Origin of the sequence: Amycolatopsis sp. NPDC101161 (assembly GCF_044768185.1) — a bacterium.
Lineage (GTDB): Bacteria > Actinomycetota > Actinomycetes > Mycobacteriales > Pseudonocardiaceae > Amycolatopsis.
In genome coordinates this window covers 633189-854156 of record NZ_JBIWPI010000004.1, presented here as the reverse complement: position 1 = coordinate 854156, position 220968 = coordinate 633189, and the positions used below count along the sequence as shown (strand labels likewise).

Here is a 220968-nt window from a genome sequence, read left to right as displayed (position 1 = left end):
CACCGGCCTCCGCACCATCGCGGCGTCGGGCATCGCGGACCGCGAAGCCATCCGAGTCCTGCGGCCGTTGCCCCGGCTCAACCGGGCGGGCCGCGGCATGTGGCGCACTCAGGCCCGGATGGTCTGGCGCGCCGCGCTGCTCTTCCCGGCCGTCGAGCTCGCCGTGCTGATGGCCGCCGGGTTCGGCGTGCAGGCGGGCCGGCTCAGCATCGGCGACGTCCTCGCCGCCCTCGGCTACGTCGCCCTCGGCATGCGGCTCGTCTCCCAGATCCCGCTGCTCACCGCGGTCTCGAAGGCGCGGTCGTGCGCCGAGCGCCTGACCGAGGTCCTCGACCTGCCCGTGCCCGAGCCGGGCAGGCTCGGGCTGCTGCCGGGCGACGGCACCCTCGTCGTCCGGCACGCCCGCGTGGCCGGCGCGCTGGAGAACATCGACCTGACGGTGGTGGGCGGGACGTTCGCCGCCGTCGTCGGCCGGTCCGGGTCGGGGAAGTCCGCGCTGGCCGGCGTCCTCGGCGGGCTGGTGACGCCGGACGAGGGCAGCGTCCTGCTCGACGGCCGGCCGCTCGACCGGCTGCGCCCGGAGGAGCTGCGCGCGGTCGTCGGGTACGCGTTCGAACGCCCGGCGCTGCTGGGCACGACGGTCGCGGAAGCCGTCGGCTACGGCTCTTGGGCGGGCGACTCCGCGGTGCGCGCCGCCTGCCGGACCGCGCAGGTCGACGACGTCGTCGTCCGCCTTCCCCACGGCTACCACACGCTGCTGGCCGAGACTCCGCTGTCCGGCGGCGAAGCGCAACGCCTCGGACTCGCCCGCGCGATCGTGCACAACCCACGCGTGCTCATCTTCGACGACGCGACCGCCAGCCTCGACACGATCACCGAGGCGGCGGTCGAGCAGGCGATGGCGACGGCGTTGCCCGGCCGCACCCGGATCGTCGTCACCCACCGCGCGAGCACGGCCGCCCGCGCCGACCTCGTGGTCTGGCTCGAGGACGGCCGGATCCGCGCGACGGCGCCCCACGCGGCACTGTGGCGCGAGCCCGCCTACCGCGCGGTCTTCACCGAGGACAGCGTCACGGCAGGCAGCCCGTGAGCTTGCGACGGCTGTACTGGGCGAAGCTCGCCGGCCAGTGGCGCGGCGGCCTCGTCCTGCTGCTGTGCTCGGCGCTCGAAGGCGTGCCCGCGTTCTTCTCGGGACGCCTGGTCGAGCTGGCTGTCGACCGCGGGTTCGCGGCCGGGAGCCCCGCGACCGGGCTGGTGTGGCTCGGCCTGTTCGGCCTCGCCGCCCTGCTCGGCGCGCTGGGCTCGCGCCTGGTGTGGCACCAGCTCGGCCAGGTCGTCGAGCCGCTGCGCGACGAGCTGGTGACCGCCGTGGTCCGCGGGGTGCTCCACGACGAGTCGCCGCCCCGCAATCAGCCGGACGCCAGCGGCGTGGCCCGCATCACCCAGCACGTCGAGGTCGTCCGCGACGCCACCGGCGGCCTGCTCGTCCAGGCCCGCGGCATGCTCGTGACGACGATCGGCGCGCTCGCCGGCCTGGTGACCGTGGCCGGCGGACTGGTCGTGCCGGTCGCGATCCCGGTCGTCGTCGCGGTGACCGCGTTCGCGTGCCTCCTGCCCTCACTGGCCCGCCGCCAGCGCACGGCGGCCATCGCCGATGAGCACATGGCGGCGACCGCGGGCGCGTCGCTGTCCGGCCTGCGTGACGTCGTCGCCTGCGGTGGCGAGCCGATCGCGACGCTGGCCGTGTACGAGGCCGTCGACGCCCAGGCACGCGCCGCGGTCCAGGTAGCCCGCTCGGGCGCGCTCCGGTCGCTGGTGATCGCCATCGGCGCGTTCGTGCCGCTGCTGCTGGCCCTGGTGCTGGCACCCGGCATGGTCGCGCGCGGCGAGCTCACCCCCGGCGCGGCACTGGGCGCGCTGGTCTACCTCGCCACCACCATGCAACCGGCGCTGCGCGGCCTGGCCGCCACCGCCAGCACGGTCGTCCTCCGCCTCCTCGTGGCGCTGCGCCGCCTGTCCGAGACCGCCCGGGTCCCGGCGGCCCAGGACGGCATCGCCCGGCCGGACGGCGCGGACGTCCGGCTCCGCGGGCTGACCTTCGGCTGGGGCGCCGCGGCCGAGCCCGTCCTGCGCGACCTGGACCTCGACCTCCGGCCGGGTGACCACCTGGCAGTGGTCGGCCCGAGCGGGATCGGCAAGTCGACACTCGCCGGGCTGGTGACCGGCATGCTCACCCCCCAGGACGGCCGCGTGCTGCTCGGCGGGGTGCCGGTGCGGGATGTGCCCCCGGCGCTCCGGCACGAGCTGGTGGCACTGATCCCGCAGGAGGCCTACGTCTTCGCCGGCACCGTGCGGGACAACCTCGCCCTGTTCGCCCCCGGCGCGTCCGACGCCGTGCTACTGGCCGCGGTGACGGCCATCGGCGCCGACGACCTGCTCCGCCGGCTCGGCGGGCTGGACGGCACGATCGGCCACGGTGGCGAAGGTGTCTCCGCCGGTGAAGCGCAGCAGCTGGCCCTCGCGCGGGTGTACGCGACTTCGGCGCGCGTGGTGATCCTCGATGAAGCCACCTCCCATCTCGACCCGCCCTCGGAAGCCCGTGCGGAGCGGGCCTTCGCCGCACGGGACGGTGTTCTCGTGGTGATCGCGCACCGGTTGTCCTCCGCCCTGCGCGCCCACCGGGTACTGGTCATGGACGGCCGCGAGACCGTGCTCGGCAGCCATACCGAGCTGCTCGCCCGGTCGGCCCGGTACGCCGAGCTGATGCAGGCGTGGGCGCCGGTGACTGGGGAAGCAGCCACCGAAGTACCGTTGCCCGCGGGCGAGGCGGTGCCGGTCGGCGCCGACGTGGTGCGCCGGCACCGGATTTCCCGGACCACGCGGGCGAGCTGATCGCTGGTCCACTGTGGACCGTGCTCGACCGCTGTTCCAGATTATCGCCGCCCGCGGCGAGGGGAAGCCCCGTCCGCGAATCTGTGGACAACTCGCCGATCCGCACGCCCCCTGTGGACAACTCGGGCCGATCGGCCGGAGTTGCCGGTGCGGTCGTGCATCATCGGAGGCACCGGGAGTTCCGCCCCGGAACCGGCACCGTCAGAGAGGAGGTGAATCGCCGACGGTGGACGTCATCCGGGCTGTAGTGCTTCCAGCGCCTCACGCAGTTTGCCGGAGACCGGTGTCGGCCGGCGGGACTCGCGGTCCACGAAGACGTGCACGAAGTGCCCTTCCGCGACCAGGGACTCGTCGGCGGCGTACATGCCGATCTCGTAGCGCACGCTGGACTTCCCGAGATTCGCTACCCGCAGTCCCACCCGCAGCGCACCAGGAAAGGAAACCGATGAGTGATACCCGCAGTGCGACTCGACGCACAGCCCGATCACCTCCCCGGCTTCGATGTCGAGGCCGCCCTGTTCGATGAGCCACGTGTTGATCACGGTGTCCATCAGCGAGTAGTGCACCACGTTGTTGACGTGCCCGTAGACGTCGTTGTCCTTCCAGCGCAACGGAACCGTCTGCCAGTGCGGGTACCCGTTCACCACAGCGACACCGACTCGCGCAGGATGCCGGACAGGTCGTCCGCGGACGCCTCGCGGGGTGCGGTCGCCAGCAACCGCTGCTGCTTCAGCGTTCCCTCGACCAGCGAGTCCACATCGGACTCCGCGTAGCCGACGGCGCCGATGCCGTCCGGGATGCCGATCTGCCGCATCAGGTCGATCAGCACCGCGGGCAGGTGGTCGGCGAAGTCGCCGGGCCACTCGAAGTCGGGCGCCAGCAGGCGGGCGACGCGCAGGTGGCGGTCCGGCGCCGCGGTGAAGGTGAAGCGGAACGCGGCGGGCGCGGTCAGTGACACGGCCATGCCGTGCGGCACCATGGGTTCTTCGCCCGGATAACCGTTTGGGTGGAAATCGCGGACTTGGCCGGCGATCGGGTACGCGTTGGCGTGCGGGATGTGCACGCCGGCGTTGCCGAAGCCGAGCCCGGCGAACGTCGCGGCCAAGGCCATGGCTTCGCGGGCCTTGAGGTCTTCGCCGTCGCGCACGGCGGCGGGGAGGGCCCACGACAGCAGCCGCAGCGACTGCTCGGCGAACATGTCGGCCAGCGGGTTCGAGCCGCAGTAGGGCACGCGCTGCTCCGGGCGCTTGCGCTCGAACTCGGTGTACGGCTTCGCGGTGTAGCTCTCCGCGGCGTGGCAGAGGATGTCCATGCCGCTGGCGGCGGTCACTCCAGCTGGCTGGCTGACGGTGAGCCGCGGGTCGACGACGGCGAGGGTGGGGCGCAGCCGCAGGTGGCTGATCCCGCTCTTGACGCGCAGGGAAAGCACGTCCAGGACGCAGACCGTGGTGCTCTCCGAACCGGTGCCGGTGGTGGTGGGTACCGCGACCAGCGGCTTCAGCGGGCGATCCGGTGCGCGGCCGCCGCCGACAGGCGCGTTGACGTAGTCCATCAGCTCGCCGTCGTTGCTGGTCAGCAGGTTCGCTGCCTTCGCGGTGTCGATGGCCGATCCGCCGCCGACGGCGACGAAGGCGTCGTACGGGCCGGTTCCGCGCGCGAAGTCAACCGCCTTCTGCATGCTGACATCGGTGGGCTCGACGTGTACGCCGTCGAAGATCTCGGTCTCGATGCCGTAACCCGCGATGCCGTCGGCAATGCGGCGCGGCCAGCCGGTCGCGGCGACTTGCGGATCCGTCACGACGAGCACGCGGTGCGCGCCGTACTGGGTCAGGTCGTAGCCGATCTCGTCGCTGGCGCCGGTGCCGTACTTCAACGCCGGTGCGCCATAAGTAAAAACGGTTTCATGTTCGGTCGCGGCCAAGACTGCGGTCCTCGCTCCCTTGATCGGCTAGCAGTCGGTCAAAGCGGACATTCAGTCCATCCTTACCGGGTTTCGGCGAAGATCACTTGACTGCACTGAACGGTGCCCGCCTAAGCTCTCCTCATTAGATACCAACTGGGAGCGACCGTCGCCCAGACGGCCGTGCGGATCCTGACCGAGGCGCGTGTCCGCCGTGTGTACGCGGTGGTCGGTGAGTCTTTCCTCGAGCTGCTCGACGCGCTGCAGCGCGAGCGGGAGATCACCGTGGTCTCGGCGCGCCACGACGCGGGCGCAGCCTTCATGGCGGAAGCCGAAGGCAAGCTCACCGAACGGCCCGCCGTGCTGCTCGCCAGCCGGGGGCCGAGTGCGGCGAGCCTGGCTATCGGCGTCCAAACGGCGTACCAGGACGAGACGCCGATGGTCGTGCTGCTGGAGACGCCGGCGACCGAACCGGTGCCGTCGTGGTCGGGGGAGCTGCCGACGTCGGACCTGACGGCCATGTTCGAGTCGATCGCCAAGTCGACTTTGCGGGTGACCGACCCGGACGGCCTCCCAGGGCTGCTCGCGCACGCGCTGACGACGTCGCAGGAAGGACGGCCGGGGCCGGTCGTGCTCGGCGTGCCCTGCGACGTCTGGGGCATGCCCTACGACGCGGCGAAGCCGATGGCGCGGGTGCGGCCGCCGGCGTCGGGGACGCTGGGCCGTTCGGCGGACGCCGTCGCGCAGTTGGTGGACGAGGCGAAGTACCCCGTGGTCATCGTCGGTGGGCGGGCGCGGTCCGCGCGCGATGAGCTGATCGCGGTCGCCGACGAGCTCGCGCTGCCCGTCTACAACGCCTTCCGGCGGCAGGACGCCTTCCCGGAGAACCACGCCCGCTACGCCGGTCACCTCGGGCTCGGCATCCCCGCGCGGCAGCTGGACGCCTTGGAACGTGCGGACCTGGTGCTCGCACTCGGCACGCAGCTCGACGAGGTGACCACGCAGGCCTACCGCTACCCGACCGCCCAGCAGACGCTGGTCATGGTCGGCACCGGGATCGACGTCAGCCCGAAGCGGCGCGGCCTCACCTTCCGGGTCGACTCGGAAGTCGAGCCGTTCCTGCGGGAACTGCGGGAAGTCGCGTCGCCGCGGACGCGGCGGGCCTCGGCGGCGAACGCCGCGGTCCACACCTTCATGACGCCGCCGGACACCAGCGGCAACACGCGGGTGCACCCCGTCGACGTCGTCCGCGCGCTGCGGAAGCTGGCGCCCGAGGACACCATCGTGACCAGCGACGCGGGCAACTTCGCGCAGTTCATGCACCGGTATTGGTGCTTCACCGCGCCGCGCAGCCAGCTCGGGCCGAGCAACGCCGCGATGGGCTACGCCGTGCCGGCCGCCGTGGCGGCGAAGCTGGCCGAGCCGCGGCGGACCGTCGTCGCCATGGTCGGTGATGCGGGTACGTTGATGACGGGGCAGGAAATCGAAACGGCCGTCCGGTACCGGGCGCCGGTGATGGTCGTCGTCTTCCAGAACGGCGTGCACGGCGCGCTCGCCATGCACCAGGCCCGCACGCACGGGCGGCTGTCCGGGGTGTCCATCCCGCTGACCGACTTCGCGTCCTGGGCGCGTGGACTCGGCGCGGCGGGGTACACGGTGGACGACCGGGAGGAGCTCGAGCCGATCATCGCCAGCGCGCTGGTGCGGCAACGGCCGTGCGTCATCGACGTGCGCACGGACCCGGACGTCGTGACCCCGGACGTGCGGCTTTCGGCCCTGCTCGGGCAGGGGCGTCCGCAACCTCCCGCCCAGTAAGGGTTTTGCTCGGTTTCACTTCGGGAAACGCCGGGAAAGTTGTGTGGTAGCACAGCCATGGCTCGGGTAATCTGACGGTGTTCCGGTGGTGGTTCGCCGCTGAACGTTCCCGGCCGGGTCCCGGCGGGAGACAACCGGTTTCTGTCGGTGCCGGATGGCACCATCGCGGTCATCACCCGCAGGTAAGCGGGTAGGGAACGAGGGGAGTTTCGACGTGACCGATCACCAGCACGCATCCGAAGCAGCGCGGAAGTCCTCCGGCGTCGTGCCGGTGCTGTTCAGCGCCAGTGCCGAGGCCCACGACGACGCCGTGGTCGCCGCGGAGCACGACACCGCTTGGCGGTCGCCGTTCAGCGCGGAGGGGCTGCGCCCGGCGAGTGGCGAATAGCTCACCCCGCACGGGTGAAGACAGCTTGTCCGTCCCGCTCGAGGTGTGCTTTACTGCTGAAGGTCTCGATTTTTGTGTTCGTGTTGAGTCACGCTCGCAGAACTCAGCGGGCGTAGTGTCTCCTCGCCGAGGAAGCAAACCGTCCGGGTGTTGACCCGGGTCGCCGAAGTGGCTTCCTGTTTGGTGTTGCATATGGAGATTTTTAATGACTCAGGGCACTGTGAAGTGGTTCAACTCCGAGAAGGGGTTCGGCTTCATCACCCCCGACAACGGTGGCGGCGACGTCTTCGTTCACTACAGCGAGATCCAGGGTAACGGCTTCAAGAGCCTCGAGGAGAACGCTCGCGTCGAGTTCGAGATCGGCCAGGGCCAGAAGGGCCCGCAGGCCACGTCGGTCACCGTGATCTGACTTTGATCTTGGGGAAGGGCCGTCACCCGTTCGGGGTGGCGGCCCTTTTCGTATGCTGCGTACCATGATCGAGCACGGTTACACCGTCTCCGGGATGAGCTGCGGACACTGCGCCCAGTCGGTCACCGAAGAACTCACCGGCCTGCCGGGAGTGACCGAAGTGGACGTCGACGTCGCGACCGGCCGGGTGGTCGTTCGCGCCGAGGCGGCGCTGGCGGAGGACGACGTCCGCGGTGCGGTCGAAGAGGCCGGCTTTACCTACGCGGGTACGGCGAGTCTCGTCTCGTAGCGTTTTCACCGGGGCTTGGCCTCGGTTGGTTGTTCTCCGGCCGTCTGGGCTCCGGGTTGGACAGTCCAATGGAGATCGAAACGCCGGTGTGACGTTCGGCTCAGCCGAGCGAGACGCGCCTGGCTCCGCAGCGCGCTGACGGTGGGCGTTGCGGCGTGGCTGGCGCCGGGGCCGCTGCTTGACCGGCGCCGGTGGTTCCGATCTCGGCCCGGCCAGCGCTGGACCGCCGCGAGCCGCTCGGGGGCTTCCTCATCCTGCACACTGCAACGCCCTGCAACCCTTCCGCTACCGCCCGGTCTCGGGATCTCCTGTTCTCCTGCGTGCGGTCTCAGGAGGTCAGGTGGGCGAAAAGGTGGCGGGGATCGTCGCGAATCCGGCTTCGGGGCGGGACATCCGCCGGCTGGTCGCGCAGGCTTCCGTGTTCCCCACCGCGGAAAAGGCGAACATGGTGCAGCGGCTGCTGGCCGCCTTCGCCGTCACCGGGCTCGACCGCGTCCTCGTCTCCACCGATCTCGGGGGCATCTCCGCCTCCGTCCTCAAGGCGCTCGGGCGGGGTGGGACCTGGCCCGAAGTCGACTTCTGCGACGACTACCCCCTCACCGGGACCGCCGCCGATACGACCAATGCCGTGCGGCGGATGGTCGATGCCGGGGCCGGGGTCATCGTCGTCCTCGGTGGGGATGGCACCGCCCGCGTTGCCGCCGCTGCCTGCGAGGACGTCCCGATCCTCGCCCTCTCCACCGGGACCAACAACGCTTTCCCGCAGATGCGGGAGGCGACCGTCGCCGGGTTGGCGGCCGGGCTGATCTCCTCCGGGCAGGTCGATCCCGATCTCGTCACGCACCGGGTCAGCGTCCTCGAAGTCGTCACCAAAGCGCGGCGGGAGATCGCGCTCGTCGACGTCTGCGTGTCGCTCAGCCGGCACATCGGGGCGCGGGCGCTGTGGGATCCCTCCTCTCTCACCGAGCTCTACTGCACCTTCGCCGAACCCGACGGCATCGGCCTCTCCAGCGTTCCTGGGCAGCTCTGCCCGAGCCCGCGGTCCAGTCCAACCGGCGTTGCGCTGCAGCTCGGGCCCGTCGGGGAGACGCCGTACGTCGTGCACGCTCCGATCGCGCCCGGGCTCGTCCGGCCCGTCGGGGTCCGTGGGTGGGGCGTTCTCGAACCCGGCGTGCGCGTCGAACTCGCCGCGGCCGGTGGCGTCATCGCGCTCGACGGCGAGCGCGAACTCGAACTGAAGACCGGCGAGAGCGCCTTCGTCGAGCTCAAGCCGGACGGGCCGTGGGTCGTCGACGTCCGGGCGGCGATGGCGGAAGCGGCGCGGAAAGGGCTGTTGCGCACGGAAACCGAGCTGGGGAAGGAGCGTCGAAGGTGACGGACACCCTGCGGGAGGCGTATCGCGTGATGCGCACCATCCGGGCCTTCGAAGAGCGCGTGCACGAGGAGTTCGCGACCGGCGAAATCCCCGGGTTCGTGCACCTCTACGCCGGTGAGGAGGCCTCGGCCGCGGGGGTCTGCGCCCACCTCGACGACCGCGACGCCATCGCCAGCACCCACCGCGGCCACGGCCACTGCATCGCCAAGGGCGTCGACGTCAAAGCCATGATGGCCGAGATCTACGGCCGCAAGACAGGAGCCTGTCACGGCAAGGGCGGCTCGATGCACATCGCCGACCTCTCGAAGGGCATGCTCGGCGCGAACGGCATCGTCGGCGGCGGCCCGCCCCTCATCTGCGGCACCGCCCTCGCCGCGAAGCAGCAGAACACCGGCGGCGTCGGCGTCGCCTTCTTCGGCGACGGCGCCAGCAACCAGGGCACGACTCTGGAAGCGCTCAACCTCGCCTCGGTCTGGGACCTGCCCGCCCTCTTCATCGCCGAGAACAACGGCTACGCCGAAGCGACGGCCAGCACCTGGTCCGTCGCCTCGGACAACATCGCCGACCGCGCCGCCGGGTTCGGGATGCCCGGCGTGATCGTCGACGGGTTCGACTTCTTCGCCGTCCACGAAGCCGCGGGCGAAGCCGTCGAACGCGCCCGCGGCGGCGGAGGCCCGACGCTCATCGAAGTCAAGTTCACCCGCTACTACGGGCACTTCGAAGGCGACCAGCAGACCTACCGCGCCGGCGAAGTCGCCCACGCCCGCGAACAGCTCGACTGCCTCAGCCGGTTCCGCGACCGCGTCACCGACAGCGGCGAGCTGGACCCGAACGTCCTCGACGACATCGACGCCGAGGTCGCGAAGCTCATCGAAGACGCCGTCTCCGAAGCGAAGGCCGCGCCGAAACCCACGAAGGACGACCTCGAAACCGACGTCTACGTCTCGTACTGAGTACTGAAAGGCCGGCCATGGCACGCACGATCAGCTACCGCGAGGCCATCAACGAGGCGCTCGCCCAGGAGATGGAACGCGACGAGTCGGTCATCGTCATGGGCGAGGACAACGCGGGCGGCACCGGCAGCCCCGGCGAAGACGACGCCTGGGGCGGCGTCCTCGGCGTCACCAAGGGCCTCTTCCACAAGTTCCCCGGCCGGGTCCTCGACACGCCCATCTCCGAGTCCGCCTTCGTCGGCGCGGCGATCGGCGCCGCGACGCGCGGGCAACGGCCCGTCGCCGAACTCATGTTCATCGACTTCATGGGCGTCCGCTTCGACCAGATCTTCAACCAGGCCGCCAAGTTCCGGTACATGTTCGGCGGCAACGCGCGCACACCGGTCGTCATCCGGACGATGTACGGCGCCGGCCTGCGCGCCGCGGCGCAGCATTCCCAGTGCCTGTACCCGATCTTCACGCACATCCCCGGCCTCAAGGTCGTCGTGCCGTCGAGCCCGTACGAGGCGAAAGGCCTGCTCATCCAGGCCATCCGCGACGACGACCCGGTGATCTTCTGCGAGCACAAGGCCCTCTACGACACCAGCGGCGACGTCCCCGAGGACAGCTACACGATCCCGTTCGGCGAGGCGAACGTCGTCCGCGACGGCGGTGACGTCACGATCGTCGCGTTCGGCCGCATGGTCGCCGTCGCCGAAGAAGCGGCCAAAGAGCTGGCCAGCAACAAGATCGAAGCCGAGATCATCGACCCCCGCACCACCAGCCCGCTCGACACCGACACGATCCTGGAGAGCGTCGAGAACACCGGACGCCTGGTCGTCGTCGACGAGGCATCCCCGCGCTGCAACCTCGCCACGGACATCTCCGCGCTCGTCGCGAAGGAGGCGTTCGGCGCGCTGCGGGCCCCGATCGAGATGGTGACGCCACCGCACACGCCCGTCCCGTTCTCCGACGCGCTCGAAGACCTCTACATCCCCGACGCGCAGAAGGTCGTCAACGCGGCGAAGGCGGTCGTGGAGTACCGGCGATGATCGACCGGGTCACGATGCCCAAGTGGGGCCTCTCGATGGAACGCGGCCGGATCACCGACTGGCTCGTGGCCGAAGGAGACGAGGTCAAGACCGGTGACGACCTCGCCGACGTCGGCACCGACAAGATCAACGGCACCCTCGAATCCTCGGGCGACGGCGTGCTCCAGCGCGTCATCGCCGCGGCCGGCGAGGAAGTGCCGGTCGGCGGCACCATCGCGCTGATCGCCCCCAGCACGACGCCCGAGGCATCGGAGAAGCCCACCTCGTCGGGCACTCCCTGGGCGGCGCGGTCGTCACGAAAGCGGCAGCCAAAGCGCCGGAGAAGGTCGAAAGACTCACGCTCATCGCCCCGGCCGGCTTCGGCACCGCGATCAACGCCGCCTACCTGCACGACGGTGTCGACAAGGTCCTCACGAGCCTCCTCGACACGCTCCTCGACGGCGACGAACAGGCCATCGACGCAGCTCGTTTGCTGTCCACAGTGGACATACCGAGCAAAATCGTCTGGGGCCGCCAAGACGCCGTCCTGCCGCCGGGAACCGCCGACGTCTACGTCGAGGACACCGGGCACCTGGTCCACCTCGAAGCCCCGGGCGCCGTGATCGCCGCGATCACGGGTTGACCCACCCCGCCTCCGGTGGCTCTTGGCCCCGCCGGAGGCACCGAAGGGCTCTTCGCCGGCACCTCCCCGGCCGGCGAAGAGCCCTTCGGCGAGATTGTCGCCACCTTCCGATCAGCGAACCGAAAAGGCAGACTGAGGCGGAGCGCAAGGAGTGGCGGTTGGGGCAGCGAGACCTCGAGGCAGCGTTGCCGGCCGGGGCGGACCCCCGGCGGCACGCGCGCGTCCTCGCCCAGGTGCACGAAGCGGCCCTGTCGGGCAAGGAGCTGCCCAGCAGGCCGCGGCCGGTCGTCGACGCCTCCTGGCAGCGGATGCGCCGCCTCGGCATGGACCCCGACAGCCGCGCCGCCGCGCCAGTCCTGACCGTCGAACAGCTCGAAGCGCGCCGCCGCGCCAGCGGGCTCGCCGAGGCGCTGCCGACCTTGCGCGGCGGCCTGACCAGCGTCGCCGAGCAGGCCGCGCACATCATGGTGATCGTCGACGCGGGCGGCAACGTCCTCTGGCGCGACGGCAGCGCCGCGATCCGCCGCCGCGCCGACGGCCTCGGTTTCATCGAAGGCGTCGACTGGCAGGAGGAAGCCGTCGGCACCAACGCGATCGGCACCGCTCTCGTCGCGCGCCGCCCGGTCCAGATGTACGCCGCCGAGCACTACGTCCGTTCGCAGCACTCCTGGACGTGCGCCGCCGCGCCGCTGCACGACCCGCGCGACGGCAGGCTCCTCGGCGTCGTCGACCTCTCCGGCCCGGCCTCCACCGTCCACGCGACGACGTTGGCGCTGGTCGACGCCGTGACGCGGCTTGCCGAGTCCCAGCTGCGCACCACCCACCTCACCGAACTGGAACGGCTAAGGGGCTTCGCCGTCCCCGTGCTCGCGAAGGTCGGCGGACGCGCCGTCGTCGCGGACGAACACGGCTGGGTCGCCGCGGCCGCCGGGCTCGCCCCGGTCGACCGGATCGCCCTGCCCGCGAACCTCGCGCCCGGCGGGGTCTGGCTGCCCGCGTACGGGCACTGCGCGGTCGAGCCCGTCCCCGGCGGCTGGCTCATCCGCCCCACCGAGACCGACGCCGCCCCGCCGACCCGCGTCGTCCTCGACGTCCGGTCGCCGCGCGCTCCCGAGCTCACCGTGGTCGGCGCGGCCGGGACCTGGACGCACCGGCTCAGCCCGCGTCACGCCGAGATGCTGTACGTCCTGGCCAGCCACCGCGACGGCCGTTCGGCGTCCGAGCTGTCCTCGGACCTCTTCGGCGACGCCAGCCGCGCGGTCACCGTCCGCGCCGAGATGTCCCGGCTGCGCCGCCACTTCGGCGGCATCCTCGGCGCGAAGCCCTACCGCTTCGCCGACGACGTCGAAGTGCTGGTCAGGCGGCCGCCGAGCCCCGAAGCCGTGCTGCCGCACTCGCTCGCCCCGGCCATCCGCGGCTGAGCACGCCCGCTGACCGAACGGTCCGATGTGGACGGTGCGGTGCGGTCGGCGTCGCGCGGGAGGCGCTCCGCGAATTCACTCGGACAGGTGAATGTTTGGAGCCGGCCGGCACGCGCCCGGAGATCACGTGCTGGTGACGGCGGGTGGTGCCCGTGCCCGCGCACCTCGCCACTCGGCTACCTTCTCGGGGTAAGGCTTTCGGGGAGGAATCGGGGATGACCAGCACTGCGACGGCCCCGGGTCCCACGGCGCCCGCGCCCGGACCCCCACCGCCGCCACCGGACGGCCGGGACCGCGCCGGGGGCCGCAGCGGCCTCCTCGGGCTGCTGGACCTGCCCGGCCAGGCGGTCCGCGCGATCATCCGGTCCGCCGCGACCACCCCCGGCCGGCTCACCGTGATCGCCGTCGCGCTGGTGCTGCTCGCGCTGGTCGCCGGCACGGTCGCGACGCTGTCGGTGCAGAACCGCGACGACACGATCAGCGGCGTCATCGACCACCGCGAACCCCTCGCCGCCGCCGCGCAGCAGGTCTACCGGTCGCTCTCGGACGCCGACGCGACCGCGGCCAGCGCGTTCCTCTCCATCGGCACCGAGCCGCCCGAGCTGCGCTCCCGCTACGAGCGCGACATCGCCGAAGCCGGCGCAGCCCTCGCGAAGGCCGCCTCCGACTCTTCCGACGTCGCCGCCGCGGCCGCCCCGGTCGACGTCCTCAACCAGTCGCTGCCCGTCTACACCGGGCTCGTCGAGACCGCCCGCGCGAACAACCGCCTCGGCTACCCCGTCGGCGCGTCCTACCTGCGCGAGGCCTCCGAGCTGATGCGCGCGAAGATCCTGCCCGCCGCGCAGGACCTCTACCGCGTCGACACCGAGCGGCTGATCGAGGAGCAGGACAGCTCCACCGGCTTCCCGTGGCTCGCCACGATCCTGATGGTCGCGCTGCTGGCCGCGCTCGTCGTCGCGCAGGTCTACCTGACCCGGCGGACCAACCGGGTGCTCAACGTCGGGCTGGTCGTCGCGACGGCCGCCGTCGTCGTGTCGCTGCTGTGGGGCTCGGTCGCGCTGATCGTGCAGGGCAGCCTGGTCGGCAGCGGCCAGGACGACGGCTCGCACCGCGTCGACGTGCTCGTCCGCGCACGGATCGCCGCGCTGCAGGCCCGCGCCGACGAGACGCTCACGCTGGTCGCCCGCGGCGACGGCGCCGCGTACGAGCGCGACTTCGGCGCCAACGCCGCCCAGCTCGTCGGCTCCGACGGCCAGGGCGGCCTCCTCGGCGAAGCCCGCGGCCTGATCACGGGCGGCGAAGGCGCCGCGAAGGTCGCCGACGCGACCAGGGCCGCGCAGGACTGGCTGACGGCGCACAAGCAGGTCCGCACCCAGGACGACTCCGGCCAGTACCAGGAAGCCGTCGACACCGCCGTGCTCGAGGACCGCAAGACCGGCTCCGCCCCGGCGTTCCGGCGGCTCGACGACAGCCTCCAGGCGGCGATCGACGTCGGCAGGCAGCAGTTCCTCGACGACACCCACGACGGCGACGCCGCGCTGACGCTGCTGGCGCCCGGCCTCGCCGTCCTGGCGGTGGTCGCCGCCGGGGGTGTCACCATGGGGATCCGGGAGCGACTGAGGGAGTACCGGTGAGCAGGCGGCGGAACACGGTCCGGGCGGGCGTGCTGGCGCTCGTCGCGCTGCTCGCGGCGTCGTGCGGCAGCCCCGGGAAACCGGTCGACCCGGCCCCGGTCAGCAACGCCGCGTGGCCGCAGCCCGCGCACGTCGGCGGCCCCGACGCGACCGCCGGCGGCACCACCGACACCAGCTGCAACCCGCTGGCCAGCCTCCCGCCGAACGGGACCATCAGCAGCGACTCGACCATGGCGAAGATCAAGGAACGCGGGAAGCTGATCGCCGGCGTCGACCAGACCACCTACCTCTTCGGGTTCCGCAACCCGACGTCGGGCAACCTCGAGGGCTTCGACATCGACATGGTCAACGCGATCGCCCGCGCGCTGTTCGGCACCTCCGAGGGGCACGTCCAGTTCCGCGCGATCCCGTCTTCGCAGCGCGAGGAGGTCCTGAAGGCGCACCAGGTCGACGTCGTGGTCCGGACCTACAGCATCACCTGCTCCCGCAAGCAGGACGTTGAGTTCTCGTCCGTCTACTACCAGGCGGGGCAGCGGATCCTGGTCGCGAAGGAGTCGAAGGCCGAGAAGCTGACCGACCTGACCGGCAAGCGGGTGTGCGCGGCGAAGAAGTCGACGTCGCTGGCGAAGATCGCGCGTGACCCGGCGAAGGTCGTGCCGGTCTCGGTGGACAACTGGTCCGACTGCCTCGTGATGCTCCAGCAGGGCCAGGTCGCCGCGGTGTCGACCGACGACACGATCCTCGCCGGGATGGCCGCGCAGGACCCGACGCTGAAGGTCGTCGGCGAGCAGTTCACGCAGGAGAACTACGGCATCGGCATCCCCAAGGACAACGAGGACATGGTCCGCTACGTCAACGCCGTGCTCGACGAAATCCGCGGCACCGGCGTCTGGCAGGACAGCTACCACAAGTGGGTGGAGCCGTCGCTCGGGTCGGCCTCGCCGCCGTCGCCGCAGTACCGGTGAGCGCGTCGCGACTAGGATCGGTCTCCGCAGGCCGGGGATCTGGGAGGTAAGCAGTGTCGGAGGAGCCGCGCCGTCCTCGGCACGCCGCGCCGGACGACGAGCCGCAGGTGGCGACGCCCAGCTGGCAGCCGCCGCCACCGGTGCGGTGGGAGACGCCGGAGCCGTCGATCTCGGGCCGCCTCGACGACGGTGCGCCGTCCGGGGGCTCCCGCGGCGAGGAAACCGTCATCCACGCGCCCGTCCGCCGTCCGCCGACGCCGCCGGGCGGCCAGCCCACCGTCGTGCGCGGGACGATCCCCGGCGCCGAGGACCCGACGCGGCCGCCGGGCAGCATCAACCCCGTCGTGCCGCCGGTCCAGGCGACGCAGGCGGTGGCGCCCCCGACGCAGGCCGTCCGCCCGGACCCGAACGCGCCGCAGCCGACGAGCGTGCTCGCCGCGCCGGCCCCGGAGACCCAGAGCATCATGCCGCCGGCGCCGCGGCCGGACACCGGCCCGGACACGCCGCTGCCCGACCCGGGCACCGAAAGCGTGCTGCCCGAACGCAGCAGCGAAGGCAGGCACACCGGCACGGGAACCGGCAGCGGCTCGGGCTCGGTGTCCGGGTCCGGCTCGTTCCCCGGCACCTCGCGGCGGACGTCGTCGCGGACGTCGCGCTCGCGCCGCGGCCGGCTCGGCGCCGGACTGGTCGAAGTCCCGCCGGTGCCCGCGCGCGACCCGGCGTCGGCGGTGCTGACGAACCCGGTGGTGTCGGAGGAAAAGCGCTTCTGCGGCAACTGCAGCGCGAAGGTCGGCCGCGGCAAGGACGGCAAACCCGGTGCGCCGGAAGGGAAGTGCGAGAACTGCGGCACGCCGTTCTCGTTCCTCCCGAAGCTGCAGCCGCACGAACTCGTCGGCGGCCAGTACGAGGTCCTCGGCGCGATCGCCTACGGCGGTCTCGGCTGGATCTACCTGGCGCAGGACCACAACGTCAGCGACCGCTGGGTCGTCCTCAAAGGACTGATCGACACCGGTGACCAGACGGCGATGGCGGCCGCGGCCAACGAACAGCGGTTCCTCGCCGAGGTCGAGCACCCCAACATCGTCAAGATCCACAACTTCGTGCAGCACCCGGACGCGCACAGCGGCACGACCGTCGGCTACATCGTCATGGAGTACGTCGGCGGCCAGTCGCTGCGGCAGCTCGCGCTGGCCCACCACCGCGAAAGCCGCCGCCCCGAGCCGCTGCCGATCGGCCAGGTCATCGCGTACGGGCTGGAGATCCTGCCCGCGCTCGGCTACCTGCACAGCCAGAACCTGCTGTACTGCGACCTCAAGCCGGACAACGTGATCCAGACCAACGAGCAGCTCAAGCTGATCGACCTGGGCGCGGTCCGGCGGATGGACGACTACGAGAGCCCGCTGTTCTTCACCACCGGCTACAGCGCGCCGGAGCTGGCGAAGCAGGGCGCGTCGGTGGCGTCGGACCTGTTCACCGTCGGGCGCACGCTCGCCGTGCTGAGCTTCGAGTTCACCGGCTACACCAGCAAGTTCAAGACCACCCTGCCCGGCCCGGACGCGGTCCCGCTGTTCGCGCTCTTCGGCTCCTACTACCGGTTCCTGCGGCGCGCGACGCACGCCGACCCGGACCGGCGGTTCCTCTCCGCCGAGGAGATGGGCGACCAGCTGACCGGTGTGCTGCGCGAAATCATGGCGCTCGGCACCGGCAAGCCGCGGCCCGGCGCGTCGACGGTGTTCGGCCCGGAGAGCCGCACCTTCGGCGTCCAGCTGGTGGTGCCGGAGGCCGGCCAGAGCGTGCCGCTGCCCGGCTCGGCCGAAGTCGTCGCCGGCCTGCCCATCCCGCAGGTCGACACCGACGACCCGGCGGCGGGCGTGCTCGCCACGACGACCGCGCTCGACCCGCGCGGCGCCATCGAGGCCCTGGCCGGCGCGCCGCGGGAGTCGATCGAGGTGCGGCTGCGGATCGTGCGCGCCCGGATCGAGCTGGGCGAGCTGGCCGAAGCGCAGCGGCAGCTGCAGGCGGCGCAGTACCTGGCGATCAAGAACGGCTTCCCGCACGACTGGCGGATCGACTGGTACCGCGGCCTGATCGAGCTGGCCGGCGGCCGCTCGCGGGTCGCGCAGGTCGCGTTCGAATCGGTCTACGACGACCTGCCGGGCGAGATCGCGCCGAAGCTCGCGCTCGGCATCAGCGCCGAAGGCGTCGGCGACTACTTCGCCGCCGCGCGCTTCTACGAGCTGGTCTGGCGCACCGACCGCACGTACGTCAGCGCCGCGTTCGGCCTCGCGCGCGTCTACCTCGCGCAGGGCGCGCGCAACAGCGCGGTCGAGGTGCTCGAGACGGTCCCGCCGTCCTCGACGCACTACGTCGACGCGCAGGTCGCGGCCATCAAGATCAAGACGACGGCGACCAAGGCCAACGGCCGCGAGACCCCGGTGACCGAGCACGACCTGCTGGACGCGTCGTCCCGCCTCGAGCGGCTCCGGCTCGACCTCGAGCGCCAGACGCGGCTGTCCGCGGGCGTGCTCGAAGCCGCGCACGACTGGATCAAACAGGGCAAACCGACCCCGGGCGCGCGGGTGCTGGGGTGCCCGCTGGAGGAACGGGAACTGCGGTTCGGGCTGGAACGCTGCTACCGCGCCCTGGCCCGGCTGGCGAGCACGGTCGACGAGCGCGTCAAGCTCGTGGACCGCGCCAACGCCATCCGCCCGCGGACCCTGACTTAGGGGTTGATGTCCCAGTCGCGCTCTTCGCGCTCGCGCTGCCGGTTCTTCTCGTGCTGCGCCGCCAGCTTCTCCAGCGCCTCCGGGTCGCCGTGCGTGCTGAAGTGCTCGAAGCCGACCACGATGAACAGCGCCCGCGCGCTCACCGCGATCGGGCCGTCCTCGGCGTCCAGGCGGCCGTCGGCGCTCACGTAGATCTTGCGGCCCGCGATGCCGTCCAGCCGGGCCTCGATGAACAGCGTCGACCCCACCGGGACCGGGCGGCGGAAGTCCGTCTCGAGCTTGCCCGTCACCGCCGGGCGGCGCATCAGGTTGCCGACCGTCGAGCCGAGCGCCTCGTCGAACGCGCAGGCCAGCAGCCCGCCGTGGGCCAGCCCCGGCGCGCCCTGGTGCGCCGCCGTCACGGTGAACCGCGAGTGGATCACCTGGCCCTCGCCGACCGCCGACCGCAGGTGCAGGCCGGCGTCGGCCTCGTCGCCGCAGCCGAAGCACTCGCTGAAGTGCACGCCGAGCTCAGTACCCGGCGCCGGCGCCTTCGGGTGCGGGACGGCCGGCTCCACCGGCACCGGCGGCCAGGGTTGAGAAACACGACTCATGCGCTGACGTTAACTCGCGGGTAGCGGCGCGCCGCGCGCGACCCGCGGCGTAGGCAGGCAACGCATATCTCTCAGTAGCCGGAAAGTTCCCCACCGTAGAAGATTTTCGGCTCAGGCTGCCGACCCCGAAGAGCCGGTTAAGACTGGGTTGATGAGCTCGAACGGCCCTAAGGGCACTGCACGGAGGAGGTCGTCGCCGGCATGAGCGAACCAGCAGCAACGACGAGCAAACCGCCAGTGGACGAGAGAACCGTCAAGCGCGCCGTCTGGGCGTCCGCCATGGGCAACGCCACCGAGTGGTACGACTACGGTGTCTTCACCTCGGGAGCCATCGCCACCAGCATCGGGACACTCTTCTTCCCCGGTGAGGGCAACGCCGTCCTGAAGTCGCTGGCGCTGCTCGCGGTCGGGTTCATCGTGCGCCCCTTCGGCGGGGCGTTCTTCGGGCCGCTCGGCGACAAGATCGGCCGCAAGCGCGTCCTCGCCATCACGATCCTGCTGATGTCCGGCTGCACGTTCCTGGTCGGCGTCCTGCCCACGTACGCGGGCGGCTACAGCATGGGCATCGCGGCGCCGATCGCGATCCTGCTGCTGCGGATCATCCAGGGCTTCTCCACCGGCGGTGAGTACGGCGGCGCGGCGACGTTCATCGCCGAGTACTCGCCGACGAAACGCCGGGGCTTCTTCGGCAGCTTCCTCGAGCTCGGCACGCTCGGCGGGTACGTGCTCGGCAACCTCGTGGTGCTGTCGGTGACGCTGTCCCTGTCGGCCGACCAGGTCGACGCCTGGGGCTGGCGGATCCCGTTCTTCGTCGCGCTGCCGCTCGGCCTGATCGGGCTCTACCTGCGGAACAAGCTCGAGGACACCCCCGAGTTCCGCCGGATGGAAGCCGCGGGCGAGGCGCCGAAGAAGGCGCCGCTCAAGGAGATCTTCTCCCGCAACTGGCGGATGATCCTGAACCTGATCGGGATCGTGCTGCTGCTGAACATCGCGGACTACCTGCTGCTGACCACGATGCCGACGTACTTCACCGACACGCTGAAGATCAACGACAACACGTCGACGTTGATCATCATCGCGGTCGAGGTGATCCAGATGGCGATCATCATCCCGCTCGGCGCGCTGTCCGACCGGATCGGCCGGAAACCGCTGCTGCTCACCGCGGCCATCGGGTTCCTGGTGCTGAGCTGGCCCTCCCTGAAGCTGATGCAGTCCGGCAGCATCCTGTGGCTGTTCGTCGGCTTCCTGGTCGTGGCGATCCTGCTGGTCTTCATGCTGGCCGTGATCGGCTCGACGTTCCCGGCGATGTTCCCGACGCGGGTGCGCTACGGCTCGTTCGCGATCGGCTACAACATCTCGACGTCGCTGTTCGGCGGTACGTGCGGGGTCATCGTGACGGCGCTGATCAAGAGCACCGGCAACGAGGACTGGCCGGCGTACTACCTGATGGCGGCGGCGCTGATCGCGATCATCCCGATCATCAAGATCCCGGAGACGTCGCAGGTGCCGATGGAACAGATCGACACCGAGGACAGCGGCGGCAAGCTGACCTCCGCGGCCGCTCAACGCTGAGCGGTCCCCGGATAGCCGTGTGCCCCGCCCGGATCACCGGGCGGGGCACACGCGCGCCGGGGGTCAGTTCGCTTCGCTCCGAGGAGTGAAGCGCTTGCGGGACCAAGCGGCGAGCGCACCCGCGATCATGACAGCGATTCCGGTTTCGACGATCAGCGCGGCGAGCACCATGTGCTTCCTCCTCGGGTTCTCGGGCCGGCGGCGAAGCGTCCGGCTGAGCAGTTCCTCCGGTGTCCGAACGGAACACCACCGGGCATATCGCCCCGACCCGGGCCGGTATTTCGGCAAAAACCCACCTGGCCGAGGTGATCTACGCCACGCCTTTGACCTGCGGAAACGTCAGCGGGACGTGCTCGCCGTCGGAGGGATCGTGTCCGTCGGCCGGCTGGTGGTGGGCACCGACCGCGTCGGCCGGCCCGCCGACGGCGGCTGCGGGACCCGCGTGACGCGCGAAGACGTGCGGCTCGGCTCGGCCGCGGGCGGCGCGACCGACGTCGCCGGCGCGACCTCCGGGGCCGGGGTCGGCGCGGGGGAGGTGGTGCCGATCGTGGACAGCCCGGGGCCGGCGGGCAGCACCGGCTCCGGCGGCCCGGCGCGGTGCCCGGCCAGGAAACCGGCCACCGCGAGGACGACCGCCGTCGCGGCCGAGGTGCCCGCGACGGCGAAGCGCTTGCGTCGTCGCCGGACCCGGCCACCGGCTTCGATCACGTCGGCGGCTTCGAGGCGCATCGGCGGCGGCGCGCCACCGGCCGCGCCGGTCAGGTACGCGCGGACGTCGTCTTCGGAGTCCATGTTCGTCACCTCCCCTCCGTGGTCGCGCTGAAGGTCAGCGCACCGTAGTGCGGACCGAGCCGGTTGCGCAGCGTCGCCAGGCCGCGGGAGGCCTGGCTCTTCACCGTGCCGGTGCTGCAGCCGAGCGCCTTCGCCGTCTCCTCGACGCTCAGGTCCTCGAAGTACCGCAGCACCAGCACGGCGCGCTGCTTGGGGGCCAGTACGGCCAGAGCCTGCCGGACGAGCTCGTCCTGGCCGCTCGCGGCCGGTTCCGCCGGGAGCTCCGGCGGGGTGTCGGTGAGCCGCTCCCGCTTCCACCTGCTGCGCCGGTGCTCGGCGAGGAACGTGCGCAGCACGACCTTGCGGGCGTAGGCGTCCAAGGCGTCGTGGCGCGACAGCCTCGGCCAGGCGAGGTACAGCTTCAGCAGCGCGGCCTGCGTGAGGTCCTCGGCCTGGTGCCAGTCCCCGCAGAGCAGGAAGGCCGTCGACCGCAGGCTGTGCGCGCGCTCGCCGAAGTACCGGGCGAACTCGCCGTCCCACGGCGAGCCCGGCCCGGTCGACGGACGGGAGCGGGAGATCACCTGGCTACCGGGCCACCCCGATGGCCGGCAGGTGCAGGTCACCGGTCGGCCCGGCGGGCACGGCACGGGGGACGCGCGGAGCCGGCCCCGTGCGGGCGGGCCGGGTCGTCTGCCGCGGCGCGGGCACGGCGGACGGCGGCTGCGGAGCGCGGGTGACCGTCGGGACCGCGGACGGCGCGTCGGTCGGCCGGGCGGTGGTCGGCGGCGCCGGCTGTGCCTGGCCGGCCAGCGCGATGCCACCGGACAGGGCACCACCGGCGAGCACGAGCGCGCCGAGGGTCAGGGCGATGCGGATACGCAAGACAGCTCCTCATTCTCGCGGGCGCGACCGGGATCGTCGCGCCTCTGCCCGTAGTCATGCGGTGGGTGATCGCCGGGGTTGCACCGACTTTCCGCGGAAACGCGAACGGCCGGGAAGTCCGCGCTGGACTTCCCGGCCGCCCGGTGTTCCTCGGTGGTCTCAGCCCGCGAGCGCGGACAGCTTCTGCCAGCTCGCCCAGTCGTACGTCCAGTCGCTGTAGTCGCCGTCCTTGGCGCTCAGCGTCTGGGTGCTGCCGGTGATCTCGACCGGGTCACCGGTGAGCACGCCGTCGTAGTACTCCTTCGCCCGCGCCGGCGACAGGTTGAGGCAGCCGTGCGAGATGTTCTTCTTGCCCTGCGCCCAGACCGAGGCCGCCAGGCCGTGGATGAACTCGCCGTTGTTGGAGATCCGGACCGCCCACGGCACCACGACGTTCTCGTAGTGGTACTTCGGGTTGCTCATCGCGTAGGTGGCCTGCTTGCCCATCACGACGTGCGTGCCGCTGTGGGTGACGCGGCCCGGGTCGGAGTCGAGGCCGTAGCTCACCGGGTAGTCGGCGATCTGCTGGCCGTCGCGGATCACCTGCATCGAGTGCTGCGTGGTGTTGCCCTTGACGATCTGCGAGCGGCCGATGGTGAAGCTGGCCGAGACGTCCTGCTTGCCGTACACGCCTTCGCCGACCTTGACGCCGTAGATCTTGGCGTTGACCTTCACCGTGGTGCCCGGCTTGTAGTACTCCTTGGGCCGCCAGTGCACCGAGGTGTCGCCGTCCGTCCAGCCCCATGAGCCTTCGGTCTTCGGCGTGGTCTCGACCGACAGTGCCTTCTCGACCGACGCCTTGTCGGTGACGCGGCTCGGGAAGGACAGCGCGATCGGCATCGCGATGCCGTACGTCTGCCCGTCGCCGACGTTCAGGCTGGCCGACATCTGCCGCTTCGGCTTCACCGTGGTGAACGCGCCGCCGATCGGCACGTTCTTGCCGTCGGAGCCGCTGACCTGGCCGGACCACGTGTAGGTCTTGCCGTAGCCGAGCTGCTCGGTGGTGTTCCAGCTCTTCTTGTCCGCCGACGTCTGGCCCTGGACCTGCTTGCCGTCCGGGTTGGTCAGCGTGACCGAGACGATCGTGCCGTCGGCGACCTGCACGCCGACCGGTTCGCCCGGCGCCACGTCCTGGGCGCCGCCCGCGGGCGTCACCGTCAGCTTCGCCGGCTGCGCGGTGGGCGCGGGCGCCGACGTCGGGCCCCCGCCCGAAGTCCCGCTGGCCGACACCGTCGGTTCGCTGCTGCACGCCCCCAACGCCAGCACGGCGACCAAGCCCAGTGCCACAGCCGCGCCCCGGCGCCGCGTGGAAGTCCTCACCGTCACACCCATTCCCCTTTGCCCCTTTGGTGCTTCCCCCCATCGAGACGTCCCGCGGACCGGTGACGTTGAGCAAGAGTCGCGTGACGAAGGTCACAAAGGTCCGGGAGGGCTTTCACCGAGGGGGCACGGGCGACTCCGAGCCGTATCCGGTGATCACGGTGTCGCTGTGCTGCGCAAGACTATCCGGTGGGTCCGCCGGAACGTGGTGGGAGCCCTACGACGTTCCGGTGACCTTGGCCCGGACAGGCGTTTTTCGCCTCGATCACGGGGTTCAACTTTGGCCAGATCCCGGTAGTCTGCTCTCAGGCCGTCGTTTTGCGTGTTAGTGGCTTCACACTCGCGGAACTTCTGACGCGAGCCATGGAGCCGACACGCTCTTGACTCGACTCGTTGGAACCGCCCGGGACGGTCGGGGTGCCGCTTCGGTGGCATTCGAAGCGGATCTGTGTAACGAGGAGTACAGCGGTGGCGCAAGGCACTGTGAAGTGGTTCAACGCGGAGAAGGGCTTCGGCTTCATCGCGCAGGACGGCGGCGAAGGCGACGTGTTCGTTCACTACTCGGAGATCGAGGGCCGCGGCTTCCGCACCCTCGAGGAGAACCAGCGGGTGGAGTTCGAGGTCGGCCAGGGTCAGAAGGGTCCGCAGGCCCAGAAGGTCCGCGCGATCTGACAACCGGGGTTTGTTCCGCTCGGCCCGCCGCCCCCTTACCGCAGACCGCAGGTCCGCACGAAAGTCACGCGACGGGAGACAGCTGAATAAGCCTCCCAGGCCCTCTGCGTTTTCCAAGGCCTGAGCGAAGGGCCCCCGGCGATTCGTCGCCGGGGGCCCTTTCTCGTGTTCGTGTCAGCGGCGCCCGAGGGCCGGCGCGTCGAAGGCGTCGGCGGGGAAGTGGAACTCGTCGGTGAGGTCGCTGAGGTCGCCGGCCTGCTGCCGCTGGTCCTGCAGCGAGGAGGCCTGGCCTTCCCAGTTGAGCCGCTCGAGGATCCATTCCTGAGCGAGCGCCTGGGGCGAGATGTCCCGCTCGGCGGCGATGTCCTTCAGCTGCTGGTTGGCGATCAGGCTCATCCGGAGCTGGATGACCTGAGCTTCGCCGAAGCGCTTGCCGGAGCCAGTGCTTTCGTTGTCGGCATCGGGCGCCAGTGCGGCGAGGTAAGAGGTGAGTTCCTTGTCCTCGACAACGCCATCATCCGCAGGCTTCGCGGCACCACGATGGCGTCCGGAGGACGCGGCTTTGAGGTTCGTCCGGCTGCTCAAGCGGCCAAGGGAGGGAAGAGGCACGCCAGCCACGATAACGGTTAGGTCTCACCACACAAACCACTGTGAGCCACAACACGCCAAGCGGTCGCCCCGATCAGCCCAGCGGTTACCCGAATGGAGTAGGACGAGGTATGCGCAGCGCAACAGGGGCCTAACGCAACGAGTCGATCACGAGAGGGGCGCTGGTCGGCTGGGTACGCGGCGGCTGAGGCGAGCGCGAGGTCGAGGCGGCGAGCGGCCGGTGTGGCGCGCCGGAGGGGAAAGGGGCGGGCGCCGAGACGAGCGGCTGCCGAGATGGGAGTGGGGCTTGGGTGGCGAGTGGGCGGGCAAGCGGCGGCCGATTGCGAGACGCCAGGAGGCGAAGCGGGGGTTGGGAGGCCTCGGCGGGGCGCCCAGAAGTGCACGGCCCGAAGAGGAGCGCGGCTGGCGGCGCCGGAGGGGCAAGAGGAGAGGGGCGGGCTGCGGTGGAAGTAAGGGCGCCCGGGGTGTGCGAGGAGGCGCGACGCAAGGGGCATTGGGTGCGACAGGGGGACCGCGATGCCGGGAGGTAAGTGGCGCCCGCGAGGTGTGGCAGGAGGGAGCGCGAACCCAGGCCGCAAGAAGCGCTCAGAGTGCGGCAGGAGCCAGGCGCAGGAAAGAGCAGAAGCTACGGCAGAGATCGCCAGGGCGCGCAGCGCCCGAGGCGAGAACCCAAGCACCCCGAAAAGCCGCAAGAGACGCACCGTGGGGGTCCGGGGGGCTCGGCCCCCCGGGTCAGCACACCGGAATGAATCGGGCAGGCGAAGGGCGAAGCCCGAGCAGGCCCGAGAAATGGAGGACCCCCGCGCCAGGGGGAGGAACGCGGGGGTCGGAGGGGATCTCCACAGGCGCTGACCGGGGGTGTGTCAGCACCTCGATTGTTGCACGAGTTCCCCTTCTGGGCGAGTGGAGAGCGGGAAATTTCCGCGTGCGGTGTCACTTCCGCGCCAGGTGACAGTCGTTCGGGTGGTCTCCTTCTCCCTCTGTGCCGATTGCGCTGCGTTGAGCGGAGCGTGGCCTCAGGTTCACTCTCCGGGGGGCTGTGTGTGGCGGCCGGCGCTGGTTAGCCTCGCGGCCAAGTTGTTGTGAGCCGTGTGGAGGGGCTATGAGCGGGTCTGTTGAAGTACGGCAGTTCCTCCTTCGGTACGAAGGTGCCGATGGGGGGAGTGCTCCGTTCGCCGGGGGGTTGCCGGCTCAGCGGAGCGGTGCCGCGGATGCGCAGCGGGTGTCGGACGACCAGGTCCGGCGAGCCAGGCTGGCCGTGGCGAACGGCGCGTTGGGGGTCGAGGACTGCGTGCAGCTGCTGGAGATGCTGGGCTTGAACCTGGACGAGGACGGGCAAGCGCCGGTCCAGCGCTGAGGCCGGGGGCCCGGCGGGGTTTCCGCTGGGCCTGTCCGGTGATGTTTCTGCTGGTTGTCGCCATTTTCGGTGAGTGATTCGCGAGGTCGATGACTCTCCTTGACGCGGGTTTCGTAACAGTGTTACGTTTGCCGCGTCGAAAGGGGACGGACATGACGACCATCGAGAGTGCAGCGGGGCTGGCCAACCGGATCCGGCCGGTCGTGCAGGTGCTGGGCGGCAAGTTCATGACGTCGCCGGAGCTGGCGGCGGTCGAAGCGGAAGCCGGGCTGCCGCCGCGTTCGCTCTACCTGCGGGGGCGCTCGGCCGTGCTCGGAGACGTGCCGCCGAAGGTCGCCGCGGAGCTGTTCGGGATCTTTCCGCACTGGCTCTTCGAGTTCGTCCTGCCGCCCGCGATGGCGGCCTTGGACGCGCCCGCGTCCGTCCGTGCCTACGCGGAGTCATCGGCTCGGTGGTCGCGCGTCAACCTTTCGGCCGTATCGGAGCCCGGCCGTCTGGCGGAGCTGCTGTTCCGCGTCGCCGACGCCGCCGACGCCAGCGGGCTCGCGCTGTTCGCCGGCTGGCAGAACGCCGAACGTCCGGCGGGAGACGTCGAACGGCTCGGGTTCGCCCTGATGCTCGTCCGCGAGCTGCGCGGCGGTCTGCACTTCGCGGCGCTGCGGGCGGTCGGGCTGACGGTGCCGGAAGCGGTGATCGCCGACCCGGAGGGCGGCCGCGAGCGGCTGCTGCGCACGGCGTGGCTGGCGGAGGCCGCCGACGAGCTCGTCGCGGCGGCCGGGCGCAAGCCCGATCTGCTTGACCGTTGGCGCCGCGCCGAGTCCCTCACGGACGACCGGATCGGCGAGCTCCTGTCGTCGACGTTGACCGAGCCGGAGCAGGTGGAGCTCGATCGACGGCTGGCAGAACTGTTTGCGCAGGTCGCGGGTTCGCCGGAGGCTTAAGGAACCCCCGCTGCAAAGCGGTGGCGACGTGCCCTATGCTTGTAATCGCTCCCGGGGGGACCTGAGAGCGCGGTCGGTCGGTCACCCGAAACCGGCCGGGCTCCCATCGTCCAGCGGCCTAGGACTCCGCCCTTTCAAGGCGGCAACGCGGGTTCGAATCCCGTTGGGAGTACGCAGTACTGTAGTAAACGCAAGGCCCTGTGGCGCAGTTGGTTAGCGCGTCGCCCTGTCACGGCGAAGGTCGCGGGTTCGAGTCCCGTCAGGGTCGCAAGATCGTTCGGCTCCTTGCCGGCGTTCCCGGCCAGGTAGCTCAGTTGGTACGAGCGTCCGCCTGAAAAGCGGAAGGTCGCCGGTTCGACCCCGGCCCTGGCCACGTTCGAAGAAGCCGTCTTGACTCACGTCAAGGCGGCTTTCTTGTGTATGGGGCCGATCTTGGCCGTGGCCACTGTCGAGCAGGGCCGAACTCCGCGCGCGATGTGAGTTCGACAGCAGGAACCGGCCGTCGCCGGTCATGGGCCGGCCGTTGCGGCGCGCTCGCGATTGGCCCGGATCTCGTCGTGGTGGTCGGCGGCCCAGCCGATCAGCGACGTGACGATGTCGTGCAGGCCGCGGCCCAGCGGGGCGAGGGTGTACTCGACGCGCGGAGGGACCTCGGCGTAGGCGGTGCGGGTGATCAGGCCGTCCTGCTGGAGCTGGCGCAGGGTGAGGCTGAGCATGCGCTGGGAAATGCCGGGGACCTGCCGCTGCAGGTCGGTGTAGCGCAGCGGTCCGGACTCCAGGACCGCGATGACCAGCAAGCTCCACTTGTCGCCGACGCGGTCGAGGGTCTGGCGGATGAACGCCATGTGCTCGGCGGGGATGGCCGCGCACGGCCCGATCGCCGCCGCTCGTGCCGTCACCTGTGCTCCGTCGGCCGTCTCCATTACGCACATTCCTCTCCGGTACGCACACCGGTGTGCCTTTTGTATCGCCTTCCATGCTGGTCCACCATGGCGTTACGCACAAGTTGTAAGAATTGGAGTTTCCTGATGAAGGTGGACATCTGGTCCGAGGTGACCCGAGGTGGAACTGGCCCACCACTCGTTCCCGCTCAGCAGCGGCTTCCCCGAGGGCGACACCTTCTCCGTCCGCGAGGCCTTGCTCCGCCGGCACGGTGTGGGCGGCAGCCAGGCCGAGACCTCGACCCGGCGGATCGAGAAGCTCGCCGAGAGCGAGGGCCTGATCCCCTACCGGGTGCTGGACAACAGGGTCGGCAACACCGACCTGGCGCACGAGTTCCTCGCCCACGCCGGCGCCCACGGCAAGAACCTCGAGGCCTGGGACGCGATCTTCGCCACCTACTTCGGCAAGGCCGAGCCGGTCTTCTCCCTGGACGCCCTCCTGGGGCTCTCCGACGAGCTCGGCCGACCGCCGCTACCGCCGGCAGGTCCGCGACGACGCGGCTCGCGCCCAGCGCCTGGGGGGCGACCGGCGCGCCGTTCATCGTCGTCGACGACCGGTACGGCGTGCCCGGCGCCCAGGACAGCGACAGCTTCCTTGAGCTGCTGCGCAAGGCGTGGGACGACAGCCACCCCCTCACCCCCGCCGGCGACGCCCCGGTCTGCGGACCGGACGGCTGCGCCGTCCCCGAGCGTGCCTGATTCACTCCTCGAAAGGCATTTCGATCACCATGAGCAACCTCCTGGTCTTCGGCGGCAGCGGCCGCACCGGCGCTCACGTGCTGGAGTACGCGGCCCAGCGCGGCCACCACGTCCGCGCCCTGGTCCGCAATCCCGACAAGGTGCAGGCACCCGCCGGCGTCGAACTGATCCAGGGAACCCCTGCCGACATCGACGACATCCGCCGGGCCGCCAAAGGCACCGAGGCCGTGATCAGCGTGCTGAACAACGGCCGCGCTTCCGACAACCCGTGGGCCAAGCCGGTCAGCCCGCCGACGTTCATGACCGCCGCCGCCCGCGACACTCTCACCGTCATGGGCGAGCAGGGCATCCGCCGCATCGTGCTGACGTCCACGCAGGGCGCGGGCGACGACTGGGCCCGGCTCAACCCGCTGGTGAAGGCGTTCATCAAGCTGTCGAACATCAAGGCGGGCTTCGAGGACCACACCGGCGTCGACCAGGTCGTCCGCGCCTCGTCCGGCATCGAATGGACCCTGGCCCGTGCCGTCACCCTGACCGACAAACCCGCCGGTGGCCCCGTGCGGGCCGCCGAGGCCGGCACCGAAAAGCCCGGCGCCCGGATCAACCGCGCCGACCTCGCCCAGTTCCTCATCCAGACGATCGAGGACGACGGGTGGATCCGCAAAGCGCCCCTGGTCTGGAACACCCGCGGCTGACCCGTCCCGCCAAGCCGCGGCTGGTCCCCGTGTCAGCAGCCCGGTGCTCCTGACCGTTGAGCTGGTGGCGGATCGACGAAGGCGTGGTCGCACGATGAGAGACGTCTCGGGGCGATCCCGATCTTTACCCTCGGTACGTTGCCGATCAGCGGCTGGTCGCCGTCGGCGGAGTTCGGAATCCAGGAGGGGAAATGCGCCGGTTGCAGCGATCGCTGACATTCGTGGCTGCCTTGGTGCTGTCGTCCGGCGGGTTGGTGACGGCCACCCAGGAGGCCGCGGCCGATCCGAAGCCACCTCTTACGGCCAGCAATCCCGGCCCCCAGACCGGCACCGCCGGCGTCCCGGTCACTCCGGTCCAGCTCTATTGCTACCACCAGAACTACATTTGTGACTGGAACATCGTGGGCCTGCCGCCGGGTCTGACCTACACGTCCTACGGGAAGATCAGCGGCACGTCGACAGTGGCCGGTGACTACACCGTCAACGGGACGGTGAAGGACGTCATCGATCAGCGGACCGCCACCACCTCGTTCCGCTGGACCATCAACCCTTAGCCGTGGTCAGGTCGGGGCGGTCTTGTGTTCGGGCTCAGCTCCGGTGCGGGACGACGACGATCTGGTCGGCGTCCTCGTAGACGATCTGTCCCGGCGCCTCGTGCGCCACCAGCTTGGTGCAGCCGATGCCGTGGGCGTCGAGGATTTCGAGGTAGCCGCCCGCGCGGGCGACGAGCTCTTCGGCCGATTCCTTGAACCAGGCGGTCGCGCCCGGGTTGACCGCGCGGTCGTAGACGGCCGGGTCGGCCTCCGACGGGTTCGTGTAGTGCGCTTCGTACCAGGCGTGGTTGGCCCGGCGGAACTCCTCCTGCGCCGGGGTCAGCCTGCCCGACCGGCTGAGGTTGTTGATCAACCCGAAGAAACCGGGGTGCCGCCCGTCGGGGTTGGGCTCGGTGCTCTGAAACCTGATGTACACCATGGCCAACTAATAGCGGATCCGGCGAGAATGCGGGCATGTACTGCCTTGCCGCGGGGCTCGGACGCCCCCGGGAAACGAACGCCTCGCCGGCCGCGAAAGACCTAGCGTGATGCCGAACCCCTGGGACGCCGAAGCCGCGTTCTTCGACGAGCAGCCCGACCACGGCCTCAAGGACCCCGCCGTCCGCCAGGCCTGGGCCGACCTTCTCCTCCCGCTCATGCCCGGCGCCGGAAGCAAAGTCGTCGACCTCGGGTGCGGGACCGGTAGTCTCTCCCTTCTCCTCGCCGAGGCCGGTCACGACGTCTGTGGTGTCGACTCCTCGACCGCGATGCTCGACGTCGCCAGGGAAAAAGCCCGGGGGACCGTTGACTTCCGGCTCGGGGATGCCGTCGATCCGCCCTGCTCGCCGGGCAGCTACGACGTCGTCCTCGGGCGGCACGTTCTCTGGGCCATGGCCGACCCCGGGGCCGCCCTGGAGAAGTGGGTGCGGCTGCTCAACCCCCATGGCCGGCTCGTCCTCGTCGAAGGGCGCTGGTTCACCGGGGCCGGGCTCACCCGGGATGCCTGCCTAGCCCTCGTCAAGGCGCACCGCGATGACGCCGAAGTCTGGACGCTCGACGATCCTGCCTTGTGGGGCAAGGAAATCGACGACGACCGCTACCTGATCACGAGCTGACCGTGCTCGAACTCGACAGCGCTTTCTTCGCCGATCCGCACCGGCACTACCGCCGGTGGAGCGAACGCGGCAGCGTGCACCGCGTCCGGTTCCCCGACGGGAAGATCGGCTGGGTCGTCACCGGCTATGCCGAGGCACGGGCCGCGCTCGCCGATCCGCGGCTGCGGAAAGCCGGGGCCAACGCCCGGTGGGCGGGGATCGCCGCGACCGCGAGCACGCACATGCTCGACGCCGATCCGCCCGACCACACCCGGCTGCGGAAGCTCGTCAACCAGGCGTTCACCGCCCGGGCCGTCGAAGCCCTGCGGCCGCGGGTCGAAGAGATCACCGACGCGCTGCTCGACGAGCCCACCGGCGACCCGTTCGACCTCCTCGAGGAGTTCGCCGTTCCGCTGCCCGTCACCGTGATCGGCGAACTGCTCGGCGTCGGACCCGGGCGACCGCGGCGCCCGCGCAGGTGCGGCACCTCAAGGAGTTCCTCGTCGACCTCGCCCGGCCCAAGCGCGAGAACCCCGGCGAGCGCGAGCTCGTCGCTACGGCCTTCCTGCTGCTCTTCGCCGGCTACGAGACCACCGTCAACCTCATCGGCAACGGCGTGTACGCCCTGCTGCGCAACCCCGGCCAGTTCGACGCGCTGCGCGCGGACCTGACGCGAGTGCCCGCCGCCGTCGAAGAGCTCCTCCGCTACGACGGGCCGGTCGGCTTCGCGACCCTGCGCTACGCGGGCGAACCCCTGGAGCTCGGCGGGGTCGCCATCGCGGCGGACGAGTTCGTGCACGTCGCGGTCGGGGCGGCCAACCGGGACCCGGCCCGGTTCGACGCGGCCGACCGGCTGGACCTGGCCCGCGACCCGGCCGGGCACATCGCCTTCGGGCACGGCATCCACCACTGCGTCGGCGCGCCCCTCGCGCGGCTGGAAGCGCAGGTCGCGCTCACGCGGCTGCTGCGGCGGTTCCCCCGGCTCAGCCTGGCGGCGGACGACGTCGCCTGGCGCGAAGGGATCCGGATCCGCGGGCTGACCAGCCTGCTCGTTAGGCCGAACGAGTGAACCCGAAACCGCCGTGTCCGGTCCGGAAGTCCCGCCCCGACCACCCGGCGAAAGGCAGCCCACCCGGGGCCGCCACCCACGCCGGGGAGCCGATATGCGATACCTCCTGACCCTCCACATGAACCCGACCCTCTGGGACACCCTCACCGACGACCAGAAGAACGCCGTCTACGAAGGCCACGGCGACTTCACCAAGCTCATCACCGACACCGGCGAAATGGTCGGGACCAAGGCGCTCGCCGAGCCGTCGGAGACCAAGACCGTGCGGGTCAAGGACGGGGCCACCGACGTCCAGGACGGCGCCTTCATCGAGACCGAAGCCTTCTTCTGCGGCTACTACATCGTCGACGTCGAGACCGAGGAACGCGCCGTCGAGCTGGCCGCGATGATCCCCGACGCCCAGTACACCGCCGTCGAGGTGCGCAAGATCGTCCACGAGGGTTGACCTCGATCGAGGTCGAGGGTGCACGCTGAACCCATGAGCACCGAGTGGGGCACCGACGCCGTCGACCTGGACGCCTACCTGACGAGGGTCGGGCAGCGACGGCGGCCGCCGTCCGAAGAAGCGCTCACCGACCTGGTGCGCGCCCACGTCCAGGCCATCCCGTTCGAGAACGTCGACGTCGTTCTCGGGCAGCACCAAGGGATTTCGCTCGACGTCGTGCACGCGAAGCTCGTCGGACGGCGGCGGGGCGGCTACTGCTACGAGCAGAGCGGCCTCTTCGCCGCCGTCCTCGAGCAGCTCGGCTACCGCGTCCACCGGCTCGCCGCGCGCGTCCAGCCGCGGCGGCCGGGGCCCTACACGCACATGACGCTCGTCGCCGAGGTCGACGGAAAACGCTTCCACGCCGACGTCGGGTTCGGCGCCGGGATCCTCGCCCCGATGCCGCTCGTCGACGGCCAGGAAACCGACCAGGCCGGCTGGCCGCACCGGCTCACCGAGAAGAACGGCTGGTGGACGCTGAAGAAGGGCGACGAGGACCTGCTCGACTTCCGGCTCGACGGCATGCACCCGATCGACTACGAGGTCTACCACCACTACACCTCGACGCACCCGAAGTCGCCGTTCACCGGACGGCTGGTGATCATGACGCTCGAACCGGGCGTCAGCCGCAAGCTGCTCGGCCGCGAACTCACCGTCGAAAAGCCCGACGGCAGCAAGGAAGTCACCACCGTCGCACCGGAAGAACTGGACGCCACCCTCAAGGACTTCGGCATCGAACTGACGCCGGACGAGCTGAGCAGGCTCAAGCAGGTCTACTGACCGAACAGCTCGGCCGCCGCCACCGGGCGGCCGAGGTGGTAGCCCTGGGCCTGGTCGCACCCGAGCGTGCGGAGCAGCTCCAGCTGCTCCGCGGATTCGACGCCCTCGGCGATCACCGTCAGGTCCACCGCGTGCGCCATCGCGATGATGCTCGTGACGATCGCCTCGGCGTCGCGCGACTCCGCGATCCCGGTGATGAACGACCGGTCGATCTTGAGCGTGTCCAGCGTCAGCCGCCGCAGCTGCGCGAGCGACGAATAGCCCGTGCCGAAGTCGTCGATCGCCAGCAGCACGCCGAGGGAACGCAGGGACGCCAGCACTTCCGCGGCCGCTTCCTGGTCGCGCATCAACGCGCTTTCGGTGACCTCCAGGCAGAGCGCGGCGGCCGGCAGCCCGGTGCTGGCCAGCGCGTCCTGCACCGCGGGCACCAGGTGCGGGTCGTCGAGCTGGCGCGTCGACAGGTTGACCTTCAGCGTGAGATCCAGGCCCTGCTCGCCGCGCCGCGTGGCGAGCTCGCGGGTCGTCGCGCGGAGCATCTCCTTGCCGATGACGTTGATCAGGTCGCTCTCCTCGGCCAGCGGGATGAACTCCGCGGGCGAGATCGCGCCGTGGCGGGGGTGCGTCCAGCGCAGCAGCGCCTCGACCGCGACCATCTCGCCGGTCCGCAGGTCGACGACCGGCTGGTAAGCGGGCCAGAGCTGGCCGTCGTGCACCGCGTCGCGCAGGTCCTGCTCCATCCGCAGCCGCCGCTGCATCCGCTCGCGCAGGCCGACGTCGAAGAAGTGGTGGCGGCCGCGCCCGAGCGTCTTGGCCTGGTACATCGCCACGTCGGCGTCGCGCAGCAGGTCCTCGGCGCTGCGGCGGTCCGCGGGACCGACGAGCACGACGCCGATGCTCGCGTCGAGGTGCAGCTGACGGCCGAGCACGCCGATCGGCTCGGCCAGCGCGGCCCGCAGGTGCTCGGCGAGCGCCCGCACCTCCCCGGGGTCGGTGACCTCGCCGGTGACGACGACGAACTCGTCGCCGCCGAGCCGCCCGACCAGGTCGTCGCGCCCGGAGCAGCGGCGCAGGCGCTCGCCGACGATCCGCAGCACCTGGTCGCCGACCGAGTGCCCGAGCGAGTCGTTGATGACCTTGAACTTGTCCAGATCGAGGAACAGGACGGTGACCGCGCCGCGCCGGTCGGCGGCGAGCCGGTCGAGCACCAGGGTCCGGTTGCCCAGCCGGGTCAGCGGGTCGTGGGTGGCGTCGTGCGCGAGCTGCGCGCTGATCGCGCGGGTCTCGGTGATGTCGGTGAACGACGTCACCACGGCCAGCGCCGCCGGGTCGTCGGGGTTGAGCAGCCGCGAGGTCAGCGACACCCAGACGTCGCGGCCGTCGGGCCGGCGCAGCCGCACCACCAGGCCGTTGTGCGGGACGCCGGTCCGCCGCGTCCGCACCGACGGCGTCTCGTCCGGCGGGATCCAGTGCCCGTCCTCGGTGAACAGCACGAGCGTGTGGCACGGAACGCCGATCAGGTCGGCCTCGGCGACGCCGATGATCCGGCACGCGGCCGGGTTCGCGGCCTCGATCAGCCCGGTCGGCCCCATCACCAGCACGCCTTCGTCGAGCGACGCGACGACCGTGCGGTAGTTCTGCTCGGCCCGCCGCCGCGCGGTTTCGTCCGCGCAGACGAGCACGTACCCGTCGTTCATCTCAGCTGCCGAAACGCGGACCGCCAGAGGAGCCCCGTCCCGCCGCCGGTGCACCGCTTCGGTGACCCCGCCGCCGCGCAGGTCCAGCGGCGCGCCGACCAGCTCGCCGGCCCGCCGTCCGACGGCTTCGGCCGCGGTCCAGCCGTACACCGCCTCGGCGGCCGGGTTCCAGCTGGTCACGACGCCGTCGCCGGTGGTCGCGATCAGCGCGTCGCTGACGTGCGACACGAGCGCGGCCTGGTAGCGCAGGGCGTCCGCGGCCGCCTTCTTCGCCGTGATGTCCCGCATGACGACCTGGTAGGCGAGCCGGCCGCCGAGGCGCACCGACACCGCCTCCACGGCGAACTTGCTGCCGTCCAGCCGGGACATCAGCGCTTCGACCGGCTCGCTCGCCTGCCCCGGCTCGGTCAGCCGCGCCAGCTTCTCCACCACAGCCGCCCGCGACTCCTCGGCGACGAAGTCGGTGAACCGGCGGCCGACCACCTCGTTGGCCGAGCGCGCCGCGAACGTCTCGAGGGCGGCGCGGTTCGCGTAGGTCAGGACGCCGTTCTCGTGGACGCAGATCGCGTCCGGACTCAGCTCGACCAGTTCGGCGAGGGAGTCTGCCTGCATGAGCGTCCGTCCCCCCCCGGCAGTCGGCGTGTGGCTCGGTCGATTACACCACCGACTCCGGCGCCTGCCTACCCGCCCGAATCCCGGTCCGGCCTGCGGAAGAGCCGCGCAGTCGCGGCCCCCAGAACAGCAGGCCGAAGTGCGCGGCGAACGCGTGGCCGAGCAGCGTGACGACCGAGTCGAGCGTCGTCGGGTCGTCGCTCAGCCAGATCACCGCGATGAACGCCTCCACGACGGCCAGCGCGACCGGCCGCGCGCGGCCGCGCAGCAGGAAGACGAGCGCGCCGGCGGTCGTGAAGAAGCCGTAGCTGACGCCGATGTCGAGCCAGTGCCCGGCCGAGTTCGGCAGTACGTGGGTGCTGATCAGGGCCATCACCGGCAGCTCGGTCACGAGCGTGGCCACCACGTGGCCGGAGAAGAACACGATCGCCGTGCGGCGGGCGCCGAACCGGCGTTCCAGCGGCGCGACGGCGATCGCGAAGATCACGACGTAGGCGAGCCAGCCTTCGTCGGACAGCCAGAGCGCGCTGGTCAGCAGCGAGCTGAGCGGCCGCCGCCACAGGTTGTGGGCGTCGGTGCTGGACAGCTGGAGCAGCCGGTTGGTCAGCTCCGGGTCGGCGAACTTCAGCAGCAGCGTCGTGCCGAGCAGGACCACCAGGTAGCCGAAGGTGAACGGGGTCGTCCGCGGGGTCGGGACGAACGCGCGCAGGCTGCGGCGCGGCACGGCGATCCGGGGGACCGGCCGATCGGCTTTCAGCAGCATGCTCCGAGCTTCGCCGGTCATGCTGGGAGCTTGCCGAACCGCAGCTGTGAATCCGCTGTGGAATGTCACCCACAGTCAAAAGGTTCGTTACGTGACGAATTTTTGCCAGAAACTCACCCTTTCGGGGGTCTTGTGCGGTAAAAATACGGCCACGATGTCGGCCGAAAGGCCTCTCGGGAAGGTCTGTCGGGGTGAACGACGAGGTATCGGTCGCCGAGCTGCTCGTGCGCGAGGGCTGGGGCGAGCGCTCAGGACCGGGGCAGTCGCGGTGGCGGGTGCTCGCGGTGATGCTCGCCGTCGTCATCGGCTGCGGCGCCGCGGCGGTGCTGGTCGGCCTCGGCGGCAAGGGCAGGCAGGACGCGTCCCCGGTCGACCAGATCCAGGTGATCCCGTTCCCGCAGCGCACCACGGGGCTGGGCGGCGCGGACCAGGCCACGGACTCGCCGCCGGAGGGCGGCACCGGCGGCGGCGACGTTGTCCCGGGTGTCGGCGTGCCCCGCGAGACCGTCACCGAGGTGCCGGGCACCGACCCGACCACCCGGAGCAGCTCCGGCGCCGCGACGCCGACCACCACACCGACCAGCGGCGACCCGTCCAGTTCGGTCACCTCGACCACGACTACCCCACCGGCCGGCCAGCAGCCGACGCACCCGGCGACGCCCCCGGCCCCGCCGCGGCCGTCGTGCATCCTGATCATCTGCTGGTGATCAGGCCGGCTGCTCTGTGACGTCGCTGAAGTCCGACGTGTTCCAGCGTTCCGGGCGCATCACGATCGCGATGTTGTCGCCGTGGGTGCCGTCCGTCGCGTCGGTGTAGGCCTCACCCGAGACGTACTTGTAGACGCCGTCCTGCTGCTGGACGCACAGCGCGAACCGGCCGGCCGCCTCGATCAGCCGGGTCTTGCGCAGGCCCGGTGACGTCATCACGACGACGTCGCCACCTGGCTCGTAGCGGTCCCAGATCGGCGTGGTCAGCGGGGCGCGGCCGGGCTCGGCGGCGAAGCTCAGCATGCCGACCTGCGGCTGGGCGAGGAACTGCTCGCGCTCTTGCGCTCACGACTCGACCCGGTGGCCGTAGCGCCCGCGTCCGAGACGCCGTGCACGCGCGATGCGCGACCGGCACGGCCAGATCGTGCTGCGCGCGCTCGTCGCCACCATGGCCCCCGGACCGCGAGCCGGTCGAGTACCTGAAGGCCCGCGGCGACGACCTGCAGGCGACGCTAGACAAGGCCGCCGCGCGCGGCGAGCGGGTGCCGACGGTCGACGAGGTCCTCGACTTCGTCCTGGCCCCGCTCTACCTGCGCGTGCTGTTCCGGCGCCCGGTCGAGCCGGGCACGGGGGCCCGGCTCGTCGAGCGGGTGCTCACGGCGCTTCCAGCAGATCCGGCTCCGAACGCCGGCCGAGGTGGTTGAACAGCAGGTTCAACGTGAACGCCAGGACCGCCGCCACCGTGATCGAGCTGCCGCAGATCGTCTGCAGCCACGCGGGGAAGTGCTGGAAGATCTTCGGGGCGAACGCCGGCAGCAGGCCGACTCCGAGCGCGACCGCGACGATGAACGTGTTGTGGTTGCCCGAAAACTCCACCGTGCGGAGGTTCTGCGCGCCGACCGCGGCGACCATCGCGAACATCACCACCGCGACACCGCCGACCACCGGCTGCGGGATCGCCGCGATGAACGCGCCGATCTTCGGCACCAGGCCCATCAGCACCAGGATCCCGCCGGTCACCGCGACCACCCAGCGGCTGCGCACGCCGGTCATCCGCACCAGGCCGACGTTCTGCGCGAACGCCGTGTCGGGGAAGGAGTTCAGGACGCCGCCGAGGACGGCCGACAAGCCGTCGGTGGCGAGGCCGCGCGCGAGGTCGGAGTCGGTCGGCGGGCGACCGGTGATCTCGCCGACGGCGATCATGTCGGCGGTCGACTCGGTGAACGTCACCAGCATGACCACGCACATCGACAGCACCGCGGCGACCGGGAACGTCGGCGCCCCGAAGTGGAACGGCGAAGCGAGGCCGAACCAGCTCGCCGCGCCGAGGGTGTCCCAGTGCACCAGCCCCAGCGGGATCGCGGCCACCAGCCCGATCGCCAGCGCCAGCAGCGGCCCGATCTGGTTGGCGAACCCGCGCAGCACCCGCGTGAACAGCACCAGCAGCGCGAGGACGCCGAACGCGAGCAGGATGTGCGACAGGGCCGCGTAATCGGACGCCGTCGGGTCGTTGCCCGCGATCAGCCCCGCGCCCGGGCCGAGCAGCGAGACGCCGATGACGAGCAGCAGCGTCCCGGTGACCAGCGGCGGGAAGAAGCGGATCAGCTTCGCGAACGGCTTCGCGATGAGCAGCCCGAAGACGCCGGACGCCAGCATCGCGCCGTACACCGCGGGCAGGCCGTACTGGGACGCGATCAGGATCATCGGGTTCACGACGCTGAACGTCGCGCCGGCGACCACCGGCAGCCGGATGCCCAGCAGCTTGCCGATGCCGACCGCCTGGATCAGCGTCGCGATGCCCGCCACCAGCAGGTCGGCGTTGACGAGCAGCCCGATCGTCGCCGGGTCCAGCTTCAGCGCGCTGCCGACGATCAGCGGTACCGCGACCGCGCCGGCGTACATGATCGACATGTGCTGCAGGCCGAGCAGGGCCAGCCGTCCGGCGGGCAGGACTTCGTCGACCGGGTGTTTCGTCATGCACAGGCCCCTTTCACCGGGGGACAGCCAACGCGTCGCGCGTGACGGTAGCAAGACTCCGACGTCATGATCTTGTTTCGGGGGGCGGCGGAACGGTCCCGGATGTGTGACCATCGGTGCATGACTTCGGGTGGTATTTCCCAGGTGGGCCCGCCGTTTCGCGCCGATCACGTCGGGAGCCTCCTGCGGCCCCCGGTGCTGCGTGACGCGCGTCGGCGGCGCGAAAGCGGCGAGATCGGCGTGGAGCAGCTCCGCGCGGTCGAGGACGACGCGATCCGCGACGTCATCAAGATGCAGAAGGCGGCCGGGCTGAGCTCGGCCACCGACGGCGAGTTCCGGCGTGCCTCCTGGCACATGGACTTCATCTACGCGCTCGGCGGCGTCTCGAAGAGCGACGAGCGGCTGCACGTCAAGTTCCACAACCTGGCGGGCGACCTCGAGTTCAGCCCGCCCGGCCTGCAGGTCGACGGCAAGGTGCGGCTCGACGAGCCGATCTTCGCCGAGCACTTCGAGTTCCTGCAGTCCCATGTGGACCCCGGCGTGACGCCGAAGCTGACCATCCCGTCGCCGAGCATGGTCTACTACCGCGGCGGCCGGGCGGCGGTCAGCGAGACCGTCTACCCGGACCTCGAGGAGTTCTACACCGACCTGAGCGCGGCCTACAAAGCGCAGATCGCCGCGATGGCCGGGCTCGGCTGCCGGTACCTGCAGCTCGACGACACCAGCCTCGCCTACCTCAACGACCCGGCGCAGCGGGAGCTCGTCGCGCGGATGGGCGGCGACCCGGACCGCCAGCACCTGCGCAACATCGCGACGCTGAACGCGGCCCTGGAAGGCCGTCCGGAGGACCTCGCGGTGACGACCCACCTGTGCCGCGGCAACTTCCGGTCGTCGTGGGTCGCCTCCGGGAGCTACGAGTTCGTCGCGGAAGCGCTGTTCGGCGACCTGGCCGTCGACGGGTTCTTCCTGGAGTTCGACGACGAACGCTCCGGCGGCTTCGAACCCCTGCGGTTCGTGCCCAAGGACAAGAAGGTCGTCCTCGGCCTGGTCACGACCAAGCGGCCGGAGCTGGAGGACCCGGACGTCCTGGTGCGGCGGATCGAAGAGGCGTCGCAGTACGTCGACATCGACCAGCTTTGCCTGTCACCGCAGTGCGGGTTCTCCTCGACCGAGGAGGGCAACGACCTCACCCCGGACGACCAGCTGCGCAAGCTCGAGCTGATCGTGGCCACGGCCGACCGGGTCTGGGGCGGCCACTGATGATCACCTGCGTCGTCGACTACGTCATCGACCCCGCGAAGCTCGCCGACTTCGAACGCTTCGCCGCCGCGTGGATGCGGCTGGTGCAGCGGGAAGGCGGTGTCCACCACGGCTACTTCCTGCCGTCGGAGGGCGCGAGCGACGAAGCCCGCGCGCTGTTCAGCTTCGAGAGCCTCGCCGCGTACGAGCGCTACCGGACGCTGTTCGGCGTCGACCCGGACTTCATCGAGGCCGACAAGATCCGCGACGAAAGCGGGTGCGTGGTGCGGTACCGGCGGTCGTTCATGCGCCCGCTGCTCCCGGACGACGATCTCTGACGTGCGACACAGCGCGAAGCGGCCGCCGTCGGTCGTGGACCGCGTCCTCGACCTCCTGGGCGCGTTCACGGCCGAACGGCCGCAGCTCACGCTGTCCGAGCTCAGCCGCCGCGTCGGGCTGCCGCTGTCGACGACCCACCGGATCGCCGGGGAACTGACCCGGCGCGGCGCGCTCGTCCGCGACGAGGCCGGCGTCTACCGCGTCGGGCTCTGGCTGTGGGAAGTCGCGTCGCTCGCCCCGCACGGCGCCGAGCTGCGGGAGAGCGCGATGCCGTTCCTCGAGGACCTCTACGAGGCCACGCACCAGAACGTGCAGCTCGCGGTGCTCGACGGGCCGGAGGTCGTCTACGTCGAGCGCATCTCCGGCCGCGGCGCGGTCAACGTCCTGACCCGCGTCGGCGGCCGGCTGCCCGCGCACGCCACCGGCGTCGGCCAGGTCCTGCTCGCGCACGCCCCCGCCGAGGCGCAGGACGAGGTCCTGGCCGGCCCGCTCAAGCCGTTCACGCCGAAGACGATCACCTCGACCGGGCAGCTGCGCCGCGTCCTGGCCGACGTCCGCCGCGACGGCTACGCGATCAGCGACGGCCAGATCGAGCTGATCTCGCTGTCGGTGGCGGCCCCGGTCTTCGACTCGACGGACGAGGTCGTCGCGGCGATCTCGGTGGTCGTCCCGGCGGAAGGGACGGACCCGCGGACGCTGGTCCCGGCCGTCCGGGCCGCCGCGCGAGGGATCTCGCGGGTGCTCGGGGCGCCCCGGGCCCTGCGGTCCTCCGGTGACTCCTCGACGGCTTGAGGCTCTTGTGATCGGATGGCAGGCATGGGTGCACAGAACACGGTGCTCGTCGTCGGGTCGGGTCAGAGCGGGTTCCAGGCCGTCGCGTCGCTGCGCGACCGCGGCTTCGACGGCCGCGTCGTGCTGATCGGGGACGAGCCGGGCGTGCCGTACCAGCGGCCGCCGTTGTCGAAGGCCTACCTGGCCGGAACCGCCGGGCTCGAACAGCTGCACCTGCGCGGCGAGGACTTCTTCGCGGAGAAGGACATCACGCTGTTCGAGGGGCGGGTCCTGGCCATCGATCGCGAGGAGCGCACCGTCGCGATCGACCTGTGCCGCGCCTTGGAGTACGACTTCCTCGTCCTGGCCACCGGCGCGCGCAACCGGACCCTGCCCGTGCCCGGCGCGGACCTGCCCGGCGTGCTGACCCTGCGCACGCGCGACGACGCCGACAAGCTCCGCGAGTCCCTGGAGCAGGCCGAGAACGTCGTCGTGGTCGGCGGCGGGTTCATCGGGCTGGAGTTCGCTTCGCACGCCGGCCGCCCGGTGACGATCGTCGAGGCCCAGGACCGGCTGCTCAACCGCGTCGCGACGCCGGAGATCTCCGCCTACTTCGCCGCGTTGCACCGCGAAGCCGGGCACACGGTCCTGCTCGGCCAGGGCGTCTCGGCGCTGCACGGCGACTCGCGAGTGCGTGAGGTCGAGCTGTCCGACGGCACCCGGCTGCCCGCCGACCTGGTCGTCGTTGCCGTCGGCGTCGTGCCGGAGACGACCCTCGCCGCCGAAGCCGGCCTGCCCGTGGACAACGGCGTCGTCGTCGACGCGCACCTGCGGACGGCCGACGAGCGGATCTTCGCGATCGGCGACTGCGCCAACTTCCCGTGCGTGCAGGCGGGCGCGGCGACGCGGCTGGAGTCCGTGCAGAACGCCGTCGACCAGGCTCGCTGCGTGGCCGCCGCGATCACCGGAACGCCCGAGCCGTACGCGAGCCTGCCGTGGTTCTGGACCGACCAGTCGGGCGCGAAGCTGCAGATCGCCGGGATCCTGTCCGGCGCCGACAAAACGGTGGTCGCGGGCGACCGGGCCGCGGGCAAGTTCTCGGTGCTGTCCTTCCGCGACGACGTCCTCATCGCCGTCGAGTCGGTGAACCGGCCGGCCGACCACATCGCGGCCCGGCGCCTGTTCACCGCCGACCCGCACCCGGCGTACGCGGACCTCGAAGCGAGCGCGTTCGACCTGAAGGCGCACCTGAAGTCGCGAGCGGCGTGATGCGCACCCAGGTCGCGGTGATCGGCGCCGGCCCGGCCGGGCTGCTGCTGTCCTTCCTCCTGCACGAAGCCGGGATCGACTGCGTGGTCCTGGAGGCCCGCGACCGCGAGTACGTCCGGCAGCGCGTGCGCGCCGGGGTGTGCGAGCAGCCGACCGTCGAGCTGCTGACGTCGCTGGGGCTCGGCGACCGGCTGGCCGCGGATGGCATGCCGCACGAGGGCCTGTCGCTGCGCTTCGACCGCGCCGACCACCGGATCGCGCTGACCGAGCTGACCGGCCGGCGCATCACCGTGTACGGGCAGCAGGAGATCGTCAAGGACCTGATCGACGCGCACGAGGCCCGCGGATGGCCGATCTCGTACGAGGTTTCGGACGTCATTCTGTCCGATGTGGACACCGAACGGCCGGTCGTGCGCTACCGGGACTCCGACGGTGTCTCGCAGACCATCGAATGCGACGCCGTCGCGGGCTGCGACGGCTTCCACGGCATCTCGCGTCCGTCCATTGCGGACAGTCTGACGGCGTACGAGCGTGAGTACCCGTTCGCCTGGCTGGGCGTCCTGGCGCAGACGCCGCCGTCGCACCACGAGCTGATCTACGTCCACCACGAGCGCGGGTTCGCGCTGCACAGCATGCGCACACCGGAAATCACGCGGCTGTACCTGCAGGTCGACCCGGCCGAGTCCCTCGAAGCCTGGTCCGACGACCGGATCTGGGCGGAGCTGACCGCTCGCCTGGAGGTCGAAGGCGACTTCACGCTGCGAGAAGGCCCGATCCTCGACAAGGGCATCACGCCGATGCGCAGCTTCGTCGCGGAACCGTTGCGCCACGGCCGGCTGTTCCTCGCGGGCGACGCGGCGCACATCGTCCCGCCGACCGGCGCGAAGGGCATGAACCTGGCGATCGCCGACGTCCGGGTGCTGTCGCGGGCCCTGGAAGCGTTGCTGCGCGGGGACGAATCCCTGGCCGCGGCCTACTCGGACACCTGCCTGCGGCGGGTCTGGCGGGCCGAGCACTTCTCCTGGTTCATGACGACGATGCTGCACACCGACCCGCACGCCGACGGCTTCGCGCGGCAGCTGCAGCTGTCGCAGCTGCGCTACACGACGTCGTCGCGCGCGGCGGCGACCAGCCTGGCCGAGAACTACGTCGGGCTGCCGTTCGCCTGAGATCGTCAACTCGTGGTTGACGCACCCAGAGCGTCAACCTACAGTTGACGTCATGACCGAACCCACCCAGATCAAGCTCGACGACCTCATCAGCGCGATCAAGAGCAACAACGAGAAGGACGCCCTCGCCCAGCTCACCGACGCCGTCTACGTGGGCCAGCACCTCGGTGAGGTCGCCGACCACCTGATCGGCCACTTCGTCGACCAGGCCCGGCGGTCCGGGGCCTCCTGGACCGACATCGGTGCCAGCATGGGCGTCACCAAGCAGGCCGCGCAGAAGCGGTTCGTGCCGAAGGTCGATCCGGGCGGCGATCCGTCCGGGACGATCGAGCGCGTCTACGGCCGCTACACCGACCGGGCCCGGCACGTCATCGTCGAGGCCCAGAAGGCGGCCGTCGACCACGCCAGCCCGTACATCGACACCGTGCACATCGTCCTGGGCCTGCTCACCGAGCCGGCCGCGCTGGCGGCCGGGGCGCTCCTGGCCCAGGGTGTCTCGCTGGACGCCGTCCGCGAAGCCGCCGAAGCGCGGCTGCCCGAGCCGGTCGACCCGGTGCCGAACGTGGTGCCGTTTTCCGGGGCCGCCAAGAAGACCCTCGAGCTGACCATGCGCGAGGGGCTGAGGCTCGGCCACAACTACATCGGGACCGAGCACCTGCTCCTGGCGCTGCTGGAACAGGGCGAAGGCAGCGGCTTCGAGGTGCTCGACGGCCTCGGCGTCAAGAAGGACAAGGCCGAGGCGAAGATCCTGGAGGTGCTGGCGGAGATCCTCGCCGCCCGCGGGCAGTGAGGCTCCTGCTGGCCGCCGCGCTGCTCGCGCTGCTGCTGGTGACGCTGCTCTGACCGGGAAGGACCAGGGGGTTTTCCCGGTCAGAGCAGCGGCTGATCAGGCCTCGGACTCCGGGCGGCCGTCGGCGGCCCAGGCCGTGTGGAACGAACCTTCGCGGTCCACGCGGCGGTAGGTGTGCGCGCCGAAGAAGTCGCGCTGGCCCTGGACGAGCGCCGCCGGCAGCCGGTCGGCGCGGAGGCCGTCGTAGTACGCCAGCGCCGTCGAGAAGCCCGGCGTCGGGATGCCCAGCTGCACCGCCGTCGAGATCACCGACCGCCACGAGTCCTGCGCGTCCTCGACGGCCTTGCGGAAGCCGCCCGAGGTGAGCAGCGTCGGCAGCTCCGGCTCGTCGGCGTAGGCCGAGGTGATGTCGTTGAGGAACTTCGCGCGGATGATGCAGCCGCCGCGCCAGATCGAGGCGACCTTGCCCAGGTCGATGTCCCAGCCGTACTCCGTCGCGCCGGCCTGGATCTGGTTGAAGCCCTGCGCGTACGCGACGACCTTCGACGCGTACAGCGCCTGCTCGACGTCGTCGGCGAAGCGGTCCAGCGCCGAGCCGGTGAGCGGCGACGCCGACGGGCCGCCGAGCCCGCGGGCCGCCGCGCGCAGCGACTTGGACCCGGACAGCGAACGCGCGAAGACGGCTTCGGCGATGCCCGAGATCGGGACACCCAGGTCGAGGCCGATCTGCACGGTCCAGCGGCCGGTGCCCTTCTGCTCCGCGGCGTCCTCGACGACGTCCACGAACGGCTTGCCGGTCGCCTGGTCGACGTGCGCGAGCACCTCGGCGGTGATCTCGATCAGGTAGGAGTCGAGGCGCCCGGTGTTCCACGTGCGGAACACGTCGGCGATCTCGGCGGGGGAGTAGCCGCCCGCGTGCCGCAGCAGGTCGAACGACTCCGCGATCAGCTGCATGTCGGCGTACTCGATGCCGTTGTGCACCATCTTGACGAAGTGGCCGGCGCCGTCCGCGCCGATGTGCGTGCAGCACGGCTCGCCGTCGACCTTCGCCGAGATGTCCTCGAACAGCGGGCCGAGCGACTCGTACGACTCCTTCGAGCCGCCGGGCATGATGCTCGGCCCGTGCAGCGCGCCCTCCTCGCCGCCGGAGACGCCGCTGCCGACGAAGTGCAGCCCGCGCTCGCGCAGCGCCTTCTCGCGGCGGCGCGTGTCGGCGAAGTGCGCGTTGCCGGCGTCGATGATGACGTCGCCCTCTTCGAGCAGCGGCGCGAACTCCTCGATGACGGCGTCGGTCGGGCCGCCCGCCTTGACCATGATCACGACCTGCCGGGGCCGCTCCAGCGCGTCGACGAACGCCTGCGCGGAGTACGCCGGGATGAAGTCGCCCTCGTCGCCGAACTGCTCCACCAGCGCGCGGGTCCGCTCCTCGGACCGGTTGTGCAGGGCCACCGTGTGCCCGTGCCGGGCCAGGTTGCGGGCCAGGTTGCGGCCCATGACCGCCAGGCCGGTGACCCCGATGCTCGCCTTCTTGCTCATCCGCATCCTTCCGAAGACTCTCTCGATTCAGACAGTAGTCCGATCGACGCCTCAAGGGAGGGCACGGAGGACCAGCTCACTCAGTTCAGGAGAAGCAGCGGATCGGGCCCTTGTTGTAGGCGAGCATGTCGGTGATCGCCGCGACCAGGTCGATCTGCGCGCCCCACTCGGCGCCGTCCAGCTCGGCGTACGCGCGGTGCAGGTTGCCCGGCAGCCGCTCCTGCTCGCTCAGCGACGCGAACTCGCCGAGGTCCGCCTCCTTCGCGGCCTCCAGCGGCGACAGCCCGGCGGCCTTCCCCCGCTCGGCTGTCTCCTGGACGAACCTCAGGTACGCGTCCACTGTGTCCACCACGTCGAGCCCGCACGGGCCGCCGTGACCAGGCAAGATCACTTCCGGGTCGAGTTCCCGGATGACGTCGAGGCCCTTGCGCCAGCCGGCCACCGAGCCCATCAGCGCGAACGGGCTGCCGCCGTTGAACACCAGGTCACCGGCGTAGAGCACGCGCTGCTCGGGCAGCCAGACCAGGACGTCGTTGGTCGTGTGGGCCGCGTGGCCGGGGTGGATCAGCTCGAGGGTGACGTCGCCGGCGTGCACGGTCAGCCGGTCGTCGAACACGACCTCCGGCGGCCGCGACTCGAGCTGGCCCCAGTCGTTGCCGACGAAGATGCCCTCGAACGTCTGGATGCCCTCGGCGACCATCAGCTCCCGCGTCTTGCGGTGGCCGATGACCGTCGCGCCCTCGACCAGGTAGTTGCCGTTGGTGTGGTCGCCGTGGTGGTGGGTGTTCACCAGCGTCGTCACCGGGCTGCCGGTGGCGGCTTCCACCGCGGCGAGCAGCGCGCGCGTGCGGCGCTCGGTCGAGCAGGTGTCGATGAGGACGGTGTGGTCGCCGGCGTCGACGACGCCGCAGTTGTTGATGTACCAGGAGCCGTCCGGCTGGACGTAGCCGTGGACCTGGTCGGCCAGCCGGGTGACGGCGGCGGCGGAGGGCGAACGATCGGTCACCGGCCCAGTCTGCCCGAGACCGGGCTCCGCCGGTTGGCGGAATAATTCGGAATTTCGCTGGTCCAGGCGAGTGATAGCGCAGGTGACTGGCATTCCGCGGCGTTTCCTGGAACGCTGCGCGATGTCATCATCGAGATCCGCAAGGTCAAGCACTAGCCTGGGTGGGTTCGATAGTTCGCGCGCGACGGCGACCGGGAGGCCGCCGTCGCTTGGTAGTGGTCCGGGAGAGCAGGGCGATGGCCAGCACCGTCACCTCGCGCCGGAAGCAGCTCGGGAACGAGCTCCGGCACGCCCGCACCGCGGCGCGGATGACACAGCAGCAGGTCGCCGAGGTCCTCGGCTGCACCCAGGGCAAGGTCAACAAGATCGAGTCCGGTGCCGTCGGGGTCAAGCTCGGGGATGTGCGATCCATGCTGAACGCATTCGGGATCAACGGCGAAGAAGCCGACACGCTGATGAACCTGGCGCGTGCGGCCGCCGGGCAGCGCGGCCACTGGTCCGGCTACCGCTCGGTGGTGCCGCACTGGTTCCGCACCTTCACCGACCTGGAGCCCGCGGCCGCGGAGATCCTCACCTGGCACGGCGAGCGCATCCCCGGTCCGCTGCAGTCCGAGCACTACATGCTCAAGCAGTTCACCGAGGCCGGCGCGACCGACGTGACGTCGCTGGTGCGCAACCGGCTCGACCGCAAGGCCGTGTTCGAGCAGCAGCAGCCGCCCTACTACCGGTTCATCATCAGCGAGGGCGCGCTGCGCCGGGCCCCCGGCGGGTACGCGCCCGCGGTGATGCTCGACCAGGTCGAGCACCTGCTCTCGCTCGAACGCCACCCGCGCGTGTACGTGCACGTACTGCCGTTCGGGGCGCGGCTGGCCGCGGTGCCCAACGACTTCACGATCATGCGCTTCCCGGACCGCACCCGGGACTTCGTCTACATCGAGCACTCCGCCGGCGGGCTGTACCTCGACGACGTCAAGGACTTCAACATCTTCGTCGACTCGTGGGACCGGCTGCGTGGAGCCGCGCTGGAGCGGCAGGAGACCCGGCAGTTCCTCAAGGAGCTTGCGGAGGGTTACCGCGGCCAGATGCAGCAGCTCCAATAGGGCGAACGGCCGCCGGAGCTATCGAGTCCGGTGAACAACTTTCGGTAGAGTCGGCCTGTTGCGCTGGAATCCACCGGAAGTTTCGCCCGAAGGGGACATCGTGGACCCCGACTTCCTCCCCGACGTCGTCGACCTCGACCGGCCGAACGTGGCGAGGATCTACGACTGGGCGCTCGGCGGCACCGCGAACTGGGCGATCGACCGGCAGTACGGCGAGCTGGCCCTGAAAGCGTTTCCGCTGGCGAAGACCCTGGCCCGGGGCAACCGCGACTTCCTCGGCCGGGCCGTGCGCTACTGCCTGGCCGAGGGCATCACGCAGTTCCTCGACCTCGGCTCCGGCATCCCGACCGCCGGCAACGTCCACGAGGTGGCCGACGAGTACGCCGACGACAGCCGCTGCGTCTACGTCGACAACGAGCCGGTGGCCGTCGCGCACGGCCGGATCCTGCTCGACGAGGAGGGCGACCCCGAGCGCCACGCCGTCCTGCACGCCGACCTGCGCGACGCCGACGAGGTCTGGGAAGCCGCGCTGGCCACCGGCGTGCTCGACCCGGACCGGCCGATCTGCCTGCTCAGCGTGGCCGTGCTGCACTTCCTGCCGGACGTCACCGGCGTCCGCGAAGCCATCCGCGACTACCGGACGCTGCTGGCGCCCGGGTCGGCGTACGTCCTCTCGCACGCGACCGAGTCCGGCGTCGAGGGCGACGAGCTGGAGCAGATCCGCCGGCTGGTGAAGCTGTCCGAGCGGTCGAGCTCGCCCGCGGTGTCCCGGACGCTCGACGAGATCGCCGCGTTCTTCGGTAACTTCGAGGTGGTCGAGCCGGGAATCGTGCCTGTGGGAGAGTGGCGTCCCGAGCCCGGCGCCGCCACGGTCCCCCTCGCGAGCGTGGTCGGCGGTGTCGGCCGCAAGCCTGGAGGATGGACATGACCACGCAGGATCCCGAGGCCCCCGAAGGCGTCGACCTCGAGCGGCCGAACGCCGCCCGCATCTACGACTGGTTCCTCGGCGGGGACGCCAACTGGGCCATCGACCGGCAGTTCGGCGAGCAGGCGGTCAAGACGTTCCCGATGATCAAGACCGTGGCCCGGGTCGGCCGCGACTTCCTCGGCCGCGGCGTCCGGTACCTGGCCCGCAACGGCATCGACCAGTTCCTCGACCTCGGGTCCGGCGTGCCGACGGTGGGCAACGTCCACGAAGTCGCGGCCGAGGTGAACCCGAACGCGCGGTGCGTCTACGTCGACAACGAGCCGGTCGCGGTGGCCCACTCGCAGATCCTGCTGGAGCGCGAGGGCGTCGCGGACCGGCACGCGGTGCTGCAGGGCGACCTGCGCGACCCGGCCGACATCTGGAAGCGCGCGCTCGACACCGGCGTCCTCGACCCGAACCGCCCGATCGGCCTGATCATGGTCGGCGTCCTGTACTTCCTCGGCGAGGACGAGCCGGTGGCCCAGACCATCCAGAAGTACCTGTCGCTGCTGCCGTCCGGCTCGTACTTCCTGTCCTCGCACCTGACGAGCGACGGCCTCGAGAACATGGCCGACTCCGAGAGCCGCGAGTCGATCATGGCGCAGTACAACAAGTCGAGCACGCCGCTGCACCTGCGCAGCCGCGCGGAGTTCACGACGTTCTTCGAGGGCCTGGAGCTCGTCGAGCCGGGCATCGTCTACCTGCCGGAGTGGCACCCGGAGGAGATGGAGTCCAAGGCGACGAAGAAGCTCGCGAACGACCCGGCGTTCGTCGGCCACATCTGCGGCCTCGGCCGCAAACCGTGACGGCTGCCTACGACGCGGTCGCGGTCCAGTACGCCGAGTTCGTCCGCGACATCTGGGACGACGACCCGCTGGACCGCGCGGCGTGGACGGCGTTCGCGGACTACGTGCGCGGCCACGGCCCGGTCGCCGACGTCGGCTGCGGGCCGGGCCACCTCACGGCGCACCTGAGTTCCCTCGGGGTCGACGCGTTCGGCGTCGACGTGTCGCCGGCGATGGTTTCCCTGGCGCGCGCGGCTCATCCTTCGCTGCGGTTCGACGAGGGTTCGATGGCGGCTCTGGACGTGCCCGACGCGTCACTGGCGGGGATCCTGACGTGGTATTCGCTGATCCACACGCCGCCGGCGGAGGTACCGCGGTACTTCGCCGAATTCACCCGGACGTTGGCGCCCGGCGGTCACGTTCTGTTGGGGTGCTTCGAGGCCGGAGACGGCCCGGTGGCGGAGTTCGACCACAAGGTGACGACGGCGTACGTGTGGCCGCTGGACGCGCTGGCTTCGATGGCGTCCGCGGCGGGGCTGGTCGAGGTGGGCCGGCTGTACCGGGAGCACGTCGAGGGGGAGCGGCCGTACCGTCAGGGCCGGTTGTTCCTGCGGAAACCGTAGCCCCGCAACGGCAAGAGCCCCGGTCCCATCGGGAACCGGGGCTCTTCTGTGGTGGTACGGCAGTTCAGGCTCTCAAACGCGCGACCCGATCCGGCCGCGCAGCAGCGGCGTCAGGTCGATCGCGGTCTCCAGCGGGCGCGTGGTCCGGATCCCGTCCGGGTAGCGCTGCAGCGGGACGTCCTGGTCCGTGGCCCAGGTCGTCGTCTTGCGCAGCGGTGCCTGGATCAGGCTGAAACCGAAGCGGTTCCGCAGCTCGTTCCCGATTCCCCGGCGGCCACGGTGCTCTTCTTCCTCGCGGCGGAAGAGCGAGTTCAGCCGGACGGCCATCGTCTACACCCCCAGCTCTCGTCGCGGCGACCGGGCGCGTTCGCCGCCGGTCAGTCCGAGACAGGGTTCGCACGGCATGCCGGCCCCGGGGGCCAGCCATTCCACGTCGGCACGGGAAAGCGCTTCCCCGCACTTGGTTCGGACCAGCTCCGTCGTGCTGCGAGTGACGTCCAGTCCGAAGACGTGGACCACCCGGCGGGCCTCACCCGCGGTTCCCCGGGCGAGCCTGCCCACGACGAGCACGCTCGGTGGCGCGCTGTCCTCGACGATCACGCTGATCCTCCCCCATGAGGTCCTGCGGTGGTGGGTTTGTCGGTCGTCAGCCAGTGGCCCGCGTTCGGGGACCGCCCGCCGCATGCAGGCAGTCATTCACCGACGCCAGCGCCCCGGCCGATGCGATTAATCCTACTCCTGGAATAATCTTCATGTCGAGGCCAGACCTAGTTGATCACCCGCTTGGCCGTGCGGCGTACTCCATTGAGACACTGAGTAGCCGGACGCGGGTACTTTCGACCAGGTCGCGGCCGCGCCCCCCATCGATCCTCGGAGGTACGACCCATGGCGGATTATCCGTCGTTCGCGGATTACGATCCGAACACGGCCGTGTCCCTGTTCGAAGAGGCGGCCTGGGAAAAGTCGTTCGCCAGCGAGCCCAACGGCGGGAACTGCGTCGAGGTCAACCTCGGTCGCGAAGGTCTGATCGGTGTCCGCGACACCAAGCTCGCCACGAGCCCCGTGTTCGTGTTCGACTCCGCTGAGTGGGAAGCGTTCCTGGTCGCCGTGAAGGCCGGGCAGTTCGACCTGCCCGCTTGAGTCCTCCCCTGCGCGGGTGATCATGATCACCCGTCCGTGCGTAGAAATCGCGAAGGCCCCCTTCCCGTCACGGTGAAGGAGGCCTTCGCGACAGCGCGGATACGCCTGAGTGCGCGATGTGAGCGGAATCTCACCCGGTTGCCGGAAGCTCACCCCCGCGCAGCCGCCCGCGAGTCCGGCGCCAGGCCACCACGACCAGCACGACGAGCCCGATCAACGGCAGCGTGCTGATCGCCCAGCTCAAGCCCATCGGCGGCCCCGGCTGTTCGAGCACCGGCAGCGCGCGCAGGTCGCCCGTGCCGGACCCCGCCGGGCCGTTGACCGTGAAGTGGAACGTCCATTCGCCCGGCCGGGGCATCGAGCGGACGTCCAGGCCCCAGACGTCGCGCTTGCGCGGGTGCCGGACCAGCGGCTGCGTCCGGTTCTTGCCGCCCTCGGGGTTGATCATCGTGAGCGTGCCGGACTTGTCCTCGATCCCGCCGTCGGGGATGAACGTGAAGTCCAGTGACTGCATGGCCTTCACCGGCCAGGTGCTGAACCCGATCGTCAGCGCGTACGGCCCGGCCTGCACGTGCTCGGTGTGCACGATGTTGACCGGCTCGTAGGCGTTCGCCGGCGCCGCGGTCGCGAACAGCAGCCCGGCGACGGCCGCCAGGGCCAGGAGTGTCTTACGCATCAGCGGTTTCCCCCTTCTTCGCGGGCGCCAGCAGCCGGAGCATCCCGCCGAACCGCCACCCGGCGAACCCGCCGAGCAGCCCGAACAGGCCGCTGAACACGGCCGTCGTCGCCAGCCACCAGGACGGCGGCAGGTGCGCGCCGGTGTAGAGCAGGGTGCGCTGGACCGGCAGGCTCAGCCCGAGCAGCGCCCCGGCGATCCCGCCGACGACCACGGACACCCGGCTCGCGCGCCACCCCCGGCGCCGGCCGGCGAGGTACCCCAGCTCCATCAGCGCGGCCACCGGCAGCAGCGCCAGCGGCGTCAGCGACGGCATCTCCGGCACGCCGGAAATCGCGTCGCGCAGCGGCAAGTCGACCAGATCCGCGTACGCCTTCGCCGCCCACGGCGAAAACCACCAGAAGATGCCTTGCACGACCGCCACCAGCGCCGCGGTGCCGACCGCGCCGCCGGGGCGCCCCAGGAAGCTCGCGCCGACCGCGACGAGCAGCACCGCCATCATCGAGCAGCCGATCGAGACGGCGTCGGCGTAGTCGTCCGGCACCTGCTGCAGTCCGAGCGACAGCACCGGCCCGAAGGTGAGCAGCACGGTCAGCGAAGCCAGCGTGCCGATCCGCCCCCAGAGGTGCTCGCGCGCCGCGGCGAACACCGCGGTCGTGCCGATCAGCGACACCGTGATCGACAGCAGCAGCCCGATGTGCGGCGGCGAGTCGATGACCGCGTCGAAGCCGTAGAGCCCGTGCCACCACTGGTCCCACAGGCCGTACAGCAGGAAGGTGGCCGCGCCGACGCCCGAAACCAGGTAGCCCAGCGGCGCCGCGAACGTCCGGCCGAACACGTTGACCACGCGCCCGCCGACCCGCGGGTCGACCGGCCGGCCCGCGCGCCGCGCCGCCGTCGTCAGCAGCACGACGGCGAGGCTCGCCAGGCCGACGACCGCGCTGCCCGCGTACAGGAACAAGTGCGGCAGCGTGAAGAACGTGTCCGGCCCGACGTCGCTGTGCCACTGGATGTCCCAGGTCAGCCCGACCAGTGACAAGAGCGAACCGCCGAGCACGACGTTCGCCGGCAGCAACCCCGTTCGCGCCTGTTTCGCCACCGACGTGGTGCGCACGCCGGATGCGGTGAGATCCATTCCCCCGAACCTTTCTACTTGACGAGCAACGGAAAAACGACTTGGGCGGGCCCGCCGGGGCCGGACAGCGACACGGTGATCTCCCACTGCCCGGACATCGGCAGCCCGACGCCGGCGGCCCGGAAGCGCCCCGGCCCGTCCGGTGCCGCGGGGACCGCCGGGAACGCGTGCCCCATCTGCGCCATGACCGGCGCGACCGTGACGGCCTCGGGCGCGGGCCCGGTGACGGCGACTGCGAACGTGTTGCCGCCGATGCGGGGCTCGTCCGCGGAGAACCGCACGGTGTACGGCCCGGAAACCGCTTGCTGCGTCGAGGCTTTCGCGCTGCCGCCCGGCCAGAGCAGCCAGGCGGCACCGGCCGCGACGAGCAGCGCGACCACGGCGATCAGCAACGTCGGGCGTCTCATCGGCCGGCTCCTGTCGTCGGGACGTCCACCACGGCGGGGATCGTGAGCACGCGGTAGCCGCGTTCGGCCTGCAGCCAGATCCGGTACCGGCCGGGCGCGGCGAACGTGTAGGTGAAGCTGACGTCCGGGCCGTACGCGGCGACGGTTTCGTCCGGGCGGTCGAGCTGGCCCGCGACCGGCGGGATTATCGCGTGGACGTGCGCCCAGGTCGGTGCCTTCGCGGCGCTTTCCCCGACGGGTCCGGAGATCGGCCCGGCGATGATGAGGTGGCCGAGCATCCCCAGCCACGGCTGCAGGTCCTGGGTCCGGAAGTGCGCGGTGACGGTGGTCGGCGTGCCCGGGGTGACGGTGAGGTCGACCGGGGTGCCGTCGACGGTCTGCGGCCCGGCGCCGGGTGGTTCGGGCGCGGGCGCGGCGGTGCCGGCCAGGTCCACAGTGGACCGGACGAGCTGGACCCCGCCGCCGCGCCGGACCAGCTCCGCGGCGACCGCGTACGTGCCGGCCTCGGGGTCGGCGACCCGGACGCGGTAGTCGCCGGGGCCGACGCGCACCGGGTGCAGGTGGCTCATCCGCCCCGACGGTGACACCAGGACCAGGTGCACGAGCGCGTTGTCGTGGATCAGCAGGTCGTCGACCGGGCGGCCGGTGGCGCCGTCGGTGAAGTCCAGCTTCAGCCCGCCGGGTTCCGAGTGCGCCGCGAGGTTCACCGGCGGCCGCGAGTAGTCCACAGTGGATAACTGGGCGTTGGCGTACGGGTCGGTGACGTTGTCGAACGTCGGGTCGAGCTGGCTGCCGGGCGCGGGCGGCGGGGGAGTGCTCGCCGACAGCAGCGCGCCGGTGACCGCGACGGCGATCGCCGCGACCGCGCCACCCGCCGGGACCAGCGCGAACGCCGTCCGCCTCGCCTTGAGGCCGACGACCAACGCGAGCAGCAGGAACACGCCCGCGGCGACGAACCCGCCGTAGGTCGCCTTCTCCCACGGCGGAACCACCCGCGCGGGCACGATGAACGGGATCGTCGCGGCCGGGCCGATCCCGTCGCTCAGTGACAGCTCCCACGGGCCCGGCTTGTCGACTTGGAGATTTCCCGCGTAGACGCCGGGTTCGGCGCCGAGCACGACGTCGGTTCGCGCGCTCGTGACGCCGTCGGCCGCGACGGCCAGGTGCAGCGTGCCGGGCGGCGAGCCCTGGTGCGTCACGACGTCGACCCGCAGCGGCGACGGCGTGACGTCGACCCGGCGGATGATCACGGTCAGTTCGCGCGCGCCGAGCGTCTGCGCGACTTGGACGTCGGTGCCGGCCGGCGTGCCGTCGGCGTGCGCGGTCCCGCCGCCGGCCGCGATCCCCAGCACGGCCAGCAGCATCAGCAACGCGAATTTCGGTTTGGTCCCCATCGTGGGTCCGAACCTAGCGACGGCCGCGGGTAGCGGGCGTCACGGCGGGGAGGGAACTCCGGTCCCCAGCGCGGGGGACCGGAGCCCCCGGGAGTCTCAGGGGCCGAGGAATTTCCGCAGGTGGGCGACGACTTCGGCGGGCTGTTCCTCGGGCAGGAAGTGACCGCACTCGGCGAGCGCCTCACCGGTGACGTCGGTGGCGTACTCCTGCCAGATCTCGAGTGTCGGCAGGGTGCCGAGCAGGCCGTTCGCGCCCCAGAGCGCGAGAAGTGGCTGGGTGACGCGCTTTCCGGCCTCGAAGTCGGCGTCGTCGAGTTCGGCGTCGTCCGGGAAGGAGGCGCGGTAGTCGTCGAAGCCGGCCCGCAGGGCACCGGGCTGGGAGAAGGCGCGGACGTACTCGGCTTGGGCTTCGGCGTCGAGGGCGTGGCGCTGGTAGGTCCAGCGTTCGAAGAAGTAGCCGAGGTAGGCGGCGATGTTCTGGCCGGCGAGGAGCTCCGGCAGGTCGGGCTGGAGGTGGAAGAGCCAGTGCCAGTAGGCCTTCGCGACGCCGGTGTCGAGGCGCTGCCACATGGCGCGGGTCGGGGCGATGTCGAGGACGGCGAGGCGCTCGACCTGGTCCGGGCGGTCGAGGGCCCAGCGGTGCGCGACGCGGCCGCCGCGGTCGTGCCCGACGACGGCGACTCGGTCGAAGCCGAGGTGCTCGGCGAGCGCGGCGACGTCGGCGGCCATCGTGCGCTTGTCGTAGCCGGACTTCGGCTTGTCGGTGCGGCCGTAGCCGCGCAGGTCGGGCGCGATGACGGTGTGCGTCTCGGCGAGCGGGCCCAGGACGCGGTGCCAGCAGTGCGAGGTCTGCGGCCAGCCGTGCAGGAGGAACAGCGGCGGTCCCTCGCCGGCTCGCCGGTAGTGCATCCGGAGTCCGTTGACCGTGGCCATGCTTTCTAACCGGTTCATGGGGTTAGACGGTAGCCGACGTTCTAACTGTCGGCAACGGTTAGAATGAGTTCATGGAGTGGGCTTTCGACGGCGGACGGCCGTGCCTCGACCTGGTCAACACGCTGCGCTCGCGGTACGCGGACGGCGTGGAGCTGCTGACGGGACCGGACGCGCTGGCGGAGTGGCTCTCGCTGGCGGGCTTCACGACGGGCCCGGTGCCGGTGACGGCCGGGAACGTGCTGGCGGCGAAGGCGCTGCGCGAGGCGATCGACCGGGTGCTGCTGCCGCCCGAGGTGCCGGACAAGATGGACATCGAGCTGGTGAACAACGCGGCGGCGTCGGCCCCGGCGCCCCCGCCGCGGCTGGCGCTGGTGGACGGCCGGCTGCGCCGCGAGGTCCCGGCGCCGAAGGATCCGGTGGCGACGGCGTTCGCGGCCTTGGCTGCGGACGCGATCGACTTGGCGACGAGTGACGCGGAGGTGCGGGTCTGCGCGGCGGACGACTGCGGGATCCGGTTCTGCGACGCGTCCCCCCGCCGCAACCGGCAGTGGTGCTCGATGTCCCGCTGCGGCAACCGCGCCAAGGCCCGCGCCCACTACGCCCGGCTCAGCGGTCGTGAGTGAGGAACAGCGTTCTAACCCTGTTCCTCACTCACGACCCCTGGCGCCGCTCCCGGGCCGTTGCCGCCCACCAGGCGCTGGTAAACCTTCGGGTGCGCGCGGAGCCAGACGTTCAGCTTGCCGATCCACCGCATGTGCGCCGTCCGCAACCCCGCCGGGATCGGGGTCGCGACAACCCGCACGGCGAAAGCGAACCGCGCGAACCGTCGCTGGTCGCGCGGAGTCCACTGTAGACCCAACCGCTCCCGCAGGACCGGCGGCAAAGTCGCTCGGATCAAGAACATCTGCCCGCGAGCCTGCAGGTCCCGCACCGGCCGCCACCACGCGTCCCGCAGCCACGAAACCGGCTTCGGCACCGTCCGGATCGTCTCGAAGAGCTGCTCGATCGTCGGGTTCCCCGCGAAACCCGCCACCATCGAGTCGTAGTACCGCGTGAACCCCGCCCAGTCCGGCGGCAGGTCCTTCGCGCGCACGCCGAGCATCCGCCCGACGTCGCACATCTGCGCGTAGTACTCCTCAAGCTCCGAAGTGGACAGTGGCCGTCCGAAGAACCGTTGCGCGTCAACCGGAACCATCACCAGCGTCGCGTGCACCCACGCATACGCCTCCGGATCCAGCGCGCTGTACCGCCGTCCGTCCGAGACGCCCGTGAACGAACGGTGCAACGACCGCAACCGGGCCGCCTCCACGCGCGCACCGGCAGCACCGCCGTACACGTAGATCGACAGCGACGCGCCCGTGCGCATCAGCCGCGTCCACGGGTCCGCCGTGTAGTCCGAGTGGTCCCGCACCCCCGCCGCGACGACCGGGTGCGCCACCTGCAGCACCAGCACCTGACCTGCCAGCAGCGCGTCGCGGAAGTCGCCGAAGTACTTCCACGCCGCCGTGCCGCGGACGACCGGCCGGGCCATCAAGCCCCGCGGATCAGCATCATCAGCGGCTCGGCCACCGGCGTGTCCGTCTCGCCCGTGGCCAACCGCCGCAGCTGCAGCCCGGCGATCAGCGCCACCACTGGCCCGGCCAGCCGGCCGGGATCGGGAACGCCGAGCGCCGCCAGGATCGTCACGGCCAGCTCGTCGTACGCCGCGAAGCACCGCGAAGAAGCTTCGTGCAGTTCGGGATCCCGGGCGGACTGCAGGTACAGCTCGTGCGCGCCGAGCTCGTCGGCGCCGAACGGCAGCTGCGCGATCACGTGCTCGACCACCGACGCGGCCTGCTCGACGCTCAAGCCCTCCGAGCGGTAGCCGTCGACGATCGCGCCGAGCTTCGCCGTCTCCTGCTCGACGAACAGCAGCATCGCTTCGCGCAGCAACGCCGTCTGGCTGGGGAAGTGGTAGGTCAACGTGCCGAGCGAAACGCCGGCGGCGGCGACGATGCGGCGGTTCGTCAGCCCGCCCACGCCGTGCTCGCCGACGACGGTCAGCGCGCCGCGCAGGATGGCGTCCCGGGTGCTTACCAGCTTGTCTCGGGATGCCGCTCCGGCCACCGTTCGACCTCTTCCAGTTGCGCGGCGAGCGAAACCAGCCGCTCCTCAGCGTGCGACGGGCCGAGCAGCTGGGCCCCGAGCGGCAGCCCGTCGGCCGTGAGCCCGGCCGGGACGTTGACCCCCGGCCAGCCCAGCACGTTCCACGGCCAAGCGTACGGGCAAGCGGCGATCATGGCCTGGTCGGTCTCCCAGCCGGACAGCCCGTCGAACGTGCCGATCGGCGGCGGCGGGGTCGCCGTGGTCGGGGTCAGCAGGACGTCGACGCGGCCGAACACCGAGCCGATCCGCCGGTGCAGGCCCGGCTCGAGCGCGCGGGCCAGGCGCAGCGCGGGCCCGGCCAGGAGCCGGCCGTGGCCGGCGTTGCTGCGCGTGCGCGGGTCGAGCCCGGCGCGGTCGGGCACCCGCAGCGTCCAGTCGCGGACGCCGGTGAGCGAACGCGGCAGGAACGTCAGCCCGATCAGCCCGTAGTCCGGCTCGACCTCGACGATCTCGTGGCCCAGCCCGGCCAGTGACTCGGCGAGCCGCCGCACATTTGCTTCGACGACCGGGTCGAGCCGGGTCTTGGTGGCGGTGAAGGGAATCCGCGTCGACAGCCCGATCCGCAGCCGGCCGGGCTCGCGCGCGGCCGCGGTCCGGAACGTGCTGCCGGTCGCGGCGACGACGTCCAGCAGCAGGGCCGCGTCCTCGACGGTCCGGGCGAGCGGGCCGAGCACGGTCAGGCCGTGGAACAGCTCGCTTTCGGTCGGGATCCGGCCGCGCTGGGTCTTGATGCCGACGAGCCCGGTCCACGCGGCCGGGATGCGCACCGAGCCGGCGCCGTCGGACCCGAGCGCGGCCGCGATGGCCCCCGACGCCACCGCGGCCGCGCTCCCGCCCGAAGAACCCCCGGGGGTGTGGCCGGGGTGCCACGGGTTGCGCGTCACGCCGAAGGCCGGGCCCTCGGTGAACGGCCACTGGCCCAGCTCGGGGGTGTTCGTCTTACCGATGATGATCGCGCCCGCTTCGCGCAGCAGCGCGACGGCGGGCGCGTCGGAGGTCGCGCACGGGAACTCGCCGACGCAGCCGAACGACGTGGGCAGGCCGGCGAGGTCGACGTCGTCCTTGATCGCGACGGGCACGCCCAGCAGGGGCTTCCGGTCGCCGGCCCGGAGCCGCTCGTCCGTCTCCGCCGCTTCGGCGAGCGCCGCGTCGTCACGCAGGTGCCGGAAGGCGTTGAGCGTCGGCTGGCTCGCGTGCGCGCGCCCGAGCGCGGTCGCGGTCAGCTCGGCCGAGGTGACTTCGCCCGCGGCGAGCCGCGCGGCCTGCGTGGTGAGGCTGGTGAAGTCCAAGCTCGTAGCGGTCATGGCGGCCCCCGAGGTTCTCGTTCGTTCGAACGAACGTTACCGGATACCGCTGGTCTTCGGCCACCCTTGCGGCAGACTGGGGCCCATGACCTTCGACTTCGCCGGCTTCCCCGACGCCGCACTCGCCGCGATCCCCCGCGTCGACCTGGGCGGCTGGCCGACGCCGCTGCACGAGGCGCCCCGGCTCGGCGAAGCGCTCGGCCTGCGGAACCTCTGGCTCAAGCGCGACGACGTCCACCCGCTCGGCGCCGGCGGCAACAAGCTCCGCAAGCTCGAATACCACCTCGGCGCGGCCAGGGAGGCCGGCGCCGACACCGTCATCACGTTCGGCGCGCTCCAGACCAACCACGGCCGCCAGACCGCCGCCGCGTGCGCGAAACTCGGCCTGCGCTGCGAACTCGTCCTCACCGCGAAGGTCCCGCGCGACGGCGACGCGTACGAACGCGGCGGCAACGTCCCGCTCGACAAGCTCTTCGGCGCGACCGTCCACGTCTGCGCGGACGGCGAGGAGACCGGCCGCACCTACGACCGGCTCGTCGCCGAAGCCACCGCGGAGGGCCGGAAGGTCTTCACGGTTCCGGTCGGCGGGTCCAACGACCTCGGCGCGCTCGGGTACGTCCGCGCGACCTACGAACTCGCGAAGCAGCTCGAAGAACGCGGCATCGAGCGCGCCCACCTCGTCGTCCCGCACGCCAGCGGCGGCACCGCGGCCGGGGTGACCCTGGCCGCCGGGCTCCTCGGTGGCCTCGGCGTCGGCATCGCCTGCGTCAGCCACCCGCTCGACGAGGCCACCGAGAACCTGCACGACCTCGTCGCGGGCGCGGCCAAGCTCCTCGGCGTCGAACCGCCGCCGTTCACGCACACGAAGATGAGCGACTCCACGCTCGGCCCCGGCTACGGCATCCCGACCGACGCCGTCTGGAACGCGCTACGGCTTTTCGGCCGCACCGAGGGCGTCGTGCTCGATCCCGTGTACACCGGGAAGGTGGCCGCCGCGCTGGTCGAATGGGCCGGCCACTTCGCCCCGGACGACCACGTGGTGTTCCTGCACACCGGCGGCATGCCCGGCCTGTACGGCTACGCGCCCGAATTCGCGGCGGCCGTCGAAGGCTGATTCGAGCCGGGTCGCGACCCGCAGCAAGGTGAACAGCAGGACGATGTCGGCGAGCAGCAGCAGGCGCTGCATGACGCCGATCGGGAACGCGTCGGAGATCTCCCGGAACGGCCCGACCCCGGCCTCGCTCAGCCGCACGAACACGAAGCTGACCGCGAACAGCCCGAACGCGCCCGCGCTCAGCCGGACCGCTTTGACGACGGCGTCGCGTTCAGGGTGGCCCCGCAGCGGTTCCAGCAGCGAGATCGCGGCGCCGGGCAGGCTGAGGAACGCGACCAGGCACGCGTAGAGGTGGATTTCGCCGCTCACCGGGTCGGGCGCCTCCGGGTAGCTCGCCGGGAACACCGCGGCCGCGGCCAGCCCGAGCGACCACAGCGCGAGCAGCAGCCGGGTCGTGCGCGACAGCGGCACCCCCGCCGCGTGCAGCGCGCCGAGCACCGCCAGCGAGCCGATGGCCAGCGACAACACGCTCGCGGCGAGCATGCCTTCGCCGCGGTCGGTCACGGTGTAGCTCGACAGCGTGTCGTACACCGGGTTGTGCGAGCTGATGATGTGCAGCACCACCGCCGTGAACAGCCCCCAGCCGATCGCGCCCAGCGCCACCAGCCGCCACGGTCTGGTGCGCTTCCCCTGTTCCGTCCCCATGTCCTCCAGGCTCTCGGAGATCGGGACGGCCGTGATCAGGGAAGACCCTGAATTCCCCCGGAGGCGAAGTCGATCAGCACCAGGGCCTGGTCGTCGTGGCGCTTCGGCCGCGGCCAGCGTTCGCCGTCCGGGTCCTGCTTTTCGGCGGTGCGGACGGCGTCCAGCACGGCGTCCGGCCCGTCGGCGCGGGTGATCGCGAGGACTTCGCGCCAGTCGAAGAGTTCGTACTGGTCGACGCCGATGGAGACGCCGTCGCTGGCGAGCAGGACGGCTTCGACGTCTTCCCGTGGCCAGCTGCGGCGCACGGCGTGCGCGGCCGCGCCGGGGTCGGCTTCGGCGACCCAGAAGCCGTCGTGGGCGTTGCGCCTCCGCCGGACGTCGGCGCCGGTCTGGAGCATCCCGCGCCGCCGCAGCCGCGCGAGCCGGTCGTCCGAGACGACGTCGACGCCGAAGCCCCCGAACCCGACCACCGGGCTGTCGGCGAGCACGAGCGCGTCGACGCGGTCGCCGAGCCACCGCACGGCGGCCACCGTGCTCGACGGCGACTGCTGCGGACGCAGCTCGTTTTCCGCCGTGACGGCGGCGATCGCGCTGGTCAGGGTGTCCGTCAGGTCGGCCGCCGGGGCGGCGCGCAAGTCGGCGGCCAGGCGCCGGGCCAGGCGTTCGGCGTACCAGCCGCCCGGGGGTTGCGAGGGGTCGGCGGAGGTCGCGCCGTCGAGGACGAGCACGGCGTCGTCCAGCACGACGACGTGGTCCTCGGTGGGGCGCGGGTGGCCGTCGGCGCCCACCCCGGCCCGCTCGGCGAAGACGATCTCGGGCATCACCCGACTGTACGTCGAGCCCCGGCGACCTTCGCGCTGACGCGGCTGTCAACTCTGGTTGACAAGTCCGGGATGTCAACGTAGGTTGACAGACATGACGGAAGCGACAGACCTGGCCGCCCGGGCCGGCGACCGCGATCCCCGCGTGGGACTGCGTGCGGTGGCCGCGCTCCGGCGGCTGGTGGAACAACTGGAGGCCGTGCAGGTCCGCAGCGCGCGGGTCGACGGCTGGTCGTGGCAGGAGATCGCCGCCGAGCTGGGGGTCAGCCGGCAGGCCGTGCACAAGAAGTACGGGAGGCATTGATGTTCGAGAGGTTCACGGACGACGCGCGGATGGCGGTCGTCGAAGCGCAGATCGTGGCGCGGCAGTCCGGCTCGGTCGAGATCCGGCCCGCGCACCTGCTGGCCGGGCTGGTCAAGACCGGCGTCCCCGTGCTGACCGAGCTGGGGGTCTCGGCCGACGAGATCGCGGCCGAACTGGCCCGCACCCGGCGTCGCGGCGGGGTCAGCGACGCCGACGCTGAGGCGCTCACCGAGTTCGGCATCGACGTCGAGCAGATCGTGCGGAGCGTCGAGCGGACCCACGGCGAGGGCGCGCTCGCCGGCCGGCTCGGGCCGGCCAAGCGTGGCCACATCCCGTTCACCGCCGAGTCGAAGAAGACGCTGGAGCTGAGCCTCAAGGAGGCCGTCCGGCTGGGGGACAAGCACCTCGGGCAGGAGCACATCCTGCTGGCGCTGGCCCAGCAGCGCGACACCGACGACGTCCTCGCCCGGCGCGGCGCCGACTACCCGACGCTGCGCCGGGCCGTCCAGCAGCGCAAAGCCGGCTAGGCGGTCCGCTCGCGCCAGGTGGTCAGCGGCAGCAGCGCCTGGGTGAGCGGGCCGATGGCGAGGGCGTAGAGCACGGTGCCGATCCCGACGGTCCCGCCGAGCAGGAAGCCGGCGGCGACCACGGTGACCTCGATGCCGGTGCGCACCAGCCGGACCGACCAGCCGGTGCGCCCGGCGAGCCCGGTCATCAGGCCGTCGCGGGGGCCCGGACCCAGCCTGGCGCCGACGTAGGTGGCGGTCGCGACGCCGTTGAGCGCGACCCCGCCGACCAGCAGCGCGATCTGCCAGGGCAGGTCGTGCTGGTCCGGGAGGAACGCCCGGACGACGTCGACCATCACCGAGATGACCACGACGTTCGCGATGGTGCCGATGCCGGGCCGCTGGCGCAGCGGGATCCACAGCAGGAGCACGACCACCGAGATCAGGCCGGTGACCGTGCCGAACGACAGGCCGGTGTGCTTCAGGACGCCCTCGGCGAGCACGCTCCACGGCTCGAGGCCGAGGCCGGCGCGCGTGACGAGGGCGACGCTGGCGCCGTAGAGGGCGAGGCCGCCGAGCAACTGGGTGCTGCGGCGGACGGGGTCGCGGGAGATCCGGACGGGCCGGAGGTCGATCTGAGCCACACCGGCACTATCCGTCGTGAGTGGCCTTGTAAACCATAGCCAATTCCAGGATATTGGCCTTATGGAAGCCGCAGTCCCACTGGGTGGACGCATCTCCGGACCACGATTGGCCGTCATGCTGGGCTCGTGGCGGCAGGGTTCCCGGCAAGGCGCGGCCGACCTGGCCGCGGCCATCGAACTGCAGGTGCTGGACGGCCAGCTCCCGCTCGGCACCCGGCTGCCCGCCGAGCGCGAGCTGGCCGACGCGCTCGGCGTCAGCCGGACGCTCATCGGCGCGGCACTGGACCGCTTGCGGGACAACGGGTTCGTCGCGAGCCGCCGCGGCGCGGGCTCGTGGATCGCCGCGCCCGGCCGGCGCCGCCGCGGCCCGCTCGCTCCCACGGGCGCCGGCTCGATCGACTTCACGCACGCGTCCTCACCGGCCATCCCGGGCACGGCGGCGGCGGTCGACGCGGCCCGCGTCCGGCTCGCCGACCACCTGGGTGACCACGGCTACCAGGAACGCGGCCTGCTCAGCCTGCGCGAGAAGATCGCGCGCCGCTACACCGAACGCGGGCTGCCGACGACACCCGCGCAGGTCATGGTCACCAACGGCGCGCACCACGCGTTCGTCCTGGTCCTGCGGATGCTCGCCGGCCCCGGCGACCGCGTGCTGGTCGAGCAGCCGACGTACCCGAACGCCCTCGAGGCGATCCGCGCCGCGCACGCGATCCCGGTGCCGGTCGCGCTCGACCCGACCGGGGACCGCGGCTGGGACATCGCGGGCGTCGACGCGGCGCTGCGCCAGGCGTCCCCGCGGTTCGCCTACCTCGTCGTCGACTTCCAGAACCCGACCGGCCTGCGCCTGGACGCCGAAGGCCGCGCCCGGCTCGGCACCGTGCTGGCCCGCGCGCGAACGCCGGTCGTGGTGGACGAGACGCTCGTCGAGTTGGACCTGGAAGGCGACCCCCTGGCCGGGCCGCCGCCGCTGGCCGCGTTCGCCGGCGACCTGGCGATCTGCGTCGGCTCGGCGTCGAAGACCCACTGGGGCGGGCTGCGGCTCGGCTGGATCCGCGCGTCCGAGGACCTGCTCGGCCGCCTGGTTTCGGCCCGCTACGCGGTCGACCTGGGCTCACCGGTGTTCGAGCAGATCGTCCTCGGCGAGCTGCTGGACGACGACGCCGCGCTGGGCCGCCGTCGCGAGGAGCTGCGCGGCTACCGCGACGCGCTGGCCGGCGCGGTGCACCGGTACCTGCCGGACTGGACGTTCACGCTGCCGAAGGGCGGGCTGTCGCTGTGGTGCCGGATGCCGGAGCCGGTGAGCTCGCGCCTGGCGGTGGCGGCGGCGAGCCACGGCGTCCAGGTCGCGCCGGGCTCGCGCTTCGGCGTCCACGGCGGGTTGGAGCGCTGGATCCGGCTGCCGTTCTCGCTGCCGCCGGACCGGATCGAGGAGGCGGTCCGGCGGCTGAGCGCGGCGGAGGCGTCGGTCCGCGGCACCCCGGAGTCGCTGGCGGCGCCGATCGCATAGAACGAACCGGTGCGCTGGATGCGAGCCTGCTCCCAGGGATGGGCGGCGTTCATGTGCATCCAGCGCACCGGTTCGTTGTTCCACACTCCCACTTCCGGGCGTGACCCCGTCCGCGGGTGCCGCGGCTTCCCGGCACAGCCCCTCGACGTGCCGGGAAGCCGGCGGCTCAGGCGTGCTCTTCGCTAGCTGAATCGTCGCTCGGCGCGGTGAGCGAGGACTCCCGGAGCACGCCCGGTGTGGGTCCCGGCGTCGCGGGGGCAGCGCGACGCCGGGACCGGGATCCGACCCGGCCGGGCGCGGTCGGCCGGTCGGAAAGACTGTGGTTTCGCATGGGTTTCAGCCCCTGGGGTACGTCGGACGCGGTTGGGCGTCACGAGACGTGAAAGAGCCACGAATTTCGTACTGGAGCAGGGGAAACGTCACGCTCTTACGGCGTGCGTGTACGTCCAGTTGATCTTGTTTTGGACGCAGTTCTCCCCGGCTGCCCGGTTCGGGGTCAGTCGGGGGAGGTGGTGGGCAGGGCGGCTTCCCTGCCCGCGCCGTCGACGTCGTGGTCGCGGCTGGCGCCGATGAGCTTCAGCTGGGTGGTGGTGGCCTCGTCGGTGTGGACGGCGAACGGGTGGCGGACGCCGCCCGGGCCGTCGTGACCGGGAGCCGCGGTCGGGGCCGGCGCGCTCGGGGCGGTGGTGCCGCCGGGCAGGCCCGGGGTGCTGTCGCCGCCGCCGTTGCGGACGTGGACCCCGGAGTCGCGGGGCTGCTCCTGCTTGGCGGGCAGCGTGTTCTGCTGCTCGATGAGGTGCACGACCGCGACCCGGGAGGTCGGCGAGGAGGTCGTGGTGGCCGCGGCTTCGGCGGGCACGGTCTCGACGACGGCGGCGGTCGCCTGCGGGGTGCCGGCGGTGCCGCTCACGACGCCGGGCACGGTGACCGTGACGCCGCCGGAGTTCGAGCTGCCGCCGAGGATCGGGTTCAGGACGTCGTCGAGGGGGAGCAGGACGGGGGCGTCCGGGTGGCCCGCGGGCGGCTGGGTGAGCGGCGCGAGGACGGTGTGGGACAGCGTGTTCGTGAGGGTGCCGACGGTGTTCAGCGTGCCGGTGACGGTGGTGGTGACCGTGTTCAGGGTGCCGCCGACCACGTTCACGACGCCGCCGACGAGCCCGCCGAGCAGGCCGCTGTCGGATCCGGAGGGGGTGGTCGTGGTGGCCTTCGTGACGGGTTCGGTCACCGACTGGACGGTGCCGACGAGGCCGTTGAGCAGGCCGCCACTGGACGACGTCGTCTTCGTGGCCGGTTCCGTCGCCGGCTCTTCGGCCGGCTGAGTGTCCTTCGTGGACTCAGTCCGGGTGGTGTCTGTCTGGGGGGTTTCGGCCGCGGTCGCGTCGGTCTTCGCCGCGTCGGCCGGCTGCTGGGCGCAGGGGGCGGTTTCGCGGTGGCTCTTGCGGTGGTGGCCGTGCAGCAGGCCGCCGTGCTCCACAGTGGACGCGGCGGCGTGCGGGCAGTCGAGGGTTTCGGCGGCGGCCGCGGTGCTGCCGGAGAGCGCGCCGGTGAGCAGCCAGCCGGCGAGGGTCAGCCCCCCGGCGACGAGGATCTTGGCGGCGGGCCGCTGCAGCGCGGCGGCCCAAGGCCGCGGCGCACGCCCGCGCGCGCGAAGGGACTTCCGAGTGGGCCGGTGGTCCTGACCTGCGAAAAGAGCGACTTCGCGGGGCGCCTCGCCCACGGCGAGCGGGCCGGCCTCTTGCCGCAGCTCACCCGTCGAGCGCGAACCGCCGGCCCATCGGCGCAACCCACCTGTGAGGAGCGGACCGGCCTGGCCCACTTCACCCGCTGTGAGCGCAGGCTGCGCGGGAGCGCTGCGGCGTGCGTTCGCCGTGCTGCTCACCGCCACCACCACCGTCCGCGCCTGTGGCTCCAACGCTTCGCGCTCGAGTCCGTTCTTGCTGGGGTCTTTCTCCGGCCAGGTCGCAGTTCCCCCGGGGCTGCACTCTTTCTAGCACCGCTCGGGAGTCTTTCATCTCTCCCGCGTTCTATCCAGCCCGTAAGGCGGAACGGCCCTACCGGGCAAGGCATCTGCGGCCGACGAGTTGATCACTCTCAGTGCCGTTCGGGGGTTTCTCTGCGGCCATTCGGACGAGTACTGCAACTTGCACATTCGGGCGTTGACCTGATGTTTCGGGAATCCCGGTCGCGAGCGGTGTCGACTCGATCGCGTTCAGTGCTCATGAAACGGTTTTTGGCCGGTCGCTCGAAACCGGTCCGCCGAGTGGGACGGGGCACACGCGTTCCGCGTGCGGTCGGTGACCAACCGACCGTCGAGCTGTGCACCCACGGCTCCGGAGCGTGACGGCCGGTCGCGACGCCCGCCCCCGCGAGGCCGGTTCGGCGACGCCGAAGGGCGCCACCGAGCCGGATCGCGGACGTCAGACCAGTTTGCGCAACCGGGTGACGCCCTCGTCGATGACGTCGTTGCGCTTGCAGAACGCGAAACGCAGCAGGTGTTTCCACTCGTCCGGGTGATCGGTGAACACCTTCACGGGCACCGCGGCGACCCCGACGCGGCCGGGCAGCTCCCACGCCAGGTCGGCGGCGTCGGTGAAGCCGAGCGGCCGTACGTCGACGCAGACGAAGTACGTGCCCGCCGTCGGCCGCACCGTGAACCCGGCGTCGGCGAGCCCGGCCGAAAGCCGGTCGCGCTTCTCCTGCAGCGACGCGCGCAGGCCGTCGACCCAGGGCAGCTCGTGGTCGAGCGCGTGCGCGACGGCCGGCTGCAGCGGCCCGCCGGACACGAACGTCATGAACTGCTTCGCCGCCTTGACCGCCGCGACCAGCTCCGGCGTGGAGCAGACCCAGCCGATCTTCCAGCCGGTGCAGTTGAACGTCTTCCCGGCGCTGGAGATGCTCACCGTCCGCGGCCGCATCCCGGGCAGCGTGACCAGCGGGATGTGCTCCGCGTCGTCGAATACGAGGTGCTCGTAGACCTCGTCGCAGATCGCGATCAGGTCGTGGTCGACGCACAGCGTGGCCAGCGCCTCCAGCTCGGCGCGGGTGAACACGGTGCCGGTCGGGTTGTGCGGCGAGTTGACCAGGATCGCCCTGGTCCGCGGCGTGACGGCGGCGCGCAGGCCCTCGACGTCGAGCCCGAACCGGCCGTCCGGGCCCTCGACGAGCCCGACGACCCGCCGCTCGGCGCCCGCCATCGCGACCGCCGCGGCGTAGGAGTCGTAGTACGGCTCGATGACGATGACCTCGTCGCCGGGCTCGGTCAGCGCCAGCAACGCCGCCGCGATGGCTTCGGTCGCCCCCGCGGTGACCAGGATCTCGGTGTCCGGGTCGTACTCGGTGCCGTAGCGCAGCCGGTGCCGCGCGATCGCTGCGCGCAGCTCGGGCCGTCCGGGTCCCGGTGGGTACTGGTTGGCCCCGCCGAACAGCGCGTTCTTGGCCGCTTCGAGCATGCCGGCCGGGCCGTCGGTGTCCGGGAAGCCCTGGCCGAGGTTGACGGCGTCGTGCTTGACGGCCAGCGCGGTCATCTCGGCGAAGATGGTCGAGGTGAACGGCCGGAGGCGGGGGACGAGAGCAGGTTCGCGCACGATCAGCCATCCTCACGGACAATGGTGATGTGGAGCAACTGACCCCCGCCAAGGTGACGCCCGCCGACCCGCCGGGCGGCGCCGCCGGCGAAGAGGAAAAGCGGCGCGCGCTGCGCAAGATGAAGCTGGTCGCGCTGTCGTTCCTGCTCGGCGCCACCGTCGTGTTCCTGCTGACCAGCTGGGCGCAGTCGGCCGGCTGGCCGGGCTGGGTGGGCTACGTGCGCGCCGCGGCCGAGGCGGGCATGGTCGGCGCGCTGGCCGACTGGTTCGCCGTCACGGCGCTGTTCCGGCACCCGCTCGGGCTGAAGATCCCGCACACGGCGATCATCCCGAACAAGAAGGACGCCCTGGGCAACAGCCTCGGCGACTTCGTCGGGTCGAACTTCCTGTCCGAGGAGGTCGTCCGCGACAAGCTCAAGCGCGTCGAGATCGCCCGGCGGCTCGGCGGCTGGCTGGCGCAGGAGGAGAACGCCGAGCGCGTGACGTCCGAGCTGGCGACGGTGGTCCGGGCGGCCGTTCGCGTCCTGCGCGACGAGGACGTCCAGGCGATCATGGAGCAGGCGGTCGCGCGCCGGATCATCGACAAGCCGTGGGGCCCGCCGCTGGGCAAGATCCTGCAGGGCGTTTTCGCCGACGGCGCGCACCACAAGCTGGTCGACCTGATGTGCGACCGCGCGTACGAGTGGACCCGCGACAACCACACGACGATGCTGCGCGTGGTGTCCGACCGCGCGCCGAGCTGGTCGCCGAAGTTCGTCGACGAGATGCTCGCGGACAAGGTCTACGGCGAGGTGCTGTCGTTCGCGTGGGCGGTCAAGACCGACGTCAACCACCCGATGCGGCTGGCGCTGGACAAGTTCCTCGGCGAGTTCGCCCAGGACCTGCAGACCGACCCGGACGTGATGGCCCGCGCCGAGCAGGTGAAGGGCCAGATCGTGCACCACGAGGAGGTCCAGCGCCTGATCGGCTCGGCGTGGAGCACGGCGAAGGAGATGCTGCTGACGGCGGCCGAGGACCCGTCGAGCGAGCTGCGCCGCCGGGTGCGCCTGGGCTTGATGTCGCTGGGTTCGCGGCTGGTTTCGGACGATCAGCTGCGGGAGAAGGCCGACGGCTGGGTCGAGGGCGCCGCGGCGTACCTGGTGAAGAACTACTCGCGCGAGATCACGACGATCATCACCGACACGGTCGAGCGCTGGGACGCCGAGGAGACGTCCCGCAAGATCGAGCTCCAGGTGGGCCGCGACCTGCAGTTCATCCGCATCAACGGCACGGTCGTCGGTGCGCTCGCCGGGCTGGTCATCTACGCCGTGGCGGAGCTGCTGTTCTGACGAACTGAGTCATATACCACAGCTGGGGGACCTTCAAACCAGTTGTCCACAGGAAGCTGAGTTATCCCCGGGGTTATCCACAGGTTTTCACGGTGATGGCCTAATCGCTGTCCACAACGTGTGGGGGCGAGGCGGATCGGGGCGTGGATATGTGGTGCTCGGTCGCGGAGTTGTCCACAGCCTTTCGAGCGTCCGCCGCTCGGATGAGAGCTTTGGCGGGGCGAGATCTTGACCGCGAGGTCTGTCCGGCGCGCTTGCGCTCGCGAGTCGCCTGGGCTGCGACCCCGCTCGGCGGCGACCCGGACAGCTCCGCCGGCCGCCGTCACCGGCCAGGCGCGTACAGCTGGTCAGCCGGTCGCGGCCTCCGCCGCCCGCGCTCGCCAGCCGCGGGCCTTCTCGCGGTTGCCGCACACCCGCATCGAGCACCACGTCCGCGAACGGTTGCGGGACTCGTCGTAGAACGCCCACAGGCACGTGTCGGCCGGGCAGATCTTCAGCCGGATCCAGTCGCCGCGCACGACCAGTCGCGCGCACGCCGCGAACACCGCTCCCACCACGTCGTCCGCGACGAGCGCCGGTCCCGCGTCGGTCAAGGAGATCCGCGTGCCGACGTCCAAGCTCCCGCCGGGCAGCCGCGGGTCGCCTATCGCGGCGCGCAGGGCGTCCCGCGCCGCGCGCGCTTCGGCGGCCGGATTGGCCGTCAGCTTCCGGCCGGCCGCCCACTCGCGCCACTGCCCGGGATCTTCGAGCAGGTCTTTGCCCTCTTCGACGTTGACCGTGTTGAGGAACTCCACGACGAGGGAGGCGTCGGTGTGCACCGAACCAGTGTACGGCGGCCGGTGGTTGCCCCCGCGTGCCCTAACCCACATAATCCGATAGACGGTTACTCGCGATCGAAGGGAGCGACGATGAGTGCGGTACCGACGCTGGGTGTGGTGGCCCTCGACTGCCCCGACCCGGTGGCGCTGGCCGGGTTCTACCGGGCCGTGCTGGAGTGGGACGCGCCCGAAGTCGCCGAGGACGGCCACTGGGTAACGCTGGCCAACCCGGCGGGCGGCGCGGGGATCGCGTTCCAGCGGGTGCCCGACTACCGGCCGCCGTCGTGGCCGTCCGCGGAGAACCCGCAGCAGCTGCACCTGGACCTGAACGTCACGGACCTGGAAGCGGCGCACGAGCGCGTGCTCGGCCTGGGCGCGAAACTGCTGGACGACGCGCCGAAGACGTTCCGCGTCTACGCCGATCCGGTGGGCCACCCGTTCTGCCTCTGCGCCTGCTGACCGATTTGTGCGTAGGCTCGTATGTGTGATTTGTCCGAAGTGTCAGAATCAGATGCGGACCGTGGACAAGAACGGCGTCCACATCGAGCAGTGCGAAGGCTGCCGCGGGATCTTCCTGGACCGCGGTGAGCTCGAAGCGATCGCCGGTGCGGAGAGTTCCTTCTACGGCCACCAGCCGCCGCCCTACCGGGGCCGTCCCGACTCGCCGCGCCCCTACCGCGGCGGCCACCCGGATTCGCCCAAGCCGTACCGCGGCGGGTACGCGGACTCGCCGCGGCCGCACCGCGGGTACTCGGATTCCCCGAGGCCCTACGGGCACAGCGGCCACCGCAAGCGCGGCTTCCTCGAGAACCTCTTCGACTGACATGGGTCTCGACCTGCGGATCTGCCCGTCGTGCGGTGACCGGGCGGACCGCCCGATCGTCACCGGGGCCGTCCTCACGTGCCGGAAGTGCGGGCACGAGTGGCCGTTCCGGAAGCTGCCGCTGTTCGCGCTGACCGGCCCGAGCGGCGCCGGGAAGTCGACGATGGGGCCGCTGCTGGCCGAGCGCCTGGCCGGTGACGTCGTCGTGCTGGAGCAGGACATCCTCTGGATCGACGCTCTGCGCGACGACGTCACGGCGTTCCGCGCGGTGTGGCTGCGGATGGCGGCGGTGCTGCACCAGAACGGCCGGCCGGTCGTGCTGTGCGGCACCGTCGCGCCCCCGGAGTTCGAGCCGCTGCCGGAACGCGCGTTCTTCAGCGACGTCCACTACCTGGCGCTGGTCGGGACGGCGGAGTCGTTGCGGGCGCGCTTGCGGGCCCGCCCGGCGTGGCGCGAGTGGGACGAGCCGCGGATCGAGGAGATGCTGGAGTTCAACGACTGGCTCCGGACGTCGGCGCCGGAGCTGGGCGTCAACCTCTTCGACACCACGGACGTCTCCACGGAGGCGACGGCCGACCACGTCGAGAAGTGGGTCCGCGACCGGTTGCCCTAACCGAGCGGCCAGGTGCGGCCGTCCGGTTCGTCGAGCCAGAACTCCTGGCGCTCGTCGGTGACCGTCACGCCGAAGCGGTCTCGGTCCGGCTTGCCCAGCTCGCACCACTCGACGAACGCCGCCTCCGCGATCTCCCACAGCGCTCGCGGACCGCCCTGCGCCACTTCGTCGGCGCCGCCGCGCTTGCGGTGGCGGACCCACGAGCCGTCCGGGTGCACCAACGCGACGCTCGGTGCTTCGCCGTCGTCGCTCTCGCGCACCGGACGCGCTCCCGGCAACGCCAGCCCGGCGAAGAACTCGAACTGCTTGCGCGGCTGGAGCACCGTCGACATCGGCAGGCGCGTCTGCTCCCAGTCGTCCCGCGACGGCATCGGCAGCGGGTCGGCCTCCGGCAGCCGATGCGCGCGAAGCGGCATGAAACGGCCGTCGCGCGCGAGGACGTGCCCCTGCCCGGTGCCGTCTTCGCCGGCGACGAGCCGGATCAGCCCGGCGCCGATCGGCCGGTTCAACGTCGTCACGATCAGCCCGCCCGGCACGGTCTGCGCCAGCCACGCGGGCGGGATCGAGGACACCGAAGCGGTGCACAGCACGCGGTCGAACATGGTGCCGGCCGGGAAGCCGAGCGCGCCGTCGCCCACCGCGCACGCCGGCCGGTAGCCCGCTTGCGCCAGCCGTTCGCGCGCCTCCTCGACGATCAGCGGGTCGATGTCCACTGTGGACACCTGGCCGGCGCCGCAGCGGTGGCTCAGCAGGGCGGCGTTGTAGCCGGTGCCGGTGCCGATCTCGAGCACGCGGTGCCCGTCCCGCACCCGCAGCTCCTCGAGCATGATCGCCATGATCGACGGCATGCTCGACGAGCTCGTCGGAGTGCCCGGCACCGGCCCGGTGCGCCGTGCGAGCTCCCAGCGGTCCGGGTCGTCGTCCAGCTGCGTGACCAGCACGTCCCGTGAGTAGACGGTCTCCAGCCAGCCCGGGTCGTCCCGGTCGACCGCCGCCCACAGCCCGCCCGCCGGCGCGAAGAACCGCGGCAGGAAGACGTGGCGCGGCACCGCGCGGAAGGCCGAGATCCATTCCGGGGCGTGCAGGACGTCCTCGTCGAGCAGGTGCTCGACGAGCCGCCGCCGCAGCCGGGCCGAGCGCGTCATGCGACCAACTTAGCGGGTGAGCGCCACCACACCCGATAGTTGCAAGCAGAGTGCTTGCAATAGCTAGCACTCGCGCGTACCGTCGAAGGTGTCGCGAGGAGGTGACCGGATGGCAGAAACCGGTGGGACCCAGCCCGGATCCGGCGGTCCCATGGAGAAGGTCGCGGACATCGCTTCCGACATCGGCGAGTACATCCGCCAGCAGCGCAACACCGCGAAGATCTCGTTGCGCCAGCTGTCGAAGCTCGCCGGAGTGTCCAACCCGTACCTGAGCCAGATCGAGCGCGGGGTGCGCAAGCCCAGCGCGGAGATCCTCCAACAGATCGCCAAGGGTCTGCGCATTTCGGCGGAAGCGCTGTACGTGCAGGCCGGGATCCTCGATCTGCCGACGGGCGGACCGGTGGGCGACGCGATCCGCGCCGACGCCGAGCTGACCGAACGGCAGAAGCAGGTCCTGCTCGACGTCTACGAGTCCTTCCGCCGGGAGAACGCCGCGGCACGGCCGGCCGCCGCGTCCGCTCCCACCCCAGACACCCCAGACACCGCGCAAGCCGCAGACACCAAGGAGTCAGCATGACCACCCCCAAGACCACCGAAGACGTCAAGAAGGCCGTCACCACCGCTCTCGACCAGGTCCGCACCCCGCTGCTCGCCGCGCTCGGCGCCGGCAACCTGGCCACCCACGCCGTCACCGACGCCGTGGCGAAGGCCAAGGAGAACGTGACCAAGAGCGGCGAGGTCGCCCGCAAGAACCTGCAGGAGCTGCCGACCGACGTCGAGAGCCTCCGCGAGAAGCTGGACCCGGCCGAGCTGCGCAAGGTCATCGACGAGTACACCGAGGCCGCGCTCAAGCTGTACAACAAGCTGGCCGAGTCGGGCGAGCAGGCGTGGGACAAGATCGCCGCGCAGCCGCAGGTCAAGAAGGCCATCGAGCAGCTCGAGGAGGCCCTCACCACCGCGCAGGGCCAGGCCGAGGTCGTCAGCACCGAGGTCCGCGAGCGCGTCGACGGCGTGCTGGCCAAGGTGACCAAGCGCACCCGCTCCGCCGGTGAGAAGACCGCCCGCAAGGTGACCGAGGTCGCCGGCGAGGCCGCCGAGGCCATCGAGGAGCTGGGTGACGACGTCGCCCACGAGACCCGCTCCGCGAGCCGCAAGGTCGCCAACAAGACGGCCCCGAAGACGGCCACCCCGGCCCGTCGCAGCACCGGTGGCACGACCACCAGCGCCGCCGCGAAGAAGCCGGCCGCGCCGAAGACCGACAAGTAAAGACGCCGTGAACCCCTCGGCCCCGCCACCGGACCCCGGTGGCGGGGCCGGGGTCGTTCGGGTGGTTTGCCGTAAGCTGTCGCTGTGCTGGTTGCCATCTGGATCCTCGAAGTCATCCACTGGGGCAGCGCGCTGGTCGGGCTCTTCGCCTTCGTGCACGCGCTGCTTCAGCGTGCCGACGCCTATTCCGCGGCCGACCGCAAGACCAAGCCCGTGTGGATGCTCATCACCGGTGGCGCGACGCTCGCCATGGTGCTGTTCCCCGTGATGGGCCCCGGGATGATCTTCTACGTGCCGGCCATGGCCGCGGCCCTGGTCTACATAGTGGACGTCCGGCCGAAGCTGATCGAGGTCCAGCGCGGCGGCTCCAGCTGGTAGCTAGGCTGGCCGGGTGACCTGGACCATCGCCGGGAGCCTCACCGTCGTTCCCGCCCCCACGCGTACTGACCTGCTCGCCGAGCCCGTCGCCAAGGCGCTGGCCGCGCTCGCCGACCCGGACGCCGTCGGCGTCGCGGAGATCGACCCGTCGCTGGCCGACACCGCCGCCTTCTGCGAGGCGTACGGCTCGCCGCTCGAAGCGTCCGCCAACTGCGTCGTCGTCGCCGGCAAGCGCGCGGGCGAAGTCCGCTTCGCGGCCGCGCTCGTGCTCGCGACGACCCGCGCCGACGTCAACGGCGTGATCAAGCGCCGCCTCGACGTGCGCAAGGCGTCGTTCGCGCCGATGGACGAAGCCGTTTCCGCGACCGGCATGGAGTACGGCGGCATCACGCCCGTCGGCCTGCCCGCCGACTGGCCGATCCTGATCGACCAGCGCGTCGCGGACGCGCCCGAGCTCGTCATCGGCAGCGGGATCCGCGGCAGCAAGCTGCTGATCTCCGGCACCGCGCTGCCCGCGCTGCCCGGCGCCGAGGTCATCGAGGACCTCGCCAAGTGACGTCCGTCTGGCTCCGGTACCTGACCGGTGCCGACATCGACTCGCTCGGCGTCACCGAAGCGGACATCGTCGGTGCGGTCGAGGACGTGCTCGCCGACCACGGCCGCGGCCAGGTCGTCTTCGAGCCGCGTACGCACCTCGTGCCGGACAACGGCGGCAAGGGCCACTTCAACATCCTTCGCGGCCACCTGTCCGCGAAGCAGGTCAGTGGCGTGAAGGTCGTCGGTGACTTCGTGGGGAACTTCGAACGGGGCCTCCCTTCGGAAATGGCGTTGATCCTGCTGCTGGACCCGGACACCGGCATGCCGCGGGCCATCGTCGACGGCACGATGATCACCGAGGCCCGCACCGGCGCGATGACCGCCGTCGGCGCGAAGTACCTCGCCCGCCCGGACTCCCGGGTGCTCGGGCACATCGGCGCTCGCGGCACCGCGTGGTGGAACGTCGTGCTCCTCGACTCGTTGTTCGACTTCGCCGAGATCCGCGTGACCAGCAAGCGCCCGGAGTCCCGCGAGGACTTCGGCCGCCGGCTGTCCGAACGGCTCGGCAAGGACGTCCGCGTCTGCGCCACGGCCGAGGAGACCCTGGACGGCGCGGACATCCAGGTCGAGGCCTCCCGGCTGGTCGAACCCGAACCGCTGGTGCGGCGCGAGTTCCTCCGGCCGGGCACCTTCCTGGTGCCCTACGGCACGATCAGCGCCCTGGAGCTCACGCTGCTCGACGACGTCGACAAGGTCGTCGTCGACGACTGGCGCGAATCGAGGTCCGGCAACCCGCGGTTCGGCGCCCTGCGCCCGCAGCTCAACGCCGGCCTCCTCACCGCGGACGGGGTCCACGCCGAGATCGGCGACATCGTGGCCGGGAAGAAGCCGGGCCGCGAGCACGACGCCGAACGGATCCTGTTCTGGCACCGCGGACTGTCCACAACGGACTTGGCGGTGGCGAACATGATCCTCGCCCGTGCCGAGGCTTCCGGCGTCGGCACCATGCTGCCGTACCGATGATCACCGACGGAAGCGAGTTCGCCGACGGTGAACGGTTGGTTCTGGACAAAGCGCTGGTCACAGCGCTGAAGGAGCGCCGGAACGCGCTCTTGACGGCGCTCGAAAGCCGCGAAAAGCCCGTCTACGGCGTCAACACCGGGATGGGCCGCCTCGCGGGTGTCGCCCTCGACGCGCGGCAACAGGCGGAACACCAGCGCAACCTGCTCATCGGCCGCGCGGTCGGCGGCCCGCCGTGGCTCCCGCCGGAGGACGTCCGGTCGCTGCTCCTGGTGCGGCTGCGCGACTTCCTGCAACCGTGGTCGGGCGTCAGCGCCGAACTGGTGCAGTTCCTGGTGGACCGCCTGAACGACGGCTTCACGCCCGCCGTGCCGCGCGGCGGCCTCGGCAGCTCGGGCGAGATCATCCCGCTGTCGCACGCTTTCCAGACGTTCCTCGGCATCGGCACCGTGCTCGAAGACGGCGTCGAGACCCCCGCGGCGGACGCGCTGGCTCGCCGAGGTGCCGAGCCGTACGTGTTGGGGCCCAAGGAAGGCGCTTCGCTGCTTCAGGGTTCTCCGCTGGCCGTGATGCACGCGAAACGCGGGTGGGCCGAAGCGCGGCAGCTCATCCAGCTGCAGACGCTCACCGAGGCGATGGCGATCGACGTCCTCGGGGCGCCGCGCGAGGTGTTTTCCCCGGTCATGGCGGGTGGCGACGACCACCTGCGGCGGCTGCTGGAGGCACTGACCGGGATGGTGGGCGACGGTCCCGTGCGCTCCGAAGTCGTGCAGGCGCCGCTTTCGGTGCGGGTCGCGCCTCGGGCGCTGGCGCACGCCTCCCGCGTGAACACCGAACTGCACCAGACGGTGGCGCGCTGGCAGACGATGCCGGGGGACTCGCCGTCGTTCGTCGACGGGGAGTTCCTCCCGGGGACGGCGTACCACGCGGTCGACCTCGGGCTGCGCATGGACGCGCTGACGGCGGCGCTCGTCCACCTCGGCGAGATCTCGGTGCAGCGCACGCACCGCCTGCTCGACGAGCGCTTCAGCGGCCTCCCGGCGCAGCTCACGGCGGATCCGGGGCCGCGGGCGGGGTTGGTGCCGCTGCACAAGCGGGCGGTCGGCGAGCTGCACGCGCTGCGGCGGCTCGCTTCGCCCGCCACGCTTGGTTCTCTTGATACTTCGGCAGGTCAGGAGGACGTGCAAGCGTTTGCGTGGGCCGCGGGGGAGCAGCTGCGGGCGGCCGCGACGCACCTCTTCGCGATCACGGCGTGCGAGCTGGTCACCGGGTCGCAGGCGCGGTACCTGGCGCCGGACGGGGTGCCGGGTCTGGGCGCGGCTTACGACTGGGTGCGGTCGGTGGTGCCGCCGGTCGAGGAGGACCGGCCGCTGGGGCCGGAGGTGGAGCGGTTGATCGCCGCCTGCCGCGAGGACGGCCTCGCCGGTGCCTGAGCCTCGGGCGGGTGGGGGGCAGGTGGCCGCGGTGACGGGCGTCGACGGGCTCGCGCGCGCATGAGCCTTGGGCTGATCGGGCAGGCCGCGGCGATGTTCGCCGTGACGAACGTCGATGATCTCGTGCTGCTCGCCGTCTTCTTCGGGCAGGCCACCGCGCTTACGGTCGTTGCCGGGCAGTTGGTCGGGTTCGGCGCGATCCTGGCCGTCTCGGTTGCCGGGGCGCTCGGGGCCGGGTTGCTGCCCGACGGTGCCGTCCGCTGGCTCGGCGTTTTGCCGATCCTGCTCGGGATTCGCGCGGCCTGGCGACGCGACGACGACAAGCCCGCGCCGGCCGCCGGAGTGCTCGGCATCGCGGCCGTGTGCTTCGCCAACGGTGGCGACAACGTCGGCGTCTACGTTCCCGCCTTCGCCGCGACCGGGCCCGGCGGCCTGGTCACCTACACCGCGGTCTTCCTGGTGGGCGTGGCCGTGTGGTGCCTCGCCGGGCGGTTCCTCGCGACGCGGCCGGGTGTCGCGCGGGTGCTCGCGCGGTGGGGGCACGTCGTGCTGCCCGTGGTGCTGATCGCGCTCGGCGTGCTGATCCTGCTCGGGGCGTTCTAGCGGGCGATTTCGCCGATGTGGCGCCAGGTTTCGGGCGACACGGTCAGCGTGCCGGACGTCGGCGCCTTCGAGTCCCGCACCGCGACCGCGCCGGGCGTGAACGCAACCTCGACGCAGGCACCCTGGGAACCTTCGCCGGAACTGTAGCTGCTCTTGCGCCAGCTGAGGTCGGACACGATCGTTCACCTCGAGTCAGGTCTCGGTGATCACCTGCCGGATCAGCCGGATCGAGTCCGGTTCGTCGTACGCGAGATCGGCGAGGTGGCGGAAAGCCAGCCTAGCAGTGTTGACGTCCTTGGCTTTCTCGAACTGAAGCGAGCCGAAACCGTGCTCGATGTAGGCGATGTCCGGCTCCCGCAGGCGCGGATAGCTGAGGATGATGAAGCTTCCGTTCCGCCCGGAGTGGATCCCGTGGTTGATGGGTACGACCTGCACGGTCACGTTGGGCAGTTCGGCGCGCTCGATGATCTGCTCGAGCTGCGCGCACTGGTCATCGGGGAGGAGATCGGGGCGCCGGAGCACGGATTCGTCGATGATGGCGTGGTATTCGAGCGCCGGGTCCTCGGTCAGCCTGGCCTGGCGACGCAGGCGGACCGCGATCTCGTTCTCCAGCCGGCGACCGGACAACGGGTCCCGCGCACCGGCGAACGCGGCGCGCATCCCGGCCTCCGTCTGCAGCAGTCCGGGCACGAAGCCGAGCTGGTACTCGCGGACCTCGTCAGCGTCGGCTTCCAACGCGATATAGCCCTGGTCGTTGAGGCCGTAAGCGTGCCACCAGCCCTTCTCCCACGCGCGGTCGTACTGGCGGACCCAGTCGTCGTAGTCCGAGACGATCACGCCGTAGCGATCGAGCAGCGCCAGGAAGCCGTTGTAATCCGGCAAGTGGCCCAGCTCGATCCGGCTCATCTTGTTCTTGTTGAAGCGCATGGGCTCGCCCGCTTCGACCTGGGTGAGCCCGGCGTCCTCACGCAGCCGTCGGAGCTTGTTCGCGAGCAGGCGCTTGCGGGCGTTGGGCTTCGGCCGGTCCATGCACGGATGGTAAGGCGCGACTGCGCAGGGTGAGATTCCTACGACTCGCGACGGGCGTTCTGCAGGGCCAGACCTCGGGGTGTGGCCAAACGGGTGATGAGCGCGAAGAGGCCGTCGCACACGAGCGCCAGGACGACCGCGGCCACGCCGCCCGCGAAGATCTCGCCGTAGCCCGACGCGCCGAGCGCGAAGCCGTCGACGATGTAGCGGCCGAGGCCACCGCCGTCGTTGACGATCGCGCCGATCGCGACCGTCGCGATCAGCTGCAGGAACGACACCCGCGCGCCCGCCAGGATCACCGGGGACGCCAGCGGCAGTTCGAGCCGGAGCATGATCTGCCACTCGCGGTAGCCGGTCCCGCGGGCCGCGTCGACGGTCTCCTGCTCGAGGGACACCACGCCCGCGTACGTGTTCGTGAACAGCGGTGGCATCGCCAGCGCGACCAGCGCCAGGAGCAGCGGCCAGAACGTCGTGTCGACCTCCCAGCGGCTGGCCAGGAACCAGAACAGGATGATCAGGCCGAAGCTGGGGATCGCCCGGCCGATGTTCACCGCGCTGCTCGCGAGGAACGCGCCGCGGCGGTAGTGGGCGAGCCACAACGCGGCCGGGATCGTCAGGACGGCCGCGATCACCAGCGCCAGCAGGGAAAACCGGAGGTGCTCCACCGTCCGGTACGGGATGCCGGCCTTGTCCGTCCAGCTCCAGCGGTTCGGGTCCGCGAGCCACGCGTTCAGCTGGTCGAGGAAGCTCATCGCGCCCGCACCTTCCGCGTCCACGGCGCCAGCAGGCGCTCGCTGAACCACAGCAGGAGGTCGACGACCACCGCCAGCACCACCGAAAGCACCACGCCGACGATGATCTCGGTCGGGTTGGGCGTCGCGGTCTGGATGCCCGCGCGGATGAAGTAGCCCAGGCCGCCGAGGCCGAGCATCGACGTGACCGTGACCAGGCCGATCGTCGTCACGGCGGCGACGCGCAGCCCGGCGATCACGACCGGCAGCGCGAGCGGGAGCTCGATCTGCCAGAGCAGCCGGCCGCGCGTGTAACCCATGCCGACCGCGGCTTCGCGCACCTCGTTCGGCACCTGGTCGACGCCCGTGACGATGTTGCGGACCAGGATCAGCAGCGTGTACGTCGCGAGCGGGATCATCGCGGTGAGGAACGTCAGCCCGAAGAACGGCACCAGCACGGCGAACGCGCCCAGGCTCGGGATCACGTACAGCGCGCCGGCCGCGCTCAGGATGAAGCCGTACGACCAGCGGTACCGCAGCGAAAGCACCGCGAGCGCGATCGAGACGACCAGCCCGACACCGAGCGCGGCGGCGGTCAGCGAGATGTGTTCGCCGAGGCGCTGGACGATGTCGTCCGCGTTGCGGTCCACCCACTTCCACTGGAAGATCGGGGGTCCGCTGTCGGCGGCCAGCGGGGTCACGTGCACCTGGTGACCCTACCTCGATTGGCGGCGGCTCATTCCGAAGCTTGGGAATTCGAGTGCTTTTCTCCCAGTATGTGGGCGCTTGTCGGTGGGCGGCGCTAGGGTCCTTTCGTCTGTTCGAGTGACGAAGGAGTGGGGATTCGTGCGCTGGTTCCGGAACGCGTCCGTGGTGGCGGTGGCCGTCGCGGCGACGCTCGGCTTGGCCGCCTGTGGTGGCAGCGGCAGCGGTGACAAGCCCGCCGCGCAGAGCAAGGGTGGCGCGCCGATCGTCGTCGCGTCCTTCAACTTCACCGACAGCCAGATCCTCGCCGAGATCTACGCCCAGGCGCTGGAGGCCAAGGGCTATCCGGTGACGCGCAAGCTGAACCTCGGGTCGCGGGAGCTGATCTACCCGTCGCTGAAGTCCGGTGAGCTGCAGTTCATCCCGGAGTACCAGGGCGCGGCGATCACCACCGGCTTCGGCAAGGAAGCGGGCAAGACCGCGCAGGAGGAGCACGAGCAGCTGGCCAAGCTGTTCGAGCCGAGCGGCGTCGGCCTGCTGAACTTCGCCGCGGCCGAGGACAAGAACACCTACATCGTCAAGTCCGACCTGGCGAAGTCGAAGGGCATCGCGTCGATCAGCGACCTGAAGAAGCTGGACAAGGTCGTCATGGCGGGGCCGCCGGAGTGCGAGAAGCGGCTTCCGTGCTTCCTGGGCTTCAAGGACGTCTACAAGCTCACCAACGCGACCTTCCAGACGATCCAGGAGGCCGGGCCGCGGGTCGAGCAGCTGAAGTCGGGCGCCGTGACGGTGATCCCGGTCGACTCGGTCAGCCCGCTGACCGGCGACTCGAACTACACGGTGCTCAAGGACGACCTGAACATCGTGCCGACGGAGAACGTCGTGCCGGCGGTGAACAAGAAGGTCCTCGACGAGCGCGGCGCCGACTTCGCGAACGCGGTGAACGCGGTGAGCGCGAAGCTGACGACGGACGTGATGCGCGACCTGAACAAGCGAGTCGACTCGGACGGCGAGAAGGCGGCCGACGTCGCGAAGGACTGGCTGTCGCAGGCCGGTCTCTGAGCTAGGCGGTTCCGCTGACGACCCACGCGCGGGCCGTCAGCGGGATCGAGCCGTCCGGGTTCGTCGGCAGGCGGCTGCGCAGGAGCTCCCGAATCTGGTTCCGGCGTGCCTCGGGAAGGGTCGCGAGGTACGCCGGGCCCGGGCCCTGGGCGCCGAGGAACGGCTGCCAGTAGTCGTCGAAATCCCGGAACACCGTCGGGATCTTGATCTCTCCCACGGACACCGCCGAGAAGCCCGCTTCCGTCCACAAGCGACCGAAGGGTTCCGGGCGGCACAACGGGAACTGGCGGCCTTCGTGCAGTTCCGCGACCCCCGGGTCCAGCTCCGTCGCCGTGTCCCAGAAGAAGCGGATCAGCTCCATCCCTTCCGCGAGGTCCCACAGGTAGGCCGCCGCGAGTCCACCTGGGACGGTCACCCGGGCGATCTCCGCCGCCGCGGCGGCCGGGTCCGGGACGAAGTTCAGCACCAGCCCCGACACCGTCACGTCGAAGCGGTCGGCGGGGAACGGCAGTGAGCGCGCGTCGGCGACCTCGAAGGACGCCCGCGGGTCCGTCACCGCCTCGCGGGCCGTCTTCAAGAAGCCTTCGGACGGGTCGACGCCCGCCACCTCCGCCGGGTCGGCCGCCGTCAGGATCGCCGAGGTCAGCGCTCCCGTGCCGCAGCCGACGTCGAGCCAGCGCCGGCTCGCCGGGACGTCCAGCTGCCGGACGAACGTCTCCGCGATCCGGCGGCTCCACCGTCCGATGTAGGCCTCGTACGCGTCGCCTGACTGCCACATGCCCCGAGTACAGCACAGAAAACCGCTGGTCAGCCGTTAGCGAGATCACCCGTCGCCGTGTTGCCCGCTGACGTCGCGCGCTGCAGGAAACCGGCGATCAACGCCAGTTCCTCCTCGCTGTAGTCCGCGCACAGCTCGTCCATCGCCGCGTTCATCCCCGCGTACAGCCGGAACAGCTCGCCGTTGCGGCCGCGGACCGCGCGGACCCCCACCGCGCGCCGGTCGGGCGCCTCCGGGTCGCGCTCACGCACGATCCAGCCGCCCTTCTGCAGGCGGTCGAGGATGCCGGTCATCGTCGCCGGGTGCAGCCCCGCCCGGCGGGCCAGCGCGCTCGGGCTCAGCGGGCCGTGGCGGGCGATCAGCTCGAGGCAGTCCAGGTCGACGTCCTTGAGCGCGAGATGGGCGCTGACCTGGTGGTTCAGCAGCGAGAGCTGGTTGCGCAGGTCCCGCAGCGACTCCTTGAGCGCCACGGTCGCGCGGCGCCGCCGGGCGGCGTCCGGAGTGGCACTCATGGGTGTCAGCCTAACGCGGTGCGCGGCTTCCCGGCCGGTGGTGGAATCGTGGACCACGATCGGTACCTCGGGCAAAGGAGTGAAATGGGAAAGGTCACGGCCACCGCGGAGCGCACCATCGACGCCCCGGCGGACAAGGTGCGCGCGCTCGTCGCCGACTACGCCGAAACGCGTCCGAAGCTGCTCACCGAGCACTACCGCGACTACGAGGTCACCGAAGGCGGCGTCGGCGCCGGGACCAAGGCCGGCTGGAAGCTGCAGGCGACGTCCAAGCGCGTGCGCGACGTCAAGGCCACGGTCAGCGAGCCTCGGCCGGGCACCCTCGTCGAGACCGACGCGAACTCCAGCATGGTCACGACCTGGACGGTCACCGAAGCCGGTGAGCGCAGTGTCGTGAAGATCGAGACCACGTGGGACGGCGCCGGCGGTATCGGCGGCTTCTTCGAGAAGACCTTCGCGCCCGGTGGGCTCAAGAAGATCTACGACGGCGTCCTGGCAAAGCTCGCCGAGATCGTGTGACCAGTCACAATCGGAATGTGCGCCCCGCTTAACAGGTTGCACCGGGAGGAATCCGGGGCGCCTGCCCCGCTTCGACCGACTTGAGGAGTTCGACGGTGAACGCACCCACCCAGGCGACCGAGATCCGGCTCGCTTCCCGCCCGCACGGCGTCCCGACGCACGACAACTTCGACGTCGTGGACACCGAGATCCCCGCCGCGGGCGAGGGCCAGATCCTGGTGCGCAACCTGATCATGAGCGTCGACCCGGCCATGCGCGGCCGCATGCGGGACGTGAAGTCCTACGCGCCGCCGTTCGAGGTCGGCGAGGTCATGTCCGGCGGGGCGGTCGGCGAGGTCGTCGAGTCCCATGTGGACGGTGTCGAGCCGGGTGACCACGTGCTGCACCAGGCCGGCTGGCGCACCCACGCCGTCCTCGACGCCAAGCGGTTCGTCAAGGTGGACGCGTCGGCGGCCCCGCTCTCGACCTACCTCGGCGTGCTCGGCATGCCGGGCCTGACCGCGTACGCGGGCCTGCTGGAGTCGGCGGAGTTCAAGCCGGGCGACACGGTGTTCGTCTCGGGCGCGGCCGGCGCGGTCGGCTCGCTCGTCGGGCAGCTCGCGAAGCTGAAGGGCGCCAAGCGCGTCATCGGCTCGGCGGGTTCGGCGGAGAAGGTCCGTCACCTCGTCGAGGACCTCGGCTTCGACGCCGCCTTCAACTACAAGGACGGCCCGGTCGCCGCGCAGCTGCACGAAGCGGCGCCGGAGGGCATCGACGTCTACTTCGACAACGTCGGCGGCGAGCACCTCGAAGCCGCCATCGACGCGATCAACGTGCACGGCCGGATCGCCGTCTGCGGCATGATCTCGCAGTACAACGCCACCGAGGCGACCCCGGCGCCGCGCAACCTCGCGCAGATCATCGCCAAGCGGCTCACCATCCGCGGCCTGCTGGTGATCGACCACTGGCACCTGCAGCAGCAGTTCGTCAGCGAGGTCGCGCCGCTGGTGCAGTCCGGTCGGATCAAGTACTCGGAGACGTTCGTCGACGGCATCCGCAACGCGCCGGACGCCTTCCTCGGCCTGCTGTCGGGCGCGAACACCGGCAAGATGCTGGTCCGGATCGCCGACTAGAGCAGTTCGGCCAGCTCCGGCAGGGTCGACGCGGTGTAGGTGGGCGCGGGCGATCCGGGCAGCGGGTGGACGCCGGGACGGGTGAGCAACGCCGTCTCGAGGCCCGCCGCCTGGGCGCCCGCGATGTCCCAGTCGTGCGCCGCGACCATCACGGCCCGTTCGCCCGGGTAGGCGGCCAGGACCTGGTGGTACGGCTCGGGCGCGGGCTTGAGCCGGCCGACCTGCTCGGCGGAGAAGATCCGGTCGAGCAGCGGCGCCAGCCCGGCGTTCTGCAGCTGCGCCTCGGCGGTGGCGAGCGGCGAGTTCGTCAGCGCGACGAGGGTGTGGCCGTTTTCGCGCAGCTTCGCCAGGCCGGGTTCGACGTCCGGGTGCGCGGGCAGCGACCGCAGGCCCTCGGCGACTTCGGCGAGGTCCACCTGGTGGCCGCGCCGGGCGGCCGCCTCGACAGCGGCCGCGCCCGCGATGCCGGCGAAGTCCTGGTAGCCGCCGGTCGCGGTGACGGTCAGGACGGTGTGGATGGCCAGCCCGAACCACTCGCGCCGCAGCTCGCGGCCGCCGATCACGGGGTCCATCGCGGCGAGGTCGAGCAGGGTCTCGTTGACGTCGAAGACGCACAGCATGGGTTCAGTATCCGCCTGATCACCCCGCCGCGGCCCGGCACCGGATCCGCCGGCTCGCAGCGCGGGAGACACCGCCGGTGCCGTTGGGGGTCGATGCGCCGGCCGCACGAACGGAAGGTGGTCGATCGGCCCCGCGCGCCCGAGCCGCGGGCGCCGCCTCCGTGGGTGCTGATGCTCGCGGCCGACGGCAGCGCCGGGGATCAGTACTGCTGGGTCAGCGCCCGTTCGTTGAGATCCGCGTCGAGTTCCTCCGCCGACATCGGCAGGGACATCTGATCGCGCAGGATCGTGCCCAGTGAAGGCAGCTCCGCGCGCTCCGGCCACGTCGACGGGTCCCACAGCGACGACCGCAGGAACGCCTTCGCGCAGTGCATGTACAGCTCTTCGACCTCGACGACCACCGCGAGCTTCGGTCGCTTCCCCTGGACCACCAGCGCGTCGAAGTACGGCGCGTCCGACACCAGCTGGGCGCGGCCGTTGACCCGCAGCGTCTCGTTCATGCCCGGCACCAGGAACAGGAGGCCGGCGTGCGGGTTGTCGACGATGTTGCGGAAGCTGTCGACCAGCTTGTTGCCCGGCCGGTCCGCCAGCACCAGCGTCTTGTCGTCGAGCACCAGCACCGAGCCCGCCGGATCGCCTCGGGGTGAGACGTCGCAGCTGCCGTCCGGTGCCGAGGTGGCCAGCAGCACGAACGGCGAGTGCGCGATCAAGGTCCGCGCGTGCTCGTCGAGGTGGCCGATGACCTTCTGCCGGGTGGTCGGCTTCGGGTCGCCGAGCAGCTCCCGCAGCGCCTCGTGTGAGTCGATGATCCCCATGCGCCCAAGCTAGCGCGCACCACCGACAATCCGGCGGCCCGCGATCGCGATCCGCGCGGCTTCCGACGACTTCTTCACCACCAGGTCCACCGAATAGCCGTGCTTCACGAAGACGCCGTCGAGCTGGAACGTGCCGTAGCCGTGGGCCTGGGTGAACAGCTGCTCCATCAGCTCCAGCGCCGTCGCCGGGTCCGGGGCGACCAGCAGGCAGCGCATGAGGAACTCGTCCGTCAGCCGCCGGGTCTGCTCGTGCAGCCCGACGTGCTCCGGGCCGTGCAGGCCCTCGGCGTAGATGATGTTCATCCCGGCCCGGCGCTCGATCAGGTACCGCGTGTACGCGCCCGCCGCCGCGGCCAGGGCGTCCACGGGATCCGGGTGCTCGCCGGCCGCCGAAGCGACGCGCTCGGCCAGCTGGCAGGCGACGTTCGCCGCGACCTCGGCCAGCAGGCTCTCCCGGGTGGGGAAGTGCCGGTAGGGCGCGCCGGGGCTGACCTTCGCGCGCCGCGCCACCTCCGCGACCGAGAAGCCGGCGAGGCCCTGCTCCGCGATCAGGTCCAGGGATACGCGCACGAGCTCGCCGCGGAGGTCGCCGTGGTGGTACTTGCCGCCCATGACCTGGATCACATCTCTCGTCCGAAATATGTAAGAGGGCTCTTACGTAGACCATGTAAGAGGCCTCTTACGAGGCAACGGTACTTGAAGTTGGAGGGTTCCATGAGCACCACCACGCACGCCATCGCCGTTCCGGCGCCGGGCGCGCCCCTGGCGCCGACCACGATCGAGCGCCGTGACCTGCGTCCGGACGACGTGCTGATCGACATCGCCTACGCCGGTATCTGCCACAGCGACCTCCACCAGGCCAAGGAGGACTGGGGCCAGGCGATCTTCCCGATGGTCCCGGGCCACGAGATCGCCGGCGTCGTCGCCGCGGTCGGGTCGGACGTCACGAAGTACCAGGTCGGCGACCGCGTCGGCGTCGGCTGCATGGTCGACTCCTGCGGCGAGTGCGAGTACTGCCTGGCCGGCACCGAGCAGTTCTGCGTCAAGGGCAACGTCCAGACGTACAACGGCGTCGGCTTCGACGGCGAGAACACCTACGGCGGCTACAGCAACCAGATCGTCGTGAAGGACGCCTTCGTCTGCCGGATCCCGGAAGGCATCGAACTCGACGTCGCCGCGCCGCTGCTGTGCGCGGGCATCACCACCTACTCGCCGCTGCACCACTGGGGCGCGGGCCCCGGCAAGAAGGTCGCCGTGATCGGCCTCGGCGGGCTCGGCCACATGGCCGTCAAGATCGCCGCCGCCATGGGCGCCGAGGTGACCGTGCTGAGCCAGAGCCTGAAGAAGCAGGAGGACGGCCTCAAGCTGGGCGCGAAGGAGTACTACGCCACCAGTGACGAGTCGACGTTCGACGTCCTGCGCGGCAAGTTCGACATCATCCTCAACACCGTGTCGGCCAAGCTGCCGGTGGACGCCTACCTCGGCCTGCTGCGGGTCGGCGGCGCGATGGTGAACGTCGGCGCGCCCGGCGAACCGCTGTCCTACAACGCCTTCTCGCTGCTGGGCGGCAACAAGGTGCTGGCCGGCTCGATGATCGGCGGCATCGCCGAGACGCAGGAGATGCTGGACTTCTGCGCCGAGCACGGCATCGGCGCGGAGATCGAGACGATCCCGGCCGACAAGGTCAACGAGGCCTACGAGCGCGTCGAGAACTCCGACGTCCGCTACCGGTTCGTCATCGACGCCAAGACGATCGGGGCCTGACTCCCGGGGCACGGCAACCGCGTCAGAAGACCACGGTGCGGTTGCCGTGCACCAGCACCCGGTTCTCCAGGTGCCAGCGCAAGCCGCGCGCCAGGGTGACTTTTTCGATGTCCCGGCCCTTGCGGACCATGTCCTCGACCGAGTCGCCGTGGTCGACGCGGATGACGTCCTGCTCGATGATCGGGCCCGCGTCGAGGTCCGCCGTCACGTAGTGGCAGGTCGCCCCGACCAGCTTCACGCCGCGCGTGTGGGCCTGGTGGTACGGCTTCGCGCCGATGAACGACGGCAGGAAGCTGTGGTGGATGTTGATCGCCCGGCCGGCCCACTCGCGGCACAGGTCGGCCGGGAGGATCTGCATGAACCGGGCCAGCACCACCGCGTGCGGGTCGTGCTCGTCGACCAGCTTGCGCACCTCTTCGAACGCTTCTTCCTTGCCCCCGGCCGGGAACGGCACGTGGTGGAACGGGATGCCGTGCGCGCGGGTGATGTCCGCGAGGGACTCGTGGTTGCCGATCACCGCCGCGATGTCGACGTCCAGTTCGCCGGACGCGACGCGGCCGAGCAAGTCGTACAGGCAGTGCCCGGCCTTCGACACCAGCACGACCGCGCGGCGCCGCTCGCCGGTGTCGCTGACCTGCCAGTTCGACTCCGCGGAGAGGTCGGCGGCCACCTCGGCGAACCGGGTGCGCAGCTCGTCGGCGTCGAACGGCAGCGAGTCGGCCCGGACGACCTGGCGTGTGAAGAACCAGCCGGTGTCCGGGTCGGTGTGGTAGGCCGCTTCGACGATCCAGCCGCCGTGCTCGGCGAGGAACCCGGAGATCCGGGCGATGATGCCGGTGCGGTCGGGGCAGCCGAAGGTGATGACGTAGCGGCGTTCGGGAGCGGTCACGACGGCATTCTCCCCCGCGCCGGTCAGACAGCGGGGAGCCGGTCCCCGCTGCCGCACCCGGCCCAACCCGGCAGTACGACGGCGCAAACCAGGTCGTCAGCCCCCTGGGCGAACTCGGGGGACAGGCGCGCCGGCACGGGCCGGGCGAGGGCGGATTCGGCGTCGAGGCGGTGGATCGCCGTGGCGTGGGCCAATCGGCCGGTCCACGGCGATCCGGGGTCTCGCACCAGGGCTTCGCGCAGGGCGAGGCGCTGCCCATCCCACCACCCGAGGACGTCTGCCCACTCCGGTGGCGGCGACGGTGCCACCGGCCGGTCCAGGACCAGGCCGACCGCGGCGCAGTGCACGGAAGCGATGTGCGTCACCAGGTCATGGACAGTCCACTTCGGACAGTTCGGCACCGGGGCCGCCGGACCCGCCTTCAGTGCCGCCCGCTTCAGCGCGTCGGCGTGGACGTCGATCGCTTCGAGCATGGGCCGACCGTAGCCGCCTCCCCGCTTCGATGGCGAAGACCAGGCCCAGGCCCAGGCTGAACGACAGCAGCAGGCCCTTCACCGGCTCGTCCGCGAACGCGGCGCCGCCGGCCAAGCCGATCAGCACGCTGTACACCGCCCAGATCGCCGCGCCGGCCAGGTCGAGCGGGACGAACCGGCGCAGCGGGTAGCCGAGGCTGCCGTTCGCGAGCGCGCTGGCGACGCGTCCGCCGGGCAGGTACCGCGCGGCGATGATCAGCAGGCCGCCGTTGCGCCGCACCTGTTCTCGGGCCCATTCGTAGCGCCGGTGCCCGTCGGCTCCGCGCTGCAGCCGCGCGATGGCCCGCGGCCCGGCGACCCGGCCGACGGCGTACCCGAGGCAGTCGCCCGCCCACGCGCCCCCGCCGGCCACCGCGGCGAGCAGCGCCAGGTTCGCGGGATCGGGCCCGAGCAGCACGGCGACGGTGACGACGGTCGTCTCGCTGGGCATGAACGGCAGCAGCGCGTCCAGCCCGGACACGGCGAAGACGAGCACCCACAGCCACGGCGAGCCGAGCGCGCCGCGCAGCAGCTCGGTGACGTGCCCCAGGAGTTCCACGGTTCAATGGTGATCACCGCAGGTCACTTCGGGGTGACGCAGCGGGGGTGGACCGGTGAACGTTCAGGCGGGAGCGACCGCGGACCACGGGACGGTCAGCTCGCCGGGGCGGATCCTCGGGTCCGGCACCGGCCAGCCGCGCGCCACCAGCAGCCGGACCGTCTCCAGCCAGCGCGACCGAACGCCGAACGCTTGGTGCGGCGCCGCCGTCGCCCAGCAGGTGTCGAGCGCGGCCAGGAACGCGTGGATCCGCTCGCCCGGGACGTTCCGGTGGATCAACGCCTTCGGCAGCCGCTCGGCGATCGTCGACGGGCGGTCCAGCCCGGCCAGCCGCATCGACAGCGTCAAGGACACCGGGCCGGCGGAAGACACCAGCACCCACGTCGACAGCCGGCCGATCTCGTCGCACGTGCCCTCGACCAGCAGGCCGCCCGGTGCCATCGAGTCCAGCACCAGCGCCCACGCGCCCGGGACCTCGTTCTCCGCGTACTGGCGCAGCACGTTGAACGCCCGCACCAGCACCGGCCGCGTCCCGGCCAGCTCGAACCCGCCGCGGCGGAAGTCCAGCAGCGGTGGCGACGCGGCGGGCAACGCGGCCGCGACCCGCGCGGGATCCAGCTCCAGACCGAGGACCCGGACGTCCGGCCGGACGCGCCGCAGCCAGCGGGCCAGCTCGACCGTCGTCACCGGGGAAGCGCCGTACCCGAGGTCGACGACCAGCGGCGACGCGGCCGTGCGCAGCAGCCGGGTCGTCGCGGGGGAGTACGTGATCCACCGGTCGACCCGGCGGAGGCGGTTCGGGTTGGTCGTGCCGCGGGTCGGCGCGCCGACCGGGCTCAGTTTGCTTCGGTGAGCCACTTCGCCGTGAATTCGGCTTCGCGTTCCAGCAGCTTCGTGACCTGCTCGGCGATCACGCTCTCCAGCTTCCCGCCGAACAGCGGGATCCGGACCGTGACCTCGCCGCTGATCCGCAGCACCGTCTTGTCGCCATTGGCCAAGAGCGCGGTCCGCGCGGCGATCTCGCCGGGGACGCCGCCGACCTCGACGGTCGCGTTGCCCTGCCGGCCGGTGCCGTCGTTGCTCACGCGCCAGGTCTGCGTGCGGGTCACCAGCAGGTCGCCCTTGTGCAGGGTCCGCACCGCCGACGGCAGCTTGTCCGCGCTGATCCCCTGCCGCAGCTCGTACCGCAGGTCCGTGCCGGACTCCTCGTACGACAGCAGCGCCGCGTCGTGGCCGCCGAGCTGCTCGAGCCGAGCCCGCAGGGCGGCTTCACCGGCGACCGCCGCGTACGTCGCGGGGACGTCGGCGGCGAACTCAGCGCGGTGCTCGATCCGGGATCCCATGAGCCGGACAGTACCGTCAGACGCGTGAACACCGCCCGTACTCCCGCCCTCCCCAAGCTCTCCGCGTACACGACGCTGCGCCTCGGCGGCCCCGCCCGCCGGTTCGTCAGCGCCGCGACCAGCGAAGACCTCGTCGCGGCGGTGCGCGAGGCCGACGCGGCGGCCGAGCCGGTGCTGCTGCTCGGCGGCGGCTCCAACCTGGTGGTGGCGGACGCGGGGTTCGACGGCACGCTCGTCGAGGTGGCGAACACCGGCTGGCGGCGGGACGGGGACGTCGTGGAGGTCGAGGCCGGCCAGAACTGGGACGCGTTCGTCGCCGGCCTGGTCGACGCGGGCCTGGGCGGGCTCGAATGCCTCTCCGGCATCCCGGGCAGCGTCGGCGCGACGCCGATCCAGAACGTCGGCGCGTACGGCTGCGAAGTCGCCGAGTCCATCGTCTCGCTGGAGCTGTACGACCGCCGGACGCGCGAAGTGCGCACGCTCAAGGCCGACGAACTCGGCTTCGCCTACCGCACCAGCGTCCTGAAGGGCACCGACAGCGGCGTCGTCCTCTCGGTCCGCTTCGAGATCCGCGAAGACGGCCTCTCCGCGCCCATCCGCTACGCCGAGCTGGCGCGCACGCTCGGTGTCGAGATCGGCTCCCGCGTCCCGGCGGCCGAAGCGCGCGAAGCGGTGCTGAAGCTGCGTCGCGGCAAGGGCATGGTGCTCGACCCGGACGACCACGACACGTGGAGCGCGGGCTCCTTCTTCACCAACCCGATCGTCCCGTCGGCCGAGGCCGAAGCGGTCCTGGCCCGGATCGCCGAGAGCGTCGGGACCGACGCGCCGCAGTACCCGGCCGACGGCGGCGTCAAGCTGTCGGCGGCCTGGCTGATCGAGCGCGCCGGCTTCGCCAAGGGTTACCCCGGGCCGGGGAACCGCGTCTCGCTGTCGACGAAGCACACGCTCGCCCTCACCAACCGCGGCGAAGCCACGACGGACGACCTGCTGGCCCTGGCCCGCGAGGTCCGCGACGGCGTTTTCGCGCGGTTCGGGGTCCGGCTGCACCCCGAACCGCTCTTGATCAACTGCGTCATTTGAGCCGAAACGGGCAACCTGGACGTGTATAGGACGTCTTTGTCGACAAAGGCGTAACCACCTGATCGGATGGTCTTTACCTTTCGGGAGGTAACGTCGGGCGGGCCACCAGCGCTAAGGGCGTGTGCTCGCAGGTCGGCGGGGGAAACTCGGGAGGTTTCGGTGATCGAACGGCGCACGGTCTTCAAGGCCGCACTCGCGGCGGGGGCCGCCCTGGTCGCCGCGGCGTGTTCGAGCACGAACGACGGCACCGCGCTGCCCACCGGCGCGGCGGGTGCCGACGGCGGTGGCGCGCAACCTGTGGCGAAGATCACGGCCGAGCCCGCGGTGAACGCGAAGGACGCCCCCGTCCTCAAGCCGGTCACCATCAAGGTCGCCGACGGCAAGCTCACCGAGTGCAAGGTCACCGCGGACGGCGGCAAGGCCGTCAAGGGCGACACCGCGCCGGACGGGCTCACCTGGACCAGCTCCGAGCCGCTCGGCTACGGCAAGACCTACACCTACGCGGCCAAGGCCACCGGCACCGACGGCAGGCCGGTCGAGCTCACCGGCACGTTCAGCACGATCAGCCCGGCGAAGCAGATCCGCGCCACGCTCAACCCGGCCGACAACCAGCAGGTCGGCGTGGCCATGCCGATCAGCGTCAAGTTCCAGTCGCCGGTCAAGGACCGCAAGGCGGTCGAGCAGGCCCTGTCCGTGAAGACGGACAAGGAGGTCGAAGGCGCCTGGGGCTGGCTGTCGGACAGCCAGGTCGACTACCGGCCGAAGGAGTACTGGCCGCAGAACATCACCGTGAGCGTCGAGGCGAAGCTCTACGGCGTCGAGCTGGGCGGCGGCGCGTACGGCAAGGCCGACGTCACCACGAAGTTCAAGATCGGCCGCAACCAGGTGGTCAAGGTCAACACCCCCGAGCACCAGATGCACGTCTACCGGGGCGGGTCGCAGTACAAGAGCTACCCGTGCGCGAACGGCCTGGACGCCGAGGTCGACCGCAACACCCCCAACGGCACCTACATCATCATGAGCAAGGAGCCGACGGCCGTCTTCGACAACGCCCGCTACGGCTACACGAACGTCAACAAGAAGTGGGCCTGCCGGATCTCCAACCACGGCGAGTACATCCACGAGAACCAGGACAACGCGGCCAACATCGGCAAGAACAACAACTCCCACGGCTGCGTCAACCTCCTCGAGGCCGACGCCAAGGACTTCTTCGACTCCGCGCTGGTCGGCGACCCGGTCGAGATCACCGGCTCCCAGCTGGGCGCGCCGATGGCCTCGGACGTCAAGGACTGGAACTACAGCTGGTCGGCCTGGAAGTCGCTGGGAGCGAAGTAGAGCGTGCGCACCGAAGTCGTCGGGCACGGCGGGGTCCGGCTCGGCCTGCGGGTCGAAGGGACCGGGAACAGCAGGCCGATCGTGTTCGTGCACGGCTGGGCGCAGTCGGCCGGCTGCTGGGCCGCCCAGCTCGCCGACCCGGCGCTGACCGAGCGGTTCCGCCTGGTCGCGATGGACCTGCGCGGCCACGGCGCCTCCGACGTCCCGGCGTCCGGCTACGACGACCCGGTGGCGTGGGCCGACGACCTCGCCGCGGTCCTCGACTTCGCCGGGCCGGGCGCGATCGTCGTCGCCTGGTCGTACGGCGGCCTGGTGCTCGCCGACCACATCCGTGTGCACGGCACCGCACGGCTGCGCGGGGTCGTGCTCGTCGGCGCCATCACCGAGATCGGCCGCGACCGGCCCGGCGGGCGCGTCGGCCCGCTGATGCGCGAGCACATGCGCGCCATGCTTTCGGACGATCCGGACATCGCGGTCCCCGCCCTGACCGCGTTCAGCCGCGGGATGGTCGCCCGGCCGGTGCCCGGCACCCAGGCCCAAGCCCTCCTCGGCGCTTCTTTGAGCGTGCCGCCCGCGGTGCGTTCGGCGCTGTTCCGCCGGGACATCGGCAGCGAAGACGTGCTGGTCAGGCTGGACAAGCCCACCCTGGTCGCGCACGGGACGGCCGACCGGGTGATCGAGCCGTCGACGGCCGAGCACGCCCTCGGGAAGATTCCGGGCGCTGTCGGGCGTTGGTTCCTTGACGGGGGCCATGCGCCCTTCGCCGAGTCCGCGGACGAGTTCGACGCGGCACTGCGGCAGTTCGCCGAGGAATGCTGACGCAACGCGGGAGACGTGACCAGGTGACCAGCTCCATCCGGGGGTTCGACGCTGCCCCTCGCCGGATCGCGGTGCTGTCCGTGCACACTTCGCCCTTGGAGCAGCCGGGCACCGGCGACGCCGGCGGGATGAACGTGTACATCAGCGAAACGGCGACCGAGATGGCCCGCCGCGGCGTCGAGGTCGAGGTGTTCACCCGCGCGACGGCGTCCGACCAGCCGCCGGTGGCCGAGCTGGCGCCGGGCGTGACCGTGCGGCACGTCCAGGCCGGGCCGTTCGAGCCGCTGGGCCGCGACGAGCTGCCCGCCCAGCTGTGCGCGTTCACCTCCGGCGTCCTGCGCACCGAGGCGTTCCACGAACCCGGGTACTACGACCTCATCCACTCGCACTACTGGCTCTCGGGCCAGGTCGGCTGGCTCGCCCGCGACCGCTGGTCGGTGCCGCTGGTGCACACCGCGCACACCCTGGCGAAGGTCAAGAACGCCGCGCTCGCCGAGGGCGACAAGCCGGAGCCGCGCCTGCGCGTGATCGGCGAAGAGCAGGTGGTCGCCGAGGCCGACCGGCTGGTCGCCAACACCGCCGTCGAGGCGCGGCAGCTCATCGACCTCTACGACGCCGAGCCGGACGCGGTGCACGCCGTGCCGCCGGGCGTCGACCTCGACCGCTTCACGCCGGGCTCCCAGGCCGCCGCGCGCTCCTCTCTGGGGCTGGCTCCCGACGACGTCGTGCTGGCGTTCGCCGGCCGGATCCAGCCGCTGAAGGCGCCGGACGTCCTGCTGCACGCGGCCGCGGCCCTGCTGCGCCGGCGCCCCGAACTGGCGCCGCGCCTGGTCGTGCTGGTCGTCGGCGGGCCGTCGGGCACCGGGCTGGAGCAGCCGCAGGCCCTGCGCGAGCTGGCGGTCTCGCTGGGCATCGAGCCGCAGGTGCGGTTCCTGCCGCCGCAGCCCGGGGAAGCGCTCGCCCGGGTCTTCCGCGCCGCCGACGTCGTCGCGGTGCCCAGCTACAACGAGTCGTTCGGCCTGGTCGCGCTGGAAGCGCAGGCCTGCGGGACGCCGGTGGTCGCGGCCGAGGTCGGCGGGCTGCCGGTCGCGGTGCCGCACGGCGTGTCCGGCCTGCTGGTGCCCGGCCACGGCGCCGAGGAGTGGGCGGCCGCGCTGGCCGCCGTCGCCCTGCGCCCGGACCGGCGCGCCGAGCTCGGTGCCAACGCCGTCGTGCACGCGCGGCGGTTCTCTTGGCGTCGCACGACGGACGCGCTGCTGGACATCTATGCTCAGGCGACGAGCGCGTTCTCCCGCGCGCTGGACCTGCGCGCGGAGGTGGCGGTGTGAGCCTGGACGAGCTGATCCAGTCTACTTTGGACTCGGCCGAGCTCAAGTACGACAAACGCGGTCCCGGCAAGTACTTCGTCACGTTGCCCGGCACGAAGAAGCTGCAGACGAACGCGTGGCTCGTCGACGGCGACCACGCGTTTTCGGTGGAGGCGTTCGTCTGCCGCCGTCCCGATGAGTCCCATGAGGACGTTTACCGGTTCCTGTTGCAGCGCAACGCGAAGCTCTACGGCGTCCACTACACAGTGGACAGTCTCGGTGACATCTACCTGGTCGGCCGGTTCGGCAAGGAGACGATGTCCGCCGACGAGCTGGACAAGGTGCTCGGCCAGGTCCTGGAAGCCGCCGACGGCGACTTCAACACGCTGCTGGAGATCGGCTTCGCGACGTCGATCAAGCGCGAGTGGGACTGGCGCGTCTCCCGCGGCGAGTCGCTGGCCAACCTGCAGGCGTTCAAGCACCTCGCGGAGCCGCGCGAACCGGGCTTGACCGAGTCGTGACCCGGGCCGTGCAACGGCCCTGAACCGGACATCCGTCTCACCGCCAGCCGAAACTGGAGGGAGACGCAGGATGCGGACTCGATGGAGAGCGGCGCTCGCGGGCGCGGCGGTGGTTTTCGCGCTGGCCGGGTGCTCGGCGTCGGAGAACGGCGCATCGTCCACGGCGGACAGTGCCGGTGGGGTGGCGAAGGTCCCGGCCGCGCCGCAGCAGGGAACCGGGGGCAAGGCCGACTCGAAGGTGACGCCACCGCAGGCCGGCGCCACCGACCGCAAGCTTTCGCGCAGCGCCCGGCTGGAGCTGACCGCGACCAAGGTCGTCGACGTCGTCGCGCAGGCCCGCGGGATCGCGCAGGGCGCGGGCGGCTACACGGGGCAGGAGAGCACCGGTGACGAGTCGGCGACGCTGTCGCTGGCCGTGCCCGCGGAACGGCTGGACCCGGTGCTCGACCAGCTGTCGCACCTGGGCACTTCGCTGGTCAAGCGGGAGCTGAACACGCAGGACGTGACCGAGCAGGTCGTCGACGTCGAGGCGCGGCTGACGACGCAGCGCAAGTCGGTCGAGCGGATCCGCGCGCTGCTCTCGCAGGCGACTTCGGTGTCGGACATCACGTCGATCGAGAGCGAGCTGACGAGCCGCGAGTCGGCGTTGGAGTCGTTGGAGCAGCAGCAGAACTCGCTCGCCGGGAGTGTGGCGATGGCGACGGTGTCGATGAGCATCCGCAGTGTTGCCGCGCCGGCGCCGCCGTCGGAAGACCGGAGTGGGTTCCTCGGGGGGCTGGCTGGTGGCTGGGACGCGTTTTTGACCTTCGGGGGTGGGTTGTTGACGGTGCTGGGGGCTGTTGCGCCGTTCCTGTTGATCGTGGGGCCGTTGGCTTGGGGCGCGTGGTGGGTGAACCGGCGTCGTCGGGGCGTTAAGCCGGAGGCTGTCGAGAGCTGAGCAGTGCTCCCGCTCCTCGTCTTCGATTGTTCAGCACCGGAGACCCGGCCTCAAGGGCGCCTTCGGCGTCGCTTCGCGATGAGCTTCGCTCACCCTTGACCCCGGGTCTCCGGTGCTGACTGCGGCGGGGACGAGGGGCGGGGGAGGTCTAGGCGCGGCCCTGCGGGCCCCTGCGGGGCCGGTGGGTTGGGACTGCCTGAATGACTCGTTCACGACCTGCGCGGGGCAGGCGGGACGGCTCGAGGGAGGGGGGAGTCGCGATCTCGAGCCGCCCCGCTGAAGTTCCCGCCGATCAGGACCCGGTGACGAGGGGGGTGCCATCGGGGCCGGCGGGCCGCGGCTCGGCAGGGGGGAGACGAGCCGCGGTCGAAGCCCGAAACCGGCCGGGGAGTGCGTGGAATCCGGCCGCTCGGGACGTAAGCAAACCTGTCAGATCCCGACCTGTAATCACAAGACTACTCACTAGTCCGTTCGAGTGAACTTCGGTCACGGGGATAACGGTGTGCAGTTTGAAGCGAGGATTTTGCGCGTTGTTGGCGCTTGGACTTGCCGAAGAGTGAGGTGTTACTCCGAAGTAACACACTCTGCGTAGGACGCGAGGTCACCAGTCGGTCGGCTGGTCCGTCATGGCAGGCTGAGCACATGGCCGAGATTGGGACTTTGGTGCTGCTGCGGCACGGGCAGAGCACGTGGAACGCGGAAAACCTGTTCACCGGCTGGGTGGACGTGCCGCTGTCGGAGCAGGGCGAAGGCGAAGCCCGCCAGGGTGGGCAGCTGCTGGCCGACGCCGGGCTGCTGCCGGACGTCGTGCACACCTCGCTGCTGCGCCGCGCGATCTCCACCGCGAACATCGCGCTGGACGCCGCCGACCGGCACTGGATCCCGGTGAAGCGCGACTGGCGCCTCAACGAGCGCCACTACGGCGCGCTGCAGGGCAAGAACAAGAAGCAGACCCTCGACGAGTTCGGCGAGGAGCAGTTCATGCTCTGGCGCCGCTCGTACGACACCCCGCCGCCGCCGATCGACCCGGACGACAAGTGGAGCCAGGCCGGCGACCCCCGCTACGCGAACCTCGGCGACAAGGCCCCGCTGACCGAGTGCCTCAAGGACGTCGTCGAGCGGCTGCTGCCGTACTGGGAGTCCGAGATCGTGCCGGACCTGCGCGCGGGCAAGACCGTGCTGGTCGCCGCGCACGGCAACTCGCTGCGCGCGCTGGTCAAGCACCTGGACGGGATCTCCGACGCCGACATCGCCGGCCTCAACATCCCCACCGGCATCCCGCTGCGCTACGACCTGACCGCGGACCTCAAGCCGGTCAAGGCCGGTGGCGAGTACCTCGACCCCGAGGCCGCCAAGGAAGCCGCCGCCGCGGTCGCCAACCAGGGCCGCTGACCGACGATTGCCGTGAAGGGCACCCTCAAGGCCTTGAGGGCGCCCTTCACGGCTTTCAGGACGCGGCGACCGTGCGGACCGCGGACGCCTTCCAGGTGGTGCCGACGCGGGTCAGGTCGAGTTCCGTGGTGAACGGGCGGTCGGCGCTGCCGGTGGGGCCCGTCACCTTCAGCGTCGTGAAGAACAGCACCGTCGCCGTTCCGCCCGTGAGCGCGGTGACGCCCGCCAGCGGGTCCGGCCCGAGCGCCACCTTCGTGCCGCTCTTGCGGATCGCGTCGAGGTAGGTGGCCTTCTTCGCGCGGTAGTCGGTCAGCAACGGCTCGGTGACCACCGCTTCGGCCCGCGCGTACGAGCCTTCCGGGTCGGCGCTGTCGGTCGTCAGCAGCGCCGTGGCGGCCGCGCGGGCCCCGGCCAGCGCCGAATCGCGCAGGCCGGCGAGGCTGCCGTCGTCCGGGTGCGGTGCGGGCGGCGGCTGCGCCGGGTTCAGCGCGGTGTCCGAGATCCGCCAGCGCCCCGCGGATTCGAGCGCGGTGAACGCGACCGTCGCCAGGCCCCTCGAAGTCCCGTTGACCTGCTCCAGCACCGCCAGCTCCCGGAGCCGGCCGCCGGTCAGCTCGAGCGCGGCGCTGCGCACCACCCGCGTGGTCAGGTGGACCGGCTGCGGGCTCTTCCTGATCGTGTCGAACAGCTTCGCGAGCTGGTCCTTCGCCGCCCCGGTGACGTTCGCCGCGACGGCCTGGTCGAACGCCGCCGGGTTCGTCGAGTCGTAGCTGAACACCGCCTCGGCCGCCGTCTTCACCGCGTCGAGGGCCGCGTCCGTGCCGCGGGCGTCGACCAGCGCGAGGTTGCCGGTGAGCGGCGTGGCCGTGCCGGAGATCGCCGACGTGCACGCCGAGGTCGTCAGGACCAGCGCCAGCAGCGCTCGCTTCACAGCAGCCCGGCCTCGCGCGCCCGCGCCCCGGCCTGGAACCGCGACGACGCGCCGAGGACCTCCATCAGCTCCGCCACCCGCCGCCGGTAGGTCCGCAGGCCGACGCCGAGCGCGCGGGCCGCCGTCTCGTCCTTGCAGCCGGACGCCAGCTGCTCGAGGATCTCCCGCGCGCCCAGCTCGGTGAAGCGGGCCTGGTAGGACTCGAGGTCGGTGCCGCCGGCCCAGGCCGCCTCGAACAGCGACTGGATGCCCTGGACCAGCTCCGGGCTGCTGACGACGGTGTAGCTCCGGACCCCGCCGACGTGGTCGCCCGCGACGATCGCGATCCGGCGGTCCAGCAGGATCGTCTCGTTGACCTCGCGCTCGGTGATCCGGATGCGCGCGCCGTGCGTGGCCATGAACCGCAGGTGCTCGGCCAGCGCGGGGTCGAACAGGACGCCGGGCAGGTACATCTTGCGCACGGACGTCGTGCGCACGGCCTGCTCGCGCTCGGGCGCGGACGGGTGCGCCACCGACCAGGTGTGCAGGTCGCGGGCCGCGCACGAGACCTCCGTCGCGGTCGCGAACAAGTGCGCCGTCCGTTCGAACAGCTCGGCCTCACCGCGCACCACGACGACGTCGCTGACTCTCTCCACGTATTCCAGTTTGGCAGCAAAGTGCCATTCCCGGCGGCTTCCGGGCCAGGTCGGAAGGCTGGAGCCATGACCACGAACACCACCCTCCCCGCCGCCGCGGCGGGCACCTGGCAGCTCGGCTCCTTCGAAGTCAACCGGCTCGGCTTCGGCGCGATGCGCCTGATGTCCACTTCGGACGGTGGCATCCGCGACCGCGGGACGTCGCTGACCGTGCTCCGCCGCGCTGTCGAACTCGGCGTCAACCACATCGACACGGCCGCCTTCTACTTCGCCGGCCCGCGCTCGGCGAACGAGCTGATCAACACCGCCCTGGCGCCCTACGACGACGTGGTGATCACCACCAAGATCGGCGCCGGCCGCGACTTCGAAGGCACCTTCTACTTCGCCCGGCCGGACCAGCTGCGCGCCCAGGTCGAGGAGAACCTGCGGCAGCTGGGCGTCGAGCACCTCGACGTCGTCAACTACCGGATCGGCGCGGGCCTCGACCGCGGCGAAGGCTCGCTCGCCGACGGCTTCGGGGCCCTCGCCGAGCTGCGGGAGCAGGGCCTCATCCGCGAGCTGGGCATCTCCAACATCGGCCCGGCGCACCTCACCGAGGCCCTCGCGATCGCGCCGGTCGTCTGCGTCCAGAACCAGTACGGCCTCACCGCGCGCCGCGAGGACGACGAGATCGTCCGGATGTGCGCCGAGCACGGGATCGCCTTCGTGCCGTTCTTCGCCGTCGCCAGCGGCCAGGGCGAGGACGCGCGCGTCGCCGAGGTCGCGCGCCGCCACGACGCCACCCCGGCGCAGGTGCGGCTCGCGTGGACCCTCCACCAAGGACCGCACGTGCTCGCCATCCCGGGCACCGGTGACGTCGCGCACCTCGAGCAGAACGTCGCCGCGGCCGCCCTGGAGCTCACCGACGACGATCTGAAGACCCTCGACACCGCCGGGTGATTCACCCGGAATGTCTCGCCGGGGAATCGATCGGGTGAACGCGGGCTGAAGCACCGGCGAACATGTCATCGCCAGGTGTCGCGGTGCTCACGACTAGGCGGACAACGCTAGGCCGAAGGGCCACTTCTCAGCTTACGATCGGCCTGTGACCACGCCTGTTTCCCTCGCACTGGCCATCGGGGCACTGGTGGCCGGTGCGGTGGTCGGCTACCTCCTCGCCCGGGCGCGAAGCCGCCGCGAAGAGGCCCGGCCGCCGGGCCCGACCGTCGCGGAGCTCCTCGAACGGCTGGTCCGGTCGTCCCACAACGGCGTCGTCGTCCTCAACAAGTTCGGCGACATGGTGCTGCACAACCCGCGCGCCTACGAGCTGGGCCTGGTGCGGGTGAACCAGGCCGACCCGCGGGCCCGCCGGGCCGCCGAGCAGGTCGTCGAGACCGACGAGCCGATGGAGATCGACCTTTCGCCCATCGAAGCGCGCGGCCGCCAGCCCGAGGCGGTGCTCGGCCAGGTCCGGCCGCTCGGCGACGGCTTCACCGTCGTCGAGGCCGTCGACCACTCCGAGGCCATCCGGCTGGAGGCCGTCCGCCGCGACTTCGTCGCCAACGTCAGCCACGAGCTCAAGACCCCGGTCGGCGCGATCGCGCTGCTCACCGAGGCCGTGCTCGACGCCGCCGAGGACGTCGAGGAGGTCCGCCGCTTCGGCGGCAAGATCCTCCGCGAGTCCACCCGTCTGGGCCAGCTCGTCACCGAGCTCATCGCGCTGTCGCGGCTGCAGGGCGCCGAGCGGCTGCCGGACCTCAACGTCGTCGAGGTCGACGCCGTCGTCCGCGAGGCGCTCGGCCGGACGACACTTTCGGCCGAGTCGGCCGACATCCGGATCACCACCGACACCCCCAGCGGCCTGCTCATCGAAGGCGACCGGACGCTGCTGGTCACCGCGCTGTCGAACCTGCTGGAGAACGCCGTCGCGTACTCGCCGGCCGGCAGCCCGGTCTCGATCAGCCGGCGGCTCGCCGACGGGATGGTCGAGATCGCCGTCACCGACCGCGGCATCGGCATCGCCGAGGACGAGCAGCAGCGCGTGTTCGAGCGCTTCTACCGCGCCGACAAGGCCCGCTCGCGCGCCACCGGCGGCACCGGGCTGGGCCTGGCGATCGTCAAGCACGTCGCGGCCAACCACGGCGGCTCGGTCGGGCTGTGGAGCCGGCCGGGCACCGGCTCGACGTTCACGCTGCGCATCCCCGCGCACGTCCGCCCCGAGCCGGCCGCGGAGCCGGCGCGGGCCGCCAAGACCTCGCCGGCACCTCGGCAGGAGAAGACCCCCGAGCGCACCCCGAGGCTCGTGGTTACCGGGCAGGACAGCCCAGATCATGGAGGAAACCTGTGACCAGGGTTCTCATCGTCGAGGACGAGGAGTCGTTCGCCGACCCCCTCGCCTTCCTGCTGCGCAAGGAAGGGTTCACCGCGGCCGTCGCCGGGACGGGCCAGGCCGCGCTGGAGGAGTTCGACCGCAACGGCGCCGACATCGTGCTGCTCGACCTGATGCTGCCGGGGATGAGCGGCACCGACGTCTGCAAGCAGCTGCGCCAGCGCTCGGCCGTGCCGGTGATCATGGTGACGGCGCGCGACAGCGAGATCGACAAGGTCGTCGGCCTGGAGCTCGGCGCGGACGACTACGTGACGAAGCCGTACTCGGCGCGTGAGCTGATCGCGCGCGTCCGGGCGGTGCTGCGCCGCGGCGGCGAGCCGGGCACGGACGGCGAGCTGGCCCCGCTGGTGCTGTCGGCGGGCCCGGTCCGGATGGACGTCGAGCGGCACGTGGTGACGGTCGACGGCGCCGAGGTGTCGCTGCCGCTCAAGGAGTTCGACCTGCTGGAGTACCTGCTGCGCAACGTCGGCCGGGTGCTGACCCGCGGGCAGCTGATCGACCGGGTGTGGGGCGCGGACTACGTGGGCGACACGAAGACGCTGGACGTCCACGTGAAGCGGCTTCGGTCGAAGATCGAGCCGGACCCGGGCTCGCCGCGGCACTTGGTGACCGTGCGTGGGCTGGGGTACAAGTTCGAGACGTAGGCCGGGTTTGTCCGGGAAGGGCGTTCTCGCGACTTCGGTGGCGTGGGCGCCCTTCGCGGCGTTGAGGGCGGCCCGGTCCGGCCGCTGAAGAGGGCCGGCCGGGCTGGCAACTCGAGACGTAACCGGCATTCCGGGCGGCCCCGCGGCAGCCGGGAGGCGCGCCGGGGTGGTACCGCACCGAGTGTTTTCGGTTACAAGTTCGAGACCTGGCGCCGGGGCCGGTACCCTGGACCCCCGTGCGCCTAGGGGTACTCGACGTCGGTTCCAACACCGTCCACCTGCTCGTGGTCGACGCCCACCGTGGCGCCCACCCGACGCCGATGCATTCCGAAAAGTCCGTGCTGCGCCTGGCCGAGCAGCTCACCCCCGGTGGGGAGCTCAGCAAGGCCGGGGCCGACGACCTCGTGACCGCGGTCGAATCCGCGAAGGACGCCGCCGCGCGGCTCGGCTGCCAGGAAGTCATGGCGTTCGCCACGTCCGCCGTCCGCGAAGCGAAGAACTCCGCCAAGGTGCTGGCCCGCGTCGCCGACAAGACCGGCGTCGACCTGCAGGTCCTCTCCGGGACCGATGAGGCCCGGCTGACCTTCCTCGCCGTCCGGCGGTGGTACGGCTGGTCGGCCGGCCAGCTGCTCGTGCTCGACATCGGCGGCGGCTCGCTGGAGATCGCCATGGGCCGCGACGAAGAGCCCGTGCTGGCCGAGTCGCTGCCCCTCGGCGCGGGCCGCACCACGCGCACGCGCTTCAAGCACGACCCGCCGTCGCGCTCGGAGCTCGTCGCGACGTCGGCGTGGCTGGACGACCAGCTCACCGAGCTCGCGCGGAAGGTCACCAAATGGGGTGAACCCGACCGCGTCGTCGCGACGTCGAAGACGTTCCGGTCGCTCGCGCGGCTGACCGGCGCCGCCCCCTCGGCGGCGGGCCCGCGCGTGCGACGTACGCTCACGGATACCGCGTTGCGCCAGCTCCTGGCCTTCATCTCGCGGATGACGTCGGCCGATCTGGCCCAGCTCGAGGGAGTCAGCTCGAGCCGGTCGCACCAGCTGGTGGCGGGCGCGCTCGTCGCGCAGGCCACCATGCGGGCGCTCGGTTTGGCGGAACTCGAGATCTGCCCGTGGGCTCTGCGAGAGGGCGTGATCCTGCGGCGGCTGGACCATTCGAACGGCGCGGATGAGACTGGAGCCGCCCTCGTGGGGCGCTTCGGCGCACAGGAGGACCGGTGAAAGCACGCGGCTGGACTTCCCGGACGGACAACGGGCACGGTGGAGAGGTGACGGACATGCAGAGGTCGGCGTACAGCGCGCGCGGCGCCGCCGGGGTGCCGTCGGGAACCCGCTCTCGAGGTGCCACCAGCGACAACTCGGTGCGCGCGGGGGACGACCAGGTATGACGGACCAGACCGGAGGCGACCAGCCGCAGAAGACCGTGGCCGAGCTGCTCGCCCAGCACGGTGCCCAGGTCGACGGCAACCGCCGTCGCCGTCGGCGCGCGGCCGATGACGACGACGAGCCGGCCACCCCGGAGACCCCGGGGCCGACCGGTTCGCACCGCCGTCCCGGCGTGGGCGACACCGGCCCGCAGGCGATCATCGACCGGGTCGCGTCGGAGGGCACGCCGCCCCCGCCGAACCGGCCCACCGGACGGCGTCGCGCCGAGCCGCCCGCTGCGCCGCCGCCCGCGCCCCGCGCGGTCCCGCAGGACTCCCAGCCGCTGCCGCGGCCGGTCCCGCCGCCCCCGCCGGCCCGGCCCGCGCCCGGCGGCGCCGAGTCCGGCCAGTACGCGCGCCCGCCGCAGCAGGAGCCGACCCAGTTCACCCGGCCGCCGCAGGAGTCCGGGCAGTTCTCGCGCCCGCAGGAGTCGGCGCAGCTGCCCGTGCCGCCGCGCGCGCCGCGGCGCCAGCCGCCGCCCCCGCAGCCGTCGCAGCAGCTGCCCACCCCGCCGCCGCAGCCGTCCCAGCAGCTGCCGACGCCGCCGGCCGCCGAGGAGACCCGGGCCGTCCCGCCGGTCCGGCGCCGTCCCGCGCCGCCGTCGCAGCAGCTGCCGGTCCCGCCGCCGCAGCCGTCCCAGCAGCTGCCGACGCCGCCGCCCGGCGGGCCGCTCTCGGCCCGGCTCGACGGCCTCAACGGCACCCCGGACGCCGACGTCGACGCCCCGCCGCCCCCGATGGCCAGCGGGACCTTCTCGACACCGCCGGCCGCGCCCGGGCGCCCGCGCCGGGGCCCGGCGCGCCGTCCGCAGCCGCAGCAGGAGGCCTACACCGAGCAGTTCGACGCGGTCCGGCACGAGCAGCCCCCGCCGCCGCCCGCCCCGCCGGCGAAGCCCGACGAGCCGTCGTCGCCGGGCGGGCTCGCGAACTGGCGCAAGCGCCGGCAGAAGGAGCAGCTGGAGGACACCGAGATCGGCGTCATGCCGGTGGTGCCCGGCGAGACCCCGGACGACGGCTACCCCGAGGACGACTTCGAGCCGGACGGCTTCGCGCCGGAGGGCAGCGGCTACCAGGCCGCGTACGACGCCGGCCCGCCGACGGGCGCGTACCCGCCGCCGATGCCGTTCGCGCCCGGCGACCGCGCGTCGCGGGCGCCGATCCCGGACGACCTGGCGCCCTACGAGCGCGAGTTCGCCGACGGCTACCCCGACGGCGGCCCGGACTTCGAGCAGGACGACTACGGCTACGAGCAGGCCGACGGCTACGAGGACGACGAGTACGACGACGTCCCGGAGCCGGTCGCGGAGCCGGAGCCGGCGACCTCGCCCGGCAAGGCGTGGCTGGCCCTGGCCGGCCAGCTGGCGCTGGGCGTCGTCGGCGGCGCGGCCGTGTGGCTGGGCTTCAACTGGCTGTGGGTGAACATCCCGGCCGCCGCGCTGGTCGCCGCGTTGCTGGTGGTGGTCGCGCTGGTCTGGATCGTGCGGAAGATCCGCCGCGCCGAGGACCTGCAGACGACCGTGCTGGCGGTGCTGGTCGGCCTGGTCGTGACGGTCTCGCCGGCGGCGTTGCTGCTCGTCGGCCGCTGACGCGCGGGGGACGCGGTGAGATCCGCGTCCCCTTCCGCGTGTGCCCCTGCTCCACACCCTCGGTGACGAGGCAGGATGGCGCGCGTGACAGACGAGAAGCCGGTCCCCGTCGGGCTCAGCACGGCGTCCGTGTGGCCCCTCAAGGCCGGGACCGCCTTCGAGCTGGCCGCCGAGCTCGGCTACGACGGCGTCGAGGTCATGGTCTGGGCCGACGCGGTCAGCCAGGACATCAGCGCCCTGCGCCGGTGGTCGCGCCGGACCGGGGTGCCCGTGCTGTCGATCCACTCGCCGTCGCTGCTGATCACCCAGCGGATCTGGTCGCCCGATCCGGTCGTGCGGCTGCGGATGTCCGTCGAGGCCGCGCAGGAGCTCGGCGCGCGGACCGTGGTCGTCCACCCGCCGTTCCGGTGGCAACGCCGCTACGGCGACGCCTTCGGTGATCTCGTCGACGAGCTGGAGGAGTCCAGCGGGATCGAAATCGCCGTCGAGAACATGTTCAAGGTGCGCCCGCCCGGCGGTTCGAAGAATTCGCGCGTCTCCGCGTTCCGGCCGTCGATCGACCCTACGGACGTCGGTTTCCGGCACTACACGCTCGACCTGTCCCACACAGCGGCAGCCCGGATGGACGCCCTCGCGCTCGCCGAGCGGATGGGCGAAGGCCTCTCGCACGTCCATCTGGCGGACGGCACCGGCGTCCCGAAGGACGAGCACCTGGTGCCCGGGCGGGGTGGCCAGCCCTGCACCGAACTGCTGGAGAAGCTGGTCAGCAGCGGTTTCGCCGGGCAGATCGTGCTGGAGATCAACACCCGGCACGCCGCCACCGGCGCCGAGCGGGTCCGTGATCTCGCGGAGGCATTGCTGTTCGCGCGTTTCCACCTCGGGCAGTAATTGCGCACGTTCACCACGGACACGACTACTCCCGGGTCCATTTACCCGGATCGAACACGTAAAGTTCGGACCGTGAAACCGTCGCGCTCGCTGATCGTCACCTGCCCGGATTTGCCCATTGGCACGGCGCGTTCGTGAGTGGAACGGACGGCACCGCCGTGTCCTTCGAGACGGCGAGTGCGGCGCGGTCGCTGGGGGACGGCACCTTCACCGCGGTGCTGCGTGCGGAGTGGGCCATCGGCTCGCACCCGCACGGGGGTTTCCTGCTGGCCCTGCTGGCCAAAGCGGCGATCGCCGCCCTCCACGAGCGCGGTGAGCCGCACGCGGAGCCGCTGGTGGTCAGCGCGGAGTTCCTGCACGCGCCCGCGCTGGGCCCGGTGCTGCTGCGCACGGACGTCCGCAAGGTCGGCCGCCGCGCGACGGTCGTCGAGGTCCGGCTGGAGCAGCGCGGCCGCAGCTGCGTGGAGGCGCGCGTGACGACCGGCCGGCTGCCGATGCGCCGGCCGGAGTGGACGGACGTGCCGTCGATGCCCGCCGAGCCGTCCCCGGGCGCGCTCGCGATGGCGGAGAGCACGGAGGGCCCGTTCAACCTGGCCAAGGGCTGCGAGGTCCGCCTCGACCCGGCGACGGCGGGGTACCTGGCCGGGCGCACGGGCGAGCCGCCCCGGATGCGGCTGTGGGTCCGGCCGCGCCACGGGCTGGTCGACCCGTACTTCACGTTGCTGGCGTCCGACGTGAACCCGCCGGTGGTGATGAACCTCGGCCGCATCGGCTGGGCGCCGACGGTCCAGCTGACGGCGCTGCTGCGGACCCGGCCGGCGCCGGGGTGGCTGCGGGTGGTGGTGGAGTCCCGCTCGGTGCACGAGTCGTGGTTCGACTCGGACGCCACGGTGGTGGACTCCCAGGGGCGGCTGGTGTGCCAGGCCCGGCAGCTGGGGCTCGCCCCGGCACCGGGCGCCTGAGGCACGTTTGGCACGCTTTACGCCATGACGGTCATCGCGGTGCTGGGTGCGGGAAAGATCGGCGAGGCGTTGCTCTCGGGGCTGCTGCACGGCGGCCACGAGCCGGGCGACCTGCTCTTCACCGAGCGGTACCCGGCGCGCGTCGAAGAGCTCACCGCGCGCTACGGCGTCCGCGGCGTCGAGGTGGAGGAAGCCGCCAAGCACGCCGATGTCCTGGTCGTCGCCGTGAAGCCGCAGGACATCGACCCCGTGCTCGACGAGCTGGCGCCGCTGCTCGGCCCGAACTCGCTCGTCGTCTCGCTGTGCGCGGGCCTGCCCACCTCGCTGTACGAGCGCCGGCTCGCCGAGGGCGTCCCGGTCGTCCGGGTCATGCCGAACACGCCGATGCTGGTCAACGAGGCCATGAGCGCCATCTCGGCCGGCCGGCACGCCACCGCCGAGCACCTGGCGGTCGTGCGCGACCTGCTCTCGCACGTCGGCCAGGTCGTCGAGGTGCCCGAGGCGCAGCAGGACGCCGTGACGGCGTTGTCGGGCTCCGGCCCGGCGTACTTCTTCTACCTGGTCGAGGCCATGATCGACGCCGGCATCCTGCTCGGCCTGCCGCGTGCGCTGGCCGGGCAGCTGATCATCCAGTCGGCCGTCGGGGCGGCGAAGATGCTCGCCGAGTCCGAGGAGCACCCGGTGCTGCTGCGCGAGGCCGTGACGTCGCCCGCCGGGACGACCATCAACGCCATCCGCGAGCTGGAGAAGCACGGCGTCCGCGCGGCCATGCTGGCGGCCATCGAGGCGGCCAAGGACCGGTCGGTCGAGCTGGGCAAGGCTCACGAAGGCTGACGCGGCCGCCAGTCCGCCGCCCAGGCGTCGAGCTGGACCAGCGTCCCGAACAACGAACGGCCCTGCTCGGTGAGCGAGTAGCCCTCGGCGTTCCCGACCAGGTCGGCCTCGCCCAGTTCGCGCAGCCGCGTGGCCAGCACGCTGGAGGACACCCCGTCGCAACGCTGCTGGAGCGCGCGGAACGTCAGAGCCGAGTCGCGCAGCTCCCAGAGGATCCGCAGCGTCCACCGCCGGCCGAGCAGGTCGAGCAGCGCCATGATCGGGCGGCCCGTCGTCGAACCGCGGACCGGGTGGCCGGGTAGAGGCGTCGTCATTGCTTTCCTTTCCGAAGCGCCGATGTTAGCGTGCCGGGTATGCCTCTGAAATCGAAGCAGCCGCGGATCGCGCCCCTCGAGCCGCCGTTCGACGTCGGGACGGCCGAAGTGCTCGACCGGCTCGGGCCGCCGATCGCGCTCTTCCGCGTCTGGGCCCGCCGGCCGGAGCTGGCCAGGGGTGTCGCGGACTGGGGGCGGTACTACTTCTCGCGGCGGTCGGCGCTGACCGTCCGGCAGCGTGAGCTGGTCATCGACCGGACGACCGCGCTCTGCGGGGCCGACTACGAGTGGGGCGTCCACATCGTCACCTTCGCCGAGAAGGCCGGCCTCGACGCGGTGCAAATCCGTTCGCTCGCCACCGGCAGCCCGGCCGACGAGTGCTGGGACGCGGGCGACCGCGCGGTCCTCGAAGCCGTCGACGAACTCCACGCCACCTACGATCTCGCCGACGACACCTGGGCGGCGCTGGAAGACGCCGTCGGCCGGGACGGCGTACTCGACCTGCTGCTCGTCTGCGGGTGGTACCACGCCGTTTCGTTCACCGTCCGGGCGCTGCGGCTGCCCCTCGAACCGGGGACCGGGCGCCCGGATTCGCCGTAATGGGCGATTCCTGCGGTCTTGCACGCGCGGGTGGCTGTGCGTTAGCGCAGGTAGGAGCCCATCTCGGTGACAGGCGTCGCATTAGTCCCACCAGTCCCGCTACTCTCGATAGAGCACGTGCGTGTCGATACCACAGGTGGGGAAGCCTCGTGGCGCGACACGTGTCGAAGGACGCGGTAAACATGTCGCCGAACAAGAAGGAGGATCTGCCGGCTGTCGGGCAGGTCCAGTTCCTGACGGTCGCCGAGGTGGCCACGCTGATGCGGGTCTCCAAGATGACCGTCTACCGTCTCGTGCACTCGGGTGAGCTGCCCGCCGTCAGGGTCGGGAAGTCCTTCCGGGTGCCGGAAAAAGCAGTGCACGAGTACCTCCAGGGCGCTTACTACGACGTGGGTTGATCCCCGTCGCGGCCGGCGGCACGTCGCGCTACGACGTGCCCGCCGACCGGCCCGCACCGGGTGCCGGGTAACCTGGAAAACCGCTCGTGCCTGTGCGCTCCACCCGTTGGACGCTGCGCCGGGCAGCGTGACCGACGACGACCTAAGGAGCGCCCATGGGCTCTGTGATCAAGAAGCGCCGCAAGCGCATGTCGAAGAAGAAGCACCGCAAGCTGCTTCGCCGCACGCGAGTGCAGCGTCGTAAGGCCGGCAAGTAAGACCCAGCCGTGCGCAGCCGTGGCCCGTCCAGTCTCTGGACGGGCCACGTCCATGTGGTGGGCCGGTTCCCCCCGTTCGAGTGAGGCGTTCGTCGCTTTCCGGGGAACGGCGGTTAATAGCACGTAAGACACCCCGGAGCTACCACTGATGAGCGGTAACATCTCAAGGGCGTCCGCGCGATGCTTCCAGTGAGTGCAGGCCCGCGCACACCGGGTGATCGTCCACCCCCACCACGCCCTACGCCGCAGGGAGTCGCATGCCGTCGAACATCGTGCTCGTCACCGGGGTCGCCGGCGAACTGGGCGGGAAACTGCTCGCCCGGCTGGGCAACAACCCCGATTTCGAGCGGGTCATCGGCGTCGACACGGTGGCGCCGGACAAGACGGTGCTGCAGCGCATGGGCCACGCCGAGTTCGTCCGCGCGGACATCCGGAACCCGCTGATCGCCAAGGTGATCAGCACGGCCGAAGTGGACACGGTCGTGCACGCGTCGTGCACCGCGCACCCCGCCGGGCCGGGGCGCCGCACCGCGATCAAGGAAGTCAACGTCATCGGCACCATGCGGCTGCTCGCCGCGTGCCAGCGCTCGCCGCTGGTCAAGAAGCTGGTGGTCAAGTCGACGGCGGCGGTCTACGGCGCCGGCGCCCGCTCGCAGGCGGTGTTCACCGAGGACTCCGAGCTGATCCCGACGTCGTCCAGCGGGTACGCGAAGGACGCCGTCGAAATGGAGGGGTACGTGCGCGGCCTGGTGCGGCGCCGGCCCGACATCACCACGACGTTGTTCCGCTTCGCCAACATCATCGGTCCCGAGACCGACACCGTCCTTTCGCGCTACTTCGCGCTGCCGGTCGTGCCGACGGTCTTCGGCTTCGACGCCCGGATCCAGCTGCTGCACTCCTCGGACGCGCTGTCCGTGCTGGAACGCGCGACCCTGACCGACAAACCCGGCGTGTTCAACGTGGGCTCGGAGGGGGTACTCACGCTCTCGCAGGCGATTCGGCGAGCGGGCCGGGTCGAGCTGCCGATGCCGCGGAGCGTGGTGCCGTCGGTCGGCAAGGTCTTGCGCGGGGCGCGCGTGGTCGACTTCTCGGCCGACCAGGTCCGGCTGCTGAACTTCGGCCGGGTCGTCGACATCACCAAGCTGAAGGAAGAGTTCGGCTACACCCCGCGGTGGACGACGCGTGAGGCGTTCGACGACTACATCGCCGGACGCGGCTTGAGGCCGGTGCTCGACGGCGGGAAGCTGGCGGGCTTGGCCGGAAAGGTGCTTGTCGCAGCTGCGACGGGACAGAGCCGATGAGCAGACCGCACGACTTGGACGACTTCGGAAGCGAGGCGGAGACGGTGGGCGGTGCCGAGGCGCAGGTCATCCCCCTGCACGGACCGGGCCGGGAAAAGCCGGAAACCGAACGCGACCTCCGTGACGGCGGAGCCGCGCGAGTGGACGCCCCGGTCGTCGCCTTCCCCGGCGCCGAGCGGGGAGAGGCTCCCGAGCCGCTGTCCGACGCCGCGCGCTCGGCGCTCGGCTTCATCCGCGACCGGCTGACCGGCGACTACACCGTCGACGAGTTCGGCTTCGACGCCGAGTTGACCGACGCGGTGTTCCTGCCGCCGCTGCGCGCGCTGTACAAGAAGTGGTTCCGCGTCGACACGTACGGCGTCGAGAACCTGCCGACATCCGGCGGCGCGCTGCTGGTGTCCAACCACTCCGGCACGTTGCCGCTCGACTCGCTGATGACGGCGGTCGCCGTCCACGACGAAACCGGCGGCCGGCACCTGCGCGGCCTCGGCGCGGACCTGGTGTTCCAGGTGCCGCTGGTGGGGTCGTTCGCCCGCAAGTCCGGCCAGACGCTGGCCTGCAACGCGGACGCGGAACGCCTCCTGCGCGGCGGCGAGCTGGTCGGCGTCTGGCCCGAGGGGTTCAAGGGCGTCGGCAAGCCGTTCTCGTCCCGCTACAAGCTGCAGCGCTTCGGCCGCGGCGGGTTCGTGTCGGCGGCCCTGCGCGCGGGCGTCCCGATCATCCCGGTGTCGGTGATCGGCGCGGAGGAGATCTACCCGAAGCTGGGCGACATCAAGGTTCTGGCGCGGATGCTCGGGCTGCCGTACTTCCCGGTGACGCCGTTCTTCCCGATGTTCGGCCTGCTGGGCGCGATCCCGCTGCCGACGAAGTGGAGCATCGAGTTCGGGACACCGATCCGCACCGACGAGTTCGAGCCGGAGGCGGTCGAGGACCCGATGCTGGTGTTCCAGCTGACCGACCAGGTGCGGGAGTCGATCCAGCAGACGTTGTACCAGCGGCTTTCCCAGCGGAAGTCGGTCTTCCGCGGCTGACGGGCGGACGCCTCAGCGGCGGCGGTAGGCCATCCCCGCCGCCACGGCGCCGGCCAGCGCGCCCGCGCCCAGCACCGACGGCACGCCGATCTTCGCGGCCTTCCGGCCCGTCCGGAAGTCGCGGATCTCCCAGCCGCGCGCCCGGGCGACGTCGCGCAGGCCGCCGTCCGGGTTGACCGCCACCGCCGTGCCCACCGCGGACAGCATCGGGATGTCGTTGGCCGAGTCCGAATACGCCGTGCAGCGCTTGAGGTTCAGGCCCTCGCGGGACGCCAGGGCCCGCACCGCGTGCGCCTTCGCGCGGCCGTGGAGCAGGTCGCCGACCAGGCGGCCCGTGTACACACCGTCGCGGGTCTCGGCCACCGTCCCGAGCGCGCCGGTCAAGCCCAGCCGGCGGGAGATGATCGCCGCCAGCTCGATCGGGGTCGCCGTCACCAGCCAGACGCGCTGACCCGCGTCCAAGTGCATCTGGGCCAGCGCGCGCGTGCCGGACCAGATCTTGTCCGCCATCAGCTCGTCGTAGATCTCTTCGCTGATCGACGTCAGCTCGGCCACCGTGCGTCCGGCCACAAAGGACAGTGCGCGCTCGCGGTGGGTCTTGATGTCCTCTTTGTTCTCGCGGCCGCCGAGGCGGAACTTGATCTGGCCCCAGACGAATCCGGCCAGGTCCGACGACGTGAAGAACTTGCGTGCCGCCAGCCCGCGCGCGAAGTAGAAGATCGACGCGCCCATCATCATCGTGTTGTCGACGTCGAAGAACGCGGCCGCGGTCAGGTCCGGCGGTGCGGGCGGGGCGGGGGGCTCGGCGGCTTCGGAGACCACGCGGGCGTGGGCGGCCTCGGCCGACGCCTCGCCCGCGAGCGCGGCGAGCCGTTCCAGCTCCTGACTCTTATCCCTGCCACGCCAAGCTGACACGCACACCGCCTCCACGTCTCCTTCGCACAGCGTAGCGAGCCGCCCACGGCGGCGTCGCAGGTGTGGCCCGGACCTCAGCCGATCACGATCGGCGGCAGGCCCGGGAGCAGCGGCGGGACCGAAATGAGCGGAGGCGGGGGCGTGGTCGAGGTCACCGGGGGCCGCGGCGGGGTCGTCGTCGGCACCTGGCCGTACACGGGCGGCGGCGTGACCCCGCCGGTCGGTGCGGGCAGGCCCGGCGTCGACGCGGCGTTGGACGGCGGCAGCTGCGTGCCCGTCGGCACCGGCGCGGTGCTCTCGGCCGACGACTGGGGCGAGGCCGACGTCGGCTCGCCGCCCGAGGACGGCGCCGGCCGCTGCGTGCACTCGCCGGTCGCCGGGATCAGGCCCAGGTCGTCCGACGTCCCGGTGGTGATGCGGTAGCAGTTCAGCCGCGCGGCCAGGCCGCTCGTGCGCTCCTGGACCTTGCCGAGCAGGTCGCGGACCTCTTCGAACACCGGGGCCGAGCCGGCCGGGAGCGCCGCGAGCCGGCCTTGCTGGTTGCGGGCCCACAGCCGGACGTCGGACAGCGCCTGCGCGCCGCCGGCGTCGCTGGTCGCCACGGCCGCCATCTGGGCGACGCCGGCCTTGAGGTCGGCCGCGAAGTCGTTGTACGCCGTCCGGTAGTCGGCTTCGCTCGCGCCTTCCGAGGCCAGCTCGCTCAGCTCGGTGACGCGGTTGGTCGCGAACTCCAAGTGCTTGCGGGCCTTGGCCTCGTCGCCGAAGGTCAGGCTCAGCGCCGTCGACTCCCCGGCGCGCTTGACGCCGTAGAGCGGGTCGCCCGGCAGCGCGTTGCGGGAGAGCACCAGCGTCAACCCGGAGAGGACGAGGAAGAGGAAGAGCGCGGCGGCCACCAGGTCGGCGGTCCGCGGCCGCCACCTCCGACGCGGGGTGGCCGCCGCCGTCTCCAGGCGGCCCGCGATCTCCGCGCGGATCCGCTGCCGGGTTTCCAGGTCCGGGGCCCCGGCCGCCCCGAGCTCGCGCAAGGCACCGACGAGCGCCAGCTCGTCGGCGAACTCGCCGTCCCGGCGTACCGGGGACGGCTCCAGGGCACGCGCGAACCGGTCGATCTCGGCTCGCTCACGCGCAAACCTCACTGCGCTGCTCCATCTCGGGCCTGTGGCCGGTCCTGACACCGGTCTGGCTGGAGTAACGATTAAGAAGCCGTCAGGGTTACCGGTTTCGGTCGACGGGCAGAAAAGTTCGCGGGATCAGCGCAATCCGGTGGGCAGGAGTTGTGCCAAACGGCGTACCGCGCGGTGCTGGAGCGCCTTGATCGCGCCCTCGTTGCGGTTCATGATCTGCGCCGTCTCCGCCACCGACAGGCCCTGCAGGAACCGCAGGATGATGCATTCCCGCTGGTCATCGCCCAGTTCGGCGACGCAGCGGAGCAACTCGGTGCGCGTCGCGCGGCTGATCGCCTCCTGCTCGGGACCCACCTGGACGCTCGCGCCGACGCTGAACGGCGCCGAGCCCGGCTCGGTCACCTCGTCGGTGACGACCTCCAGGCGGAACCGGCTCGACTTCACGTGGTCGAGCACGAGGTTGCGGGCGATGGTGACGAACCAGGCGCCGACGTCACGGCCCTGGTAGCTCACCGACGTGATCCGGCGCAGCGCGCGCAGGAACGTCTCGCTGGTGACGTCCTCGGCCAGGTCGCGGTCGCCGAGCCGGAAGAGCACGTACCGGTAGACGACGTCGACGTAGCGGTCGTAGAGCCGGCCGAACGCGGAGGAGTCGCCGTCCTGCGCGGCGCGCACCAGGTCCCAGGCCTCGGCCTTGGCCGCCTCGGCGCGTTCTTCGTCGGCCGCCTGCCTGCTCATCGGCACGGACGCCGAGCGCCCGAAGACGCGCTCGGCGAACATGAAGACGGGCCCACGGCTCACGGCGGTCGGCACGGTCATCGGGCGGCACCTCCGGCGGCGAAGCTGGCCCAGCGGGCCACGGTACCCCCGGAACTGCGGCGAGCAGGGGCCTGCCGGCTCGCGTGCCCCACGACTTCGTGGGCAAGCAAGTTCGTCACGGCGACTCCCTCTCTCCGGTCGTGGTGGTGATCACCGCCACCCCCACGACGCAGTGCAGCATACGTGTAGTTACCGCGAAGTAGGTAGTGGCTCCGGGGTTGTGCAGACGCGACGCTCGCGGTCAGCACCCATGACGTCGCTCCGAATGACAGACTTGCAACGGTTTGGGCCGGGCGAGGAGAGGTGGATCGCGGGTGAGTGCTCCAGAGGGGACGCAGTCGGGGGTCGGCGGGCTGCTCACGCGGGCCGCGGCGACGTGGCCGGACCACCCCGCCGTCCGGGAAACCGGCACCGGGCGCGGCCTGACGTACCGCCAGGTCGAGGCGGCCGTCCAGGCGCAGGCCGGGCGGCTCGCGGGCGCGGGCGTCGAGCCCGGCGACCGGGTCGCGCTGCGGCTGCCGACGTCGGTGGACTTCGTGGTCGCGTTCTTCGGCGCGTTGCGCGCCGGCGCGATCGTCGTGCCGCTGTCGCCGCAGGCGCCGCGACCCGAGCTCGAGAAGCTCCTCGAGCACAGCGGTGCCAAGGTTGTCATCAGCCGCGACGCCGACGCGGAGCTGCCGGACGGCGTGACCGGTCTCACTCCGGAATCCGACCCGGATGGAGCAGTCGAATCCGTCGATGCGGGCCGGACTGGGGAGGACATCGCCGTCGTTTCCTACACCTCGGGCACCACCGGCCCGCCGCGCGGCGTGATGCTCTCGCACCGCGCGCTGCTGGCGAACCTGGCGCAGATCGGCCAGGTCGAGGGCGCGCTGGAGCACGACGACCGCGTCCTGATCACCATCCCGCTCTTCCACGTCTACGGCCTCGGCCCCGGCCTGCTGCACGCGGTCGCCGTCGGCGCGACCGCGGTCCTGTCGGAGCGCTTCGAAGCCCAGCGCACGCTGGACGACTGCGCCGAGCACGGCGTCACGACGATCACCGGCGTCCCGACGATGTACACCGAGTTCGCCGCACTCGGCACCGACGAGCTGCGCGGGAAGCTGACCACCGTCCGGCGGATGACGTCGGGTGCCGCGCCGCTGCACCCGAAGGTGCTGGGCGCGATCCGCGAGGCCACCGGCCTGGACGTCTTCGAGGGCTACGGGCTCACCGAGTGCGCGCCGGTGGTGACGTCGACGCTGGTCACCGGCTACCCGAAGCCCGGTTCGGTCGGGCGGCCGCTGCCCGGCGTCGAGCTGCGCCTGGTCGACAGCGACGGCACCGACCAAGCCGTGCCGCTCGACCCGGACGACGTCGACGACGTCTTCGAGGCCGAGGGCGAGACCGGGCTGGTCTCGATCCGCGGCGCCAACCTGTTCTCCGGCTACTGGCCCGACGGCGGCCACGGGCCGGACGAGGAAGGCTGGTTCCGCACCGGCGACGTCGGCTACCTCGACGTCGACGGCGACCTGCACCTGGTCGACCGGGCCAACGACCTGATCATCGTCAACGGCTTCAACGTCTTCCCGCGCGAGGTGGAGGAGGTCATCGGGCAGCTGCCCGAGGTGGCGGAGGCCGCGGTCGTCGGGGTCGTGGACGAGCGAAGCGGCGAAGCGGTCAAGGCGTTCGTGGTGCCGGTGGCCGGGGCGTCGCTGTCGGAGCAGCAGGTCGTCGACCACTGCGCGGCCCACCTCGCGGGGTACAAGGTGCCGCACGCGGTCGAGTTCGCCGAGTCGCTGCCCCACTCGGCGACCGGCAAGCTCCGCCGGATGCGGTTGCGGTAGTAAGGACGGCATGGCGCACGAAGTGACGGTCATGGGCCGCGACGGTTGCCACCTCTGCGAGGTCGCGGAGACGGAGGTCGCCCGGATCTGCGGCGAGCTGGGGGTTCCCTGGCGCGCGGAGGACGTCGACACGGACCCGGAGTGGCGCGCGGAGTACGGCGACCGCGTCCCGGTGATCCTGGTCGACGGCGCCGAGCACGGGTACTGGCGCGTCGAGGAGGACCGGCTGCGGAAGGCCCTCGCCTGAAGCCGTAACACGTCCGTAAGCCACATCGGGCAGCCATCCGGAGCGAGTGCTCCGAAGATGGAGGCGTGAGCACTCTGCAGGAAGCGCCGCCCGAAGCGCCCCGGCGGCTTTCGCTGCCCGTCGCGACCCTCATCGGGCTGCTCGCGCTGGCGGCCGCCCTCGGCGTCGGGCACCTCGTCGCCGGCTTCGTCGGCTACACCGCTTCGCCGTTCATCGCGGTCGCCAACTACGTCATCGACCACAGCCCGACCGCGATCGTGAAGTGGGCCGAGCGGACGCTGGGCACCTGGGACAAGCCGGTCCTCAAGATCGGGCTGGCCGTCGTGCTCGTGCTGCTCGCGCTGCTGGCCGGGCAGCTCTCGCGCCGGACGCCCCGCGCCGGGCAGATCCTCGTCTTCCTGCTCGGCGCCGCCGGCGTCGCCGCCGTCTACGCTCGCAGCGACCTCGGGCAGGTCTCGCTGCTCGCGCCGGTGGCCGCGCTCGTCGCCGGGCTCGCCGTGTTCACCTGGCTGCACCGGCTCGCGCTGCCCGTGGACGTCGTCCACGACCGCGGGTTCGACCGCCGCAAGTTCCTCCGGGCCGGCGTCGGGGTCGTCGCCGGTTCGGGCGTCGCCGCCGTCGTCGGGCAGGTGGCCGGGACCAGCAAGAACGCCGAGGACTCCCGGGCCGCCGTCGGGCCGCTCGCCCCCGCCCGGACCGCGCCGCCGCTGCCCGCGGACGCCGACTTCGCGAAGCTCGGCTCCCCGCCGTTCATCACGCCGAACGGCGACTTCTACCGCATCGACACCGCGCTGGTCGTCCCGCAGATCCGGACCGAGGACTGGAGCCTGAAGATCCACGGGATGGTCGACCGCGAGGTGACCTTCTCCTACGCCGACATCCGCAACCGGCCGCTGGTCGAGCGGCGCGTCACGCTGACGTGCGTGTCCAACGAGGTCGGCGGACCGCTGATCTCGAACGCCACCTGGCTCGGCGTCGACCTCGTCGACCTGCTCGACGAGGCGGGCGTGCACCCCGGCGCCGAGCAGATGTTCGCCACCAGCGTCGACGGCTGGACGTGCGGCACCCCGGCTAACGTCGCGCTCGACCCCCAGCGCGGCGCGATGCTGGCGATCGGCATGAACGGCGAGCCGCTGCCCATCGAGCACGGCTTCCCGGCGCGGATCGTGATCCCCGGGTTGTACGGGTACGTGTCCGCGACGAAGTGGGTCCAGTCGCTGGAGTTCACGAAGTGGGACGACCGGCAGGCGTACTGGCTCAGCCGCGGCTGGGCCGAGCAGGGGCCGATCAAGACGGAGTCCCGGATCGACACCCCGAGCGGCTTCGCGCGCGTTTCGGCGGGCAAGGTCCGGCTGGCCGGCACGGCGTGGGCGCAGCACACCGGCATCGCGAAGGTCGAGGTCCGGCTGGACCAGGGCCCGTGGCAGCCGGCGGTGCTGTCAGCCGAGGTGAGCAAGGACACCTGGCGCATGTGGTGGATCGAGCTGGACGTGCCGAAGGGGACGCACCAGGCGTCCGTCCGGGCGACCGACCAGGACGGCTACACGCAGACGGAGAACCGCGCCGACCCCGTCCCGGACGGCGCGACCGGCTGGCACTCGGTGAGCCTCGACGCGAGCTGACCGCGACCGGCGCGGCGGAGCCGTTCACCGCCTCCGACGGCCCGTTCGCCGCGCGGTGAAGATCCGCGGCCGGACGCCTCGACGCGAGGGGACCGCCCGAAGTGCGTTGCCCGGCAAGGATTCTGACGCGGTGTCATGATCGCGCGGCCCGTCGCAGGCGCCGGGAACCGCCTCCGACCAGTGACTTTGTGCGCGCGTTCACAAGTGGTCTACCGTAGGACCATCGCCCCCGGGCGGTCCGCATCGAACCGGACCCCGCGCCCTGGGTCAAGACACAGTTCGGAACGGCCGTGGCGATGGCCGCCGGGTGCACAGCTTCATTTCGAACAGCGGGCAGGAGACGACGGCGTGGTGACACAGCGGGGGAGGCGCGACGCGGCGGACTCCCCGGGCCGGGCGCCGCGACGGCCCCGCCGGCAAGCCACCCCGGACGCCGACAACGCCCCCACCGCCGAAATGCCGGCGGTCCCGGCCGAGCGCAACGGGGATGCCCCCGAAGCCGTCCGGGCGAAGTCGATTCCGGAAGCCGCGGTCGCCCGCCTCGCCGTCTACCTCCGCGTGTTGTCCGGAATGTCGGAACAGGGCGCGACGACCGTTTCGAGCGAAGAACTCTCGCAGGCAGCTGGAGTCAATTCCGCGAAATTGCGCAAAGACCTCTCGTACCTGGGTTCCTACGGCACCCGCGGCGTCGGCTACGAGGTCAGCGTCCTGGTCAGCCAGATCGAACGCATCCTGGGCCTGACCCGGCAGCACAAGGTGGCCGTGGTCGGGATCGGCAACCTGGGCCACGCGCTGGCCAACTACGGCGGCTTCCCGGGGCGCGGTTTCCCGGTCGAGGCCCTGTTCGACCTGGACGCGGACCTGATCGGCGTGCCCGTCGGCGGCCTCCCGGTGTCGCACATGGACGACATCCCGCGGATCTGCGCCGAGCGCGGTATCTCCATCGGCGTGATCGCGACCCCGCCGACCGCCGCGCAATCGGTGTGTGACCGCCTGGTCGCGGGCGGTGTCCAGTGCATCCTCAACTTCGCCCCGGTCGTGCTGCAGGTTCCTGCTCACATCGAGGTCCGCAAAGTGGATTTGGCCGTAGAGCTGCAGATACTCTCGTTCCATGTGGCCCGCCGCGCGGACGACGCCGCCGGTAATCAGGGCAATTCCGGATTACCCGGTGCGGGTCTGCCGTCCGAGAATGGGAAGGGCGGCCGGAACGGTTCGGGTCCGGACAGCGGACGGGAAGTGGTGGTGCGCTCATGAGCGTCTTGGCGGTCGGTCTTTCGCACCGGAGCGCGGAGCTGAGCACGCTGGAGCGCGTCGCGATCCCCGCGCCCGAGATCGGCAAGGTGCTCGACGAGCTGCAGCAGGCCGAGCACGTCAGTGAGGTCATGCTCGTCTCGACGTGCAACCGGATCGAGGTCTACGCGGTCGTCGAGACCTTCCACGGCGGCCTCAACGACGTCTCCGAAGTGCTGTCCCGCCAGGCCGGGATGGAACCCGCCGAGCTCTACGACAGCCTGTACGTGCACTACGCCGGCGCCGCGGTCGAGCACCTCTTCTCGGTCACCTCGGGCCTGGACTCGATGGTCGTCGGCGAGACGCAGATCCTCGGCCAGATCCGGTCCGCCTACGCCACCGCGCGCGAGGCCGGCACCGTCGGCCGCACGCTGCACGAGCTGATCCAGACCACCCTGCGCGTCGGCAAGCGCGTGCACACCGAGACCGGGCTCGACCAGCTCGGCGCGTCGGTCGTGTCCGAAGCGCTCGCCGCGGCCGGGGACCTCGCCGGCAAGCACGCCGTCATCGTCGGCGCCGGCTCGATGGGCGCGCTGAGCGCGTCGCAGCTGCGCAAGGCCGGGATCGGCGAGATCACCGTCGCCAACCGGACCGACGCCCGCGCCCGCCGCCTGGCCGCGAACGTCACCGAGCAGGGCGTCCCGGCCCGCGCGATCCCGCTGTCCGGGGTCGCCGACGCCGTGCGCGACGCCGACGTCGTGATCTGCTGCACCGGCGCGCAGGACGCCGTCTTCGGGCCGGAGCACGTGCTGCCCCGCGGCGGCCGCGCCCTGGTCGTCTGCGACCTCGGCCTGCCCCGCGACGTCGACCCCGCGGTCGGCGAGCTCACCGGCGTGCGGGTCGTCGACCTGGCCACCATCCAGCGCCGGATGCGCGAAGCCGGCACCCCGACCACCGAGCGCCAGACGGCCAAGGCGACCGGGATCGTCCTCGACGAGGTCCGCGACTACCTCGCCGGGCAGCGCAGCGCCGAGGTGACCCCGACGGTGACGGCCTTGCGCCGCCGCGCGGCCGAGGTCGTCGACGCCGAGCTGCTCCGGCTGGACAACCGCCTGCCCGAACTGGACGGCGCGGTCCGCGAAGAGGTCGGCCGCACGGTCCGCCGGGTGGTCGACAAGCTGCTGCACGCGCCGACGGTGCGCGTCAAGCAGCTGGCCGCCGAGACGGCCGAGACCGACTACGCGAACGCGTTGCGAGAACTGTTCTGCCTCGACCCGCAGGCACCCGCCGCGGTGGCGAGCCCGAAGCCCCCACCAGAGAAGAAGTAGCAGTGACCAGAGTCATTCGCATGGGTACGCGCGGTTCGAAGCTCGCGCTCACCCAGACCGGGACCGTCGCCGACGCCCTGCGCGCCACCGGCGTCGAGGTCGAGATCGTCACGGTGACCACCCCCGGTGACAAGTCGATGGCGCCGATCGCGACGATCGGCGTCGGCGTCTTCACCTCCGCGCTGCGGGAAGCCTTGCTGCGCAACGAGGTCGACGTCATCGTCCACTCCTACAAGGACCTGCCGACCGCGCCGGAGCCGGGCATCACGCTCGCCGCCGTGCCGCCGCGCGAAGACCCGCGGGACGCGCTGATCGCGCGCGACGGGCTGACTTTGGGCGAGCTGCCGCCGGGCTCGACGGTGGGCACCGGCGCCGCCCGGCGCACCGCGCAGCTGCGCGCGCTGGGTCTCGGTTTGGAAATCGTGCCGATTCGCGGCAATATCGACACCCGCATGCGCAAGGTGACCGACGGCGAGCTCGATGCCGTGGTGCTCGCGCGTGCCGGACTGGCCAGGGTCGGACTGGTCGAGGCGATCACCGAGACCCTCGACCCGATCCAGATGCTGCCCGCGCCCGCCCAGGGCGCGCTGGCGGTGGAGTGCCGGTCCGCCGACGTGGACATCGAGCAGCTGCTCGCGTCCACAGTGGACGACGAGGGCACGCGGGTCGCGGTGACGGCCGAGCGGGCCCTGCTGGCCGCGCTCGAGGCGGGGTGCAGCGCGCCGGTGGGCGCGCTCGCCGAGATCGTCGAAGATCTCGACGCCGAGGGCAAGGTCGTGGAACGGATCTCGCTGCGCGGCACCGCCGCGGCCGAAGGCGAGAACGGCGCGGTGGACATGGTCCGGGCCTCCGCGCTGGCCGACAAGGACCAGGCCGCCCAGCTGGGCAAGGACCTGGCCGCCGAGCTGCTGGACCTGGGTGCCGGAGTCTTCTCCGGCCCTGCTCAATAGCGCTCTCGCGAGCGCTTCGAAGAGACGTGTAGGAGACCTGCGTCCGTGCGATCCCGCACGGCCGCCGCAAGAGGAGAAACGCACAGATGACCCCCGCGCGAAAGACCACCGGGCGCGTAGCGTTCGTGGGCTCCGGCCCCGGCGACGCCGGCCTGCTCACGGTCCGTGCCCAGGAGCTGCTGACCAAGGCCGAGGTCGTGGTGACCGACCCCGACGTGCCGCAGGCGGTGCTGGCCATGGCCGCCGAGGGCGCCGAGGTCCGGCCCGCCGTCGGCGAGGCCGCCGAGGTCGCCAAGGACCTCACCGCCGAGGCCAAGGCCGGCCGGCTCGTGCTGCGCCTGGTGGCGGGCGACCCGCTGACCACCCCGGCCGTGGTGGCCGAGGTGCAGGCGGTCGCGCGCACGAGCGCCGTGTTCGACGTCATCCCGGGCGTCTCGCCGGGCGCGGCCGTCCCGGCATACGCGGGCGTCGCGCTGGGCGGCACGCACACCGAGGTCGACGTCCGCGGCGACGTCGACTGGGCGGCCCTGGCCGCCTCGCCGGGCCCGCTGGTGCTGCACGCGACGTCGGCGCACCTGGCCGAGGCCGCGTCGGCGCTGACCGGCAACGGCGTCCCGGCGTCGACCCCGGTCGCGGTCACCGCGAACGGCACCATCAACACCCAGCGCACCCTCGACACCACGCTCGAGAAGGTCGCCAACGACGCGGGCGAGCTCGTCGGGCCGCTGATCGTCACGATCGGCCAGGCCGCCGGGCACCGCTCGAAGCTGTCGTGGTGGGAGTCGCGCGCGCTCTACGGCTGGAAGGTCCTGGTGCCGCGCACCAAGGAGCAGGCCGGTGAGATGGCCGAGCGCCTGCGCGGCCACGGCGCGACGTCGCACGAGGTGCCGACCATCTCGGTCGAGCCGCCCCGCAGCCCGGCGCAGATGGAGCGCTCGGTCAAGGGCCTGGTCGACGGCCGCTACCAGTGGATCGTCTTCACCTCCACCAACGCGGTCCGCGCGGTGTGGGAGAAGTTCGAGGAGTTCGGCTTGGACGCCCGCGCGTTCTCCGGCGTGAAGATCGCCTGCGTCGGCGAATCGACCGCGGCGAAGGTGCGCTCGTTCGGCATCATCCCCGAGCTGGTGCCGTCGGGCGAGCAGTCGTCCGAGGGTCTGCTGGCCGAGTTCCCGCCGTACGACGACGTGCTGGACCCGGTCGACCGCGTGCTGCTGCCGCGGGCGGACATCGCCACCGAGACGCTGTCGGCCGGCCTGCGCGACCGCGGCTGGGAGATCGACGACGTGACGGCCTACCGGACCGTCCGGGCCGCCCCGCCGCCCGCCGAGACCCGCGAGATGATCAAGACCGGCGGCTTCGACGCGGTCTGCTTCACCTCGTCCTCGACCGTGCGGAACCTGGTCGGCATCGCCGGCAAGCCGCACACCCGCACGCTGGTCGCGTGCATCGGCCCGAAGACCGCCGAGACCGCGGTGGAGTTCGGGCTCCGGGTCGACGTCCAGCCGGAGAAGGCGGACGTGCCGCACCTGGTGGACGCGCTGGCCGAGCACGCCGCGCGGCTCCGTGCGGAAGGTGCCCTGCCGCCGCCGCGCAAGGCGAAGCGGGCCCGCCGCTCCTGAGGTTCTGCGTGACGAAGGCCGCCCCGGTTCGCCGGGGCGGCCTTCGCTCGTTTCAGCGGGGGTTGTCCTCGCGCCACTTGAGGTAGTCGGCCACCGAGGCCGGGACGTCGAACTCCGGCTTGAAGCCGGTGTCCTCCGTGAGCCGCGAGATGTCGAGGTACGGGCCGTTCGCGCCACCCGGCGGGAGGGTCAGGTCGAGAGCCGACGCGAACTCGCCGTACGTGAACGGGCGGCCGCTCGAGACGTTGTACGTGTCGTGGTTCAGGGAAGACGCCGTCGTCAGCAGGGCGATCGCGCGGCCCGCGTCCGGGGCGTAGCAGACGTCGCCGCCGTCGTCGGCGTGCATGTGCGAGGTTCCCGTGTTGACCAGCGACGGGATCGGGCAGAACGGTGACTGCGGATCCACCAGCGGACCCCAGATCGTCCCGATCCGCAGCACCACCGGCTGGACACCACTCCCGGCGAGGCTGTGCGTCGTCAGCGGCTCGACCGCCTTCTTGAACGCGATGATCAAGTGCGGCAGGGACGCCGTCGGCAGGGCCAGCTCCTCGGTCCACGGGATCTCGGGACGGCCGATGTACACCCCGAGGCTGCTCGCGACGGCGAACCGGCGGACACCCCACGTCCGGGCCGCGTCGAGGGCGTTCAGCAGACCCGTCAGGTCCGTGCGGAAGAAGTCCACCGGGTCGTCGCCGGGGATGCTGCCGGCCAGGTGGACGATGTCGCTGATGTCGTGGCGCGAACCGAGCGCGAGGAACGCCTCGCGGTCGGTGACGTCGAGCTGTTCGACCGTGACCCGCCCCTCTAGGAACGACGGGACTTCGGCTCGGCGGTGGGCCGTCACGACGACGTCGTGGCCGAGGTGCAGCAGCGCGCGGGCGGTGTGGGCGCCGATCATGCCGAGCCCGCCGGTGACGAGGATCATCGCGCCAGGCTAGGGACGCCGAACCGCGGTTTCTTGAACGAATCGCGCAGGAACGGCAGGTAGGACGCCGAGTGGTCGTGGCCGCACGCGCACTCCTCGACGCTGCCGCCGAGCAACGCCCGCGGCGTGAGCCCGGTCAGCCGGAGGCACTCCCGGCCGAGGTGGGCCTGATCGGCGTACCCGGCGTCGGCGGCGAGCCCGGCCGGGCCGCCCGCGCCCGCCTGGGCCAGCGCGAGGAAACCCTGGAACCGCAGCGTCCGCTGGAGCACCTTCGGCGCCACGCCCACCGCCTGCAGGCAGCGGCGGCGCAGCTGGCTGGGGGAGAGCGCGAGCCGGCCGGCCAGGGTGTCGATGTCGACCGGGCGCCACGGCATCAGCGCCCGCACGGCCGCGGCCACCAGCGGATCCACCGCGTTCCGGGGCAACCGGGCCTGGAGGACCTCGAGGGCGCGCTCCGGGGAGCCGGCCGCGGCCACCGCTTCGGCCAAGCGGTCGTCCTCGAGGTCGACGTGCTGGTCGACCAGCTCGTCGAGGGGCACCGGCAGCGGTGGCGCGGCACCCGGGTGGAACCGGACGCCGACGAGCGTCGTGCGGGCCGGGATGACCTCGAGCCGGGCCGCGGTCAGCGGGCCGAGCAACCGGGGGCGGCCGCCGAGGGGGAAGTGCAGCTCGACGCCGCCGGTCGGCAGGTGCCGCTGGACGTACGGCTCGTCGCCGGTGCGCTGGAACCAGACCGTCCGCACGAAGGGCGCCAGCCGCGGCACGGGCAGGCGTTCGACGTACTCGGTCACCCCCGTACCGAATCGTCCGCGCGAACCGGCGTCAAGCACCCTTGCGGAACCCCGGCGAAGTGCGCCGGAGTAACTTGGTAAGGGTGTTCCCCGAGCATCGTCCCCGCAGGCTCCGCACCACCCCGGCCATGCGCAGGCTGGTGGGTGAGACGACGCTGCGGCCACGCCAGCTGATCCTCCCGATGTTCGTCGCCGAAGGCCTCGACCAGCCGAAGGCGATCGCGAGCATGCCGGGCGTCGTCCAGCACACCCGGGACACCCTGCGGAAGGCCGCGGTCGACGCGGTCAACGCCGGTGTCGGCGGGCTCATGCTGTTCGGCATCCCGAAGACCCGGGACGCCGAGGGCTCCGGCGCGGTCGACGAGAACGGCATCCTCAACGTCGCCCTGCGCGACCTGCGCCAGGAGCTGGGCGACGCCACCGTGCTGATGGCCGACACCTGCCTCGACGAGTTCACCGACCACGGCCACTGCGGCGTCCTCGACGCCGACGGCGGCGTCGACAACGACGCCACCCTGCGCCTCTACGCCGAGATGGCCGTCGCGCAGGCCGAAGCCGGGGCGCACGTGCTCGGGCCGTCCGGGATGATGGACGGCCAGATCGGCGTCATCCGGCGCGCGCTCGACGAGGTCGGGCACAGCGACAAGGCGATCCTCGCCTACTCCGCGAAGTACGCCAGCGCGTTCTACGGCCCCTTCCGCGAGGCCGTCGACTCGCAGCTCAAGGGCGACCGCAAGACCTACCAGCAGGACCCGGGCAACGGCCGCGAGGCGCTGCGCGAGATCGAGCTGGACCTCGCCGAGGGCGCGGACATGATCATGGTGAAGCCCGCGCTGTCCTATTTGGACGTCATCAAGGCGGCCGCGGACATCTCCCCGGTGCCGGTGGCCGCGTACAACATCTCGGGCGAGTACGCGATGGTCGAGGCCGCCGCGGCGAACGGCTGGCTGGACCGCGAACGGACCGTCCTCGAGGTGCTGACGTCGATCCGCCGCGCCGGGGCCGACCTGATCCTCACCTACTGGGCCGCCGAGGCCGCTGCCTGGCTGGACTGACGTACTAGAGTCCACGCGTGGATGACGAAGAGGACCGCACCGGTCTGACCGACGACGAACGCCGCCAGCGGGGCGGAGCGCCGGATCCGGTCCTGCCGGGCGAGCAGGCGCCGAAAGTGGACCCGCCCGGAGCGGTGAAGTGGTCGTTCTGGCTGTGGATCGCGGGCGGCGTGGTGCTGATCCTGAGCTACGTCCAGCTGCTCAGCAGCAAGTCGGCGATCATCGCGCAGGTCATCGAGGCGACCAAGGACCCGAAGTACTCCGCGCAGACGATCGCGGACGGGATCACGTCGCGGTTGTGGTACATGCTCTTCGGCTCGGTCATCTTCGTGCTGCTGTTCCTGCTGTTCGCGTACAAGGCCCGCGAAGGCACGCGGTCGGCCCGGACGGTCCTCACGATCCTGCCGATCGTGATGGTGCTGCTGATCTTCGTGATCGCGCCGATCATCAACTTCCTGACGGTCATCGCGCTGCTCATCTTCATCGTCGCGATCTTCCTGATGTACACGAAGCCGGACTACTTCCCGAAGGTCGGCAAGAAGCCGTGAGCGACCGGCTCTACGCCGAGTCGGGCGTGAGCTGGGCCGCCCTCGTGTGGGGCCCGGTGTTCGCGCTGGTCGGCGCACTCGCGGAGCTCGTCACGGGCGGTCCGGTGCACGTCGTGGGCTGGCTGATGGTCGGGTTCGGGCTGTGCGTCATCACGGTGCCGTGGGTGTACGCGCGCCGCCGGTTCCTGTCGCTGGAAGTGACGACGAAGCAGCTGCGCCAGGGTCGCGAGAAGGTCCCGGCGGACCAGCTGGCGTCGGTGACCGACGTGGGTGTGCCGGTGGGGGCGCGGGTCCTGGGCGGCGGCTGGACGGTGCCGCGCAAGTACGACTCGCTCCCGGTCGAGCTGACGGACGGCACGGTCGTGCTGGCGTGGGCGAAGGACGTGGAAGCGCTCAAGGACGCGCTGGACCGGCTCGTCCGGGCGACGCCGAAGGAAGCATGAGAAAATCGCTTCCGTGATCGACCTCCCGCAGCCCACCGGGGCCGAGCTCTGGCCGCCGGAAGAAGCCGGCCCGCGCGCCCGGCTGCACAAGCCGTGGCGGACGCTCGTCGCCGTCGTGGAAATCGTGCTCGCCGTCGCCGCCGGCTGGGCCGCGTACGCCCTCTGGCACGGGGGCCGCGCCACCGTCGTCACGCGGACCGACGACGGCGCCGTCCTCGAGTCGCACCGGTACTTCGGGGGCATGCTCGCGGCCGCCATCGGGCTCGGCACCGTGGCCGCGATCCTGCTGGTCGACGCGGTGCGTCAGCTGCTGCTCGCCGTGCGTGCGCGCCACCGCGAACCGAAGGCCTGATACACAGCTCCCACACAGGGAACGAACAGTCAATTGCTAAACAGCGGCAGCAGGGTTGCCGCATGACGCGCGTGCGTGCCTCGAAGGCATGGGTGATCAACGGTGCTCTGGTCGTACTCCTGGCCGGAGCGGGTTTCGGGATATACCAGGCATTCAGCCCGGCATCGAACACGGCGCAGGCGCAGACGCGCAGCACCCCGGTGCGCCGCGCGACGGTCACCGAGACCATCTCCGCCGCCGGGACCCTCGCCAGCAGCTACACCGGCGCGGCGAACTTCGCGACGGCCGGCAAGGTCACCTCGATCGACGTGAAGGTCGGCGACGTCGTCAGCGCCGGCCAGAAGCTCGCCACCGTCGACAGCACGCAGGCGGCGAAGCAGCTTCAGGTCGCCAAGGCGAACCTGGCGGTCGCGCAGGACAGCCTGAACACCGCCGAAGACGCCGAGAACACCCCGGCGACCGGCCAGAACTCCCAAAACTCCCAGAACAGCGCGCAGTCCGCCGCGAACAGCGTCACGTCGGCGCAGGCGAAGCTGGATCAGGCCCAGCTGGACGTCCAGACCGCCCAGCAAACCCTCGACAACACGACGCTCTACGCGCCGGGCGCCGGGACGGTCACCGCGGTCAACGGCGCCGTCGGGCAGCAGTCCTCCAGCGGCTCGGCTGGCAGCTCCCAGTCGTCGAGCAGCAGTAGCAGCGGCAGCGGCCAGGGCGGGCAGGGCTCGTCGAACAGCTCCGCGGCGAGCAGCAGCTCCAGCTCCGGCAGCGGCTTCATCACCATCACGAACATGACCGGCCTGGTCGTCAACACCTCGGTCGCCGAGATCGACGTCAGCAAGGTCAAGACCGGCCAGAAGGCGACCGTCACGCTCAACGCGCTGCCGGACAAGCCGATCCAGGCCACCGTCTCGAGCATCAACCTGACCCCGACCACCAGCGGCAGCGTCGTCTCCTACGGCGCGCAGCTCGCGCTGACCGACCCGCCGGACGGGCTGCGGCCCGGCCAGTCGGCGAGCGTCGTCATCACCGTGGCGGAGGCGCAGAACGCCCTGAGCGTGCCGGCCGCGGCCGTGACGACGGCCGGCAACACGAACATCGTCACCGTCCAGCAGAACGGCCAGAACGTCACCCGCCAGGTGCAGATCGGCATCCGCGGTGAGGCCACGGTGCAGATCACCTCCGGGCTGACCGAGGGCGAGAACGTCGTGCTCACCGCGACGGCCGCGACCGGCACCACCGGCGGCAACGGCCGGAACGGCGGCACCGGCGGGTTCCCGGGCGGCGGGACCGGCGGCTTCCCCGGCGGCGGCACCCGCACCGGGGGCACCGGCGGCACGGGTGGCTTCGGCGGCCGCGGGTGAACCCGGCGCGCGGGAAACCGGTGATCGCGGTCTCCGGGCTGCGCAAGACCTACGGCGCCGGCGAGACGGCCGTGCACGCGCTGCGCGGCGTGGATCTCACGGTGTGGCCCGGCGAGTACGTGGCCATCATGGGTGCTTCGGGCTCGGGCAAGTCGACGCTGCTGAACATGCTCGGCTGCCTCGACGTCCCGACGTCCGGCCAGTACCTGCTGGACGGCTTCGGCGTCGGCAAGCTGAACGAACGGCAGTTGGCGTTGCTGCGCAACCGGAAGATCGGTTTCATCTTCCAGTCGTTCAACCTGGTGCCGCGGACGTCCGCGCTGTCCAATGTGGAGCTACCACTCGTCTACAGTGGACTCCGCCGGGCGGAACGCCGGCGCCGCGCGCTCGCCGCGCTCGACATGGTCGGGCTGTCCGACCGCGCCAAGCACCTGCCGAGCGAGCTGTCCGGCGGGCAGATCCAGCGCGTCGCCGTGGCGCGGGCGCTGGTCACCGGCCCGGCGATGCTGCTGGCCGACGAGCCGACCGGCAACCTCGACCGCCGCAGCACCGAAGACGTCCTCGGCGTGTTCGACCGGCTCAACTCCCTCGGGCGCACCATCGTCGTCATCACGCACGAGGACGAGGTCGCCGCGCACGCGCGGCGCGTGGTGCGGGTCGACGACGGCCTCATCGTCTCGGACGAGATCACCCGCGCGGTCGGAGCGCTCACGTGAACTTCCTCGAAATCCTGCGCTTCGCCGTCCGCGGGCTCACCGCGAACAAGCTGCGCTCGGCGCTCACCACGCTCGGCATCACCATCGGCGTCGCCGCGGTGATCCTGCTCGTCGCGGTCGGCAACGGCGCGTCGGCGGCCATCGCGGCCAGCATCCAGGGCCTCGGCACCAACGTCGTCAACGTCTCCCCGGCGCGCGGCGGCGGCCAGGGCGCGTCGGCTCGGCCGCTGACCGTCCAGGACGCGCACGCGCTCGTCGACCCGATCGGCGCGCCGGACGTCAAGGCGGCGTCCCCGGTGGTGAACACGACGGCGACCGCGACCTACGGGCAGACGTCGTACGACATCCCCAGCGTCGCCGGCACCGAACCGGCGTACTTCACGACCACCAACCGCGACCTCGCCCAGGGGCAGCTGTTCACCAGCGAGGACGTCACGGCCGCGCGCAAGGTCGTCGTCCTCGGCCCGACGACGGCGGAGTCGATCTTCGGCACCGCGGACCCGGTGGGCAAGAACGTACTGCTCAACAGCATCCAGTTCACCGTGATCGGAGTGCTGCAGGCCAAGGGCAGCACCGGGCTGCAGAACGCCGACGACGTCGCCATCGCGCCGATCTCGGCGGTGCAGAACTCCCTGGCCGGCTACGGCAGCCTCAGCCAGATCGCGGTCCAGGCCACCAGCGCGGACTCCGTGTCGCTGGCCCAGTCCGAGATCACCGCGATCCTCAACGCCCGCCACGGCATCCGGCTCGGCGGCACCGCCGACTACCAGATCCAGAACTCCGAGCAGCTGCTCGCGACGCGGACGTCGGCGACCCAGACGTTCACCGTGCTGCTGGCGGCGGTCGCGGCGATCTCGCTGCTGGTCGGCGGGATCGGCGTCACGAACATCATGCTCGTCACCGTCACCGAGCGGATCCGCGAGATCGGCATCCGCAAGGCCATCGGCGCCCCGCGCGCGGCCATCCTCGGCCAGTTCCTCGCCGAAGCGACCATGCTCAGCCTGTTCGGCGGGCTGCTGGGCGTCGCGATCGGGCTGGTCGGCAGCCGGTTCACCATCTCCGGGATCAAGCCCGTCGTGGTGCCCTCGTCGATCCTGCTCGCGTTCGCGGTGTCCGCCCTGATCGGGCTGTTCTTCGGCAGCTTCCCGGCGAACCGGGCTGCCAAACTGCGGCCTATCGACGCCCTGCGTCACGAATAAGGAGTCTTCGCATGTCTTCGTCCACGACGAACCCGCCGACCGCGGAGGAGATCGTCGCCAGCCCGGCGGTCGAGGGTGACCTCAACGCCGAAATGCGGCGGGCCGCGAAGCCGTTCTCCCGCACGACGCTCGTGCTGGCCGGCCTGGTCGTGCTCGCGATCGCGTTCGGCGGCGGTGCCTGGACGCACGCGGCGTTCGGCTCGTCGTCGTCCTCCTCTTCGACGCCGAACCGCCCCACCGGTGGAACCCAAGGTGGTCAGCAGGGCGGCACCGGCCAGCAGGGCGGCGGCTTCCGCGGCGGGGGCGGCCGCGGCACCACCGGCACGGTCGACCGGGTCGACGGCACCACGGTCTACGTGAAGACCGCGCAGGGCGCCGACGTCAAGGTGTCCACATCGGACTCGACCACGGTCGGCGTCACCCAGCCGGGCAAGCTGGCCGACCTCAAGCCGGGCGCGACGGTCGTCGTGCAGGGCCAGGCCGGCGACGACGGCACGGTCGCCGCGCAGGCCATCACCCAGCAGGCGGCGCGCTAGCCGGCGGCGACGATCGCGGTGGTGAGCGCCGTCGCGTAGAGGATCCAGGCGAGGTAGGGCACCTGCAGCGCGGCGGCGGCCTTCGACCGGCGGCCGAACAGGACGATCGTGATCACCACCACGACGTCCAGCACGACGATGTCGACGAGCGCCGCCGTCGCCGCGCCGCCCTCGAAGAACAGCGGCGTCCACAGGAGGTTGGCCAGCAGGCCGATGCCGTAGGCGGCGAACCCGCGGGTCTCGCCGTCGGTACGCCAGTACAGCCAGCCGGACACGGCGATCAGCACGTACAAGACTGTCCACACCGGACCGAACCACGACGCGGGCGGCGCCCACGGCGGCAGGTCGAGCCGCGCGTAGACGTCCTTGGCCGAGGTCGCGGCCAGCGCGCCGACCACCGCGACCACGGCGACCACGCCGAGGAAGCAGGCCAGCACCAGCCACGGGTTGCGCTGGGACGCACGATCGGTCACCGGCTGTTCCCCTCCCGGGCGGCGTCCGGCCATCCTAGGGCGGTTTGCCACACTGGAGGCGTGAGCACTGGAACCGAGCAGTCCAAGGCGTGGTTCGACCGCGCGAAGGCGGCCATCCCGGGTGGGGTGAACTCGCCGGTCCGGGCGTTCAACTCCGTCGGCGGCACCCCGCGCTTCATGGTCCGCGGCGAAGGCCCGCACCTGTGGGACGCCGACGGCAACCGCTACGTCGACCTGGTGTCGTCCTGGGGCCCGATGATCCTGGGCCACGCGCACCCGCACGTCGTCGAGGCGGCGCGCGCGGCGGCGACGTCCGGGCTGTCGTTCGGCACGCCGACGATCGGCGAGGTCGAGCTGGCCGAGGAGATCATCAACCGCGTCGAGCCCGTCGAGCAGGTCCGCCTGGTCAACTCGGGCACCGAGGCGACGATGAGCGCGATCCGGCTGGCCCGGGGCTTCACCGGCCGGTCGAAGATCGTGAAGTTCGCCGGGTGTTACCACGGTCACGTCGACGCGCTGCTCGCCCAGGCCGGCTCCGGCGTCGCGACGCTCGGGCTGCCGACGTCGCCGGGTGTCACCGGCGCCCAGGCCGCGGACACGCTGGTGCTGCCCTACAACGACCTCGACGCCGTCCGGCAGTCCTTTGTGGACAACCCGGGTGAGATCGCGGCGGTGATCACCGAGGCCGCGGCCGGCAACATGGGCGCGATCGCGCCCGACGAGGGCTTCAACGCGGGCCTGCGCGACCTGGCCCACGAGCAAGGCGCGCTGCTGATCATGGACGAGGTGATGACCGGGTTCCGCGTCTCGGCCGCGGGCTGGTTCGGCCTCGAAGGCGTGGCCGGCGACCTCTACACGTTCGGCAAGGTGATGTCCGGCGGGCTGCCGGCGGCGGCCTTCGGCGGCCGCGCCGACGTGATGGCGAAGCTGGCCCCGGGCGGCCCGGTCTACCAGGCCGGGACGCTGTCCGGGAACCCCGTCGCGGTGGCCACGGGCCTCGCGACGCTGCGCGCGGCCGACCACGCCGTGTACGCGGCGCTCGATGCCAACGCGAAGCGGCTCGGCGACCTCTTCCGCCGCGAGCTGAGCGCCGCCGGCGTCGCGAACAACGTCCAGTACGCGGGCAACTTGGTAAGCGTGTTCTTCGGTGAAGCGCCCGTACGCGACTACGCGGGCGCGCAGGCGTCCGAGACGTGGCGGTACCCGGCGTTCTTCCACGCGCTGCTCAACGCGGGCGTGTACGGACCGCCCAGCGCGTACGAGGCCTGGTTCGTCAACGCGGCCATGGACGACGAAGCGTTCTCGGTGATCGAAGCGGCCCTGCCCGCGGCGGCGCGCGCGGCGGCGGAGGCGGTCAAGTGACCACCGTCGTCCACATGCTGCGGCACGGCGAAGTGCACAACCCCGAGAAGATCCTCTACGGCCGGCTGCCGGGCTACCGGCTGTCCGAGCGCGGGCAGCGGCAGGCGCTGACGGTCGCCGAGGCCGTCGCCGGGCACGACCTCGTGCACGTCGTCGCGTCGCCGCTGCAGCGGGCGCAGGAGACGGCCCGGCCGATCGCCGCGGCGCACCGCCTCGACATCGCGACCGACGAGAGCCTGATCGAGGCCGGCAACCAGTTCGAGGGCCTGCACGTGGCGGTCGGCGACGGCGCGCTGCGGGAGCCGAAGCACTGGCCGAAGCTGGTGAACCCGTTCAAGCCGTCGTGGGGCGAGCCGTACCTCGAGATCGCGCACCGGATGCTCGGCGCGGTCCACCGCGCCCGTTCCGCCGCGGAGGGGCACGAGGCGCTCTGCGTGTCGCACCAGCTGCCGATCTGGACGTTGCGCCGGTTCCTCGAGGGCAAGAAGTTGTGGCACGACCCGCGCCGCCGCCAGTGCTCGCTGGCGTCCCTGACGTCGCTGGTGTTCGACGGCGACGAGCTGCGCGAGATCGTCTACAGCGAGCCCGCGGGGACGACGGACCCGAAGGTGACCGGGGCATGAAACGGCTGGTCGCCGGGCTGGTCGCGCTGGTTCTGCTGGCCGGCTGCAGCGCGGGCAAGGACGCGGTGGTGCAGGGGAGCAGCTTCAGCTTCGTCTCCCCGGGCGGCAAGGTCGACATCACGTACGACGTCGCCCAGCGCCAGACGGCCCCGGTGCTGGCCGGCGAAGACCTGATGAACGAGGGCAAGCAGCTGTCGCTGGCGGACTTCCCGGGCAAGGTCGTGGTGCTCAACCTGTGGGGCCAGTGGTGCGGACCGTGCCGCACGGAGGTCCCGGAGATGGAGGCGGTGGCCCGCCAGGGAGTCCAGGTGGTCGGCATCGACGTCCGCGACCCGGCGCGCGAGGTGGCCCAGGACTTCGTCCGCGACCGCAAGCTGACGTACCCGTCGATCTACGACCCGGACGGCCGGGTGCTGCTGAAGCTGAGCGGCTACCCGCGCAACATCATCCCGTCGACGATCGTGCTGGACAAACAGCACCGCGTGGCGGCGGTGTTCCTGCGGCCGGTGCTGGCCCAGGACCTGCTCCCGGTGACCCAGCGCCTGACGGCCGAAGCCTGACGGTCTTCCCGGCTTGCCGAGTGCGGAACCCGCACCCCATCCAGACCCCGCCCACCACCTCGATCCGAAGCCAGAACACGGACGGGAGTGCCGGGTCAAGGCATCTTTCCCGCCTTGACGCGGTGCGCCCGTCCGTAGTCACAATCGGGCTTCGGGGTGGTGGACCACCGCACGGCCGCTCGGGGCGGCACGGCCGGGACCAAGGTCCTGAACTGCTGTGACCGAGGTCCTGTGAACCGGCCCCGGAGTTCTCACCAGGACCTCACTGCCTACCCTCAACGGGGTGAACTCCGTGACCGAGCTGGCGATCTCCGGACCGCTGCTGCTCGCTGCGGGCGTCGCGCTGCTGGCCGGAACGATCTCCTTCGCCTCGCCCTGCGTCGTGCCGCTCGTGCCGGGGTACCTCGCGTACCTCGCCGCGCTCGTCGGCGCGGATGCTCCCGCCGTCAGTGCGGATGAGGAGCGGAAGAAGGGCCGGTGGGCCGTTCTCGGCGCCGCCCTGCTCTTCGTGCTCGGGTTCACCGTCGTCTTCGTCGCCACCCTCGGCACGCTCGTCTGGCTGGCCGACACCCTCGTCGTCAACCAGGACCTTCTCCAGCGCATCGGCGGCGTGCTCACCATCGCCATGGCACTGGTCTTCCTCGGCTGGATCCCCGGCCTGCAGCGCGAGGTGCGCTCGCACCGCGTCCCCGGTGGCGGCGTCTGGGGCGCTCCGGTGCTCGGTGCCATCTTCGGCCTCGGCTGGACGCCCTGCATCGGCCCGACGCTCTCCGCTGTCACCACCCTGGCCAGCGCCACCGGTGGGGCCGAGGCCCGCGGCTACCTGCTGATCGCCGTCTACTGCCTCGGCCTGGGGCTGCCGTTCCTGCTCATCGCGCTCGGCGCCCGCTGGGCCGTGCGCGCCACCGACTGGGTGCGGCGGCACGGGCGCCAGGTGCAGATCTTCGGCGGCGTGCTGCTGATGATCGTCGGCATCCTGCTGGTCACCGGCGTCTGGGGAGATCTGATGGGCTGGCTGCGCAACGAGCTCGCGGGCAACCTGGAGCTGCCGCTGTGACGACCACCGAGGCACCGCCGAAGACTCCGCAAGGCCCGACGCCCGCGAAGCGCACCTTCGCCTTCGTCCGCAACACCTGGCGCGGCCTGACGTCGATGCGCACCGCGCTCGTCCTGCTGTTCCTGCTCGCCCTGGCCGCGCTGCCCGGCGCGCTCCTGCCGCAGCGGAAGCTAAACGCCCCCAAGGTCGACGAGTACATCGCCGCCCACGGCTGGTGGGGCACCCTGCTCGACAAGCTCGAGTTCTACGGCGTCTACTCCAGCATCTGGTTCTCGGCGATCTACCTGCTGCTGATGATCTCGCTGGTCGGCTGCCTGACGCCGCGCAGCTTCGACTACGTCAAGGCGATGCGCGCGAAGCCGGTGCTGACCCCGCGCAACCTCGCGCGGATGCCGCACTACCGGCTCGGCCGCGGCAAGTCCGACGTCACCGCCGAGATCGCGGCCGTCCACAAGCAACTGTCGGGCTGGCGCCGCGTAGAGCGCGAAGAGGCCGACGGCGTCCGCACGATCTCCGCCGAACGCGGGTTCCTGCGCGAGACCGGCAACCTGCTCTTCCACTTCAGCATGCTCGGCCTGATCGTGTTCTTCGCACTGGGCAAGCTCTTCGGCTACGAAGGCCAGGTCATCGTCCAGGCCGACGGCAGCTCGTTCTGCAACTCCGGCATCTACAACTACGACTCCTTCAACGCGGGACTGCGCGTCGACGGCACCGACCTCGACCCGTTCTGCGTGAAGGTCAACGACTTCACCGTGCGGTACACCCCGGCCGGCGAGCCGGAGTACTACCACGCGAACATCCAGTACCAGTCCGGCCAAGACCTCGACACGGGCACCTGGCGCCCGTACGGCCTCGAGGTCAACTCGCCGCTGCGGACCGCCGGCGACCGCGTCTACCTGCTCGGCCAGGGCTACTCGCCGCAGTTCACGGTCACCTTCCCGGACGGCAGCAAGCGCACCCAGAACACCCAGTGGCGCACGGTCGACCCGACCACGATGCTCGCCGAGGGCGCGACGAAGTTCGACCAGCCGGGCATCACCGACGAGGTCCAGCGGCGGACCCGCCAGCTGGCCATCACCGGCCTGTTCGCCCCGACGTCGTTCCTGCACGGCAACGTCCTGACGTCGTCGGCGCCCGAGCTGAAGGACCCCGCCGTCGCCGTCGACGTCATGCGCGGCGACCTCGGCCTGGACGCCGGGCGCGGCCAGTCGGTGTTCGAGATCGACCAGTCGCTCGTGGACGACGGCAGGCTGAAGAAGATCGCCCGCGAGAACCTCAAGGTCGGCCAGGAGATCAAGCTCGACGACGGCACGAAGGTCCGCTTCGACGGCGTCAACCACTGGGTCTCCCTGCAGGTCTCCCACGACCCGACGCAGGGGTTCGTGCTCGGCTTCGCCATCGCGATGTTCCTCGGCCTCGGCGCGTCCCTGCTGGTCAAGCGCCGCCGGCTGTGGGTGCGGGTGAAGCCGGGGACCGAGGACGACCCGGGTACCGTGATCGAGGTCGCCGGACTGGCCCGCACCGACCAGGCGGGGTACGGCGAAGAGTTCCACAAGATCAGTGAACGCCTGATCAGTGGTCAGAAGGGCTGAGGCATGCCGATCAACGAGACGCTGTCGCAGTACAGCGACTGGCTGTACACCACCGCCGCGGCGATCTACGTCGTCGCGCTGATGATGACGCTGGTCGAGCAGGGCTTCGGCGCCAAGGGCCGGCTCGCCACCGAGCGGGCGAAGCTCCGAGCTCGTGAGCTCGTCGGCGCCGGTGGGCCGCCGGTCGAGGAGGTCGAGGCCGCGCAGCGCACGACCGGCCGCCCCGAGCGGATCGGCAAGATGGGCGCGTCGCTGCTCGTGCTCGGCGCGCTGCTGCAGCTGTCGGCGATCGTGCTGCGCGGCCTCGCCGTGCACCGCGCGCCGTGGGGCAACATGTACGAGTACGGCATGGCGGTCACCTTCATCACGGTGGTCACCTGGATCGTCGTCATGTGGAAGTTCCCGGTCCGGCACCTCACCGGCTTCCTGCTGCTGCCCGTCGTGATCCTGATGTTCATCAACGGCACGCTGCTGTACACGACCGCGGCGCCGGTGCAGCCCGCGCTGCAGTCGTACTGGCTGGTCATCCACGTCTCGGCGGCCATCATCGGCTCCGGCGTCTTCCTGGTGCCGGGTGTGGCGAGCGTTCTCTACCTGTTCCGCGCGGCCTACGAGAAGGACGAGACCAAGTTCGCCCGGTTCGCCTCGAAGCTGCCCGCGGCCGACGTCCTCGACCGGATCGCCTACCGGACGACGATCTTCGCCTTCCCGGTCTTCACCTTCGGCGTGCTCTGCGGAGCGGTCTGGGCCGAGTCGGCCTGGGGCCGGTTCTGGGGCTGGGACCCCAAGGAGACCGTCGCGTTCATCGCCTGGGTCATTTACGCGGCCTACCTGCACTCGCGGGCGACGGCGGGCTGGCGCGGGGCGCGCGCCGCGGCGATCAACATCGTCGGGTTCGCCGCGATGATCTTCAACCTGTTCTTCGTCAACCTCGTCACCGCGGGCTTGCACTCGTACGCCGGGGTGGGCTGAGCGGACCGCGGGTCCGCCGACTACCGTCGTCATCAGGGGGCGTGATGTCGGGCGGAGTGCGCGGAGGTTTACACCGGTGACCGGACCCAGCGAAGAATCGGCTCCTGGCCACCCCGAACAGGCCGAGAAGCAGCCTGAGGCGAGCCTGTTCGCCGAAGACCGGACGGACTCACACCCGCATCCGGAGCCGCCGGCCGCGCTCGACGCGCAGCCGACGCAGGCCGTCGCGCCGCCGCCGAACCCGGCGGTGTCGGGGCCGCACCAGGTGAACCCGGCGGTCTCCGGGCCGCACCAGGTCAACCCGGCCGTGTCCGGGCCGCACCAGGTGCCGAACCCGGCCGTCTCGGGGCCGCACCAGGTGCCGCCGGGCTACGGCTACGACCAGAACCTGCCGCCGCTGCAGCCGCAGTACGCGCAGGGCCAGTACCCGCAGCAGCCGCAGCAGCAGGCGTCCGGCCTGCCGCAGCCCCAGGGCGGCCGGCACGCGGCGCCGCAGCAGCCGGGCCACGGCCACGACCTCTCGACCGCGCACCTGGTCAAGCAGGTCAAGCGGCCCCCGCAGTCCGGCTGGCGCAAGGCCGTCTACGTCGGCTCGGGCAAGCTGATCAACCCCGGCGAGAGCCCGGCGGACACCCAGCGCCGCGACCTCATCGCGCGCGTCAACCAGCCCCTGCGCGGCTGCTACAAGATCGCGATGCTGTCGCTCAAGGGCGGCGTCGGCAAGACGACGGTGACGACGACGCTCGGCGCGACGTTCGCCTCCCTGCGCGGCGACCGCGTGGTGGCCGTGGACGCCAACCCGGACCGCGGCACGCTGTCGCAGAAGCTCCCGCTGGAGACGACGGCGACGGTCCGCCACCTGCTGCGCGACGCAGCCCGCATCACGCGCTACAGCGACGTCCGGTCGTACACGTCCCAGGGCGCCAGCCGGCTGGAAATCCTCGCGAGCGAGCAGGACCCGGCCGTGTCCGAGGCCTTCTCCGAGGAGGACTACCGGCGCACGGTCAACCTGCTCGAGCACTTCTACAACATCGTGCTCACCGACTGCGGCACCGGCTTGATGCACTCGGCGATGAAGGGCGTCCTGGACGTCGCGGACGCGCTCGTGGTGGTCTCGTCGGGCTCGGTCGACGGCGCCCGCAGCGCCTCGGCGACGCTCGACTGGCTCGAGGCCCACGGCTACGGCGAGCTGGTCAAGCGCTCGGTGGCGGTGATCAACTCGGTCCGCCCGAAGGGTGGCTCGGTCGACCTGGACAAGCTGTCGGCCCACTTCGGGGCGAAGGTCCGCGCGGTATGCAAGATCCCGTTCGACCCGCACCTGGAAGAGGGCGCGGAAATCGAGCTGGACCGTCTGTCCGGCGACACGCGCCTGGCGCTGCTGGACCTGGCGGCCACGGTGGCCGACGGCTTCGCGACCCCGCTCTCGCAGGGCTACCGCTGACGGGCTAGCCCTCCTCGTCCCGGCGCTTGCGCTGCTGTTCGGCCAGCTGGCGCAGGAAGTCGGGGTCGTCGTCCGGGGCGATCGGAGCGCGGCGCGGCGGCGAAGTGACCATCCGCTGACCGGCGAAAGACCGCCACAGGAGCAGGGCGACGACCAGCGCGCCGACCGCCGCGAGCAGAGCGAGCATGCCGGATCCTTCCGTGTGGGTCCCCCGAGGTTAACCCGTCGGACCGGGTTTCGGCCCGAACCCCGGCGAGCGGGGTGACGACCGGAACACGAACGGCCGCACGCGGGGCGGGGGCGGTTCCCCTTTCCCTGAACACGGCTCCGGCGTGCGGATGGTTCGCGAGGAGCCGGTCAAGCCCGCGGAAACAGCGAAGGGCCGCGCGGGCCGGGGAAGTCCCCGTGCCCGACGCGGCCCGCGCCGGAACTCCTTCAGGCCTTGCGGGCCGGTTCGCTGGCGTCCGTGGTCAGCTCCGCGAGGAGCTCGTTCACCTCGGACTCCCGGAACCGCCGGTGCCCGCCCGGGGTCCGGATCGAACCGATCCGGCCCGCCGTAGCCCACCGGGTGACCGTCTTGGGGTCCACCCGGAACAGGGCTGCCACCTCGCCAGGGGTGAGCAGGCGTCCGCCCATCGTCGCGGTCATTTTCCGCCTCCTTAACGACCTCACTGCTATACCGGAGGCAATCCGGGCCCTTCTGGCCCGTCGCGCCGGGGTAGCCAACACGGCAATCGTTGCACTTCACCCGTCGGGTACTCGAACGGTTGTCCAAGAGTAAAGAGCCCTTAAAGGTCAAAACGGACAGGTTGCTTACGTTGTGCAACTATTGTCGTGGTGACATGACGTGCGGAGATGTCCTTCGCCTGGGGCATCGGCCGCGAGGCGTGGTCTCAATGGGGGATTGTCCAACCGCATAGAGTGATGCCGTGGATCAGTTGGACCGGAAGATCATCGCAGCGTTGCGCATCAACGGACGGGCCACCTACGCCGATCTAGGGCGAGCCGTCGGGCTCTCCGCGTCGTCGGTGCACGAGCGGGTGGGAAAGCTGGAGACCGCCGGCGTGATCACCGGCTACCACGCGGTCGTCGACCCGAACTCGGTCGGCCTCGGCGTCACCGCCCTCGTCAGCATTCATCCGACCGACACCGCTACGGAGGACGACGTCGCCGACGCGCTCGCCGAGCTCGACGAGGTCGAGAGCTGCTACGCGGTGGCGGGCGACGAGGCCTTCGTCGTCAAGGTGCGGGTGTCGACCGTCGACGAGCTGGAGCGGACGCTCGGCCGGCTCCGGCGCATCCCGGGCGTCGGGCGGACGAACACGACCGTCGTGCTCTCGACGCGCTTCGAGGGCCGCCCGAACAACGCGGGCCTGCAGAAGGACCGGGCGGGCGGGGCGTAGCCTGCGTTGGTGTGAGCGACGAGAAGGCCGGCACCCTGCCGCGTGACCTGACGCTGTACCTGCTGGCGCGGTTCGTGCTGGTCGGGGTGATCGCCTGGGTGCTGACCCTGGTCGGCGTGCCCCTGCTGGTCGCGCTGCTCGTCGGCCTGGTCGTCGGGCTGCCGCTGGGCCTGCTGCTGTTCCGCCCGCTGAACGCCCGCGTCACGGCCGGCTTGGCGAAGCGCAACGAAAAGCGCGCCCGGGCCCGTGCCGAGCTCCGCGCCCAGCTGCGCGGGGACGCTCCCGGGCAAGCCGAATGAGCCGCCCGCACGCCCGCAGCTGGGTCCGCGAAGCCGTCCGGATCATCGAGGCCGACGCGAACCGCAGCGCCGACACCCACCTGCACGTCTTCCCGCTGCCCCCGGAGTGGGGCATCGACCTGTACCTCAAGGACGAGTCCGTCCACCCGACCGGCTCGCTGAAGCACCGGCTGGCCCGGTCGCTGTTCCTCTACGGGCTCGTCAACGGCCAGATCGGCCCGGACACCGTGCTCGTCGAGGCGTCCAGCGGGTCGACGGCGGTGTCCGAGGCCTACTTCGCCCGCATGCTCGGCCTGCGCTTCATCACCGTCGTGCCGCGCAAGACGTCGAAGGAGAAGATCGCGCTCATCGAGTTCTACGGCGGTGAGTGCCACTACGTCGACGAAGCCCCGGCGATGTACCCCGAGGCGGAGCGGCTCGCGGCCGAAAGCGGCGGGCACTACCTCGACCAGTTCACCTACGCCGAGCGCGCGACGGACTGGCGCGGCAACAACAACATCGCCGAGTCGGTCTTCGCGCAGATGCGCTCGGAGCGCCACCCGATCCCGGCGTGGATCGTCGTCGGCGCGGGCACCGGCGGCACGAGCGCGACCTTCGGCCGGTACGTCCGCTACAAGCGCCACACGACGAAGATCTGCGTCGCCGACCCGGAGAACTCGTCGTTCTACGGCGCCTGGGAGACGGGCGCGCTCGACTACGCGACCGGCATGCCGTCGCGGATCGAAGGGATCGGCCGGCCGCGCTGCGAACCGTCGTTCGTGCCCGGCGTCATCGACGAGATGTTCCAGGTCCCCGACGCCGGCTCCCTGGCGGCCATCCGGCTGCTGCGCGAGCGCACCGGGCACTGGGCGGGCGGCTCGACCGGAACGAACCTCTACGGCGCGTTCCGGCTCATCTCGCGGATGGTCGAGGACGGCCAGGCGGGCAGCGTCGTGACGCTGCTCTGCGACGGCGGCGAGCGGTACGCGCACACCTACTACAACGACGAGTGGATCGAGGCCCAGGGCATGGACCTGGCGCCGCACACGGCGTTGTTCGAGGAGTTCCTGGCGACCGGGAAGTTCTTCGTCCCGGAGGACTAGAAGCTCAGCGCCACGGCGGCGAGCACGGCCCAGGCGAGCATCGCCAGGCCGGTGTCCCGCAACGCCGGGATCAGCGCTCGCCCCTGCTGCCCGCCGGCGACCGCGCGGACCGACTTCAGCAGCATCGGCGCCGTCACCAGGGTGATCAGCAGCAGCGGGTGGAAGATGCCGAGGACCACGCCGAGCACGTACGGCACGGCGAGCAGCACCAGGTACAACCGCCGCGTGCCGCCGTCGCCCAGCCGGGTCGCCAGCGTGCGCTTGCCGGACTCGATGTCGGTCGGGATGTCCCGCAGGTTGTTGGCCGTCAGGACCGCCGTCGAGAAGCTGCCGACCGCGACCGCGCACGCCAGCGCGGCCCAGCTGACCCGCCCTGCCTGGACGTACACCGTGCCCAGCACCCCGGCCAGACCGAAGAAGACGAACACGGCGATTTCGCCGAAACCGTAGTAGCCGTAAGGCTTCTTACCGCCGGTGTAGAACCAGGCGCCGAGGATGCACAGCGCGCCCATCACCAGCAGCCACCAGTGCCCGCTGCTGACGACGAGCACCAGCCCCAGTACCCCGGCCAGGCCCAGCGCGACCAGCGCGGCGGTCAGCACGGCCTTCGGCGCGGCGACCCCGGACCCGACCAGCCGCAGCGGGCCGACGCGGTTCTCGTCCGTGCCGCGGATGCCGTCGGAGTAGTCGTTGGCGTAGTTGACGCCGACGATCAGCGAGAGGGAGACGAGCAGCGCCAATACCGAACGCCACCACGAGAACGCGTCCAGCGCGACCGCCGCGCCGACCCCCGCCACCACCGGCGCCACCGCGTTCGGCAGCGTCCGGGGCCGCGCCCCCTCGATCCACTCGTTCACTGTCGCCATGGCGCCATTCAACGCCATGTCGATCAGTGGGCGGCAGTCAGTTCGTGGTCGGCAGCTGCCACGTGAGCTGGCCGCTGTTCGGGTCGGCTCCGGGGCCGTCGGCCAAGGCCGAGCCCGCGGGCAGGAGGACCCCCAGCGCGACCGCGGTGCCGATGAGGGCGGTTCTGATCCAGCGCGTCATGGTGCGTAGCCAAGCGGGTGCACGGCGTACATGTCAACGAAGTGCCGCCATTCAGCTGCGCAAACCCGACTGAAGTCGCGCCTTGACCGCCGCCCGGTCGATCTTGCCCGGACCGCGAAGCGGCAGCTCAGCGGCGTATTCAACGCGTTTCGGCGTCGCCGCCGCGCCCAGTTCGGCCCGGACCGCGGCGCGCAGTTCGTCCGCTTCGCGCGGTTCACCCTCCGGGACGACCAGGGCCGCGACGGCCTCGCCCCACTCCGGGTCGGGCAGCCCGACGACGCACGCGTCCCGGACGCCCGGCTGGGCGCCCAGCACGCGTTCGATCGCGTTCGCGGACACCTTCACGCCGCCGGTGTTGATCATGTCGTCGGCCCGGCCGAGGACCTCGATCCGGCCGTCGTCGTGACGAACCCCACGGTCGGACGTCGTGAACCAACCGTCGCGAAAGGACTCCGCGGTCAGTTCCGGCTGCCGACGGTAACCGTGGGCGAGGACGTCACCGGCGATCCGGATCCGGTCCCCGGTGACGTCGACGCGGACGCCGTCGAGGGGGAAGCCGTCGTAGACGCAGCCGCTGGCCGTCTCGCTCATGCCGTACGCGGGAACGATCCGGACCCCGGCGTCGGCCGCGCGCTCGCGCAGGGCCGCCGACGTCGCCGCCGCGCCGACCACGATCGCGTCGAACGTCTTCGCCGCGGCCAGCCCGGCGCCGCCGTCGTCCAGGAGCCGGACCAGCTGGGTCGGCACCAGCGCCGTGTACCGCGGGCCGCCGGTGAGCTTCGCCGCCGCGGCCGCGAAGTCGTCCGGCCGGAAGCCGGTGCCGGTCAGGAACGCGGGCTCGGTGCCCGCCAGCAGCGACCGGACCAGCACCTGCAGGCCGCCGATGTAGTGCGCCGGCGTCGCCAGGAGCCAGTGTCCGGGGCCGCCGAGGCGGGTGTGCGTGGCTTCGGCGGACGCGGTCAGCGCGCGGGCCGAGAGCAGCACGCCCTTGGGCGCGCCGGTCGAGCCCGACGTGGCGATGACCACGGCGGTGTCCGGCTCGGCGGGCTCGTCCGGGGCCATCGCGTCGCGCAACGCGGGGTCGGTGAACGGCAGGACCGCCGGGCCGCCGCCCAGCGCGTGGGCGACGGCGTTCTTCAGCGTGGTCAGGCTCGACGGCGAGCCGTCGAGTGCGATCGGGAGCAGCTCAGTAGTAATAGGGGACGTCCTTGAAGTCGGGGTCGCGCTTCTGGAGGAACGCGTCCCGGCCTTCGACGGCTTCGTCCTGCATGTACGCCAGGCGGGTGGTCTCGCCGGCGAACAGCTGCTGGCCGACCATGCCGTCGTCGGTGAGGTTGAACGCGTACTTGAGCATCCGCTGCGCCGTCGGCGACTTGCGGGTGATCTCCCACGCCCAGGTCAGCGCCTCTTTTTCCAGGTCGGCGTGCGGGACGACCGCGTTGACCGCACCCATGTGGTGCATCTGCTCGGCGGAGTACTCGCGGCCGAGGAAGAAGATCTCCCGGGCGAACTTCTGGCCGACCATCTTCGCCAGGTACGCCGAGCCGTAGCCGCCGTCGAACGAGCCGACGTCGGCGTCGGTCTGCTTGAACTTCGCGTGCTCGGCCGAGGCGAGCGTGAGATCGCACACGACGTGCAGGGAGTGCCCGCCGCCCGCGGCCCAGCCCGGCACGACCGCGATCACCGGTTTCGGCAGGAACCGGATCAGCCGCTGGACCTCGAGGATGTGCAGCCGGCCCGCCCGCGCGGGGTCCACCGTGTCGGAGGTCTCGCCGCTCGCGTACTGATAGCCGGAGCGTCCGCGAATACGCTGGTCACCACCGGAGCAGAACGCCCACCCGCCGTCCTTGGGCGAGGGGCCGTTGCCGGTGAGCAGGACACAGCCGACGTCGGCGCTCATCCGGGCGTGGTCCAGCGCCCGGTAGAGCTCGTCGACGGTGTGCGGCCGGAAGGCGTTGCGGACCTCCGGGCGGTCGAACGCGATGCGCACCACGCGTTTGCCGCCGCGGCTCTCAGCGGAGCGGTGGTAGGTGATGTCGGTGAAGGCGAAACCTTCGACCTCGGTCCACGCGGCGGGGTCGAACAGCTCGGAAACTCGGGCGTCATCCACGTTTGGGAGAATAGGACCTGTGGACACAATCGATCTCGATGGATGCGAGGCCTGCCGGTGAACCCTTCCACCGCGCAGGCCAGGGTCATCGTCGACGAACTCGTCCGCAACACCGTTTCGCACGTCGTCCTCTGCCCGGGCTCCCGCAACGCGCCGCTGTCGATCGCGCTGTATGACGCGGCGGCGGCCGGGAAGCTCCAGCTCCACGTCCGCATCGACGAGCGCGGCGCCGGCTTCCTCGCCCTCGGCATCGCCGCCCGCACGGGCCGCCCGGTGGCCGTGCTCTGCACGTCCGGCACGGCGGCCGCGAACTTCCACCCCGCGGTGCTCGAGGCCGACCGCGCGGGCGTCCCGCTGATCGTCCTGACCGCCGACCGGCCGCCCGAGCTGAGAGCCGCGGGGGCGTCGCAAGTCATCGACCAGCACCAGCTCTACGGCGACGCCGCCCGCTACTTCGACGAGCTGGCCGTCGCCGAACGGCGGGCCGGCCAGAACTCGTACTGGCGCAGCCAGATCTGCCGGGCGTGGAACGCCGCCTACGGCGAGTGGCGCTGCGGCCCGGTGCACCTGAACATCCCGTTCCGCGAGCCGCTCGTGCCGGACCTCGACGACGACGGCGAGTGGTACGAGTCCCTCGACGGCCGTCCCGACGGGTCCCGCTGGACCGAGCTGCCGGACTTCGGCGCGCTGCCGTCGTTCGTCGTGCCCTCGGCGCGGCACGGCCTGGTCATCGCGTGCGACACCGGCGTCCAGGCGGCCAGCGAGTGGGCCGAGCAGCACGGCTGGCCGGTGGTGTCGGAGACCGGCGGCCTGGGGCTGTCCGGCGGCACGGCGATCTCGTCCGGCGCGTGGCTGCTGGGCGTCGAGGAGTTCATCGCGAAGCACAAGCCGGAGCAGGTGCTCTGCCTCGGCCGGCCGACGGTGTTCCGGCAGATCCAGAAGGTGATTTCGGACCCGTCGGTCGAGGTCCTGCTGGTCCGCCCGGACTCGGACTGGCCGGCGCCCGCGCACAACGTCCGCCAGGTCGGGCAGTGGTTCGACGAGCCGACCAAACCGGCCGACCCGGAGTGGCTGGCGAGCTGGCGCCGGGCCGACGCCGCCGCGTCCGACGCGGTTTCGTCGCTGCTGGCCGCCGAACCGTGGCCGTCGGGGCTGCGCCTGGCGGCGGAGCTGGTGGACGCGCTGCCGCCGGACTCGCTGCTGGTCGTGGGCTCGTCCAACCCGACGCGGGACGTCGCGCTGGCGGGCCGGCTGCGGCCGGACGTCCTGGTGCACCGCAACCGCGGGGTCGCGGGCATCGACGGGACGGTCTCGACGGCGATCGGCGCGGCCTACGTCCACCGCGGGCCGTCGTACGCGCTGCTGGGCGACCTGACGTTCCTGCACGACGCGTCGGGCTTGCTGACGGGCCCGGCCGAGCAGCGTCCCGACCTGACGATCGTGGTGTGCAACGACGACGGCGGCGGCATCTTCTCGCTGCTGGAGCAGGGCGCCCCCGAGCACGCGGCGAGCTTCGAGCGCGTCTTCGGCACCCCGCACGGCGCCGATCTGGGCGCGTTGTGCGCCGGCTACCGCGTCCCGCACGTCGTCGCGGAGACGCTGACGGAGTTCCACGCGGCCCTGCGCCCGGCGCCGGGACTGCGGGTCGTCGAGGTGCGGGTGGACCGCTCGCGGCACCGCGACCTGCACGGCCGGTTGCGGGCGGCGGTCTCGGCGGCCGTCTCCGCGGTTTGAGTCAAGCGGTTTCCGGGACCGGTCCCAGGGGGTAAGAACCTTCCTTCGCCGGTACCTGGGTGCTGCCCGGCTGGCTACGTTCGAGCGCGCTGAACCTCACCCGTTGGAGGGATTCGAATGCGTGCAAGAACGCGCACCGGTTTCGGTGCGCTCGCGGCCGGCGTCGTCTCGGTGCTGCTCGCCGGCACCGCCGCCGCGGCCCCCGCGCCGGGCGCCCCCGGTGTCGGCGACCCCTACTACCCGAACGCCGGCAACGGCGGCACGGACGTGCTCCACTACGACATCCGCCTGACCTACCAGCCGGCGACCGACGTCCTGGCGGGCACGACGACGCTGCTGCTCACCGCCACGCAGGACCTCTCGCGGTTCGACCTCGACTTCGCGCTGAAGGCGTCGAGCGTGCGCGTGAACAACCGCCCCGCCCAGTTCGCGAACCAGACCGGCAACGGCGAGCTCGTCGTCACCCCGGCGCAGCCGCTGCTCAAGGGCCAGACGGCGACCGTCGTCGTCGCCTACTCGGACACGCCGTCGACCGAGAAGGTGGACGGCATCAACGCCTGGAAGAAGGGCGCCTTCGGGGCGCTCGGCATCGACGAGCCGCAGAGCTCGGCGTGGTGGTTCCCGGCCAACGACCACCCGACCGACAAGGCGACCTACGACGTCACGATCGAAGCCCCGGACGACAACGTCGCCATCTCCAACGGGTCGCTCGTGCGCACGACGAAGAGCCGCGCCGGCTGGACCCGGTGGCAGTGGCGCAGCACGAAGCCGCAGGCCACGTACCTGACGTCGTTCATCGTCGGCAAGTACGAGCTGAACCAGTCGACGACGCCGGACGGCAAGCCGTTCATCACGGCGTACGGCGCCGACCTCGGCGACTCGCTGTACGCGGCGAAGGCGAGCGTCGAGCGCACGCCGGAGATCGACGAGTTCCTGGCGACCCAGTTCGGCCCGTACCCGTTCGAGGCCGAGGGCGGCGTCGTCACCAGCGGCATCACCTTCTCCCTGGAGAACCAGACCCGCCCGACCTACGGCGTCCGGAACTTCCGCGCGGGCTCGAACACGACGCTGATCGCGCACGAGAACGCCCACCAGTGGTTCGGCGACAACGTCTCGCTGGGCCGCTGGAGCGACATCTGGCTGAACGAGGGCTTCGCGTCCTACGCCGAGTGGCTCTGGTCGGAGCACGAGGGCGAGGGCACGGTCGCCGAGTTGGCGCAGTACACGTACGACTCGAACCCGGCCGACGGCGACCTGTGGAAGCTGGTCCCGGCCGACCCGGGCGCGGACAACCAGTTCGACAACGCCGTGTACGACCGGGGCGCGCTGACCCTGCAGGCGCTGCGGACCGCCGTCGGCGACGACGCGTTCTTCACCATCTTGAAGACGTGGCAGGCGCAGCGGGGCGGTTCGAACGGGCGGATCCTCGACTTCATCGCGCTGGCGGAGAAGATCTCGGGCAAGCCGCTGCACGACCTGTTCCAGACGTGGCTGTACACGGCGGGCAAGCCGTCCGTGGGCCCGAACGGTGCTGCTGCCTTCACCGCGCGTACCGCGTCCGTGAAGCCGCAGTCGTACGACCAGATCCAGGCGAACCACCGGAATCTCGCCGCGGAACACACGCACTGAGCGAGACCGCTACGCTCGCCGCGTGAGCACGAGAGGTGAGCGGGTGAGGCGCGTCGGGTGGTGGACCACCCTCGGCGCTGCCTCGCTCCTCACCGTGATGTGCGTCTGCCTCCTGTTCGCCGCGATCCGCAACGACGGGGCTATCGAGGCCCAGCTCGGGACGGCGAACGCGACGGTGGATTCGGTGGCGTTCGACCGCACGATCATCCACTTCGAGACCCCGGACGGCATCGTCCACAGCCCGGCGAACGGCGTCCTGTACCCGGACGGGCTGGCGGCGGGTCAGCTGGTCCGCATCGAGTACGACGCGTCGGACCCGGAGCTGGCCCGGGTGGCGGGCCGCTCGGCGACGTTGACGCTGCTGCCGCTGGGGAGCTTCGTGTTCTTCACCTGGCTGGTGGCGGGGCCGCTGCTGTGGTGGATCCGCCGGGCGAACAAGCGAGCCACCGTGCCCGCGTGATTTCGTACTCGACTTCGCCCTGGTCGGCGCCTGCCACGGGGTCGTCGTAGTCGGTGGCCGAGGTGAACGCCCTCGCGAAGGTGAGTCCGGCGGAGGTCATCGTCGCCCGGGACGGGGTGTTGACCGCCATGGTCTGGGCGAAGATGCGGTCCAGGTCGAGTACTTCGAAGCCGTAGCGGATCAGCTCTCGTGAGCCTTCTTTCGCGTAGCCGCGCCGCCAGTGCCGGCGCAGGAGGCGGTAGCCGAGCTCGGCTTCGCCTTCGACGTCGGGCTGGTCGGGGCCGTGCGGTGGGCGGAGGATCCACCAGCCGATGAAGTCTTGGCCCGCGAAGCCCATCCAGAAGCCGAACCCGGGGGCGACGTCCATCCTTCGCTCGTGGGCCCGTTCGACCTCGGCGCGGGTGGCGGCGCGGCCGGTGAGGTAGCGCATTACCTCGGGGTCGGAGTCGAGTTCGTACTCCAGGTCGACGTGGTCGTCGGTGAGGGGGATGAGGGTGAGGCGTTGGGTGCGGAGGGTGGGCATGAATCGATCGTCGCGGGGGGCGCAAGCCGTTTAGCCTGCGCCGCGGTGGTGCTTCCGCTCCTCGTCTTCGATTGTTCAACACCGGATACCCGGCCTCAAGGGCGCCTTCGGCGTCGCTTCGCGATGAGCTTCGCTCACCCTTGACCCCGGGTCTCCGGTGCTGACTGCGGCTGGGACGAGGTTCGGGGGAGGGCTAGGCGCGGCCTGCGGCCTCCCTGACCGATGTGGGCGACTCAGCCTGCGTGGGCCGTCTCCTGCCACCAGCCCAGGACCTCGTCCGCTACCCCCGGCGCTGCCACCAGCAACCCGTCCGTGGGCAACGCCGTGTCCTCTCCGTGCTTGTCCAGCACCACCGCTCCGGCCTCGATGGCCATTGCCACCGAGCCGGCCACGTCCCACTCGTGGTAGCTGTGCAGCACCGCCGCCGCCGCGTGGCCCAATGCCACCTGGGCGATCGACAACGCCGCCGAGCCCAGGACCCGGACCCCCGCGTGCGCTGCCGCCGCTCGCTCGATGAACCCGCCCATCCCCGGCCACGGGCCGCGCCGGGCGAACTCCGTGCAGACCAGCGCACCCGCCGTCACGCAGCGATCCACCAGCTGGACCGGCTTGCCGTTCGCGCGGGCCCCTCGTCCGCGCGCGGCCGCGTAGATCTGGGCTCGGTACGGGTCCGCCACCACCCCCACCACCGGTCCTGCCGCGTCCACCAGCGCCAAGCTGTACGCGCACCACGGGACGCCCGCCACGTAGTTCGCCGTGCCGTCCACCGAGTCGACCACCCAGCGGTACTCCGCGACGTCCGCGCCGTGGTCCGCGCCGAACTCGTGGCCGACCACCGGGATGCCCGGGAACTCCGCCGTCAGGACGCGGCGCGTGTGCCGCTCCAGGATGCGGTCGGTGTCGGTGACCCAGTCGAACGGCGAATCCAGCGTGGACGGGTGGGCGCCGCGGCCGGCGGTCGCGGTGATCACGTCGGTGGCGTCGTTGGCCAGCCGTCCGGCCACTTCGAGCGCCCTCGACAGCAAGCCGGGCTCGACGGGCCGCGGCGGCCGGGAGGACAAGAGGGTCATGCCTGCTTAGTCTGGGCCCCGCTGGTTTCCGGGACACGACCTTGAGATGACATGTCGTAGCCGATCTGTTCCGGCAGCGTTGGCCGCCGTGTCACACGTGCGCCAGGAACGGGTGCGATCGTCCAAGACGTGCGAGTCGCCATAGTCACCGAAAGTTTCCTGCCCCAGGTGAACGGCGTGACCAACTCCGTCCTGCGGGTCGTCGAGCACCTGCGCGAACGCGCCCACGACGTGCTGATCATCGCCCCCGGCCCCGGCCCGGACTCCTACCGCGGCGCTCCCGTCGTGCGGATCCCCGCGCTGGACTTCCCCGGCGTCAACTCCCTGCCGATCGGCGTGCCGACGCGCACGGTGCTCAACGCGCTCACCGCGTTCGGCCCGGACGTCGTGCACCTGGCCTCGCCGTTCGTCGTCGGCGCGCGCGGGCTGGCCGCGGCGCGGCGGCTGAGAGTGCCGTCCATCGCCGTCTACCAGACCGACATCGCCGGGTTCGCCGCCGCGTACGGCTTCGGCATCGCCGCGCGCGCCGCGTGGCGCTGGGTGCGGCGGCTGCACTCGCGGGCCGACCGGACCCTCGCCCCGTCCAGCGACTCCGTCGAGCAGCTCGAGCTGCACGGCGTCCCGCGCGTGCACCGCTGGGCGCGGGGTGTCGACATCGAGCGCTTCTCCCCGGACCACGCCGACGCGGCACTGCGGGCCGAGCTGGCCCCGAACGGCGAGCTGCTCGTCGGGTTCGTCGGGCGGCTGGCGCCGGAAAAGGAGGTCGACCGGCTGGCCGCGCTCGCCGGTGTGCCCGGGATCCGCGTGGTCGTCGTCGGCGACGGGCCCGAGCTCGACAACCTCAAGGAGCAGCTGCCCGGCGCCGCGTTCCTCGGCGCGAAGTACGGCGACGAGCTCTCGAGGGCGTACGCGAGCTTCGACGTCTTCGTCCACACCGGCCCGCACGAGACGTTCTGCCAGGCGGTGCAGGAGGCGATGGCGTCCGGCCTGCCGGTGCTCGCGCCGGCCGCGGGCGGCCCCAAGGACCTCGTCCTGCCCGGCCGCACCGGCTACCTGCTGCCCGCCGACCGCGAGGGTTTCGGCCCGGCGCTCGTCGAGAAGGTCGACGCCCTCCGCGACGCCGCGTTGCGCGCGAGGCTCGGCGAGAAGGCGCGCAAGGTCGTGCTGGGCCGCACCTGGCCCGCGGTCTGCCACGAGCTGCTGGGGCACTACGAAGCCGTGCAGGGCCGGGCCGCCCGCGCGGCCTGACATGCACATCGTCCAGCTCGCGAACTTCTACGGCCCGCGCTCGGGCGGGCTCCGCACGGCGCTGCACCACCTCGGCGCCGGGTACGTCGCGAGCGGCCACGAGGTGACGCTCGTGGTGCCCGGCACCCGCTACGCCGACGAGGTGCTGCCGACGGGTGTGCGCCGGTTCTCGCTGCCGGCCCCGAAGATCCCCGGCACCGGCGGCTACCGGGCCGTCGACCCGCACCGCGTCCGCGCGGTGCTGCGCAGACTCGAACCCGACCGGCTGGAGGTGTCGGACCGGTTGACGCTGCGGGGGATGGGTGGCTGGGCGCGGCGCCACGGCGTACCGAGCACGGTCATCTCCCACGAGCGCCTCGACCGGCTGCTGGAGCAGTTCTTGCTGCCCGAGCCGGTGGCGCGCCGCGTCGCCGACGCCGCGAACCGGCGGATGGCGGCGAGCTACGACACGGTCGTCTGCACGACGGCGTTCGCTCGCGCGGAGTTCGACCGGATCGCCGCGCCGAACGTCCGCCGCGTGCCGCTCGGCGTCGACCTCGCGACGTTCCGGCCCGCCATGCGCGACGCCGGCTGGCGCACCGACCTCGCCTCCGGCGCGGACGCCCTGATCGTCCACTGTGGACGTCTCTCGCCGGAGAAGCACGTGGAACGCAGCGTGGACACCGTCGCGGAGCTGACCGAGGCGGGCGCGAAGGTCCGGCTGGTGGTGGCGGGCGACGGGCCGCGCCGGCGGGCCCTCGAACGCCGGGCGCGCGGGCTGCCGGTGACGTTCCTGGGGTTCCTGTCCGGCCGCGGCGACGTCGCCCGGCTGCTGGCCAGCGCCGACGTCTCCCTGGCGCCGGGGCCGCACGAGACCTTCGGGCTCGCGGCCCTGGAGGCCCTGGCGTCCGGGACGCCGGTGGTGGTGTCGGCGTCGTCGGCGCTGCGGGAGATCGTGCGTCCAGGGTGTGGCGCGGCGGTCGACGACCACGCGCCCGCGTTCGCCACCGCCGTCACCGACCTCCTGGACAGCCCGGAGGACGCGCGGCGCGCTGCGGCGCGGGCCCGGGCGGAGGAGTTCACCTGGCCCGCGGCGGTGGCCGGGATGCTGGCCACCTTCCGCTGAACGTCCCGGCGGACCGGTCTAGATTCGTGTCATGTCACGCGCAAGCCTGGACAAGGACCCGCACGAAGTCGCCGCGATGTTCGACGGCGTCGCGGACGGGTACGACCGGGCGAACTCGTTCATGACCTTCGGCTTCGACCGGCGCTGGCGCACGACCACCGCCCGCGTCCTCGACGCCCGCCGCGGCGAGAAGGTCCTGGACCTCGCCGCCGGCACCGGCGTGTCCACCGTCGAGTACGCCCGCGGCGGCGCCTGGTGCCTGGCCGCGGACTTCTCGTTCGGCATGCTCCGCGCCGGCAAGCACCGGAACGTGCCGATGGTTGCGGCCGACGCGCTCAACCTGCCGTTCGCCGACGAGAGCTTCGACGCCGTGACGATCTCCCTCGCGCTGCGCAACTTCGTCGACACCAAGGCCGCGCTGACCGAGATCGCCCGCGTGGTCAAGCCGGGCGGCCGGCTGGTGATCTGCGAGGTCTCGACGCCGCCGTTCGCCCCGATCCGGTTCATCCACCGGCGGTTCATGCTCAAGCTGCTGACCTGGGTCGGCAAGCGGACGTCGTCGAACCCGGAGGCGTACTCCTACCTGGCCGAATCCATGCTGGCCTGGCCGGACCAGCGGACGCTCGGCGAGATCATCGCGAGCGCGGGCTGGACCGACGTCGAGTGGTTGAACCTCACATTCGGCGTCGTGGCGATCCACCGCGCGCGAAAGCCTGCCTAAACTCGCGTTCATGACGCGACGCACCGCAGACCAGGACGCCGAAGTCATCGTCGTCGGCGCCGGACCCGCCGGTTCCACCGTGGCCACGTACCTGGCCCGCGCGGGCGTCGACGTCCTGCTGCTGGAGAAGACCGAGTTCCCGCGCGAGAAGGTCTGCGGCGACGGCCTGACCCCGCGCGGCGTCAAGCAGCTCATCGACCTGGGCATCGACACCAGCGAGGACGCCGGCTGGGTGCACAGCCGCGGCCTGCGGATCCTCACCGGCGACCTGACGCTGGAGCTCGACTGGCCGGACCTGACGAGCTACCCGCCGTACGGCGTTTCCCGCACCCGCCACGACTTCGACGACCTCCTCGCGAAGCTCGCGGTGAAGGCGGGCGCGCGGCTGTACGAGCGCACCACGGTGACCAGCGCGATCACCAACGCGAGCGGGCGCGTGGTCGGCGTCGAGGCCAAGGTCGGCCCGGAGAAGACGCCGGTGCACTACCGCGCGCCGCTGGTCCTGGCCTGCGACGGCGTGTCCGCGCGGCTCGCGCTGAGCGTCGGCATCCAGAAGAACGAGAAGCGCCCGATGGGCGTGGCGGTGCGCCAGTACTACAAGAGCCCGCGCCACGACGACCCGTTCATCGAGGGCCACCTCGAGCTGTGGGACCGCTCCGACCCGCGGGACCCGAAGCTGCTGCCGGGCTACGGCTGGGCGTTCCCGCTCGGCGACGGCACGGTCAACGTCGGCCTCGGCATGCTCTCGACGTCGGCGTCGTTCCGGAACACCGACTACCGCGCGCTGCTGCGCCAGTGGCTCGACGGGACGCCGGAGGAGTGGGGCTACCGCGAGGAGAACGCGATCGGCAAGGTCGGCGGCGCCGGCCTCCCGATGGGCTTCAACCGCACCCCGCACTACCGCGACGGCCTGCTGCTGCTCGGCGACGCGGGCGGCATGGTCAGCCCGTTCAACGGCGAGGGCATCTCGGCGGCGATGGAGTCCGCGCAGATCGCCGCGGAGGTCGTCGTGCAGGCGCTTGCGCGCCGCGAAGGGCCTTCGCGGGAGCGGGCGCTGGAGGCGTACCCGCGGGCCGTGGGCGAGCTGATGGGCGGCTACTACCAGCTGGGCAACGTCTTCGCGCGGATCATCGGCAAGCCGAAGATCATGCACGCCTGCACGAAGTACGGGCTGCGCATCAACAAGCTGCTGCCGCTGGTCTACAAGGGCCTGTCGGGCTGCTACGACGCCAAGGGCGGCGACGGCGTCGACCGCCTCATCTCGGCGCTGGCCCGGGTCACCCCGACCCCGCGCTGACCCGGTTCCGAGGCCCCGGCACGGCTTCCGTGCCGGGGCCTTCGCACGCGCGGACACACGAGTGGCCTAGCAAGTTGGCCGTACGGCCAGTGGGATAGCTCACACGGCGAAGTCCGGATTGTCCGACCATCCGGCGATCTTGACCGGCCTTCGCGCAGGTCGCGCGCGGGCCGTCACCACGCCGTGACAACGATGGCGCCGAAAGTTAGGGCACCCTTATAACACGGGGGCCTAGGGACAAGAATGTGAGTCGCGTCCTACACTCCCCCCATGCTTTGTGAATCGCTTCACATCCGCGACGAGTGGCTTGTGAACTATTTCACAAGCACCGCGCGGTCCAGCCACGGGCCGTAAGGAGACCCTGACCCTCGGCGGTGTGACCCAGGTCCCTTAGGGTGCCGACGAGGCCAAGCGGTTCCCCACCACAAGCACAACCGCATCGGCGCGGAAAGGATGGCGAAGACCCCGTGCTGACGTTGCTGACCCGAACCGACACGGTGCAGCTGGCGCAAGAGGCTCCCAGTCTGAAGCCCTACCTGCCCATCGTGATCTTGTTCGTCCTAGCGCTCGGTTTCGCCGTGCTGTCGGTCCTGCTGGGGCCGCTCGTCGGACCCAGCCGCTACAACAAGGCCAAGCTCTCCGCCTACGAGTGCGGCATCGAGCCGTCCCCGCAGCCGCTCGTCGGCGCCGGGCGGATGCCGGTCGCGTACTACATCACCGCGATGCTGTTCATCCTGTTCGACATCGAGATGGTCTTCCTCTACCCGTTCGCCGTGCAGGCGGACGCGCTGGGCACGTTCGGCCTGGTGGAGATCCTGCTGTTCATCGCGACGGTCGGCTTCGCGTACGCCTACGTGTGGCGGCGCGGCGGCCTGGATTGGAACTAGACCCATGGGCCTCGAAGAGAAACTCCCCAACGGCATCCTGCTGGCCAGCCTCGAAGGCCTCGTCAACTGGGCGCGCAAGAACTCGCTGTGGCCCGCGACCTTCGGCCTCGCCTGCTGCGCGATCGAGATGATGACGGTCGGCGGTTCCCGCTACGACATCGCCCGTTTCGGCATGGAGCGCTTCAGCGCGACGCCGCGGCAGGCCGACCTGATGATCGTCGCCGGGCGCGTCACGCAGAAGATGGCCCCGGTCCTGCGCCAGATCTACGACCAGATGGCCGAGCCGCGCTGGGTGCTCGCGATGGGCGTCTGCGCCTCCTCCGGCGGCATGTTCAACAACTACGCCGTGGTCCAGGGCGTCGACCACATCGTGCCGGTCGACATGTACCTGCCCGGCTGCCCGCCGCGGCCGGAGATGCTGCTGGACGCGATCCTCAAGCTGCACGCCAAGATCCAGGACGAGCCGATCAACGCCCGCCGCGCCGCCATCCGCGCCGCCAGCGGGGCGCGCACCGAGCTCGTCGCGTCGTCGATCAAGTACGCGAAGAAGTAGAGCGATGACTGAGAACCCCCAACCCGGCGAAGAGCAGTCGAGCGCCGAGCGGGCCGAAGGCGGCCTCGAGCCGACCGGCACCCGGCCCGCCGAACCGGTCGTCACCGGCCGCGAACGCCAGGGCATGTTCGGCGTCCACGGCACCGGCGACACCTCCGGCTACGGCGGCGTCCGGCTCCCGGCGTACAGCCCCGCGCCGGCCGAGCGCCCGTACGGCGGCTGGTTCGACCAGTTCGCCGACGAGTTCTACGCGGCCCTGTCGGACCACAAGATCCCCGCCGAGTCGATCCTGCAGACGACGGTCGACCGCGGCGAGATCACCTTCTACGTCGACCGCGAGAAGCTGGCGGAGATCGCGAAGGTCCTGCGCGACGACGGCGGCCTGCGCTTCGAGCTGCTGTCCTCGGTGTCCGGCGTGGACTACGGCGTCGACATCCCGCAGCGGCTGCACGCGGTCTACCACTTCACGTCGCTGACCTACCGCCGCCGGATCCGCCTCGAGGTCACCCTCGACGTCGAGGACGCGCACGTGCCGTCGCTGGTCGGGATCTACCCGACCGCCGACTGGCAGGAGCGCGAAGCCTGGGACATGTTCGGCATCGTCTTCGACGGCCACCCGGCCCTGACCCGGATCCTCATGCCGGACGACTGGGACGGCCACCCCCAGCGCAAGGACTACCCGCTCGGCGGGATCCCGGTCGAATACAAGGGCGCGGAGATCCCGCCGCCGGACCAGCGGAGGTCGTACTCGTGAGCACCGAGAACCTTTCCGACGTCAACACGGGAACCTCGACCACGCCCGAAGGCAGCGACAGCAGCGACGACGTCAACTACGCCGACTCCCGCGACACCACCGAAGGCCGCGTCTACTCGGTCTCCGGCGGCGACTGGGACGACGTCATCGCCGACGCGGCGCACGACGAGCGCATGGTCATCAACATGGGCCCGCAGCACCCGTCGACGCACGGCGTGCTCCGGCTCGTGCTGGAGATGGAGGGCGAGACCGTCACGCAGCTGCGGTCGGTCATCGGCTACCTCCACACCGGCATCGAGAAGAACTGCGAGTACCGGACCTGGACCCAGGGCGTCACCTTCGTGACGCGCATGGACTACCTGGCCCCGCTGTCGACGGAGATGGCGTACTGCCTCGGCGTCGAGAAGCTGCTGCAGATCGAGGCCCCGCGCCGCGCGCAGCTGCTGCGCGTGCTGCTGCTGGAGATCAACCGCATCGGCTCGCACCTGGTCTACATCGCCACCGGCGGCATGGAGCTCGGCGCCACCACCGCGATGACGCTCGGCTTCCGCGAGCGCGAAGAGGTGCTGCACCTGCTGGAGCACCTGACCGGCCTGCGGATGAACCACGCGTTCATCCGCCCCGGCGGTCTCGCGCAGGACATGCCGGCGGACTACCGCGAGAAGGTCACCGAGTTCGTCAAGACGATGAAGCAGCGCCTTCCGCTGTACGACAAGCTGTTCACCGGGCAGCCGATCTGGCGCAACCGGCTCAAGGGCGTCGGGTACCTGCCGGTCGACGCGTGCCTCGCGCTCGGCGTCACCGGCCCGGTGCTGCGGTCCGCCGGCCTGCCGTGGGACCTGCGCAAGACCGAGCCGTACTCCTGCTACGACGAGTTCGACTTCGACGTCCCGGTCGACAACGGCGCCGACTGCTGGTCGCGCTACCTGATCCGCGTCCACGAGATGCACGAGAGCCTCAAGATCATCGAGCAGTGCCTCGAGAAGCTCGAGCCGGGCCCGGTCATGGTCGAGGACAAGAAGATCGCGTGGCCCGCGCAGCTGTCCATCGGCAGCGACGGCATGGGCAACTCGCTCGAGCACGTCAAGAAGATCATGGGCCAGTCGATGGAGTCCCTGATCCACCACTTCAAGCTGGTCACCGAGGGCTTCAAGGTGCCGGCCGGGCAGGTCTACACCTCGGTCGAGTCGCCGCGCGGCGAGCTGGGCGCGCACCTGGTGTCCGACGGCGGCACCCGGCCGCTGCGGGTCCACGTGCGCGAACCGAGCTTCGTGAACCTGCAGTCGATGCCCGCAATGGCCGAAGGCGGCCTGGTCGCGGACGTGATCGCCGCGATCGCCTCGATCGACCCCGTCATGGGGGGAGTGGACCGATGACCACAGCAGTTCCCGAGCCGGGCCCGAACTACTCCGCGACGACGCACGCCGCGGCCGGGCCCGACACCGACGTCGTCGCCATCGCGCCGGACCCCGAAGTGGCCGCCGGCATCATCACCGAGACGCCGCTGGAAGACATCTTCGACGCGGACATCCACGCGAAGGCGCAGGAGCTGATCGCGCGCTACCCGATGTCCCGCTCGGCACTGCTGCCGCTGCTGCACCTCGTGCAGTCGGTGCAGGGGTACGTCAGCCAGGAGGGCATCGCGTTCTGCGCGAAGCAGCTCGACCTGTCCGACGCCGAGGTCAGCGCGGTCGCGACGTTCTACACGATGTACAAGCGCAAGCCGTGCGGCGAGCACCTCGTGAGCGTCTGCACCAACACGCTGTGCGCGGCCATGGGCGGCGACGCGATCTACAAGCGGCTCCAGACGCACCTCGGGTCCGAGTCGGAACCGCTGGGGCACAACGAGACCGCGGGCACGCCGAACGAGCCGGGCTCGATCACCCTCGAGCACGCCGAGTGCCTCGCGGCCTGCGACCTCGCGCCGGTCATCCAGGTCAACTACGAGTACTTCGACAACCAGACCGAGGACAAGGCCGTCGCGCTGGTCGACGCGCTGCAGGCGGGCAAGAAGCCGGCCCCGACGCGCGGCGCCCCGCTGACGAACTTCAAGGGCGCCGAGCTGCAGCTCGCCGGGTTCTTCCCGGAGGACGAGCGGATCTACCGCCAGGACGTCGACGGCCCCTCGCAGGCCGTCGAGACGCTGCGGGGCGCGAAGCTCGCGCAGGACCGCGGCTGGGTCGCGCCGGTCGCACAGGACGTTCCGCTCCCAGAAGTGGAGAAGAAGTAGTGGCTGACCCCATCACTCCGGTCCTCACGAAGCGCTGGCTGTCCCCGAACTCCTGGCAGATCGGGACGTACGAGGCACTCGAGGGCTACACCGCCGTCCGCAAGGCTCTCGCCGGGACGCCGGAGCAGCTCGTCCAGCTGGTCAAGGACTCCGGCCTGCGCGGCCGCGGCGGCGCGGGCTTCCCGGCCGGCATCAAGTGGTCCTTCATGCCGCCGAACTTCGACAAGCCGCACTACCTGGTGATCAACGCCGACGAGGGCGAGCCGGGCACCTGCAAGGACATCCCGCTGATGATGGCGGACCCGCACTCGCTGATCGAGGGCTGCATCATCGCCTCGTACGCGATGCGCTCCAACCACTGCTTCATCTACGTCCGCGGCGAGGCGCTGCACTGCATCCGGCGCCTCAACGCGGCCGTGCGCGAAGCTGAAGCGGCGGGTTACCTGGGCGAGAACATCCTCGGCTCGGGCTTCGACCTGAAGATCACTGTCCACGCGGGCGCGGGCGCGTACATCTGTGGTGAAGAGACCGCGCTGCTCGACTCGCTGGAAGGCCGTCGTGGCCAGCCGCGGCTCAAGCCGCCGTTCCCGGCCGCCGCGGGTCTCTACGCCGCGCCGACCACGGTCAACAACGTCGAGACCATCGCGAGCGCGCCGTTCATCGTCAACGGCGGGTCGAGCTGGTTCCGCGAGATGGGCCGCGAGAAGTCGCCCGGCCCGAAGATCTACTCGATCTCCGGCCACATCGAGAAGCCCGGCCAGTACGAGTGCCCGCTCGGCACCACGCTGCGCGAGCTGCTCGACATGGCGGGCGGCATGAAGGACGGCATCCCGCTCAAGTTCTGGACCCCGGGCGGCTCGTCCACCCCGATGTTCACCGCCGAGCACCTCGACGTTCCCCTGGACTTCGAAGGCGCGGCGGAAGCGGGCTCCATGCTCGGCACCACCGCCGTCCAGGTCTTCAACGAGACCGTGTCGGTGCCGTGGGCCGTGATGAAGTGGACGCAGTTCTACGAGCACGAGTCCTGCGGCAAGTGCACGCCGTGCCGGGAAGGCACGTACTGGCTGGCGCAGATCCTCGAGCGGATGGTCGAGGGCCACGGCACCGAGGAGGACATCGACACCCTCCTCGACGTCTGCGACAACATCCTCGGCCGGTCGTTCTGCGCCCTCGGCGACGGCGCGGTGTCGCCGATCCAGAGCGGCATCAAGTACTTCCGCGAGGAGTTCCTCGCGCTGTGCGAGAAGAACCGGCACGAACAGACCAAGCCCGAACTCGTGGGAGCGCAGGCATCATGACGATCGCGCCCGACAAGCCCGAAACGGCCGCGACGCCGGTCCCCGAGGGCCACGTCAAGCTGGTCATCGACGGCGAAGAGGTCATCGCCCCCAAGGGCGAGCTCCTCATCCGCACGGCCGAACGCCTCGGCACGGTCATCCCGCGGTTCTGCGACCACCCGCTCCTCGACCCGGCCGGCGCCTGCCGCCAGTGCCTGGTCGAGGTCGAGATGGGCGGCCGGCCGATGCCGAAGCCGCAGGCGTCCTGCACGATGACCGTCGCCGACGGCATGGTCGTCAAGACGCAGCTGACGTCGCCGGTCGCGGACAAGGCCCAGCAGGGTGTGATGGAGCTGCTGCTCATCAACCACCCGCTGGACTGCCCGATCTGCGACAAGGGCGGCGAGTGCCCGCTGCAGAACCAGGCGCTGGCCCACGGCCGCGCGGAGTCGCGGTTCGTCGACACCAAGCGGACGTTCCCGAAGCCGCTGCCGATCTCGACGCAGGTGCTGCTGGACCGCGAACGCTGCGTCCTCTGCCAGCGCTGCACCCGGTTCTCCCGCGAGATCGCCGGCGACCCGTTCATCGAGCTCCTCGAACGCGGCGCCCACCAGCAGATCGGCACCGCGGAGACGGCGGACGTGCTCGACATGGCGTCGCGGACGACGTCCGGCCAGCCGTTCCAGTCCTACTTCTCCGGCAACGTCATCCAGATCTGCCCGGTCGGGGCCCTGACGAGCGCGGCCTACCGCTTCCGCTCCCGCCCGTTCGACCTGGTGTCCTCGCCGAGCGTCTGCGAGCACTGCTCGTCCGGCTGCGCCGAGCGCACCGACTTCCGGCGCGGCAAGGTCCAGCGCAAGCTGGCCGGCGACGACCCCGAGGTCAACGAAGAGTGGATCTGCGACAAGGGCCGGTTCGCCTTCCGCTACACCGGCGCCGAGGACCGCATCCGGCGTCCGCTGGTCCGCAACCCCGAGACCGGTGAGCTGGAAGAGGCGTCCTGGACCGACGCGCTGCGTGCCGCGGCGGCCGGGCTCGTCGAAGCCCGGTCGAACGGCGGCGTCGGCGTCCTGCCCGGTGGCCGGCTGACCGTCGAGGACGCCTACGCGTACTCGAAGTTCGCCCGCGTCGCCCTGCAGACCAACGACGTCGACTTCCGCGCCCGCCCGCACTCGGCCGAGGAGCTCGCGTTCCTCACCTCGCACGTCGTGGGCGTGACGCCGGAGTCCGGCGTCACCTTCGCCGAGATCGAGCGGGCCCGCACGGTCCTGTGCGTCGCCTTCGAGCCCGAGGACGAAGCCCCGATCGTGTTCCTGCGGCTGCGCAAGGCGGCCCGCAAGAACCGCACCCGGGTCGTCCACTTGGGACAGTGGACGACGTCGTCGGTGCGCAAGACGTCCGGCGAGCTGCTCGCCTGCGTCCCCGGCCAGGAAGCCGCGGCCGTCGAAGGCATCGCCAAGCACGCGCCGGACCTCGACGAGGCCCTGCGCGGCGAGAACGCGGTCGTCCTGGTCGGCGAGCGCGCCGCCCAGGTCCCCGGCCTGTTCTCCGCGCTGCACGACCTGGTCGAGCGCACCGGGGTCCGCCTCGCGTGGATCCCGCGCCGGGCGGGCGACCGCGGCGCGCTGGCCACCGGCTGCGTGCCGACGCTCCTGCCGGGCGGCCGCCGGGTCGGCGACGACGCCGCCCGCGTCGCCGTCGAAAACGCCTGGGGCGTCCCGATCCCGGCCACCCCGGGCCGCGACACCACCGGCATCCTGCAGGCGGCTTCGGCCCGCGACCTCGGCGGCCTGGTCGTCGGCGGCGTCGACCCGTTCGACCTGCCGGACCCGGACCTCGCGCTGCGCGCGCTGGACAACGCCGGCTTCGTCGTCAGCCTCGAGCTCCGCCACAGCGCGGTGACCGAGCGCGCGGACGTCGTGCTCCCGGTGGCGGCGTCGGACGAGAAGTCCGGCAGCTACCTCAACTGGGAGGGCCGCACCCGCCCGTTCGACACGACCATCGAAGGCACCGGCGCCCTGCCGGACTGCCGGGTGCTCGACACCCTCGCCGTCGAGATGGACGCCGACCTGTTCACGCAGACGCCGGCCGCCGCCCGCGGCGACTTCGAGAAGCTCGGCCCGGCCTCGGCGCTGCGCTGGGGTCCGGTCGAAGCCGCGACCGGCGGTGCCACGGCGGCGCCGGGCGCGGGCCAGGCGGTCCTGTCGACTTGGCGCCAGCTCATCGACAACGGGTCCCTGCAGGACGGCGAGCCGCACCTGAAGGGCACCCAGCGCACGCCGGTCGCGCGGCTGTCCGCGAAGACCGCGGAAGGGCTGGGCGTCACCGTGAAGGTGAGCACCGAACGCGGCGCGATCACGCTGCCGGTGGAGATCGCGGACCTGCCCGACGGCGTCGTGTGGCTGCCGGGCAACTCCGACGGCTCCGCCGTGTTCAAGACGCTCGGCGCCGGGCACGGCGCCGTCGTGAACCTCGCTGGAGGTGGGCAATGACCCCGCTGCTGACCGAAGCCGCCGTCGGGAGTGTCCCGGACGCGGCGACGCGGGCGGCGCTGCTGGCGGACGACCCGTTGTGGCTGATCCTGCTCAAGTGCGTGGTCATCCTGCTGATCGGGCCGATCATGACGATCTTCCTGATCGTCTGGGAGCGCAAGGCGGTCGGCCGGATGCAGAACCGGCCCGGCCCCAACCGGGTCGGCCCGGGCGGCTACCTGCAGTCCCTCGCGGACGCGATCAAGCTGCCGTTCAAGGAACAGATCATCCCGGACACGGCCGACCGCAAGGTGTACTTCCTCGCGCCGGTCATGTGCGTGGTGCCCTCGCTGATCGCGTTGTCGGCCATCCCGTTCGGCCCGGTCGTGTCGATCTTCGGCGAGCGCACCGTGCTGCAGCTGCTCGACCTGCCGGTCAGCGCGCTGGTGATCCTGGCCTGCTCCTCGATCGGCGTCTACGGCATCGTCCTCGCCGGCTGGTCGTCCGGCTCGCCGTACCCGCTGCTCGGCGGCATGCGCAGCGCGGCGCAGGTGATCTCCTACGAGATCGCGATGGGTCTCTCGATCGTCGCGGTGATCCTGCAGGCCGGCTCGCTGAACCTGGCCGACATCGTCGGCGCGCAGCACAAGGTGTGGTTCCTCTACCTGGTCCCGAGTTTCGTGATCTACCTGATCTCGATGGTCGGCGAGACCAACCGCGCCCCGTTCGACCTCCCGGAGGCCGAGTCGGAGCTGGTCGGCGGCTTCCACACCGAGTACAGCTCGATGAAGTTCGCGATGTTCTTCCTCGCCGAGTACGTCAACATGGTGATCGTCTCGGCGTTCGCGACCACGCTGTTCCTCGGCGGCTGGATGGCCCCGTGGCCGCTGTCGCTGATCGGGAACAACGTCCTCAACACCGGCTGGTGGCCGGTGCTGTGGTTCTTCGCGAAGATGTTCATCCTGCTGTTCGGGTTCATCTGGCTGCGCGGCACGCTGCCCCGCCTGCGCTACGACCAGTTCATGCGCCTGGGCTGGAAGGTCCTGGTCCCGCTGAACCTGGTGTGGATCGTCATGGTGACCTTCGCGAAGGTCATCGTCTGGAACACCGCGTCCATCATCATCGCCGCGGTCGCCATCTTCATCGTCGTCGCCCTGTTCTTCTACGTCCGCGCGGCGGGCCGCGAAGAGGAGAGCGAGACCGTGCCGGTGACCGGTGGCGGTTTCCCGGTCCCGCCGCTGGACCTCAAGGTCCCGCAGACCACCCCGCGTCAGAAGGCCCTGGCCAAGGCCGAGGCGAAGGCGGCCCGCCGCAAGCCGGCGGCCGTCGGTACCGCAAAGGAAGGAGCGCAAGATGGGGTTTCTTGATCCCGTCAAGGGCTTCGGCGTCACCTTCGGGATGATGTTCAAGAAGGTCGCCACCGAGGAGTACCCGGAGGCCGGCGCGCCGGCCGCACCGCGGTACCACGGCCGGCACCAGCTGAACCGCCACCCGGACGGCCTCGAGAAGTGCGTCGGCTGCGAGCTGTGCGCGTGGGCGTGCCCCGCGGACGCGATCTTCGTCGAGGGCGGTGACAACACCGAGGAGGCCCGGTTCTCGCCGGGCGAGCGGTACGGCGCGGACTACCAGATCAACTACCTGCGCTGCATCGGCTGCGGCCTCTGCATCGAGGCGTGCCCGACGCGGTCGCTGACGATGATCAACTTCTACGAGCTGGCCGACGACGACCGCCAGCGGTTGATCTACACGAAGGAAGACCTGCTCGCCCCGCTGCTGCCCGGCATGGAGCAGCCGCCGCACCCGATGCGGCTGGGCGAGAACGAGCAGGACTACTACGTGAACGGTCCCGAGCTGGCTCGCGGGGAGGGCGTCAAGTGATCACCGCTCTCCTGAGCCAGGCGCCCACGGGGGCCGCCGCGGGCGTGACGACCGGTGAGGCCATCGCGTTCTGGATCCTCGGCCCGCTCTCGCTGCTCGGCGCGCTCGGCATGATCTTCTCCCGCAACGCCGTGCACTCGGCGTTGTGGCTGGTGCTCACGATGCTGAGCCTGGGCGCGCTGTACATGATCCAGTCGGCGCCGTTCCTGGGCTTCACGCAGATCATCGTCTACACCGGCGCGATCATGATGCTGTTCCTGTTCGTGCTGATGCTGGTCGGCCGGGAGAGCTCCGACTCGGTCGTCGAAGTCCTGCGCGGCCAGCGGCTCGCCGCGACGGTGCTGGGCATCGGCCTCGCCGCGCTGCTGGCCACCGGCATCTACCGGGCCCTGGCCAACGTCACCCCGGCCACCCCGCTCGACTCGACGACGTCCGCGGGCGGCGGGCCGAAGGGCCTCGGCCGGCTGATCTTCACCGACTACCTGTTCCCGTTCGAGCTGACGTCGGCGCTGCTCATCACCGCCGCGGTCGGCGCGATGGTGCTGGCCTTCACCGACCGCCACGGCAAGGGCGGCAAGCAGACGCAGAAGGAACTGGTCGTCGCCCGCTTCCGCGGCGAGCACGACCGGCCCTCGCCGCTGCCCGGCCCGGGTGTCTTCGCCACCGCCAACTCGGTGGCGACGCCGGCGCTGCTGCCGGACGGTTCGGTCGCCCCGGAGTCGCTCTCGGCGATCATCGAGTCCACGTCGGCGATCGAGCTGGCGAAGGAACGCAAGCTCGTGGCGGACGACACCCCGCACCCCGACGCGCACGCGCTGGTCGGCTCGGAAGGTGCTTCGGAAGGGGAGAAGGAATGACCCCCACGTACTACCTGCTGCTGTCGGCGCTGCTGTTCGCGCTCGGCGCGGTCGGCGTGCTGGTGCGGCGCAACGCGATCGTCGTGTTCATGTGCATCGAGCTCATGCTCAACGCCGTGAACCTGACGCTGGTCACCTTCGCCCGGATCAACGGCGGGCTCGACGGCCAGATCATGGCGTTCTTCGTCATGGTCGTCGCGGCCGCCGAGGTCGTGGTCGGCCTGGCGATCATCATGGCCATCTTCCGCACCCGGCGCTCGGCTTCGGTCGACGACACCAACCTGCTGAAGTACTAGGAGACACCGAGTGACCGCATCATCGTGGCTGCTGGTGGCCTTCCCTGCCCTCGGCGCCCTGATCCTCCTGCTGGCGGGCAAGCGCGCGAAGGCCTGGGGGCATCTGCTCGGCTGTGCCACCGTCACCCTGGCTTTCATCTACGGGCTAATCCTGTTCTTCAGCGCGAACACGAGCACGGCGACCGACGTCAAGGTGTACTCGTGGATCCCGGTCGGTCAGCTGCAGGTGGACTTCGGGCTGCGGATCGACGCGCTGTCGCTGACGTTCGTGCTGCTCATCACCGGCGTCGGCATGCTGATCCACTACTACTCGATCGGCTACATGGCCGACGACGAGGGCCGGTACCGCTTCTTCGCGTACCTGAACCTCTTCGTCGCGTCGATGCTGATCCTGGTGCTGGGCAACAGCTTCGTGACGCTGTACCTCGGCTGGGAAGGCGTGGGCCTCGCGTCCTACCTGCTCATCGGCTGGTACCAGGGCCGCCCGTCCGCCGCGACCGCGGCGAAGAAGGCGTTCCTGATGAACCGCGTCGGCGACGTCGGGCTCGCGCTGGCGATCTTCATCATGTTCAAGTACGCGGGCTCGACCGGCTACGCGCAGGTCTTCCAGGCGGTCGCCGACGGCAAGTTCTCGCCGGGCGCGATCACCGCGATGGCGATCCTGCTCCTGCTCGGCGCGTGCGGTAAGTCCGGCCAGTTCCCGCTGCAGGCCTGGCTCCCGGACGCGATGGAGGGCCCGACCCCGGTCTCGGCCCTGATCCACGCGGCGACGATGGTCACGGCCGGTGTCTACCTGGTGGCCCGCTCGAAGGACATCTTCAACGCCACCGCGGACGGCCGCCTGATCGTCATGCTGGTCGGCACGGTGACGCTGCTGCTCGGGTGCATCATCGGCTGCGCGTACGACGACATCAAGAAGGTCCTCGCGTACTCGACGGTCAGCCAGATCGGCTACATGATGCTGGCCGTCGGCCTCGGGCCCATCGCGTACGCGCTCGGCATCATGCACCTGGTCGCGCACGGCTTCTTCAAGGCCGGGCTCTTCCTCGGGGCCGGGTCGGTCATGCACGGCATGAACGACGAGGTCGACATGCGGAAGTTCGGCGGCCTGCGCAAGCACATGCCGATCACCTTCATCACCTTCGGCCTCGGCTACCTGGCCCTGATCGGCATCCCGCCGCTGTCGGGCTTCTTCACCAAGGACGCGATCATCGAAGCGGCGTTCGGCCAAGGCGGCTGGCGCGGCTGGGTGATGGGCGGCGCCGCGCTGCTGGGCGCCGGGCTCACCGCGTTCTACATGACCCGCCTGATGGTGATGACGTTCTTCGGCAAGGAGCGCTGGAAGGACATCAAGAGCACCGACGGCCGCGACTTCCACCCGCACGAGTCCAAGGCGATCATGTGGGTCCCGATGGCGGTGCTGGCGGTCGGCTCGGTCGGCGCCGGCGCGTTCTTCGCCCTCGGCGACCGCTTCGCCCACTGGTTGACCCCGTCGGTCGGCGAGCTGGAGGAAGCGCACAACGCGCCGTTCGACGCGTGGGTGATCTCCGTCGCCGCGATCGTGTTCTCCCTGCTGGGCGTGGTGATCGCGTACCTGATCTTCCGGCGTGACGTGCCGGTCGAGCAGCCGCAGCGGGTCTCGTTCATCACCCGCGCGGCGCGCAAGGACCTCTACGGCAACGCCCTCAACGAGACGCTGGTCGCCCGCCCGGGCACCTGGCTCTCGCGGGCGCTGGTGTACGTCGACAACCGCGGCGTCGACGGCGCGGTCAACGGCCTGGCCGCCGGCCTCGGCGGCGGCTCCGGCCGGCTGAGGCGGCTGCAGACCGGGTTCGTCCGGTCCTACGCGCTGTCGATGCTGGGCGGCACGTTCCTGCTTCTGGCGGCTCTCCTGCTGGTGAGGTTCTCCTGATGACCTGGTTGCTCATCCTCATCCTGGTGCCGCTGGCCGGCTCCCTGGTGCTGGCGTTCCTCAAGGGGAACGACCGCGCCGCGGTGCTGGCCGCGCTGGGGTTCTCGATCCTCGAGTTCCTGCTCGTGATCCCGTTCTGGCTCAGCTACTCGCCGTCGGGCACGCGGTTGCAGATGACGTCGAGCTTCGACTGGATCCCCAGCTTCGGCGTGCACATCGCGTTCGGCACCGACGGCATCTCGCTGATCATGATCGCGGTGATCGCGCTGCTGGTGCCGATCGTCGTCGGCGGGCTCGGCACGCTCGACAAGCTGCCACCGGGCCGCAGTGCGGGCGGGTTCCTTTCGCTGATCCTGCTGCAGGAAGCGCTCACGATCGGCGTGTTCGCCGCGACCGACGTCTTCCTGTTCTACGTGCTGTTCGAGATCATGCTGATCCCGATGTACTTCCTCATCGGCGGCTACGGCGGCGCGAACCGGCAGTACGCGGCGGTGAAGTTCTTCCTCTACTCGTTCCTCGGCGGCCTGATCATGCTGGCGTCGGCGATCGGGGCGTACTCGCTGGCGGCGGACAAGCTCGGCAAGGGCACGTTCGACTGGGCCACGCTGGTCACGGTCGTCCGGGACGCGCCGCTGCACACGCAGATCTGGCTGTTCCTCGGGTTCTTCCTGGCCTTCGCGATCAAGGCGCCGCTGGTGCCGTTCCACACCTGGCTGCCGGACGCGGCGGGGGAGGCGCCGATCGGCGTCGCCGTCCTGCTGGTCGGCGTGCTGGACAAGGTCGGTACGTTCGGCTTCCTGCGCTACTGCCTGCCGATGTTCCCGGACGCGAGCAAGACCCTGGCGCCGCTGGTGCTGGTGCTCTCGGTGATCGGTGTCCTTTATGGATCGATCCTCGCGGCGGGGCAGCGGGACATGAAGCGGTTCATCGCCTACGTGTCCATTGCCCACTTCGGCTTCATCTCGCTCGGCATCTTCGCGTTCAACGAGCAGGCGATGGTCGGCTCGGCGACGTACATGCTGAACCACAGCATCGCGACCGGCATGCTGATCGTGGTGATCGGCCTGGTGATCGCGCGCGGCGGGTCGTCTCGCATTTCGGACTACGGCGGCATGGCGAAGGTGACTCCGCTGCTGGCCGGGCTGTTCCTCCTCGCCGGTCTGTCCACATTGTCCTTGCCCGGCACCAACTCGTTCGTCTCCGAGTTCCTGGTGCTCATCGGGGCGTTCGTGGACCAGCCGGTGTACACGATCCTCGCCACGGTGGGCATGGTCCTCGCCGCGGCGTACGTCCTGTGGCTCTACCAGCGCGTCATGCAGGGCCCGGTCCGCGGTGACGCCCTGATCGGCGTCGGCGGCGGCCCGGGGACCGCGATGGCGCCGGAACTGGGCGCCAAGAAGGCCATCACGGACCTGAACGGCCGCGAGATCGCGATCCTGGCGCCGCTGGTCGTGCTGGTCCTCGTCCTCGGCTTCTACCCGAAGCCGGTGCTCGACACAGTCACCCCGACGGTGCAGCAGACGCTGTCCGCGGTCCAGGGAGGCAAGTAACCGTGCTCGACATCCTCCTGACCCAGGCGCAGCCGCCGATCGCGACGCCGTCGGTGGACTACCCGGCGGTCCTGCCGATGCTGATCGTCTTCGGCGCGGCGTGCGTGAGCGTGCTGGTCGAGGCGTTCGCGTCGAAGCGCTCGCGCTTCAGCCTGCAGGTCGGGCTGAGCCTCGCGGCGATCCTCGCGGCCGGCGTCAGCCTGGTCCTGTACGCGACGGGCAGCGCGCCCGCGGGCGGCGTGAAGACGTTCAGCGGGGCGATCTCGATCGACAAGCCGGCGCTGTTCCTCTGGGGCACGCTGCTCGCCCTGGCCGTCGGCGCGGTGCTGCTGATCTCCGACCGCGTGGTCGAGCCGGGCGGCGCGCTGGTCGCGCAGGCCGGCATCCGCCCGGTTACGGTCCAGGACCGCGCCCAGACGGCGACGGTCATGCAGACCGAGGTGTTCCCGCTGACGCTGTTCGCGCTCGGCGGCATGATGGCGTTCTGCGCGTCGAACGACCTGCTGACGATGTTCATCGCGCTGGAAGTCCTGTCGCTGCCGCTGTACCTGATGTGCGGCCTCGCGCGGCGGCGGCGTCTGCTGTCGCAGGAAGCGGCGGTCAAGTACTTCCTGCTCGGCGCGTTCTCCTCGGCGTTCTTCCTGTACGGGCTGGCGCTGCTGTACGGCTACGCGAACTCGGTGAAGCTGGCCGACATCGCGGCCGCGGCGGCGGGTTCGGACCGGTCGGACACGCTGCTGTTCGCCGGTCTCGGCCTGCTGGTGGTCGGCCTGCTGTTCAAGGGTTCGGTCGGCCCGTTCCACACGTGGACCCCGGACGTCTACCAGGGCGCGCCGACGCCGGTGACGGCGTTCATGGCGGCGTGCACGAAGGTCGCGGCGTTCGGCGGGATCCTCCGGGTGCTGTCGGTGGCGTTCTCGTCGACTTCGTGGGAGTGGCGCGGAGTCCTCTGGGGCGTCGCGATCATCTCGATGGTGATCGGCGCGGTGCTGGGCCTGACCCAGACGGACGTCAAGCGCATGGTGGCGTACTCGTCGATCGCACACGCGGGCTTCCTGCTGGTGGGCGCGATCGCGATGACTCGCGATGGCTTGTCCAGCACGCTGTTCTACCTGCTGGCGTACGGCTTCACGACGCTGGCGGCGTTCGGCGTGATCAGCCTGGTGCGCGACTCCTCGGGCGAGGCAACGCACCTCTCGGCGTGGGCGGGCCTGGCGAAGCGGTCGCCGTTGGTGGCGGGCGTGTTCACGTTCTTGCTGTTGGCCTTGGCCGGGATCCCATTGACGTCCGGTTTCGTCGGGAAGTTCGTGGTGTTCTCGGCGGCGCTGTCGGACGGAATGGCGCCCTTGGTGGTCGTGGCGCTGGTGTTCAGCGCGGTGGCGGCGTTCTTCTACCTGAGGGTGATCGTGCTGATGTACTTCTCCGAGCCGGCGGCCGACGGCCCATCGGTGTCGGTCCCGGGCTTCGGCACGGGAACGGCGATCTTCCTCGGCACGGCGGTGACGCTGATCCTGGGCCTGGTCCCGGCGTTCGCGTTGGGCTGGGCCGGAGCGGGCGGCTTCGCTTCCTGAGTTCGTTCAACCCCGGGCCGCCACTCCCTTTTGCTAGGGGGTGGCGGCCTTCAGTTTGTGGCTGAGCCGCCGAGGTTCGCCGGGCATGACACTGATGTAGCCATCGGCGAGCGCGATCCCGACGCGACCTTCGTCGAGATCGAGGTAGCTGACGGTGCTGTCGTCGGCTTTGCCGTCGGCGTTGTCGCTGGCGTAGAGCTGCCCGAGGCCTTGGTGAGGTCGTTGGAAGAGGGAGTCGAGCTCCTCGGCTTCCCGGCTGCGCGCGGGGGCGTCGTCGAAGACGTCGCTGACGTCCTGGGGGCCTTTGAAGTCCTCTTGGGACAGGGTGAAGGGCTTGATGTTCGCCGCCGGGTATTCGGGCAGGTGGGCCACGAGGGCATCGGCGGGATGGGTGTCGTGGCTTCCGAGTGTCACGCGATCACCCCGGCAGACAACGGTCACAGTCCGCGTGGAGAGGATGCCGACCTGCCCGGTGAGATCGCGCGCGTAGGCGTAGAACGAGTACGCGGGATTGTCGATGAGGTGCAGGACATCTTCGAATTCGGGGGTGAAGCCATCGCCTTGGGTGAAACCGTATTCGCTGAGTTCTTCGAAGGCTTCCCGTCCGAGGCGCTTTGCCGCCGACGGAGGGACATACCTGAGCCCGCCGGCGAGGATGGGGTGCGGATCCCCGCAGCCGACGTTGCGCATGGCGGTGAGAAGGGTATGAAGAGAGAGATCGGCATGCAGCATGGGTCTACTTCTTGGGCCGATTCTCACCGATCACCGGCGGCATGGGCTTTTCGATGAAGCCGCCGAAGGTTTCGTCGGGATCGGGGTTTTTGAGGTAGCCGGCTTTTTTCTTTTCCCGGTCTTCTTCTTTACCGCCGCGCCCGCCGGCGGGAGTGCCCATGGGCATGCCGTTGGCACCCCGCGGGCCGGCGGTACCTCGGGCTGAGGCGCCTCCGATCCGTTCCTCGGGGAGCCGGGCACCGGTGCTCGGGCCAGGGGCGCGTAGGCCTGTTCCGGGGTTTGTGCCTGTCCCTGGTCCGGTGCCTGTTCCTCGGTATCCGGTGCCTGTGCCCGTGTTGGTGCCGTAGCCGCCGGTTCCGGGTCCGAAGCCGCCGGAGTAGCTGCCACTGCCGCCGGGCCCGAAGACGTAGTTGTCCCCGAGGTTGCTGACGGGCTGCCCGGTGGGTCCGAACTGGTACCCGCCTTGAGCGGCGGGAGGCATGACGGGTTTGGGGACGTAGCTGTTGGCGTGGGTGTTGTCGGTGTTGCTGTTGCCAGGCTGTTGAACATTGTTGCTGCCTGGCTGCTGACCGTGGTTCTGGAACTGGTTCTGGTTCGTGAACTGGTTCTGAACTTGGCGCTGTCCAGGTTGGACGGTATCTCGGGTCTGCTGCCCGGGAACCCGCGGCTGGTTGGGGTTCCTGGCCCACTCACCGGTATCGGTAGGCCCGGCGGTCTTGTGTCGCGTGTCGGCCTTGGGGGTGGTGGTCATGGAGACGGGAGCACCGGAGTCCGCGAGCTGGGCATATCGGGCGGGCATCTGACCGCCATTGGTGCTGCTGGCGGAGTGGTAGGCGCCGAAGGCTTCGATATTGGCCTGGCTATCGGACTGCCAGCTGGCAACCTTGGTGGCGTAGGAGCCGGTGCCTTCCCCGTTGAAGACGCGAAGGATGTCCTGAGCGGTGAGCTCGGGAGGCTGAGGAGCAACGGGCTTGACGGAGTGCTTGGCGGTCCCAAAGGCATCCATTTGAGCCCCAACAGCAGCCTGAGCAGTCTTGAGATGAACGGCATCATCAGCAGCGGCTTGAACAAGGGGAAGGGTGGCATCACCAGCAGCCTCCCCGGCACGGCCTTGCCAACCAGAAAGGGTCTTGGCCCGGAGGGCACTGATCCGCTGAGCGCGCTCAACCATCCGAGTAGTCAGCTGAGCCGCACCGTCCTGCGCATCCGCCAGTGAGCCGGTGCCTTCGCCTCCGGTGATCTGTTCGTAGATCTGAGCTGCCGTCAGTGGACCCTCAACGGCCATCATTTCCTCTCCTTCAGAGAGACAACCACTTTGGAGGCGACAGTCTTGGCTGATTGGCAGGGGTCGGTCTTGCCAACGTTTGCGCGAGACTGTGTAACTGTCAGATCGATCGTGGAGTGGTCACTCGTCCCGATGGCCAACGAGCACATACCCTCGGACCGGTAGTCCGACGTACCGTAGATGACCGCTGGATAACCCTCGATCGGCTGCAGCGGTTCAAAGAGCTTGTAATTGGTTCCTCGCGCGCGGTAGACGCCAGTCAGTCCGAGGTCGTCGACGGTCGCGAAGATGACGTTCACGCTGGCGCCGGAACCGTCAGCCGGATCCCAGCTGCAGGTGGGACCAGCCGGAGCTTTGAGATCAGGTTTGGGAGTCACCGGACGGCCGAACAGCTCCTCGACCTGTGAATCGGTCAATGCGGAGCACGGCTCCGAGGCAGATCGCGTGGTGTCGATCGGGTTTGCCACTGACGGCACGCCTGGGCCGGGGACTTCTTGCCCCGTACCCGAGACTCTGGACGAGCTCGGCGTGCTCACCGGAGACGCGGTACCCGAGGTCTCCGGCGAGCACGCAGCGAGAACCATCGACCCAACGCATGCCAAGAGCAGGACGCGGCGCACTAGAGGGTGCCTTTCGTGGTGTTGCCGATTTCGGTGGCGTGAGTCTCTTCGGCGTTCGCGTAGTTGCCCAGCGCGGCGACGAACTTGTCGGCCATCGCATCGCAGTGCTTCGCCCGCTGTCGCAACGTTTCGGTCAGGGCGTTGCCCGAGGCGCGTATCAGCTCGGCGTTCCCCAAGCTCGCGTATTCCAGACCGGGCCCTTGTGCTCGCGCGAGTGTTTCTGCCTGTGCTGCGTCGATGCGAAACTCACTTGCCAGGTCCCGCCACTCCTTGACCAGCTCGTGCAGGGTCGCTTCGTCGTACTGGAACCCCGCTCCACCCGCACCCGACCCGCCCCCATAAGACCCCGCCCCACGCACCACCGGATGCAAAGGCGCCCGACGCGTGCCGTTCGGGTCGTACACCGGCCCCTCAGCCACCGCAAATCCCCGTCGTCATCAGCTCTCCCCTAGCTCGCAGTGTGCTTCAACCCCGCCACCCTGCGTATCCGACGGCCAGCACACTACCAGGGTTCCCACCTCCCGAAACACGAACGAGGGACCGCAGCCAGCTCCCCGGCCGCGGCCCCTCGGACACCCCTTACGGCGTCGGTGAGCAGGAAGTGTGACCCAGCACCACCTGGCCGCTCACCCCCGACGCCGGCAGGAAGTCGATCCGCAGCATCGTCAGCCCGATGCTGCCGTCGCCCGGGAGGTTCTGGATGTTGAACACCGCGTTCGCCAGCACCGTTCCGTTGGACTTCTTGATCGGCGACACGTAGCCCACCGGCACCGGGCTCGGCGGGTTCGGGATGCCCGACATCCCTCCATAGCTCCAGTTCGCGTTCGTCTGCGTCTGGGTCGCCGTGCACTTCACCGTGAACGTCGACAGCTTGACGCGGGGGCCGCCCGCGCTCACCAGGGCCGACAGCTCGAAGTTCTTGCCCGTGGCCGTCGACGTCGTCGTGGTCGCGTCCGTGTCCGGGTCCGTCACCGTCGTCGTGCAGGACGACGTGCCGCCGCCGAACGTGATGCCCGTCTTCGTGACCACCTGGGCCGTCGCGCTCGTCGGTCCTTCGACCGAACAGTGGCCCTGCGTCGGGACCGTGATCGTCGAGCCCGCCTTCGTGAACGACGCCGAGCCGATGTTCGCCACGCCCGGCTCGGGCGTGGCCTGCGCCGGCGCCACGCCGGCGCAGAGCCCGGCCACCAGCAGTGTTCCGGCGAGCCCGGCCCGCCTCGCGATCGTGTTGCGCATTGCGAGTCCTCCTTGAGTGATCTCCCTGAGGGCAATATCCGCCCGCCGGAGACGCCCGTTGCGCCCGAAATCGCTGATCACTCCTTCGGGGATCGCGAACCACCCGTCGGTGGCGCCGGACGGGGTGTCGTGTTCATCACCGTTTCCGCTGGACAGCGGGTAAACGACCGCGCGGGGTAGCCACTACGCTCAAGGCATAACCCGACCGGTGCACGAGTAGAGCGGAGCCGACGTGTCTGTGCCTTCCCCAGCCCCCGGGGCGGGATCCCTCCCCGCTGCGCCGGGTGGCGCCCTCGAGGACCTGCGCGCGTCGGTTGGCCTGCAGATCGCCGACGAAACCCTGCTGCGCGCCATCGCCACCGGCCTGGCCGACGTCGAGAAGCTGCTGCGCGAGGTCGTCCGCAGCGACGTGCAGGCCGTCAACGACGCCGCGTTGCACCTGGTCGAGGCGGGGGGCAAACGTTTTCGTCCCCTCTTCACGCTGCTGTCCGCGCAGTTCGGCCCGAAGCAGGACGACCACGTCGTGATCGCCGCCGCCGCGGTCGAGCTGGTGCACCTCGCCACGCTCTACCACGACGACGTCATGGACGAGGCGGACATGCGCCGCGGCGCCGAGAGCGTCAACGCGCGCTGGGACAACACCATCGCCATTCTCACCGGTGACTTCCTCTTCGCGCACGCCTCGCGCCTGGTCGCCGACCTGGGCACGGACGCCGCGCGGATCATCGCCGAGACCTTCGGCGAGCTGGTCACCGGCCAGATGCGCGAGACCGTGGGCCCCGGTCCGGGTGACGACGCGGTCGCGCACTACCTCACCGTGATCGCCCAGAAGACCGGCTCGCTGATCGCCACGTCCGGCCGCTTCGGCGGCATGATGTCCGGCGCCGCCGAGGAGCACATCCAGGCGCTGCGCCGCTTCGGTGACATCATCGGGACCGCGTTCCAGATCTCCGACGACATCATCGACATCGCGTCGCCGTCCGCCGAGCTGGGCAAGGCGCAGGGCACCGACCTGCGCGAAGGCGTCCGGACGCTGCCGATGCTGTACGCGCTGGCCGACCCGGGCACCGACCCCCGGCTGGTCGAGCTGCTGTCCGGCCCGATCGCCGACGACGAGCTCGTGCGCGAGGCGCTGGAGCTGCTGCGGGCCAGTAGCGGACTCGAACGCGCACGCGTCACCCTTTCCGACTACGCTCAGCGCGCGCGAGCCGAGCTAGCCGCGTTGCCCGCGTCACCCGCCCGGGACGCGTGCGAGTCGGTCGCCGACTACCTGGTCGCGCGCACGCACTAAACAGGGGCAGGAAGAAAGATGTCCATTTTCGGACAGGTTTGGCTGTGGAGTCTCGCGGCGTTCTTCGTCGGGGTGCTGCTCACCTGGCTGGTGCTGGTGCTGCCGCTCCGCAAGAGCGTCCGCAAGCTGGAGAGTTCGCTGGCGCAGGCCCACGCCGACGCCGCGCGCACGCCCGCGAACGCCGCCGGGCTGAGCGCGCCGGGCACCGAGGTGTTCACCCGGCCGGAGCCGCGGCCCGAGCCGGCGCCGGCCCGCGAGGAGACCTCCTACCCCGGCACGCTGGTCGCCGCGGCGCCGTTCAACCGCGACGACGTCCACGACGACATCGACGCGGACTTCGCCGAGCTGGACTCCCAGGTGCCGCCGGGGACGCACGACCCCGACGAGGTCTTCCGGCCGGAGCCGGAGCGTGATGACGACGCGTCCTACCGGGCGTCAGAGACGCAGATCCTGACTCCGGTCGCCCAGCCGGAGAACGACGACCCGTACCGCGCCGCCGCGACCGAGTACCTGACGCCGGAGGACGAGCTCGAGCCCGCGACCCCGGCGCTCTCGCAGCTCGAGCAGCAGCTCGACCCGGAACCGGCCGCCGGTTCGCTGTTCCAGACCCCGGCGGAAGGGGCGCACGCGCAGGCGCCGGACTGGTTCGACGAGGACGTGCCGTCCGAGCGGTCGGCGTTCGAGGAGCCGGTCGAGCGGACGCGCTACCTGGGTTCGGTCGAAGCACCCGAAGACGCCGAGGAGGCGCCGCAGTACGCCTTCGGCGGCGACGACGCGGCGAACGGCGAGCTGGAAGTGCCGCCGGAGACCCCGGCCGAGGCGACGCAGGTGCTGCCGAAGCGGCAGCCGCGCGAGGCGCTGCGCGGCGGGTTCGAAGCGCCGCAGCCGATCCAGCCGTCGATGCGCACGGTCGAGCGGCGCGAGACCGACCTGGCCGGTGCGCACAGCGGTTCGCTGTTCGAGCCGTCGGTGCAGCCGAACCAGGCGGCCGTCGCGGCGCCGGAGCCGCCGCCCGCGCGGCAGGCAGCGGGCGACGCGGTCCCGCCCGGCCCGTTCGGCCCCGGCTCGGCGATGCCGCGGCCCGGTGGCGGCCGGCCGAGCGACGCGTTCGAGGTGAAGGCCAGCGTGACGGCGTTGCGCTACTGCACCGAGGAGTCGGCGCAGTTCCCGAAGATGGTGGCCGAGGTGTGGTTCCGGACCGCCGAGGACGCCGAGCGGGTCGGGTTCCGCCCGCTCAGCTGACTTCCCGAAGACGAAAGGCCGCCCGCGGGCGGCCTTTCGTCTTTCTCAGGCCGCTTGGAACAGCACGATGGCCGCGCCGCCGGGGTCGGTGACCACCACCAGGGAGCCGAAGGGAAGGTCGGTGCGCTCGCGGACGACCTTTCCGCCCAGCTCCATGGCTTTCGCCGCCGCCGCGTCCACATCGGACACCGGCGCGTAGGGCAGCCACTGCGGCGCGCGGTCGTCGCCGGGAGGCAGCTCGGTCAGGCCGCCCCAGGGTGCGCCGTCCGCGGTGAGGAGTGGCCCGTCGGACTCCCAGCCCAGCAGCTCGCCGAAGAACCGCTTGGTGCCGTCCGCGTCGGACGTCCGGACATCGAAGAACACGAAAGGTCGCATGACCCAAAACTTAGGACACGTGTCCTAAGTCTGGCAACCCCCGAAACGCCGAAGGCCGCCACGCGCTGAGCGTGGCGGCCTCCGGAAAACGGGACTTACGCGACTGTCCAGGTGTCCTTGCCGCGCAGCAGCGCCTGCAGGTCGGGCGTGCGGGCCGCGCGGGCCTGCTCGACCTGTGCGCGGGCGCCGTCGTCGTACGTCGGGCGCTCGACCTGGCGGAGGATGCCCGTCGGGACGTGGTTGAGGTTCTGGTCGCCGAGGCGCGACAGCGCGAACGCGTACGACGTGTCGACGATCGACGGGTCGTGCACCACCACGTTGTCCTCACCGATGTCGGCGACCTTCGCGACGTCCAGGCCGCCCCAGTCGCCGCGCTTGACGCCGAACTCCTGGTTCGGGCCGAAGCGGATCGGCTCACCGGCGCGCAGCGGGATCAGCCGGGCGGCGGCCTCGTCGGCGTCCTTGAGGACGTCGAACGCGCCGTCGTTGAAGATCGGGCAGTTCTGGTAGATCTCCACCAGCGCCGACCCGCGGTGCTCGGCCGCGGCCTGCAGCACCTCGGTGAGGCCCTTGCGGTCGGAGTCCATCGCGCGGCCCACGAACGACGCCTCCGCGCCGATCGCCAGCGAGAGCGGGTTGAACGGCGTGTCCACCGACCCCATCGGCGTCGACTTGGTGACCATGCCCTGGCCCGACGTCGGCGAGTACTGCCCCTTGGTCAGGCCGTAGATCCGGTTGTTGAACAGCAGGATCTTGATGTTCACGTTGCGGCGCAGCGCGTGGATCAGGTGGTTGCCGCCGATGGACAGCGCGTCGCCGTCACCGGTGACGACCCACACCGACAGGTCCGCGCGTGTGGTGGCCAGACCGGTCGCGATCGACGGCGCGCGGCCGTGGATCGAGTGCATGCCGTAGGTGTTGAGGTAGTACGGGAAGCGCGACGAGCAGCCGATGCCCGAGATGAAGACGATGTTCTCGCGCTTGAGGCCGAGCGTCGGCAAGAAGGACTGCACCGCGTTCAGCACGACGTAGTCGCCGCAGCCGGGGCACCAGCGGACTTCCTGGTCGGACTTGTAGTCCTTGGCCTTCTGCGGCTCGTCGGTCGTCGGCACAAGGTCGAGGCCGCCGACGGTCGGGAGCCCGATGTCGATCGCGGTCATTTCGCCGCCTCCGTAGTAACGCCGGTGATGATCTCCGAGAACAGGTTCTGCAGCTCTTCGGCCTTGAACGCCATACCCGCGACCTTGGTGTGGCTGTGGACGTCAACCAGGTACTTCGCCCGCAGCAGCAGCGCGAGCTGGCCCAGGTTCATCTCCGGCACCACGACCTTGTCGTAGCTGCGCAGGACGTCGCCGAGGTTGGCCGGCAGCGGGTTGAGGTGGCGCAGGTGCGCCTGCGCGATCGGCAGGCCGAGCTTGCGCACCCGGCGGCACGCGGCCCCGATCGGGCCGTAGGACGAGCCCCAGCCCAGCGCCAGCACGCGCGCCTTGCCGCCGGACGGGTCGTCGACCACGACGTCCGGGACGTCGATGCCGTCGACCTTCGCCTGCCGCAGCCGGACCATCTTCTCGTGGTTGGCCGGGTCGTAGGAGATGTGGCCGGTCTTGTCGGCCTTCTCCAGCCCGCCAATGCGGTGCTGCAGGCCGGGCGTGCCCGGGATCGCCCACGCGCGGGCGAGCGTCTCGGGGTCGCGCACGTACGGCCAGAACTCGCCGGAGTCGTTGTCGGCGTTGGGTTCCTGCGCGAACTCGACGGTCAGGTCGGGCAGCGTCTCGACGTCCGGGATCAGCCACGGCTCGGAGCCGTTGGCGATCGCGCCGTCCGACAGCAGCAGCACCGGGGTGCGGTACTTCAGCGCGATCCGGGTGGCCTCGACGGCCGCGTCGAAGCAGTCCGCGGGGGACAGCGGCGCGACGATCGGGACCGGCGACTCGCCGTTGCGCCCGAACATCGCCTGCAGCAGGTCGGCCTGCTCGGTCTTGGTCGGCAGGCCGGTCGACGGGCCGCCGCGCTGGACGTCGATGACGACCAGCGGCAGTTCGACCATCACGCCGAGGCCGACGGCTTCGGACTTCAGCGCGACACCCGGGCCGGACGTCGAGGTGACGCCGAGCGCGCCGCCGTAGGACGCGCCGAGCGCGGCGCCGATGCCGGCGATCTCGTCCTCGGCCTGGAAGGTGATGATGCCGAAGTTCTTGTGCTTGGACAGCTCGTGGAGGATGTCCGACGCCGGCGTGATCGGGTACGTCCCGAGCAGGATCTGCAGGCCGGAGCGCTGTCCGGCGGCCACGATCCCGTAGGCGAGCGCGGTGTTGCCGGTGATCTGCCGGTAGGTGCCCTGGGCCAGCTTGGCCGGGGCGACCTCGAACGTCGTCGCGAACGACTCGGTGGTTTCGCCGTAGTTCCAGCCCGCCCGGAAGGCCAGGATGTTCGCCTCGGCGATGTCCGGCTTCTTCGCGAACTTCTCGCGCAGGAACTGCTCGGTGCCCTCGGTGGGCCGGTGGTACATCCACGACAGCAGGCCGAGGGCGAACATGTTCTTGCAGCGCTCGGCGTCCTTCTTGCCGAGGCCGGTGTCGGCGAGCGCGCCCTGGGTCAGCGTCGACATGGCGACCCGGTGCACCTGGTACGGGCTGAGCGTGTCGTCGTCGAGCGGGTCGGTCGCGTAGCCGACCTTGGTCAGGTTGCGCTTGATGAAGTCGTCGGTGTTGAGGATGATCGTCCCACCGTGCGGGACGTCGGCCAGGTTCGCCTTGAGCGCGGCCGGGTTCATCGCCACCAGGACGTCCGGGCGGTCGCCGGGGGTCAGGATGTCGTAGTCGGCGAAGTGCACCTGGAAGCTCGAGACGCCGGGAATGGTGCCCTGCGGCGCGCGGATCTCGGCGGGGAAGTTCGGCATCGTCGACAGGTCGTTGCCGAACGCGGCGGCCTCGGACGTGAAGCGGTCGCCGGTCAGCTGCATGCCGTCACCCGAGTCGCCCGCGAACCGGATGACGACCCGGTCCAGCTTGCTGACCTCGGTCGGCCTGGTCGCGGCGAGCGAGCCGTGACCAGCGCCGTTGCCGTTCGCACTCGTGCTCATGGGTCAGGGATTCCCTCTCTCCCGACGTTGCGGCCATCGGTCGCCTGCCCGGTGCAGTGACACGCGGATCACCAGGCCCTACCACGAGGTTAGCTCGCGCTGAACAACGATGTTCCTAGAGACCCGGGGTCCCGAACGACCTCATAACTGCGCTGACGGTTCTTCTGTGCTGGTCCGACAAATACCTGTGACCGATGGTAACGGGTAGACCCCTGTCTTCGTTGTGACGCGGGTCTCGGAGTCAGGGGTCCACCTGCTGGGATCAGGGGTGGGAGCGGATGCGCGCCTGGATGGCCGCCAGCCGCTCCCCGAATTCGGGCGAGGCGAGGGACGCGAGCTGCGGCTGGATCTCGACGTCGACGGCGTCGGCGTGCGCGGCCAGCGAAGCGGTCGTCCGGAGGCTGCGCTTGGTGGCGAGCAGCGCCTCCCGTGGCGCGGCGACGGCGGGCGCGGCGAGCTCCTTCGCGGCGGCGACGACGTCTTCGGCCACCTTCAGGACGAGCCCGGCGCGGACGGCCGCCTCGGCGTCGAGCGGCTGCCCGAACAACGTCATCGCGGCGGCGACCTGCGGGCCGGCCAGCCGCTGCGTCATCCACGTCATCCCGCCCCCGGGGTGCAGGCCGAGCTCGAGGAACCGGGCGACGAACTTCGCGCGCGGCCCGGCCAGCCGGACGTCGGCGGCGAGGGCGAGGTTGAGCCCGGCCCCGACGGCGGCGCCGTTGACCGCGGCGATGGTGGGCAGGCTGCAGCGAGCGACGGCGAGGAAGCCTTCGTAGATGGCGCGCAGGCCGGTCTCGTCGGCCCGGCCGAGCGCGGAGAGGTCGGCGCCGGCGCAGAAGGCGGGCGGCGTACCGGTGACGACGACGGCGTGGACGGTTTCGTCGCGTTCCGCGGCTTCGACAGCGGCAGCGAGCTGGGCGGAGAGGTCCAGGGTGAGCGCGTTGCGGCTGCCGGGGGCGTCAACGGTCAGCAGCGCGATGCCGGCCGAGTGCTCGCTGACGATGCTGTCGGTCATCGGGTCAGGGTATTAGTGGGGCATGGGGGAACTGCTGGTGGTGCTGGTCGGCAACCTGCTGACGATGATCGACATGTCGGAGCTGTTCGGCGGCCGTCGCCGCCGGACCCGGGCGGCGGCTTTCGCGCGGGGCTCGCGGGTGTCGGTGCCGTGCGTGCTGCGGTCCGAGGAGCTGACGTCCGGTCGCGAGCACCGCGGCTGGATCGCGGTGGGCGAGGGGCCGGCGGCGTGGCGGGTCCCGGGCGGTTCGCCGGTGGCGTTCGACCCGGGCGAGCTGACGATGCAGGCGGTGGACCGCCAGGCGGTGACGTTCCACGCGGCGGCCGGGCGCACCGAGCTGCGGCTGCACCCGGACGAGGCGCCGCTGGTCCTGCGGGGGCTGGCGGGTTGAGGGCGGGCCTCCGGCCTTGCGCAGCGTGGGTCGGGTGCCCGGCCAGGGTGGTTTTAGCGGTTGTCGGCGCGCTTGGGCCCGGTGCGCCGTCGAGGCGTACAAGCCGGGAGTCACGGCGGTGACGTTCCACGCGGCAGACGGACGGGCCGAGTTGCACCGGACGAGGCGCCGCTGGTCGTGCGGGGGCTGGCGGGTTGAGGGCGGGCCTCCTGCCTCGCGCAGCCGGCCGGCTTCCGGCCTGGTTACAGCAGAGACCGGCGCGCCAAGAGCCGCCGCCCCGTCGCGCGCGCAAGCCGAGGATCACGGCGGTGAAGTTCCACGCGGCGTACGCAGTTACGGCTGCACCCGGACGAAGCGCCGCTGGTCGTGCGGGGGCCGGCGGGCTGAGGGTGGGCCTCCGGCCTTGCGCAGCGTGGGTCGGCTGCCCGGCCAGGGCGGTTTCAGCGGTTGTCGGCGCGCTTGGGCCCGGTGCACCGTCGAGGCGTACAAGCCGGGAGTGACGGCGGTGAAGTTCCACGCGGCGAACGCAGCTGTGGCTGCACCCGGACGAGGCACCGCGGGTCGTGCGGGGGCTGGCGGGTTGAGGGCGGGCCTCCGGCCCCCGGTCGCCAGCGTATCGGCGGGGGCTGACAGTCCGGCGATCTCGGCGGCTCGGGCTCGCCGTTGCTCCACAACCCGCCGAGCCTGTGCATAGCCGGCGGCCTCGGCCGCGCAGTGGCCCGGAACTGTCGGCCCCCGCCACTAAGCTGGAAGACGGGGGCCGGAGGCGTCAGGTCTCCGGCGTCGGCGGCCGTTCGAGCAGCCGGGACAACACCACCGTCGACACCGTCCGGTCCACGATCTCCAGCCCGCGTAGCCGCTCCAACGCCGTCTCCAGGTGGTGGATGTCCGCCGCTCGCAGGTGGACGATCGCGTCCGCCGCGCCCGATACCGTGTACGCCGCCACCACCTCCGGCAGTGGCTCCAGGCGCGCTCGGATGCGGGCCGGCGTGATGTTGCCCTGGCACGTGACCTCGACGAACGCCTCCGTTCCCCAGCCCAGCGCCTCCGGGTCGACCACCGCCGTGAAGCCCCGCAGGATGCCCGTTTCCAGGAGCCGGTCGACCCGCCTCTTCACCGCCGGGGCGGACAGGCCGACCACTTTGCCGATCTCCGCGTAGCTTGATCGCGCGTTCGCCACGAGGCACGAAACGATTCGCTGGTCGATGGTGTTCACACGCAACACTTAGCACAGATACACGCAGCGAACAGCGATTGATTGCGATATTTGGCGCCCCTTACCCTGCAGTCATGCAGGCGATGCGCGTACCGACCACCCGTCGATACCTGATGTGTCCCCCGCGTCACTTCGCGGTGGACTACGTGATCAACCCCTGGATGGACCCGACCCAGCCGGTCAGCGCCGACGTCGCGATGGCGCAGTGGACCGAGCTGCGCGACACCTACCGCCGCCTCGGCCACACCGTCGAGGAGATCGACGCCCAGCCCGGGCTGCCCGACATGGTCTTCGCCGCGAACTCCGGCACCGTCGTCGACGGCCGCGTCCTCGGCTCGCGGTTCCGCGCGCCGCAGCGGGCCGCCGAGGCCGAGCACTTCCGCCGCTGGTTCGTCGAACACGGCTACCGCGACATCACCATGCCCGAGAAGATCAACGAAGCCGAAGGCGACTTCGCCTGGACCGGCACCCTGCTGCTGGCCGGCACCGGCTTCCGCACCGACCCGGCGGCGCACGCCGAGGCGCAGGAGGTCCTCGGCGTCCCGGTCGTCTCGCTGCACCTGGTCGACCCCCGCTACTACCACCTCGACACGGCGCTGTTCGTCCTCGCCGAGGCGACGGACACCACGCGCGCGCAGATCGTCTACTACCCGGACGCTTTCTCGGCCGGCTCGCGCCGCGTGCTCGAGCGGCTGTTCCCGGACGCCGTGCTCGCGACGCGTGAGGACGCAGAGTGCTTCGGCCTCAACGGTGTGTCCGATGGCCGCAATGTCGTCCTCCCCATTGAGGCCACCCGATTGGGTGAACTCCTCGCGGATCGCGGCTACGAGCCCGTCTACGTCGACATCTCTGAGCTGCGGAAAGCCGGCGGCGGCCCGAAGTGCTGCACGCTCGAAATCCGCAAAGGCTAAATAACGGCAAAAACCTGTAACTCACCCGTTTGCCATCGCGATTAATCGAAGTAACAAATCGACTACGCGCGGTGGCAGGCGGTGGGAGTGGTGGCGGTGAACCTCGCTCTGCACGGGATCGGCCGGCCGGCCCGGCAGCTCGATCCCGGCGAGGACGAGCGCTGGGTGACGGTCGAGCAGTTCGAGCAGGTGCTCGAGGCCGTCGCCGAGCGCGAAGACGTCCACCTCACCTTCGACGACGGCAACGAGTCCGACGTCGAGATCGCGCTGCCGCGGCTCGTCGACCGCGGGCTGACGGCGGAGTTCTTCCCGCTCGCCGGCCGGCTCGGGCTGCGCGGCTACCTCGACCGCGACGGGCTGCGCGAGCTCGCGCGCGCCGGCATGGAGATCGGCTCGCACGGCTGGGAGCCGCGTGACTGGCGGCGTCTCGACGACCGCCAGGCGAGCCGCGAGCTGACCGACGCCCCGAAGCTCCTCGGCGACCTGTGCGGCCATCCGGTCCGGCGGTACTCGCTGCCGTTCGGCGCCTACGACCGCCGCGTGCTGACGCGGTTGCGGCAGGCGGGCGCGACGCGCGTCTACACGAGCGGCGGCGGCGCGGCGAGCCGGGACGGCTGGCTGCAGGCGCGGACCGAGCTGCGCCACGACCTCGACGGCGAGACGCTCGACGGCGTGCTCGCGGTCGGGCGCCGACGGGGGAGCTGGGCGGGCCGGCTGTTCCGCCGGGGCTGAATCCGTCGCGTGCTTCCCGGTGATCGGCACAGCGCCGGAACCGGTTTCCTCCGCCCGCATCCGGGTGAGCAGCGTTTTCGTCAAGACCGGCCGGATGATGGGAAATTCCCGCACGGCGGGGTCTTGAACGCGCCACGGTCCCGGTGCATCCTGGTCGCCTCGCCGCCGTAAGGAAAGTTTCCTAACTAAAGGGAGCACCAGGAATGCGGAAACTGATCCTGCTCGCGACCATGGCGCTCGCCGCGGCCGTGATGCCCTCGGCCCTCGCGTCCGCGGCGCCGGCTTCGGCCCCCGCCGCACCCGCGACCACCGCGGCCGCCCCGACCGCGGCCCAGCTGCTCGCGAAGACGAACAGCTGCAAGCAGATCTCCAACGGCAAGTACAAGACCGACGAGGACGTCTCGGCCAAGACCGTCGCCATCTGCGACGCCAACGGCGCGGTCTTCTGGAAGGCCGACATGGACATCGACTGCGACGGCCAGCGCAGCTCGGAGTGCAACGAAAACACCGACTGCTGCTACCAGAACGACACGGCGTTCCACCAGTCCGACGGCAAGCCGCTCAACGCCGCGAAGCTGCCCTACATCGTCGTGCCGAGCTCGAGCAGCATCTGGAAGTACAGCTCGTCGCAGCTGAAGGGCGGCGGCTCCTGCGCCGTGATCTACAACGGCAAGGTCGAGTACGCGGTCATCGGCGACACCGGGCCGACGCAGATCATCGGTGAAGCCTCCTACGCGACCGCGAAGGACCTCGGCATCAACCCCGACCCCTCCAACGGCGGCGTCGACTCCGGGGTGACGTACATCTGCTTCAAGAACTCGACGGTCTCGCCGATCGAGAACCACTCCGCCGCGACGAGCAAGGGGCAAAGCCTCGCCACCACTTTTGTGAACAACAACTGACGCACGCGAGCCGGGGCCGATCCGTTCAAGACCGGGTCGGCCCCGGCTGCTGTGCTGGGGGCATGAGCAAGGAACTGCGGAAACTGGCCAACATCGGCCCGGCGATGGTCCGCGACCTCGCCCGGCTCGGCATCACCGAGCCCGCCCAGCTCGCCGGGCAGGACGCCGTCGAACTGTACGAACGGCTCTGCGAAACCGACGGCGTCCGGCACGACCCCTGCGTGCTCGACACCTTCATGTCCGCGGTCGACCAAGCCGACGGCGCGCCGCCCCGGCCGTGGTGGACCTACACCCCGGAACGAAAACGGATTCTCGGGACCCGCTGACCGGAACCGCCCCGACCGCGTTGCCCACCCACTGCAACATGCATTTTCGAGACCTTGTTTTTACCCGAAAACCGTTACGCCTAACGGCCTCCTCACGCATTACCCCGTTCGCCGCCCGCGCGGTAACGATCCAAGGGAGCCGGGCGACCAACTTGAGGGTCGCGCGGAATAGCGGAGGTTTTGGCGTGAAGATCAGTGTCTTCGGGCTCGGTTACGTGGGCTGTGTCTCCGCCGCGTGCCTGGCGGGGCAAGGGCACCGGGTGGTCGGCGTGGACGTCAACCCGGTCAAGATCGACCTCATCACCCAGGGCAAGGCCCCGGTGGTCGAGGAGCGGATCGGCGAGCTGACCGCCGAAGTCGTCGCGAGCGGCGCGCTGAGAGCCACGACCGACGTCGCGGAAGCCGTCGCCGACAGCGAGATCTCGCTGGTCTGCGTCGGCACGCCGTCGGCGCCGAACGGCAGCCTCTCGACGGTCTACCTCGAGCGCGTCGCCGAGGAGATCGGCGAGGCGATCGCGAAGAAGAGCGAGCGGCACACGGTCGTCTTCCGCAGCACGATGCTGCCGGGCACCTGCCTGGACCTGCTGATCCCGATCCTGGAGAAGTCCTCGGGCCGCACGGCCGGGGTCGACTTCGGCGTCGCGGTGAACCCCGAGTTCCTGCGCGAGGGCACCAGCGTCCGCGACTTCTTCGACCCGCCGAAGACCGTCATCGGCGAGATCGACGCCGCGAGCGGGGACGCCGTCGCCGGGCTGTACGAGGGGCTGCCCGGCCCGGTCTTCCGCGTGCCGATCCCGGTCGCGGAGATGACGAAGTACGCCGACAACTCGTTCCACGGTCTCAAGATCGGGTTCGCGAACGAGCTCGGCGCGGTCTGCCGGGCGCTCGGGCTCGACTCGCACCAGGTGATCGACGTCTTCCTCGCCGACACCAAGCTCAACATCAGCCCGGCCTACCTCAAGCCCGGGTTCGCGTTCGGTGGCTCGTGCCTGCCGAAGGACCTGCGCGGGCTGGTCTACGCGGCGCACCGCAACGACGTCAGCGTGCCGATCCTGTCGCACGTCCTCGCGTCCAACGCCGACCACCTGCAGCGCGCGTTCGACCTGGTCGCGCGCACCGGCAAGCGCAAGGTCGGGCTGTTCGGGCTGTCGTTCAAGCCGGGCACCGACGACCTGCGCGAGTCGCCGCTGGTCGAGCTGGCCGAGAAGCTGCTCGGCAAGGGCTTCGACCTGAAGATCTACGACGCCAACGTCAGCCTCTCGCGGCTGATGGGCGCCAACCGCGAATACATCGAGGGGCGCCTGCCGCACCTCGGCCAGCTGCTCGCCGGGTCCGTCGAAGAAGTCATGGACCACGCCGACGTCCTGCTCGTCGGCACCAAGGACCCGGACGTCGTGGCGGCGCTGCCGCACGGCGGCGACCGGGCCCTGATCGACCTCGTCCGCCTGCCCGACGCCGCCGAGCGTCGCCTTGAAGAGGGATACGCCGGCCTTGCCTGGTAAAGCGCTCATCCTCGTCGAAAACCTGTCCGTTCCCTTCGACCGGCGGGTCTGGCAGGAGTCCACGACCCTGCGCGACGCCGGGTGGGAAGTCCACGTGATCTGCCCGCAGGGCACGAAGCGCGACACCGAGGCCGAGGCCGTCGTCGACGGCGTCCACATCCACCGCTACCCGCTGAAAGCGGCGACCGGCGGGCCCGCCGGCTACCTGCAGGAGTACGGCAGCGCGCTGTGGCACACGCTGCGGCTGGCCCGCAAGGTCGGGCCGGTCGACGTCGTGCACGCCTGCAACCCGCCGGACCTGCTGTACCTGGTCGCCAAGGTGCTCAAGCGCCAGGGCGCGCGGTTCATCTTCGACCAGCACGACCTCTGCCCGGAGCTGTACCTCTCGCGGTTCGACCGCGGGCAGGACCTGCTCTACCGCGGGGTCTGCGCGCTCGAACGCGCCACCTACCGCGCCGCCGACGTCGTGATCTCGACGAACGAGAGCTACAAGCAGGTCGCCCGGATCCGCGGCGGCAAGAAGCCCGAAGACGTCTTCGTGGTGCGCAGCGCCCCGGTCGTCGAGCGGTTCCACGAGGTCCCGGCCGAGCCCGAGCTGAAGAAGGGCAAGCCCTTCATGCTGGCGTACCTCGGCGTGATGGGCCCGCAGGACGGCGTCGACTACGCCTTGCGCGCGCTCGCGAAGCTGCGTGACGAGGTCGGGCGCACCGACTGGCACGCGGTGTTCGTCGGTTCCGGCGACGCCTTCGACGACATGGTCGCGCTCTCGGCGAAGCTCGGGCTGGCCAACCAGGTCGAGTTCACCGGCCGGATCTCCGACGAGGACCTCGTCCGCTACCTGTCCACCGCCGACGTCTGCCTGTCGCCGGACCCGCTGAACCCGCTCAACGACGTCTCCACGATGAACAAGGTCATGGAGTACATGGCGATGAGCAAGCCGATCGTCTCGTTCGAACTGCGCGAAGCGCGCGTTTCGGCGGGCGACGCGGCGGTCTACGCCCCGGCGAACGACGAGTCCGCGTTCGCGAAGCTCGTCGCCCAGCTGCTCGACGACCCGGAGGAGCGGGCCCGGATGGGCAAGCTCGGCCAGGCCAGGGTCGCCGGCGCGCTCTCGTGGGAGAACTCGGCCAAGAACCTGCTCGCCGCGTATGAGCACGCTGTGAAGTCCTGATCGCCGTTAGGTCAAGAACTCACCGGACGTGTAACCAAAGCTCCCGGTCCGACGACGGTTCGGGTAACCGGCCGATCAAGTACAGATCCGTTCGGCGTACCCGGCTCAGGAATGGAGATACCGCCGTTGACTGACGACACGGTGCGCCTGGCCCTGGTCGGGCAGGTTCTGAAACGACGATGGCGGCTGCTGGCCGCCCTAGCCGTCCTGGGAGCGCTGGTGGGCGCGGGCGCGTCGCTGCTGCTCTCACCCGGCTACAAGACGTCGTCGAGCGTCCTGCTGCAGGGACCGCGGCAGGCGGACGAGCTGCTGACGCAGGCGGAGGTCGCGACCAGCTCGGTCGTCCTCGACCGCGCCGCCGCGCAGCTGCCCTGGCACCCGAGCGGCGCCGACCTGAAGAAGCAGGTCACCACGTCCGTCGCGAACGGCAACGTCGTGGCGATCACCGTCTCGGCCGACACCGCCGAGCACGCCCAGCAGCTCGCCGACCAGATCGCGCAGCAGTTCGTCAAGTACTCGACGCAGCTGGCCAGCAACTCCGCGGACGCCTCGGTGCAGCTCGCCCAGGAGCAGCGCGAGTCGCTGCGCAACCAGGTCAAGCTGACCACCGAGAAGATCAGCGACATCGCCAAGGGCGTCGGCGGCGACCTGACCGTCGAAAGCGTCCAGGTCCGCACCCAGCTCGAAGGCCTGCGGACGTCGCTGGAGCAGGCCATCAACGACCTCAACCAGGCCGACCTCGCGACCGGCATCGGCAACACCGTCGTGCTCGGGCCGTCCGAGCGCCCGGCCGGGCCGGCCGCCCCGACGCTGGTGCAGCTGGTCGCCGGCGGCGCGGTGCTGTTCTTCCTCGCCGGCGTGATCGGCCACCTGTTCACCGCCCGGTCCGACCGGCGGCTGCGCGGCGAGCCGGAGATCGCCTCGGCGCTCGGCTCGCCGATCCTCGCCGGCGTCGACGTCACGACGCCGCAGGGCGACCGCCTTCCGGCGACCGGCCTCCTCGGCAAGGTGCGACGGCTGCTCGGCAGCGACCGGCCCTGGGTGCTGCCGCCGATCGCGACGTCGGCCGACGAGGTCAACCGCGACATCCGCTACCGCCGCGTGCTGGCCCGGCTGGCCACCGGCCCCGCCGACGTCCTGCTGCTCGTGGCCGACGACGACGAGACCGGCAAGCTGGCCGCCGGTCAGCTCGCCGAGCTGGCCGACCGGCTGTCGGTGCCGCTGCGAACCTTCGAGTTCACCGCCGGGCGGCCGACGGTGCCGGACGCCGGACCCGGCTCCGGCGTCCTGGTCGTGCTCAGTGCTGGCTCCCGCACCGCGTGGGAGCTCGTCCGGCTCGCCGAGGCCTGCGCCGACGCCGGCCAGGAGGTCGTCGGTGCCGTCCTCACCCATCCGGTCCGGCCGGCCGGGAAGCCGGAGAAACCCGAACCCGCGGCGGAAGCCCCCGAGAAAGCCCTGGCAGGTTCGGCGTGAGCACTCCCACGGAAACCGCGCCGCTGGTCGACCTCCAGCGCCTCTTCGTCACCATCCGCCGTCGCAAGCGCCTCTGGCTGGCCACGGCCCTGCTCGGGCTGATCGCCGGCGCCGCGGTGGCGGTCGTGCTGCCGGCGCCGCCGACCGCGGTCACCAAGGTGATCGTGGTCCACCAGGACGACTCGCCGACCGACAGCGGCACGCTGATGCGCACCGACGTCGCCGTGCTCTCGACGACCAACATCGCCGAAGGCGCGCTGAAGAAGCTGGGCAGCACCGAGTCGGCCGAAGACTTCATGAAGAACTACGCCGGGCTGGGCCTGACGAACAACGTCATGCAGATCACCGTGAAGGCCAAGAGCGACGCCGAAGCCGTGGCGCAGGCGAAGGCGCTGGCCGACACGTTCATCGCCGACCACGTCCAGCGCAGCCAGGCGGCCGCGGCCGCCCAGTCCAAGGCCATCCTCGACCAGCGGAAGAACGCCCAGGACGAGCTGACCAAGGTCGACCAGCAGATCTCCGACGAGACCGGCAAGGGCCGCAACGCCAACGCCAGCACCCTCGAAGGCCTCTACGGCCGCCGCGCGGCGCTCGCGTCGCAGATCTCCGACTTCGACTCGCGCGCCCAGCAGGCCGGCATCGGCAGCCCGCAGGTCGCCGCGGGCACCCAGATCGTCGACGCGCCGCGCGCGCTGCCCAAGGCGTTCCTCAAGACCACCGCGACCAACGCCGGCATCGGCTTCGCGCTCGGCCTGGCCGTGGGGCTGGCGTTCGCCGCCGTCGGCGCGGTCTCGCGCGACCGGCCGGTGCTGCGCCGCGAGATCTCCACGCACCTCGGCGCGTCCGTGCTCGCCCAGCTGCCGGCCAAGCCGCGCGGCCCGGCGCGGCTGTGGCGGCGCTCGCGCGCGGTGTCCGAACGCCAGCGCGTCGCCACGACGCTGGTGCGCGCGATCAAGAAGGACAAGCCCCAGGTGTCGCTGCTGGAGCTCGGCGCCCCGAAGGTCGCCGCCGCGCTCGCCCTCGACATCGCCGAGGAGCTGGCCGCCGACGGCAAGGCGAGCGTCCTCGACGACCTGCCGGGCGAGGACGTCCGCAAGCTCGTCACCGAGACGAAGAGCGAGGTCGCCGTCGTCGGCGCCGGTGATCCGGCCGCCGAGCCGGACGAGCGCCGGGTCGGCGTCGGCACGGTGTCGCCGGGCACGGCGTGGACCGATCTGGAGCACCTCGGCAAGGAAACCGTGCTGGTCGTCAAGGCCGGGCACGCGAACACGCTGTGGCTGCACACGGTGGCGCGGCAGCTCGCCGACCAGCAGATCCCGATCGTCGGCGTGGTGCTGGTCGACCCCGACCCGCGTGACAAGTCCGACGGCACGCTGTGGGACGGCCTGCACACGGCCCTGCGCGGCCGGGCGAAATCGGCACCCGCGGTGCACCGCGTCTCGGTCGTCGAGCACGAGGACCGCATCGACGAACTGGCCGCCCGCATCGCCGAGCGCGTCGCGGTCGTCGATCCGCCGACACGCCGGATCACGCCGGTCCGGCCGGTCGCGCCGCCGCCGGCCAAGCCGCCCGCGCCGCTGCCGGAACCCGGCAAGGTCAGCGTCCCGGACCACCTGGACGCGCCAACGAAGAAGTTCGCCCCGGTCAAGCCGCCGAAGCGGCCGACGCCGTTCAAGCGCGACCACGCCGAACCGACGCACAAAGGCGAGCTGAACGCCGGGCTCGAGCCCGAGAAAAGCGCGGAAGTCTCCTGACTCCCGCACGCCGCGAATGAAGGGGACCCACTCGAGATGTGCGGCATCGCAGGCACCTACCTCTGGCCGGACGGCGGGCCGCTCACCGACCGGCTGACCAAGACGCTGGCCCACCGCGGGCCGGACGGCTCCGGCCGCTACGACCACGCGGTCGGCGACGGATCCGTCCACTTGGGACACCGGCGGCTCTCGATCGTCGACCTGACCGAGACCGGCGCCCAGCCGATGGTCCTCGACGGCCTCGCGCTGAGCTACAACGGCGAGCTGTACAACGCGCCCGAGCTGCGAGCCGAGCTTTCCGCGGCCGGCGTGCGCTTCCGCGGCACGTCCGACACCGAGGTGCTGCTGCAGGCGTGGCGGCGCTGGGGCACCGACTGCCTGCCGAAGCTGCGCGGGATGTTCGCCTTCGCCATGTTCGAGGAGGGCACGGGCGAGCTGTTCCTGGTCCGCGACCAGCTGGGCATCAAGCCGCTGTTCTTCGTCCAGCGGGGCGGCGGGGTCGCCTTCGCGTCCGAGCTGAAGGCCCTCGCCGGTGAGCTGGGCGGTTCGCTGCAGATCGACAGCGGTGCGCTGATCGCGTCGCTGCTCTACTACTGGGTGCCGGACAGCCGGTGCGCCTACCAGGGCGCGGAGAAGCTGCCGCCGGGCACGTGGCTGCGCTGCCGCCCGGACGGCCAGGTCGACCGCGGCCGCTTCTGGTCGCTGCGCGAGGTCGCCGAGGAGGGCGCGGCCTTCGACGGCGAGGTCGACCTGCACGCCGTGATCGCGGAGTCGACCGCCAAGCACCTGATCTCCGACGTCCCGGTGGCGACGTTCCTCTCGGGCGGCCTGGACTCCAGCTACCTGACGGCGCTGGCCGCGCGTTCGCAGCCGGGGATTTCGGCTTACACCATCGGGTTCCGCGCCGAGGACGCCAAGTTCGAGGCCATGCCGGACGACCTCAAGTACGCCCGGATCGTGGCGCAGCAGTTCGGCGTCGACCTCCACGAGATCGAGATCGCGCCGCAGGTCCTCGACCTGCTGCCGAAGATGACCTACCACCTCGACGAGCCGATCGGCGACCCGGCGGCGATCAACTCGTTCCTGATCTGCTCGGCCGCGCGCGAGGCCGGCGTCAAGGTGATGCTGTCCGGGATGGGCGCCGACGAGCTGTTCGCCGGCTACCGCAAGCACCTCGCGAACCTGATCGCGTTGCGCTACCACAAGGTGCCGGGCGCGGTCCGGAAGCCGGTCGAGTCCATTGTGGACCGGCTGCCGGTGGCGTCGGCCAAGCGCGGGTACCGGTCGGTGCGGTTCGCGAAGCGGTTCCTGTCCTTCGCGGGCCTGCCCGAGGAGACGGCGTTCCGGCGCAGCTACACGATGTACGACCGGACCGAGCTGCTCGACCTGGTGAACCCGGACCTCGCGCCGGTCGTCGACGACGTCCTCACCGAGCACGCCGACACGTACAACGACCAGGCGCTCGACGACTTCGTCAACCGCATGTGCCTGGCCGACTCGCGGCTGTTCCTGCCCGGCCTGAACCTGACCTACACGGACCGTTCGACGATGGCGGCGTCCACCGAGGTGCGGACGCCGTTCGTCGACGTCGAGGTGGTTCGCGCCGCCTTCAAGATCCCGGGGAACAAGAAGATCGTCGGCCGCGCCGGCAAGGTCGCGCTGAAGAACGCGGCGCTGAACATCCTGCCCAGCGAGATCGTGCACCGGCCGAAGGGCCTGTTCAGCGCGCCGCTGCGGGCGTGGATGAGCCGCGACCTGGCGCCGCTGGTGCGCGAAGTCGTCAACGAAGGCGTGCTCGTTTCTTCGGGATTTCTGCAGCGCGAGGCGTTGCAGCGCATGGTCGCCGAGGACGCCGCCGGTCAGGAAGACCGCGGCAAGCACCTCTGGCACGTCTTGACCCTTGAGTACTGGTACCGGAACGCGATGTCTGGAGCGGGAGCGAAGTGAAGCAGGTAGTCCAGAACTACAAGAGCGGGGAACTGGCGCTCCTCGAGGTCCCCGAGCCCGCCTGCAAGCCGGGTGGCGTGCTGGTGCGGACGGTGTACTCGCTGATCTCGACCGGCACCGAGATGATGAAGGTGTCCGAGGCCAGCCTGTCCCTGGTGGGCAAGGCGAAGGCCCGCCCGGACCAGGTGGCGAAGGTGATGCAGAGCGTCGCCACGAACGGCCTTTCGGCGACCTACCGCAAGGTCACGTCCAAACTGGACTCCTACACCCCGCTCGGCTACTCGCTGTGCGGCATCGTCGAGCAGGTCGGCGACGGCATCACCGACGTCGCCGTCGGCGACCTCGTGGCCTGCGCGGGCAACGAGCACGCACTGCACTCCGAGCTGAACTGGGTGCCCAAGAACCTCTACTCCCGCGTGCCCAACGGCGTCGACCCGCGGCACGCGGCGTTCGGCACCGTCGGGTCGATCGCCATGCAGGGTGTCCGCCGCGGCGAGCCGCAGATCGGCGACGTCGCCCTGGTCATCGGCCTCGGCCTGATCGGCCAGCTGGTCGTCCAGCTGCTGACGTCGTCCGGCGTGCGCGTGGTCGGCGTCGACCCGGACCCCGAGCGCTGCAAGCTCGCCGAGAGCCTCGGCGCGCTGACCTGCGCGCACCCGGCGTCCGGCATCGTCGACACCGCGGTGGACGAGCTGACCCACGGCGCGGGCGTCGACCAGACGTACCTCGCGGCCGGCGGCAACACGAACGACCCGGTGGAGCTGGCCGCGAAGCTGTCGCGCGACCGCGGCCGCGTGATCGACATCGGCAAGTGCAAGCTCGACCTGCCGTGGAACGCCTACTACGAGAAGGAACTGGACGTCCGGTTCTCGCGGTCCTACGGGCCGGGCCGCTACGACCCGTCGTACGAGCTGGAGGGGCGCGACTACCCGATCGGCCAGGTCCGCTGGACCGAGCGCCGCAACCTCGAGTGCGTCCTCGACCTGATCGCGCGCGACCGGCTGGACGTCGAGCCGCTGATCACGCACGTCTCGGACTTCTCTGACGCCGTTTCGACGTACCAGTCGTTGAACGAGGGGTCGCTGAAGGCGGTGGCGGTGCTGTTCCGCTACCCGGACGCGGTCGCCCGGACGGAGCCCGTGGTCACGTCCGCGCGGGTCGGCGTGGCGTCGTCTTCGCCTGCCGCGTTGCCGGCGGGGCAGCCGGTGCGCCTCGGCTTCATCGGCGCGGGCAACTACGCGTCGTCGATGCTGCTGCCGCACCTGGCCGAGCGCGCGGACGTGCAGCTCAAGCACGTCGCGACGACGTCGGCGCTGTCGGGCGCCAACGCCCGCCGCAAGTTCGGCTTCGCGGCGGCGTCTACCGACATCGACGACGTGCTGGGCGACTCCTCGATCGACGCGGTGTTCGTCGTGACGCGGCACAGCTCGCACGCGGAGCTGACCCGGCAGGCGTTGCTGGCGGGCAAGACGGTGTTCGTCGAGAAGCCGCTGGCGCTGTCGCCTTCGGAGCTGCAGAAGGTCCTGGACGCGATCGAGGAGTCGGGCAACGACCGGCTCCAGGTCGGCTTCAACCGCCGGTTCGCACCGCTGCTGCACGAGGCCCGCGACCAGTTCGGCCCGCGCGTCGGCCCGGCGACGGTCCGCTACCTGGTCAACGCCGGCCGCCTCGACCACGGCAGCTGGTACAACCAGACGGACTCGGAAGGTTCCCGCTTCGCCGGCGAGGGCGGCCACTTCATCGACACGGTGAGCTGGCTCCTCGACGCCGACCCGGTCTCGGTGTACGCGACGGGCGACGTCCAGGTGACCCTCGGCTACCCGGACGGTTCGACGGCGGTCATCACGTACGCGGAGACGGGCTCATCGGGCTTCCCGAAGGAGACACTGGACCTCACGGCCGACGGCAAGGTCCTCAAGTTCGACGACTTCGTCCGCGCATCGGTGTACTCGCGCAAGAAGTGGGCGAGCTCCCGGATCCCGAAGGGCCGCGACAAGGGCCAGGCCGCGGAGGTCAACGCGTTCCTGGAGGCGGTGCGCTCCGGTGGGCCGATGCCGATCTCGGTGGCCTCCCTGGCGGCGACAACGCTGGCGACGTTGGCGGCGCAGACGAGCGTCGCGAACGCGGCCCCGGTCCGGATCGAGCTGCCGGCCAAGGCGGGTGCCCCGGCATGACAAGCGTCGCGCCGAGCCGGCCGGAGCTGTTGCCGGAGGAAGGTGCCCGGCCATGATGGGTCCCGGCTGGTACCTGCGGCGGCTGTCCCGGATGGGGCCGGCGGAGGTCGTCGGCCGTGCTCGGCACGCCGTTGTCCAGCGGCAGTGGCGGACCGCGCTGCCGACCCCGCCCGATTGGCCGGCGCACCCGCGCTTCACCGCCGTGCTGCCCCCCGGCGCGCTCGACAACGTGTCCGGTGAGGCCGTCAAGCGGCTGCTGGCCACCGCCGACGAGCTGCTCGCCGGCCGCGCCGAGTACTTCGGCGTGGTCCGCTCGGACCTGGACACACCGGACTGGTTCCTCGACCCCAAGACCGGCCGCCGGGCGCCGTCCGAGCCGTACGCCTTCGACGTCCCGTACCGCTCGGAAGACACCGTCGGCGACATCAAGCAGATCTGGGAGCCGTCGCGCCACCAGCACCTGACCGTGCTGGCCGCGGCCTACGCCCTCACCGGCTCCGCGGCCTACGCCGAACGCGTGGCCGAGCACCTGCGCTCGTGGTGGGCGGAGAACCCGCCGTTGCGCGGCCCGCACTGGATCAGCGGCATCGAGCTGGGCATCCGGCTCCTGTCCTGGGTCTGGACCCGCCGCCTGCTCGACGGCTGGGCCGGCGTCGGCGACCTGTTCGAGGACAACCCGGACTTCCACCTCCAGCTGTGGCACCACCAGAACTGGCTGGCGACCCTGCGCAGCCACGGCTCGTCGGCGAACAACCACGTCATCGCCGAGGACACCGGGCTGCTCGCCGCGGCCTGCGCGTTCGGCTGGTTCCCGGAGTCCGCCGGCTGGCGGACCGAGGCCATGCGCTCGCTGGACGTCCAGCTCGCCCGCAACACCTTCCCCTCCGGGCTCAACGCCGAACTGGCGTCCGAGTACCACGGCCTGGTGCTGGAGCTCGGCCTCGCGGCGGCCGTGGAAGCCGACGCGGCCGGCACGCCGGTGCCGGACTCCACGTGGGACGTCCTGCTCCGGATGACCGACGCTCTCGCGTCCATTGTGGACAACCGGCTCCGCCCGCCGCGGCAGGGCGACGCCGACGACGGCTTCGGCCTGATCGTCGACGGCGTCGAGACCGACCGCTGGGCGTCGCTGCTCGCGACCGGCGAGGCGCTGTTCGGCCGCCTGGAGTGGTGGCCGCCGGTGCCGGGCGACGACGTCCGCACGCCGCTGCTGGCCGCGCTGGTCTCCCGGACACCCCGCGCGTCGGGCGTCCGGCCCGGTCGCCGTCCCGCACACCTGCGGGACGCGGGCATGACGATCCTGCGCTCGGGCCGGATCTGGGCCCGCTGCGACGGCGGGCCGCACGGCTTCCTGTCGATCGCCGCGCACGCCCACGCGGACGCGCTGTCGGTCGAGGTGCGCCACGACGGCGTCGACGTCCTCGCCGACCCGGGCACCTTCTGCTACCACGGCGAGCCGCGGTGGCGGTCGTACTTCCGCTCCACGCTCGGCCACAACACCCTCGAACTGGACGGGACCGACCAGTCGGTGTCCGGCGGCCCGTTCCTGTGGACGCGGCACGCGGTCACGAAGGTGCTGGCCGTCGAGACGCCGTCGAGCGGGCCCTCCCGCTGGACGGCGGCCCACGACGGCTACGCGCCCGCGGTCCACCGCCGCACGGTCGAGCTCGACGGCGATGTGCTGAAGATCGTCGACGAGGTGCTCGGCGAGACCCGCCCGGCCGCGCGCCTGGCGTTCCACCTCGGCCCGGCGATCACCGTCCGGCTCGAAGGGAACGTCGCCCACCTGCGGTGGCAGGGCGCCGCCACGGGGTCCGTGGCCCCGGTGCACACCGCGGTCGTGGAGCTGCCGTCCGAGTTGTCGTGGAGCGCCCACCGCGGTGAGATCGAGCCACCCCTCGGCTGGTACTCCGCGGGCTTCGGCCGCAAGGAACCCTCGACCACGCTCGTCGGCTCCGGGACCCCCGGACACCTCACCACCCTGCTCCGCTTCAGTTAGGACCCGCCCGTGACAGCCCGCCGCTTCCGACTCCGCCGTGCCGCTCCGCTGCTCGGCGTCCTCCTCACGGTCGCGGCGTGCTCGGGCGGACCCGACACCGAAGGCCCGGCGCAGGCGACCCCGGCTCCCAGCGGGTCGGTCGCCGCGGTGTGCGACAAGGAGCCGGCCGGCCCGGCGACGGCGCCGGCGGGCGCGGTCGTCGTCGACCCGGCCGTGCCGGGCGACCTCGCCACGAAGACCCGCGCGGCCGGCCCGGGCACGACGTTCTGGCTGAAGCCGGGCAAGCACATCCTCGGCGACGACAAGTACGACCAGGTGACCCCGAAGGACGGCGATGTCTACATCGGCGCCCCCGGCGCGGTCGTCGACGGCCGCAAGATCAACCAGTACGCGTTCACCGGCCACGGGACGAACGTCAAGCTCACCTACCTGACCGTCCAGGGCTTCGCGGCGCCGCGCGACGAAGGCGTGGTCAACCACGACTCCGGCGACGGCTGGGTGATCGAGCACTCGACCGTCCAGGACAACGACGGCGCCGGCCTGATGGCGGGCGCGCGCCAGCAGGTGCGCGGCAACTGCCTGCGCCGCAACGGCCAGTACGGGATCAACGCCTTCTCCGGCAGCACCCCGATCACCGCGCTGGTCGTCGAGGGCAACGAGATCGCCGGCAACAACACCGGCGACTGGGAAGCGAAGATCGACGGCTGCGGCTGCACCGGCGGCGTCAAGTTCTGGGACGTCAACGGCGCCGACGTGCGCGGCAACTGGGTGCACGACAACCACGGCACCGGCTTGTGGGCCGACACGAACAACAACGACTTCCTCATCGAGGGCAACCTCATCGAGAACAACGACAGCGCCGCGATCATCTACGAGATCAGCTACAACGCGATCATCCGCGACAACACGATCCGCAAGAACAACTGGGTCGACGGCCGCCGGTACGCCGACAAGAGCGACAACTTCCCGACCTCGGCGGTCTACATCTCCGAGTCCGGCGGCGAGCCGCGGATCAAGGCGCGGACGGCGAAGCTCGAGATCTCCCGCAACTACCTGGAGAACAACTGGTCCGGGATCACGTTGTGGGAGAACGCCGACCGCTACTGCAACAGCCCGGCGAACACCTCCTCCGGCGACTGCACCCGGCTGGTCCAGAACGTCAAGCAGTGCGCGGCCCCGGCCATCGCGAGCGGGCCGCTGCTGAGCGACTGCCGCTGGAAGACCCAGCACGTCGACATCCACGACAACAAGTTCGTCCTCGACCCGGCCGTGGTCGGTTGCCAGGCCTCGTGCGGGCGGATGGGCCTGCTGTCGAACTTCGGCAGTTACCCGGACTGGTCGCCGTACAAGGGTGACGTCGTCCAGGAGGCGATCACCTACAAGCAGGACAACCACTGGCACGACAACAGCTACGCCGGCCCGTGGACGTTCATCGCCTACACCACCGACCGCGTCCTCGAGATCGGCGAGTGGGAAGGCGGGCCGTACTCGCAGGACACCGGCAGCACGTTCACCGCGCAGGGTGGGGGCTGACATGGCGACGCAGACCGGCATCGCGGGCATCCGCGGCGACGCCGCGACCGAACCCGCCTCGGCGACGCCGAAGTGGGCGGGCCTGGCGTGGGCGCTGCTGATCCTCAACACGCTCGGCTCGACCGGCGCGAAGACGGTCATCCCCCTCCCGCGGTCGGTCAGCCAGCTGGTGACCATGGGCTCGCTGATGACGGCGTTCGTGATCGCGCTGGTGCTGAACAAGCACCTGCGGATCCGGCCGAGCGCGTACCTGCTCCTGCTGACGTTGCTGCTGGGCTCGAGCGTTCTCGCCAGCATCGACCTCAAGGAGGGCGCCGGCGCGCTGTTCCGGTGCTTCCGGCTCACGGTGTTCGTCTCCACGCTCTGGTTGCTGACTCGCTGGTGGGACGGCGGGTTCAGCTTCGTCCGCTACCACATCCGGACGTACGGCATCGTGCTCGCGTCGGTGGCGATCGGCCTGGTGATCTCCCCGGGCAACGCGATGCCGGACATCTACGGCGGCCGGCTTTCGGGCGCGATCTGGCCGCTCACTCCGCCGCAGATCGGCCAGTACGCGGCGGTCATCGCCGGGCTCACGCTCCTCCTCTGGTTCGGGCGCCGCACGACGTGGCGCAGCGCGGTGTTCATCGTGGTGCCGGTGGTCGGGCTGCTGATGCTCACGCACACCCGCACGGCGACGCTCGGCCTGATCGCCGGGCTGGCCGTGGCCTTCCTCTCGATGCTGCTGACCAGCGCCCGCGCGCGGAAGGTGTTCGCGTGGACGGTCGGCGTCGGCGGGCTCGCCGGCGTCGTCCTGGCGGGCGCGCTGCAGGCGTGGTTCCTGCGCGGGCAGAGCGCGGACAACTTCTCCAGCCTCACCGGCCGCGCGAAGGTGTGGGACGCGCTGCTGGAGGCCCCGCGGACGACGTCGGAGTACATCTTCGGGGTCGGGCTGACGGACAAGTCCTACGACGGCCTCCCGATCGACAACAGCTGGCTGGCGATCTACCACGAGCAGGGCTTCGTCGGGATCGCGCTGGTGGCGGGGTTCCTCCTCACGTTGGCGGTGGTGGCCGTGCTGCGGCCGCCGTCGCTGGCTCGCGCGTGCGCGATCTTCCTGATCACCTACTGCATTTCGGCCTCCTACACCGAAGCCGGTCTCGGCGACGCGTCGCCGTACCTGCTGCATCTGGCTTTGGCCGCGTCGCTGCTGGTCCGCGGGGTGCCGCAGTCCGACGAACAAGCATTCATCCCGGCGAAGGGGACAGTCGCGTGAAGGTGCTCGTGGTGCACAACCGGTACCGGTCCGAGCAGCCGAGCGGCGAGAACAACGTCGTCGACGCCGAGGTGACGCTCCTCGCCGAGGGCGGCCACCAGGTGTCGCTGTTCGAACGCCGCAGCGACGACATCGCGTCGATGCCGACGGTCCGCAAGGCCGCGGTGCCGCTGACCGTGCCGTGGAACCCGGCGGTGCGCAAGGAGCTCGCCACCCGGCTGCGAGCCTTGCGCCCGGATGTCGTGCACATCCACAACACGTTTCCGCTGCTGTCGCCGTCGGTGGTCGCGGCCTGCGCGGACGCGGGGGTGCCCGCGGTCGCGACGCTCCACAACTACGGGATGGTCTGCCCACCCGGCACGCTCCACCGCGACGGCCGCATCTGCACCGACTGCGTCGGCGGCCTGCCGCTGCCGGCGGTCCAGCACGGCTGCTACCGCGGGTCGCGCGTGGCGACGCTCCCGATGGCGGCGAGCACGGCCGCGAACCGGCGCCGGTGGTGGACGGGCGTTTCGCGGTTCTTCTGCATTTCGGCGGCCCAACGTGACCTCCTGGTGTCGGCCGGGATGCCCGGCGAGCGGATGGCGGTGAAGCACAACTTCGTCACCGACCCCGGTGTCCGCCGCACCGGCGACGGCAAGCACGTGCTGTTCCTCGGCCGCGTCACCGAGGAAAAAGGGGTCGGCCTGCTGATGCGGGCGTGGGACCGGCTCGGCGGCGCCCTGGGCGTGCCGCTGGTCATCGCCGGTACCGGTCCGATGCAGGACGAGGTCGCGACGTGGGCGGCCCGCCGCGCTGACGTGTCGTACGTCGGCCTCCAGAACAAGGCGGAGTGCCGTGCGCTGACGGCCGACGCGCTGGCGGTGGTGGCACCGTCGACGTGGCTGGAGGCGTTCGGCCTGGTGGTGGTCGAGGCGATGGCCGCGGGGGTGCCCACGGTCGCGGCGGCCCACGGCGCCTTCCCGGAACTGGTGGACGACGGCGTGACCGGCCTCCTGCACACGCCGAACGACGAGGCATCGCTCGCGGACCGGCTCCGTGAGGTGGCCGGCGACCGCAACGGCGAGATGGGCGACGCGGCCCGCGTCCGGTACGAGAAGGACTTCACCCCGGCGGTCGGGCTCGACCGGTTGATCGCGGGATACGAGGCAGCGATCGAGGCGCACGGGTGAGGCAGCAGGTCCGGACGGCGCCCGCGGCCCTGCCGGCCGCGATGCGCACGCCGCTGGCGATGACGGCTGCCTTGGCGACGGCGGTCCTGGTGGCGCTCGGCATCCTCCACTTCCACGACTCGGGGTTGACCGGAATCGACGCGGCGCTGCTCCCGTCCATCGACGGCGTCCAGCCGCCCTGGCGCTACGCGGCGCTGGTCATCGACTTCGGTGGCGAGCCGGTGGGATCGACGGTCCTGGTAGCGCTGCTCGCGGTGGTGTGCTTCCTGGTCCACCGGCTCCGGGCGGCGGTGCTGACGGTGCTCGGAGTGGTGGTCACGGTGGCGGTGACGACGGTGCTGAAGCCGATCGTGGGCCGCAAGATCCATGGGGAGTTCCTTTCCTATCCGAGCGGGCACACGGCGTTGGCCACTGCGCTGGCGTTGGTGATCGGGTTGCTGCTGGTCGATCGGCTGGGGTTGGGGCGGGTCGCCGGGGTGGTCTTGGTCCTGGGCTTGGCGTTGGTCGCCGGGATTGTGATGGGGTGGGCTGAGGTGGCGCTGGGGGCGCACTATCCGACGGATGCGGTGGGTGGGTTCTGTGCCGCGCTGGCCGCGGTTCCGGCGACGGGGTGGGTAGTGGACAGGTCGGCCGACCGGCTCTGACTCCGGGTGGGCTTGGGAGGGCCGCGCGCCTTTGTCAGTCGCCCGCGCGCAGCACGGCTGACGCTCGTGGGTGCGGCGCCTAGACGACTGGCTGACGGCTGACCTGGGCCGCGAAGGCGGGTTCGGCGACGGGCTCCGGACAGGCGGCCGCCGGTTTGTCGGTGGAGTGGTTCGGTCGTGCGGGGATCGGTTCGCCTCGCGGAGGAGTCGCGGGCTCGATCCTTGCCCTTGCGGGCTCAGTCGGCCTCCTGGCCGGGGCCCCGTTGCGCTCGCTGGCCGGTGTCGGTCCTGGGCGGACCCGTTCGTCGGTGGGGTGACCTACCCTCGAAGGAGAGACCGATGATCCCAGACCTGATCGCCGCCGAACGGCGGGAGCTGGCCGCGCTGCTTGGTGACTTGTCGGCGGACGAGTGGGCGTCGCCCACCCTGTGTGCCGGGTGGCGGGTTCCGGAAGTCGTCGCCCACGTGACCATGCCCTTCCGGCTCTCGACCGGGCGGTTCGTGCGCGAGATGGTGAAGTCCGGCGGGCGCTTCAACCGGATGGCCGACCGCCTGGCTCGCCAGGAAGCCGCCGAGCTGTCGCGGGAAGCCTTGGTCGCCTCGCTGCGGGACAACGCCGGCCATCCCTGGCAGCCGCCCGGCGGTGGGCTGGTAGGTGCTCTCAGCCACGACGTGATCCACGGCCTCGACATCACCACTGCCCTCGGGCTGGACCGTCGCGTGCCCTTGGAGCGGCTCGAGATCGTTCTCGGCGCGACCAAGCCGAAGCAGGTGAAGTACTTCGGGACCGACCTCACCGGCGTCTGCCTGCGTGCCGACGACCTCGACTGGTCGTACGGCACCGGGACTCCGGTCACCGGCCTCGCCCAGGATCTGCTCCTGGTGCTCTGCAACCGGCGGCTTCCGGCCGGACGTCTTCGGGGCGAGCCGAGCGCGCGCTTCACCACGGTCTGAGTTCCTTCCGCAAAAGATCCATTGTGGACAGTCGAGCCGTGCCGTACCGCAGCGCCTGCAGGCCGGCGGCTCGCGCGGCCGAGACGTTCTCCGCGCGGTCGTCGATGAGGAGGATCCGGTCCGGCACCACGTCCAGGCGCCGGCACAGGATCGTGAACGCTTCGGGCGAAGGCTTGCGCACGCCGATGTCACCGCTGATGAACCAGTCGGTCAGGTACTCGCCGAGGCCGAAGCGTTCGCGCAGGAGCTTCGACCACTCGGTGACGTCGTTGCTCAGGCAACCGAGCCGCACTCCGGTGGCGTCGAGTTCGGCGAGGAGTGCGACCACACCCTCGGTCAGGCGGTGGTTCCGGCAGTACTCCTCGTCCGACGCGCCGGACGCGCCGGACGTCGCCCAGAAGTCCGCGGAGGACATCTTGCCGAGGCTGCATTCCCGGTACAGCTGCGCGATTTCTTCTCGGAGCAGCACGCAGCCGTGGCTGCGGAGGTAGGGGACGAGCAGCTCGCCGACGTCGTCGGCGGGCGAGTAGAGGACGCCCATCGCGTCGAACAGGACGACGTCGATCGCGTCGCGGTGGAGGGGTGCGGGAATGGCGGGCATGTCTCCGACGGTACCGAACACGCGTGCGAACGCCATCGCTGAAATGGGTGAAGTGCGTGCTGTCCGGAATTCGCCGTTCGCGACTTTTCCCTTTGACAGCAAGGAAAATCGCTATCGGCGACGCTGGTCGCGTCGAAAAGTGTCGGACCCCCTCGGCAAGCTCCTGATCAGCAGCCGACGGTCCCGCCGTCGAACGAAGAACACTCGTCCTGCGAGTAGGGCTCCACCCGCCAGCCCGCAGCGTCGACCGTCTTGGAGGTGTCATGCGCGACGAAGGTCCACGGCCCCGCATAGGAGTTGTCGTGCCAGCGGTTGCCCTGCCGGAAGGTGATCGCCTCTTCGACGACGGTTCCCTTGTAGGGGGACCAGTCCGGGAAGGTCCCGTAGTTCGACAGCAGGGCCATCCGCCCGCAGAGGCCGGTGCAGCCGAGCCGTCCGGGGTCGAAGCGGAAGGTGTTCCCGTGCACCTCCACCCGCTGGGTCTTCCAGCGGCAGTCGTCGTACGCCGGTGGCTTCTCGATCTTGCCCACGACGCACGACGACTTGGCGGCCACCTCGGTGCAGTAGCCGGTGGATGTGTTCGCCGGGCTGTTGCAGAAGCGGTCGGCGTTCTCCCACAAGGTGATCCCGGCCCAGTTGTCCTCGAAGGTGTTCCCGCTGATGTCGATCGACGACGTCCGCGCCGGCACGCGCGGTTCGCCGCCCGACTCCGACAGGTACACCGTCGCCGTCGGGAAGTTGTCGCCGCGCGACGCGAACGCGCGGCCCTGCGCGACGGTGTTGCCGCGGAAGGTGTTGCCGCGCAGCACGAGGTTGTAGCTGGTTTCGTAGAACAGCGCCTCGGCGTCGTTGGCCTCGAAGAGGTTGCCCTCGACGAGGAAGTCGTTGTTGTTCGTGTCGGCCCAGAGGCCGGCGCCGTGGTTGCCGTGGACCCAGTTGCCGGTGATGTCGGCCCCGTTCACGGCCCAGAACTTGGCGCCGCCGCTGCACCCGCAGCCGGGCACCTTGGCTTCCCAGTCGCCGGTGTTGTTGCCGGTGATCTCGTTGCCCTCCAGCACGAGCCCGGTGATGCCGTCGCCGGCCTGGTAGGCGTTCAGCCCGTACTGGCCGTTGTTCCGCAGGCAGCTGTGCCGGACGACTTGGCGCGCGCCGGCCATCAGCGCCGCGCCGGCGTTGTCCTCGATGGTCGTGTTCTCGATGAGCCAGCCGTCGCCGGAGTCGTGGTTGACCACGCCCTGGTCCTGGAGCGCGGCGAACCCGCGGATGGTGAGGCCGTGGAGTTCGACGTCGTGGGCGCGCTGGGTGAAGGCGGCGCGGTTGACGCCGCGGCCGTCGATGACCGCGCCCGGAGCGCCGAGGTAGACGTCGCCGTCCTTGGGGGCGACCTGGCCGAACTCGTCGGTGCCGAGCGTGTGGGTGCCGGGGCGGAGCCAGAAGGTGGTGCCGGGCGGGTTCGCCGCGGTCTTGGCCGAGAGGTCTCCGTCGACGCCCGGATCGACGGAGACGGCCCCGGGAGGAGCTTCCTCGTGCTCCGCGGGCTGGTGGTCGCACACCGGCCCGGGCCCGTCGGTGGCCCGCGCGACCACCGGGCAGGCCACGGCGATCAGGAGCGAGCAAGCGGCGACGAGAACCGCACGAGATCTGCCCATGGCAGGAAGTTACGCACGATCGGGCCGGAAAACAGTCACCCTGGAGTGTCCTCATCGGACCCAAGGGGTGAATCCGGCCCGCTCAGGCGAGGGATGGCACCCGGTAGCGAACCGGTCGGCCGGCCGGGCTCCCGGCCGACCCTCGGCGATCCTCGGTCAAGCGAACTTGCGGAACACCGGCTGCACCGGCCGGCCGCCCATCCACGGCGCCGGGTCGCCGGCGTCCAGCGCCTTCCGGTACACCGTGCACGCCTGGGCGACCACGTCGATGGTCTTGTCGATGTCGGCTTCGGTGAGCGCCGCGCTGACCACGAACGACGGCCCGAGCACCCCGCCGCTGATCAGCTCGCGCAGGAACAGCGTCCGGTACGGCTGGGACGGCTTGCCCCGCTCGTCGAGCGTGCCGAAGACCAGGTTGCTCGCCCGGCCGCGGACGACCACGTGGTCCTCCACGCCGATCCCGGCCGCCACCTCGCGGACACCCGCCGCGAGCCGGTCGCCGAGGGCGTGCATGCGGCCGATCACGTCCTCCTCGCGGTAGACGTCCATCACCGCCATCGCGGCCGCCAGCGAGTGGGTCTCCGCGCCGTGCGTCGTCGAGAGCAGGAACACCCGCTCGCGGTCGGTGTGCAGGCCGCCGAGCTCCATCAGCTCGCGCTTGCCCGCGAGCGCGGACACCGCGAAGCCGTTGCCGAGGGCCTTGCCGAACGTCGAGAGGTCGGGCGTCACGCCGTACAGGCCCTGGGCGCCGTGGGCCGACCAGCGGAAGCCGGTGATCATCTCGTCGAAGACCAGCACGACGCCGTGGCGGGTCGCGAGCTCACGCAGGCCCTGCAGGTACCCCGGCGGGGGCTCCACCGCCGCCGCGGCCTCCAGGATCATGCACGCGATCTCGCCCTCGTGGCGCTGCAGCAGCTCCTCCGCGGCGCCCAGGTCGCCGTACGGGAAGGACACCACCGCTTCCGTCGTCTCGTCCGGGATGCCCGCGTTCATCGCCGTCGTGCCGATGAACCAGTCGTCGGTCGAGAAGAATGCGTGGTCGGCGCACTTGGCGACCAGTCGGCGGCCGGTGGCCGCGCGGGCGAGCCGGACCGCGGCCGTCGTCGCGTCCGAGCCGTTCTTGGTGAACTTCACCATGTCGGCCGTCGGCACGTTCTCCAGGAACCGCTCGGCGGCCTCGGCCTCGATGATCGACGGGCGGATGAAGTTGCTGCCCTTGCCGAGCTCGGTCCGGACCGCTTCGAGGACCCGCGGGTGGGCGTGGCCCAGGCTGACCGCTCTCAGGCCGGAGCCGTACTCGACGTACTCGTTGCCGTCGACGTCCCAGACGTGGCCGCCGAGGCCGTGGGAGATGACCGGAGCCATCTGTTCGGGATACTGGTCCGAGCCCTTGGCGTAAGTGTGCGCACCTCCCGGGACGACCCGGTGCAGCCGCTCGTTCGCCTCCGCGGAGCGGGGCAAGTTCGTTCCCATGGGGGTCACCTCGTTGGTTTCAACGCCTCTCCGAGAGACGGCGCACGTTCGTCTCGGTCACTGACCATTGTGACCGACAGTGGCCAGGAAATGTCCAATTCAGGGTCTTTGTACGAAATTGTGATGTCTTCGGACGGATCGTGCGCGCGATCGATACGGTACGCGACATCCGAGGGGTCCGTGAGTGACTGGAATCCGTGCGCGCACCCCGCGGGGATGTACACGGAAACCTGCGTCTCACCGGAAAGTTCGAAGGTTTTGATGTTCCGGAATGTCGGCGAATCCGGTCGGAGGTCCACGACGACGTCGAAGACGGCGCCGTGGGAACACCGCACCAGCTTCGCCTCGCCGGCGCCGCCGCGCAGGTGCATCCCGCGGACGACTCCCTTGCGGGAGCGGGAAAGGCTGTCCTGGACGAAGCCGTCCGGGTCGATCCCGACCGACGCGACGACGTCCCGGTCGAACGTCCGGCTGAAAAAGCCGCGCTGGTCACCGTGCGGGGTCGGTTCGAACAGGTACGCGCCCTCGATCTCGGGCACCGGAATGGCCTTCATCGCCCACCCCCGAAGAGGGCCGCCGAAAGGGCGGCGAACTGGTCCTTGAGCCGTTGCGCGTTCATCTCGTTCCGTTCCAGGAGCGTTTGACGCAGTTCCGCCGAGCGGTTCTCCAGTTCGGTGAACTGCGCGACGAGCTTGTCGAAGTCGACGTCCTTCGCCCGCTGGGTGAAACCGTCGAGGCCCAGTTCCGCCATCAGCACGTCGTTCTTCGGCGCGTACCCGATCGCGACGGTCGGTTTCGCGACCTTCAGGGCGCAGAGCACGTTGTGGTAGCGCGTGGCCACCACGCTGTCCACCGCCGCCATCTCGTGCATCAGCTCGTCCAGGGTCTCCGCCGTGGCCGCCGTCACCAGCGGGGAAGCGGTCTTCTCGATGATCTCGCCGACGACCTGCCGGTCGATCTGGTCGCCGATGAACAGCCGGACGGGTCTGCCCTGGTCAACGAGCCACGCGACGAAACGGTTCATCGTGTCGACGTAGTGGCGGTAGATGCGGTCGCCGTCGGCGCGGTCGTCGTTGCCGCCGTAGTAGGCCATCACGCCGACGCCGACGGTGCCCGGCCGGCCGCCGGCGTCCGGGGTGGGGAGGGAGAACGCGAGGTCGGGGTAGACCTCGTCGCGGCTGGTGTCGACGCCCATGGCGCGCATGGCGTCGCGGGAGATGTCGTCCCGGTAGGAGCGGTAGGCCGCGAGGCGGCCGGCCCAGCGGACGAGCGTCCGGGTCGCGCGCGCGCTGATGTGGTTCGCGCCGACGCACACGAGCGCCACCTTGGTGCCGAGAAGGCGCCCGGTGGCGGAAAGGAGGAAGAGCGAATACGGGAAACCCCACGGACGCAGCGGAAGCGTCGCTTCGAGGACACCCATGCCGGGCACGATGACGACGTCCTGCTTGCGGACCCAGGCGGCCGTGCGGCCGACGTCGACCAGCTTGCCGAGTCCCTTGAGGACGATCGAGCGCAGGCCGGACGCCGTCTCGTACTCGGCCTGGTTCCAGTGCAGGGGCGTGGTGTCGACGCCGTAGCGCTCGCGGACGATGTCCGGGCCGCCCACCAGGCCGGTCAGGACCGCGTCCGGGTACTCGGCGCGCAGGTAGCCGAGCACGGCTTCGAGGGAACCGTCGTTGCCGAGGTTCCCCGAGCCGAGGAGGCCGAAGACGCCGACGCGCGGGGCACGCTTCACGCGAGCCTGCCTTCGCGGCCGGCCACGATCGTGTTGACCGTGGCGACGTCGGAGGCGGTCGGCGCGCGGTCCTCGACGCGCTCGCCGTGGCCGGAGCGCGCCCGGTTCGTCAGCCAGGCGCCGAGGTGCCCGAAGCACTCGCGCTTGTCGGCGGCCGAGATCGGCGCGCGGCGGATCAGGTCCGCGAACCCGAAGACGTACTCGCCGAGCAGGCGGACGGTGGGATTCCGGAGCCGGTTCGCGCGCCGCGGGTCCAGATTCGCGCACCGGCTCCGGATGGTCGGGTTGGCCCGTTCCGCGCGGCCCGGGTGGTCGCGGCGGAAGTAGAGCAGCTCGGGCACCTGGTGGAACGGACCGTGCAGGGCCATCTCCGCGGAGTAGGTCCGGTCGGCGTGGTGGTAGCTGTCGAGCGGCTTGACGCGGCGGAGGACGTCGGCGCGGATGACGCCGTAGAAGTCGTCGCCGCCCGGCTCGAACAGGACGCTGCGGAAGCGGTCCGGCGCGTGCGGGGACGCCGTGTTCAGCGTGTACTCGAGCGGCTGGACGATGCGGCCGTCGCCGTCGATGATCGCCTGGTCGCAGTGGGCCAGGATGATGTCGGGGCGCTCGTCGAGGGCTTCGACGCACCGCTTGAGCAGGTCGCGGGCGTAGAGGTCGTCGTGGGAGACCCACTTGAAGAGCTCGGTGCGGGAGACGTCGAACACGAAGTTGTGGTTCGGCGTCGCGCCGATGTTCTTCGGCTGCCGGACGTAGCGGATCCGGGAGTCCTTCTCGGCGTAGCGGCGGCAGATCTCGTCGGTGCCGTCGGTGGAGGCGTTGTCCGAGATGATCAGCTCGAAGTCTTCGTAGGTCTGGCCGAGCAGGGCGTCCAGCGACTCGGCGAGGTACTCCTCGCCGTTGTACACCGGGAGGCCGAGGCTCAGCCGCGGGACGGTGGTCATGGAGTCCTCATTCCTTGATCGGCTCTTTGATCGGCTCGAACACCACGGTGGGCTCGTCGGCCCCCGGCGGCACGTAGTCGCGCAGCCCGATCCGCAGTTGCAGCCACCAGACGACGGACCCGCTGAGCGTCGCGGTCGCGACGCCCCACGCGGACCCGGCCGCACCACCGAGGAAGGCGCCGGTGATGCCGAACGTGACGTAGAACAGGGAGGCGATCAGCTGCGACCGCAGGCTCCGCTTGGCGGCGCCCAAAGCCCGGAGCCCGGCCGCCGCGCCGGTGGCGAAGCTCGCGCCGACCACGGCGAGGGTGACCGGGAGGATCAGCGGGGACGACGAGTCCCACACCGAGCCCATGACCCAGCGGCCGGCGTCGTCGGGCAGCAGGAGCAGCAGGCCGAGGCCCCAGCACAGCGCGGCGGCGGCCTGGCCGCCGCCGAGGATCACGCAGAAGTGCTTCAGCCGGTGCGGCGCCCGCTGGAGCACCCGCGCGCCCTCGGCGACGGTGACCAGGGACAGCCCCATGAGCAGGGCCAGGAACGGGCCGAGCAGCTGCTCGGCACCGCGGACCGCGCCGACGGCGGTGATGCCGGCGATGGCGCCGAGACCGTACGCGCGCAGCTGGGACGCGCCGCTGTTGCTGACGTTCTCGACCAGGTAGCGGACGCTCAGGTCCCGTTGCCGCCGGAACCAGCCCAGCGCTTCGCGGGGGTGGGGCAGGATCCCGGTCTGGAACCAGCCGTAGGCGGCCGCGACCGCGCCTGAGAGGCCCCAGGCGAGCACGAACGCGACCACCGTGTGGACGTGAGCGGCGGCGTACAGCGCCGGGAGGAGCGCCACGCCCCACACGCAGTCGTTGATGAAGGCTTTCTTGCCCGCGCCGCGGGCGAAGAACGCGAACCGCCAGGCGTCCTGCAGCAGCAGGCCCGGCAGGACGACGGCGAGCGCGACGAACGCGTTGCCGAGCGGGCCGCCCGCGGCCAGCCCGGCGACCAGGCTGATCAGCCCGGTCGCGCAGCCGACGCCGATGGCGGTGCCGGACGCGCTGGCGACCCCCAGGCGCCAGCGGTCCTCCGGCACCGCGCTGAACCGCACCATCAGCGGGTCGGTCGCCAGGCCGCGCGACACGTTCAGCACCACGCCGTAGGTGACCCAGACGAGGCTGAAGATGCCGAACGCGAACGTGCCGAGCGAGCGGGCCACGTACAGGCCGACCGCGAAGTTGGTCAGGCTGGACACCGCCTGGTCGCCGAGGCCCCAGCTGAGCCGTCCGGCCATCGCGCGCACCGCACCCGACCGGAGGATCGAGCGCGGCGCACGGCGGTGGTTGGCCACGTCGCTCACTCCTTGACCAGGCCGGCGTCGTGCAGGGCACGCGCCGCGACGTCGACGATGCCGAACGGCAGCCCGGCCCGTTCGGCGATGTCCAGGAGGCTGTGCTCGCCGTCGGAGAGGTTGAGCACCCACAGCATCGCCATCTGGGCCTGCTTGGCGTCGCTGCGGCCGCCGAGCGAGTCGTACAGGCCGCGCTTGCCGAGCTGCGGCTCGCCGTACGGGCTGAGGTTGACGTACCGGCGGTTGCGGTCCAGGACACCGAAGGCGTCCTTCAAAACACCGAGCGTGTCCTCCATGGCCGCGGGCGACACGAAACCCGGGTTGTCGGCGGAGGTGTGGTACTCGGGGTAGCCCGCGTACGGCGTCCGGGTCAGCGAGCCGACGCCGAGGTTGAAGCCCGGCGAGCAGAACTGGCGCTCGTCGTAGCCATACGGCGAGAAGTCGACAACTCGATGTTCGCGCGACTTCAGGACGTGCTGCACCACGCGGTCGATCTCGGCGTCGCCGCGGCGGGACTTCTTGTACGTCAACGAGCCCGGGTCACCCGCGCAGGCGAGCACGAGTCCATGCCGGACCTTCTCGATCCGGGAAGCGTTCTGCGCCAGCCAGGTGATCGAGCCGATCGTGCCCGGCATGAACAGGAACCGGTACGTGTAGTGCGGCTGGGTGACCGCCAGCTGCTGGGCCAGTGAGATCGCCACCGCGATGCCGGCGAGGTTGTCGTTGGCCAGCGACGGGTGGCAGACGTGGCACGACACGATGACCTCGTCGGTGACGCGCCCCGGGACGACGTGCTCGCCGTAGGTCAGCGAGCCGTCGGCCAGGGTCGAGTCGATGACGACGTCGTACTCGCCGTCGGGCAGCGCGTCGAGCTTCTCCTGCGCCAGGCAGAACCCCCAGGCCGGGGCGTAGTAGCTGGTCCGGTACGGCACCCACGACGGCTGGTCCGGCAGCGTGTGCAGGTGCTCCCGCAGCTCGCTCAGCGGCATCCGCTGCCGCACGGGAACGCTGTACCCGACGACGTGCAGGTTCGACTCCTGGAAGTCGATCACGCGCTCACCCGACGGCGCGGCGACGTACGCGTCCCGGATGTTCCACTCCTGCGGGATCGTCCAGTCCAGCACGGCCGTGCCGGTCGGGACCTCGTGCCGCTCCAGCGCGATGTGCTCGCCGATGATGTCCAGGGTCTGCCGCACGCCGTCGCCGGTGATGCTGCGGCAGATCGGGTAAAGCCGTTCGACCAGGGCGTGCAGCTCCGCCCCCGTCCGCAGCTGCGTGCCCGCCACTACCGCCGCCGCATGGTGTCGTCGACGCGGCCCGCTTCGCCCTCGCTCTTCAGCCACGCGAGCCGGGTGAACAGCTGCTGGAACGACTCCCGCGTGAGCCCGAACTTGCGGTAGGCCTCGATGAGCTCGACGGCGCCGTCCTTGACCGACCACTCGCACGCGAAGCCGGGGATGGCCGCGCGGAAGCGCGAGAAGTCGACGCGGTAGGAGCGCGGGTCGGCGCCGGCCTCGCCGGTGATGTTCAGCGTCGAGCCCGGGACGGCCTCGACGACCTCCTGGGCGATCTCGGCGACGGTGACGTTGTTGTCCTCGGTGCCGATGTTGAAGGCCTTGTTGTGCACGGCCTCCTTGGGCGCGGTCAGGGCCGCGGTGAACGCGCGCGCGATGTCCTGGGCGTGCACCAGCGGCCGCCACGGCGTGCCGTCCGACAGCACCAGGACCTCGCCGGACAGGTGCGCGTGCGCGGTCAGGTTGTTCAGCACGATGTCGCCGCGCAGGCGGGGCGAGTAGCCGAACGCGGTCGCGTTGCGCATGTAGACCGGGGTGAAGTCGTCGTCGGCGAGCTCGTGAACGTCGGCCTCGACGCGCACCTTCGACTCCGCGTACGGCGTCACCGGCCGCAGCGGGGCGTCCTCGTCGACGAGGTTGTCGCCGCCGGCGCCGTACACCGAGCAGGTCGATGCGTAGAGGTACCGCTGCACGCCGGCTTCCTTCGCCAGCTTCGCGAGCTTCACCGACGCGTGGTGGTTGATGTCGTAGGTCAGCTCCGGCGCGAGCGAGCCGAGCGGGTCGTTCGACAGCGCGGCCAGGTGGATGACCGCGTCGAACCCGGTGACGTGCTCGAGGGTGACGTCCCGCAGATCGACGACGTGCCCGGCCGGGTCGGCCGGGGCGGGGCCGAGCAGGCAGTCCTCGAACAGCCCGGAGTCGAGGCCGAAGACCTCGTGGCCGGCGGCGGCGAGCACCGGGGCCATCACCGTCCCCAGGTAGCCCTTGTGCCCCGTCAGCAACACCCGCATCGGATTCAGCCCTTCAGGTCGAGAGTGAGTTTCTTGACGAAAAACGCTTCGGCGTACTTCGCGGCGGCTTCGATGCCGCGGATCCGGGCCAGCCCGAGGAACGCCTCGCGGTCGTACCAGCCGCGGTGCCGCTGCGACGCGTAGTGCTCCTGGAGCAGCCGGACCTTCGACTCGGCGACGTCGTCGTCGAGCGGCTGGTACACCGACGGGGCGCCGAGGTCGCCGTCCCACTTGACGATCTCGTAGCCCAGCGCCAGGTGGTCGCGGAACGCCGTCGGGACGAGCTTGGCCAGCCCCCGGTGATCCTGGTGGGCGTCGTCGGTCCGGGGCGCCAGGATGACGTCCGGGTCGGTCCGCCGCCGCAGCTCCTCCAGCGCGTTCTTGGCCTCTTCCCAGTGCGCCGGGAACCGCCCGTCCGGCAGCTTCAGCACCGTGACGTCGAGCTCGGCGCCCGGGCAGAACGCCGCGAGCGCCGCCCGCTCCTCGTCCTCGCGGGGCGTGCCGCCGCCGGAGAGGACCAGCGCGTCGACCTTCAGGCCCGGCCGCGACGCGCACAGCGTCAGCAGCGTTCCGCCGGCACCGATCGCGATGTCGTCGCAGTGCGCGCCGAGGGCGACGACGCCGCCGAGCCGTCCCGGCCGCAGCCCGATCACGCGGTGCTCGCGACGGGCCGCTCCCAGAGCGCCCAGGGCTTCTCGCCGTGCGTGTACGCGTTGTCGAGCGCCGCCCGCTCCTTGACCGTGTCGGTCGGCTTCCAGAACCCGCGGTACGGGTAGGCCAGGAGACGCCCGCGCTTGGCCAGCTCACCGCAGCCGTCGGCGACCAGGTCGCCGTTCTCCGGGATGTGGTCGAACACTTCCTGGCGGAGCACGAAGTACCCGCCGTTCTCCCACAGCGGCATTTCGCTGACCGCGGTGATCGAGCCGACCATGCCGCCCTCGTCCATCTCCACGCAGTGGAACGACGACTGCGGCGGGACGACCATCATCGACGCGCCCGCGTCGGTGTTGGAGAACCGCTCGATCATGTCGGGCAGCGGGACGTCGGACAGGACGTCGGCGTAGTTCGCGAGGAACATTTCGTCGCCGTCGAGGTAGTCGCGCACGCGGCGCAGGCGCTCGCCGATCGGCGACTCGATGCCGGTCTGCACGAAGGTGATCGTCCAGTCGGCGATGTCGGTCGAGAGCAGCTCCGCCTGGCCGTTGCGCAGGATGAAGTCGTTGGAAATGGTTTCCTGGTAGTTCAGGAAGAAGTTCTTGATGTGCGCCGCGCCGTAGCCGAGGCACAGGATGAATTCGGTGTGGCCGAAGTGCGCGTAGTAGCGCATCACGTGCCAGATGAGCGGTCTCGGACCGACCATCGCCATCGGCTTCGGGACGTCGTCGGCCGCGCCGTTGCGCATCCGCATCCCGTAGCCACCGCAGAAGAGAACGACCTTCACGTCACTGCACCTCGACGATTTCCAAGTGGGGGATCGGGAACACGAGCTTTCCGCCCCACGCCCCGATGTAGGAGAGCTGTTCGGTCAGTTCCTCCCGGAGGTTCCACGGGAGGACGAGCACGTAGTCGGGCCGGTCGGCTTCGATCCGCTCCGGGGGCAGCACGGGAATGCGCGTGCCCGGGGTGAACCGGCCGTGCTTGTACGGGTTGCGATCGACCGTGTACTGCAGCAGGTCCGTCCGGATGCCGCAGTGGTTGAGCAGGGTGTTGCCCTTGCCCGGGGCGCCGTAGCCGACGACGGTCTTCCCGTCGTTGCGCGCCTCGATGAGGAACTTCAGCAGGTCCAGCCGCACGCGGGTGACGCGCTCGGCGAACTCGGTGTACCCGGACAGCTCGTGCAGCCCGGCGGCCTTTTCGCGCTCCAGGACGTCGGTCATCCGCTCGCTGGGCTCGCCGGCGACCGCCTCGGGCCGCGCCCACAGCCGGATGGACCCGCCGTGCGTCGGCACCAGTTCGACGTCGACGACGGTCAGGCCGCCGGTCGCGAGGGCCCGGCGCGCGGATTCGACCGTGTAGTACTGGAAGTGCTCGTGGTAGATCGTGTCGTACTGGTTCTTCTCGATCAGCGTGAGCAGGTGCTGGACCTCGATGGAGACCCAGCCGTCGTCCGCGACCAGGGCGCGCAGGCCCTTGGTGAAGCCGAGGACGTCGGGGATGTGCGCGTAGACGTTGTTCGCGGCGACGAGATCGGCGGGGCCGTGCTCTTCGCGCACCTGGAGGCCGGTTTCCTCGGAGAGGAAGGCCGTCAGGGTGGGCACGCCGGCGTCGCGCGCCGCCTGCCCGACGTTCACCGAAGGTTCGACGCCCAGACACCGGATGCCGTGGCCGACGACGTGCTTGAGCAGGTAGCCGTCGTTGCTGGCGACCTCGACGACGAACGACTTCTCCCCGAGCCCCAGCCGCTCGACGGCGCCGTCGACGTACCGCTTCGCGTGCTCGACCCACGACGTCGAGAACGACGAGAAGTAGGCGTACTCGGTGAACGTGTCGTCGGGGTCGATCAGCGGGGGGATCTGGGCGAGCCAGCAGTCGGTGCACACCTTGAGGTGGAGCGGGAAGGTGGCCTCCGGCTCGTCGAGCTGTTCGGCGGTCAAGAATCGCTCACACGGGGGAGTGGCCCCGAGGTCCACCACGCTGGCCGTGTTTGTCGAACCGCAGAGTCGACATGTGGTCATCTACCAGGCTCCTTGGCTCGCGGTCGCGATGTGCGCTTAACACGTCGAGCAGGGGCGGACCGTCGTTACAGCGACGCGTGAGCGGCTGGTGGACCGATTCGGAACCGCAACCTGGATTCAAGGAATGTGGCAGGGATCACGCACGGTACCCGTCCGGACCCGTAACGTCCACAGTGGACGTGGGCCCTAGGCTGGCCCGATGACTTCGGAAACGGGTCCCCGCCTGAGCGGGGTCGCGGGCGTGGTGCTGACGGTCCGGTTCCTCACCGAGCTGGCCCTGCTGGGCGGTCTGGCGCTGGCCGGCACGCAGCTCGGCAGCGGCGTGGCGCTGGCGATCGTCGACGCGGTCCTGCTGCCGCTGGTCGCGGCCGCTATCTGGGGTTTGTTCATCGCCCCGCGGGCCCGCCGCCGGCTGCCGGAACCGGCCCGGTTCCTGGTGGAGTTCGTCCTGTTCGCGGCCACCGGGGTGGTGCTCGTGCTGGTCGGCTGGGTGGTGTGGGGCATCGTGCTGGCCGTGGTCGGCATCGGCGTCGCGGCGCTGACCCGGGTCGTCGCGAAGGACGGCTGAACGCACCGAGCCCTCCGCGCCGGAATGGCGCAGAGGGCTCGGGCAAATTGCCGATCGGGAATTGCTCAGATCTTTTCGGCGGCCGGGATGATCTCGGTGCCGAACTTTTCCAGCACGGCCGGGTTGTGGACGTGCGGGACCACGCCGAGCGCGACGTCGATGCCGAGCCCGTGCAGCCGCTCCAGCTCCTTCAGGAGCTCGCCGGACTTCGAGCCGTCCTCGCCGATGTCCAGGATGTGGTAGACGGTCTTGGTGATCGAGCCGTAGTCGCGGCCCTCGTTCTCGCAGTGCTGCTTGAGGACGTCGAGCTTGTGCTCCAGCTCCGGGCCGTTGAACAGGTTGCACTGGTCGGCGTACTTGGCGACCAGCCGCAGCGTCTTCTTCTCGCCCCCGCCGCCGATCATGATCGGCGGGCGCGGGTCCGACAGCGCCTGCGGCACGTTCAGCAGCCGGGTCGCGTCGAAGTGCTTGCTCTTGAACGGCTCGTCGCCGTCGGCCCACATCTGCAGCACGTACTGGAGGTTCTCCTCCAGCAGCTCGAAGCGCTCGGCGACCGGCGGGAACGGGAAGCCGAGGCCGCGGGACTCCTCCTCGTTCCAGCCCGCGCCGATGCCGAGGATCGCGCGGCCGCCGGACAGCACGTCCAGCGTCGTGATCGCCTTGGCCAGCAGGCCCGGGTGCCGGTAGAGGACGCCGGTGACGACCGTGAGCAGCTTGGCGCGCTCGGTGTGCGCGGCGATGAAGCCGAGGGTCGTGTACGCCTCGAGCATGTCGTTTTCGACGGGGCCGACCCCGCCGATCTGGAAGAAGTGGTCCATCACGGCGATGGAGTCGAAGCCCGCCTGATCGGCGGTGCGGACGACGGCGGCCAGGTCGGCGCCCAGCGCGGACGCCCCGTTCGGCCAGGTGAAGTCGGGGATCTGCAGTCCGAGTTTCATAGCTTCCGACGGTATACCTGGAGTTACCCCAGCCGCGTGCTCAAAAATCGCGGACGAGGGAAACCCTGCCGTGCAAGGGATCCGTGACGAACACCGTGCGCGTGCGCTGGTCGACGGCGACGTCGCCGGGGTTGACGCCCAGCGACAGCTCGCCGGTGAGCGTCCCGCTCCCGCCGTCGACCCGGCTCAGCCCGTTCTGGCCGCCGTTGGTGTAGACGGTGTTCGTGCCCTGGTGCACGGCGAGCGACGACGATTCGCTGCGCAGCAGAACGGTCTTGCGCTCGGTGCGCGTCGCTGCGTCCACAATGGACATGTGGTGGATGCCGGAGTTGGCCACGTACACCGAACCGCTCTCCGCGTGCACGGCGACCGCGGTCGGCCGCGCGCCCACCTTGACGCTGGCGACGAACCTCCCGCTGTCGATCGAGAACACCTCGATCGAGTCCGTGCCGGTGCTCGCGCAGTAGGCGAGCTTGCGGCCGGTGTCGACGGCGATCCCGGCGAGGCTCGGCTTCGGGCCCGGCACGAGCGCGGAAAGGGTGCAGCTGACGCCGTCGAGCACGGCGAGCGTGCCGGTGGCGCCGCTCGCCGCGTAGACGCGGTCGGCCTGCT

The 220968-nt window shown here is 71.1% G+C and carries 230 protein-coding genes, 3 tRNA genes and 2 pseudogenes (2 of these 235 running past the window's edge); 147 read left to right on the top strand and 88 right to left on the bottom strand.

Going from position 1 to position 220968, the window contains the following annotated elements; translation table 11 throughout:
* Positions 1–1090: the 3' portion of an ABC transporter ATP-binding protein gene (locus ACIRSS_RS31785; RefSeq protein WP_400901246.1), read on the top strand. It extends 593 nt beyond the left edge of the window; only the last 1090 of its 1683 coding nucleotides appear in the window; the start codon falls outside the window, past its left edge; the stop codon is at positions 1088–1090.
* Positions 1087–2892 (top strand): ATP-binding cassette domain-containing protein, encoded by a 1806-nt coding sequence (locus tag ACIRSS_RS31780; RefSeq protein WP_400901244.1) that lies wholly within the window; start codon positions 1087–1089, stop codon positions 2890–2892. The genes ACIRSS_RS31785 and ACIRSS_RS31780 overlap by 4 nt, the downstream gene beginning before the upstream one ends.
* A 233-nt stretch (positions 2893–3125) precedes the next feature.
* Here ACIRSS_RS31780 and ACIRSS_RS31775 read toward each other — a convergent pair whose 3' ends face one another.
* Positions 3126–3539: an acyl-CoA thioesterase gene (locus ACIRSS_RS31775; protein ID WP_400901242.1), complete on the bottom strand. Its 414-nt coding sequence runs from the start codon at positions 3537–3539 to the stop codon at positions 3126–3128.
* A complete protein-coding gene (locus tag ACIRSS_RS31770) occupies positions 3533–4813 on the bottom strand; it encodes a hydroxyacid-oxoacid transhydrogenase (RefSeq protein ID WP_400901240.1) in 1281 nt (426 codons plus the stop codon). The genes ACIRSS_RS31775 and ACIRSS_RS31770 overlap by 7 nt, the downstream gene beginning before the upstream one ends.
* Positions 4814–4948: 135 nt before the next feature.
* On the opposite strand from ACIRSS_RS31770, the gene ACIRSS_RS31765 reads away from it, so the two are divergent.
* The 13 genes and pseudogenes from ACIRSS_RS31765 (at position 4949) to ACIRSS_RS31705 (ending at position 18420) form a co-directional block, all read left to right on the top strand.
* Positions 4949–6607, top strand: a complete 1659-nt coding sequence (locus tag ACIRSS_RS31765) for a thiamine pyrophosphate-binding protein (protein ID WP_400901939.1) — start codon at positions 4949–4951, stop codon at positions 6605–6607.
* Between the two features lie 214 nt (positions 6608–6821).
* Complete coding sequence (locus ACIRSS_RS31760; protein WP_400901238.1) at positions 6822–6995, top strand: hypothetical protein; 174 nt, start codon at positions 6822–6824, stop codon at positions 6993–6995.
* Positions 6996–7200: 205 nt separating this feature from the next.
* The gene (locus tag ACIRSS_RS31755; protein WP_013222289.1) at positions 7201–7404 is read left to right on the top strand and encodes a cold-shock protein; all 204 of its coding nucleotides are present in this window, start codon (positions 7201–7203) and stop codon (positions 7402–7404) included.
* Positions 7405–7468: 64 nt separating this feature from the next.
* Positions 7469–7693, top strand: coding sequence for a heavy-metal-associated domain-containing protein (locus tag ACIRSS_RS31750; RefSeq protein ID WP_400901236.1), 225 nt, complete (start codon positions 7469–7471; stop codon positions 7691–7693).
* Between the two features lie 340 nt (positions 7694–8033).
* Positions 8034–9068 carry an ATP-NAD kinase family protein gene (locus ACIRSS_RS31745; RefSeq protein ID WP_400901234.1) on the top strand — a complete coding sequence of 345 codons (1035 nt, stop codon included), beginning with the start codon at positions 8034–8036 and terminating at the stop codon, positions 9066–9068.
* Positions 9065–10021 carry a thiamine pyrophosphate-dependent dehydrogenase E1 component subunit alpha gene (locus tag ACIRSS_RS31740; RefSeq protein ID WP_400901232.1) on the top strand — a complete coding sequence of 319 codons (957 nt, stop codon included), beginning with the start codon at positions 9065–9067 and terminating at the stop codon, positions 10019–10021. Before ACIRSS_RS31745 ends, ACIRSS_RS31740 begins: the two co-directional genes overlap by 4 nt.
* Before the next feature lie 17 nt (positions 10022–10038).
* Positions 10039–11052: an alpha-ketoacid dehydrogenase subunit beta gene (locus ACIRSS_RS31735; protein ID WP_400901230.1), complete on the top strand. Its 1014-nt coding sequence runs from the start codon at positions 10039–10041 to the stop codon at positions 11050–11052.
* A pseudogene (locus ACIRSS_RS31730) lies at positions 11049–11216 on the top strand (biotin/lipoyl-containing protein); the annotation flags it as partial. The gene ACIRSS_RS31735 and the pseudogene ACIRSS_RS31730, both read left to right, overlap by 4 nt.
* A complete protein-coding gene (locus ACIRSS_RS31725; protein ID WP_400901937.1) occupies positions 11195–11674 on the top strand; it encodes an alpha/beta fold hydrolase in 480 nt (159 codons plus the stop codon). The pseudogene ACIRSS_RS31730 and the gene ACIRSS_RS31725, both read left to right, overlap by 22 nt.
* Positions 11675–11832: 158 nt before the next feature.
* Complete coding sequence (locus ACIRSS_RS31720; RefSeq protein ID WP_400901228.1) at positions 11833–13095, top strand: GAF domain-containing protein; 1263 nt, start codon at positions 11833–11835, stop codon at positions 13093–13095.
* Positions 13096–13310: 215 nt separating this feature from the next.
* Positions 13311–14729, top strand: a complete 1419-nt coding sequence (locus ACIRSS_RS31715) for a hypothetical protein (protein ID WP_400901226.1) — start codon at positions 13311–13313, stop codon at positions 14727–14729.
* Positions 14726–15694, top strand: a complete 969-nt coding sequence (locus ACIRSS_RS31710) for a glutamate ABC transporter substrate-binding protein (protein ID WP_400901224.1) — start codon at positions 14726–14728, stop codon at positions 15692–15694. Before ACIRSS_RS31715 ends, ACIRSS_RS31710 begins: the two co-directional genes overlap by 4 nt.
* Positions 15695–15747: 53 nt before the next feature.
* The gene (locus tag ACIRSS_RS31705; RefSeq protein WP_400901222.1) at positions 15748–18420 is read left to right on the top strand and encodes a tetratricopeptide repeat protein; all 2673 of its coding nucleotides are present in this window, start codon (positions 15748–15750) and stop codon (positions 18418–18420) included.
* Here the strand turns inward: ACIRSS_RS31705 and ACIRSS_RS31700 are convergent.
* On the bottom strand, positions 18417–19013 hold the full coding sequence (locus ACIRSS_RS31700; protein ID WP_400901220.1) for a PaaI family thioesterase: 597 nt from the start codon (positions 19011–19013) through the stop codon (positions 18417–18419). The two genes, ACIRSS_RS31705 and ACIRSS_RS31700, sit on opposite strands and share 4 nt — an antisense overlap.
* A 237-nt stretch (positions 19014–19250) precedes the next feature.
* Between ACIRSS_RS31700 and ACIRSS_RS31695 the strand changes: the two genes are divergently transcribed.
* Complete coding sequence (locus ACIRSS_RS31695) at positions 19251–20585, top strand: MFS transporter (RefSeq protein ID WP_400901218.1); 1335 nt, start codon at positions 19251–19253, stop codon at positions 20583–20585.
* 339 nt (positions 20586–20924) lie between these two features.
* On the opposite strand, the gene ACIRSS_RS31690 is transcribed toward ACIRSS_RS31695, so the two are convergent.
* From ACIRSS_RS31690 to ACIRSS_RS31675, 4 genes are all read right to left on the bottom strand, one after another.
* Positions 20925–21377 (bottom strand): hypothetical protein, encoded by a 453-nt coding sequence (locus ACIRSS_RS31690; RefSeq protein ID WP_400901216.1) that lies wholly within the window; start codon positions 21375–21377, stop codon positions 20925–20927.
* A 5-nt stretch (positions 21378–21382) separates the two neighbouring features.
* Positions 21383–21937: a SigE family RNA polymerase sigma factor gene (locus ACIRSS_RS31685; RefSeq protein ID WP_400901214.1), complete on the bottom strand. Its 555-nt coding sequence runs from the start codon at positions 21935–21937 to the stop codon at positions 21383–21385.
* A gap of 4 nt (positions 21938–21941) precedes the next feature.
* Positions 21942–22238: a hypothetical protein gene (locus tag ACIRSS_RS31680; RefSeq protein ID WP_400901212.1), complete on the bottom strand. Its 297-nt coding sequence runs from the start codon at positions 22236–22238 to the stop codon at positions 21942–21944.
* Positions 22239–22397: 159 nt separating this feature from the next.
* Positions 22398–23609, bottom strand: coding sequence for an Ig-like domain-containing protein (locus ACIRSS_RS31675; RefSeq protein ID WP_400901210.1), 1212 nt, complete (start codon positions 23607–23609; stop codon positions 22398–22400).
* A 456-nt stretch (positions 23610–24065) separates the two neighbouring features.
* On the opposite strand from ACIRSS_RS31675, the gene ACIRSS_RS31670 reads away from it, so the two are divergent.
* Positions 24066–24269, top strand: coding sequence for a cold-shock protein (locus ACIRSS_RS31670; protein WP_003097368.1), 204 nt, complete (start codon positions 24066–24068; stop codon positions 24267–24269).
* A gap of 174 nt (positions 24270–24443) precedes the next feature.
* On the opposite strand, the gene ACIRSS_RS31665 is transcribed toward ACIRSS_RS31670, so the two are convergent.
* Positions 24444–24878, bottom strand: coding sequence for a hypothetical protein (locus tag ACIRSS_RS31665; protein ID WP_400901208.1), 435 nt, complete (start codon positions 24876–24878; stop codon positions 24444–24446).
* 1102 nt (positions 24879–25980) lie between these two features.
* On the opposite strand from ACIRSS_RS31665, the gene ACIRSS_RS31660 reads away from it, so the two are divergent.
* The 5 genes from ACIRSS_RS31660 (at position 25981) to ACIRSS_RS31640 (ending at position 27549) form a co-directional block, all read left to right on the top strand.
* Positions 25981–26235, top strand: a complete 255-nt coding sequence (locus ACIRSS_RS31660; protein WP_086683067.1) for a hypothetical protein — start codon at positions 25981–25983, stop codon at positions 26233–26235.
* Between the two features lie 152 nt (positions 26236–26387).
* Complete coding sequence (locus ACIRSS_RS31655) at positions 26388–27176, top strand: hypothetical protein (protein WP_400901206.1); 789 nt, start codon at positions 26388–26390, stop codon at positions 27174–27176.
* Positions 27177–27275: 99 nt separating this feature from the next.
* Positions 27276–27348: transfer RNA gene (locus tag ACIRSS_RS31650), tRNA-Glu, on the top strand.
* Between the two features lie 22 nt (positions 27349–27370).
* Positions 27371–27444: transfer RNA gene (locus ACIRSS_RS31645), tRNA-Asp, on the top strand.
* Between the two features lie 31 nt (positions 27445–27475).
* Positions 27476–27549: transfer RNA gene (locus ACIRSS_RS31640), tRNA-Phe, on the top strand.
* Between the two features lie 136 nt (positions 27550–27685).
* Here the strand turns inward: ACIRSS_RS31640 and ACIRSS_RS31635 are convergent.
* Complete coding sequence (locus ACIRSS_RS31635) at positions 27686–28075, bottom strand: winged helix-turn-helix transcriptional regulator (RefSeq protein WP_400901204.1); 390 nt, start codon at positions 28073–28075, stop codon at positions 27686–27688.
* Between the two features lie 770 nt (positions 28076–28845).
* On the opposite strand from ACIRSS_RS31635, the gene ACIRSS_RS31630 reads away from it, so the two are divergent.
* Together ACIRSS_RS31630 and ACIRSS_RS31625 are read left to right on the top strand one after the other, a co-directional pair.
* Positions 28846–29511, top strand: coding sequence for an NAD(P)-dependent oxidoreductase (locus tag ACIRSS_RS31630; protein WP_400901202.1), 666 nt, complete (start codon positions 28846–28848; stop codon positions 29509–29511).
* A gap of 191 nt (positions 29512–29702) precedes the next feature.
* Positions 29703–30065 (top strand): hypothetical protein, encoded by a 363-nt coding sequence (locus ACIRSS_RS31625; protein WP_400901201.1) that lies wholly within the window; start codon positions 29703–29705, stop codon positions 30063–30065.
* Positions 30066–30099: 34 nt separating this feature from the next.
* Here ACIRSS_RS31625 and ACIRSS_RS31620 read toward each other — a convergent pair whose 3' ends face one another.
* Positions 30100–30483, bottom strand: coding sequence for a hypothetical protein (locus ACIRSS_RS31620; RefSeq protein ID WP_400901199.1), 384 nt, complete (start codon positions 30481–30483; stop codon positions 30100–30102).
* 109 nt (positions 30484–30592) lie between these two features.
* On the opposite strand from ACIRSS_RS31620, the gene ACIRSS_RS31615 reads away from it, so the two are divergent.
* The 4 genes from ACIRSS_RS31615 (at position 30593) to ACIRSS_RS31600 (ending at position 33471) form a co-directional block, all read left to right on the top strand.
* Positions 30593–31159 carry a class I SAM-dependent methyltransferase gene (locus ACIRSS_RS31615; RefSeq protein ID WP_400901197.1) on the top strand — a complete coding sequence of 189 codons (567 nt, stop codon included), beginning with the start codon at positions 30593–30595 and terminating at the stop codon, positions 31157–31159.
* Positions 31160–31616: 457 nt separating this feature from the next.
* Complete coding sequence (locus tag ACIRSS_RS31610) at positions 31617–32207, top strand: cytochrome P450 (RefSeq protein WP_400901195.1); 591 nt, start codon at positions 31617–31619, stop codon at positions 32205–32207.
* Positions 32208–32301: 94 nt separating this feature from the next.
* A complete protein-coding gene (locus ACIRSS_RS31605; protein ID WP_400901193.1) occupies positions 32302–32652 on the top strand; it encodes a YciI family protein in 351 nt (116 codons plus the stop codon).
* Between the two features lie 33 nt (positions 32653–32685).
* Positions 32686–33471, top strand: coding sequence for an arylamine N-acetyltransferase (locus tag ACIRSS_RS31600; protein WP_400901191.1), 786 nt, complete (start codon positions 32686–32688; stop codon positions 33469–33471).
* Here ACIRSS_RS31600 and ACIRSS_RS31595 read toward each other — a convergent pair.
* Together ACIRSS_RS31595 and ACIRSS_RS31590 are read right to left on the bottom strand one after the other, a co-directional pair.
* A complete protein-coding gene (locus ACIRSS_RS31595) occupies positions 33465–35777 on the bottom strand; it encodes an EAL domain-containing protein (protein ID WP_400901189.1) in 2313 nt (770 codons plus the stop codon). The two genes, ACIRSS_RS31600 and ACIRSS_RS31595, sit on opposite strands and share 7 nt — an antisense overlap.
* Positions 35778–35820: 43 nt before the next feature.
* On the bottom strand, positions 35821–36561 hold the full coding sequence (locus ACIRSS_RS31590; protein ID WP_400901187.1) for a rhomboid-like protein: 741 nt from the start codon (positions 36559–36561) through the stop codon (positions 35821–35823).
* 170 nt (positions 36562–36731) lie between these two features.
* Between ACIRSS_RS31590 and ACIRSS_RS31585 the strand changes: the two genes are divergently transcribed.
* Positions 36732–37247: a hypothetical protein gene (locus ACIRSS_RS31585; protein WP_400901185.1), complete on the top strand. Its 516-nt coding sequence runs from the start codon at positions 36732–36734 to the stop codon at positions 37245–37247.
* On the opposite strand, the gene ACIRSS_RS31580 is transcribed toward ACIRSS_RS31585, so the two are convergent.
* Positions 37248–37550, bottom strand: a complete 303-nt coding sequence (locus ACIRSS_RS31580) for a hypothetical protein (protein ID WP_400901183.1) — start codon at positions 37548–37550, stop codon at positions 37248–37250.
* 86 nt (positions 37551–37636) lie between these two features.
* Between ACIRSS_RS31580 and ACIRSS_RS31575 the strand changes: the two genes are divergently transcribed.
* Positions 37637–37951 carry a TetR-like C-terminal domain-containing protein gene (locus ACIRSS_RS31575; RefSeq protein ID WP_400901181.1) on the top strand — a complete coding sequence of 105 codons (315 nt, stop codon included), beginning with the start codon at positions 37637–37639 and terminating at the stop codon, positions 37949–37951.
* Here ACIRSS_RS31575 and ACIRSS_RS31570 read toward each other — a convergent pair.
* Complete coding sequence (locus ACIRSS_RS31570; RefSeq protein WP_400901179.1) at positions 37902–39224, bottom strand: nucleobase:cation symporter-2 family protein; 1323 nt, start codon at positions 39222–39224, stop codon at positions 37902–37904. The two genes, ACIRSS_RS31575 and ACIRSS_RS31570, sit on opposite strands and share 50 nt — an antisense overlap.
* 120 nt (positions 39225–39344) lie before the next feature.
* Between ACIRSS_RS31570 and ACIRSS_RS31565 the strand changes: the two genes are divergently transcribed.
* The 6 genes from ACIRSS_RS31565 to ACIRSS_RS31540 are packed head-to-tail and all read left to right on the top strand — an operon-like array spanning position 39345 to position 44801.
* A complete protein-coding gene (locus ACIRSS_RS31565) occupies positions 39345–40484 on the top strand; it encodes a 5-methyltetrahydropteroyltriglutamate--homocysteine S-methyltransferase (protein WP_400901177.1) in 1140 nt (379 codons plus the stop codon).
* Positions 40484–40801, top strand: a complete 318-nt coding sequence (locus tag ACIRSS_RS31560) for an NIPSNAP family protein (protein ID WP_370970206.1) — start codon at positions 40484–40486, stop codon at positions 40799–40801. The genes ACIRSS_RS31565 and ACIRSS_RS31560 overlap by 1 nt, the downstream gene beginning before the upstream one ends.
* 1 nt (position 40802) lies before the next feature.
* Entirely contained in the window at positions 40803–41594 is a 792-nt protein-coding gene (locus tag ACIRSS_RS31555; RefSeq protein WP_400901175.1) for an IclR family transcriptional regulator, read from the top strand.
* A gap of 24 nt (positions 41595–41618) precedes the next feature.
* Positions 41619–42842 carry an NAD(P)/FAD-dependent oxidoreductase gene (locus tag ACIRSS_RS31550; RefSeq protein ID WP_400901173.1) on the top strand — a complete coding sequence of 408 codons (1224 nt, stop codon included), beginning with the start codon at positions 41619–41621 and terminating at the stop codon, positions 42840–42842.
* Positions 42842–44011, top strand: a complete 1170-nt coding sequence (locus ACIRSS_RS31545) for a 4-hydroxybenzoate 3-monooxygenase (protein ID WP_400901171.1) — start codon at positions 42842–42844, stop codon at positions 44009–44011. Before ACIRSS_RS31550 ends, ACIRSS_RS31545 begins: the two co-directional genes overlap by 1 nt.
* 52 nt (positions 44012–44063) lie before the next feature.
* Positions 44064–44801, top strand: coding sequence for a Clp protease N-terminal domain-containing protein (locus ACIRSS_RS31540; RefSeq protein WP_400901169.1), 738 nt, complete (start codon positions 44064–44066; stop codon positions 44799–44801).
* A gap of 96 nt (positions 44802–44897) precedes the next feature.
* On the opposite strand, the gene gndA is transcribed toward ACIRSS_RS31540, so the two are convergent.
* The gene (gndA, locus tag ACIRSS_RS31535; protein WP_400901167.1) at positions 44898–46337 is read right to left on the bottom strand and encodes an NADP-dependent phosphogluconate dehydrogenase; all 1440 of its coding nucleotides are present in this window, start codon (positions 46335–46337) and stop codon (positions 44898–44900) included.
* An 85-nt stretch (positions 46338–46422) separates the two neighbouring features.
* Positions 46423–47343: an MBL fold metallo-hydrolase gene (locus tag ACIRSS_RS31530; RefSeq protein WP_400901165.1), complete on the bottom strand. Its 921-nt coding sequence runs from the start codon at positions 47341–47343 to the stop codon at positions 46423–46425.
* 236 nt (positions 47344–47579) lie between these two features.
* Here ACIRSS_RS31530 and ACIRSS_RS31525 point away from each other — a divergent pair, with 236 nt between their 5' ends.
* The 4 genes from ACIRSS_RS31525 (at position 47580) to ACIRSS_RS31510 (ending at position 50818) form a co-directional block, all read left to right on the top strand.
* Positions 47580–48443: a helix-turn-helix transcriptional regulator gene (locus tag ACIRSS_RS31525; RefSeq protein WP_155548665.1), complete on the top strand. Its 864-nt coding sequence runs from the start codon at positions 47580–47582 to the stop codon at positions 48441–48443.
* A 100-nt stretch (positions 48444–48543) separates the two neighbouring features.
* The gene (locus ACIRSS_RS31520; protein WP_400901162.1) at positions 48544–49371 is read left to right on the top strand and encodes an SAM-dependent methyltransferase; all 828 of its coding nucleotides are present in this window, start codon (positions 48544–48546) and stop codon (positions 49369–49371) included.
* Positions 49368–50216, top strand: coding sequence for an SAM-dependent methyltransferase (locus tag ACIRSS_RS31515; RefSeq protein ID WP_400901160.1), 849 nt, complete (start codon positions 49368–49370; stop codon positions 50214–50216). Before ACIRSS_RS31520 ends, ACIRSS_RS31515 begins: the two co-directional genes overlap by 4 nt.
* Positions 50213–50818, top strand: a complete 606-nt coding sequence (locus tag ACIRSS_RS31510; protein ID WP_400901158.1) for a class I SAM-dependent methyltransferase — start codon at positions 50213–50215, stop codon at positions 50816–50818. The genes ACIRSS_RS31515 and ACIRSS_RS31510 overlap by 4 nt, the downstream gene beginning before the upstream one ends.
* 72 nt (positions 50819–50890) lie before the next feature.
* Here ACIRSS_RS31510 and ACIRSS_RS31505 read toward each other — a convergent pair whose 3' ends face one another.
* The gene (locus tag ACIRSS_RS31505) at positions 50891–51145 is read right to left on the bottom strand and encodes a hypothetical protein (RefSeq protein WP_400901156.1); all 255 of its coding nucleotides are present in this window, start codon (positions 51143–51145) and stop codon (positions 50891–50893) included.
* 3 nt (positions 51146–51148) lie between these two features.
* Positions 51149–51418 (bottom strand): hypothetical protein, encoded by a 270-nt coding sequence (locus ACIRSS_RS31500; protein ID WP_400901154.1) that lies wholly within the window; start codon positions 51416–51418, stop codon positions 51149–51151.
* 285 nt (positions 51419–51703) lie between these two features.
* Here ACIRSS_RS31500 and ACIRSS_RS31495 point away from each other — a divergent pair, with 285 nt between their 5' ends.
* Positions 51704–51958: a DUF397 domain-containing protein gene (locus tag ACIRSS_RS31495; RefSeq protein WP_400901152.1), complete on the top strand. Its 255-nt coding sequence runs from the start codon at positions 51704–51706 to the stop codon at positions 51956–51958.
* 130 nt (positions 51959–52088) lie between these two features.
* On the opposite strand, the gene ACIRSS_RS31490 is transcribed toward ACIRSS_RS31495, so the two are convergent.
* The 5 genes from ACIRSS_RS31490 to ACIRSS_RS31470 form a co-directional block, all read right to left on the bottom strand.
* On the bottom strand, positions 52089–52634 hold the full coding sequence (locus ACIRSS_RS31490) for a hypothetical protein (RefSeq protein WP_400901150.1): 546 nt from the start codon (positions 52632–52634) through the stop codon (positions 52089–52091).
* Positions 52627–53769: a hypothetical protein gene (locus tag ACIRSS_RS31485; RefSeq protein WP_400901148.1), complete on the bottom strand. Its 1143-nt coding sequence runs from the start codon at positions 53767–53769 to the stop codon at positions 52627–52629. Before ACIRSS_RS31485 ends, ACIRSS_RS31490 begins: the two co-directional genes overlap by 8 nt.
* 14 nt (positions 53770–53783) lie before the next feature.
* Positions 53784–54176: a FixH family protein gene (locus ACIRSS_RS31480; protein ID WP_400901146.1), complete on the bottom strand. Its 393-nt coding sequence runs from the start codon at positions 54174–54176 to the stop codon at positions 53784–53786.
* Positions 54173–55570, bottom strand: a complete 1398-nt coding sequence (locus tag ACIRSS_RS31475; RefSeq protein ID WP_400901144.1) for a hypothetical protein — start codon at positions 55568–55570, stop codon at positions 54173–54175. Before ACIRSS_RS31475 ends, ACIRSS_RS31480 begins: the two co-directional genes overlap by 4 nt.
* Before the next feature lie 96 nt (positions 55571–55666).
* Positions 55667–56521 carry an alpha/beta fold hydrolase gene (locus ACIRSS_RS31470; RefSeq protein ID WP_400901142.1) on the bottom strand — a complete coding sequence of 285 codons (855 nt, stop codon included), beginning with the start codon at positions 56519–56521 and terminating at the stop codon, positions 55667–55669.
* Between the two features lie 53 nt (positions 56522–56574).
* On the opposite strand from ACIRSS_RS31470, the gene ACIRSS_RS31465 reads away from it, so the two are divergent.
* Positions 56575–57126, top strand: a complete 552-nt coding sequence (locus tag ACIRSS_RS31465; protein ID WP_400901140.1) for a CGNR zinc finger domain-containing protein — start codon at positions 56575–56577, stop codon at positions 57124–57126.
* 11 nt (positions 57127–57137) lie between these two features.
* Here ACIRSS_RS31465 and ACIRSS_RS31460 read toward each other — a convergent pair whose 3' ends face one another.
* The 3 genes from ACIRSS_RS31460 to ACIRSS_RS31450 are packed head-to-tail and all read right to left on the bottom strand — an operon-like array spanning position 57138 to position 59952.
* Entirely contained in the window at positions 57138–58034 is an 897-nt protein-coding gene (locus tag ACIRSS_RS31460; protein WP_400901138.1) for an oxygenase MpaB family protein, read from the bottom strand.
* Positions 58034–58609: a TetR/AcrR family transcriptional regulator gene (locus ACIRSS_RS31455; protein ID WP_400901136.1), complete on the bottom strand. Its 576-nt coding sequence runs from the start codon at positions 58607–58609 to the stop codon at positions 58034–58036. Before ACIRSS_RS31455 ends, ACIRSS_RS31460 begins: the two co-directional genes overlap by 1 nt.
* Complete coding sequence (locus tag ACIRSS_RS31450; protein ID WP_400901134.1) at positions 58576–59952, bottom strand: amidase; 1377 nt, start codon at positions 59950–59952, stop codon at positions 58576–58578. Before ACIRSS_RS31450 ends, ACIRSS_RS31455 begins: the two co-directional genes overlap by 34 nt.
* Positions 59953–60037: 85 nt before the next feature.
* Here ACIRSS_RS31450 and ACIRSS_RS31445 point away from each other — a divergent pair, with 85 nt between their 5' ends.
* Positions 60038–61066 (top strand): D-cysteine desulfhydrase family protein, encoded by a 1029-nt coding sequence (locus ACIRSS_RS31445; protein WP_400901132.1) that lies wholly within the window; start codon positions 60038–60040, stop codon positions 61064–61066.
* Positions 61067–61147: 81 nt separating this feature from the next.
* On the opposite strand, the pseudogene ACIRSS_RS31440 reads toward ACIRSS_RS31445, so the two are convergent.
* A pseudogene (locus tag ACIRSS_RS31440) lies at positions 61148–61711 on the bottom strand (DUF998 domain-containing protein); the annotation flags it as partial.
* Positions 61712–61746: 35 nt separating this feature from the next.
* Positions 61747–62532, bottom strand: a complete 786-nt coding sequence (locus ACIRSS_RS31435) for a protein phosphatase 2C domain-containing protein (RefSeq protein WP_400901130.1) — start codon at positions 62530–62532, stop codon at positions 61747–61749.
* A gap of 94 nt (positions 62533–62626) precedes the next feature.
* Here ACIRSS_RS31435 and ACIRSS_RS31430 point away from each other — a divergent pair, with 94 nt between their 5' ends.
* Both ACIRSS_RS31430 and ACIRSS_RS31425 read left to right on the top strand, forming a co-directional pair.
* A complete protein-coding gene (locus ACIRSS_RS31430) occupies positions 62627–62836 on the top strand; it encodes a sigma factor-like helix-turn-helix DNA-binding protein (protein WP_329052797.1) in 210 nt (69 codons plus the stop codon).
* Positions 62836–63363, top strand: a complete 528-nt coding sequence (locus ACIRSS_RS31425; protein ID WP_400901128.1) for a Clp protease N-terminal domain-containing protein — start codon at positions 62836–62838, stop codon at positions 63361–63363. Before ACIRSS_RS31430 ends, ACIRSS_RS31425 begins: the two co-directional genes overlap by 1 nt.
* On the opposite strand, the gene ACIRSS_RS31420 is transcribed toward ACIRSS_RS31425, so the two are convergent.
* Entirely contained in the window at positions 63360–63986 is a 627-nt protein-coding gene (locus ACIRSS_RS31420; RefSeq protein ID WP_400901126.1) for a YitT family protein, read from the bottom strand. The two genes, ACIRSS_RS31425 and ACIRSS_RS31420, sit on opposite strands and share 4 nt — an antisense overlap.
* A gap of 61 nt (positions 63987–64047) precedes the next feature.
* Between ACIRSS_RS31420 and ACIRSS_RS31415 the strand changes: the two genes are divergently transcribed.
* Complete coding sequence (locus tag ACIRSS_RS31415) at positions 64048–65493, top strand: PLP-dependent aminotransferase family protein (RefSeq protein ID WP_400901124.1); 1446 nt, start codon at positions 64048–64050, stop codon at positions 65491–65493.
* Positions 65494–65989: 496 nt separating this feature from the next.
* On the opposite strand, the gene ACIRSS_RS31410 is transcribed toward ACIRSS_RS31415, so the two are convergent.
* Together ACIRSS_RS31410 and ACIRSS_RS31405 are read right to left on the bottom strand one after the other, a co-directional pair.
* The gene (locus ACIRSS_RS31410; protein ID WP_400901122.1) at positions 65990–67372 is read right to left on the bottom strand and encodes a hypothetical protein; all 1383 of its coding nucleotides are present in this window, start codon (positions 67370–67372) and stop codon (positions 65990–65992) included.
* Positions 67373–67910: 538 nt separating this feature from the next.
* Positions 67911–69077, bottom strand: coding sequence for a pyridoxal phosphate-dependent aminotransferase (locus ACIRSS_RS31405; RefSeq protein WP_400901120.1), 1167 nt, complete (start codon positions 69075–69077; stop codon positions 67911–67913).
* Positions 69078–69106: 29 nt separating this feature from the next.
* Here ACIRSS_RS31405 and ACIRSS_RS31400 point away from each other — a divergent pair, with 29 nt between their 5' ends.
* On the top strand, positions 69107–70405 hold the full coding sequence (locus tag ACIRSS_RS31400) for a DUF445 domain-containing protein (RefSeq protein ID WP_400901118.1): 1299 nt from the start codon (positions 69107–69109) through the stop codon (positions 70403–70405).
* A 347-nt stretch (positions 70406–70752) separates the two neighbouring features.
* Here ACIRSS_RS31400 and ACIRSS_RS31395 read toward each other — a convergent pair whose 3' ends face one another.
* A complete protein-coding gene (locus tag ACIRSS_RS31395; RefSeq protein ID WP_400901116.1) occupies positions 70753–71223 on the bottom strand; it encodes a CGNR zinc finger domain-containing protein in 471 nt (156 codons plus the stop codon).
* Positions 71224–71313: 90 nt separating this feature from the next.
* Here ACIRSS_RS31395 and ACIRSS_RS31390 point away from each other — a divergent pair, with 90 nt between their 5' ends.
* Genes ACIRSS_RS31390 through ACIRSS_RS31380 form a run of 3 tightly spaced genes read left to right on the top strand, consistent with a single transcriptional unit; the run spans position 71314 to position 72659 of the window.
* Entirely contained in the window at positions 71314–71682 is a 369-nt protein-coding gene (locus ACIRSS_RS31390) for a VOC family protein (protein ID WP_400901114.1), read from the top strand.
* A gap of 28 nt (positions 71683–71710) precedes the next feature.
* The gene (locus ACIRSS_RS31385) at positions 71711–72046 is read left to right on the top strand and encodes a zf-TFIIB domain-containing protein (protein WP_400901935.1); all 336 of its coding nucleotides are present in this window, start codon (positions 71711–71713) and stop codon (positions 72044–72046) included.
* Position 72047: 1 nt separating this feature from the next.
* Complete coding sequence (locus ACIRSS_RS31380; protein WP_400901112.1) at positions 72048–72659, top strand: nucleoside kinase; 612 nt, start codon at positions 72048–72050, stop codon at positions 72657–72659.
* On the opposite strand, the gene ACIRSS_RS31375 is transcribed toward ACIRSS_RS31380, so the two are convergent.
* A complete protein-coding gene (locus ACIRSS_RS31375) occupies positions 72656–73804 on the bottom strand; it encodes a methyltransferase domain-containing protein (RefSeq protein WP_400901110.1) in 1149 nt (382 codons plus the stop codon). The two genes, ACIRSS_RS31380 and ACIRSS_RS31375, sit on opposite strands and share 4 nt — an antisense overlap.
* A 151-nt stretch (positions 73805–73955) precedes the next feature.
* Between ACIRSS_RS31375 and ACIRSS_RS31370 the strand changes: the two genes are divergently transcribed.
* The 7 genes from ACIRSS_RS31370 to ACIRSS_RS31340 all read left to right on the top strand — a co-directional run bounded on the left by ACIRSS_RS31370 (position 73956) and on the right by ACIRSS_RS31340 (position 79041).
* A complete protein-coding gene (locus ACIRSS_RS31370; protein WP_400901933.1) occupies positions 73956–74381 on the top strand; it encodes a helix-turn-helix domain-containing protein in 426 nt (141 codons plus the stop codon).
* Positions 74378–75070, top strand: a complete 693-nt coding sequence (locus tag ACIRSS_RS31365; RefSeq protein ID WP_400901108.1) for a hypothetical protein — start codon at positions 74378–74380, stop codon at positions 75068–75070. Before ACIRSS_RS31370 ends, ACIRSS_RS31365 begins: the two co-directional genes overlap by 4 nt.
* 84 nt (positions 75071–75154) lie before the next feature.
* Positions 75155–75448, top strand: a complete 294-nt coding sequence (locus ACIRSS_RS31360; protein WP_400901106.1) for a DUF2516 family protein — start codon at positions 75155–75157, stop codon at positions 75446–75448.
* Positions 75449–75461: 13 nt separating this feature from the next.
* On the top strand, positions 75462–76004 hold the full coding sequence (locus ACIRSS_RS31355) for a YbaK/EbsC family protein (protein WP_400901104.1): 543 nt from the start codon (positions 75462–75464) through the stop codon (positions 76002–76004).
* Complete coding sequence (locus tag ACIRSS_RS31350; RefSeq protein ID WP_400901102.1) at positions 76001–77008, top strand: ornithine cyclodeaminase family protein; 1008 nt, start codon at positions 76001–76003, stop codon at positions 77006–77008. The genes ACIRSS_RS31355 and ACIRSS_RS31350 overlap by 4 nt, the downstream gene beginning before the upstream one ends.
* On the top strand, positions 77005–78438 hold the full coding sequence (locus tag ACIRSS_RS31345) for an aromatic amino acid lyase (protein ID WP_400901100.1): 1434 nt from the start codon (positions 77005–77007) through the stop codon (positions 78436–78438). The genes ACIRSS_RS31350 and ACIRSS_RS31345 overlap by 4 nt, the downstream gene beginning before the upstream one ends.
* 60 nt (positions 78439–78498) lie before the next feature.
* Positions 78499–79041, top strand: a complete 543-nt coding sequence (locus tag ACIRSS_RS31340) for a cadmium resistance transporter (RefSeq protein WP_400901098.1) — start codon at positions 78499–78501, stop codon at positions 79039–79041.
* Here the strand turns inward: ACIRSS_RS31340 and ACIRSS_RS31335 are convergent.
* Genes ACIRSS_RS31335 through ACIRSS_RS31320 form a run of 4 tightly spaced genes read right to left on the bottom strand, consistent with a single transcriptional unit; the run spans position 79038 to position 81508 of the window.
* Positions 79038–79217 carry a DUF397 domain-containing protein gene (locus tag ACIRSS_RS31335; RefSeq protein WP_400901096.1) on the bottom strand — a complete coding sequence of 60 codons (180 nt, stop codon included), beginning with the start codon at positions 79215–79217 and terminating at the stop codon, positions 79038–79040. The genes ACIRSS_RS31340 and ACIRSS_RS31335 overlap by 4 nt on opposite strands.
* Positions 79218–79233: 16 nt before the next feature.
* The gene (locus tag ACIRSS_RS31330; protein WP_400901094.1) at positions 79234–80070 is read right to left on the bottom strand and encodes a helix-turn-helix domain-containing protein; all 837 of its coding nucleotides are present in this window, start codon (positions 80068–80070) and stop codon (positions 79234–79236) included.
* A gap of 38 nt (positions 80071–80108) precedes the next feature.
* Positions 80109–80822, bottom strand: coding sequence for an ABC transporter permease (locus ACIRSS_RS31325; RefSeq protein WP_400901092.1), 714 nt, complete (start codon positions 80820–80822; stop codon positions 80109–80111).
* Positions 80819–81508 (bottom strand): ABC transporter permease, encoded by a 690-nt coding sequence (locus ACIRSS_RS31320; RefSeq protein ID WP_400901090.1) that lies wholly within the window; start codon positions 81506–81508, stop codon positions 80819–80821. Before ACIRSS_RS31320 ends, ACIRSS_RS31325 begins: the two co-directional genes overlap by 4 nt.
* A 139-nt stretch (positions 81509–81647) precedes the next feature.
* Between ACIRSS_RS31320 and ACIRSS_RS31315 the strand changes: the two genes are divergently transcribed.
* Positions 81648–82568: an ABC transporter substrate-binding protein gene (locus ACIRSS_RS31315; protein WP_400901088.1), complete on the top strand. Its 921-nt coding sequence runs from the start codon at positions 81648–81650 to the stop codon at positions 82566–82568.
* 1 nt (position 82569) lies between these two features.
* On the opposite strand, the gene ACIRSS_RS31310 is transcribed toward ACIRSS_RS31315, so the two are convergent.
* Together ACIRSS_RS31310 and ACIRSS_RS31305 are read right to left on the bottom strand one after the other, a co-directional pair.
* On the bottom strand, positions 82570–83346 hold the full coding sequence (locus tag ACIRSS_RS31310) for a class I SAM-dependent methyltransferase (RefSeq protein ID WP_400901086.1): 777 nt from the start codon (positions 83344–83346) through the stop codon (positions 82570–82572).
* Between the two features lie 29 nt (positions 83347–83375).
* A complete protein-coding gene (locus ACIRSS_RS31305) occupies positions 83376–83858 on the bottom strand; it encodes a MarR family transcriptional regulator (protein WP_400901084.1) in 483 nt (160 codons plus the stop codon).
* Between the two features lie 84 nt (positions 83859–83942).
* On the opposite strand from ACIRSS_RS31305, the gene ACIRSS_RS31300 reads away from it, so the two are divergent.
* Positions 83943–84377 carry an SRPBCC family protein gene (locus tag ACIRSS_RS31300; protein ID WP_400901082.1) on the top strand — a complete coding sequence of 145 codons (435 nt, stop codon included), beginning with the start codon at positions 83943–83945 and terminating at the stop codon, positions 84375–84377.
* A gap of 95 nt (positions 84378–84472) precedes the next feature.
* Positions 84473–85489 (top strand): NADP-dependent oxidoreductase, encoded by a 1017-nt coding sequence (locus ACIRSS_RS31295; RefSeq protein WP_400901080.1) that lies wholly within the window; start codon positions 84473–84475, stop codon positions 85487–85489.
* Here ACIRSS_RS31295 and ACIRSS_RS31290 read toward each other — a convergent pair.
* From ACIRSS_RS31290 to ACIRSS_RS31280, 3 genes are all read right to left on the bottom strand, one after another.
* Positions 85486–86109, bottom strand: coding sequence for a haloacid dehalogenase type II (locus ACIRSS_RS31290; protein ID WP_400901079.1), 624 nt, complete (start codon positions 86107–86109; stop codon positions 85486–85488). The genes ACIRSS_RS31295 and ACIRSS_RS31290 overlap by 4 nt on opposite strands.
* Before the next feature lie 200 nt (positions 86110–86309).
* Complete coding sequence (locus ACIRSS_RS31285; protein WP_400901078.1) at positions 86310–86924, bottom strand: pyridoxamine 5'-phosphate oxidase family protein; 615 nt, start codon at positions 86922–86924, stop codon at positions 86310–86312.
* Between the two features lie 9 nt (positions 86925–86933).
* Positions 86934–87548: a TetR/AcrR family transcriptional regulator gene (locus tag ACIRSS_RS31280; protein WP_400901077.1), complete on the bottom strand. Its 615-nt coding sequence runs from the start codon at positions 87546–87548 to the stop codon at positions 86934–86936.
* 90 nt (positions 87549–87638) lie between these two features.
* Between ACIRSS_RS31280 and ACIRSS_RS31275 the strand changes: the two genes are divergently transcribed.
* Positions 87639–88688 carry an NAD(P)-dependent alcohol dehydrogenase gene (locus ACIRSS_RS31275; RefSeq protein ID WP_400901075.1) on the top strand — a complete coding sequence of 350 codons (1050 nt, stop codon included), beginning with the start codon at positions 87639–87641 and terminating at the stop codon, positions 88686–88688.
* Positions 88689–88710: 22 nt separating this feature from the next.
* On the opposite strand, the gene purU is transcribed toward ACIRSS_RS31275, so the two are convergent.
* The 5 genes from purU to ACIRSS_RS31250 form a co-directional block, all read right to left on the bottom strand.
* Positions 88711–89577 (bottom strand): formyltetrahydrofolate deformylase, encoded by an 867-nt coding sequence (purU, locus tag ACIRSS_RS31270; protein WP_400901073.1) that lies wholly within the window; start codon positions 89575–89577, stop codon positions 88711–88713.
* A 23-nt stretch (positions 89578–89600) separates the two neighbouring features.
* Complete coding sequence (locus ACIRSS_RS31265; RefSeq protein ID WP_400901072.1) at positions 89601–90050, bottom strand: maleylpyruvate isomerase N-terminal domain-containing protein; 450 nt, start codon at positions 90048–90050, stop codon at positions 89601–89603.
* The gene (locus ACIRSS_RS31260; RefSeq protein WP_400901070.1) at positions 89947–90648 is read right to left on the bottom strand and encodes a DedA family protein; all 702 of its coding nucleotides are present in this window, start codon (positions 90646–90648) and stop codon (positions 89947–89949) included. Before ACIRSS_RS31260 ends, ACIRSS_RS31265 begins: the two co-directional genes overlap by 104 nt.
* A 63-nt stretch (positions 90649–90711) precedes the next feature.
* Positions 90712–91506 (bottom strand): class I SAM-dependent methyltransferase, encoded by a 795-nt coding sequence (locus ACIRSS_RS31255; protein WP_400901068.1) that lies wholly within the window; start codon positions 91504–91506, stop codon positions 90712–90714.
* Positions 91485–91991: a DUF2505 domain-containing protein gene (locus tag ACIRSS_RS31250; protein WP_400901066.1), complete on the bottom strand. Its 507-nt coding sequence runs from the start codon at positions 91989–91991 to the stop codon at positions 91485–91487. Before ACIRSS_RS31250 ends, ACIRSS_RS31255 begins: the two co-directional genes overlap by 22 nt.
* Positions 91992–92015: 24 nt before the next feature.
* Here ACIRSS_RS31250 and ACIRSS_RS31245 point away from each other — a divergent pair, with 24 nt between their 5' ends.
* From ACIRSS_RS31245 to ACIRSS_RS31215, 7 genes are all read left to right on the top strand, one after another.
* Positions 92016–93071: a UDP-N-acetylmuramate dehydrogenase gene (locus ACIRSS_RS31245; RefSeq protein ID WP_400901064.1), complete on the top strand. Its 1056-nt coding sequence runs from the start codon at positions 92016–92018 to the stop codon at positions 93069–93071.
* A 159-nt stretch (positions 93072–93230) separates the two neighbouring features.
* Positions 93231–94406, top strand: a complete 1176-nt coding sequence (locus ACIRSS_RS31240; RefSeq protein ID WP_400901062.1) for an Ig-like domain-containing protein — start codon at positions 93231–93233, stop codon at positions 94404–94406.
* A 3-nt stretch (positions 94407–94409) separates the two neighbouring features.
* Positions 94410–95225, top strand: coding sequence for an alpha/beta fold hydrolase (locus ACIRSS_RS31235; RefSeq protein ID WP_400901060.1), 816 nt, complete (start codon positions 94410–94412; stop codon positions 95223–95225).
* Entirely contained in the window at positions 95219–96553 is a 1335-nt protein-coding gene (gene mshA / locus ACIRSS_RS31230; RefSeq protein ID WP_400901058.1) for a D-inositol-3-phosphate glycosyltransferase, read from the top strand. Before ACIRSS_RS31235 ends, mshA begins: the two co-directional genes overlap by 7 nt.
* A complete protein-coding gene (locus ACIRSS_RS31225; protein WP_400901056.1) occupies positions 96550–97053 on the top strand; it encodes a YbjN domain-containing protein in 504 nt (167 codons plus the stop codon). Before mshA ends, ACIRSS_RS31225 begins: the two co-directional genes overlap by 4 nt.
* A 70-nt stretch (positions 97054–97123) precedes the next feature.
* A complete protein-coding gene (locus ACIRSS_RS31220; protein ID WP_400901054.1) occupies positions 97124–97990 on the top strand; it encodes a DUF4349 domain-containing protein in 867 nt (288 codons plus the stop codon).
* 642 nt (positions 97991–98632) lie between these two features.
* On the top strand, positions 98633–99382 hold the full coding sequence (locus ACIRSS_RS31215; RefSeq protein WP_400901052.1) for a phosphoglyceromutase: 750 nt from the start codon (positions 98633–98635) through the stop codon (positions 99380–99382).
* 55 nt (positions 99383–99437) lie between these two features.
* Here ACIRSS_RS31215 and ACIRSS_RS31210 read toward each other — a convergent pair whose 3' ends face one another.
* Positions 99438–100313 carry a hypothetical protein gene (locus ACIRSS_RS31210; RefSeq protein ID WP_400901050.1) on the bottom strand — a complete coding sequence of 292 codons (876 nt, stop codon included), beginning with the start codon at positions 100311–100313 and terminating at the stop codon, positions 99438–99440.
* Entirely contained in the window at positions 100310–100948 is a 639-nt protein-coding gene (locus ACIRSS_RS31205; RefSeq protein ID WP_400901048.1) for a DNA-binding response regulator, read from the bottom strand. Before ACIRSS_RS31205 ends, ACIRSS_RS31210 begins: the two co-directional genes overlap by 4 nt.
* Before the next feature lie 66 nt (positions 100949–101014).
* Between ACIRSS_RS31205 and ACIRSS_RS31200 the strand changes: the two genes are divergently transcribed.
* The 8 genes from ACIRSS_RS31200 to proC all read left to right on the top strand — a co-directional run bounded on the left by ACIRSS_RS31200 (position 101015) and on the right by proC (position 109653).
* Positions 101015–101887 carry an oxidoreductase gene (locus ACIRSS_RS31200; RefSeq protein WP_400901046.1) on the top strand — a complete coding sequence of 291 codons (873 nt, stop codon included), beginning with the start codon at positions 101015–101017 and terminating at the stop codon, positions 101885–101887.
* 145 nt (positions 101888–102032) lie between these two features.
* The gene (locus ACIRSS_RS31195; protein ID WP_400901044.1) at positions 102033–103274 is read left to right on the top strand and encodes a sensor histidine kinase; all 1242 of its coding nucleotides are present in this window, start codon (positions 102033–102035) and stop codon (positions 103272–103274) included.
* Entirely contained in the window at positions 103271–103960 is a 690-nt protein-coding gene (locus tag ACIRSS_RS31190; RefSeq protein WP_086680214.1) for a response regulator transcription factor, read from the top strand. Before ACIRSS_RS31195 ends, ACIRSS_RS31190 begins: the two co-directional genes overlap by 4 nt.
* 236 nt (positions 103961–104196) lie before the next feature.
* On the top strand, positions 104197–105180 hold the full coding sequence (locus tag ACIRSS_RS31185) for a hypothetical protein (protein ID WP_400901042.1): 984 nt from the start codon (positions 104197–104199) through the stop codon (positions 105178–105180).
* Positions 105181–105343: 163 nt separating this feature from the next.
* Positions 105344–106969, top strand: a complete 1626-nt coding sequence (locus ACIRSS_RS31180; RefSeq protein ID WP_400901040.1) for a hypothetical protein — start codon at positions 105344–105346, stop codon at positions 106967–106969.
* A 75-nt stretch (positions 106970–107044) separates the two neighbouring features.
* Complete coding sequence (locus ACIRSS_RS31175; protein ID WP_400901038.1) at positions 107045–107857, top strand: sugar phosphate isomerase/epimerase family protein; 813 nt, start codon at positions 107045–107047, stop codon at positions 107855–107857.
* 134 nt (positions 107858–107991) lie between these two features.
* Positions 107992–108819 (top strand): thioesterase family protein, encoded by an 828-nt coding sequence (locus tag ACIRSS_RS31170; RefSeq protein WP_400901036.1) that lies wholly within the window; start codon positions 107992–107994, stop codon positions 108817–108819.
* A 24-nt stretch (positions 108820–108843) separates the two neighbouring features.
* Positions 108844–109653 (top strand): pyrroline-5-carboxylate reductase, encoded by an 810-nt coding sequence (gene proC / locus ACIRSS_RS31165; RefSeq protein ID WP_400901034.1) that lies wholly within the window; start codon positions 108844–108846, stop codon positions 109651–109653.
* Here proC and ACIRSS_RS31160 read toward each other — a convergent pair.
* Positions 109641–109967, bottom strand: coding sequence for a winged helix-turn-helix transcriptional regulator (locus ACIRSS_RS31160; RefSeq protein ID WP_400901032.1), 327 nt, complete (start codon positions 109965–109967; stop codon positions 109641–109643). The genes proC and ACIRSS_RS31160 overlap by 13 nt on opposite strands.
* Before the next feature lie 39 nt (positions 109968–110006).
* On the opposite strand from ACIRSS_RS31160, the gene ACIRSS_RS31155 reads away from it, so the two are divergent.
* The 5 genes from ACIRSS_RS31155 (at position 110007) to ACIRSS_RS31135 (ending at position 113554) form a co-directional block, all read left to right on the top strand.
* The gene (locus ACIRSS_RS31155; RefSeq protein ID WP_400901030.1) at positions 110007–110567 is read left to right on the top strand and encodes a carboxymuconolactone decarboxylase family protein; all 561 of its coding nucleotides are present in this window, start codon (positions 110007–110009) and stop codon (positions 110565–110567) included.
* A 182-nt stretch (positions 110568–110749) separates the two neighbouring features.
* Complete coding sequence (locus ACIRSS_RS31150) at positions 110750–110965, top strand: helix-turn-helix domain-containing protein (protein ID WP_013222402.1); 216 nt, start codon at positions 110750–110752, stop codon at positions 110963–110965.
* Positions 110966–111120: 155 nt separating this feature from the next.
* Complete coding sequence (locus ACIRSS_RS31145; protein ID WP_007030867.1) at positions 111121–111222, top strand: 30S ribosomal protein bS22; 102 nt, start codon at positions 111121–111123, stop codon at positions 111220–111222.
* Between the two features lie 257 nt (positions 111223–111479).
* Entirely contained in the window at positions 111480–112523 is a 1044-nt protein-coding gene (locus ACIRSS_RS31140) for an NAD-dependent epimerase/dehydratase family protein (protein ID WP_400901028.1), read from the top strand.
* Positions 112520–113554, top strand: a complete 1035-nt coding sequence (locus ACIRSS_RS31135) for a lysophospholipid acyltransferase family protein (protein ID WP_400901026.1) — start codon at positions 112520–112522, stop codon at positions 113552–113554. The genes ACIRSS_RS31140 and ACIRSS_RS31135 overlap by 4 nt, the downstream gene beginning before the upstream one ends.
* Before the next feature lie 12 nt (positions 113555–113566).
* Here the strand turns inward: ACIRSS_RS31135 and ACIRSS_RS31130 are convergent, their stop codons facing one another.
* The 3 genes from ACIRSS_RS31130 to ACIRSS_RS31120 form a co-directional block, all read right to left on the bottom strand.
* Entirely contained in the window at positions 113567–114469 is a 903-nt protein-coding gene (locus tag ACIRSS_RS31130) for an HAD family hydrolase (RefSeq protein WP_369904172.1), read from the bottom strand.
* Positions 114470–114543: 74 nt separating this feature from the next.
* Entirely contained in the window at positions 114544–115605 is a 1062-nt protein-coding gene (locus tag ACIRSS_RS31125) for a DUF5667 domain-containing protein (RefSeq protein ID WP_400901024.1), read from the bottom strand.
* 114 nt (positions 115606–115719) lie between these two features.
* The gene (locus tag ACIRSS_RS31120; protein ID WP_400901022.1) at positions 115720–116412 is read right to left on the bottom strand and encodes a sigma-70 family RNA polymerase sigma factor; all 693 of its coding nucleotides are present in this window, start codon (positions 116410–116412) and stop codon (positions 115720–115722) included.
* A gap of 314 nt (positions 116413–116726) precedes the next feature.
* On the opposite strand from ACIRSS_RS31120, the gene ACIRSS_RS31115 reads away from it, so the two are divergent.
* The 7 genes from ACIRSS_RS31115 (at position 116727) to ACIRSS_RS31085 (ending at position 125234) form a co-directional block, all read left to right on the top strand.
* Entirely contained in the window at positions 116727–118238 is a 1512-nt protein-coding gene (locus tag ACIRSS_RS31115; protein ID WP_400901020.1) for a long-chain fatty acid--CoA ligase, read from the top strand.
* Between the two features lie 10 nt (positions 118239–118248).
* Positions 118249–118485, top strand: a complete 237-nt coding sequence (locus ACIRSS_RS31110) for a glutaredoxin family protein (RefSeq protein ID WP_400901018.1) — start codon at positions 118249–118251, stop codon at positions 118483–118485.
* Between the two features lie 65 nt (positions 118486–118550).
* Positions 118551–120107 (top strand): molybdopterin-dependent oxidoreductase, encoded by a 1557-nt coding sequence (locus ACIRSS_RS31105; RefSeq protein ID WP_400901016.1) that lies wholly within the window; start codon positions 118551–118553, stop codon positions 120105–120107.
* A gap of 348 nt (positions 120108–120455) precedes the next feature.
* Positions 120456–121361: a redox-sensing transcriptional repressor Rex gene (locus ACIRSS_RS31100; protein WP_400901014.1), complete on the top strand. Its 906-nt coding sequence runs from the start codon at positions 120456–120458 to the stop codon at positions 121359–121361.
* Complete coding sequence (locus ACIRSS_RS31095; protein ID WP_400901012.1) at positions 121358–122665, top strand: glutamyl-tRNA reductase; 1308 nt, start codon at positions 121358–121360, stop codon at positions 122663–122665. Before ACIRSS_RS31100 ends, ACIRSS_RS31095 begins: the two co-directional genes overlap by 4 nt.
* 20 nt (positions 122666–122685) lie before the next feature.
* Positions 122686–123615, top strand: a complete 930-nt coding sequence (hemC, locus tag ACIRSS_RS31090; protein ID WP_400901010.1) for a hydroxymethylbilane synthase — start codon at positions 122686–122688, stop codon at positions 123613–123615.
* 86 nt (positions 123616–123701) lie between these two features.
* Positions 123702–125234 (top strand): uroporphyrinogen-III synthase, encoded by a 1533-nt coding sequence (locus tag ACIRSS_RS31085; RefSeq protein WP_400901008.1) that lies wholly within the window; start codon positions 123702–123704, stop codon positions 125232–125234.
* A 52-nt stretch (positions 125235–125286) separates the two neighbouring features.
* Here ACIRSS_RS31085 and ACIRSS_RS31080 read toward each other — a convergent pair whose 3' ends face one another.
* Together ACIRSS_RS31080 and ACIRSS_RS31075 are read right to left on the bottom strand one after the other, a co-directional pair.
* The gene (locus ACIRSS_RS31080) at positions 125287–126159 is read right to left on the bottom strand and encodes an NAD-dependent epimerase/dehydratase family protein (RefSeq protein WP_400901006.1); all 873 of its coding nucleotides are present in this window, start codon (positions 126157–126159) and stop codon (positions 125287–125289) included.
* The gene (locus ACIRSS_RS31075; protein WP_400901004.1) at positions 126156–126950 is read right to left on the bottom strand and encodes a DUF6597 domain-containing transcriptional factor; all 795 of its coding nucleotides are present in this window, start codon (positions 126948–126950) and stop codon (positions 126156–126158) included. Before ACIRSS_RS31075 ends, ACIRSS_RS31080 begins: the two co-directional genes overlap by 4 nt.
* Before the next feature lie 83 nt (positions 126951–127033).
* Between ACIRSS_RS31075 and hemB the strand changes: the two genes are divergently transcribed.
* The 8 genes from hemB to ACIRSS_RS31035 all read left to right on the top strand — a co-directional run bounded on the left by hemB (position 127034) and on the right by ACIRSS_RS31035 (position 133160).
* Positions 127034–128005: a porphobilinogen synthase gene (gene hemB, locus ACIRSS_RS31070; protein ID WP_400901002.1), complete on the top strand. Its 972-nt coding sequence runs from the start codon at positions 127034–127036 to the stop codon at positions 128003–128005.
* A gap of 17 nt (positions 128006–128022) precedes the next feature.
* The gene (locus ACIRSS_RS31065) at positions 128023–128553 is read left to right on the top strand and encodes a hypothetical protein (RefSeq protein WP_400901000.1); all 531 of its coding nucleotides are present in this window, start codon (positions 128023–128025) and stop codon (positions 128551–128553) included.
* A complete protein-coding gene (locus ACIRSS_RS31060; protein WP_400900998.1) occupies positions 128550–128996 on the top strand; it encodes a hypothetical protein in 447 nt (148 codons plus the stop codon). The genes ACIRSS_RS31065 and ACIRSS_RS31060 overlap by 4 nt, the downstream gene beginning before the upstream one ends.
* A 13-nt stretch (positions 128997–129009) precedes the next feature.
* A complete protein-coding gene (locus ACIRSS_RS31055; protein WP_400900996.1) occupies positions 129010–129348 on the top strand; it encodes a hypothetical protein in 339 nt (112 codons plus the stop codon).
* 62 nt (positions 129349–129410) lie between these two features.
* Positions 129411–130709, top strand: a complete 1299-nt coding sequence (locus tag ACIRSS_RS31050) for an efflux RND transporter periplasmic adaptor subunit (RefSeq protein WP_400900994.1) — start codon at positions 129411–129413, stop codon at positions 130707–130709.
* Between the two features lie 20 nt (positions 130710–130729).
* Complete coding sequence (locus ACIRSS_RS31045) at positions 130730–131425, top strand: ABC transporter ATP-binding protein (RefSeq protein WP_400900992.1); 696 nt, start codon at positions 130730–130732, stop codon at positions 131423–131425.
* Positions 131422–132624 (top strand): ABC transporter permease, encoded by a 1203-nt coding sequence (locus ACIRSS_RS31040; protein WP_400900990.1) that lies wholly within the window; start codon positions 131422–131424, stop codon positions 132622–132624. Before ACIRSS_RS31045 ends, ACIRSS_RS31040 begins: the two co-directional genes overlap by 4 nt.
* Positions 132625–132635: 11 nt before the next feature.
* Positions 132636–133160 (top strand): hypothetical protein, encoded by a 525-nt coding sequence (locus tag ACIRSS_RS31035; RefSeq protein ID WP_400900988.1) that lies wholly within the window; start codon positions 132636–132638, stop codon positions 133158–133160.
* Here the strand turns inward: ACIRSS_RS31035 and ACIRSS_RS31030 are convergent.
* The gene (locus tag ACIRSS_RS31030; protein WP_400900986.1) at positions 133157–133633 is read right to left on the bottom strand and encodes a TspO/MBR family protein; all 477 of its coding nucleotides are present in this window, start codon (positions 133631–133633) and stop codon (positions 133157–133159) included. The genes ACIRSS_RS31035 and ACIRSS_RS31030 overlap by 4 nt on opposite strands.
* Before the next feature lie 60 nt (positions 133634–133693).
* On the opposite strand from ACIRSS_RS31030, the gene hemL reads away from it, so the two are divergent.
* From hemL to ACIRSS_RS30995, 7 genes are all read left to right on the top strand, one after another.
* A complete protein-coding gene (gene hemL / locus ACIRSS_RS31025) occupies positions 133694–134995 on the top strand; it encodes a glutamate-1-semialdehyde 2,1-aminomutase (protein WP_400900984.1) in 1302 nt (433 codons plus the stop codon).
* A complete protein-coding gene (locus ACIRSS_RS31020; protein WP_400900982.1) occupies positions 134992–135618 on the top strand; it encodes a histidine phosphatase family protein in 627 nt (208 codons plus the stop codon). The genes hemL and ACIRSS_RS31020 overlap by 4 nt, the downstream gene beginning before the upstream one ends.
* The gene (locus tag ACIRSS_RS31015; RefSeq protein WP_400900980.1) at positions 135615–136178 is read left to right on the top strand and encodes a TlpA family protein disulfide reductase; all 564 of its coding nucleotides are present in this window, start codon (positions 135615–135617) and stop codon (positions 136176–136178) included. The genes ACIRSS_RS31020 and ACIRSS_RS31015 overlap by 4 nt, the downstream gene beginning before the upstream one ends.
* Positions 136179–136461: 283 nt before the next feature.
* Positions 136462–137235 (top strand): cytochrome c biogenesis CcdA family protein, encoded by a 774-nt coding sequence (locus ACIRSS_RS31010; protein WP_400900978.1) that lies wholly within the window; start codon positions 136462–136464, stop codon positions 137233–137235.
* Complete coding sequence (locus ACIRSS_RS31005; RefSeq protein WP_400900976.1) at positions 137232–138827, top strand: cytochrome c biogenesis protein ResB; 1596 nt, start codon at positions 137232–137234, stop codon at positions 138825–138827. Before ACIRSS_RS31010 ends, ACIRSS_RS31005 begins: the two co-directional genes overlap by 4 nt.
* Positions 138828–138830: 3 nt before the next feature.
* Positions 138831–139799 carry a c-type cytochrome biogenesis protein CcsB gene (gene ccsB, locus ACIRSS_RS31000; protein ID WP_400900974.1) on the top strand — a complete coding sequence of 323 codons (969 nt, stop codon included), beginning with the start codon at positions 138831–138833 and terminating at the stop codon, positions 139797–139799.
* 76 nt (positions 139800–139875) lie between these two features.
* A complete protein-coding gene (locus ACIRSS_RS30995) occupies positions 139876–141240 on the top strand; it encodes an AAA family ATPase (protein ID WP_400900972.1) in 1365 nt (454 codons plus the stop codon).
* A 4-nt stretch (positions 141241–141244) separates the two neighbouring features.
* On the opposite strand, the gene ACIRSS_RS30990 is transcribed toward ACIRSS_RS30995, so the two are convergent.
* Positions 141245–141427, bottom strand: a complete 183-nt coding sequence (locus tag ACIRSS_RS30990) for a hypothetical protein (protein WP_086677865.1) — start codon at positions 141425–141427, stop codon at positions 141245–141247.
* Between the two features lie 248 nt (positions 141428–141675).
* A complete protein-coding gene (locus ACIRSS_RS30985) occupies positions 141676–141888 on the bottom strand; it encodes a BldC family transcriptional regulator (RefSeq protein WP_072474890.1) in 213 nt (70 codons plus the stop codon).
* Between the two features lie 281 nt (positions 141889–142169).
* Between ACIRSS_RS30985 and ACIRSS_RS30980 the strand changes: the two genes are divergently transcribed.
* The 3 genes from ACIRSS_RS30980 to ACIRSS_RS30970 are packed head-to-tail and all read left to right on the top strand — an operon-like array spanning position 142170 to position 144024.
* Positions 142170–142643, top strand: coding sequence for an Lrp/AsnC family transcriptional regulator (locus tag ACIRSS_RS30980; protein ID WP_400900970.1), 474 nt, complete (start codon positions 142170–142172; stop codon positions 142641–142643).
* A gap of 11 nt (positions 142644–142654) precedes the next feature.
* Entirely contained in the window at positions 142655–142942 is a 288-nt protein-coding gene (locus ACIRSS_RS30975) for a DUF4229 domain-containing protein (protein WP_400900968.1), read from the top strand.
* Positions 142939–144024 carry a PLP-dependent cysteine synthase family protein gene (locus ACIRSS_RS30970; RefSeq protein WP_400900966.1) on the top strand — a complete coding sequence of 362 codons (1086 nt, stop codon included), beginning with the start codon at positions 142939–142941 and terminating at the stop codon, positions 144022–144024. Before ACIRSS_RS30975 ends, ACIRSS_RS30970 begins: the two co-directional genes overlap by 4 nt.
* Here the strand turns inward: ACIRSS_RS30970 and ACIRSS_RS30965 are convergent.
* Genes ACIRSS_RS30965 through ACIRSS_RS30950 form a run of 4 tightly spaced genes read right to left on the bottom strand, consistent with a single transcriptional unit; the run spans position 144021 to position 147181 of the window.
* A complete protein-coding gene (locus ACIRSS_RS30965; RefSeq protein ID WP_400900964.1) occupies positions 144021–144890 on the bottom strand; it encodes a 1,4-dihydroxy-2-naphthoate polyprenyltransferase in 870 nt (289 codons plus the stop codon). The two genes, ACIRSS_RS30970 and ACIRSS_RS30965, sit on opposite strands and share 4 nt — an antisense overlap.
* 37 nt (positions 144891–144927) lie before the next feature.
* The gene (locus tag ACIRSS_RS30960) at positions 144928–145071 is read right to left on the bottom strand and encodes a hypothetical protein (protein WP_400900962.1); all 144 of its coding nucleotides are present in this window, start codon (positions 145069–145071) and stop codon (positions 144928–144930) included.
* Positions 145072–145122: 51 nt separating this feature from the next.
* A complete protein-coding gene (menE, locus tag ACIRSS_RS30955) occupies positions 145123–146256 on the bottom strand; it encodes an o-succinylbenzoate--CoA ligase (protein WP_400901931.1) in 1134 nt (377 codons plus the stop codon).
* A 1-nt stretch (position 146257) separates the two neighbouring features.
* Positions 146258–147181 (bottom strand): 1,4-dihydroxy-2-naphthoyl-CoA synthase, encoded by a 924-nt coding sequence (locus ACIRSS_RS30950; protein ID WP_400900960.1) that lies wholly within the window; start codon positions 147179–147181, stop codon positions 146258–146260.
* A 57-nt stretch (positions 147182–147238) separates the two neighbouring features.
* Between ACIRSS_RS30950 and menD the strand changes: the two genes are divergently transcribed.
* From menD to ACIRSS_RS30935, 3 genes are all read left to right on the top strand, one after another.
* On the top strand, positions 147239–148915 hold the full coding sequence (gene menD, locus ACIRSS_RS30945; protein ID WP_400900958.1) for a 2-succinyl-5-enolpyruvyl-6-hydroxy-3-cyclohexene-1-carboxylic-acid synthase: 1677 nt from the start codon (positions 147239–147241) through the stop codon (positions 148913–148915).
* Positions 148916–149032: 117 nt separating this feature from the next.
* Positions 149033–150544 carry a M1 family metallopeptidase gene (locus ACIRSS_RS30940; RefSeq protein ID WP_400900956.1) on the top strand — a complete coding sequence of 504 codons (1512 nt, stop codon included), beginning with the start codon at positions 149033–149035 and terminating at the stop codon, positions 150542–150544.
* A 22-nt stretch (positions 150545–150566) separates the two neighbouring features.
* On the top strand, positions 150567–151004 hold the full coding sequence (locus ACIRSS_RS30935; RefSeq protein WP_400900954.1) for a DUF3592 domain-containing protein: 438 nt from the start codon (positions 150567–150569) through the stop codon (positions 151002–151004).
* On the opposite strand, the gene ACIRSS_RS30930 is transcribed toward ACIRSS_RS30935, so the two are convergent.
* Positions 150931–151527: a GNAT family N-acetyltransferase gene (locus ACIRSS_RS30930; RefSeq protein WP_400900952.1), complete on the bottom strand. Its 597-nt coding sequence runs from the start codon at positions 151525–151527 to the stop codon at positions 150931–150933. The two genes, ACIRSS_RS30935 and ACIRSS_RS30930, sit on opposite strands and share 74 nt — an antisense overlap.
* Positions 151528–151760: 233 nt before the next feature.
* Positions 151761–152597: an inositol monophosphatase family protein gene (locus ACIRSS_RS30925; RefSeq protein ID WP_400900950.1), complete on the bottom strand. Its 837-nt coding sequence runs from the start codon at positions 152595–152597 to the stop codon at positions 151761–151763.
* Positions 152598–152774: 177 nt separating this feature from the next.
* Here ACIRSS_RS30925 and ACIRSS_RS30920 point away from each other — a divergent pair, with 177 nt between their 5' ends.
* From ACIRSS_RS30920 to nuoN, 18 genes are all read left to right on the top strand, one after another.
* On the top strand, positions 152775–153845 hold the full coding sequence (locus ACIRSS_RS30920; RefSeq protein ID WP_400900948.1) for a glycosyltransferase family 4 protein: 1071 nt from the start codon (positions 152775–152777) through the stop codon (positions 153843–153845).
* A 1-nt stretch (position 153846) separates the two neighbouring features.
* A complete protein-coding gene (locus ACIRSS_RS30915; protein WP_400900946.1) occupies positions 153847–154950 on the top strand; it encodes a glycosyltransferase family 4 protein in 1104 nt (367 codons plus the stop codon).
* 31 nt (positions 154951–154981) lie between these two features.
* On the top strand, positions 154982–155671 hold the full coding sequence (locus tag ACIRSS_RS30910; protein ID WP_086677876.1) for a demethylmenaquinone methyltransferase: 690 nt from the start codon (positions 154982–154984) through the stop codon (positions 155669–155671).
* Positions 155672–155681: 10 nt separating this feature from the next.
* Positions 155682–156968: a geranylgeranyl reductase family protein gene (locus ACIRSS_RS30905; protein ID WP_400900944.1), complete on the top strand. Its 1287-nt coding sequence runs from the start codon at positions 155682–155684 to the stop codon at positions 156966–156968.
* 467 nt (positions 156969–157435) lie between these two features.
* Entirely contained in the window at positions 157436–157855 is a 420-nt protein-coding gene (locus tag ACIRSS_RS30900) for an NADH-quinone oxidoreductase subunit A (protein ID WP_086838657.1), read from the top strand.
* Between the two features lie 4 nt (positions 157856–157859).
* Positions 157860–158408: an NADH-quinone oxidoreductase subunit B family protein gene (locus tag ACIRSS_RS30895; protein WP_086678877.1), complete on the top strand. Its 549-nt coding sequence runs from the start codon at positions 157860–157862 to the stop codon at positions 158406–158408.
* A 4-nt stretch (positions 158409–158412) separates the two neighbouring features.
* Complete coding sequence (locus ACIRSS_RS30890) at positions 158413–159162, top strand: NADH-quinone oxidoreductase subunit C (RefSeq protein ID WP_400900942.1); 750 nt, start codon at positions 158413–158415, stop codon at positions 159160–159162.
* The gene (locus ACIRSS_RS30885) at positions 159159–160538 is read left to right on the top strand and encodes an NADH-quinone oxidoreductase subunit D (protein ID WP_400900940.1); all 1380 of its coding nucleotides are present in this window, start codon (positions 159159–159161) and stop codon (positions 160536–160538) included. The genes ACIRSS_RS30890 and ACIRSS_RS30885 overlap by 4 nt, the downstream gene beginning before the upstream one ends.
* Positions 160535–161392: an NADH-quinone oxidoreductase subunit NuoE gene (nuoE, locus tag ACIRSS_RS30880; RefSeq protein ID WP_400900938.1), complete on the top strand. Its 858-nt coding sequence runs from the start codon at positions 160535–160537 to the stop codon at positions 161390–161392. Before ACIRSS_RS30885 ends, nuoE begins: the two co-directional genes overlap by 4 nt.
* The gene (nuoF, locus tag ACIRSS_RS30875; protein ID WP_400900936.1) at positions 161392–162690 is read left to right on the top strand and encodes an NADH-quinone oxidoreductase subunit NuoF; all 1299 of its coding nucleotides are present in this window, start codon (positions 161392–161394) and stop codon (positions 162688–162690) included. The genes nuoE and nuoF overlap by 1 nt, the downstream gene beginning before the upstream one ends.
* Entirely contained in the window at positions 162687–165161 is a 2475-nt protein-coding gene (locus tag ACIRSS_RS30870; RefSeq protein WP_400900934.1) for an NADH-quinone oxidoreductase subunit G, read from the top strand. Before nuoF ends, ACIRSS_RS30870 begins: the two co-directional genes overlap by 4 nt.
* On the top strand, positions 165158–166507 hold the full coding sequence (gene nuoH / locus ACIRSS_RS30865; protein ID WP_400900932.1) for an NADH-quinone oxidoreductase subunit NuoH: 1350 nt from the start codon (positions 165158–165160) through the stop codon (positions 166505–166507). Before ACIRSS_RS30870 ends, nuoH begins: the two co-directional genes overlap by 4 nt.
* A complete protein-coding gene (nuoI, locus tag ACIRSS_RS30860) occupies positions 166494–167018 on the top strand; it encodes an NADH-quinone oxidoreductase subunit NuoI (RefSeq protein WP_086678351.1) in 525 nt (174 codons plus the stop codon). The genes nuoH and nuoI overlap by 14 nt, the downstream gene beginning before the upstream one ends.
* Positions 167015–167875 carry an NADH-quinone oxidoreductase subunit J gene (locus ACIRSS_RS30855; protein WP_400900930.1) on the top strand — a complete coding sequence of 287 codons (861 nt, stop codon included), beginning with the start codon at positions 167015–167017 and terminating at the stop codon, positions 167873–167875. The genes nuoI and ACIRSS_RS30855 overlap by 4 nt, the downstream gene beginning before the upstream one ends.
* Positions 167872–168171, top strand: a complete 300-nt coding sequence (nuoK, locus tag ACIRSS_RS30850) for an NADH-quinone oxidoreductase subunit NuoK (RefSeq protein ID WP_360680313.1) — start codon at positions 167872–167874, stop codon at positions 168169–168171. The genes ACIRSS_RS30855 and nuoK overlap by 4 nt, the downstream gene beginning before the upstream one ends.
* 10 nt (positions 168172–168181) lie before the next feature.
* Complete coding sequence (nuoL, locus tag ACIRSS_RS30845) at positions 168182–170083, top strand: NADH-quinone oxidoreductase subunit L (protein ID WP_400900928.1); 1902 nt, start codon at positions 168182–168184, stop codon at positions 170081–170083.
* A complete protein-coding gene (locus ACIRSS_RS30840) occupies positions 170083–171633 on the top strand; it encodes an NADH-quinone oxidoreductase subunit M (RefSeq protein WP_400900926.1) in 1551 nt (516 codons plus the stop codon). The genes nuoL and ACIRSS_RS30840 overlap by 1 nt, the downstream gene beginning before the upstream one ends.
* A 2-nt stretch (positions 171634–171635) precedes the next feature.
* Positions 171636–173204: an NADH-quinone oxidoreductase subunit NuoN gene (gene nuoN, locus ACIRSS_RS30835; protein WP_400900924.1), complete on the top strand. Its 1569-nt coding sequence runs from the start codon at positions 171636–171638 to the stop codon at positions 173202–173204.
* Positions 173205–173237: 33 nt separating this feature from the next.
* Here the strand turns inward: nuoN and ACIRSS_RS30830 are convergent, their stop codons facing one another.
* The 5 genes from ACIRSS_RS30830 to ACIRSS_RS30810 form a co-directional block, all read right to left on the bottom strand.
* Positions 173238–173936, bottom strand: a complete 699-nt coding sequence (locus ACIRSS_RS30830; protein WP_400900922.1) for an ESX secretion-associated protein EspG — start codon at positions 173934–173936, stop codon at positions 173238–173240.
* A 4-nt stretch (positions 173937–173940) separates the two neighbouring features.
* The gene (locus ACIRSS_RS30825; RefSeq protein WP_400900920.1) at positions 173941–175224 is read right to left on the bottom strand and encodes a hypothetical protein; all 1284 of its coding nucleotides are present in this window, start codon (positions 175222–175224) and stop codon (positions 173941–173943) included.
* Positions 175221–175805, bottom strand: a complete 585-nt coding sequence (locus ACIRSS_RS30820; RefSeq protein ID WP_400900918.1) for a DUF3558 domain-containing protein — start codon at positions 175803–175805, stop codon at positions 175221–175223. Before ACIRSS_RS30820 ends, ACIRSS_RS30825 begins: the two co-directional genes overlap by 4 nt.
* 35 nt (positions 175806–175840) lie before the next feature.
* Positions 175841–176260 (bottom strand): hypothetical protein, encoded by a 420-nt coding sequence (locus ACIRSS_RS30815; RefSeq protein WP_400900916.1) that lies wholly within the window; start codon positions 176258–176260, stop codon positions 175841–175843.
* A 160-nt stretch (positions 176261–176420) separates the two neighbouring features.
* On the bottom strand, positions 176421–177077 hold the full coding sequence (locus ACIRSS_RS30810; RefSeq protein ID WP_400900914.1) for a hypothetical protein: 657 nt from the start codon (positions 177075–177077) through the stop codon (positions 176421–176423).
* Positions 177078–177315: 238 nt separating this feature from the next.
* Here ACIRSS_RS30810 and ACIRSS_RS30805 point away from each other — a divergent pair, with 238 nt between their 5' ends.
* Positions 177316–178368 carry a polyprenyl synthetase family protein gene (locus tag ACIRSS_RS30805; protein WP_400901929.1) on the top strand — a complete coding sequence of 351 codons (1053 nt, stop codon included), beginning with the start codon at positions 177316–177318 and terminating at the stop codon, positions 178366–178368.
* Between the two features lie 18 nt (positions 178369–178386).
* Positions 178387–179610: a hypothetical protein gene (locus tag ACIRSS_RS30800; protein WP_400900912.1), complete on the top strand. Its 1224-nt coding sequence runs from the start codon at positions 178387–178389 to the stop codon at positions 179608–179610.
* Between the two features lie 45 nt (positions 179611–179655).
* Here ACIRSS_RS30800 and ACIRSS_RS30795 read toward each other — a convergent pair whose 3' ends face one another.
* The 4 genes from ACIRSS_RS30795 to ACIRSS_RS30780 form a co-directional block, all read right to left on the bottom strand.
* On the bottom strand, positions 179656–179985 hold the full coding sequence (locus tag ACIRSS_RS30795; protein WP_400900910.1) for a VOC family protein: 330 nt from the start codon (positions 179983–179985) through the stop codon (positions 179656–179658).
* A gap of 95 nt (positions 179986–180080) precedes the next feature.
* On the bottom strand, positions 180081–181145 hold the full coding sequence (locus ACIRSS_RS30790; protein ID WP_400900908.1) for a 2-oxoacid:ferredoxin oxidoreductase subunit beta: 1065 nt from the start codon (positions 181143–181145) through the stop codon (positions 180081–180083).
* Positions 181142–183067 (bottom strand): 2-oxoacid:acceptor oxidoreductase subunit alpha, encoded by a 1926-nt coding sequence (locus tag ACIRSS_RS30785; protein ID WP_400900906.1) that lies wholly within the window; start codon positions 183065–183067, stop codon positions 181142–181144. Before ACIRSS_RS30785 ends, ACIRSS_RS30790 begins: the two co-directional genes overlap by 4 nt.
* Positions 183068–183329: 262 nt before the next feature.
* Positions 183330–184082, bottom strand: a complete 753-nt coding sequence (locus tag ACIRSS_RS30780; protein WP_400900904.1) for an enoyl-CoA hydratase — start codon at positions 184080–184082, stop codon at positions 183330–183332.
* Positions 184083–184104: 22 nt separating this feature from the next.
* Here ACIRSS_RS30780 and ACIRSS_RS30775 point away from each other — a divergent pair, with 22 nt between their 5' ends.
* A complete protein-coding gene (locus ACIRSS_RS30775; RefSeq protein ID WP_400900902.1) occupies positions 184105–184473 on the top strand; it encodes a hypothetical protein in 369 nt (122 codons plus the stop codon).
* Between the two features lie 769 nt (positions 184474–185242).
* Here the strand turns inward: ACIRSS_RS30775 and ACIRSS_RS30770 are convergent.
* Positions 185243–185689 (bottom strand): Lrp/AsnC family transcriptional regulator, encoded by a 447-nt coding sequence (locus ACIRSS_RS30770; protein WP_400900900.1) that lies wholly within the window; start codon positions 185687–185689, stop codon positions 185243–185245.
* Between the two features lie 83 nt (positions 185690–185772).
* Between ACIRSS_RS30770 and ddaH the strand changes: the two genes are divergently transcribed.
* The 16 genes from ddaH to ACIRSS_RS30690 all read left to right on the top strand — a co-directional run bounded on the left by ddaH (position 185773) and on the right by ACIRSS_RS30690 (position 206138).
* A complete protein-coding gene (gene ddaH / locus ACIRSS_RS30765; protein WP_400901927.1) occupies positions 185773–186600 on the top strand; it encodes a dimethylargininase in 828 nt (275 codons plus the stop codon).
* 81 nt (positions 186601–186681) lie between these two features.
* Positions 186682–187332, top strand: a complete 651-nt coding sequence (locus ACIRSS_RS30760) for a polysaccharide deacetylase family protein (protein ID WP_400900898.1) — start codon at positions 186682–186684, stop codon at positions 187330–187332.
* A 203-nt stretch (positions 187333–187535) separates the two neighbouring features.
* Positions 187536–188234, top strand: a complete 699-nt coding sequence (locus ACIRSS_RS30755) for a glycoside hydrolase family 75 protein (protein WP_400900896.1) — start codon at positions 187536–187538, stop codon at positions 188232–188234.
* Between the two features lie 62 nt (positions 188235–188296).
* The gene (locus ACIRSS_RS30750) at positions 188297–188560 is read left to right on the top strand and encodes a helix-hairpin-helix domain-containing protein (RefSeq protein ID WP_400900894.1); all 264 of its coding nucleotides are present in this window, start codon (positions 188297–188299) and stop codon (positions 188558–188560) included.
* 185 nt (positions 188561–188745) lie between these two features.
* A complete protein-coding gene (locus ACIRSS_RS30745; RefSeq protein WP_400900892.1) occupies positions 188746–190062 on the top strand; it encodes a nucleotide sugar dehydrogenase in 1317 nt (438 codons plus the stop codon).
* Positions 190052–191233: a glycosyltransferase family 4 protein gene (locus ACIRSS_RS30740; RefSeq protein ID WP_400900890.1), complete on the top strand. Its 1182-nt coding sequence runs from the start codon at positions 190052–190054 to the stop codon at positions 191231–191233. The genes ACIRSS_RS30745 and ACIRSS_RS30740 overlap by 11 nt, the downstream gene beginning before the upstream one ends.
* A gap of 111 nt (positions 191234–191344) precedes the next feature.
* A complete protein-coding gene (locus ACIRSS_RS30735) occupies positions 191345–192706 on the top strand; it encodes an exopolysaccharide biosynthesis protein (protein WP_400900888.1) in 1362 nt (453 codons plus the stop codon).
* Positions 192703–194460 (top strand): Wzz/FepE/Etk N-terminal domain-containing protein, encoded by a 1758-nt coding sequence (locus ACIRSS_RS30730; RefSeq protein ID WP_400900886.1) that lies wholly within the window; start codon positions 192703–192705, stop codon positions 194458–194460. Before ACIRSS_RS30735 ends, ACIRSS_RS30730 begins: the two co-directional genes overlap by 4 nt.
* 36 nt (positions 194461–194496) lie before the next feature.
* The gene (asnB, locus tag ACIRSS_RS30725; protein ID WP_400900884.1) at positions 194497–196407 is read left to right on the top strand and encodes an asparagine synthase (glutamine-hydrolyzing); all 1911 of its coding nucleotides are present in this window, start codon (positions 194497–194499) and stop codon (positions 196405–196407) included.
* Entirely contained in the window at positions 196404–198581 is a 2178-nt protein-coding gene (locus tag ACIRSS_RS30720; protein ID WP_400900882.1) for a bi-domain-containing oxidoreductase, read from the top strand. Before asnB ends, ACIRSS_RS30720 begins: the two co-directional genes overlap by 4 nt.
* A gap of 52 nt (positions 198582–198633) precedes the next feature.
* A complete protein-coding gene (locus ACIRSS_RS30715) occupies positions 198634–200580 on the top strand; it encodes an alginate lyase family protein (protein ID WP_400900880.1) in 1947 nt (648 codons plus the stop codon).
* A gap of 9 nt (positions 200581–200589) precedes the next feature.
* Positions 200590–202113 (top strand): right-handed parallel beta-helix repeat-containing protein, encoded by a 1524-nt coding sequence (locus ACIRSS_RS30710; protein WP_400900878.1) that lies wholly within the window; start codon positions 200590–200592, stop codon positions 202111–202113.
* Position 202114: 1 nt separating this feature from the next.
* Entirely contained in the window at positions 202115–203368 is a 1254-nt protein-coding gene (locus ACIRSS_RS30705) for an O-antigen ligase domain-containing protein (protein ID WP_400900876.1), read from the top strand.
* On the top strand, positions 203365–204540 hold the full coding sequence (locus ACIRSS_RS30700) for a glycosyltransferase (protein WP_400900874.1): 1176 nt from the start codon (positions 203365–203367) through the stop codon (positions 204538–204540). Before ACIRSS_RS30705 ends, ACIRSS_RS30700 begins: the two co-directional genes overlap by 4 nt.
* Positions 204537–205184: a phosphatase PAP2 family protein gene (locus ACIRSS_RS30695; RefSeq protein ID WP_400900872.1), complete on the top strand. Its 648-nt coding sequence runs from the start codon at positions 204537–204539 to the stop codon at positions 205182–205184. Before ACIRSS_RS30700 ends, ACIRSS_RS30695 begins: the two co-directional genes overlap by 4 nt.
* Positions 205185–205523: 339 nt before the next feature.
* A complete protein-coding gene (locus tag ACIRSS_RS30690) occupies positions 205524–206138 on the top strand; it encodes a maleylpyruvate isomerase family mycothiol-dependent enzyme (protein WP_400900870.1) in 615 nt (204 codons plus the stop codon).
* Here ACIRSS_RS30690 and ACIRSS_RS30685 read toward each other — a convergent pair.
* The 12 genes from ACIRSS_RS30685 to ACIRSS_RS30630 all read right to left on the bottom strand — a co-directional run bounded on the left by ACIRSS_RS30685 (position 206125) and on the right by ACIRSS_RS30630 (position 218850).
* Positions 206125–206739: an HAD family hydrolase gene (locus tag ACIRSS_RS30685; protein ID WP_400900868.1), complete on the bottom strand. Its 615-nt coding sequence runs from the start codon at positions 206737–206739 to the stop codon at positions 206125–206127. The two genes, ACIRSS_RS30690 and ACIRSS_RS30685, sit on opposite strands and share 14 nt — an antisense overlap.
* Positions 206740–206906: 167 nt before the next feature.
* Positions 206907–208388, bottom strand: a complete 1482-nt coding sequence (locus ACIRSS_RS30680) for a right-handed parallel beta-helix repeat-containing protein (RefSeq protein WP_400900866.1) — start codon at positions 208386–208388, stop codon at positions 206907–206909.
* Positions 208389–208544: 156 nt separating this feature from the next.
* On the bottom strand, positions 208545–209861 hold the full coding sequence (locus ACIRSS_RS30675) for a glutamate-1-semialdehyde 2,1-aminomutase (RefSeq protein WP_400900864.1): 1317 nt from the start codon (positions 209859–209861) through the stop codon (positions 208545–208547).
* A gap of 5 nt (positions 209862–209866) precedes the next feature.
* A complete protein-coding gene (locus tag ACIRSS_RS30670) occupies positions 209867–210415 on the bottom strand; it encodes a dTDP-4-dehydrorhamnose 3,5-epimerase family protein (RefSeq protein WP_400900862.1) in 549 nt (182 codons plus the stop codon).
* Entirely contained in the window at positions 210412–211596 is a 1185-nt protein-coding gene (locus ACIRSS_RS30665; RefSeq protein WP_400900860.1) for a polysaccharide pyruvyl transferase family protein, read from the bottom strand. Before ACIRSS_RS30665 ends, ACIRSS_RS30670 begins: the two co-directional genes overlap by 4 nt.
* Positions 211593–212537, bottom strand: coding sequence for a glycosyltransferase family 2 protein (locus ACIRSS_RS30660; protein ID WP_400900858.1), 945 nt, complete (start codon positions 212535–212537; stop codon positions 211593–211595). Before ACIRSS_RS30660 ends, ACIRSS_RS30665 begins: the two co-directional genes overlap by 4 nt.
* Positions 212538–212544: 7 nt before the next feature.
* Positions 212545–213870 (bottom strand): hypothetical protein, encoded by a 1326-nt coding sequence (locus ACIRSS_RS30655; protein WP_400900856.1) that lies wholly within the window; start codon positions 213868–213870, stop codon positions 212545–212547.
* Positions 213871–213875: 5 nt separating this feature from the next.
* Complete coding sequence (locus ACIRSS_RS30650; RefSeq protein ID WP_400900854.1) at positions 213876–215156, bottom strand: DUF4910 domain-containing protein; 1281 nt, start codon at positions 215154–215156, stop codon at positions 213876–213878.
* Positions 215156–216175, bottom strand: coding sequence for an NAD-dependent epimerase/dehydratase family protein (locus ACIRSS_RS30645; RefSeq protein WP_400900852.1), 1020 nt, complete (start codon positions 216173–216175; stop codon positions 215156–215158). The genes ACIRSS_RS30650 and ACIRSS_RS30645 overlap by 1 nt, the downstream gene beginning before the upstream one ends.
* Before the next feature lie 5 nt (positions 216176–216180).
* A complete protein-coding gene (locus ACIRSS_RS30640; protein WP_400900850.1) occupies positions 216181–216828 on the bottom strand; it encodes a PIG-L deacetylase family protein in 648 nt (215 codons plus the stop codon).
* Entirely contained in the window at positions 216825–217616 is a 792-nt protein-coding gene (locus ACIRSS_RS30635; protein WP_400900848.1) for a glucose-1-phosphate cytidylyltransferase, read from the bottom strand. Before ACIRSS_RS30635 ends, ACIRSS_RS30640 begins: the two co-directional genes overlap by 4 nt.
* Before the next feature lies 1 nt (position 217617).
* Entirely contained in the window at positions 217618–218850 is a 1233-nt protein-coding gene (locus ACIRSS_RS30630) for a class I SAM-dependent methyltransferase (protein WP_400900846.1), read from the bottom strand.
* 199 nt (positions 218851–219049) lie between these two features.
* Here ACIRSS_RS30630 and ACIRSS_RS30625 point away from each other — a divergent pair, with 199 nt between their 5' ends.
* On the top strand, positions 219050–219418 hold the full coding sequence (locus ACIRSS_RS30625) for a YrdB family protein (protein WP_400900844.1): 369 nt from the start codon (positions 219050–219052) through the stop codon (positions 219416–219418).
* A gap of 65 nt (positions 219419–219483) precedes the next feature.
* On the opposite strand, the gene ACIRSS_RS30620 is transcribed toward ACIRSS_RS30625, so the two are convergent.
* Both ACIRSS_RS30620 and ACIRSS_RS30615 read right to left on the bottom strand, forming a co-directional pair.
* Positions 219484–220356, bottom strand: a complete 873-nt coding sequence (locus ACIRSS_RS30620; protein WP_400900842.1) for an LLM class F420-dependent oxidoreductase — start codon at positions 220354–220356, stop codon at positions 219484–219486.
* Positions 220357–220396: 40 nt separating this feature from the next.
* Positions 220397–220968 carry the 3' portion of a YncE family protein gene (locus tag ACIRSS_RS30615; RefSeq protein ID WP_400900840.1) on the bottom strand. 397 nt of this gene lie beyond the right edge of the window, so the window shows 572 of its 969 coding nt (coding positions 398–969); its start codon lies off the right edge, out of view; its stop codon occupies positions 220397–220399.

Excerpts from the sequence above, each read along its gene's own strand:
- ACIRSS_RS31755 (WP_013222289.1), top strand. The coding sequence starts at position 7,201 with ATGACTCAGGGCACTGTGAAGTGGTTCAACTCCGAGAAGGGGTTCGGC.
- ACIRSS_RS31750 (WP_400901236.1), top strand. The coding sequence starts at position 7,469 with ATGATCGAGCACGGTTACACCGTCTCCGGGATGAGCTGCGGACACTGC.
- ACIRSS_RS31735 (WP_400901230.1), top strand. The coding sequence starts at position 10,039 with ATGGCACGCACGATCAGCTACCGCGAGGCCATCAACGAGGCGCTCGCC.
- ACIRSS_RS31715 (WP_400901226.1), top strand. The coding sequence starts at position 13,311 with ATGACCAGCACTGCGACGGCCCCGGGTCCCACGGCGCCCGCGCCCGGA.
- ACIRSS_RS31700 (WP_400901220.1), bottom strand. The coding sequence starts at position 19,013 with ATGAGTCGTGTTTCTCAACCCTGGCCGCCGGTGCCGGTGGAGCCGGCC.
- ACIRSS_RS31690 (WP_400901216.1), bottom strand. The coding sequence starts at position 21,377 with ATGGACTCCGAAGACGACGTCCGCGCGTACCTGACCGGCGCGGCCGGT.
- ACIRSS_RS31675 (WP_400901210.1), bottom strand. The coding sequence starts at position 23,609 with ATGGGTGTGACGGTGAGGACTTCCACGCGGCGCCGGGGCGCGGCTGTG.
- ACIRSS_RS31660 (WP_086683067.1), top strand. The coding sequence starts at position 25,981 with ATGAGCGGGTCTGTTGAAGTACGGCAGTTCCTCCTTCGGTACGAAGGT.
- ACIRSS_RS31655 (WP_400901206.1), top strand. The coding sequence starts at position 26,388 with ATGACGACCATCGAGAGTGCAGCGGGGCTGGCCAACCGGATCCGGCCG.
- ACIRSS_RS31630 (WP_400901202.1), top strand. The coding sequence starts at position 28,846 with ATGAGCAACCTCCTGGTCTTCGGCGGCAGCGGCCGCACCGGCGCTCAC.
- ACIRSS_RS31625 (WP_400901201.1), top strand. The coding sequence starts at position 29,703 with ATGCGCCGGTTGCAGCGATCGCTGACATTCGTGGCTGCCTTGGTGCTG.
- ACIRSS_RS31620 (WP_400901199.1), bottom strand. The coding sequence starts at position 30,483 with ATGGTGTACATCAGGTTTCAGAGCACCGAGCCCAACCCCGACGGGCGG.
- ACIRSS_RS31615 (WP_400901197.1), top strand. The coding sequence starts at position 30,593 with ATGCCGAACCCCTGGGACGCCGAAGCCGCGTTCTTCGACGAGCAGCCC.
- ACIRSS_RS31605 (WP_400901193.1), top strand. The coding sequence starts at position 32,302 with ATGCGATACCTCCTGACCCTCCACATGAACCCGACCCTCTGGGACACC.
- ACIRSS_RS31600 (WP_400901191.1), top strand. The coding sequence starts at position 32,686 with ATGAGCACCGAGTGGGGCACCGACGCCGTCGACCTGGACGCCTACCTG.
- ACIRSS_RS31595 (WP_400901189.1), bottom strand. The coding sequence starts at position 35,777 with ATGCAGGCAGACTCCCTCGCCGAACTGGTCGAGCTGAGTCCGGACGCG.
- ACIRSS_RS31590 (WP_400901187.1), bottom strand. The coding sequence starts at position 36,561 with ATGACCGGCGAAGCTCGGAGCATGCTGCTGAAAGCCGATCGGCCGGTC.
- ACIRSS_RS31580 (WP_400901183.1), bottom strand. The coding sequence starts at position 37,550 with ATGCTGAGCTTCGCCGCCGAGCCCGGCCGCGCCCCGCTGACCACGCCG.
- ACIRSS_RS31570 (WP_400901179.1), bottom strand. The coding sequence starts at position 39,224 with ATGACGAAACACCCGGTCGACGAAGTCCTGCCCGCCGGACGGCTGGCC.
- ACIRSS_RS31565 (WP_400901177.1), top strand. The coding sequence starts at position 39,345 with ATGACTTCGGGTGGTATTTCCCAGGTGGGCCCGCCGTTTCGCGCCGAT.
- ACIRSS_RS31560 (WP_370970206.1), top strand. The coding sequence starts at position 40,484 with ATGATCACCTGCGTCGTCGACTACGTCATCGACCCCGCGAAGCTCGCC.
- ACIRSS_RS31550 (WP_400901173.1), top strand. The coding sequence starts at position 41,619 with ATGGGTGCACAGAACACGGTGCTCGTCGTCGGGTCGGGTCAGAGCGGG.
- ACIRSS_RS31545 (WP_400901171.1), top strand. The coding sequence starts at position 42,842 with ATGCGCACCCAGGTCGCGGTGATCGGCGCCGGCCCGGCCGGGCTGCTG.
- ACIRSS_RS31540 (WP_400901169.1), top strand. The coding sequence starts at position 44,064 with ATGACCGAACCCACCCAGATCAAGCTCGACGACCTCATCAGCGCGATC.
- gndA (WP_400901167.1), bottom strand. The coding sequence starts at position 46,337 with ATGAGCAAGAAGGCGAGCATCGGGGTCACCGGCCTGGCGGTCATGGGC.
- ACIRSS_RS31525 (WP_155548665.1), top strand. The coding sequence starts at position 47,580 with ATGGCCAGCACCGTCACCTCGCGCCGGAAGCAGCTCGGGAACGAGCTC.
- ACIRSS_RS31515 (WP_400901160.1), top strand. The coding sequence starts at position 49,368 with ATGACCACGCAGGATCCCGAGGCCCCCGAAGGCGTCGACCTCGAGCGG.
- ACIRSS_RS31505 (WP_400901156.1), bottom strand. The coding sequence starts at position 51,145 with ATGGCCGTCCGGCTGAACTCGCTCTTCCGCCGCGAGGAAGAAGAGCAC.
- ACIRSS_RS31495 (WP_400901152.1), top strand. The coding sequence starts at position 51,704 with ATGGCGGATTATCCGTCGTTCGCGGATTACGATCCGAACACGGCCGTG.
- ACIRSS_RS31490 (WP_400901150.1), bottom strand. The coding sequence starts at position 52,634 with ATGCGTAAGACACTCCTGGCCCTGGCGGCCGTCGCCGGGCTGCTGTTC.
- ACIRSS_RS31485 (WP_400901148.1), bottom strand. The coding sequence starts at position 53,769 with ATGGATCTCACCGCATCCGGCGTGCGCACCACGTCGGTGGCGAAACAG.
- ACIRSS_RS31480 (WP_400901146.1), bottom strand. The coding sequence starts at position 54,176 with ATGAGACGCCCGACGTTGCTGATCGCCGTGGTCGCGCTGCTCGTCGCG.
- ACIRSS_RS31475 (WP_400901144.1), bottom strand. The coding sequence starts at position 55,570 with ATGGGGACCAAACCGAAATTCGCGTTGCTGATGCTGCTGGCCGTGCTG.
- ACIRSS_RS31470 (WP_400901142.1), bottom strand. The coding sequence starts at position 56,521 with ATGAACCGGTTAGAAAGCATGGCCACGGTCAACGGACTCCGGATGCAC.
- ACIRSS_RS31465 (WP_400901140.1), top strand. The coding sequence starts at position 56,575 with ATGGAGTGGGCTTTCGACGGCGGACGGCCGTGCCTCGACCTGGTCAAC.
- ACIRSS_RS31460 (WP_400901138.1), bottom strand. The coding sequence starts at position 58,034 with ATGGCCCGGCCGGTCGTCCGCGGCACGGCGGCGTGGAAGTACTTCGGC.
- ACIRSS_RS31450 (WP_400901134.1), bottom strand. The coding sequence starts at position 59,952 with ATGACCGCTACGAGCTTGGACTTCACCAGCCTCACCACGCAGGCCGCG.
- ACIRSS_RS31445 (WP_400901132.1), top strand. The coding sequence starts at position 60,038 with ATGACCTTCGACTTCGCCGGCTTCCCCGACGCCGCACTCGCCGCGATC.
- ACIRSS_RS31435 (WP_400901130.1), bottom strand. The coding sequence starts at position 62,532 with ATGCCCGAGATCGTCTTCGCCGAGCGGGCCGGGGTGGGCGCCGACGGC.
- ACIRSS_RS31430 (WP_329052797.1), top strand. The coding sequence starts at position 62,627 with ATGACGGAAGCGACAGACCTGGCCGCCCGGGCCGGCGACCGCGATCCC.
- ACIRSS_RS31425 (WP_400901128.1), top strand. The coding sequence starts at position 62,836 with ATGTTCGAGAGGTTCACGGACGACGCGCGGATGGCGGTCGTCGAAGCG.
- ACIRSS_RS31415 (WP_400901124.1), top strand. The coding sequence starts at position 64,048 with ATGGAAGCCGCAGTCCCACTGGGTGGACGCATCTCCGGACCACGATTG.
- ACIRSS_RS31390 (WP_400901114.1), top strand. The coding sequence starts at position 71,314 with ATGAGTGCGGTACCGACGCTGGGTGTGGTGGCCCTCGACTGCCCCGAC.
- ACIRSS_RS31380 (WP_400901112.1), top strand. The coding sequence starts at position 72,048 with ATGGGTCTCGACCTGCGGATCTGCCCGTCGTGCGGTGACCGGGCGGAC.
- ACIRSS_RS31375 (WP_400901110.1), bottom strand. The coding sequence starts at position 73,804 with ATGACGCGCTCGGCCCGGCTGCGGCGGCGGCTCGTCGAGCACCTGCTC.
- ACIRSS_RS31370 (WP_400901933.1), top strand. The coding sequence starts at position 73,956 with ATGGAGAAGGTCGCGGACATCGCTTCCGACATCGGCGAGTACATCCGC.
- ACIRSS_RS31365 (WP_400901108.1), top strand. The coding sequence starts at position 74,378 with ATGACCACCCCCAAGACCACCGAAGACGTCAAGAAGGCCGTCACCACC.
- ACIRSS_RS31345 (WP_400901100.1), top strand. The coding sequence starts at position 77,005 with ATGATCACCGACGGAAGCGAGTTCGCCGACGGTGAACGGTTGGTTCTG.
- ACIRSS_RS31340 (WP_400901098.1), top strand. The coding sequence starts at position 78,499 with ATGAGCCTTGGGCTGATCGGGCAGGCCGCGGCGATGTTCGCCGTGACG.
- ACIRSS_RS31330 (WP_400901094.1), bottom strand. The coding sequence starts at position 80,070 with ATGGACCGGCCGAAGCCCAACGCCCGCAAGCGCCTGCTCGCGAACAAG.
- ACIRSS_RS31325 (WP_400901092.1), bottom strand. The coding sequence starts at position 80,822 with ATGAGCTTCCTCGACCAGCTGAACGCGTGGCTCGCGGACCCGAACCGC.
- ACIRSS_RS31310 (WP_400901086.1), bottom strand. The coding sequence starts at position 83,346 with ATGTGGCAGTCAGGCGACGCGTACGAGGCCTACATCGGACGGTGGAGC.
- ACIRSS_RS31305 (WP_400901084.1), bottom strand. The coding sequence starts at position 83,858 with ATGAGTGCCACTCCGGACGCCGCCCGGCGGCGCCGCGCGACCGTGGCG.
- ACIRSS_RS31300 (WP_400901082.1), top strand. The coding sequence starts at position 83,943 with ATGGGAAAGGTCACGGCCACCGCGGAGCGCACCATCGACGCCCCGGCG.
- ACIRSS_RS31290 (WP_400901079.1), bottom strand. The coding sequence starts at position 86,109 with ATGCTGTGCGTCTTCGACGTCAACGAGACCCTGCTCGACCTCGCCGCG.
- ACIRSS_RS31285 (WP_400901078.1), bottom strand. The coding sequence starts at position 86,924 with ATGGGGATCATCGACTCACACGAGGCGCTGCGGGAGCTGCTCGGCGAC.
- ACIRSS_RS31275 (WP_400901075.1), top strand. The coding sequence starts at position 87,639 with ATGAGCACCACCACGCACGCCATCGCCGTTCCGGCGCCGGGCGCGCCC.
- ACIRSS_RS31265 (WP_400901072.1), bottom strand. The coding sequence starts at position 90,050 with ATGCTCGAAGCGATCGACGTCCACGCCGACGCGCTGAAGCGGGCGGCA.
- ACIRSS_RS31250 (WP_400901066.1), bottom strand. The coding sequence starts at position 91,991 with ATGGGATCCCGGATCGAGCACCGCGCTGAGTTCGCCGCCGACGTCCCC.
- mshA (WP_400901058.1), top strand. The coding sequence starts at position 95,219 with ATGCTGACGCAACGCGGGAGACGTGACCAGGTGACCAGCTCCATCCGG.
- ACIRSS_RS31220 (WP_400901054.1), top strand. The coding sequence starts at position 97,124 with ATGCGGACTCGATGGAGAGCGGCGCTCGCGGGCGCGGCGGTGGTTTTC.
- ACIRSS_RS31215 (WP_400901052.1), top strand. The coding sequence starts at position 98,633 with ATGGCCGAGATTGGGACTTTGGTGCTGCTGCGGCACGGGCAGAGCACG.
- ACIRSS_RS31200 (WP_400901046.1), top strand. The coding sequence starts at position 101,015 with ATGACCACGAACACCACCCTCCCCGCCGCCGCGGCGGGCACCTGGCAG.
- ACIRSS_RS31180 (WP_400901040.1), top strand. The coding sequence starts at position 105,344 with ATGACGGACCAGACCGGAGGCGACCAGCCGCAGAAGACCGTGGCCGAG.
- ACIRSS_RS31175 (WP_400901038.1), top strand. The coding sequence starts at position 107,045 with ATGGCGCGCGTGACAGACGAGAAGCCGGTCCCCGTCGGGCTCAGCACG.
- proC (WP_400901034.1), top strand. The coding sequence starts at position 108,844 with ATGACGGTCATCGCGGTGCTGGGTGCGGGAAAGATCGGCGAGGCGTTG.
- ACIRSS_RS31160 (WP_400901032.1), bottom strand. The coding sequence starts at position 109,967 with ATGACGACGCCTCTACCCGGCCACCCGGTCCGCGGTTCGACGACGGGC.
- ACIRSS_RS31155 (WP_400901030.1), top strand. The coding sequence starts at position 110,007 with ATGCCTCTGAAATCGAAGCAGCCGCGGATCGCGCCCCTCGAGCCGCCG.
- ACIRSS_RS31150 (WP_013222402.1), top strand. The coding sequence starts at position 110,750 with ATGTCGCCGAACAAGAAGGAGGATCTGCCGGCTGTCGGGCAGGTCCAG.
- ACIRSS_RS31145 (WP_007030867.1), top strand. The coding sequence starts at position 111,121 with ATGGGCTCTGTGATCAAGAAGCGCCGCAAGCGCATGTCGAAGAAGAAG.
- ACIRSS_RS31140 (WP_400901028.1), top strand. The coding sequence starts at position 111,480 with ATGCCGTCGAACATCGTGCTCGTCACCGGGGTCGCCGGCGAACTGGGC.
- ACIRSS_RS31135 (WP_400901026.1), top strand. The coding sequence starts at position 112,520 with ATGAGCAGACCGCACGACTTGGACGACTTCGGAAGCGAGGCGGAGACG.
- ACIRSS_RS31120 (WP_400901022.1), bottom strand. The coding sequence starts at position 116,412 with ATGACCGTGCCGACCGCCGTGAGCCGTGGGCCCGTCTTCATGTTCGCC.
- ACIRSS_RS31110 (WP_400901018.1), top strand. The coding sequence starts at position 118,249 with ATGGCGCACGAAGTGACGGTCATGGGCCGCGACGGTTGCCACCTCTGC.
- ACIRSS_RS31095 (WP_400901012.1), top strand. The coding sequence starts at position 121,358 with ATGAGCGTCTTGGCGGTCGGTCTTTCGCACCGGAGCGCGGAGCTGAGC.
- hemC (WP_400901010.1), top strand. The coding sequence starts at position 122,686 with ATGGGTACGCGCGGTTCGAAGCTCGCGCTCACCCAGACCGGGACCGTC.
- ACIRSS_RS31085 (WP_400901008.1), top strand. The coding sequence starts at position 123,702 with ATGACCCCCGCGCGAAAGACCACCGGGCGCGTAGCGTTCGTGGGCTCC.
- ACIRSS_RS31080 (WP_400901006.1), bottom strand. The coding sequence starts at position 126,159 with ATGATCCTCGTCACCGGCGGGCTCGGCATGATCGGCGCCCACACCGCC.
- ACIRSS_RS31050 (WP_400900994.1), top strand. The coding sequence starts at position 129,411 with ATGACGCGCGTGCGTGCCTCGAAGGCATGGGTGATCAACGGTGCTCTG.
- ACIRSS_RS31035 (WP_400900988.1), top strand. The coding sequence starts at position 132,636 with ATGTCTTCGTCCACGACGAACCCGCCGACCGCGGAGGAGATCGTCGCC.
- ACIRSS_RS31015 (WP_400900980.1), top strand. The coding sequence starts at position 135,615 with ATGAAACGGCTGGTCGCCGGGCTGGTCGCGCTGGTTCTGCTGGCCGGC.
- ccsB (WP_400900974.1), top strand. The coding sequence starts at position 138,831 with ATGCCGATCAACGAGACGCTGTCGCAGTACAGCGACTGGCTGTACACC.
- ACIRSS_RS30990 (WP_086677865.1), bottom strand. The coding sequence starts at position 141,427 with ATGCTCGCTCTGCTCGCGGCGGTCGGCGCGCTGGTCGTCGCCCTGCTC.
- ACIRSS_RS30985 (WP_072474890.1), bottom strand. The coding sequence starts at position 141,888 with ATGACCGCGACGATGGGCGGACGCCTGCTCACCCCTGGCGAGGTGGCA.
- ACIRSS_RS30970 (WP_400900966.1), top strand. The coding sequence starts at position 142,939 with ATGAGCCGCCCGCACGCCCGCAGCTGGGTCCGCGAAGCCGTCCGGATC.
- ACIRSS_RS30965 (WP_400900964.1), bottom strand. The coding sequence starts at position 144,890 with ATGGCGACAGTGAACGAGTGGATCGAGGGGGCGCGGCCCCGGACGCTG.
- ACIRSS_RS30960 (WP_400900962.1), bottom strand. The coding sequence starts at position 145,071 with ATGACGCGCTGGATCAGAACCGCCCTCATCGGCACCGCGGTCGCGCTG.
- ACIRSS_RS30940 (WP_400900956.1), top strand. The coding sequence starts at position 149,033 with ATGCGTGCAAGAACGCGCACCGGTTTCGGTGCGCTCGCGGCCGGCGTC.
- ACIRSS_RS30930 (WP_400900952.1), bottom strand. The coding sequence starts at position 151,527 with ATGCCCACCCTCCGCACCCAACGCCTCACCCTCATCCCCCTCACCGAC.
- ACIRSS_RS30925 (WP_400900950.1), bottom strand. The coding sequence starts at position 152,597 with ATGACCCTCTTGTCCTCCCGGCCGCCGCGGCCCGTCGAGCCCGGCTTG.
- ACIRSS_RS30915 (WP_400900946.1), top strand. The coding sequence starts at position 153,847 with ATGCACATCGTCCAGCTCGCGAACTTCTACGGCCCGCGCTCGGGCGGG.
- ACIRSS_RS30910 (WP_086677876.1), top strand. The coding sequence starts at position 154,982 with ATGTCACGCGCAAGCCTGGACAAGGACCCGCACGAAGTCGCCGCGATG.
- ACIRSS_RS30905 (WP_400900944.1), top strand. The coding sequence starts at position 155,682 with ATGACGCGACGCACCGCAGACCAGGACGCCGAAGTCATCGTCGTCGGC.
- ACIRSS_RS30895 (WP_086678877.1), top strand. The coding sequence starts at position 157,860 with ATGGGCCTCGAAGAGAAACTCCCCAACGGCATCCTGCTGGCCAGCCTC.
- ACIRSS_RS30890 (WP_400900942.1), top strand. The coding sequence starts at position 158,413 with ATGACTGAGAACCCCCAACCCGGCGAAGAGCAGTCGAGCGCCGAGCGG.
- nuoE (WP_400900938.1), top strand. The coding sequence starts at position 160,535 with ATGACCACAGCAGTTCCCGAGCCGGGCCCGAACTACTCCGCGACGACG.
- ACIRSS_RS30870 (WP_400900934.1), top strand. The coding sequence starts at position 162,687 with ATGACGATCGCGCCCGACAAGCCCGAAACGGCCGCGACGCCGGTCCCC.
- nuoH (WP_400900932.1), top strand. The coding sequence starts at position 165,158 with ATGACCCCGCTGCTGACCGAAGCCGCCGTCGGGAGTGTCCCGGACGCG.
- nuoI (WP_086678351.1), top strand. The coding sequence starts at position 166,494 with ATGGGGTTTCTTGATCCCGTCAAGGGCTTCGGCGTCACCTTCGGGATG.
- nuoK (WP_360680313.1), top strand. The coding sequence starts at position 167,872 with ATGACCCCCACGTACTACCTGCTGCTGTCGGCGCTGCTGTTCGCGCTC.
- ACIRSS_RS30840 (WP_400900926.1), top strand. The coding sequence starts at position 170,083 with ATGACCTGGTTGCTCATCCTCATCCTGGTGCCGCTGGCCGGCTCCCTG.
- ACIRSS_RS30830 (WP_400900922.1), bottom strand. The coding sequence starts at position 173,936 with ATGCTGCATGCCGATCTCTCTCTTCATACCCTTCTCACCGCCATGCGC.
- ACIRSS_RS30825 (WP_400900920.1), bottom strand. The coding sequence starts at position 175,224 with ATGATGGCCGTTGAGGGTCCACTGACGGCAGCTCAGATCTACGAACAG.
- ACIRSS_RS30820 (WP_400900918.1), bottom strand. The coding sequence starts at position 175,805 with ATGGTTCTCGCTGCGTGCTCGCCGGAGACCTCGGGTACCGCGTCTCCG.
- ACIRSS_RS30810 (WP_400900914.1), bottom strand. The coding sequence starts at position 177,077 with ATGCGCAACACGATCGCGAGGCGGGCCGGGCTCGCCGGAACACTGCTG.
- ACIRSS_RS30800 (WP_400900912.1), top strand. The coding sequence starts at position 178,387 with ATGTCCATTTTCGGACAGGTTTGGCTGTGGAGTCTCGCGGCGTTCTTC.
- ACIRSS_RS30795 (WP_400900910.1), bottom strand. The coding sequence starts at position 179,985 with ATGCGACCTTTCGTGTTCTTCGATGTCCGGACGTCCGACGCGGACGGC.
- ACIRSS_RS30790 (WP_400900908.1), bottom strand. The coding sequence starts at position 181,145 with ATGACCGCGATCGACATCGGGCTCCCGACCGTCGGCGGCCTCGACCTT.
- ACIRSS_RS30785 (WP_400900906.1), bottom strand. The coding sequence starts at position 183,067 with ATGAGCACGAGTGCGAACGGCAACGGCGCTGGTCACGGCTCGCTCGCC.
- ACIRSS_RS30780 (WP_400900904.1), bottom strand. The coding sequence starts at position 184,082 with ATGACCGACAGCATCGTCAGCGAGCACTCGGCCGGCATCGCGCTGCTG.
- ACIRSS_RS30775 (WP_400900902.1), top strand. The coding sequence starts at position 184,105 with ATGGGGGAACTGCTGGTGGTGCTGGTCGGCAACCTGCTGACGATGATC.
- ddaH (WP_400901927.1), top strand. The coding sequence starts at position 185,773 with ATGCGCGTACCGACCACCCGTCGATACCTGATGTGTCCCCCGCGTCAC.
- ACIRSS_RS30755 (WP_400900896.1), top strand. The coding sequence starts at position 187,536 with ATGCGGAAACTGATCCTGCTCGCGACCATGGCGCTCGCCGCGGCCGTG.
- ACIRSS_RS30750 (WP_400900894.1), top strand. The coding sequence starts at position 188,297 with ATGAGCAAGGAACTGCGGAAACTGGCCAACATCGGCCCGGCGATGGTC.
- ACIRSS_RS30735 (WP_400900888.1), top strand. The coding sequence starts at position 191,345 with ATGGAGATACCGCCGTTGACTGACGACACGGTGCGCCTGGCCCTGGTC.
- asnB (WP_400900884.1), top strand. The coding sequence starts at position 194,497 with ATGTGCGGCATCGCAGGCACCTACCTCTGGCCGGACGGCGGGCCGCTC.
- ACIRSS_RS30715 (WP_400900880.1), top strand. The coding sequence starts at position 198,634 with ATGATGGGTCCCGGCTGGTACCTGCGGCGGCTGTCCCGGATGGGGCCG.
- ACIRSS_RS30705 (WP_400900876.1), top strand. The coding sequence starts at position 202,115 with ATGGCGACGCAGACCGGCATCGCGGGCATCCGCGGCGACGCCGCGACC.
- ACIRSS_RS30690 (WP_400900870.1), top strand. The coding sequence starts at position 205,524 with ATGATCCCAGACCTGATCGCCGCCGAACGGCGGGAGCTGGCCGCGCTG.
- ACIRSS_RS30685 (WP_400900868.1), bottom strand. The coding sequence starts at position 206,739 with ATGCCCGCCATTCCCGCACCCCTCCACCGCGACGCGATCGACGTCGTC.
- ACIRSS_RS30680 (WP_400900866.1), bottom strand. The coding sequence starts at position 208,388 with ATGGGCAGATCTCGTGCGGTTCTCGTCGCCGCTTGCTCGCTCCTGATC.
- ACIRSS_RS30675 (WP_400900864.1), bottom strand. The coding sequence starts at position 209,861 with ATGGGAACGAACTTGCCCCGCTCCGCGGAGGCGAACGAGCGGCTGCAC.
- ACIRSS_RS30670 (WP_400900862.1), bottom strand. The coding sequence starts at position 210,415 with ATGAAGGCCATTCCGGTGCCCGAGATCGAGGGCGCGTACCTGTTCGAA.
- ACIRSS_RS30660 (WP_400900858.1), bottom strand. The coding sequence starts at position 212,537 with ATGACCACCGTCCCGCGGCTGAGCCTCGGCCTCCCGGTGTACAACGGC.
- ACIRSS_RS30645 (WP_400900852.1), bottom strand. The coding sequence starts at position 216,175 with ATGCGGGTGTTGCTGACGGGGCACAAGGGCTACCTGGGGACGGTGATG.
- ACIRSS_RS30630 (WP_400900846.1), bottom strand. The coding sequence starts at position 218,850 with ATGACCACATGTCGACTCTGCGGTTCGACAAACACGGCCAGCGTGGTG.
- ACIRSS_RS30625 (WP_400900844.1), top strand. The coding sequence starts at position 219,050 with ATGACTTCGGAAACGGGTCCCCGCCTGAGCGGGGTCGCGGGCGTGGTG.
- ACIRSS_RS30620 (WP_400900842.1), bottom strand. The coding sequence starts at position 220,356 with ATGAAACTCGGACTGCAGATCCCCGACTTCACCTGGCCGAACGGGGCG.